The sequence below is a fragment of the Leptotrichia sp. oral taxon 215 str. W9775 genome (assembly GCF_000469505.1).
In the GTDB taxonomy this organism is placed as follows: Bacteria; Fusobacteriota; Fusobacteriia; order Fusobacteriales; family Leptotrichiaceae; genus Leptotrichia_A.
In genome coordinates this window covers 1-216,848 of sequence record NZ_KI272860.1, presented here as the reverse complement: position 1 = coordinate 216,848, position 216,848 = coordinate 1, and the positions used below count along the sequence as shown (strand labels likewise).

General features: G+C 30.6%; 197 protein-coding genes and 1 pseudogene. 152 read left to right on the top strand and 46 right to left on the bottom strand.

All coding sequences use genetic code 11. The features are described from left to right. From infB to HMPREF1984_RS07870, 12 genes are all read left to right on the top strand, one after another. On the top strand, positions 1-2,429 hold a 2,429-nt coding region (gene infB, locus HMPREF1984_RS07925; RefSeq protein WP_021767443.1), incomplete at its 5' end, for a translation initiation factor IF-2. Positions 2,430-2,474: 45 nt separating this feature from the next. After that, positions 2,475-2,837 (top strand): 30S ribosome-binding factor RbfA, encoded by a 363-nt coding sequence (gene rbfA, locus HMPREF1984_RS07920; RefSeq protein WP_021767442.1) that lies wholly within the window; start codon positions 2,475-2,477, stop codon positions 2,835-2,837. A gap of 3 nt (positions 2,838-2,840) precedes the next feature. Then, a complete protein-coding gene (recJ, locus tag HMPREF1984_RS07915) occupies positions 2,841-4,517 on the top strand; it encodes a single-stranded-DNA-specific exonuclease RecJ (RefSeq protein ID WP_021767441.1) in 1,677 nt (558 codons plus the stop codon). A gap of 120 nt (positions 4,518-4,637) precedes the next feature. Further along, on the top strand, positions 4,638-5,912 hold the full coding sequence (gene tig, locus HMPREF1984_RS07910; protein ID WP_021767440.1) for a trigger factor: 1,275 nt from the start codon (positions 4,638-4,640) through the stop codon (positions 5,910-5,912). A gap of 12 nt (positions 5,913-5,924) precedes the next feature. After that, positions 5,925-6,494: an ATP-dependent Clp endopeptidase proteolytic subunit ClpP gene (gene clpP / locus HMPREF1984_RS11390; RefSeq protein WP_021767439.1), complete on the top strand. Its 570-nt coding sequence runs from the start codon at positions 5,925-5,927 to the stop codon at positions 6,492-6,494. Positions 6,495-6,524: 30 nt separating this feature from the next. Further along, on the top strand, positions 6,525-7,742 hold the full coding sequence (clpX, locus tag HMPREF1984_RS07900) for an ATP-dependent Clp protease ATP-binding subunit ClpX (protein WP_021767438.1): 1,218 nt from the start codon (positions 6,525-6,527) through the stop codon (positions 7,740-7,742). Positions 7,743-7,853: 111 nt separating this feature from the next. Then, entirely contained in the window at positions 7,854-10,238 is a 2,385-nt protein-coding gene (gene lon, locus HMPREF1984_RS07895; protein ID WP_036100204.1) for an endopeptidase La, read from the top strand. 113 nt (positions 10,239-10,351) lie between these two features. Next, a complete protein-coding gene (locus HMPREF1984_RS07890) occupies positions 10,352-11,623 on the top strand; it encodes an L-serine ammonia-lyase (protein ID WP_021767435.1) in 1,272 nt (423 codons plus the stop codon). A 16-nt stretch (positions 11,624-11,639) separates the two neighbouring features. Beyond that, positions 11,640-12,266 (top strand): ACP phosphodiesterase, encoded by a 627-nt coding sequence (locus tag HMPREF1984_RS07885; RefSeq protein ID WP_021767434.1) that lies wholly within the window; start codon positions 11,640-11,642, stop codon positions 12,264-12,266. Beyond that, a complete protein-coding gene (locus HMPREF1984_RS07880; RefSeq protein ID WP_021767433.1) occupies positions 12,263-12,880 on the top strand; it encodes a hypothetical protein in 618 nt (205 codons plus the stop codon). The genes HMPREF1984_RS07885 and HMPREF1984_RS07880 overlap by 4 nt, the downstream gene beginning before the upstream one ends. An 18-nt stretch (positions 12,881-12,898) precedes the next feature. Then, positions 12,899-13,759, top strand: coding sequence for a histidinol-phosphatase (locus tag HMPREF1984_RS07875; RefSeq protein ID WP_021767432.1), 861 nt, complete (start codon positions 12,899-12,901; stop codon positions 13,757-13,759). A gap of 47 nt (positions 13,760-13,806) precedes the next feature. Continuing rightward, entirely contained in the window at positions 13,807-14,601 is a 795-nt protein-coding gene (locus tag HMPREF1984_RS07870) for a copper homeostasis protein CutC (RefSeq protein ID WP_021767431.1), read from the top strand. 204 nt (positions 14,602-14,805) lie between these two features. On the opposite strand, the gene HMPREF1984_RS07865 is transcribed toward HMPREF1984_RS07870, so the two are convergent. Continuing rightward, on the bottom strand, positions 14,806-15,360 hold the full coding sequence (locus HMPREF1984_RS07865) for a C40 family peptidase (RefSeq protein ID WP_021767430.1): 555 nt from the start codon (positions 15,358-15,360) through the stop codon (positions 14,806-14,808). A 296-nt stretch (positions 15,361-15,656) separates the two neighbouring features. Between HMPREF1984_RS07865 and thrB the strand changes: the two genes are divergently transcribed. The 24 genes from thrB to HMPREF1984_RS07740 all read left to right on the top strand — a co-directional run bounded on the left by thrB (position 15,657) and on the right by HMPREF1984_RS07740 (position 39,513). Beyond that, positions 15,657-16,565 (top strand): homoserine kinase, encoded by a 909-nt coding sequence (thrB, locus tag HMPREF1984_RS07860; RefSeq protein ID WP_021767429.1) that lies wholly within the window; start codon positions 15,657-15,659, stop codon positions 16,563-16,565. Beyond that, on the top strand, positions 16,566-17,678 hold the full coding sequence (locus HMPREF1984_RS11710) for a thymidine kinase (RefSeq protein WP_021767428.1): 1,113 nt from the start codon (positions 16,566-16,568) through the stop codon (positions 17,676-17,678). Between the two features lie 350 nt (positions 17,679-18,028). Then, positions 18,029-18,958 carry an aspartate carbamoyltransferase gene (pyrB, locus tag HMPREF1984_RS07845; RefSeq protein ID WP_021767426.1) on the top strand — a complete coding sequence of 310 codons (930 nt, stop codon included), beginning with the start codon at positions 18,029-18,031 and terminating at the stop codon, positions 18,956-18,958. Between the two features lie 107 nt (positions 18,959-19,065). Then, positions 19,066-19,539, top strand: a complete 474-nt coding sequence (pyrI, locus tag HMPREF1984_RS07840) for an aspartate carbamoyltransferase regulatory subunit (RefSeq protein ID WP_021767425.1) — start codon at positions 19,066-19,068, stop codon at positions 19,537-19,539. Between the two features lie 44 nt (positions 19,540-19,583). Next, positions 19,584-20,324 (top strand): orotidine-5'-phosphate decarboxylase, encoded by a 741-nt coding sequence (pyrF, locus tag HMPREF1984_RS07835; protein ID WP_021767424.1) that lies wholly within the window; start codon positions 19,584-19,586, stop codon positions 20,322-20,324. 21 nt (positions 20,325-20,345) lie between these two features. Beyond that, entirely contained in the window at positions 20,346-21,620 is a 1,275-nt protein-coding gene (locus HMPREF1984_RS07830; RefSeq protein ID WP_021767423.1) for a dihydroorotase family protein, read from the top strand. A 54-nt stretch (positions 21,621-21,674) separates the two neighbouring features. Further along, complete coding sequence (gene pyrE / locus HMPREF1984_RS07825; protein ID WP_021767422.1) at positions 21,675-22,301, top strand: orotate phosphoribosyltransferase; 627 nt, start codon at positions 21,675-21,677, stop codon at positions 22,299-22,301. Positions 22,302-22,609: 308 nt separating this feature from the next. Continuing rightward, entirely contained in the window at positions 22,610-23,998 is a 1,389-nt protein-coding gene (asnS, locus tag HMPREF1984_RS07820) for an asparagine--tRNA ligase (protein ID WP_021767420.1), read from the top strand. A 30-nt stretch (positions 23,999-24,028) separates the two neighbouring features. After that, positions 24,029-24,709, top strand: coding sequence for a lipopolysaccharide assembly protein LapB (locus HMPREF1984_RS07815; protein WP_021767419.1), 681 nt, complete (start codon positions 24,029-24,031; stop codon positions 24,707-24,709). A 47-nt stretch (positions 24,710-24,756) separates the two neighbouring features. Continuing rightward, on the top strand, positions 24,757-25,902 hold the full coding sequence (gene dprA, locus HMPREF1984_RS07810) for a DNA-processing protein DprA (protein WP_021767418.1): 1,146 nt from the start codon (positions 24,757-24,759) through the stop codon (positions 25,900-25,902). Positions 25,903-25,998: 96 nt separating this feature from the next. Then, positions 25,999-28,431, top strand: coding sequence for a type I DNA topoisomerase (gene topA, locus HMPREF1984_RS07805; protein WP_036100200.1), 2,433 nt, complete (start codon positions 25,999-26,001; stop codon positions 28,429-28,431). Positions 28,432-28,471: 40 nt separating this feature from the next. Beyond that, complete coding sequence (gene xerA / locus HMPREF1984_RS07800) at positions 28,472-29,491, top strand: site-specific tyrosine recombinase/integron integrase (RefSeq protein ID WP_021767416.1); 1,020 nt, start codon at positions 28,472-28,474, stop codon at positions 29,489-29,491. A gap of 94 nt (positions 29,492-29,585) precedes the next feature. Beyond that, on the top strand, positions 29,586-30,725 hold the full coding sequence (gene yqeH / locus HMPREF1984_RS07795) for a ribosome biogenesis GTPase YqeH (RefSeq protein WP_051314490.1): 1,140 nt from the start codon (positions 29,586-29,588) through the stop codon (positions 30,723-30,725). A 113-nt stretch (positions 30,726-30,838) separates the two neighbouring features. Further along, the gene (locus tag HMPREF1984_RS07790) at positions 30,839-31,273 is read left to right on the top strand and encodes a hypothetical protein (protein WP_021767414.1); all 435 of its coding nucleotides are present in this window, start codon (positions 30,839-30,841) and stop codon (positions 31,271-31,273) included. Between the two features lie 40 nt (positions 31,274-31,313). Then, positions 31,314-32,087 (top strand): MBL fold metallo-hydrolase, encoded by a 774-nt coding sequence (locus HMPREF1984_RS07785; protein ID WP_021767413.1) that lies wholly within the window; start codon positions 31,314-31,316, stop codon positions 32,085-32,087. A gap of 27 nt (positions 32,088-32,114) precedes the next feature. Then, the gene (locus HMPREF1984_RS07780) at positions 32,115-32,660 is read left to right on the top strand and encodes a uracil-DNA glycosylase family protein (RefSeq protein WP_021767412.1); all 546 of its coding nucleotides are present in this window, start codon (positions 32,115-32,117) and stop codon (positions 32,658-32,660) included. A gap of 137 nt (positions 32,661-32,797) precedes the next feature. Then, positions 32,798-33,901, top strand: a complete 1,104-nt coding sequence (ychF, locus tag HMPREF1984_RS07775) for a redox-regulated ATPase YchF (RefSeq protein ID WP_021767411.1) — start codon at positions 32,798-32,800, stop codon at positions 33,899-33,901. A 32-nt stretch (positions 33,902-33,933) separates the two neighbouring features. Then, on the top strand, positions 33,934-34,776 hold the full coding sequence (locus HMPREF1984_RS07770) for a mechanosensitive ion channel family protein (protein WP_021767410.1): 843 nt from the start codon (positions 33,934-33,936) through the stop codon (positions 34,774-34,776). A gap of 1 nt (position 34,777) precedes the next feature. Then, the gene (locus tag HMPREF1984_RS07765; protein ID WP_036100197.1) at positions 34,778-35,398 is read left to right on the top strand and encodes an MBL fold metallo-hydrolase; all 621 of its coding nucleotides are present in this window, start codon (positions 34,778-34,780) and stop codon (positions 35,396-35,398) included. 65 nt (positions 35,399-35,463) lie between these two features. Further along, positions 35,464-36,840, top strand: coding sequence for a PTS sugar transporter subunit IIC (locus HMPREF1984_RS07760; protein ID WP_021767408.1), 1,377 nt, complete (start codon positions 35,464-35,466; stop codon positions 36,838-36,840). A 243-nt stretch (positions 36,841-37,083) separates the two neighbouring features. Beyond that, complete coding sequence (locus HMPREF1984_RS07755; protein ID WP_021767406.1) at positions 37,084-37,854, top strand: histidinol-phosphatase; 771 nt, start codon at positions 37,084-37,086, stop codon at positions 37,852-37,854. A 31-nt stretch (positions 37,855-37,885) separates the two neighbouring features. Then, positions 37,886-38,377: an NUDIX hydrolase gene (locus HMPREF1984_RS07750; RefSeq protein WP_036100283.1), complete on the top strand. Its 492-nt coding sequence runs from the start codon at positions 37,886-37,888 to the stop codon at positions 38,375-38,377. 18 nt (positions 38,378-38,395) lie between these two features. Continuing rightward, the gene (locus HMPREF1984_RS07745; protein ID WP_036100195.1) at positions 38,396-38,827 is read left to right on the top strand and encodes a hypothetical protein; all 432 of its coding nucleotides are present in this window, start codon (positions 38,396-38,398) and stop codon (positions 38,825-38,827) included. Further along, positions 38,824-39,513, top strand: coding sequence for a M48 family metallopeptidase (locus tag HMPREF1984_RS07740; protein WP_021767403.1), 690 nt, complete (start codon positions 38,824-38,826; stop codon positions 39,511-39,513). Before HMPREF1984_RS07745 ends, HMPREF1984_RS07740 begins: the two co-directional genes overlap by 4 nt. A gap of 100 nt (positions 39,514-39,613) precedes the next feature. Here the strand turns inward: HMPREF1984_RS07740 and HMPREF1984_RS07735 are convergent, their stop codons facing one another. The 3 genes from HMPREF1984_RS07735 to HMPREF1984_RS07725 all read right to left on the bottom strand — a co-directional run bounded on the left by HMPREF1984_RS07735 (position 39,614) and on the right by HMPREF1984_RS07725 (position 42,830). Beyond that, positions 39,614-40,564, bottom strand: a complete 951-nt coding sequence (locus tag HMPREF1984_RS07735; RefSeq protein ID WP_021767401.1) for an AEC family transporter — start codon at positions 40,562-40,564, stop codon at positions 39,614-39,616. Between the two features lie 9 nt (positions 40,565-40,573). After that, positions 40,574-42,214 (bottom strand): malolactic enzyme, encoded by a 1,641-nt coding sequence (locus tag HMPREF1984_RS07730; protein WP_021767400.1) that lies wholly within the window; start codon positions 42,212-42,214, stop codon positions 40,574-40,576. A gap of 124 nt (positions 42,215-42,338) precedes the next feature. After that, the gene (locus HMPREF1984_RS07725) at positions 42,339-42,830 is read right to left on the bottom strand and encodes a TlpA disulfide reductase family protein (protein WP_036100192.1); all 492 of its coding nucleotides are present in this window, start codon (positions 42,828-42,830) and stop codon (positions 42,339-42,341) included. Positions 42,831-43,050: 220 nt separating this feature from the next. On the opposite strand from HMPREF1984_RS07725, the gene HMPREF1984_RS07720 reads away from it, so the two are divergent. From HMPREF1984_RS07720 to HMPREF1984_RS07585, 28 genes are all read left to right on the top strand, one after another. Next, positions 43,051-44,487, top strand: coding sequence for a class I SAM-dependent DNA methyltransferase (locus HMPREF1984_RS07720; protein ID WP_232219696.1), 1,437 nt, complete (start codon positions 43,051-43,053; stop codon positions 44,485-44,487). Then, on the top strand, positions 44,488-45,681 hold the full coding sequence (locus tag HMPREF1984_RS07715; RefSeq protein WP_021767397.1) for a restriction endonuclease subunit S: 1,194 nt from the start codon (positions 44,488-44,490) through the stop codon (positions 45,679-45,681). It begins immediately after the preceding gene. A gap of 88 nt (positions 45,682-45,769) precedes the next feature. Further along, positions 45,770-46,741, top strand: a complete 972-nt coding sequence (gene xerA, locus HMPREF1984_RS07710) for a site-specific tyrosine recombinase/integron integrase (protein ID WP_036100189.1) — start codon at positions 45,770-45,772, stop codon at positions 46,739-46,741. A 41-nt stretch (positions 46,742-46,782) separates the two neighbouring features. Further along, positions 46,783-49,170: a DUF4143 domain-containing protein gene (locus HMPREF1984_RS11205; protein WP_021767395.1), complete on the top strand. Its 2,388-nt coding sequence runs from the start codon at positions 46,783-46,785 to the stop codon at positions 49,168-49,170. Between the two features lie 45 nt (positions 49,171-49,215). After that, complete coding sequence (locus HMPREF1984_RS07700; protein WP_021767394.1) at positions 49,216-52,563, top strand: DEAD/DEAH box helicase family protein; 3,348 nt, start codon at positions 49,216-49,218, stop codon at positions 52,561-52,563. Between the two features lie 96 nt (positions 52,564-52,659). Further along, the gene (locus tag HMPREF1984_RS07695) at positions 52,660-53,631 is read left to right on the top strand and encodes a DUF4300 family protein (protein WP_021767393.1); all 972 of its coding nucleotides are present in this window, start codon (positions 52,660-52,662) and stop codon (positions 53,629-53,631) included. 169 nt (positions 53,632-53,800) lie between these two features. Beyond that, complete coding sequence (locus HMPREF1984_RS07690; RefSeq protein ID WP_021767392.1) at positions 53,801-54,619, top strand: hypothetical protein; 819 nt, start codon at positions 53,801-53,803, stop codon at positions 54,617-54,619. Positions 54,620-54,715: 96 nt separating this feature from the next. Beyond that, complete coding sequence (mltG, locus tag HMPREF1984_RS07685; RefSeq protein ID WP_021767391.1) at positions 54,716-55,666, top strand: endolytic transglycosylase MltG; 951 nt, start codon at positions 54,716-54,718, stop codon at positions 55,664-55,666. 18 nt (positions 55,667-55,684) lie between these two features. Continuing rightward, the gene (tilS, locus tag HMPREF1984_RS07680; RefSeq protein ID WP_021767390.1) at positions 55,685-57,040 is read left to right on the top strand and encodes a tRNA lysidine(34) synthetase TilS; all 1,356 of its coding nucleotides are present in this window, start codon (positions 55,685-55,687) and stop codon (positions 57,038-57,040) included. Next, positions 57,030-59,759: an ATP-dependent zinc metalloprotease FtsH gene (ftsH, locus tag HMPREF1984_RS07675; protein ID WP_021767389.1), complete on the top strand. Its 2,730-nt coding sequence runs from the start codon at positions 57,030-57,032 to the stop codon at positions 59,757-59,759. The genes tilS and ftsH overlap by 11 nt, the downstream gene beginning before the upstream one ends. Before the next feature lie 21 nt (positions 59,760-59,780). Continuing rightward, positions 59,781-60,227 (top strand): thioredoxin-dependent thiol peroxidase, encoded by a 447-nt coding sequence (bcp, locus tag HMPREF1984_RS07670; RefSeq protein ID WP_036100186.1) that lies wholly within the window; start codon positions 59,781-59,783, stop codon positions 60,225-60,227. A 158-nt stretch (positions 60,228-60,385) separates the two neighbouring features. Continuing rightward, positions 60,386-61,153: an ankyrin repeat domain-containing protein gene (locus tag HMPREF1984_RS07665; protein WP_021767387.1), complete on the top strand. Its 768-nt coding sequence runs from the start codon at positions 60,386-60,388 to the stop codon at positions 61,151-61,153. 57 nt (positions 61,154-61,210) lie between these two features. Then, positions 61,211-62,422, top strand: coding sequence for an FprA family A-type flavoprotein (locus HMPREF1984_RS07660; RefSeq protein WP_021767386.1), 1,212 nt, complete (start codon positions 61,211-61,213; stop codon positions 62,420-62,422). Between the two features lie 82 nt (positions 62,423-62,504). Beyond that, a complete protein-coding gene (gene ptsP / locus HMPREF1984_RS07655; RefSeq protein ID WP_021767385.1) occupies positions 62,505-64,214 on the top strand; it encodes a phosphoenolpyruvate--protein phosphotransferase in 1,710 nt (569 codons plus the stop codon). Positions 64,215-64,484: 270 nt separating this feature from the next. After that, a complete protein-coding gene (locus HMPREF1984_RS07650) occupies positions 64,485-65,039 on the top strand; it encodes a DJ-1 family glyoxalase III (RefSeq protein ID WP_036100183.1) in 555 nt (184 codons plus the stop codon). A gap of 335 nt (positions 65,040-65,374) precedes the next feature. Further along, positions 65,375-65,800 (top strand): division/cell wall cluster transcriptional repressor MraZ, encoded by a 426-nt coding sequence (gene mraZ, locus HMPREF1984_RS07645; protein ID WP_021767383.1) that lies wholly within the window; start codon positions 65,375-65,377, stop codon positions 65,798-65,800. Between the two features lie 54 nt (positions 65,801-65,854). After that, on the top strand, positions 65,855-66,787 hold the full coding sequence (rsmH, locus tag HMPREF1984_RS07640; RefSeq protein WP_084408442.1) for a 16S rRNA (cytosine(1402)-N(4))-methyltransferase RsmH: 933 nt from the start codon (positions 65,855-65,857) through the stop codon (positions 66,785-66,787). A gap of 2 nt (positions 66,788-66,789) precedes the next feature. Next, the gene (locus tag HMPREF1984_RS07635; RefSeq protein ID WP_021767381.1) at positions 66,790-67,176 is read left to right on the top strand and encodes a hypothetical protein; all 387 of its coding nucleotides are present in this window, start codon (positions 66,790-66,792) and stop codon (positions 67,174-67,176) included. Positions 67,177-67,498: 322 nt separating this feature from the next. Further along, entirely contained in the window at positions 67,499-67,810 is a 312-nt protein-coding gene (locus HMPREF1984_RS07630; RefSeq protein ID WP_021767380.1) for a hypothetical protein, read from the top strand. Further along, on the top strand, positions 67,810-69,774 hold the full coding sequence (locus HMPREF1984_RS07625; protein ID WP_021767379.1) for a V-type ATP synthase subunit I: 1,965 nt from the start codon (positions 67,810-67,812) through the stop codon (positions 69,772-69,774). The genes HMPREF1984_RS07630 and HMPREF1984_RS07625 overlap by 1 nt, the downstream gene beginning before the upstream one ends. 67 nt (positions 69,775-69,841) lie before the next feature. Next, positions 69,842-70,324, top strand: a complete 483-nt coding sequence (locus HMPREF1984_RS07620) for a V-type ATP synthase subunit K (protein ID WP_021767378.1) — start codon at positions 69,842-69,844, stop codon at positions 70,322-70,324. Between the two features lie 71 nt (positions 70,325-70,395). Beyond that, the gene (locus tag HMPREF1984_RS07615; RefSeq protein WP_021767377.1) at positions 70,396-70,950 is read left to right on the top strand and encodes a V-type ATP synthase subunit E; all 555 of its coding nucleotides are present in this window, start codon (positions 70,396-70,398) and stop codon (positions 70,948-70,950) included. 26 nt (positions 70,951-70,976) lie between these two features. Beyond that, positions 70,977-71,978 (top strand): V-type ATP synthase subunit C, encoded by a 1,002-nt coding sequence (locus tag HMPREF1984_RS07610; protein ID WP_021767376.1) that lies wholly within the window; start codon positions 70,977-70,979, stop codon positions 71,976-71,978. Beyond that, a complete protein-coding gene (locus HMPREF1984_RS07605) occupies positions 71,971-72,279 on the top strand; it encodes a V-type ATP synthase subunit F (RefSeq protein WP_021767375.1) in 309 nt (102 codons plus the stop codon). Before HMPREF1984_RS07610 ends, HMPREF1984_RS07605 begins: the two co-directional genes overlap by 8 nt. Positions 72,280-72,333: 54 nt before the next feature. Continuing rightward, positions 72,334-74,106 carry a V-type ATP synthase subunit A gene (locus HMPREF1984_RS07600; protein WP_021767374.1) on the top strand — a complete coding sequence of 591 codons (1,773 nt, stop codon included), beginning with the start codon at positions 72,334-72,336 and terminating at the stop codon, positions 74,104-74,106. Continuing rightward, positions 74,099-75,478: a V-type ATP synthase subunit B gene (locus tag HMPREF1984_RS07595; RefSeq protein ID WP_021767373.1), complete on the top strand. Its 1,380-nt coding sequence runs from the start codon at positions 74,099-74,101 to the stop codon at positions 75,476-75,478. Before HMPREF1984_RS07600 ends, HMPREF1984_RS07595 begins: the two co-directional genes overlap by 8 nt. Before the next feature lie 2 nt (positions 75,479-75,480). Then, entirely contained in the window at positions 75,481-76,125 is a 645-nt protein-coding gene (locus HMPREF1984_RS07590) for a V-type ATP synthase subunit D (RefSeq protein ID WP_021767372.1), read from the top strand. A gap of 268 nt (positions 76,126-76,393) precedes the next feature. Next, positions 76,394-76,642: a DUF2442 domain-containing protein gene (locus tag HMPREF1984_RS07585; protein ID WP_021767371.1), complete on the top strand. Its 249-nt coding sequence runs from the start codon at positions 76,394-76,396 to the stop codon at positions 76,640-76,642. A gap of 93 nt (positions 76,643-76,735) precedes the next feature. Here HMPREF1984_RS07585 and HMPREF1984_RS07580 read toward each other — a convergent pair whose 3' ends face one another. Then, a complete protein-coding gene (locus HMPREF1984_RS07580; protein WP_036100178.1) occupies positions 76,736-76,969 on the bottom strand; it encodes a hypothetical protein in 234 nt (77 codons plus the stop codon). Between the two features lie 177 nt (positions 76,970-77,146). Between HMPREF1984_RS07580 and HMPREF1984_RS11640 the strand changes: the two genes are divergently transcribed. The 49 genes and pseudogenes from HMPREF1984_RS11640 (at position 77,147) to HMPREF1984_RS07345 (ending at position 126,371) form a co-directional block, all read left to right on the top strand. Then, positions 77,147-77,398: a hypothetical protein gene (locus tag HMPREF1984_RS11640; RefSeq protein WP_021767369.1), complete on the top strand. Its 252-nt coding sequence runs from the start codon at positions 77,147-77,149 to the stop codon at positions 77,396-77,398. After that, on the top strand, positions 77,391-77,798 hold the full coding sequence (locus HMPREF1984_RS11200) for an ATP/GTP-binding protein (RefSeq protein WP_021767368.1): 408 nt from the start codon (positions 77,391-77,393) through the stop codon (positions 77,796-77,798). The genes HMPREF1984_RS11640 and HMPREF1984_RS11200 overlap by 8 nt, the downstream gene beginning before the upstream one ends. A 2-nt stretch (positions 77,799-77,800) precedes the next feature. Continuing rightward, positions 77,801-77,905, top strand: a pseudogene (locus HMPREF1984_RS11385) (RloB domain-containing protein); the annotation flags it as partial. Between the two features lie 82 nt (positions 77,906-77,987). After that, positions 77,988-78,527, top strand: a complete 540-nt coding sequence (locus HMPREF1984_RS07570; protein WP_021767367.1) for a flavin reductase family protein — start codon at positions 77,988-77,990, stop codon at positions 78,525-78,527. A gap of 125 nt (positions 78,528-78,652) precedes the next feature. After that, the gene (locus HMPREF1984_RS07565; RefSeq protein WP_021767366.1) at positions 78,653-79,468 is read left to right on the top strand and encodes a Cof-type HAD-IIB family hydrolase; all 816 of its coding nucleotides are present in this window, start codon (positions 78,653-78,655) and stop codon (positions 79,466-79,468) included. A 221-nt stretch (positions 79,469-79,689) separates the two neighbouring features. Beyond that, positions 79,690-80,166 (top strand): CopY/TcrY family copper transport repressor, encoded by a 477-nt coding sequence (locus HMPREF1984_RS07560; RefSeq protein WP_021767365.1) that lies wholly within the window; start codon positions 79,690-79,692, stop codon positions 80,164-80,166. A gap of 42 nt (positions 80,167-80,208) precedes the next feature. Continuing rightward, complete coding sequence (locus tag HMPREF1984_RS07555; RefSeq protein WP_021767364.1) at positions 80,209-82,440, top strand: cation-translocating P-type ATPase; 2,232 nt, start codon at positions 80,209-80,211, stop codon at positions 82,438-82,440. A 111-nt stretch (positions 82,441-82,551) separates the two neighbouring features. Beyond that, positions 82,552-83,547, top strand: coding sequence for an ABC transporter substrate-binding protein (locus HMPREF1984_RS07550; RefSeq protein ID WP_021767363.1), 996 nt, complete (start codon positions 82,552-82,554; stop codon positions 83,545-83,547). A gap of 665 nt (positions 83,548-84,212) precedes the next feature. Continuing rightward, entirely contained in the window at positions 84,213-86,027 is a 1,815-nt protein-coding gene (typA, locus tag HMPREF1984_RS07545; RefSeq protein WP_021767362.1) for a translational GTPase TypA, read from the top strand. A gap of 75 nt (positions 86,028-86,102) precedes the next feature. Next, entirely contained in the window at positions 86,103-86,546 is a 444-nt protein-coding gene (locus HMPREF1984_RS07540) for a hypothetical protein (RefSeq protein WP_036100175.1), read from the top strand. 490 nt (positions 86,547-87,036) lie between these two features. Continuing rightward, complete coding sequence (locus HMPREF1984_RS07535) at positions 87,037-87,981, top strand: YafY family protein (RefSeq protein WP_021767360.1); 945 nt, start codon at positions 87,037-87,039, stop codon at positions 87,979-87,981. A 50-nt stretch (positions 87,982-88,031) separates the two neighbouring features. Then, on the top strand, positions 88,032-89,750 hold the full coding sequence (locus HMPREF1984_RS07530) for a nuclease-related domain-containing DEAD/DEAH box helicase (RefSeq protein ID WP_021767359.1): 1,719 nt from the start codon (positions 88,032-88,034) through the stop codon (positions 89,748-89,750). Positions 89,751-89,835: 85 nt separating this feature from the next. Next, on the top strand, positions 89,836-90,201 hold the full coding sequence (locus tag HMPREF1984_RS07525) for a YkvA family protein (protein WP_021767358.1): 366 nt from the start codon (positions 89,836-89,838) through the stop codon (positions 90,199-90,201). Positions 90,202-90,252: 51 nt separating this feature from the next. Continuing rightward, a complete protein-coding gene (locus HMPREF1984_RS07520) occupies positions 90,253-91,587 on the top strand; it encodes a dynamin family protein (RefSeq protein ID WP_021767357.1) in 1,335 nt (444 codons plus the stop codon). Positions 91,588-91,625: 38 nt separating this feature from the next. After that, positions 91,626-93,989, top strand: a complete 2,364-nt coding sequence (locus HMPREF1984_RS07515) for a dynamin family protein (protein WP_021767356.1) — start codon at positions 91,626-91,628, stop codon at positions 93,987-93,989. 18 nt (positions 93,990-94,007) lie between these two features. After that, entirely contained in the window at positions 94,008-94,559 is a 552-nt protein-coding gene (locus HMPREF1984_RS07510; RefSeq protein ID WP_021767355.1) for a hypothetical protein, read from the top strand. A gap of 11 nt (positions 94,560-94,570) precedes the next feature. Beyond that, on the top strand, positions 94,571-97,819 hold the full coding sequence (locus tag HMPREF1984_RS07505; RefSeq protein ID WP_021767354.1) for an ATP-binding protein: 3,249 nt from the start codon (positions 94,571-94,573) through the stop codon (positions 97,817-97,819). Beyond that, positions 97,816-98,631: a DNA/RNA non-specific endonuclease gene (locus tag HMPREF1984_RS10970; protein WP_021767353.1), complete on the top strand. Its 816-nt coding sequence runs from the start codon at positions 97,816-97,818 to the stop codon at positions 98,629-98,631. Before HMPREF1984_RS07505 ends, HMPREF1984_RS10970 begins: the two co-directional genes overlap by 4 nt. Continuing rightward, on the top strand, positions 98,600-99,001 hold the full coding sequence (locus tag HMPREF1984_RS07495) for a hypothetical protein (RefSeq protein ID WP_021767352.1): 402 nt from the start codon (positions 98,600-98,602) through the stop codon (positions 98,999-99,001). The genes HMPREF1984_RS10970 and HMPREF1984_RS07495 overlap by 32 nt, the downstream gene beginning before the upstream one ends. Before the next feature lie 233 nt (positions 99,002-99,234). Beyond that, positions 99,235-99,609, top strand: coding sequence for a hypothetical protein (locus HMPREF1984_RS07490; protein ID WP_021767351.1), 375 nt, complete (start codon positions 99,235-99,237; stop codon positions 99,607-99,609). Positions 99,610-99,842: 233 nt separating this feature from the next. After that, positions 99,843-100,643, top strand: coding sequence for a hypothetical protein (locus HMPREF1984_RS07485; protein WP_021767350.1), 801 nt, complete (start codon positions 99,843-99,845; stop codon positions 100,641-100,643). Continuing rightward, complete coding sequence (locus tag HMPREF1984_RS07480; RefSeq protein ID WP_021767349.1) at positions 100,636-101,559, top strand: hypothetical protein; 924 nt, start codon at positions 100,636-100,638, stop codon at positions 101,557-101,559. Before HMPREF1984_RS07485 ends, HMPREF1984_RS07480 begins: the two co-directional genes overlap by 8 nt. A 167-nt stretch (positions 101,560-101,726) precedes the next feature. After that, entirely contained in the window at positions 101,727-103,424 is a 1,698-nt protein-coding gene (locus HMPREF1984_RS07475; protein ID WP_021767348.1) for an AAA family ATPase, read from the top strand. A gap of 222 nt (positions 103,425-103,646) precedes the next feature. Continuing rightward, a complete protein-coding gene (locus HMPREF1984_RS07470; RefSeq protein WP_051314489.1) occupies positions 103,647-103,994 on the top strand; it encodes a hypothetical protein in 348 nt (115 codons plus the stop codon). Positions 103,995-104,147: 153 nt separating this feature from the next. Continuing rightward, positions 104,148-104,933, top strand: coding sequence for a metallophosphoesterase (locus HMPREF1984_RS07465; protein WP_021767346.1), 786 nt, complete (start codon positions 104,148-104,150; stop codon positions 104,931-104,933). 42 nt (positions 104,934-104,975) lie between these two features. Next, a complete protein-coding gene (locus HMPREF1984_RS07460) occupies positions 104,976-106,205 on the top strand; it encodes a YcjF family protein (RefSeq protein ID WP_021767345.1) in 1,230 nt (409 codons plus the stop codon). Positions 106,206-106,248: 43 nt separating this feature from the next. Next, on the top strand, positions 106,249-106,842 hold the full coding sequence (locus HMPREF1984_RS07455; RefSeq protein WP_021767344.1) for a hypothetical protein: 594 nt from the start codon (positions 106,249-106,251) through the stop codon (positions 106,840-106,842). Between the two features lie 257 nt (positions 106,843-107,099). Then, positions 107,100-107,300 (top strand): 50S ribosomal protein L32, encoded by a 201-nt coding sequence (gene rpmF / locus HMPREF1984_RS07450; RefSeq protein ID WP_021767343.1) that lies wholly within the window; start codon positions 107,100-107,102, stop codon positions 107,298-107,300. Positions 107,301-107,498: 198 nt separating this feature from the next. Continuing rightward, positions 107,499-108,476, top strand: a complete 978-nt coding sequence (locus HMPREF1984_RS07445) for a beta-ketoacyl-ACP synthase III (RefSeq protein ID WP_021767342.1) — start codon at positions 107,499-107,501, stop codon at positions 108,474-108,476. Between the two features lie 44 nt (positions 108,477-108,520). After that, positions 108,521-108,919 (top strand): hypothetical protein, encoded by a 399-nt coding sequence (locus HMPREF1984_RS07440; protein ID WP_036100169.1) that lies wholly within the window; start codon positions 108,521-108,523, stop codon positions 108,917-108,919. Positions 108,920-109,014: 95 nt separating this feature from the next. Continuing rightward, positions 109,015-109,932 (top strand): ACP S-malonyltransferase, encoded by a 918-nt coding sequence (gene fabD, locus HMPREF1984_RS07435; protein ID WP_036100167.1) that lies wholly within the window; start codon positions 109,015-109,017, stop codon positions 109,930-109,932. Between the two features lie 69 nt (positions 109,933-110,001). After that, on the top strand, positions 110,002-110,223 hold the full coding sequence (locus tag HMPREF1984_RS07430) for an acyl carrier protein (RefSeq protein ID WP_021767339.1): 222 nt from the start codon (positions 110,002-110,004) through the stop codon (positions 110,221-110,223). Between the two features lie 133 nt (positions 110,224-110,356). After that, on the top strand, positions 110,357-111,592 hold the full coding sequence (fabF, locus tag HMPREF1984_RS07425; protein ID WP_021767338.1) for a beta-ketoacyl-ACP synthase II: 1,236 nt from the start codon (positions 110,357-110,359) through the stop codon (positions 111,590-111,592). 158 nt (positions 111,593-111,750) lie between these two features. After that, complete coding sequence (rnc, locus tag HMPREF1984_RS07420) at positions 111,751-112,455, top strand: ribonuclease III (protein ID WP_021767337.1); 705 nt, start codon at positions 111,751-111,753, stop codon at positions 112,453-112,455. 76 nt (positions 112,456-112,531) lie between these two features. After that, positions 112,532-113,032, top strand: coding sequence for a pantetheine-phosphate adenylyltransferase (gene coaD, locus HMPREF1984_RS07415; protein WP_021767336.1), 501 nt, complete (start codon positions 112,532-112,534; stop codon positions 113,030-113,032). A gap of 19 nt (positions 113,033-113,051) precedes the next feature. Then, positions 113,052-114,419: a DNA repair protein RadA gene (gene radA / locus HMPREF1984_RS07410; protein WP_021767335.1), complete on the top strand. Its 1,368-nt coding sequence runs from the start codon at positions 113,052-113,054 to the stop codon at positions 114,417-114,419. Further along, the gene (disA, locus tag HMPREF1984_RS07405) at positions 114,420-115,493 is read left to right on the top strand and encodes a DNA integrity scanning diadenylate cyclase DisA (RefSeq protein WP_021767334.1); all 1,074 of its coding nucleotides are present in this window, start codon (positions 114,420-114,422) and stop codon (positions 115,491-115,493) included. A gap of 31 nt (positions 115,494-115,524) precedes the next feature. After that, on the top strand, positions 115,525-116,442 hold the full coding sequence (locus HMPREF1984_RS07400) for a DUF1385 domain-containing protein (protein WP_021767333.1): 918 nt from the start codon (positions 115,525-115,527) through the stop codon (positions 116,440-116,442). 87 nt (positions 116,443-116,529) lie between these two features. After that, positions 116,530-117,015 carry an HMA2 domain-containing protein gene (locus HMPREF1984_RS07395; RefSeq protein ID WP_021767332.1) on the top strand — a complete coding sequence of 162 codons (486 nt, stop codon included), beginning with the start codon at positions 116,530-116,532 and terminating at the stop codon, positions 117,013-117,015. Further along, positions 117,015-117,404 (top strand): hypothetical protein, encoded by a 390-nt coding sequence (locus tag HMPREF1984_RS07390; RefSeq protein ID WP_021767331.1) that lies wholly within the window; start codon positions 117,015-117,017, stop codon positions 117,402-117,404. The genes HMPREF1984_RS07395 and HMPREF1984_RS07390 overlap by 1 nt, the downstream gene beginning before the upstream one ends. Continuing rightward, positions 117,394-119,568, top strand: coding sequence for a heavy metal translocating P-type ATPase (locus tag HMPREF1984_RS07385; RefSeq protein WP_021767330.1), 2,175 nt, complete (start codon positions 117,394-117,396; stop codon positions 119,566-119,568). Before HMPREF1984_RS07390 ends, HMPREF1984_RS07385 begins: the two co-directional genes overlap by 11 nt. Positions 119,569-119,582: 14 nt before the next feature. After that, positions 119,583-120,329: a hypothetical protein gene (locus HMPREF1984_RS07380; protein WP_021767329.1), complete on the top strand. Its 747-nt coding sequence runs from the start codon at positions 119,583-119,585 to the stop codon at positions 120,327-120,329. A 17-nt stretch (positions 120,330-120,346) separates the two neighbouring features. Next, on the top strand, positions 120,347-120,622 hold the full coding sequence (locus HMPREF1984_RS07375) for a hypothetical protein (RefSeq protein WP_021767328.1): 276 nt from the start codon (positions 120,347-120,349) through the stop codon (positions 120,620-120,622). 216 nt (positions 120,623-120,838) lie between these two features. After that, positions 120,839-121,498, top strand: coding sequence for a metal-dependent transcriptional regulator (locus HMPREF1984_RS07370; protein WP_021767327.1), 660 nt, complete (start codon positions 120,839-120,841; stop codon positions 121,496-121,498). A 26-nt stretch (positions 121,499-121,524) separates the two neighbouring features. Then, complete coding sequence (locus tag HMPREF1984_RS07365; protein WP_232219699.1) at positions 121,525-122,472, top strand: metal ABC transporter solute-binding protein, Zn/Mn family; 948 nt, start codon at positions 121,525-121,527, stop codon at positions 122,470-122,472. Between the two features lie 41 nt (positions 122,473-122,513). After that, complete coding sequence (locus HMPREF1984_RS07360; RefSeq protein WP_021767325.1) at positions 122,514-123,323, top strand: metal ABC transporter ATP-binding protein; 810 nt, start codon at positions 122,514-122,516, stop codon at positions 123,321-123,323. A gap of 1 nt (position 123,324) precedes the next feature. After that, positions 123,325-124,287 (top strand): metal ABC transporter permease, encoded by a 963-nt coding sequence (locus HMPREF1984_RS07355; RefSeq protein ID WP_021767324.1) that lies wholly within the window; start codon positions 123,325-123,327, stop codon positions 124,285-124,287. Position 124,288: 1 nt separating this feature from the next. Further along, complete coding sequence (locus tag HMPREF1984_RS07350; protein ID WP_021767323.1) at positions 124,289-125,377, top strand: metal ABC transporter permease; 1,089 nt, start codon at positions 124,289-124,291, stop codon at positions 125,375-125,377. A 283-nt stretch (positions 125,378-125,660) separates the two neighbouring features. Then, positions 125,661-126,371, top strand: coding sequence for an OmpA family protein (locus HMPREF1984_RS07345; RefSeq protein WP_021767322.1), 711 nt, complete (start codon positions 125,661-125,663; stop codon positions 126,369-126,371). A 192-nt stretch (positions 126,372-126,563) separates the two neighbouring features. Here the strand turns inward: HMPREF1984_RS07345 and htpX are convergent, their stop codons facing one another. Next, positions 126,564-127,424 (bottom strand): zinc metalloprotease HtpX, encoded by an 861-nt coding sequence (gene htpX, locus HMPREF1984_RS07340; protein WP_021767321.1) that lies wholly within the window; start codon positions 127,422-127,424, stop codon positions 126,564-126,566. A gap of 211 nt (positions 127,425-127,635) precedes the next feature. On the opposite strand from htpX, the gene HMPREF1984_RS07335 reads away from it, so the two are divergent. The 4 genes from HMPREF1984_RS07335 (at position 127,636) to HMPREF1984_RS07320 (ending at position 131,529) form a co-directional block, all read left to right on the top strand. Then, positions 127,636-128,445, top strand: a complete 810-nt coding sequence (locus HMPREF1984_RS07335; protein WP_036100253.1) for a M48 family metallopeptidase — start codon at positions 127,636-127,638, stop codon at positions 128,443-128,445. A 30-nt stretch (positions 128,446-128,475) separates the two neighbouring features. Then, positions 128,476-129,462, top strand: coding sequence for a tRNA dihydrouridine(20/20a) synthase DusA (dusA, locus tag HMPREF1984_RS07330; RefSeq protein WP_021767319.1), 987 nt, complete (start codon positions 128,476-128,478; stop codon positions 129,460-129,462). 152 nt (positions 129,463-129,614) lie between these two features. Then, positions 129,615-131,003, top strand: coding sequence for a hypothetical protein (locus HMPREF1984_RS07325; RefSeq protein ID WP_036100160.1), 1,389 nt, complete (start codon positions 129,615-129,617; stop codon positions 131,001-131,003). Between the two features lie 106 nt (positions 131,004-131,109). Further along, the gene (locus HMPREF1984_RS07320; protein WP_156894262.1) at positions 131,110-131,529 is read left to right on the top strand and encodes a hypothetical protein; all 420 of its coding nucleotides are present in this window, start codon (positions 131,110-131,112) and stop codon (positions 131,527-131,529) included. Between the two features lie 659 nt (positions 131,530-132,188). Here the strand turns inward: HMPREF1984_RS07320 and HMPREF1984_RS07315 are convergent. Next, on the bottom strand, positions 132,189-132,425 hold the full coding sequence (locus tag HMPREF1984_RS07315) for a hypothetical protein (RefSeq protein ID WP_021767316.1): 237 nt from the start codon (positions 132,423-132,425) through the stop codon (positions 132,189-132,191). 354 nt (positions 132,426-132,779) lie between these two features. Between HMPREF1984_RS07315 and pnp the strand changes: the two genes are divergently transcribed. The 18 genes from pnp (at position 132,780) to HMPREF1984_RS07225 (ending at position 155,551) form a co-directional block, all read left to right on the top strand. Then, complete coding sequence (gene pnp / locus HMPREF1984_RS07310; protein ID WP_021767314.1) at positions 132,780-134,924, top strand: polyribonucleotide nucleotidyltransferase; 2,145 nt, start codon at positions 132,780-132,782, stop codon at positions 134,922-134,924. After that, a complete protein-coding gene (gene pgsA / locus HMPREF1984_RS07305) occupies positions 134,908-135,450 on the top strand; it encodes a CDP-diacylglycerol--glycerol-3-phosphate 3-phosphatidyltransferase (protein WP_021767313.1) in 543 nt (180 codons plus the stop codon). Before pnp ends, pgsA begins: the two co-directional genes overlap by 17 nt. Before the next feature lie 47 nt (positions 135,451-135,497). Continuing rightward, the gene (locus HMPREF1984_RS07300; RefSeq protein WP_021767312.1) at positions 135,498-135,758 is read left to right on the top strand and encodes a YggT family protein; all 261 of its coding nucleotides are present in this window, start codon (positions 135,498-135,500) and stop codon (positions 135,756-135,758) included. Between the two features lie 117 nt (positions 135,759-135,875). After that, positions 135,876-137,423 carry a deoxyguanosinetriphosphate triphosphohydrolase gene (locus HMPREF1984_RS07295; protein WP_021767311.1) on the top strand — a complete coding sequence of 516 codons (1,548 nt, stop codon included), beginning with the start codon at positions 135,876-135,878 and terminating at the stop codon, positions 137,421-137,423. Between the two features lie 243 nt (positions 137,424-137,666). Further along, entirely contained in the window at positions 137,667-140,129 is a 2,463-nt protein-coding gene (locus HMPREF1984_RS07290) for a glycogen/starch/alpha-glucan phosphorylase (protein WP_036100158.1), read from the top strand. A gap of 62 nt (positions 140,130-140,191) precedes the next feature. Beyond that, a complete protein-coding gene (locus tag HMPREF1984_RS07285) occupies positions 140,192-140,401 on the top strand; it encodes a DUF1858 domain-containing protein (RefSeq protein WP_036100156.1) in 210 nt (69 codons plus the stop codon). A 249-nt stretch (positions 140,402-140,650) separates the two neighbouring features. Then, positions 140,651-141,943 (top strand): OmpP1/FadL family transporter, encoded by a 1,293-nt coding sequence (locus HMPREF1984_RS07280; protein ID WP_021767308.1) that lies wholly within the window; start codon positions 140,651-140,653, stop codon positions 141,941-141,943. A 191-nt stretch (positions 141,944-142,134) separates the two neighbouring features. Beyond that, on the top strand, positions 142,135-142,842 hold the full coding sequence (locus HMPREF1984_RS07275; protein WP_036100153.1) for a B3/4 domain-containing protein: 708 nt from the start codon (positions 142,135-142,137) through the stop codon (positions 142,840-142,842). Between the two features lie 44 nt (positions 142,843-142,886). Continuing rightward, on the top strand, positions 142,887-144,350 hold the full coding sequence (locus HMPREF1984_RS07270; protein WP_021767306.1) for a sucrose-6-phosphate hydrolase: 1,464 nt from the start codon (positions 142,887-142,889) through the stop codon (positions 144,348-144,350). Positions 144,351-144,390: 40 nt separating this feature from the next. Further along, complete coding sequence (rsmB, locus tag HMPREF1984_RS07265; RefSeq protein ID WP_021767305.1) at positions 144,391-145,698, top strand: 16S rRNA (cytosine(967)-C(5))-methyltransferase RsmB; 1,308 nt, start codon at positions 144,391-144,393, stop codon at positions 145,696-145,698. A 21-nt stretch (positions 145,699-145,719) separates the two neighbouring features. Beyond that, positions 145,720-147,495 (top strand): NUDIX domain-containing protein, encoded by a 1,776-nt coding sequence (locus HMPREF1984_RS07260; RefSeq protein WP_021767304.1) that lies wholly within the window; start codon positions 145,720-145,722, stop codon positions 147,493-147,495. Further along, on the top strand, positions 147,479-148,636 hold the full coding sequence (locus HMPREF1984_RS07255; protein WP_036100151.1) for an aminotransferase class V-fold PLP-dependent enzyme: 1,158 nt from the start codon (positions 147,479-147,481) through the stop codon (positions 148,634-148,636). The genes HMPREF1984_RS07260 and HMPREF1984_RS07255 overlap by 17 nt, the downstream gene beginning before the upstream one ends. Positions 148,637-148,696: 60 nt before the next feature. Continuing rightward, positions 148,697-149,785: a YedE family putative selenium transporter gene (yedE, locus tag HMPREF1984_RS07250; protein ID WP_021767302.1), complete on the top strand. Its 1,089-nt coding sequence runs from the start codon at positions 148,697-148,699 to the stop codon at positions 149,783-149,785. Positions 149,786-149,787: 2 nt separating this feature from the next. Further along, positions 149,788-150,021 carry a DUF3343 domain-containing protein gene (locus tag HMPREF1984_RS07245; protein ID WP_021767301.1) on the top strand — a complete coding sequence of 78 codons (234 nt, stop codon included), beginning with the start codon at positions 149,788-149,790 and terminating at the stop codon, positions 150,019-150,021. A gap of 345 nt (positions 150,022-150,366) precedes the next feature. Next, complete coding sequence (gene sppA / locus HMPREF1984_RS07240) at positions 150,367-152,013, top strand: signal peptide peptidase SppA (protein ID WP_036100149.1); 1,647 nt, start codon at positions 150,367-150,369, stop codon at positions 152,011-152,013. A 242-nt stretch (positions 152,014-152,255) separates the two neighbouring features. Continuing rightward, entirely contained in the window at positions 152,256-153,692 is a 1,437-nt protein-coding gene (locus tag HMPREF1984_RS07235) for an aminoacyl-histidine dipeptidase (RefSeq protein ID WP_021767299.1), read from the top strand. A gap of 251 nt (positions 153,693-153,943) precedes the next feature. Continuing rightward, complete coding sequence (locus HMPREF1984_RS07230; protein ID WP_021767298.1) at positions 153,944-154,939, top strand: Gfo/Idh/MocA family protein; 996 nt, start codon at positions 153,944-153,946, stop codon at positions 154,937-154,939. Positions 154,940-155,008: 69 nt separating this feature from the next. Continuing rightward, positions 155,009-155,551, top strand: a complete 543-nt coding sequence (locus HMPREF1984_RS07225; protein WP_021767297.1) for a hypothetical protein — start codon at positions 155,009-155,011, stop codon at positions 155,549-155,551. Between the two features lie 100 nt (positions 155,552-155,651). Here HMPREF1984_RS07225 and HMPREF1984_RS07220 read toward each other — a convergent pair whose 3' ends face one another. Next, complete coding sequence (locus HMPREF1984_RS07220) at positions 155,652-155,909, bottom strand: SemiSWEET family transporter (protein WP_021767296.1); 258 nt, start codon at positions 155,907-155,909, stop codon at positions 155,652-155,654. A 178-nt stretch (positions 155,910-156,087) separates the two neighbouring features. Here HMPREF1984_RS07220 and HMPREF1984_RS07215 point away from each other — a divergent pair, with 178 nt between their 5' ends. Continuing rightward, a complete protein-coding gene (locus HMPREF1984_RS07215) occupies positions 156,088-156,843 on the top strand; it encodes a ThiF family adenylyltransferase (protein WP_021767295.1) in 756 nt (251 codons plus the stop codon). Positions 156,844-156,868: 25 nt separating this feature from the next. Then, positions 156,869-157,741 (top strand): hypothetical protein, encoded by an 873-nt coding sequence (locus tag HMPREF1984_RS07210; RefSeq protein ID WP_021767294.1) that lies wholly within the window; start codon positions 156,869-156,871, stop codon positions 157,739-157,741. 248 nt (positions 157,742-157,989) lie between these two features. Here the strand turns inward: HMPREF1984_RS07210 and HMPREF1984_RS07205 are convergent, their stop codons facing one another. Beyond that, positions 157,990-158,922 (bottom strand): toxin-antitoxin system YwqK family antitoxin, encoded by a 933-nt coding sequence (locus tag HMPREF1984_RS07205; protein ID WP_021767293.1) that lies wholly within the window; start codon positions 158,920-158,922, stop codon positions 157,990-157,992. Between the two features lie 137 nt (positions 158,923-159,059). On the opposite strand from HMPREF1984_RS07205, the gene HMPREF1984_RS07200 reads away from it, so the two are divergent. From HMPREF1984_RS07200 to HMPREF1984_RS07175, 6 genes are all read left to right on the top strand, one after another. Beyond that, positions 159,060-159,923 (top strand): hypothetical protein, encoded by an 864-nt coding sequence (locus HMPREF1984_RS07200; RefSeq protein WP_021767292.1) that lies wholly within the window; start codon positions 159,060-159,062, stop codon positions 159,921-159,923. Positions 159,924-160,028: 105 nt separating this feature from the next. Then, complete coding sequence (locus HMPREF1984_RS07195; RefSeq protein ID WP_021767291.1) at positions 160,029-161,960, top strand: lipopolysaccharide assembly protein LapB; 1,932 nt, start codon at positions 160,029-160,031, stop codon at positions 161,958-161,960. An 8-nt stretch (positions 161,961-161,968) separates the two neighbouring features. Then, entirely contained in the window at positions 161,969-162,559 is a 591-nt protein-coding gene (locus tag HMPREF1984_RS07190) for a hypothetical protein (RefSeq protein WP_021767290.1), read from the top strand. Next, entirely contained in the window at positions 162,540-163,460 is a 921-nt protein-coding gene (locus tag HMPREF1984_RS07185) for an N-acetylmuramoyl-L-alanine amidase (protein ID WP_021767289.1), read from the top strand. The genes HMPREF1984_RS07190 and HMPREF1984_RS07185 overlap by 20 nt, the downstream gene beginning before the upstream one ends. Before the next feature lie 68 nt (positions 163,461-163,528). Next, entirely contained in the window at positions 163,529-164,725 is a 1,197-nt protein-coding gene (locus tag HMPREF1984_RS07180) for a pyridoxal phosphate-dependent aminotransferase (RefSeq protein ID WP_021767288.1), read from the top strand. Between the two features lie 66 nt (positions 164,726-164,791). Then, the gene (locus HMPREF1984_RS07175; protein WP_156894264.1) at positions 164,792-165,436 is read left to right on the top strand and encodes an epoxyqueuosine reductase QueH; all 645 of its coding nucleotides are present in this window, start codon (positions 164,792-164,794) and stop codon (positions 165,434-165,436) included. A gap of 80 nt (positions 165,437-165,516) precedes the next feature. Here HMPREF1984_RS07175 and mscL read toward each other — a convergent pair whose 3' ends face one another. Further along, positions 165,517-165,915: a large-conductance mechanosensitive channel protein MscL gene (gene mscL, locus HMPREF1984_RS07170; RefSeq protein WP_021767286.1), complete on the bottom strand. Its 399-nt coding sequence runs from the start codon at positions 165,913-165,915 to the stop codon at positions 165,517-165,519. A gap of 240 nt (positions 165,916-166,155) precedes the next feature. On the opposite strand from mscL, the gene lepA reads away from it, so the two are divergent. The 6 genes from lepA (at position 166,156) to HMPREF1984_RS07140 (ending at position 174,698) form a co-directional block, all read left to right on the top strand. Continuing rightward, the gene (gene lepA / locus HMPREF1984_RS07165; RefSeq protein ID WP_021767285.1) at positions 166,156-167,952 is read left to right on the top strand and encodes a translation elongation factor 4; all 1,797 of its coding nucleotides are present in this window, start codon (positions 166,156-166,158) and stop codon (positions 167,950-167,952) included. Between the two features lie 40 nt (positions 167,953-167,992). After that, positions 167,993-168,583, top strand: coding sequence for a 3'-5' exonuclease (locus HMPREF1984_RS07160; RefSeq protein ID WP_021767284.1), 591 nt, complete (start codon positions 167,993-167,995; stop codon positions 168,581-168,583). A 47-nt stretch (positions 168,584-168,630) separates the two neighbouring features. Beyond that, on the top strand, positions 168,631-171,708 hold the full coding sequence (locus HMPREF1984_RS07155; RefSeq protein ID WP_021767283.1) for a DUF3427 domain-containing protein: 3,078 nt from the start codon (positions 168,631-168,633) through the stop codon (positions 171,706-171,708). A gap of 13 nt (positions 171,709-171,721) precedes the next feature. Further along, positions 171,722-172,393: a trimeric intracellular cation channel family protein gene (locus tag HMPREF1984_RS07150; RefSeq protein WP_021767282.1), complete on the top strand. Its 672-nt coding sequence runs from the start codon at positions 171,722-171,724 to the stop codon at positions 172,391-172,393. Positions 172,394-172,469: 76 nt separating this feature from the next. Beyond that, entirely contained in the window at positions 172,470-172,838 is a 369-nt protein-coding gene (locus HMPREF1984_RS07145; RefSeq protein ID WP_232219695.1) for a helicase, read from the top strand. Positions 172,839-173,255: 417 nt separating this feature from the next. Continuing rightward, complete coding sequence (locus tag HMPREF1984_RS07140) at positions 173,256-174,698, top strand: acyl-CoA dehydrogenase family protein (RefSeq protein WP_021767280.1); 1,443 nt, start codon at positions 173,256-173,258, stop codon at positions 174,696-174,698. 349 nt (positions 174,699-175,047) lie between these two features. Here HMPREF1984_RS07140 and murJ read toward each other — a convergent pair whose 3' ends face one another. From murJ to HMPREF1984_RS07045, 19 genes are all read right to left on the bottom strand, one after another. Further along, the gene (murJ, locus tag HMPREF1984_RS07135) at positions 175,048-176,550 is read right to left on the bottom strand and encodes a murein biosynthesis integral membrane protein MurJ (protein ID WP_021767279.1); all 1,503 of its coding nucleotides are present in this window, start codon (positions 176,548-176,550) and stop codon (positions 175,048-175,050) included. Between the two features lie 19 nt (positions 176,551-176,569). After that, complete coding sequence (locus HMPREF1984_RS07130) at positions 176,570-177,256, bottom strand: ScpA family protein (protein WP_021767278.1); 687 nt, start codon at positions 177,254-177,256, stop codon at positions 176,570-176,572. Beyond that, the gene (gene ribF, locus HMPREF1984_RS07125) at positions 177,234-178,250 is read right to left on the bottom strand and encodes a riboflavin biosynthesis protein RibF (RefSeq protein WP_021767277.1); all 1,017 of its coding nucleotides are present in this window, start codon (positions 178,248-178,250) and stop codon (positions 177,234-177,236) included. The genes HMPREF1984_RS07130 and ribF overlap by 23 nt, the downstream gene beginning before the upstream one ends. Before the next feature lie 53 nt (positions 178,251-178,303). Then, a complete protein-coding gene (locus HMPREF1984_RS07120; protein ID WP_036100143.1) occupies positions 178,304-179,839 on the bottom strand; it encodes a bifunctional ADP-dependent NAD(P)H-hydrate dehydratase/NAD(P)H-hydrate epimerase in 1,536 nt (511 codons plus the stop codon). Positions 179,840-179,966: 127 nt separating this feature from the next. Then, complete coding sequence (locus HMPREF1984_RS07115; protein ID WP_021767275.1) at positions 179,967-180,494, bottom strand: hypothetical protein; 528 nt, start codon at positions 180,492-180,494, stop codon at positions 179,967-179,969. A gap of 58 nt (positions 180,495-180,552) precedes the next feature. Next, positions 180,553-181,176, bottom strand: coding sequence for a YdcF family protein (locus HMPREF1984_RS07110; protein ID WP_021767274.1), 624 nt, complete (start codon positions 181,174-181,176; stop codon positions 180,553-180,555). Between the two features lie 23 nt (positions 181,177-181,199). Then, complete coding sequence (locus HMPREF1984_RS07105) at positions 181,200-183,089, bottom strand: ABC transporter ATP-binding protein (protein WP_021767273.1); 1,890 nt, start codon at positions 183,087-183,089, stop codon at positions 181,200-181,202. Continuing rightward, positions 183,082-184,815, bottom strand: coding sequence for an ABC transporter ATP-binding protein (locus HMPREF1984_RS07100; RefSeq protein ID WP_021767272.1), 1,734 nt, complete (start codon positions 184,813-184,815; stop codon positions 183,082-183,084). Before HMPREF1984_RS07100 ends, HMPREF1984_RS07105 begins: the two co-directional genes overlap by 8 nt. 151 nt (positions 184,816-184,966) lie before the next feature. Next, positions 184,967-185,701, bottom strand: a complete 735-nt coding sequence (locus HMPREF1984_RS07095; RefSeq protein WP_021767271.1) for an esterase family protein — start codon at positions 185,699-185,701, stop codon at positions 184,967-184,969. A gap of 25 nt (positions 185,702-185,726) precedes the next feature. Then, positions 185,727-186,926 (bottom strand): acetyl-CoA carboxylase biotin carboxylase subunit family protein, encoded by a 1,200-nt coding sequence (locus HMPREF1984_RS07090; protein WP_021767270.1) that lies wholly within the window; start codon positions 186,924-186,926, stop codon positions 185,727-185,729. Positions 186,927-187,028: 102 nt separating this feature from the next. Beyond that, the gene (gene serA / locus HMPREF1984_RS07085) at positions 187,029-188,621 is read right to left on the bottom strand and encodes a phosphoglycerate dehydrogenase (RefSeq protein ID WP_021767269.1); all 1,593 of its coding nucleotides are present in this window, start codon (positions 188,619-188,621) and stop codon (positions 187,029-187,031) included. A 363-nt stretch (positions 188,622-188,984) separates the two neighbouring features. After that, positions 188,985-190,316 (bottom strand): FAD-dependent oxidoreductase, encoded by a 1,332-nt coding sequence (locus tag HMPREF1984_RS07080; protein ID WP_036100141.1) that lies wholly within the window; start codon positions 190,314-190,316, stop codon positions 188,985-188,987. Positions 190,317-190,549: 233 nt separating this feature from the next. Beyond that, complete coding sequence (locus HMPREF1984_RS07075) at positions 190,550-191,977, bottom strand: helix-turn-helix domain-containing protein (RefSeq protein ID WP_021767267.1); 1,428 nt, start codon at positions 191,975-191,977, stop codon at positions 190,550-190,552. Between the two features lie 39 nt (positions 191,978-192,016). Continuing rightward, positions 192,017-192,421: a hypothetical protein gene (locus tag HMPREF1984_RS07070; protein ID WP_021767266.1), complete on the bottom strand. Its 405-nt coding sequence runs from the start codon at positions 192,419-192,421 to the stop codon at positions 192,017-192,019. Positions 192,422-192,438: 17 nt separating this feature from the next. Continuing rightward, entirely contained in the window at positions 192,439-192,981 is a 543-nt protein-coding gene (locus tag HMPREF1984_RS07065; protein WP_021767265.1) for a ClbS/DfsB family four-helix bundle protein, read from the bottom strand. Positions 192,982-192,994: 13 nt separating this feature from the next. Then, a complete protein-coding gene (locus HMPREF1984_RS07060; RefSeq protein WP_021767264.1) occupies positions 192,995-193,459 on the bottom strand; it encodes a hypothetical protein in 465 nt (154 codons plus the stop codon). Between the two features lie 235 nt (positions 193,460-193,694). After that, complete coding sequence (locus tag HMPREF1984_RS07055) at positions 193,695-194,186, bottom strand: GNAT family N-acetyltransferase (protein WP_021767263.1); 492 nt, start codon at positions 194,184-194,186, stop codon at positions 193,695-193,697. Positions 194,187-194,235: 49 nt separating this feature from the next. Continuing rightward, positions 194,236-195,639: a 23S rRNA (uracil(1939)-C(5))-methyltransferase RlmD gene (gene rlmD / locus HMPREF1984_RS07050; protein WP_021767262.1), complete on the bottom strand. Its 1,404-nt coding sequence runs from the start codon at positions 195,637-195,639 to the stop codon at positions 194,236-194,238. Positions 195,640-195,678: 39 nt separating this feature from the next. Beyond that, positions 195,679-196,881, bottom strand: a complete 1,203-nt coding sequence (locus tag HMPREF1984_RS07045; protein WP_021767261.1) for a M20 family metallopeptidase — start codon at positions 196,879-196,881, stop codon at positions 195,679-195,681. A gap of 124 nt (positions 196,882-197,005) precedes the next feature. Here HMPREF1984_RS07045 and HMPREF1984_RS07040 point away from each other — a divergent pair, with 124 nt between their 5' ends. Both HMPREF1984_RS07040 and HMPREF1984_RS07035 read left to right on the top strand, forming a co-directional pair. After that, on the top strand, positions 197,006-197,569 hold the full coding sequence (locus HMPREF1984_RS07040; RefSeq protein WP_021767260.1) for a GNAT family N-acetyltransferase: 564 nt from the start codon (positions 197,006-197,008) through the stop codon (positions 197,567-197,569). A 52-nt stretch (positions 197,570-197,621) separates the two neighbouring features. Next, positions 197,622-198,362 (top strand): hypothetical protein, encoded by a 741-nt coding sequence (locus tag HMPREF1984_RS07035; RefSeq protein ID WP_198011771.1) that lies wholly within the window; start codon positions 197,622-197,624, stop codon positions 198,360-198,362. Positions 198,363-198,462: 100 nt separating this feature from the next. Here the strand turns inward: HMPREF1984_RS07035 and HMPREF1984_RS07030 are convergent, their stop codons facing one another. The 10 genes from HMPREF1984_RS07030 to HMPREF1984_RS06985 form a co-directional block, all read right to left on the bottom strand. After that, positions 198,463-198,849, bottom strand: coding sequence for a hypothetical protein (locus HMPREF1984_RS07030; protein ID WP_021767258.1), 387 nt, complete (start codon positions 198,847-198,849; stop codon positions 198,463-198,465). Positions 198,850-199,197: 348 nt separating this feature from the next. Next, positions 199,198-199,500, bottom strand: a complete 303-nt coding sequence (locus HMPREF1984_RS07025; protein ID WP_021767257.1) for a cupin domain-containing protein — start codon at positions 199,498-199,500, stop codon at positions 199,198-199,200. A 74-nt stretch (positions 199,501-199,574) separates the two neighbouring features. Further along, positions 199,575-201,323, bottom strand: a complete 1,749-nt coding sequence (gene argS / locus HMPREF1984_RS07020; protein ID WP_036100137.1) for an arginine--tRNA ligase — start codon at positions 201,321-201,323, stop codon at positions 199,575-199,577. Positions 201,324-201,373: 50 nt separating this feature from the next. Further along, positions 201,374-202,639: an AraC family transcriptional regulator gene (locus HMPREF1984_RS07015; protein WP_021767255.1), complete on the bottom strand. Its 1,266-nt coding sequence runs from the start codon at positions 202,637-202,639 to the stop codon at positions 201,374-201,376. Positions 202,640-202,677: 38 nt separating this feature from the next. Continuing rightward, positions 202,678-204,075, bottom strand: coding sequence for a YfcC family protein (locus HMPREF1984_RS07010; RefSeq protein ID WP_021767254.1), 1,398 nt, complete (start codon positions 204,073-204,075; stop codon positions 202,678-202,680). An 87-nt stretch (positions 204,076-204,162) separates the two neighbouring features. Further along, positions 204,163-205,098, bottom strand: coding sequence for a carbamate kinase (gene arcC, locus HMPREF1984_RS07005; RefSeq protein WP_021767253.1), 936 nt, complete (start codon positions 205,096-205,098; stop codon positions 204,163-204,165). Positions 205,099-205,100: 2 nt separating this feature from the next. Then, positions 205,101-206,093 (bottom strand): ornithine carbamoyltransferase, encoded by a 993-nt coding sequence (argF, locus tag HMPREF1984_RS07000; RefSeq protein ID WP_021767252.1) that lies wholly within the window; start codon positions 206,091-206,093, stop codon positions 205,101-205,103. 141 nt (positions 206,094-206,234) lie between these two features. Continuing rightward, entirely contained in the window at positions 206,235-207,452 is a 1,218-nt protein-coding gene (gene arcA, locus HMPREF1984_RS06995) for an arginine deiminase (RefSeq protein WP_021767251.1), read from the bottom strand. 198 nt (positions 207,453-207,650) lie between these two features. Next, positions 207,651-207,995: a hypothetical protein gene (locus HMPREF1984_RS06990; protein WP_021767250.1), complete on the bottom strand. Its 345-nt coding sequence runs from the start codon at positions 207,993-207,995 to the stop codon at positions 207,651-207,653. Positions 207,996-208,017: 22 nt separating this feature from the next. Further along, the gene (locus HMPREF1984_RS06985) at positions 208,018-208,653 is read right to left on the bottom strand and encodes a hypothetical protein (protein ID WP_156894260.1); all 636 of its coding nucleotides are present in this window, start codon (positions 208,651-208,653) and stop codon (positions 208,018-208,020) included. 146 nt (positions 208,654-208,799) lie between these two features. On the opposite strand from HMPREF1984_RS06985, the gene HMPREF1984_RS06980 reads away from it, so the two are divergent. Further along, positions 208,800-209,198, top strand: a complete 399-nt coding sequence (locus HMPREF1984_RS06980; protein WP_021767248.1) for a hypothetical protein — start codon at positions 208,800-208,802, stop codon at positions 209,196-209,198. A gap of 133 nt (positions 209,199-209,331) precedes the next feature. Here HMPREF1984_RS06980 and HMPREF1984_RS06975 read toward each other — a convergent pair whose 3' ends face one another. The 7 genes from HMPREF1984_RS06975 to HMPREF1984_RS06945 form a co-directional block, all read right to left on the bottom strand. Further along, positions 209,332-210,678 carry a lipopolysaccharide assembly protein LapB gene (locus tag HMPREF1984_RS06975; protein WP_021767247.1) on the bottom strand — a complete coding sequence of 449 codons (1,347 nt, stop codon included), beginning with the start codon at positions 210,676-210,678 and terminating at the stop codon, positions 209,332-209,334. Between the two features lie 33 nt (positions 210,679-210,711). After that, positions 210,712-212,238 (bottom strand): phospholipase D family protein, encoded by a 1,527-nt coding sequence (locus HMPREF1984_RS06970; RefSeq protein ID WP_036100227.1) that lies wholly within the window; start codon positions 212,236-212,238, stop codon positions 210,712-210,714. 84 nt (positions 212,239-212,322) lie between these two features. After that, the gene (locus tag HMPREF1984_RS06965) at positions 212,323-213,693 is read right to left on the bottom strand and encodes an MATE family efflux transporter (RefSeq protein ID WP_021767245.1); all 1,371 of its coding nucleotides are present in this window, start codon (positions 213,691-213,693) and stop codon (positions 212,323-212,325) included. Between the two features lie 54 nt (positions 213,694-213,747). Continuing rightward, entirely contained in the window at positions 213,748-214,665 is a 918-nt protein-coding gene (locus HMPREF1984_RS06960) for an endonuclease/exonuclease/phosphatase family protein (RefSeq protein ID WP_036100135.1), read from the bottom strand. A gap of 149 nt (positions 214,666-214,814) precedes the next feature. Further along, a complete protein-coding gene (efp, locus tag HMPREF1984_RS06955; protein WP_021767243.1) occupies positions 214,815-215,387 on the bottom strand; it encodes an elongation factor P in 573 nt (190 codons plus the stop codon). Between the two features lie 40 nt (positions 215,388-215,427). After that, positions 215,428-216,153 carry an SIMPL domain-containing protein gene (locus HMPREF1984_RS06950; protein ID WP_021767242.1) on the bottom strand — a complete coding sequence of 242 codons (726 nt, stop codon included), beginning with the start codon at positions 216,151-216,153 and terminating at the stop codon, positions 215,428-215,430. Between the two features lie 270 nt (positions 216,154-216,423). Beyond that, on the bottom strand, positions 216,424-216,848 hold a 425-nt coding region (locus HMPREF1984_RS06945), incomplete at its 5' end, for an OmpA family protein (protein WP_021767241.1).

Genomic DNA, 216,848 nt, shown 5'->3' with positions numbered 1-216,848 from the left:
ATCAGAGAGATGGAAGACCGTCATTTGACAGGGACAATCAAAATAGAGATGGAAAGGACAATAATAGAAATTTCCATAATAACAGAAACAGGGATAATAGAAATTATCAGAACAGAGACAATAACCAGAGGGACGGAAGACCATCATTTGATAGGGATAATCAAAATAGGGACAGAAGAGACGGTAAATTTGATAGAAATTCCGGAAGAAATTTTGATGATAGTCAGAACAGGGAGAGAAATTATCAAAATAGAGATAATAATCAGAGAGATGGAAGACCGTCATTTGACAGGGATAACAGAAACAGAGATAATAGAAATTATCAGAACAGGGATAATAGAGACAACAGAGATGGTCAAAGGGATAGACGTTCTTTCGAAAGAGGAAAGGATGACACAAGGGACAGTAGAAATTTTGGAAACAGAAATAATAAAAAAGAAGCACCAAAAAATGATATAGCCCCTTCTCCAATTGCAGAAAAACCTAAGAACAATGTAAAGGGAAAAGCAAAATTTGACAAGAAGAGATACGAAAAGGAAAAGAAACAGAAGGAAGAAGAAAAGAAATTAAGAGAATTAAGATCTGATTTCAGAAAAGATGACAAAAAGAAAAAAAATAAAAAGAAACAGGAAAAAGTAATGAAGGATGAAATAATCAGAATAGAAGGCGAAAGTATTGGAATGATAACTATTGGAGAAGAAATAGTTATCAAGGATCTGGCTGAAAAGCTAGGAATAAATGTTTCCGATATTATAAAAAAATTCTTTATGCAAGGAAAGATGCTGACTGCAAATGCTATCCTATCATTTGAGGAAGCTGAAGAAGTAGCTCTTGACTATGAAGTAATAGTTGAAAAAGAAGAAGTTGTTGAAGTAAGTTATGGTGAAAAGTATCATCTTGAAGTTGAAGACAAGGAACAGGATCTTGTGGAAAGAGCTCCAGTTATAACAATAATGGGACACGTAGACCATGGGAAAACATCCCTTCTTGATGCATTAAGACACACAAATATAATCGAAGGCGAAGCTGGAGGAATAACACAGAGAATAGGAGCCTACCAGGTAAACTGGAAGGGACAGAAGGTTACATTTATAGATACTCCGGGACACGAAGCTTTTACTGAAATGAGAGCAAGAGGAGCAAATATAACTGATATTTCAATACTTATAGTTGCAGCAGATGACGGAGTAAAACCTCAGACTGTAGAAGCTATATCACATGCTAAAGAAGCTGGAGTACCAATAATAGTAGCAATAAATAAAATTGACAAACCTGGTGCAGATCCTATGAAGGTTAGAACAGAGTTGACAGAATATGGACTTATGTCACCTGACTGGGGAGGAAATACTGAATTTGTGGAAATTTCTGCAAAACAGAAGATAAACCTTGAAGAATTACTTGAAACTATACTGATTACAGCAGAACTGCTTGAATTGAAGGCAAATCCTAAGAAAAGGGCAAAAGCTGTAGTTGTAGAATCAAGACTTGATCCTAAAATGGGAGCGGTAGCGGATATACTGATTCAGGAAGGTGAACTTAAAATCGGAGATATATTCGTTGCAGGAGAAGCACATGGAAGAGTAAGATCAATGCTTGATGACAGAGGAAATAAAATAGAAAAGGCAACATTATCTCAGCCTGTTGAAATTACAGGATTTAGTAATGTTCCAAATGCCGGAGATGTCCTTTACGGAGTAAACAACGACAAGCAGGCTAAAAAGATAGTTGAAGATTTCATAAAAGAAAAGAAAATCAACGATCAGAATAAAAAGAAACACATCTCATTGGAAAGTCTGTCTCAGGAACTGGAAGAACAGCAGCTTAAAGAACTTAAATGTATCATAAGAGCAGATTCTAAAGGTTCAGTAGAAGCATTGAAGGAATCATTACTGAAACTGAATAACGAAAAAGCAATGATAAACATTATTCAGGGAAGTGCCGGAGCAGTAACTGAAGGAGACGTAAAACTTGCGGAAGCATCAAATGCAATAATAATTGCATTTAACGTAAGACCTACAACTCCTGCAAGAATCGAGGCAGAAAAAACTGGAGTGGAAATTAGAAACTACAATGTAATTTACCATGTAACAGAAGAAATAGAAAAAGCCCTTAAAGGAATGCTTGATCCTGAATATAAGGAAGTTTACTTTGGAAGAATTGAAGTTAAGCAGGTATTTAAAATCAGTAACGTTGGAAATATTGCAGGAGCAATAGTAGTAGACGGAAAAGTAAGTAAAACTTCTAAAATAAGAGTTATAAGAGATGGAATAATTATTTACGATGGAGAATTAGATTCACTTAAGAGATTTAAGGATGATGCAAAGGAAGTTGTCATGGGACAGGAATGTGGAATCGGAATTAAAGATTTTAATGATATAAAAGAAGGCGACATCATAGAATCATATATTTTGGAAGAAATACCAAGATAGTTTGATTATTTTGCATATTGATTAAATTATGGGGTGAAAATTATTATGAATGACAGAAGGAAAAAAGGACTTGAAAAGGAAATATCAAGAATAATCGGAATGACTATTCTGACAGAAGTAAAAAATGAAAAAATAAAAAATCTGGTAACAATACATAAGACAGAGCTTACAAAGGATGGAAGATATCTTGATCTTACTTTTTCAATACTGGATCTGAAAAATAATGTAAATAAAGAAAAAATACTGGAAGAACTTGAAAAATTAAAAGGTTTTTTCAGAAAAACAATTGGATCTCAGTTATCAATCAGATTTGTTCCTGAAATAAGAATTCATTTAGATGACAGTATCGAATACGGTATAAAAATAGCATCTTTGCTGAATGAGGTAAAAAAGAAGGACAGTGAATGATTTGTGAAATGGGAGTTGAAGAAACACGATAAAAATTATTTAGCCCTGAAAAGTAAGGAATTTAATGAGAGTCAACTTATAACAGGTTTATTGCTTAATAGAAGAATTACTACAAAAAAAGAAGTGGAAAAATTTCTGAATACGAGCGAAAGTGAGCTGAATGACCCTTTTCTTTTTGAAAATATGCATGAAGTTGTAGAAAGAATACTTGATGCAAAAAAACGGAAAGAAAAAATAGTAATCTATGGAGATTATGACGTGGACGGAATATCAGGGACGGCGTATCTTGTACTCGTATTTAGAAAACTAGGGTTAAATGTAGATTATTATATCCCAAACAGGGCACATGAAGGAGTTGGGATAAATAAGAATCTTATAAAATATCTGTCTAAAAAAAATGCAAAGTTATTTATTACAGTGGATACAGGGATTGGAAGCAAAGAAGAACTGTTAATGTTAAGGGAAAATGATATTGATGTAATTATTACAGATCATCATAGACCGCTTGATGCAATCAGCGACATGAAGGTTCTTACAGTAAATCCTAAAATAAGTAAAAATTATCCGAATAAGAATTTATCAGGTTCAGGAGTTGCGTTTAAACTAGCTGAAGCAGTGTATGAAACGTGCGGAGTAAGTAAAAAGCTGCTGTATGACTATCTGGATATTGTAATGATAGGAACAGTTGCAGATGTTGTGCCAATGACTGATGAAAACAGGTTTATAATAAAAAAAGGATTATATAATTTAAGAAAAACTAAGGTAAAAGGCTTAAAGTATATTATTAGTTACTTAAAAATAAATCCCAAAAATATAACTACAAGCGATATAGGATTTTATATTGCACCTATTTTCAATGCTCTGGGTAGAATAGACAACTCCAAAATGGTGGTAAATTTCTTTATACAGGAAGATGACTTTAAAATTTTTGCAATCATTGAAGAAATGAAAAAGGCAAATAAAATAAGAAGATATCTGGAAATAGAAATATACAATGAAATAGAGGAAAAAATTCAGAAACTGAATAATCCCAAATACATATTCATGAAAAGTAGAAAATGGCATTCGGGAGTAATAGGAGTTGTATGTTCCAGAATTTCCATAAAGTATAATATTCCGGTAATACTCGTTTCAATAAAAAATGGATATGGAAAGGCTTCATGCCGTAGTATAGAAGGACTTAATATATTTGATATTCTTAAGGAAACATCAGATAAGTTTGACAGATTTGGAGGACATGATCTGGCGGCAGGATTTCTTGTGTCGGAAAAATATCTTGCTGAAATAGAAAGATATCTGAAAAAAAGACTTTTAACTACAAATAAGTCAAGCATGGAAAAAGTTCTAAATATTGATGCAAAATTAGGAATAGAGGAAATAAATAAGAATAAGCTTCTTGATATAAATAGGTTATCGCCCTTTGGTCTTGATAATCAGGAACCAAATTTCATAGATACAGGAGTGAAGTTTGTAAATTTCACGAAATTTGGTGTGAATAACCGTCATTTTAAAGGATATATAAGAAAAAATAACAGATTTATATCTGTAATTGGATATAATCTGGGACATAAACTTAAACTTAAAAATCTCAATAAAAAATATGAGATAGTTTATACTCCAGTTTTCAAGTCTGCAAGAACAGATTTGTTTATTGAATTGAAGGTGAAAGACTTTAATTAGCCGAATAAAGATAATTATCATGGAAAAAATACAAAAAACATGATAAACTGGAGAAAGAGAAATTAATTAGTTAAACAACATAAAAAATATATTAGAATATAAATTAGGAGGATTATAAAAATGTCAACAGTAAAAAAATTATCAGAAACAGTATATGAAGTATCAGTAACAAGAAATGGTGAAGAATTAAAACATCTTAAAGGACATGTATTAGGACATTTTAAAGATGCAAAAGTAGATGGATTCAGAAAAGGACACGTACCTGCAGATGTACTCGAAAAAAGATTCAAAAAAGAAATAGAAGGGGAAATCCTTAATCACATAATTTCAGAAGAATATAGAAAAGCAGTTGAAGAAAATAACTTATCACCAATTGCAGACATTAAACTGGAAAAATATGAAAATAATGAAGATAACGTAGAAGTAGTATTTACTATACCTGTATTACCTGAAATTAATTTAGGAGATTACAAAAGCGTAAAAGTAGAAAAAGAAGCATTAGATGTAAATGATGAAAAAGTTAATGCTGAAATCGAAATAATGAGATCAAATGCAGGAAAATTAAAAGAAGTTGCAGATGATGAAGCAGCTAAGGATAAAGATGTTACAAACATCAATTTTGAAGGATTTATAGATGGAGAAGCATTTGACGGAGGAAAAGCTGAAGGATTTGACCTTACTTTAGGATCAAAAAGCTTTATAGATACTTTTGAAGATCAGATTATAGGACATAAAAAAGGTGACGAATTTGATGTAAACGTTACTTTCCCTGAAGAATACCATGCAGAAAACTTAAAAGGAAAACCTGCAGTATTTAAAGTAAAAGTAAATTCAATAAAGAGAAAAGAAGAAGCAGAATTAAATGAAGATCTTGCAAAAGAACTTGGATATGATTCAGTAGAAGATTTAAAGGCTAAAACAAGAGAAAATCTTATAAAAAGAGAAGAAGCAAGAATTGAAAATGAATATAGAGGAAAAGTAGTAGATGCAGTTGTAGATAGTATAAACTTTGAAATCCCTGAAGCAGTAGTAGAAAGAGAAATTCAATTCCAAATAAATAGATTTGCTCAACAGCTTCAAATGCAAGGAATGTCATTAAATCAATATTTTGAAATGACAGGTCAGGACATTGAAAAAATGAAAGAAAGCATCAAAGAATCAGCTGAAAAATCTGTAAAAAGAGACTTAGTATTAACTGAAATAGCTAAAGCAGAAAATGTAGAAGCTACTGAAGAAGAAGTAAATGCTGAATTAGATAGAACTGCTTTAATGTATGGAATGGATAGGGAAGGATTAATTGCAGAAGTTAGAAAATCTGGAAACTATGCAAGATTTATAGATGAAATAAAATATCAGATTATAAACAGAAAAACTGTTGATTTATTGGCAAAATAAGGAGGAAATAAGATGTACAGTCCTGTAGTAATTGAAAATGACGGACGTGGAGAAAGAAGTTACGATATATACTCCAGACTGCTGAAGGATAGGATAATATTCGTAGGTGGAGAAATAGAAGATAATATGGCAAATGCAATTATTGCACAGCTGTTATTTTTAGACGCACAGGATAAGGAAAAAGACATTGTAATGTATATTAACAGTCCCGGTGGAGTAATTACCTCGGGACTTGCCATATATGATACAATGCGTCATATAAAATGTGACGTTTCCACAGTGTGTCTTGGTCAGGCTGCCAGCATGGGAGCTTTGCTGCTTACAGCCGGAGCAAAAGGAAAGAGATATTCACTGCCTAATTCAAGAATAATGATACATCAGCCTTTAGGTGGAGCAAGAGGACAGGCAACGGATATTCAGATACAGGCAAAAGAAATTGAAAGAATGAAGGAACTGACAAGTAAAATTCTATCAGAAGCTACAGGAAAACCTATAGAAGAAATTTATCAGGATACAGAAAGGGATAATTTCATGTCTCCTGAAGAAGCTATAGAATATGGTCTGATAGATAAAGTTCTATAAACTTAGGAAAAAATAACGAGGTGAAGATCATTGGCAAAGGAGAAAAAAAGCTGCACATTTTGTGGAAAGTCTGAAGATGAAGTATACCAGCTTATAAGTAGCCCTGATAATGATGCCTTCATATGTGATGAATGTATAGAAGACTGTCAGGAACTGCTTGATGAAAGTGGCTATAGCGAAGATGAGAAAAAGATGGAACTTACTTTGCTGAAACCTGCTGAAATCAAAAGTAGACTGGATGAATATATAATAGGGCAGGAAAGGGCTAAAAAGGTTCTTTCTGTTGCTGTATATAATCATTTTAAGAGAATTAACCATAAAATGAAAAACATAGATGATGTGGAACTGCAGAAGTCAAATGTTTTACTGGTGGGACCTACAGGAAGTGGAAAAACCCTTCTGGCACAGACACTGGCAAAAATTCTGAATGTACCGTTGGCAATAGCTGATGCAACTACATTGACAGAAGCCGGATATGTAGGTGACGATGTAGAAAACGTACTTTTAAAACTTATAAAAGCGGCAGATTATGATATAGAAACTGCTGAACATGGAATAATATACATAGATGAAATAGATAAGATTGCAAGAAAGTCAGAAAATATGTCTATTACAAGGGATGTTTCAGGGGAAGGTGTCCAACAGGCATTACTGAAAATAATAGAAGGAACTGTTGCAAGTGTACCGCCACAAGGTGGAAGAAAGCATCCAAATCAGGAAATGATAGAAATAAACACAAAAGATATACTGTTTATCGTAGGTGGAGCTTTTGAAGGTCTTGAAGGTAAACTTAGAAACAGAATAAATCAGAAAAGAGTGGGATTTGGTCTGGAAACAGAAGAAAAGAAACTGGATGACCTTACATTATTTGAAAATGTATTACCGGAAGATCTTATTAAATATGGTCTTATACCTGAACTGATTGGAAGATTACCTATAATTACGGCATTACATGGACTGGATGAAGAAGCCATGGTAAAAATACTTACAGAACCTAAAAATTCACTGGTAAAACAGTATAAAAAGTATTTTGAAATGGAAGATGTCAAGTTAAGTTTTGACGATGATGCAATAACTGAAATAGCAAAACTTGCTCTAAAGAGAAAAATAGGTGCAAGAGGACTTAGATCAATCATTGAAAATGTAATGCTTGATTTAATGTATGAAATTCCTTCAATGGAAAAAGTTTCAGAAGTAAGAATTACTAAAGAAGCAGTTGAAGATAAGGAAAAAGTAATAGTAAAGTAATTTAATTTTAAAGATTCTGAATAAGAAAATTTAAAGGAAAAAATGTAAAAAAGGACTATCTTTTTTAAAGTTTGTATGTTAAAATATACAAGTTTAAAAGAAAGGAGAAATATGTTAAAGAAACCTTTTATAGCAACAAGGGAACTAGTTGTTTTTCCTGGTGTGGTAACTCCTATATTTATAGGTAGGCAGGCCAGCCTTTCAAGCCTGGAAGAAGCCCTTTCAAGTTTTGATAACAAGCTGATACTTTCCACACAGAAGGATCCAAATGTAGAAGAACCTAAACTGCCGGAAGATGTATATGAAACAGGGGTGTTAGTTCATGTAATCCAGACAGTTAAAATGCCAAATGGCAATGTGAAGGTTTTAGTGGAAGCTAAACATAGGGTATTAATAGGTGAATTTGAGGAAAAAAAAGGTGTGCAGTATGCAGACTATGAAGAAATCTTCCCAAAACCTATTGATGAAAGTAAATCAGAAGCATTGAAAAGAAGAGTAATTGATGAGTTTTCAAACTATGCTAAAATAACTCAGAAAATATTACCTGATGTGATTTATAATATAAAAGAAGTCAGAAATATTGATAAGGCTTTTGATCTTATATGTACAAACCTTATGATAGCGACTAATGTAAAACAGGAACTGCTTGAAATTCTTGATGTTGAAGAAAGAGCATATAAAATATTAAGTATTCTTGAAAAGGAAGTTGAAATATTTACTCTTGAAAGAGAGATAGAAAACAAAGTCAAGGAACAGATGGCAGAAGTACAGAAAAACTACTATCTGAGGGAAAAAATAAAGGCAATGAGGGAAGAAATGGGTGAAGATTCTGATTCTGATGAAGAATTGGAAGAACTGGATCAGAGAGTTCAGGACTCAAAAATTCCTAAAGAATTGAAGGCTAAAATGGTAAAGGAACTTTCAAGACTGAAAAAAATGCCTGATTTTTCTGCAGAGGCTTCTGTAATAAGAAGTTATGTCGAAACTGTACTGGAATTACCATGGGATAAGTCAACAAAGGATGAAATAGATATTGAAAAGGCTGAAAAAATCCTTGATGAAGATCATTATGGTCTGGAAGAAGTAAAGGCAAGAATACTTGAATTCCTGGCTGTAAAAAAACTGAATAATACACTTAAAGGATCTATAATATGTCTTGTGGGACCTCCGGGTGTGGGTAAAACTTCACTTGCAAATTCTGTTGCACGTTCTATGAATAGAAAGTTTACAAGAATTTCATTAGGTGGATTAAGAGATGAAGCAGAAATTAGGGGACATAGAAGAACGTATATAGGATCAATGCCAGGAAGAATTATAAATTCATTGAAACAGGTGGGAGTAAACAATCCTGTTATGTTATTTGATGAAATAGATAAAATGGCATCAGACTTTAGAGGCGATCCTGCATCAGCAATGCTGGAAGTATTGGATCCTGCTCAAAACCATACATTTGAAGATCACTATATAGATTATCCGTTTGATTTATCAAAAGTGTTCTTTATATGTACGGCAAATGATTTAGGTGGAATTCCAGGTCCTCTAAGAGACAGAATGGAAATAATCTACATAGAATCATATACAGAATTTGAAAAGCTGAATATAGCAAAAAGATATCTTATACCTCAGACTCAGGAGGAAAATGGACTTAAAAATTATAAGATACCATTTACTGATGATTCGATACTTAAAATAATTAACGAATATACTAGGGAAGCAGGAGTAAGAAATCTTAGAAGAGAAATAGGAAAATTGTTTAGAAAAATGGCAAGGGAAGCTTTAACTTCAAAATCTAAGAAATTATCTGTAACTGAAGCAAAAATAAAGAAATATCTTGGAAATCCAAAATACAGGGAAGATAAAATTAAGGAAAAAGCAGGAAAAGTAGGAGTTGTCAATGGACTAGCATGGACTGCAGTCGGTGGAACTATGCTGGAAGTTCAGGCTGTAAAGATGGAAGGAAAAGGACATCTTCAGCTTACAGGAAAACTTGGAAGTGTAATGCAGGAATCTGCTAAAGTTGCATATTCATATGTCAGACATATAAAAAATGAACTTGGAATAAAGGACAAGTTCAATGAAAAAACGGATATTCACTTGCATTTCCCTGAAGGTGCTGTTCCAAAAGATGGTCCATCTGCTGGAATTACAATAACAACAGCCATTATATCAGTTCTGACTAACAAGGAAGTTAGACAGGATGTAGCAATGACAGGAGAAATAACTATTACAGGGGAAGTTCTGGCAATAGGTGGAGTAAAGGAAAAAGTTATAGCAGCTCATAGAGTTGGAATAAGGGATGTTGTACTTCCGATGGATAATAAAATTGATACGGAAGAACTGCCTGAAGAAATAACAAAGGAAATGAAATTCCATTTTGCTGAAACTTATGACGATGTTAAAAAAATTGTTTTTGTAGGAAAAATAGCTAAAAAAACAGAAAAAACTGTAAAAAAACCGGCAGCAAAAACAAAAACTAAAAAAGCAACAAAAAAATAATATAGAGAAATGGGAATTATTTCAGTAAAATTAATTTTATTAAATAATTCCTTTTCTTTTTATATCCAAATAAGGTATAATATAAAAAGAAGAAAGAAAAAACTGGAGGAAAAATGGAATCGCTCAGAGAGTTTTATAAAATAGGTAATGGTCCGTCAAGTAGTCATACTATGGGACCAGAAAAGGCGGCAAAGGAATTTAGAAAAATTATAGAAAATGAATATGATGGGAATAATATCAAGTACAAAGTGGAACTATATGGAAGTCTTGCAGCAACAGGGAAAGGACATTTGACAGATTACATAGTGAGGGAAAGATTACAAAATGTTAAAAAGGATAATGTGGAAGTTATTTTTATGCCTGAAGTTGTGTATGATTTTCATACAAATGGATTGAAAATATTGGCATATTCCCTTGAAGATACTGAAATGAAAAATCCTCTTAAGGAAAAGCTTTACTTTTCTGTAGGAGGAGGAAGTATAGTCGATGGAACTGGAATCGAAAAAAATAGCAAAATTTCAAGAAAAGAAACAAAATTTGAAGTTTATCCACAGAAAAACTTTCATGAAATTCAGGAATACTGTATAAAGGAAAATATAACATTACCGGAATATGTAGTGAGATATGAAGGCATTGAAATAAGGGATTATCTGAAAACAATATGGAAAACAATGGATGAAACAATAAAAAAAGGATTACACACAGAAGGATTGCTGCCTGGAAAACTTAAGATAGAGAGAAAGGCAAAAAGTTTTTATGAAAAATTTAAAAAATCTCCAATAAGAGATACAAAGGGAAGAGTATATTCATATGCATTGGCAGCTTCTGAAGAAAATGCAAGTGCGGGAAAAGTAGTAACTGCTCCTACATGTGGGGCTTCAGGATTAATTCCTGCAATTTTAAAGACATATCAGAGGGAAAATGATCTTTCTGAAGAAGATATTATAAATGCACTGTCTGTAGCCGGAATTATTGGAAATGTATATAAGCAGAATGCTTCTATTTCAGGAGCGGAAGTAGGTTGTCAGGGAGAAGTTGGAGTAGCCTGTTCAATGGGAGCAGGAATGGTGGCTCATATACTTGGAGGAGATGTAAATCAGGTAGAATATGCTGCAGAAATTGCAATGGAGCATTGTCTTGGAATGACATGCGATCCTATGCTGGGTTATGTTCAGATTCCATGTATTGAAAGAAATGCCATTTATGCTGCAAAAGCAATAGACTGCGCATATTACAGCATGATGTCAGGAGAAGGGCATTTTATCTCGCTTGATGAAGTTGTAGAAACAATGCTTCAGACAGGAAAAGATTTACATGAAAATTATAAGGAAACTTCATTGGCAGGTTTGGCAAAACTGAAAAGGGAAAAACTGGATTTACATTAGAAAACTAAGGAGAAAAATGAATTTTTTAGGACATTCAATGATTTCACTGGAAATTGATGAAAAAATTGATAAAAACAGAGAAACTTTATACGGTAATTTTGCAGGAGATTTTTATAAAGGGAAAATTGAGAGTATAGATTTGCCTGATAACCTAAAAGAAGGGCTTGTTCTCCATAGAATAATAGATGGTGTTTCTGACAGGAATGAAAATTTTCTGAATGATTTACTGCATGAAAAATTTCATCATTTTAAAGGAATTGTATCTGATATGTTTATTGATCATTTTCTGTCTAAAAATTTTTATAGAATTTTCAATGATAATATTAATGATATTGAAAAAAAAATATTATATAATTTATCTTATAATAAAAATTTTTTTACAGAAGAATTTGAAAAAACATTTAATTGGATTCGATTGGAAAGGGTTTTACTCAAATATGCAGATGTAGATTTTCTGGAGATGGCTTTTCGTGGAATATCACATAGGGTAAGAAATGGAGAGATATTGAAGGAAGCAGTAAATGAACTGAAGAAAAATTACGGACAGTTTGAGGAGAGGTCTATCAGGGAATTTAATTATACAAAAGATAAAAGTATTGAAAAATTTTTAGAAATAAATAGTATCGGAGGGATAAAAAAATGAAAAAAATTTTATTAACGCTATTAATTTTAGCCCAATTAGTAGTTGTAGCAGAAACAAAAAAAGGAACGGCACCTGTATCACAGCCTAAGAGTGCAGCGGCACCTAAACCAGCTAAAACTGAAACTGTTGGAAAAGATGGGATAAAAAGATTTGCAACATTGAAGGAAGCTGCAGAAGATTATGCAAAGGCATTACAGGAAATTTCAAATTATGGTTCAAGGGAATTACTGCAAACAATAAATCCTAATGTAGATAAATATGTAAGTGAAAAGAATGATGCTGATTTACAGAAAAAGTGGGATGAAACAAATACAATGCTTATTGAACAGTTTGAAGTTCTTGTTTATAAGATAAATGAAAATGGAAATAACGGTGAAGTTATATTCCTTATTAAAGGATATGATGAAACTGCAATGAATAAATATTTAAATGACAATTATAAAAAATATGCTAAAATAGATAAAGTCAGATCACAAGTAGATATAAATATTGAAGAATACATAAAATTACAATATGAATATCTTACAAAAACTAAGAAAATAAATCTTGCAACATCTAAAGTACACTTTGTAAAAGATAGCCAAGGATGGAAAGTTACAGAAGAAAAAAAATAGAGAAAGTGGTGGAAGCAAATGTTGACTGATTATCATATGCATTTTGAATATGGAAGTTACGATGAAAACTGGGTAAAATTATTTTTTCAGGAGGCAGAAAAAAAAGGTCTTCATGAAATAGGAATTAGTGAGCATACCCATGGATTTAAGGAATTCAAGGATTTATACTATGAGGAATTAATTCTTGATAACTCTGAAATTGGGGAGTTTCAGAAAAAATGGCTTGATAATCCTAAGTCAAAATTTGTGCATACCCTTGATGAATACAGGGACTTTATAAATTATTTGAAATCAAAGGAATATCCTGTAAAATTTGGTTTGGAAGTGTGTAACTTTCATAATCAGAAAAGGGTACAGGAAATTCTGTCAAAATATGAATGGGACTATTTAATAGTTTCCATTCATTTTATAAAGGGATGGGGATTTGACTTCAGTGGGTTAAAACATAAGTTTAATGAAAGAAATTTGAAGGAAATATGGAAGGATTATGCAGAAGAAATTGAGAATGTCGCAAGTACAGGTTTTTATGATGTACTGGGACATCCTTTTAACTTAAGGTTATTTAAAAATATTCCGGAAAAAAGAGATGTAGATAATCTGCTTGAAAAAACTGCAAAAATTCTAAAGGAAAATAATATGATTGTAGATGTGAATACCGGAACACTTCACAGATATCCGATAGAAGAGATAACACCTTATCCTGATTTTATGGAATATGTGAAAAAGTATAATATTCCAGTAATATTAACAAGTGATGCACATCAGCCTGAACATGTGGGAATGAAAATAAAGGAAGCGGCTGAATATGTAAAAGGATATGGAATAAATGAAATAGTCACTTTTGACAGAAGAAAAAGAATTATGGAAAGTATTGGGTAAAATTAAGTTAAAGATGTAATTACAGGAGTGAATAAAAGGAGAAAAAAATGTCAAAAAATTTTACAGATTATACTTATGAATTATGTGTAGACAGTGTTGAATCAGTAATAAATGCTGGAAAAGGTTCAGGAAAAAGACTTGAGTTATGCAGTAATCTGGTAATAGGAGGTACAACTCCTACAGAAGCATTGTTTAATGAGGTGAAAAGAAATACAGAATTACCTGTTCATATACTTATAAGACCAAGATTTGGAGATTTCCTGTATTCTGAGCATGAAGTAAATATAATAAGGGATGAAGTTATAAAATTTAGGGAACTTGGTGCTGATGGAGTAGTTATAGGAATGTTGAATAAAGACGGAGAAGTTGATGTTGAAAACATGAAAAAAGTACTTGCTGAAAGAGGAAATATGAAAGTGACTTTTCATAGGGCATTTGATATGTGTAAGGATCCTATAAAGGCATTTAAGGATATAAAAGAACTCGGAATAGATATATTACTGACATCAGGGCAGAAAAAAACAGCAATAGAAGGAAAAGAACTTATAAAAAAACTTGTGGAAATTTCCAAAGAAGGAAAAACAGAAAGAGAAAAAGGCTCTCCTGAAGTAATGATGGCATGTGGTATTGATTCCTTGGAAAAACTTGAAGACATGCTTAATTATACTCATGCATCAGCCTTTCATATGTCTGCTAAAAGAGTAATTGACAGTGAAATGAAGTATAGAAATCCGGAAGTAAATATGGGAATAGAAGGTTTCAGTGAATATCAGAAACTTGAAACAGATAAAAATACAGTAGAGATGTACTATAACTTCTTACATGAATTTATAAAAAATTAGAAAAACAGATAAAACATATCAGAAAATAAAAATCAGTTCCTTTAATAATTTAAGAAATAAATAGACATTGGAAAAAATATTCATATAAAAAGAAAAAGGCAAGGAACTTATTTAATAAGTTCGTTGCCATTCCAAAGTCTTCTAATTTTAATTTTAAATTTAATTTTTTTACTATTCTACTAATTTATATTTCTGTTAATATTCCTAACTAAATGGATTTATAGCCCATCTAAATGTTTTGCTGTAAAAACTACTATCTAAACTGGAAACAGTAACTCTTCTACTTCCTGAAGAAGCGTGAATGAACTGTCTATTTCCCATATAGATACCTACATGCGAAATCCCTTTACCAGTTGTATTAAAAAACACCAAATCACCTTTTTTCATATTCATTGATGAAATTTTTGGTTTGAATGTTGCCTGATCACTGGATACTCTAGGTAACGTCAAATTAGCTGCTGATTTGAACACATATCCAACAAAACCTGAACAATCAAAGCTATTAGGGCCAGTTGCACCCCATACATATGGAGAACCTAATTTTCTTTGAGCAAATGCTATGATTTGATCTCTAACACCTACTTTAGTTGACGAAATGTTTTTTTCAGTTTGGGAAACTTTTTTCGAATTAGATTTTTCAACATTAAGCTCTCTATTGTTATAATGGCTTTGAATTGTATTCTCTAAATTACTTGTTTTTGCCGCGAAAGCAGAAACAGATAATAGAAGAACTCCAGCCAGTATTACTATTCTTTTCATGTAACCTCCAATCTACCTTTGAACTTTGGTAACAGTATTATACAACCTAAAACTTAGAAATAACTTAGAGTTATATAAATTTATAATGATATTAAATATATAATATCACAGAAAAAATGGGTATTAAAGAATAATTATACTTGAAAATTGTATATGAAAAATATAAAAAATATATAGAATTATACATAATATATATAGTGTAATAAAACTAATGCAGAGAGAAAAGTTTATTATTTGAATTTAAAATGAAAAATATGATACAATAATTTAATAACAAAAATAGGAAGGTAATAAAAATGAGTTTAAGATTTAAAGTAAGAGTACCGGCAACATCAGCAAATATTGGTGTTGGATATGACTGTCTAGGGTTGGCATTAGATTATCTGCTTGAACTGGAAGTGGAAGAAAGTGATAAAATAGAATTTCTTGAAAATGGAAAGCCTTTTTCCATACCGATAGAAGATAACTACATATTTGAAGCAATAAAATTTACAGAAAAATATCTTGTAAAAAACTTGCCAAGCTATAAAGTAAATATTATAAGAAATGATATTCCTTTAGCAAGAGGACTTGGAAGCAGTTCAAGTGCCATTGTTGCAGGAATACTTATAGCAAATACATTTGCAGGAAATCCTTTAAGTATTGATAAAATAGCAGAACTTGCCATTAAAATGGAAGGTCATCCTGATAATGTAGTTCCTGCCATATTTGGAGGAATGGTTCTGACTGCCCATGATAAAGAAAATATAGTGTACAGTACAATATCAGATACTGAGGAATTATGTTTCTATGTTATGATTCCTGATTTTAAACTGTCTACAGAAAGGGCAAGAAGTGTACTGCCAAAGTCGTATCTTGTATCAGATGCAATTAACAATATGTCAAAACTTGGACTTCTTGTTAATGCATTTAATAAAAAAGATTACAGTAATTTAAGATTTCTTTTAGGAGATAAGATACACCAGCCATACAGATTTGCATTAATAAATAATTCTGAAAAAATATTTGCGGCATCGAAGGAATATGGAGCACTTGGAGAATATATAAGTGGTGCAGGACCAACTTTGATCTCGTTAAATTATGATAATGATGAATTTCTTGAAAATATGAAACAGATGCTTGATACACTAGAAGATAAATGGACTATTGAAAAGAAAAAACTGAACTTAAAGGGTGCAGAAGTATATGATGAGGAGATTTTCTAAATGGAATTTCAGATAAATAAAAATATAGTCAGCATGGGCTCTCTTGAAGTTATTACCGGGAGTATGTTTTCAGGAAAAAGTGAAGAACTTATAAGAAGATTGAGAAGAGCAAAGTATGCAAAGCAGAAAATAGTTGTCTTTAGTCCGTCTATTGATAATAGATACGGCGAAAAGGGGATATATTCCCATGGGAAAGAAAGTCTTGAAGCTTATTCGGTAAATTCTGTAAATCAGATGGAAGAAATAATGACTGAAAATATTGATGCACAGGTAATAGGAATAGATGAAGTGCAGTTCCTTGGAGAAGATGTAGTGAGATTCTGCAAAAAGTATGTTGAATATGGTAAAAGAATAATAGTAGCAGGGCTTGATTTGAGTTTCAGGGCGGAACCTTATCATCCTGTGCCTGAATTAATGAGTATTTCAGACAGAGTTGATAAACTAAATGCAATATGTACAGTATGCGGGAAACCTGCCTATGCAAGCCAGAGACTGATTAATGGAGAACCTGCCTATTATGATGATCCTCTTGTTATGGTGGGGGCATCTGAAAACTATGAAGCAAGATGTAGAAGACACCATATTGTAAAACATAAGGAAGAGGAAAAGGGGAAAATATTATTTGTTATTGGAACTGAAATTGATGCAGGAAAAAAAGAAGTTGAAGAAAATTATAGGGAGAAGTTTTTAAAAGGTAAAAAATGTGAAACTTTAATTATAAAATCCCGTATAAATGAATTTGAAGAAAATGCTTCTGAAGTTTCAAAAAACGATTTTTCTCTTGTTGATTTAAGAAATAAAGTGGGAAAAGCAATAAGTGAAAATGACTGTGTATTTATAAGAATAATAGGAGGACTGCTTCTTCCGCTGGAGGGATATTACAGCATTCTTGATTTTATATGTGAATATAGAAAAAAATCTGAAATAGTTATAGTGGCAAAGAATAAAAAAGGGCTTTTAAATCAGGTGCTTCTTACAGTTGATTTACTTAAAAAGTCAGATTTAAATATAGGGAAAATTATTTATAAAAATGGAAATGATGAAAAGGAGCATGAAGAAGTACTGGAGGAAATAAAAGATATTACACATTTGGAATACGAATTCGTTAATTGAAATTTAATAAATTTAGATATTGAAAAAAAGAAAAAAATTTGCTAAAATACTAAAGGTTTATAGAAATGATTTTGAAAGGTGATGTGAAATGAAAAAATATGCAGAAAACAACCTCACATTAATAGCAAAAATGAAAAAAAATGGTATTTTTGATTTCCTTTCATTATTATTTTTCAAGTTTTTTATAAAATCAGGTATGTATTTTACCTTTAAAAAACAAGAAAAGCCAGATGTTTCGTTTTTAAAATTAAGTAATATTTATATAGAAGGGAATAATAGTATTAGATATTTCTAATACTGATTGTTCCCTTTTTTTATATCAAAAATTAAATTATGGAGGTAGAAAGAAAATGAAAGACATTATTTCAATGAATGACATGAGCAAAGAGGAAATACTGGAAATTCTGGAAATAGCAGAAAAAATAGAAAATTCTTCTGAAGAAGAAAAATTGAATTTTTTAAAAGGAAAAATTATTGCAACATTATTTTTTGAACCAAGTACAAGAACTAAAATGTCCTTTGAATCAGCTGCTTTTAGACTGGGAGCACAGGTGCTGCAGCTTCCGCCGCTGGAACAGTCGTCAGTGAAAAAAGGTGAATCATTTTCAGACACAATTAGAATGGTGGAATCCTATTCAGATGTAATTGTTGTAAGACACCCAAATGACGGTGCCGCAAGATTAGCCTCAACAACTTCGAAAAAGCCTGTAATTAATGCAGGAGATGGATCAAATCAGCATCCAAGTCAGACATTACTTGATTTATATACAATAAAAGAAGAAAAAGGTACACTGAGTAACCTGTCAATAGCCTTTGTTGGAGATTTAAAATATGGAAGAACTGTGCATTCGCTTGTTAAAGCTTTGACACATTTTAATCCGACAATTTATTTTGTATCTCCTGAAATACTTCAAATGCCGGCATATCTTATAGATGATCTAGATAAAAATAATATAAAATATGAAATTTTAGAAGATTTCAGAGACTGCCTTGATAAAATAGATGTTTTTTACATGACAAGAATACAGAAGGAAAGATTTCCGGATATAGAAGACTATCAAAAGGTAAAAGGGGTTTATGTAATTAATAAGGAAAATATTTTAGGAAAATGTAAGGAAGATATGATAATACTTCATCCGCTTCCTAGAGTTGATGAAATATCTACAGATTTGGATGAAACAAAGCATGCACTGTATTTTAAACAGGCAAAGAACGGAATACCTGTAAGACAGGCAATGATGATGAAGGTTCTGGATAAGGTAAAAGATACTTTTAAATAAGGAGAAAATAGGAAATAGAAATAAAAGATTAGAAAAAGTACAAGTTACTAGATTGAAAATAGTATTCGAGGATAAATAAAATAAAAATGGAAAGAAGGGAATAGCACATGGAAGAAAAAGCTAGAGAATTACAGATAACAGCGTTAAAAAATGGAATAGTTATAGATCACATACCGTCAGAAAAGGTATTTGCAATAGTGGAACTTTTAAAACTTAGAGGATATAATGAAGTAGTTACAGTTGCCATAAACTTAAAAAGTACTTCGCTTGGAAAAAAAGGGATAATAAAAATAGAAGATAAAGTTCTGGATGAAAGTGAACTGAATAAAATTGCATTGCTTTCTGATCATGTAACAATAAATATAATTGAAAATTATAAAGTTGTGAAGAAAATTCAGCTTGCAATTCCAAATGAAATAGTGGGATTAATGAAGTGCGGAAATAATAAATGTATTTCAAATCATGAAAATGTTGAAACAAAATTTATAAAACAGCTTAATGAAGAAAATCATGAAATCAAATATAAATGTTTCTACTGTGAAAGAACAATATCAGAAGAAGAATTAGAATTGAAATTATAAGTGAATGAAAAAAATAAAAATAAAAAATTAAAGGGAGGAAAAAGTTGAATAAAATAAAAGAGGAAGCAAAAAATAGGCTTATTGTTGCATTGGATTACAATAATATGGAAGATGCAGTAAAGTTAACTGAAAGACTGGGAGATAAAATTTCAATCTATAAAGTCGGTCTTGAAAGTTTTTTAAGTACAGATGGTAAACTGGTTGATTATCTGCATGAAAAAGGGAAGAAAGTATTTCTGGATCTGAAATTTCATGATATAACAAATACTGTGAAAATGGCATGTGCAAATGCGGCAGGAAAAAATGTATTTATGTTTAATATACACTGTTCAAATGGAAGTAGAACAATGAAGGAAGTGGCAGAGCTTGTAAAGGAAAGCGGGTCTGAAAGTCTTCTTATTGGTGTGACAGTGCTGACAAACTTAGGTGAAGAGGATTTGCAGGAAATGTTCAGAAGCAGTATGAAACTGGAAGAAGTGGTGTTAAATCTTGCAAATCTGGCTAAAAAAAGTGGAATGAATGGAGTAGTGTGCTCTTCACAGGAATCTAAAAAAATAAAGGAAATGGCAGGGAATGATTTTGTAACTGTATGTCCAGGAGTGCGTCCAAAATTTACTTTAAATGCCGACAATAAAAGTAATGACGACCAGACAAGAATAATGACCCCTTTTGATGCCATAAAGCAGGGAGTGGACTTTCTTGTTGTGGGAAGACCTATAACAAAAGCTGAAGATCCGGTAAAAGCAAGTGAAATGATACTGGAAGAAATTTCGGAAGCTTTATAAAAAATAAAATCAGGAGCAGAAATGGAAAAAAATAAAATTATTCTTTTAAAAAATGGTACTGATGTTTTCGGGAAAAAAATTGAAATATTAATAAATGGAGAAAAAATTGAAAAGATTTCTGAAAACATAGAAGAGAAGGAATATTTAAATAGGGAAAATGTGAAGGTCATTGATGTTGAAAAAAAACTTATAATGCCTGGAGTCATTGATGTGCACACTCATATGAGAGAGCCTGGAGTTACATACAAGGAAGATTTTGAGACAGGATCGAAGGCGTGTGCCAAAGCCGGGATTACAACTTTTTATGACATGCCGAATACTGTTCCGACAACTACGACTTTAGAAAATCTTTTAAATAAAAAGGAACTGGCAGGAAAAAAATCAATTGTGAATTTTGGAATCCATTTTGGAGGAAGTAAAAATAATAATATAAGTGAAATAAAAAAAGTATTCGATAAAAAAGAAGTAAATACCGTAAAAATTTTTATGAATGTAACAACAGGAGAAATGCTCATTGAAGATGATGAAATATTAAAGGGAGTATTTCAAAATTCAGGACTTGTATTAGTTCATGCTGAAAATGAAATGATTGATAAGGCAATCGGGCTGAATCAGAAGTATGGAAAAGGTCTTTATGTATGTCATATTCCATCTGCTGAAGAACTGAAAAAAGTCATAGAAGCTAAAAAGGATAGCAGACTGAATAATGAAATGCATCCTATCTATGCTGAAGTTACTCCGCATCATCTGTTTCTAAATGAAGAAATAAGGGAAAGCAGTGAAAGAAATAAAATGCTTTTAAGAATGAAACCTGAACTGAGAAAAAAATCTGACAATGAGTTTTTATGGAAAGCTGTAAATGAAGGACTGGTAGATACTATAGGAACGGATCATGCTCCTCATCTGATTGACGAAAAGCTGGAGAAGGTTACTTTTGGAATGCCTGGTGTGGAAACGTCCCTCGCCTTAATGCTTACTGCGTATAACGAAGGAAGAATAGAATTACCTGCTATACAGAAACTGATGTGTGAAAATCCTGCAGAAATAATGAAAATAGCAAGAAGAGGAAAGCTGAAGGAAGGTTATTATGCAGATGTGATTGTGGTAGATACAGAAAAGGAATGGATTGCAGGTTTTGACGATACACTTGAATCAAAATGTGGCTGGACTCCGTATGAAAACTGGAAATTAAAGGGAAAAAATATAATGACAGTAGTTAATGGTGAAATTGTCTATGAAAATGAGAAAATAAATGAAAATGTAAAAAAAGGAAAGTCAGTAGAATTTTTTGAATAAATGAAATAGTTTATATCAGATACTTATAAAAAAAGAGAAAGGAAAATATAAATTATGGCAAATCTAACGTTGGAAGAAAAAGTGGCAAAAGCACTGTTTGATGTGAAGGCAGTGAAAATAAACGTAAAAGAACCTTTTACATTTGCTTCAGGAATAAAAAGCCCTATTTACTGTGATAACAGGTATATACTTGGATTTTCAGATGAAAGGGATATAATAGTTGAAAGCTTTGTTGAAAGAATTGATAAGGACACAGATGTTATAGCAGGAGTTGCAACAGCAGGAATTCCATGGGCGGCATTCATTGCCGACAGGATGAAAAAACCATTGTGCTACATAAGAAATAAGCCAAAAGATCATGGAGCAGGAAAACAGATTGAAGGTGCAGAAGTAAAAGGTAAAAAAGTAACGGTAATAGAAGATCTTATAACTACTGGAAAAAGTAGCCTTATTGCTGTTGATGTGCTTCAGAAGGAAGAAGTAAAGGAACTGGAAGTAAAATCAATATTTTCTTATGGATTTAAAAGTGCTGAAGAAAATTATGCAAAATATAATTGTAAATTTTCATCACTGTCAAACTTTGATATTCTCATAAAAATGCTGAAGGAAAGTAAATATCTTACAGAAAAAGAAGCTGAAATTGCCCTTGAATGGAGTAAAAATCCTGAAGTATGGGGATAGGAAATTATTATATTGAATTTATGGATAAAAATTAATAAACTAATTGAAAAAAATAAAATATGTGATATAATAAATCATATTTTGAAGACAGATTTAAGTAAAAAGAGAGTGCTAAGGACACTCTCTTTTTCAATTCGTTTACATAAGATTTTCTATAAGAAATTTTAGAAAATTTTATTGTATATATATGATATACTACTTAAAATATGTTGAATAATATGATATAATATAAAACAAATTATTTTACGGTGAAGAAAGGAGATGTGTGATTAGGTATATAGATACATTGTAATCATGCGAAAAAAGATATGTTGTTAGAATTAAGAGAATTACAGTTAAACTCTGAAAAATATCTAGATAAGGAAATACAGCTAAACGGATGGATAAAAAAAATTAGAAGTCAGAAAAATTTTGGATTTATAGAATTAAATGACGGTACATTTTTTAATGGAATCCAAGTTGTAATAGATGATAAATTACCAAATTTTGAAGAAATATCAAAATTAACGATTTCTTCATCAATTAAGGTTTATGGAAAATTAGTAAAGTCAGAAGGAAAAGGACAGGACTATGAAATAAAAGCTGATAAAGTAGAGGTTTATGACAAGTCAGATTCTGATTATCCTTTACAAAATAAAAGACATACTTTTGAATTTTTAAGAACTATAGCTCACCTTAGACCTAGAACAAATACATTTTTTGCAGTATTTAGAGTAAGATCAGTACTGGCTTATGCAATACACAAATTCTTCCAGGAAAAACATTTTGTATATGTTCAGACTCCAATAATTACTGGAAGTGACGCTGAAGGTGCAGGAGAAATGTTCAGATTAACTACATTGGATCTTGAAAATATTCCAAAAACAGAAAAGGGAGATATAGATTTTAAACAGGATTTCTTTGGAAAAGAATCTAACCTTACGGTAAGTGGTCAGCTAAATGCGGAAACTTTCTGTACGGCATTTAAAAATACTTATACTTTTGGACCTACATTCAGGGCAGAACATTCAAATACTCCTAAACATGCGGCAGAGTTCTGGATGATGGAACCTGAAATTGCATTTGCAGATTTAGTTGTAAACATGGATGTAATTGAAGAAATGATAAAATATATTGTAAAATATGTTATGGAGCATGCTAAGGAAGAAATGGAATTCTTTAACCAGTTTATTGATAAGGAACTGTTTGAAAGATTAAATGTTCTTGTAAATTCAGATTTTGAAAGAATAACTTACACTGAAGCTATTGAAATTCTTGAAAATTCAAAACAGAACTTTGAATATGAAGTTGAATGGGGAATTGATTTACAGACAGAACATGAAAGATATCTGGCTGAAAAACATTTCAAAAAACCAGTGTTTGTAACAGATTATCCTAAGGATATAAAGGCATTCTATATGAAATTGAATGAAGATGGAAAAACAGTAAGGGCTGTAGACCTTCTGGCACCTGGAATTGGAGAAATAGTAGGTGGAAGCCAGAGGGAAGACAACTACGATATTCTTTTGGAAAGAATTCATAAAATGGGTCTTAAGGAAGAAGATTACTGGTGGTATCTGGATCTTAGAAGATATGGAAGTGTACCTCATTCAGGATTTGGACTTGGATTTGACAGAATGCTTATGTACATAACAGGAATGACAAATATAAGGGACGTAATTCCTTTCCCTAGAACGACTAAAAATCTGGAATTTTAATAAAAAATTTCATTTTGGAGGGATAATAAAATGAAAAAGAAAATAATGATATTGTCCATACTAATACTGGGAAGTGTTGTAATGGTAAGGGAAAGCTTGGCTGAAAAGGCAAATGAAGTACAAAAGGAAACAGAAAGTACTACAGTCAATCCTGGAGGAAAAAAAACAGATAATACTCCAGATACTGGAACTTCCCAAGCAACAGATAATACTGAAAATCAGGAAGTGGCAAAGGATCCGGAGGCGGCACCAAAAGCTGAAGATACAGGAACAGCACCTGTAACTCAGACAGATGATGTTTCAGACGGTTCAAAGTTTAAAACATATAACAGTTATGAAAGCGCAGTTCTTGCAAAAAAGAATGCAAGCTCAATTTATCAGCTTAGTCAGCTTTATTTTAAGGATGGACTTTATGAAAGAGCTGTAAATCTTGCAAAAAAAGATGTGTCAGGAGATATAAGAAATCTATTTGTTGTAGCTATAGGTTCAAGACTTCTAGGATATTATGACCAGTCTATTGATTACTACAATAGAATATTGGCAACTTCACCTAATCAGACTGAAGCAAAACTTGGAATAGGGATTGCATATAAGGCAAAAGGAGAATTTTCAAAAGCTTTAGGATACTTGAAAGACTATGCAAGATCAAATCCTAGTCAGGAAGTAGTAAAAGAGATAGCTGAGTTAAATGAACTGATTTCAAGCAAGTAAAAATATTATTAAAAATAAAAACTGAAAGCAAATAATGGGGGTTAATTGTGGGATGGTTAAAATTAAAGGAAGCTGGATTGAAGGACAGTCATATTAGGAAACTGATGAATATTTATAGTGAGTATGATGAACTGTTCCTTGAAGAAAATTTCAGGCTTTTTAATAGTGGACTTAAGAAAACTCTTGAAAAATCAAGAAATATAAATTTAGAAAATAAAACAGAATTATATGAAAGAAATAAAGTACGAATAATTGATGCAAACAGCCAGGGATATCCGCAAAAGTTAAAGGAACTTATAGATTATCCCCTGTTTTTGTATGTTAAGGGAAAAGATTTAAATAAAAAACTGGATAATGAAAGAAGAAACATTGCAGTAGTGGGGACAAGAAAAGTTACAAAATTTGGAAAGAGTGCATGTGAGAAGATAGTCAGGGAGTTACTGGAATATAATGTGACCTTGATTAGCGGTCTGGCAGAAGGAATTGACACAGTAGCTCTTTCAGCCTCAGTTGAAAAGGATGGAAGTAGTGTAGCTGTAGTAGGTAGTGGCCTTGATATTGTATATCCTTATGAAAATAAGATTTTATGGGAAAAAATAAGTGAAAAAGGAATACTGGTAAGTGAACATCCATTGGGAACAAAACCGCTGAAATGGAATTTTCCTAAAAGAAATAGGATAATAGCGGCACTGTCAGATGGAATACTTATAGCAGAAAGTTTTAAATCTGGAGGAGCTCTGATAACTGCAGAACTTGGATTTATGATGGACAAGGAAATATTTGCAGTTCCAGGTTTTATAAACTATCCTTCCTTTGAAGGCTGTAATAATCTCATAAAGGAAAATAAGGCAAAACTTATAACTACTGGAGAAGATATAGCAAAGGAATTTCTGTGGGATTTAAAAAATAGGAAAAGCAAGACAGACAAGCTGACTTGTGAAGAAAAAATCGTATTTTTACAGTTAAGTGAAGAACTTGGATTGGAAGAAATAATGAAAAAAATTCAGAATTTTAATACGAGTGATGATACAAGCAATGATAAGAACAAAAATACACTATTTGAAAATGAAGGTAAGGTAGAAGGAAATAAGGTTGAAATTCCTTTGAATAAACTGCTTTCAATACTGATGAGCCTAAAAGTAAAAGGACTTATAACAGAAACAGGAACTGCAAAATATATGAGAATAGTGTGATTCAGAAAAAATTCAAGAAATAAAAATTATAAAAATGAAAATAAAATATACTATATATAAAGAAACAAAGAGTAAAGGAATTATGAGGTGAGAATTTTGGCAAAAAAGCTTGTAATAGTGGAGTCGCCTTCTAAAGCAAAGACGATAGAAAAAATACTTGGAAAGGGATATGAAGTTACGGCATCTTATGGACATGTCATAGATCTGCCTAAAACAAAGATTGGAATAGATGTAGAAAATAACTTTGAACCTAAATACCAGGTAATAAAAGGAAAAGGTGAAGTTCTGAAAAAGCTGAAGGATAAGTCAAAAAAAGCTTCAACTGTATATCTGGCATCGGATCAGGATAGAGAAGGGGAAGCTATTGCATGGCATATATCCAATTATATTAAACAGCCTGAAAAAACAAAGAGAATAGAATTTAATGAAATTACAAAGACAGCTGTAAATAACGCCATAAAAAATCCTAGGAACATAAATGAAAATCTTGTAAATGCACAGCAGGCGAGAAGACTGCTTGATAGAATTGTGGGATATAAAATAAGTCCATTGTTATGGAAAACTATTAATAAAAATGCAAGTGCAGGAAGAGTACAGTCGGTTGCATTAAAGCTTATATGTGATCTGGAAGATGAAATAAGAAGTTTTGTTCCTCAGAAATATTGGGAGGTAAATGCCCTTCTTGAAAAGGAAATTAAAGTTAATCTTGTGGAAATTTTAGGAGAAAAGGTAGATAAGATATTTGATGAGGAAGTTGTCAAGAAACTTAAAAAGGATTTGAAGGGTAAATCTTTAACACTTGAAAGCGTGGAAGTAAAGAAAAAATCCCAAAGACCGCCGTTAGTGTTTAAGACTAGTACATTGCAGCAGCTGGCTTCATCATATCTCGGGTATGGAGCAACTAAAACAATGAGAATAGCCCAGCAGTTATATGAAGGGTTGTCGATTGATGGGGAAAACAGAGGATTAATAACATACATGAGAACAGATTCCACAAGGGTTTCAATGGATGCCATAAATATGGCTAAGGAATATATAACTGGCAAATATGGTAAGGAATATGTAGGATATTATGTTACAAAAAATTCCAAGTCAAATGTACAGGATGCCCATGAAGGAATAAGACCATCAGACATAAATCTTGAACCTGATGCAATACAGTCTTATCTGACAAATGACCAGTACAAGCTGTATAAATTAATCTGGAACAGATTTCTTGTATCACAGTTTGCAGCTATGAAATATGAGCAGATGCAGATAAATGCAGTGAATGGTGATTATAAATTTAGAGGAACTATAAATAAAGTAATTTTTGATGGATATTATAAAATCTTTAAAGAGGAAGATGAAATAAAAACTGCTGATTTTCCTGTACTTAAAGAAGGTGATGTCTATAATATAGAAAAACTTAATATTGAAGAAGGAATTACTAAGGCTCCTACAAGATATTCAGAAGCAACACTTGTAAAAAAACTGGAATCTGAAGGAATAGGGAGACCGTCAACTTATGCTTCAATAGTTGAAACACTGAAAACAAGGGAATATGTAGAAATTATAGAAAAAAGATTTCATCCGACATATCTTGGATATGAAGTGAAAAATGAACTGGAAAAGAACTTTCAGGATATAATGAATATAAAATTTACAGCAAATATGGAAGAAGACCTGGATAAAATAGAAGAAGGAAATGTCCAGTGGGTGGAACTTTTAAGAAATTTCTATAATTCGCTTGAAAAGGAAATCAGCAAATATGAGGTTGAGATTGAAAAAATTAAGGATAGAAGAATAGAATCTGATGTTCTTTCTTCTGATGGAAATCCAATGCTTTTAAAAACAGGAAGATTTGGAAAATATCTTGTTTCAGAAACAAATCCTGAAGAAAAGATAACATTGAAAAATATTCCGATAGAACCTGAACAGATGGAAGCAGGAAAGGTTTTCATAAAATCTGAAGTGGAAAAACTGATGGCTGATAAAATGGGAATTCCTACAGACTTCTTTACAGAAGATAACAAAAGATATGTTGTGAAAAAAGGAAGATTTGGAGAATATCTTGAAAGTGAAGACTTCAAAAATGATGAAAAAAGAATGTCACTTCCTTTACCAATAAAGCAGAAACTTAAAAAAGGTGAACTTAATACAGTTGACGGAATTCTTCAAATAAAGGATGAAATTACTGCCATTATTGATGAAGAAAGAAAAATTGTGGAAGAAGCCGGAGTATGTGAGAAATGTGGTAAACCATTTGAAATAAAAACAGGAAGATTTGGGAAATTTCTGGCGTGTACAGGTTATCCTGAATGTAAGACAATAAAGGCAATTCCGAAGGATAAGAAGAGAGCATCAAAAACTTCAGGAAAAAGTAAAACGGCAGCCGCATCAAAAGCTAAAAAGTCAACAGTAGCAGCTGAAGGTACTAAAAAAACTAAAAGTACAGCAAAGAAAACAGCAACTAAAAAGACGGCAACAAAAACTGCAGCAAAATCATCTGCAAAAAAGACAACTGGAACAAAAACAGGAAAGAAATAGAAATTAGTATCCTGAAGTAAATGGAAAAGAGGGTATTTTAATGGGAAAACAGCTTAGAAATGAAGATAAGGATAAAAAAAAATATGAAAACAGCAAAGTTAAGGATTTGGCTGTACATGCAGAAAAGTTTCTATATTATGAGGAAGTTATACTTGGAAAAAGTTATAATACAGTTAGAAGTTACAGAAGGGATATTTACCAGTTTATAGATTATCTGGATGAATATGAGGAAATAACTAAGTTTGATGAAGTTGAAACTATAACTGTGAGATCTTTTATAGCTTATCTGAATTCTGGAGATAAAAGCAGACAGGCAAGTACAGAAAGTAACGGAGAAAAAAAGGAAAAATCTGTGAATCCTGTATCTAAGCGAAGTATTAACAGAAAAATATCCGCACTTAGAACGTTTTTCAAATATCTTCAGGAAAAGCAGGTTGTAAAAGTTAATAAAATATCGTATATTGCAATGCCTAAATTTGAAAAGGAACTTCCAAATATATTAAATAAGGAGGATCTGAATAAACTTAGGGATGTCATAAATACAGAAAAAATAACAGGAGTAAGGGACAGACTTATTATTGAAATGCTATATTCAAGCGGAATGAGGGCAAGTGAACTGATAGATCTCAGTGAATATATGATAAATATTCCTGAGAGGGAAATAAGGGTAATTGGAAAAGGAGATAAGGAAAGAATTACTTTTTTCAGTGAAACTGCAAGAAAATGGCTTGAAAAGTATCTTTTAGATAAAAAGAAAGAATATGGAAATTACAGCAGGAAAACAGTTTTTACCAACAATAGAGGTGAAAAGCTGACAACCCGTTCATTGAGAAGGTTAATTTCAAATTATGCACAGAAGGCTGGAATACAGAAGGAAATAACGCCTCACGTATTCAGACATTCTTTTGCAACAGAACTGTTAAATAACGGAGTAGACATAAGATATTTACAGGAGCTGCTGGGACATAGCAGTATTTCTACAACACAGGTTTATACCCATGTAAGTAAGGCATTGCTGAAGGATATATATATGAAAACGCATCCTTTGGCAAAGGAGTAAGCTTGTAGGAGAAAGTGTATATGATATTTTCTAGCGTAAGTAAGTAGGATATAGTAGTACAGAAGATATAAAATATAAATAATTGGAGGAAATTTTGATTAGTAAAAAATGTACAGGTTGCGGAATGGAACTGCAATTTGAAGATGAAAAGAAGGAAGGATATGTTCCTGAAGAAAAATTTATAATGGAAGGGGATTTACTCTGCCAGAGATGTTTCAAAATAAAAAATTACGGGAAAAATTCAGTTAATAACTTTAAAAGTGAAGATTATTCAAAGGAAGTTTTAAACAGTGTAAAAAAATCTGATATAATTCTTCCGATATTTGATATAATAGATTTTGAAGGATCCTTCACTGAGGAAATCCTGGATTATTTAAGGGATTACAGGTCAATAGTCCTAGTAAATAAAACAGATTTATTGCCAGGATTTGTGCATCCGACTGAAATAGCCGACTGGATAAAGGACAGGCTTGCCGAGGAGGATATTGTTTCTGAAAATATTGCATTTATAAGTGCAAAAAGTAAATATGGAATAAATGGAGTAATAAGAAAAATAAAAAGTATTTTCCCTGATAAAAAAGTAAAGGCAGTGGTGCTTGGTGTTTCAAATGTTGGAAAATCTTCAGTTATAAATCTGCTGTTAGGTAAAAATAAAATAACAACTTCAAAATATTCAGGAACAACGTTAAAATCCATAAATAATAAAATACCTGATACAAATATAACAATAACAGATACTCCAGGACTTATACCAAAGGAAAAACGTCTGTCAGATATGATAAGCGTAGAAACAGGGTTAAAACTTGTTCCGGCAGGTGAAATATCTAGAAAGACTTTTAAACTTGAAGAAGGTCAGGTATTTATGTTTGATGCTTTCTGCTGGTTTAAGGTAAAGAAAAATAATATTGTAAATAAAACAGAGGAAGAAACAGGATATAAACCTATATTCTCTGCATATTCTTCAAAAAATGTAAAATTTCATCTTACAAAAGAAGAAAGAGTTAAAGAGCTGTTAGAGGGAGATTTCTTTGAGTTGTTAAAAGGTGAAGAAAAGAAAAAGTATTTTGAAAATGAATTTGTTACGTTTAAAACAACAGTTAAAGAAAATGAAGATCTGGTAATTTCCGGTCTTGGATGGATAAATGTCAAGAGAGGTCCTTTAACAATAGAACTGACAGTTCCTAAAGGGGTAAAAACAGTTGTGAGACCTTCGATTTTTAAGGGAAAAAAATAAATTAGAGAAAATATTTAAAATTATAATATAGAAAAGAAAAATATATAGTGAAGGTATTAAATTCAGTTTAAATATGGGGTTAAAAGAGGAATAACTAAAAATGGAGAAGAGATATGGCACTATATAATAACAATAAAGATGCAAATAAGACACTGAAAAATGTCATTGGAAGAGCGACGCTTTTTGTAATAATGGCAATTATATCGTTTTTTATTTCAGTTCATCTGTTTTCAGAAAAGGCAAAAGTAATAATAAAGGCAGATATTGAAGTTGAAACAGAAAAACTTTCAAATGCCATAAAAAATTATAAATCCAGGACAGGATTTTTTCCTGAATTAACAGGAAATGAAAATAATCTGGAAAATATTAAAAGTCCTGACGGGAAATATTCCTTTGATGTTTTTTATGGAGAAAAAAAACTTTTTGCTATTCCAGGGAATCTGGAAAAGGGAATAGAAGATTCAAATAGTGTGGTTTCAGTAAGAAATAATAAGGGCGGATGGTTGTATAATAAGACAGATGGAGAAGTAAATCCTAATATACAGTAAATTTGAGGTAAATTTATAGAATACGGAGAAACACAGGAAAATGAAATTTTCAATTTTAGGAAGTGGCAGCAGCGGAAATTCAAGTTATATAGAAATGGGAAAAAAGAAATTTCTGATTGATGCCGGATTCAGTGGAAAAAAAATTGCAGAAAAACTAAATAATATAGGAAGAAGAATAGAAGACATAGATGGTGTTTTTGTAACACATGAGCATTCAGATCATATTCAGGGACTGGGAGTAATTTCAAGGAAGTATGATATTCCAATATATCTTCATGAAATTACCTATGGAATGATTAGGGAAAAGATAGGGAAAATAGACCCTAAAAATATAAATTTCCTGAGGGAAGATAAGGTATCCTTTGAAGAATGCACAGTAAATAACTTTGAAGTAATGCACGATGCTGAAAAGTGTCTCGGCTTTACTTTTGAATATGATAATAAAAAATTGGCATATGCAAGTGATGTAGGGTGTACAAACAACATAATAAAAGAAAACTTTAAAAATAGCGATGTAATAGTGGTGGAAAGTAATTATGACTATAATATGCTTATGACAGGGCCATATCACTGGGAACTGAAAAACAGGGTAAAGGGAAGAAATGGGCACTTGTCTAATGCAGAGGCTTCAAAGCTGATTTCTCAAGTAATGTCAGATAAACTGAAAAAAATTTATCTGATGCATATAAGTAAGGATAACAATACTCCGGAACTTGCGTATAATACTTTGCATGAAATTCTTGAGAGGGAAAACAGAAGTAACCTTGAAATAGAAATAGTCACTGAAAATGAGACAACAATGTATCACATTTGAAATTGAGATAAATGAGGTTGAAAATAAATGTGGAATGACTTGGAAATGGAAATAGAAATATGCAGTAAATGTGCTCTGGAAAGAGTAAGGAAAAATCCTGTAGCCGGGAAGGGAAATAAAGAGGCAAAAATACTGTTTGTAATGGATAGCATAAGTACAGAAGAAGATAATAGAAATGAACTTCTTACAGATAAAAATGGAGAATATTTTATGAAATTTCTTGAATATGCAAAGCTTAATCTGGAAAAATGCTATTTTACAACTTTGACAAAATGCAGTTCACGAGGAGAAATTATTGAAAAAAACAGTATTTCCAAATGCAGGGATTTTCTTACAGGTCAGATTGCATTGCTGAATCCTTCATATATAGTGACGGTGGGAGAAAATCCTACAAGAAGTTTTATAAAGGAAAAGGAAGATATAAAAGAAATGGTAGGAAACAGTTACCGTTATATAGGTGATATGTGGATAGTGCCTGTTTTCGATATTCCTTATCTTTTTAAGGCGACTGACAAGGAAAAATGGAAGCTTATTAAGATTTTAACTAAACTTGAAAAAAGTGTGGAACTTTAAGGTTAAGTAAATTTAAAAGTCAGTATTATGATAAAATGAATGTAAAAAATAAAAAAATTTATAAGTAACTGAAATAAAGGAAAGGAGATGTATGCAGTGAAAGCAATATAGCTTAAACTGTCAATACAAACTGATAAATGATAGGAATAGGTATAGTAGGGCTTCCTAACGTAGGAAAGTCAACATTGTTTAACGCAATAACAAAAACTCAGAATGCGGAGGCGGCAAATTATCCGTTTGCGACGATAGAACCAAATGTGGGGCTGGTAAGTGTCCCGGATGTTAGACTTAAGGAGTTGGAAAAAGTAGTAAATCCTCAGAGAACATTAGGTGCAACTGTGGAATTTGTGGATATTGCAGGACTTGTAAAAGGAGCATCAAAAGGTGAAGGACTGGGGAATCAGTTTTTATCCAATATAAGAAACACTGCTGCAATCTGTCAGGTTGTAAGATGTTTTGATGATGACAATATTATTCACGTTGAAGGAAGTGTGGATCCTATAAGGGATATAGAAACTATAAATACTGAATTAATATTTGCAGATATAGATACTGTTGAAAGAGCTCTGCAAAAGAACAGTAAGCTTGCAAGAGGTGGAAATGCTGAAGGAAAAGAATTGCTTGCAGTTCTTGAAAAATGTAAAAAACATCTGGAAGATTTTAAACTGTTAAAGACGCTGGAATTTACCCAAAGGGAAACTGAACTGATAAGAGTATACCAGTTCCTTACATTGAAGCCTATGATGTTTGCAGCTAATATTTCTGAAGATGATCTGACTAATAAAGTAGAAAATGATTATGTAAAAAAAGTAAGGGAATTTGCCGCTTCTCATGATAGTGAAGTAGTTACTTTTTCAGCAAAGGTTGAAGCTGAACTTATAGAAATAGAAGATGAAGAAGAAAGACAGATGTTCATAGATGAACTTGGAATAACTGAACCTAGTCTTAACAGACTTATAAGAGGAGGATTTAAGCTTCTTGGCCTTATCACTTATTTTACTGCAGGTGAAAAGGAAGTAAGAGCTTGGACTATAAAACAGGGAACAAACGCCCAGAAAAGTGCAGGAGAAATTCATACTGATATAGAAAAAGGATTTATAAGGGCAGAAGTTGTAGCTTATGAAAAGTTCATTGAATATAATGGATGGCAAGGTGCAAAGGAAAAAGGGGCAATGCGTCTGGAAGGTAAAGAGTATGTTGTAAATGACGGAGATGTAATGTATTTCAGATTTAATGTATAGGTAAATTTTTAGAATATGGGGAGATACTTAGAATGGAAAATTTTCAAAAATTTTTTGAGTGGAAAAACTTATCTCAGTTTTTACAGACAAATTTATTAAAAATTGCAATAATATTAGTTGCATTAAAAATATCAGGAATGCTGAAAAAGTATGTAGACAAAATGTTAAAATCTATAATGGAAAAGGCTAAGATGGATAAAAGTGTGTCTTCTTTCCTGCTTTCAGCATTTTCGATACTTTATTATGTTGTTCTGACTTATGTACTTATTGGTTTTTTAGGTATTAATGTGTCATCAATAACAACGTTTCTAGGAGCGGCAGGAATAGTTCTAGGATTTGCTTTTAAGGAAACTCTTGGAAATATTTGCGGAGGATTAATAATCTTAACATTTAAACCTTTTAAAGTAGGAGATATGATAGAGTTCAAAAACTATATAGGGGAAGTTAGAAGTATAGAACTTTTTTATACAAGAATAAAAACACCTCAAAATGAACAGGTTATAATTCCAAATGGAATGATAACGAGTAATGAACTTAGAAATATGACAAAGGAAAAGGTCAGAAGGCTGGATCTTAAAATAGGAGTATCATATAAAAGTGATATTTTAAAGGTTAAGAAGGTATTGAGGGAAATTATAGATGAGGAAATAAAAGGGCAGGATAAATTGATACTGAGATCCCCTGAACCTACAATAGGTGTACTTGCACTGGCAGAATCGGCAATTATTTTCTGTGTATACGTGTATACTAAAAGTGAAAACTATTTTACTTTACAGCTAAGAATGAATGAAAGAATAAAAATAAAATTTGATGAGAATAATATTGAAATACCATATCCACAAGTGGATGTGCATATTTCAAAAGGAGGAGAGTAAGATGCACGTGGAATTATTTATGAATCAGAAAACTAATGGGAACAGTTATGTTGTGGATGACGGAAAAGACTGCTATATTGTTGATCCGGGAGGATTTGACATGTCTTCCCTGTTAAATTATATTGATGAAAAGAAGTTTAATCTGTCAGGAATTTTACTTACACATGGTCATTATGACCATATAATAGGAATACCTGAAATAATAGCTTATAAAGATGTTCCTGTTTATATAAGTGAAAAAGACTATGATTTCTTATATGATTCAAGTTTATCGCTGACACTGTGGATAGATATGGACTTTAAACTGGCAAAGGAAATAAAGGTCATCAAACTGAAAGAAGGAGATGAAGTTTTCGGATTTAAAGTGATAGAAACTCCTGGTCATACTCATGGGGGAGTTTGTTATTATAATGAAAAGGAAAAAATACTTATGTCAGGAGATACAATATTCAAAGCAAATTATGGAAGAACTGACCTGCCTACAGGAAACAGGGCTGACATGAAAAAATCAATAGAAAGATTGTTTGAACTTCCAGGAGATACAGTGGCATATCCAGGACATGGAGGAGAAGTAACTATAGCACAGAATAGGGATTATTTTGAATATTTAGTAAAAATCTAATATTTTATTATTGAAATTCCATAAAAATAGGGTATACTTTAATATAAAAATTAAAGGAGGACGTTATGAAAAAATTTACAGACTGGATGGAACAGAAATTTGTTCCAAAAGCGGCAAAAATAGCATCACAAAGATTTCTTGTAGCTATTAAGGATTCTTTCATTGCAATAATGCCTATTACTATGGTTGGTTCAATAGCAGTGCTGCTGAACGTATTTTTTAGAGATTTACCTAGAAGTTGGGGACAGGACAGCTTTGTAGAGCTTATGACACCGTTAATTAACATAAACGGTATAGTGTGGTTTGCCTCAATAGCAATATTATCATTGGCATTTGTAATAGCTCTAGGATATAATGTAGCGAAAAGCTATGAAGTGAATCCGGTGGCAGGAGCTTTAGTTGCATTTGCATCATTTGTGGCGTTTTTGCCTCAGGAAGCAAGCTTTGAAGCTGAAGTAAACGGAGTTAAACAGGCAGTTTCTTCATGGGGATTCATAAATGTAGACTATCTTGGTGCAAAAGGGTTATTTCCTGCAATGATTATCGGACTTGTTTCTACAATAATATATTCAAAACTAATGAAGAGTAAACTTACAATTAAATTACCTGATTCAGTACCACCGGCAGTAAGCAAAGCATTTGCTTCAATCATTCCAGGAGTTGTGGCAATTTACGTTTGTGCAATATTATCACATGTAATTGTGGCGGCAACAGGAAGTACATTAAATGATCTGATAGCAAAATATATTCAGGCACCATTGCTTGGATTATCACAAGGTATGTTCTCAGTAGTATTGCTTTCATTCCTTGTTCAGCTTTTCTGGTTCTTTGGATTGCATGGCCACAATGTACTGGCTCCGATAATGGACGGAATTTATCAGCCGGCATTACTTGCAAACGTAGAACATATGGCAAAGGGTGGAGCAGTAAAAGATCTTCCTTATATATGGACAAGAGGATCATTTGATGCGTATCTGCAAATGGGTGGTTCAGGAATAACAATAGCATTAATTTTTGCAATATATCTTTTCAGTAAGAGAAAAGAATATAAGACAGTTGCAAAATTATCTACTCCAATGGCAATTTTCAATATTAATGAACCTGTAATATTTGGAATTCCGTTAGTACTGAATCCAATATACATAATTCCATTCCTGTTGGCTCCAACTGTGTGTGCAATAATTGCCTATACAGCAACAGTTATAGGATTAATTCCACCGGTATATGTTGTAGTTCCATGGGTTCTACCTCCAGGAATATATGCATTCTTTGCAACAGGAGGTTCAATAATGGCTGCAATAGTTTCATTATTTAATGTATTTGTGGCATTTGTTATATGGACACCGTTTGTAATAATAGCCAATAGAATGGCAGAAGAAAAGAAAAATTCAGAAAATTCAGATCTGGATGATGAAAGTTTAGAAAATATAACATTAGATTAATAGTTAATTTATTAGAAAAGAACTGTTTTTAGGGAAAACAGTATACTGATTTTAAAAATTATGGTTAAAGTCAGTGTATCTGTAATCTTTAGGCAGTTCTTTTAAAATATATGGATTTAATATGAAAGGATTGAAAGAAAGATAAAAATATCTTGAAATTATAGATAGGAAAAAGTATAATATATTTATACTTTTAGTAATAAGTATTAAAATATGAAATAAGAAATATGGAAGGATAAATAAATGAAAACAAATTTTCATACACATAATTATAGATGTGGGCACGCCGTTGGAAATGTAGAAGATTATGTAAAGGTTGCCATAAATGAGGGATATTCTGAACTGGGAATATCAGACCATTCACCTGTACCTGATTATTATCAGGACAGAATGAAAATAGAAGAACTTGAGGAATATCTTCTGGAAATAGAAGAAGCTCAGAAAAAATACGGAGATAAAATAAAAATATACAAATCTCTTGAAATAGAATATTTTCCTGAATGGCAGGAATATTATAAGGAACTTAAAGGGAAGCTGGATTATCTCATATTGGGACTTCATGCCTTCAGAATTGAAGGGGAAAGCAAGATTTATAATGCCTGGAATATTAAGGAAGATAGTCATGTGCTGGCATATGGAAAATATATGGTGGAAGCAATAGAATCAGGAAATTTTGATTATATAGCTCATCCTGATTTATATATGGTAAATTATAGAAACTGGACAGAAAGCTGTATTGAAGCGGCACATATGATATGCAAGGCGGCTGAGAAACATGATGTTCCATTAGAAGTAAATGCCAATGGAATAAGAAAGACATTAGTGAGACATCCGGATTGGGACAGATATATGTATCCATATAAGGAATTCTGGGAAATAGCTGCAAAATATAATATTCGTACAATAATAGGCTCTGATACGCATGATTTCATGGAAATGGAAGACAAGGCTATGGAATTGGCGAGGGAGTTTGCAAAAGAATTGGGATTGAATGTGATTGAGAGTATATTTTAATAGAATAACTGTAAAAAGAAAGGAATACAAAATGGAAAATTTCAGATTTTTAAAGGGTGCAAAAATGATACATCCTACAACAGGGATAACACTGGAATATTTAGATAAGTCACATGCAGTATGTTTTGTACTGTTTAATGAAACAAAGGAAAAAGTAATACTTGTAAAGCAGTTTAGACCGGGACCGAAGGATTATACTCTTGAAGTGGTTGCAGGACTTATAGATGCGGGAGAAGATCCAAGAACAGCGGCATTTAGGGAACTGAGAGAGGAAACTGGTTATACTGAGGAAGATATTACAGATTTTGAAGAACTTAAGAAGGGACTGTTTGTTTCTCCGGGATACACTACGGAAAATCTTTTCTTTTTCAGTGCAAGATTGAAGTCAGATTCGATAAAACCAAAAGAACTTTCTTTGGATGAAGGGGAAGAAATTGTAGTTGAATGGATAAATGTAAAGGATATTGTTGAGAAATCTAACGATATGAAAACATTGTTTGGAGTTATTTATTTTTCAAAATAATATCAGAGAGAGGTCATAATGAGAATAGTAAATTTTATACTTTTATACTTTATTATATATTTTCTGATAAGAAGAATGCATAAAAAAATAAAGCTGAAATTTGAAAAGCTGGAGGAACTGGAAGGGGAATTTATATATACATATCTGATGAAATTCTCAAAAAAGGAAATTTATTTCAGACTGGATGAAATAAAGACAGTGTTTTTCACAAGAATGATTATAAAAAATGATGAATTTGACAAATTGACATTATTTATTATTCTTGAAGATGATTATGCCGTAAGACTTCAGAAAAAGGAAAATATAATATTATTTTTTAAAAGCTGTAAAGAAAATAATCCTGAAATGTATGACAAGTTTCTAAAAAATGCCCCGATGGGGATAAATATTTCTGCAATAATGGATAAGGAAATAGAGAATTATAAGGAAAAACAGAAAGGTAACAAATGAAGATAGAAAAAATTCTGGGATATGATATCCATAGAAAAAAAGTAAAAAATATAAACCTGAGGATAAATCAGAATATGGAAGTTTATATCTCAGCACCTTTAAATCTGCATAGCAGTTACATAGAAAATTTTATACGTTCAAAGGAAGAATGGATAAAAAAAGTGCTGAATAAGGTGGAAAATGCAAAATCACAGCAGAAGGAGTATGAATATATAACTGGTGAAATACATAAATTAGCTGGTAGGGAGTATGTTTTAAAAGTAAGAATAGGAAATGTAAACAGAGTAAGCTTGAACAGGGAAACTAATGAAATATTACTCGTAACAAATAGTGAAAATGTTGAAAATAAAAAGAAAATAATGGATAAATGGTATTTTGAATGTGCCAGAAAATTATTTCCTGATGTTGTGGATAAATGGCTTAAAATTCTTGGTGAAAGTATAGAACATCTGTCAATCAAGCCAATGAAGACAAGATGGGGATCGTGTAACTATAATAAAAGATATATAAATCTTAATACAGAACTAGTAAAAAGAACTCCATTTGAGATTGAATATGTTGTATTACATGAACTTGCACACCTGAAATATCCTAATCATGGAAAAGGATTTTACAATTACGTGGAAAATTATATGCCAAATTACAAAAAGGCTGAGAAAATGTTAAATGCAAAACATTATTATTAAAAAAGAGAAAATAGAAAGAACATATCTTGATAAATATGAATTTAAAAGATATGTTCTTAATTTTTTGCTTTATTTCAGTCAGTTTAAATTACATTTTATACTATTTAAATAAACTTGTTATGACAGCAACTACAATAGCAAATAATACAGTACTTGTAGTGACTACATTTGTTGCATATTTTACGTCTCCATTTGACTCGTTTGCCAATATAGGTAACACTGCCAGTGCTGGAGCAGAAGCTTGTATTATGTAGGTCTTGCTCTCAAGTGCAGGCATTGTTCCTGATATTTTTGTTCCTAAAATTATTAGTATGACCATTATACAAGGTGACATTATAAATCTTCCTAGAAGTGCAAAAATAGTATCTTTATCAAAATGAATACTTTTTAATCCCGCATCTGATAATACAATTCCAATATATATTAATGAAAGTGGAGTGACAATATTTCCGGTATAAGTAAGTGCAGAATGTATAAAATCTGGCACTGGAATTTTAAATACAAGGAATATAAGGGCAACTAGAAATCCTAGTAAAGGTGGAGGTAAAAGTTTTTTCCAATTAAATCCTTTTTTTGTTTTAGTTTTTTCAGGATTATCATTTTCAATAAGTATAACTCCAAAAGCCCATGTAGAAACTGTATTAGTTATATAATATACTAGGAAATAAGGTAAACTTTCATTTCCAAAAAGCGCTATATTCAATGGCAATCCAATGAATATAGTATTTGCATTAACAACAGTATTTATAAAGGTACCTCTTCTACCAGATTTAACTTTAAGTATTTTTACCATTATCCATGCAATGATATATCCCATAATTACAGATAAAAATGTATAAATCAATCCTCCGGATAATGAAATAAGTTTTTCAATTGTCAGGTATTTAAGGACAGAAACAAAAATAGAAGCAGGTAAGGCAACATTCATAATCAATCTTGATACATTGCTGCTAAAACCATCATCAAACCATTTTTTTTCTTTTAAAATATATCCTAATAGAATAATTAAAATTATAGAAAGTATACTTTCTAGTGAAGTAAGAAAAGCCATAGAACCCTCCTATTTTTTAATTTCATTATATTCCGCTTTCCATTTTAAAGCTTTTATTGCCTTTTCTATGTCATCAACAGGTTTTTTATTCAGTTTTTCTTCCAGAGCACATTTTCCAACTGCTAATGCAACTGTTTCTGAAAATTCAGTTAATTTAGATACAGGTGGAAGTACAGCTGCTCCAGGCTTAGAAGTATCTACAATTCCTCCAAGTGAATGAGCTGCAGCTGAAATCATTTTATCAGTCAGAATTCTTGCTTCTGATGCCAGTACTCCCAATCCTAATCCAGGATAAATCAAAGCATTGTTTGCTTGCCCGATTTCATACGTAATTCCTTTAAATTCAATAGGGTCATATGGAATTCCTGTAGCTATAAGAGCTTTTCCGTCAGTCCATTCGAGTAAATCCTGAGCTGTAGCTTCTGCCAGCTTAGTAGGATTACTTAAAGGAAATATTATAGGACGTTCTTTATAGGAAGCCATTTCCTGTACGATTTCCTTAGTAAATGTTCCAGGAACAGTAGAAGTTCCAACTAAAATTGTAGGATGTACAGCCTTTACTGCGGCAGTAAGGTTAGTCAGTTCATCTGCATTAGGAAATTCAGAACGCTTACGTGCAAAAGGTTTCTGTTCAGGTGTAAGGTCATCCATATCATCAAATAAAAGTCCCTGTTTATCTACCATATAAAATCTTTTGTATGCTTCTTCTTCTGAAAGTCCTTCCTGAACCATTTCATCAAAAATACGTCTTGTAATTCCTGCACCAGCTGTTCCGGCACCAAAACACATATATTTCTGATTAGTAAGTTTTTCACCGCTAATTTTAAGTCCTCCTAAGATTCCTGCCAGTGTTATAATTCCTGTTCCTTGAATATCATCATTAAAGGTAGCTATGTTTTCCTTATACTTATTTAATATATTTGCAGCATTTGAACGGCCAAAATCTTCCCAGTGGAGATAAAGTTTAGGAAATAATTTTTCTACAGTCTGAACAAATTTATCAATAAAATCATAGTATCTGTCACCTCTTATACGATTATGACGGTTTCCAAGGTAAAGAGGATCGTTAAGTAAAGACTCACGGTTTGTTCCCACATCAAGGACAACAGGAAGGACACTTTCAGGATTTATTCCTGCTGCTGCAGTATAAACCATAAGTTTTCCTACAGAAATATCAACACCGTTTGTTCCCCAATCTCCAATTCCTAATATTCCTTCAGCATCAGTAACTACAATAAGCTGTATTTCTCTCCCGTCTGCTGCATTTTTTAATGTCTCTTCCATACTTTCAGGTTCATCTATTGAAAGGAAAGCTGCATTTTGTGGATTTACAAATAATTCACTGTAATTTTCAATACTTTCTGCAATTACAGGATCATAAACAATAGGCATAAATTCTACAACATGCTGACTGAATAAGTAGTAGAATAATGTTCTGTTAGTATTGAAAATTTCCATTAAAAAATGACGTTTTTCAATAAGTGGACTTTTCTTCTGGAATTGTCCATAGGCTTGTTCCGCCTGTTCTTCAATAGTCTGAACATATGGTGGAAGAAGCCCCATTAATCCAAATTTTTTACGTTCTTCCTTTGTGAAGGCAGTTCCTTTGTTTAAAAAAGGATTGTTTAAAATTTCGTACGCTTTTTTCATATTCCCATCTCCTTATATATTTATAAAAATACAGGAAGTTACCTAGTTTTTATAAATGTAGATAATTCCTGTATTTTATTATATAAAATTATACTGTTAGGACTTTTTTAATCCAAATTTTTTATTAATCCATAAACATTTCGTTTAATCCTTCAAGAGACATAGTTCCTTCAGAAATATCTTCAATTACAGATTTTCTTATTTTCAAGTTGAATGGTACTCCCTTAACTTTGAATCCATTTACAATTGATTTGTCAAAATCATAGAAAACAGGGAAAGTATATTTGTTACTTTCAACAAATTTTCTTGCCTCCAATAGGGAGCTTCTATTACTTATAAATACCACAACTACATTTACTCTATCCTTGTTTTCGTCGTAGAATTTCTGAACTGCAGGCAATTCTTCGTGACAATCAGGACACCATTCAGCTGCTACCACAAATAAAGTAGGTTTGCTGCTATTGAAAAACTTTCTGCTTTTTACTTTTTGTGCTCTGAAGTCCTTTAATTCAAAATTAGGAACTTTAGAACCTTTTTCAACATTAATATCAAGTGTATTACCGTATCCAAACATGAATACCATAAATAATGATAAGATAACTAATAATTTTTTCATCTTTACTTCCTTTCCTACAATTAATGTATTTTGTTTTATCCTCATTATATACCATTATTGAAAAGTTGTAAAACAAATTTTTCAGGAGGGAAAATTGACAAATTAGATTAGTATTGTTATACTGAGATAAATTAAAAGTGGAGAATAACTATAGAAAGGAGAGTATGATATTTATATAATTTTTATATTATCATACAATTGAGAAATGATTACAGGAGAATTGAGAAACAAAGTAGATAAGATTTGGGAGACATTTTGGACTGGAGGAATAACGAATCCATTATCTGTTATAGAACAGTTTACTTATCTTATATTTATTAAATCATTAGATGATAAACAAATAAGAGAAGAAATGGATGCAAATATTTTGGGGATAGAACCTAAAATAATTTTTAATGAAAATCAGCAAAATTTAAGATGGAGTCATTTTAAAGAATTTGAAGCACAAGAAATGTACGACACAATAGTAAATGAAGTTTTTCCATTTATAAAAAATTTAAATGAAGATAATAGTTCATCATTTTCAAGATATATGAAAGATGCTATTTTTCAAATTCCTACTCCTCAAATGCTTGAAAAAATAGTTACAGGAATTAATAATTTAGAGTTGGAAGGAGACATAAAAGGAAATCTGTATGAATATTTACTATCAAAATTGGCAACATCTGGAACAAATGGTCAATTTAGAACGCCAAGACATATTATAGATATGATGGTAAAACTTGTTAAGCCATTACCTACAGATATAATAGTTGATCCTGCGTGTGGGACATCAGGATTTTTGGTAGGAGCAGGTGAATATTTAAGAAAGAATCATGATGAAATATTTAATTCTCCTGAATTAAAAAAGCATTTTCAGAATGACATGTTTTATGGAAATGATATGGATACGACTATGCTTAGAATAGGTACTATGAATATGATGTTACATGATATAGAAAATCCTAATATAGATTATAAAGATTCACTATCAAAATTAAACACAGATAAGGAAAAATATACTTTAGTTCTTGCAAATCCTCCATTTAAAGGTTCATTAGACGCAGAGACAGTTGCAGATGATATTTTAAAAGTAACGAAAACAAAAAAGACAGAACTGTTATTTTTAGCACTTATGATAAGAATATTGAAAAAAGGCGGAAGATGTGCTGTTATTGTACCAGATGGAGTTTTATTTGGAACAAGTAATGCACACAAACAGTTAAGAAAAGAAATTATTGAAAATCATACTTTACAGGGAATTGTTTCAATGCCAAGTGGAGTATTTAAACCTTATGCAGGGGTAAGTACAGCTGTATTGTTATTTACGAAAACAGGTGTTGGAGGAACAGACAAAGTATGGTTTTATGATATGCAGGCAGATGGATATTCATTAGATGATAAGAGAACTAAAATAGAAGATAATGATATAGAGGACATCATTAATAGATTTTCAAATTTAGAAAATGAAAATGAAAGAAAGAGAACAGAAAAATCATTCTTTGTTTCAAAAGAAGAAATCGTTGAAAATGATTATGATTTATCAATAAATAAATACAAGGAAATAGAATATGAAGAAATTGTTTATGAAAAGCCTGAAGTTATTATTAAAAAAATAAAAGAACTAGAAAAAGAGATAACATTAGGTTTGGAAGAACTTGAAAAGTTGGTGAAGTAGATGGAGAATAGAAAAGTCCAATTAGCTGAATTAATTGAAACTCCAATCACAGGTGAATGGGGAAATGAAATTACAGATGTTAATAATCAACATATAGTAAAAGTTATAAGAACAACAAATTTTACTAATAACGGAGAAATTGATTATTCAGATATTACATTGAGAGACATTGAATATACAAAGTGTGAGAAGAAGAAATTAAAATATGGAGATATAATTTTAGAAAAATCTGGTGGAACTGATCTAAATCCTGTTGGAAGAGTTGTTTTTTTCGATAAAAATGATCCTAATGATGTATATTTAACAAATAATTTTACTACGACATTAAGAGTTAAAGATAATAAAATAAATAGTAGATTTTTATTGTTATTTTTATTATATAATTATAAATACAAAGGAGTACATAAATTTTATAATAAAACAACAGGGATACAAAATTTACAAGTATCAAATTTAATAAAAAACACGTATGTCCCTTTACCAGAAATAAAAATACAAAGTGCAATAGTGGAAATATTAGATAAAATCAAAAATATGATAAAAAAAAGAGAAAAACAAATACTTTTATTTGATGAATTAGTTAAATCCCGATTTATAGAGATGTTTGGGGATCCGATTAGGAATGAAAAAGGTTGGGAACAGAAATTTTTGGAAAAAATTTCGAGTTTTGAGTCTAAAAATATAACAAAATATTTGAAATGTAATGATTTAATTTGGTTATTAAATTTAGAAGATATAGAGCAAAATACTGGTAAAATTATAAAGAAAAAAATGATAACTAAATTTGAAATACCTACTTCAATAATAGCATTCGATGAAAATTATGTATTATATTCTAAATTAAGACCTTATTTGAATAAAGTTGTATTACCTTTAGAAGAGGGAATAGGAACAAGTGAATTAATACCTATTCTTCCAAGAAATGAGGTTAATAGAATTTATCTTTTTAATGTTTTAACCTCAGAATCGGTACTTAAGTTTTTAAAAATGAAAGTATCTGGTGCAAAAATGCCAAGAATTATTATGAGCGATTTTAAAAAATTAAAAATATCTTTACCAGAGATAAAATTACAAAATGAATTTGCAGAATTTGTAGAGAAAACAAATAAATTAAAGTTTGAAGCCGAAAAGTCATTAAAAGAAATGGAGAATTTATATGAATCTTTAATGCAAAAATTTTTTAAACAGAACTAGAAGAGTTTGATAAATCAGAATTTCAATATTTATTTAAATAGATTATATTGTATAATTTATTATATAGATAATTGAAAGGATGATTTATATGAAAAAAATAATTACTGAAATTGAACAAAAAATGCTTGGAATTTTAGACAATGCTCAAATGGAACATTTGCATAAAGTATTGATCCATTATTTGGAAAATGAAGATATTTCTCTGCAGGAAGAGCTTTCTAATGAAAAAGTATTAGAAATGTTTTTAGCAGCGAAAAAGATTGAAGGATGTTCAGAAAAATCAATTTTATATTATCAGTCAACTATACAGAATATGTTTCAAAAAATTACTAAAACAATAAAACATATTGATACAAATGATTTAAGAGAGTATTTGTCAAATTATCAGAATAAGGGAAATGCTGGGAAAGTAACTATAGATAACATTAGAAGAATTCTTTCTAGTTTCTTTTCTTGGCTTGAAGAAGAAAATTATATACTAAAAAGTCCTGTTCGTAGAATCAAAAAAGTAAAAACGGGACAGCTGATAAAAGAAACTTATTCAGATGAATCATTAGAACTATTAAGAGACTTTTCTGGAAACATAAGGGATCTTGCTATGATAGATTTACTTTCTTCAACAGGAATGAGAGTAGGAGAATTAGTAAAACTTAATATATCAGATATTGATTTTGCAAATAGGGAATGTATAGTTTTAGGAAAAGGTGATAAAGAAAGAAAAGTCTATTTTGATGCAAGAACAAAAATTCATTTAACAAGATATCTTGAAAGCAGAAAAGATAATAATGAAGCATTATTTGTCAGTTTATTAAAACCGTATTCACGTTTAAAAATAAGTGGAGTAGAAATTAGACTTAGAGAATTAGGAAAAAAATTAAATATTCCTAAAGTTCATCCTCATAAATTTAGACGAACATTAGCTACAAGAGCCATTGATAAAGGGATGCCAATAGAACAAGTTCAAAAATTGTTAGGACATACAAAAATAGATACTACTTTGCAGTATGCAATGGTAAATCAGAATAATGTAAAAATTTCTCATCGTAAATATATTGGATAAGTTAAAAATTTCAAATCCCGATTTTTAGGGAGGGAAATTTTATGAAATATATTACTTTAGAAGAAGTATGTGAAAATAGAACATCAAATATATCGCAAAAAGATTTAAAAAAAAATGAAGGAATTTATCCAATATACGGTGCAAGTGGATTAATAAAAAAAGTAGATTTTTATACACAAGATAAGGAATATATAGGAATAGTAAAAGATGGTGCAGGAGTTGGAAGAATAATGTTGTTACCTTCAAAATCTTCTGTTATTTGTACAATGCAATATATAATTCCGAATGGAATTTTAGATACTAAGTATTTATATTATGCTTTAATTTCTAAGAATTTGTCAAAATATTCTTCAGGTGCTACAATTCCACATATATATTTCAAAGATTATAAAAAAGAAAAAATAGCACTTATTTCTGAAAGTGAGCAAAAGAAAGTAATAAATATTTTAGATAGAATAATAGATATAATTAATAAGAGAAAAAATCAAATAAATTTATTAGAAGAATTAGTGAAGTCCCGATTTATAGAGATGTTTGGAGATCCAATTAAGAATGAAAAAGGTTGGGATAAGATTTTTATAGAGGAAATAGCAAGTTTGGTTTCGAGAGGAAAAACTCCCAAATATGTTGAAAAATCAAAAATAGGAGTAATAAATCAAGCATGCATATATTGGGAAAAAATTAAATTTGAAAATATAAAATATCATGAAGATAAAAAAGATATATTAATTTTACAAGATCAAGATATTTTAATTAATTCAACAGGAACAGGAACTTTAGGTAGAGTTAATATTTTTATAAAAAATAAGGAAAAAGATATTATTTATACTATAGATACGCACATTACTTTGCTTAGGTTGAAACAATGGAAGTCAAATTCTATTTATTTAAAGAATTATTTTAGAATACCAATAATTCAAAAATATCTTATAAATAAATGTGTTAATGGTTCAACAAACCAGATTGAATTATCAAAAGAAAAATTTAATAATTTTAGAGTTTTATTGCCTCCACTTTCGCTCCAAAATGAATTTGCAGAATTTGTAGAGAAAACAAATAAATTAAAGTTTCTTTACAACTTAAAACGATATATTTTTATCAATTTATTGAAAAAGTTGATAAAAGAAATATTGTTTTTCTTGACTTTTTTGACATTTTCGGCTAATATAAGATTAGATATTGAATTAGCCGAAAGGGAGGAAAAAATGAAATATTATAGACGTTCAATAGAACAGGTTATCAATGAATACAAGGAACAATTTTCGATATTATTGCTTACAGGACCAAGACAAGTTGGTAAAAGTACGCTTTTTAAGGAATTGTTTCGAGAAGAGTACAAATATTTTTCATTAGATGACCCGATTTTAAAAGAACAGCTAATTAATGATCCAAGACTATTTTTGAAGAATAATCCTGAAAAATTAATAATAGATGAAATACAATATGCACCCTCAATATTTCCTTATTTGAAAATGAAAGTTGACGAGAATAGAGAAGACGGAATGTATTTAATGACAGGTTCGCAAGCTTTTGTTCTTATGAAAAATGTTTCTGAAACTTTAGCAGGAAGAGTAGGAATTTTAGAACTTCAGGGAATAAGCTTAAGAGAACAGTTTAATATAGAGTTTAATAAGCCTTTTATTCCTAATGAAGAATATATTTCTGAGAGGGAAAAAAATATAACAGAATACACAGATTTATGGCAAAGAATTCATAGAGGATACATGCCTGAACTTGTATTTAATGACAAAAAGAAATGGGAGTTTTTTTATTCTTCATATGTGCAGACGTATATTGAAAGAGATGTAAGGGATTTGATAAATATATCTGATGAAAGTAAATTTTTAAAGTTCATGATAAGTTTAGCTTCGAGAAGCGGAGAATTATTAAATTATGGAGCAGTTGCCAATGAAGTTGGAGTAAGTAATGAAACAGTAAAAAGGTGGGTATCTGTATTGAGAACTTCAAGAATAATTTATTTAATGGAACCGTATTTTAATAATCATTTAAAAAGAGTGATAAAGACACCAAAAATATATTTTATGGATGTAGGATTGCTGGCATACCTTACAAAATGGCCAACTCCTGAAACACTTGCAAATGGAGCTAAGGCTGGAAATATATTTGAAACATTTGTAGTATCAGAAATTATAAAAAGTTATCTTAATGCTGGTATTATAAATCCACCTGTATATTTTTACAGAGATAAGGATAAAAAAGAAATAGATTTGATAGTAGAAGAAGCAGAAAAAATATATCCTATTGAAATTAAAATGAGTGCATCACCTGATAAAGAAATGGCAAAGAATTTTTCGGTTCTCAAAGGAAAAATAGATAAGGAAATTGGAACAGGGATAATTATATGCCAATACGATAATAAAGTTTACTTATCAGAAGATATTCTTGTCTTACCAATTGAATATATATAAATGAATAAGAGTATTTTAGAATAATAAACATAGGAGTGGAAGAAAATGTCTAACTTTGAATTTTTAAAAAAGGATAACAGCTATAAAATATTTGCAGATGCCTGTATAGAAGCAGAACAACTTATGAATGTCTCCTATTCGGCAACAGTAACTTTTGTAAGGAAAGCATTGGAACTTGCTGTAAAGTGGGTTTATGCAAATGATGCTGAATTAAGAATGCCACCACAGATAAATTTAGCGTCATTGATAAAAGGAAAAAAATTTAAAGATATACTTCCTTATAATATGAGTGGTCTACTTTCTTACATACAGCAATTAGGAAATAAGGCTGTTCATTCCGGAAGAGTTATAACAAGAGAAGAGGCAGTTTTAAGTCTTAGAAATTTATTTTCATTTACTGCATGGATTGATTATTCATATTCAAGATATTATTCAGATGTGGAATTTGACGAATCAATTCTTGGAGAAACTGATAAAATAATTAAGGTTCAATCTGAAAAAGATAAATTATCAAAACAGCTTGCAGAAATTAATAAAAAGCTTGAAGAATTATCTAATGAAAATCAGACATTGAGAAAGGAAAATGAAGAAAAGCGTAAAATAAATGAAAAAGAAAGAGAATACAAAATAGATGAAATTTCAGAAGCTGAAACAAGGAAAAGATATATTGATTTGGTTATAGAAAATGAAGGCTGGACTATAGGAGAAGATTGTATACCGGAAGTTGAAATTTCAGGTATTACAACTCCAAGTGGAAAAGGGAAAGCAGATTACGTACTCTATGGAGATAATGGAGTTCCGCTGGCAGTAATAGAAGCAAAAAAGTTAGACATAGATCCTCTGATAGGGAAAAATCAAGCTAAGGAATATGCAGATGCACTTGAAAAAAAATATGATGTGAGACCTATCATATTTTTTACTAATGGGTTAGATTATTATATTTGGGATGATTTGAATTATCCTGAAAGACAAGTGTCTAGTATATACAGTAAAAAAGATTTGGAAAAGTTAATATTCAGAAGAGGAAACAAAAAACCTTTAAAGAATGTAAGTACAGACATAAAAGATGAGATAACAAACAGAGTTTATCAGAAAGAAGCTGTTGTGAGAGTTACAGAAGCATTGGAAAAAGGATATAGAAAAATGTTACTTGTAATGGCTACTGGAAGTGGAAAAACAAGAACTGCTGCATCTATAGTGGATATATTGACAAGATATAATTGGGTGAAAAATATATTATTTCTTGCAGACAGGACAGCTTTAGTAAAACAGGCAAAAAACAGTTTTAAGGAATATTTACCAAATCTTTCATTGTGTAATCTTTTAGATAACAAGGATGATGTAGAGAGTAGAATGATTTTTTCCACATATCCTACAATGATGAATGCGATAGATGAAACTAAAAATAAAGATGGAAGCAGAATTTTTACAAGTGGATATTTTGATTTGATAATAGTGGATGAAAGTCATAGAAGTATTTATAAGAAGTATCAGGCAATATTTGATTATTTTGATGCAAATTTATTAGGATTAACAGCTACTCCTAAAAATGATATAGATAAAAATACATATAGAATATTTGATTTGGAAAATGATAATCCTACATTTGCTTATGAGTTAGACCAAGCTATAGAAGAAGGTTATTTAGTTCATTATGGAAAGCCAATAGATGTTGGATTGAAAATAGTAAGAGATGGATTGAAATATAGCGAATTAAGTGAAGAGGAAAAAGAAGAATTTGAAGAAACTTTTGATGAAGAAAAAGAAGAAATTTCAAGTGAAGAAGTAAATAAAACACTTTTTAATAAGGAAACAGTAGATCTTGTCATTAAAACATTAATGAATAACGGACTAAAAGTTGAAGGTGGAGATAAACTTGGTAAAACCATAATTTTTGCTGTAAATCAAAGACATGCAAATTTTATTGTAGACAGATTTAATAAACTCTATCCTGAATACAAAGGAAAGTTTGCTCAAGCAGTTTGTCATGATATAAAATTTGTAGATGATGTTATTGATAATTTTAAAGATAAGGTTTTATATCCTCAAATAGCAGTATCAGTGGACATGCTTGACACAGGAATTGATGTTCCCGAAATACTGAACCTTGTTTTTTTTAAGAAAATAAGATCAAAAGCTAAATTTTGGCAAATGATAGGAAGAGGAACGAGATTATGTAAAGACTTATTTGGGCCTGGAATTGATAAAGAAAGATTTATGATTTTTGATTGCTATAAGAATTTTGAATTTTTTGAAGTGAATGTTGATGGTAAAGAAATAAAAACTACAAAATCAATTTCTGAGAGTATATTTGGAGCAAAAGTGGATATAATAAAATCTTTACAGCATTTAAATTACCAGGAAAAATCTCTAATTGAATATAGAAATAATTTAATAGATGATATCATTACCAGTATTTTAGATATAAATAATAATCGTTTTGATGTACGTATGAAGGGAGCAATAATTGATAAATATAAAAAACTAGATAATTATAAAGCTCTTAATGAAAAAGATGTACAGGAATTAAAAAATATAATTGCTCCTCTCATAACATATACAGAAGAAGAGGAACTGTCAAAAAGATTTGATTATCAGATGTATGTAATTGAAAATGCCTATTTGGGAAAAAAGTCTTTTTTAAGAGCTAAAAATAGAGTGATAGAAACAGCAGAAAAACTTAGTGAAAAAGGAACTATAGAAAAAATTTCTAAAAAAAAGGAAACAATAACTAAAATTCAGAAAGAAGAATTTTGGAAAAATGCAGATTTGTTTCAGTTTGAAGAAGTGAGAAAAGAACTTAGGGAATTAGTAATACTTTTAGATAGAATAACAACAAAAATTTATTATACAGATTTTAGAGATGAAATAGTAGATTATGGAGAACATGAGACGGAAGAAAATTTCAAAATTGTAAATAAGTTTGAAAAGTACAATAAACGAGTGGAAAAATATCTTGATGAATACAAAAATGACGATGTTATTCAGAAATTAAAGAATAATATTCCATTAACAATGTATGATATAAAATATTTAGAAAAAATTTTATGGGAAGATTTGGGAACAAAGGAAGAATATGAAAAAACTTATGGGAAAATTCCTTTGTTAAAAATGGTTTCAAAAATTATAGGAATGGATAGAAAAGCTGTTGAAAAAGAGTTCTCTCTATTTTTGAGTAACGAAAATCTAAATTCAGACCAAATTAACTTTGTAAAACATATTGTAGATTATATAGTAAAAAATGGAAGTATAGATAAGAAAGAATTAAAGGATTTTCCAGAAGCAGACAAATTTGGAGGTTTATTTCAGCTGTTTGATAATAAAAGAGACGTATTAACAAATATAGTAAAAATTATTGACAAGGTAAATGACAGGCTGGATTTAGTTCAATAAAACAAAAAAGCAATAATAAATACAGTAATATCTAAGAAATAAGTAGTAAACTCAATTTGTAAATAAAATCATATAAAAAATGGAAAGAGAGAAAAAATGAAAAGAAAAGTTTTAATTTTACTGATATGCGGAATATTTCTAGCCAGCTGCTCAGTAAAAACAGCAGATAAAGGAAATGTAGAAAAAGCCGATGTTTCAAGTAGTAAAGAAGTTACTAAAAATGATAATAAATCTGAAGAAGAAAAAAATGAATATTTGAAGAAAATTACCTATTCAAATTTATTGGATAAGGCAACTCAGGAAGAAGTTCAGAAGGAACTTAAAAATGCTGGAGTTTCAGAGAAAAATATAAAGGATTTTCTTGAAGGTGTAAATTATTTCAATAATATAGGACAAAATAAGACATTTGTAAAAGAAGGATTTAAAACAACAGAAGAACTAAGTCCAACTTATGATCAGGCAGAAATACAGGAACAATGGAGTAAGAAAAGTCCTAAATTTGTAGGTCAGAACTGCAGAATTACTTCATATGAACTTATGAGGGATTTTATTTCAGTAGGAAAATCTGAGATAAAAAATACAGAGCAGCTTTTTATTGATGAAGATGCATTGAATAATTTTCCAATAAAAGTATTTACTGACAGTGAAAGAAACCAGTTTGAAAGTTTATTTTCTGCAATAAATACAGAAAATACAAAAGATGTGTCAGTTCATGTGAAAAAAGTAAAGGAAGACTGGGCAAAAAAGAATATTAAATTTACTAATGAGAGTAAGATTTCACTGGTTTCAGTGTTTTTTCACTCACTGATTACTCCTGAAGAAAACTTTTTATTTATAGGTCATGTAGGAGTTTTAGTACCAACTTCAGATGGAAAACTGATGTTTATTGAGAAATTGGCATTCCAGGAACCTTTTCAGGCTATAAAGTTTGATAACCGTAGTCAGTTGAATGATTATCTGATGAATAAATATGATGTGGAATTTGATCAGCCAAATGCAAGACCATTTATAATGGAAAATGATGAATTGCTGAAGGGATATAGATTAAATCCAAATAATAAGGGATAAAATAGTAATAAGAATAAGGTGATTGAACTATGCCTAAAAATTTGTAACAAGGATTTTAGGTGAGGACAAGGAGCCTTATTTTTCTTTCTCATCAAAATGAATAAATACTTTATAAAAAGTGAGATATGTGGTATAATTTATAAAAAATTGAAATGAAAGGGAGAATATTTTGAAAAAAAATAAGTTATATAAAATTTTTATATTTATTTTAGTGAATTTGACAGTATTTTCCAATACAAAAACTACTAATGAAAACAGTAAAAATAAGAAAAATATAAATGAGAAAAAAGTTGAAATTATAGATGATTCTCAAGATGACGGATTAATTTATCTGGACAGAATAGTTGAAGTGGAAAAGGAAGAGGAAGCCAAGAAGAAACCTGGCAGAATAACTAAAATAATAAATAAAATTGATGATAAAGTGAATCCAATTCTTAAATTTTATACTCCTTCTTCATATGGAAGCTGGTATTTGATAAAAACAACGAATAAAACTGAAGCTGAATATGAAAATGTCAAGTATAATTTTAATCAGGAGGAAAGTGGCTACAGAATAGTAAAAACATATTATTCTCCAAGCTCAAACATGTGGATGGAAAATAATACTAAAGGTTGGATACAGGAAAAGAAGGGAAAAGTTTATCTTAAAACAGAAAACAGACGTTTTAAAAGTTTTACAAATGAAATCCTGTACTTTGATAAAGACTACAAATACATGATAATAAGCTACGAAAATGACGGTGTAATTAGAGTATTTTCCAAATATCCGATAAATAAGATAATGATTACAGGAGAAGAAAAGGAAAACCTGGAAAAGGAACTTGAAAAAATTGAAGATATGAGGACATTATATGATGTAACTTATAATCCTGACATGAAAAATCCAAAAGAAGAAATAAACCGTAGCAAAATGGAACAGGAAGAAAGAGCAGAGAAAATAGAAAAGCAGCTAATGGAAGATTATGATAACTTTTTTAAAATAAATTAAAAAGGAAACGTATAGTAAAAGATAAGAGTAGTATGGTTAAAATATGAAAATGTATAATGTAAAAGTTTATAAGAAAGAAAATGATTTAGGAGAATTATGAAAAATATATTGAAGGCATTTTATGTAGTTGTTGCAGTGCTGCTGATAACAATTTTAACTATTTTTTATAACTTTTTTGGAGCAAAAAAAGAGTATAAAAATGTAAATTTAAATGTAAAGAAAGGAACAACCTTTACCCAGATATACAAAGATCTGAAGCTAAATTTTGGAATTTTGGATAGAGTATATTTGAAAACATTAGGTGAAGACTTTAAGTTAAAAATAGGAACATATAAATTTAATGGGAAACTTTCAAAATATGAAGTTCTGAAAAAACTAAAAAATAAGGAATCAAACGGTATAAGAGTTACAATACCTGAAGGATTTACAAAAAAGCAGGTTTATGAAAGACTTGAAGCACTGGGACTAGGGTCAGAAGAAGAGATAAATAAGGCCTTAAGTGAAATTGATTTCCCTTATCCGCATGAAAATAACAACTTTGAAGGATATTTTTATCCGGAAACATATATTTTTAATGAAGGAGTAACGACAAAACAAGTTTTAACAACTATTCTGAATGAATTTTTAAAGAAATTTCCACCAGAAAAATATCCGGATAAGCAAAAATTCTATGATCAGTTAAAACTGGCTTCAATAGTGGAAGCAGAAGTATCTGATCAAGTTGATAAACCAAAAGTTGCGGGAATTTTTATAAAAAGACTTGAAATAGGCATGAAACTTGAATCGGATGCTACACTGAAATATGAACTGGGAAGACAGGCGTTGAGAGGAGAACTTAAAACAAAGGAAACACCTTATAATTCCTATAAGGTAAAAGGACTTCCGCCAACACCGATTGGAAATCCACCTGTTGAAACATTTAAAGCAGTGGAAAATGCAGAAGTTACAGATGATTTGTTCTTCTTTACACATAAAGGGAAAACGTATTACTCAAAAACGCATGAAGAACATTTGAAAAAGAGAAGGGAAAGCGGTCAGTTAAAATAAGAAACAGGGGTTAAGAATATGTTTGATACAGGAAAAATGAAGAAAAAAGTGGAAGAACTTAAAAAAAGTGGCTTAATAAGAAAAAATGAAAAAATATTAATAGCTTTTTCAGGTGGACCGGATTCAGTTTTTTTGTATAATTTGCTGAATTTTTTGAAGAAAGAATATTCCCTTGAAATATCTCTTATGTATATAAATCACAACTTACGGGAAGATGTAGGGAATGATTTGAAGTTTGTCAGGGAATTTTCTGAAGAAAACAATGTTCCACTATACATCGAAAGTGTAAATGTGAAGGAATATGCGACTGAAAATAAAAAGTCTATAGAATTAGCGGCAAGGGAATTGAGGTATGAAGCAATTGAAAGAATCTTGAAAAATATAAATTATGATAGAATTGCTACCGGGCATAACCTTGATGACAATATTGAGACATTTATTTTTAGGCTTGTAAGAGGAACTTCCTTAAAAGGACTTAAAGGAATACCTGAAGAGAGGGGAAATATAATAAGGCCTATACTGCAGTTTGAAAAAAATGAAATTTTAAACTATTTGCAGGAAAATAGAAAAAGTTATATAATAGATTATACAAATAATAAAAATGACTATACAAGAAATTATATACGAAATGAAATTTTTCCAATGTTTGTGAATATAAATCCTAATTTTAGAAATAAAGTTAATGAACTTATTCATGAAATAAATAATAGGGAAAACAAAGAAGATAGCATTTTAAAGGAAAGATTTGTCCAGTATCTGGAGAAATATGATGTAGAACTTTCAAGAAAGAAAATAGACCAGATTTATGAAACACTTTATGATAAAAAAGGAAATCTTAATGCTGAAGGTTCGAAGGAATTTTCTCTGGGAAATGGCAAGATATTAAGAAAAAAATATAATAAATTGGAAGTGATAGAAGAGAAAGAAAAAGAAGTTGATGAAGAAAGAGTCGAAGTAAAGAAAAATGTTCCGGTAAAATGGCATAATTACTTTATAATGTTGACAGATAGTATGTTGGAGATTGAAAAAATAATTAAAACTGAAGTGGAAAATGTAAAATTAATGAAATTCACTGAAGATTTCAATGGACATAAAATATTTGTCAGAAAAAGGCTGGAAGGTGATGTTATTTCATTAAATAATCTGGGACATAAGAAAGTCAAAAAAATACTGATTGATGAAAAAATTTCAAAATGGGACAGGAATAAGATACCTGTTCTGGAAATGGAATATAGAAAAAATAATAAAATTGTAACTGAAATATTGAGTGTGGGTGATATAAAGTTTTCAAAATATTTAAGGAAGAAAGAAGTTAAAGACAAAACACAAAATGAAGAAATGTTACTAATAATAGGGAGGAAAAATGGACGATAAAAATAAAGATGACATCAGAAAAAGACTAGAAGAATTACGAAAAGAAAATAATAGAAAAAATGGCGGAAACGATGGAGGAAGATCACCTTTCTTTGGTTCGGCATTTGTATTTATTATGATAATAGCATTGTTTTTTGCATTCGTATTTTATACACAGGATGTACAAAACTATTTTCAGGAAAAGAAAGATGTTCCATATACAGAATTTGTAGCTGATATTAAAAGTGGAAAATTTAGTAAAATAGAAGAAAAAGATGACAAGTTAATAGCAGTTGTCAGAGAAAACAATAAAAATGTTGTTTATTCAACTAGAAAAATAACTGAAAGAGTAGGGAATGATCCTACTATCATCAATGCAGTTAACAGTAAAAAAGTAGAACTTGTAGTTGGTGCACCTTCACAGGGAGCTGTATTCCTGGCACTAGTAGTTAACTTTTTACCAATAATAATAATGATAATATTAATGATTTACCTGGCAAAGAAAATGATGGGAAATGGACAGGGAGGTCCTGGAAATATCTTTGGTTTTGGTAAATCAAGAGCTGATAAGCTTGATAAGAAACCGGATGTAAAATTTGATGATGTAGCAGGAGTTGACGGAGCTAAGGAAGAACTGAAAGAAGTAGTTGATTTCCTGAAAAATCCTGAAAAATATACAAAGGCAGGAGCGAGAGTTCCTAAAGGTGTACTTTTACTTGGAAGACCTGGAACTGGGAAGACATTGCTTGCAAAGGCTGTTGCAGGAGAATCGGGAGCTTCATTCTTCAGTATTTCAGGGTCAGAATTTGTTGAAATGTTTGTCGGAGTAGGAGCTTCGAGAGTAAGGGACTTATTTGAAAAGGCAAAGTCTTCAAGCCCTTCAATAATATTTATAGATGAAATTGATGCAATCGGTAGAAAAAGAAGTGTTGGAAAAAATAGTGGAAGTAATGATGAAAGAGAACAGACATTAAACCAGCTTCTTGTAGAAATGGACGGTTTTGAAACTGATGCAAAAGTAATAGTTATAGCGGCAACAAACAGGGAAGATGTACTAGATCCGGCATTGCTGAGAGCAGGAAGATTTGATAGAAGAATAAATGTTGATGCACCTGACTTACAAGGAAGAATTGCGATATTAAAAGTACATGCCAGAAATAAGAAACTTGCTTCTGATGTAAGACTTGAAGATATAGCAAAAATAACTCCAGGATTTGTAGGAGCTGATTTGGCGAATTTATTAAATGAAGCTGCGATACTGGCTGCAAGAAAAGCTTCTGATACAATAACAATGGAAGATTTGGATGAAGCTGTTGATAAAATTGGAATGGGATTAGGGCAAAAAGGTAAAATCATTAAACCTGAGGAAAAAAGACTGCTTGCTTACCATGAAGCAGGACATGCTGTTATGACTGAACTTACACCGGGAGCAGATCCTGTACATAAAGTTACGATTATTCCAAGGGGAGATGCCGGAGGATTTATGATGCCACTTCCTGAAGAAAAGCTTGTGACTACAAGTAAGGAAATGTTAGCAGAAATAAAAGTTCTTTTTGGAGGAAGAGCAGCAGAAGATTTAGTTCTGGATGACATAAGTACAGGGGCTTATTCTGATATTAAGAGAGCTACAAGACTTGCAAGAGCATATGTGGAAAGCGTTGGAATGAGTAAGAAATTAGGACCTGTAAACCTTGAAAATTCTGACGAAGAATTTACATTTACTTCAAATAAGAGTAATGAAACAATAAGAGAAATTGATCTTGAAATAAGAGAGATACTTAACAATGAATACCGTCAAACAGTTGAAACTTTAAGAGCAAACAGGGAAAAACTTGATGGAATTGCTGAACTGCTATTGAAAAAAGAAACAATAACTGGTGATGAAGTAAGAAAGATAATTTCAGGAGTTTCAGTTCAGGAACTGTTAAATAATTCCCCTAAAAAGGATGCTTCTGATTCAGGAAATAAACAGGAAAATAAAACTGAAGAAGTAAAAGTTGTTCCAGAAAATGTAGTGGAGGATAAAAAGCCTTCTGAAGTTAAAACAGCGGAAGAAAAACCTGTTGAAAATAAAAAAGAAGAAGTGAAAGAAGAAATAAAGGAAGAGAAAATAGAAGAACCTAAGATAGAGCAGACAGAACCAGAGAAAAAAGAAGTAGCAGAAGTTCCAAATGTTGAAAATATTCTTCCTCAGGAAAATAATATTGTTTCAGAACCGCAGGAAGCACAGCCACAGAAAATAGAAATACCTGCACATGTTGAAATTCCTAGTGTTACTGAAAATGTTGAGCATACTGAATTTATTGAACCAGTTGAGAGCATTGAAAATATTGAGAATGTTGAGCAGATTGCACAACCTCAAAATACAGAAAATGTTGAAAATATTGTGAATGAAGAAAATATTCTTCCTCAGGAAATTCAGGAAGTTAAAGAAAATCTTCATGAAATTGGAAATAATGTTCAAGAAAACCCTTTTGAAACAGGAAATGTTCCAGAGAATATTTTTGAAGGAAATGAAGAAACTGGACAAAAACATAACATTGCAGATAGTGTAACAGAAGAATTGCAAGTAGATACTAATAATTTTAGCGGAATTTCTGAGGGATTTGTTCAGGAAGAAGTTAAAGCAGAAGAAAATGTTATTAGTAATGATGTGGAAAATAATGATATCAATGAAGAAAACTCAGTAAAAGAAGAAAAAAAAGAGAAAAAGATAGAAATTCCTTCTTTTATGAAATAAAAGAAATATAAGGAGATGAAAATGAAAGCTTATGATTTCAGTTTACCGGCTGATAATGGAGAAAATGTCAGTCTGAGTGATTATAAAGGTAAGAAAGTTGTACTTTATTTTTATCCTAAAGACAGCACTCCTGGGTGTACTCAGGAAGCCTGTTCTTTCAGGGATAACTTTGCCAGACTTACTGCAAAAGGTGTTGTGGTACTGGGAATAAGTAAGGACAGTATAAAAAGACATGAAAACTTTAAGAAGAAAAATGAACTTCCTTTTTTACTCTTAAGTGATGAAAACAGTGATGTATGTGAAAAATACCAAGTCTGGAAGGAAAAAGTCAACTTTGGAAAGAAATATTTTGGAATAGAACGTTCAACTTTCCTTATAGATGAAAAAGGAGAAATCGTAAAAGAATGGCGAAAAGTTAAAGTTAAAGGCCATGTTGATGAAGTTCTGGAAGAAATAGAAAAAATGTAATTAAATTAAAAATAACTATACATTTAGAAAAAAACTCCCTTGTTATTATAAATAATAGGGGAGTTTTTATGTATATTTTTAAAGGTGTCTAAAAGACAATTTTTATTTACAGTTTTAAAATCATATGATATAATATGTAAATAATTAGAGGTGAAACCATGACAAAAAAATTAATATATAAAATATTTTTTCTGTTTATAATTTTATCAAATTTTATATATGCGGAAAAAATGATTTTGCGTAACGGTATAAGTGAAAAAACTATCGATCTTGTAACTGAAGAAAAACTTATGAGCATGAATGAGATGAGACTAAAAGTTCTTTTTGAAGCTATAAGAAAGAATAACAATAAATTTGTATTAAATCATCTTGCAACAAAGGAGAATAAGAAGAAACTCAGTGAAAATACTGAAAAGAGGGAAAAGAATGATAATGGAAATTATTATGGACCTAAATATAGTGATTTAGTTACAGCAGTTTCTGATGAGGTTGAAGTAAACCTGATAGATATAAATGCTCACGATAAAACAGGGTATACTCCTATAATAGTAGCTATTGAATCCGGAAATAATGAAATTCTTAAAGTATTAGTGGAAAATGGAGCAAATTTATATGAAAAACACCCAGTTTTTGGTAAGTTGACATTACATACAGCCTGTTACTATGAAAATGAAGAAGCTGTGGAAATACTTCTGAAGGCAGATAGGAAGCTTGTAAATGTTCATAGTGGAACAGATGGATGGTTACCTTTACAGGATGCTACACTGAAATCAAATGCCAGAATAGTGGAGATTTTATTAAGATATGGAGCAAATCCTCAACTGACAGATGCTCATGGTGGTACTCCAATGGATATGGCAACTGAGTTTGGTAAAGGTGTAATAGTAAAGCTGTTACGTGACAATATAAAGAAAAATAGAAAATAATCATAATAAAATAAAGAATATAAATAATTAATTGTAGAAAAATAGGAGGTAGTGAAAATGCATTGCGTTCAGCAAATAACTGATAAAATTTATTGGATTGGGGGAAATGACAGAAGACTGGAAAGATTTGAAAATATGTTTCCTATACCAAAAGGAGTTTCATATAATTCAAGTCTTATACTAGATGAAAAAACAGCAATTATTGATACAGTGGATGCATCAATAAGAGCCCAGTATCTGGAAAATATAAAATATCTTTTACAAGGAAGAGAACTTGATTACCTGATAGTTAACCATATGGAACCTGATCACTGTGGAAATATAGAAGATTTATTGATGTTGTATCCAAATCTGAAAATAGTTGGAAATAAAAAGACATTTGCTTTCTTTGAACAGTTTTATAATACTTCTGCGGCAGAAAACTATTATGAAATAAAAGAAGGAGATGTACTGGATTTAGGAGAAAATAAGCTAAGATTCATTGGAGCACCTATGGTTCACTGGCCAGAAGTAACAATGACATATGAAGAAACAAAAGGGATATTATTCTCAGCTGATGCCTTTGGAACATTTGGAACACTAAATGGAAATATATTTAAGGATGAAGTGGATTTTGAAGGATATTATCTTTCTGAAATGAGAAGATACTATACAAATATAGTTGGTAAATACGGAATGCAAGTACAGAATGTATTTAAAAAATTGAAAGACACTACTATAAATATGATAGTACCCTTACATGGGCCAATCTGGAGAACACCTGAAGATATAAACTATTTACTTGATTTATATAATAAATGGAGTACAAGTACTCCAGAAAAAGACGGAGTTGTTCTGATATTTGGTTCAATGTATGGAAATACTGAAAATACAGTTAACTGCATTGCAAATAAATTAGCACAGAAGGGAGTAAAAGATATAAAAGTTTTTGATGTTTCAAAAACACATCCTTCATACATAATTTCTGAAGCATGGAAATACAGCAACCTTGTATTGGCAGCACCTACTTACAATACTGGATTGTATCTTGTTATGGATTCATTACTTCATGAGCTTGCATCATTAGGATATCAGAACAGAAAGGTTTCTTTAATTGGAAATCATACATGGGCAACAGGAGCTTTAGGAGCAATGAAAAAGAAATTTGAAACTGAGTTCAAAAAAATTGAAGTAGTTGGAGAACCTTTAGATGTAAAATCAGCATTAAGACCTGAGCAGGAAGAAGTTCTAGATAATTTAACAGAAGCAATTGTTGAAAGCATGAATTAATTTATAAAAACAGAGTTGTATTCATAGGTAAAGTATATAGAAATTGTTAGTAATAAAAATTTATATATAGAGGAGAAATGAAATGAGAAGATTGACAGGAATTGGAGCTTCGGAAGGAGTGTCTATAGGTAAAGTATTACTTTTCAGAGAAGAAGAAATGGTAATACCTGAAGTAAAAGCTGCAGATTCTACAATAGAATCTGAATTGACAAAATTGGAAGAAGGATTGAAAAAATCTAAAACCCAATTAATCTCCATTAGAGAAAAAGTAAAGGAAAAAATGGGAGAAGACAAGGCTGCAATTTTTGACGGGCACATAATGCTTTTGGAAGATGAAGACTTGCTTATGGAAGTTCAGGATAAGATTAAAGGGGAAAAAATGCCTGCGGCAAGAGCATTGAAAGAAGGTATAGATGAGTACTGTGAAATGATTTCTCAGTTGGATGATGCTTATTTAAGAGAAAGAGCTGCTGACCTTCAGGATATAGGAAAAAGATGGCTTAAAAACTTATTAGGTATAAAAATATATGATTTAAGTAATCTTGAGCCTGATACAGTAGTAGTAACTTATGACTTGACACCTTCAGATACAGCACAGCTTGATTTAAAAAACTGTGTAGGATTTATAACAGAAGTTGGTGGAAAGACTGCCCATTCAGCAATCATGGCAAGATCTCTTGAATTACCGGCAGTAGTTGGGGTAAAAGGTATTCTTAGCGAAGTTAAGGAAGGTGAAACAGTTATAATGGACGGGGAAGCAGGAGAACTGTTCCTTAACCCGGCAGAAGAATTACTGGCTCAATATGAAGTTAAAAGAGAAGAATTGAGAAAAGAAAAAGAAGAATTGAAAAAATTAATCGGGGAAGAAGCAATAACTATTGATGGAAGAAAAGTAGATATTTGGGGAAATATAGGAAGTCCTAATGATGTAGATGCCGTTATAGAATCTGGTGCTACAGGAATTGGATTATACAGAACTGAATTTCTATTCATGAATTCTGACCATTTTCCTACAGAAGAAGAACAATATCAGGCATATAGAATAGTTGCTGAAAAAATGAAAGGAAAACCTGTAACTATAAGAACAATGGATATAGGTGGAGATAAAGAACTTCCTTATCTTGATTTACCAAAAGAATTAAATCCGTTCCTTGGATACAGGGCAATAAGAATTTCATTGGAAAACAAGGATATGTTTAAGACACAGCTGAGAGCTATTTTAAGAGCTTCCAGATATGGTCAAATAAAAATAATGTATCCAATGATAAGCTCTATTAATGAAATTAGAAAAGCAAATACTATTCTTGAAGAATGTAAAAGAGAATTGGATGAAATAGGAAAAGTTTATGACAGAAACATAAAAGTTGGAATAATGGTTGAAACTCCTTCAACAGCAATTATTGCATATAAATTTGCTAAAGAAGTTGATTTCTTCTCAATTGGTACAAATGACTTAACACAATACTTCCTTGCAGTAGACAGAGGAAATGAAATGGTTTCAACACTATACAATTCATTCAACCCTGCAGTATTGGAAGCAATACAGAAGGTAATTGATGCTGCACATGATGCAAATATAAATGTAAGTATGTGTGGAGAATTTGCCGGAGATAAAAAAGCGACAAAATTATTATTAGGTATGGGTCTTGACTCATTCAGTATGAGTGCTTCATCAGGACTTCAAGTTAAAAAGATAATAAGAAACAGCAGCTATGAAGAAGCTCAAAAATATAGAGATTTAATATTACAGCAAAATACACCGGAAGAAGTTCTGGAACATTTATTACCATAGTGTAAAATAAAACTGCCTCAAAAAGGAAAAATCATATAAGATGATATGAAAATTCTATTTATTCATTTATTAGAATTTCACTCATACAAAACATTTATTCATTAAGAAAAAGTCAAAACTCGCCTTATGGCTCGAACAGTTGACTTTTTCTAAATTTATTTCATGTTTTGTATTGTGAAATTCCAAAATAACTCATAAATATAATTTTTCATATTAAATTCTGTATTTTTCTTTTGAGGCAGTTTCTGTTAATATAAGGAGGCGATGAAAATGACTGATAAGAAAGTATTAGTATTTTTAGTAGATGGGTTTGAAGAAATAGAAGCAATGGCTCCAATTGATTTATTAAGAAGAGCAGGAATCGTTGTAGATACTGTTTCAATTAATGAGGATAAGAAGGTTGTAAGCTCAAGGAAAATAACAGTTCTGACAGATAAAACGATAAATGAAATAAATTTTGAAAGTTATGAGATGATAGTTTTACCTGGAGGACCTGGAACAGGAAATTATATGAAATCAGAAAAACTTCAGGAAAAATTGAAGGAATTTTCAATAAATCGTAAATTGGGAGCTATATGTGCAGCTCCGACAATATTGTCAGCATTGGGAATATTAAAAGGAAAACAGGCGATATGCTTTCCGGAATGCGAGCCGGATATAGAAAAAGATGGAGCAATTATTGTAAATCAGGATGTTGTTAAAGACGATAATATAATAACAAGCAGAGGAGCAGGGACAGCAATTGACTTTTCATTGGCACTTATTGAAGAATTACTGGGAAAAAATAAATCAGAAGAAATTAGAAAACAGATCTTATACAAGTAAAAATAATGCAAATGAATATAAAGTGCTATAAAAATATACAAAATTCATTCTTAAAAGAATAACGATTTATAATATATATAAAAATAAAAAAACACAATATAATGTGTTTTTTTATTTTTATATTGCTATATACAGTGTAAACAATTAAAAATATATAAAAAAGATAACATTTCATATAAAAAAGTAGTTGAAAAAAATTATAAATAAAGGTAAACTATAGTGGTAAAAAAGTGGTAAATTGTGGTAAAAAGTGTAAAATATAAAAATAAGGTGCAAAATAGAAACAAAAAGGTAGAGAAAATAATAGAAAGAACTGATAATAAAGGATGGACGCTATGTTTATAGGAGAATTTTCCTGTAAGGTAGATAACAAAGGAAGAGTAATGATGCCCATAAAATTCAGGGAACAATTGGGAAGTGAGGAATTTGTTATTACCAGGGGACTAGACAACTGCATAAACCTTTTTCCAATTGAGAGATGGAGCGAAGTTGAAGCCAGACTTAAGGAACTGAAGATGACCAACAGTAAACATAGGGCATATCAACGTTTTATATTATCAGCTGCCACAAAACTTTCTCTTGATAATCAAGGTAGACTTAGTATACCTGCATCTTTAATGAAATATTCGGAAATAGAAAAAAATGCCATAATAACTGGAAGTGACGATCGTATTGAAATATGGTCTGAAGAAAAATGGGAAACTTATATGAATGAAAAAATAGGAATAATTGAAGATATAGCGGATGAAATAGATTTCTAATAAAAATAGACTGTAATAAATATAGCAAGTATGTCAGTCGGAAAGGAGCCTAAGTTGGAATATCATAAACCCGTTTTATTTGATGAAGTGATGGAAAATATAATAAGTGAAGGAGATGCTGTTTATGTAGACTGTACTTTAGGTGGAGGTGGACATACGGAGGGGATGCTTGAAAGGTCTTCGACAGAATCTAAAGTCATAGGTATAGATCAGGACAAGGAAGCAATAAATTTTGCTAAAGAAAGATTGAAAAAATATGGAAATAAAATTGAGATTTTTCAGGACAATTTTAGAAATCTTGATACTGTAATCTATCTGGCAGGACATAATAAAGTAGACAGAATACTTATGGATATAGGAGTTTCTTCAAATCAGCTGGATAATCTTGAAAGAGGTTTTTCATACAGATATGATGCAAAGCTTGATATGAGAATGGATAGAAACTTGAAAATAAGTGCATATGAGGTAGTCAATGATTTTTCTGAAAAGGAAATTGCTGATATCATCTATAAATATGGAGAAGAACCGAAGTCAAGAAAAATTGCTAAAAATATAGTTGAATATAGAAAAAATAAGAAAATAGAAACAACATTGGAACTGTCTGAAATTATAATAAAATCCATAGGAAAAAGTATGAAGAAACATCCGTCAAAACGTACATTTCAGGCAATAAGAATATTTGTAAATAAAGAACTGGAAGTGTTGGAAGAAGCATTGGATAAAGCTGTTAACCTGTTAAACAATAATGGAAAACTGCTTGTCATAACCTTCCATTCGCTTGAAGACAGAATGGTAAAGGAAAAGTTCAGGGAATATGAAAATCCTTGTACATGTCCACCGGAAATACCAGTTTGTGTATGTAATAAAAAAAGTTTGGGAAAAGTAATTACGAAAAAACCAATAATTGCAAAAGAAAGTGAACTGAATGAAAATAACAGGGCACATTCAGCAAAATTGAGAATATTTGAAAGGAAAGAGTATAGATAGTTATGGAAAGAAAAATAAATCAAAAATTAAAAATAGTAGAATTTGAAAGTAATTATAGTCCTGTAGCTCCTGAATATATATATTCTGAAGAAATAGCAAGGGAAAAAGAAAAGATATCAATTGCAAGTAGAAAAAAGATATTTCTAGTTCTAATTTATAGCATTATTTTTATACTAGCAGCTATGACAAAAATGTATGTTACTTATGAAATAGGAAATTTAGGGGCAAGAAAAACTGCATTGGAAACTCAGCTAAGAGAAATTAAAACTGAAGTAGAGGCTTTGGATTATAACCTTATAAAAAATTATAATATGCAGAGGGCTGAAGAAAAAGCAAAAGACTTAGGTTTTGAAACAATTGATAATATAAAATATATCAATATAAAATAAAGGGATTTTAAATTTAATTTTTATACTATTATACTTCTGTTGAATCAATCTTAAATTATATATTTTATCTATTAAGTAAAAAGAAAAAGATATATAATTTTTAGGTTGATTTTTCATTTAAATAGCATTAAAATTATTGTCATAAGAAAAACTTATATTATATTAGAATAGCTAATATTACTGTTGACAAAAGCATAAAAAAATGGTAAGATTAAAAATGACTAATGAGTCAGAAAAAAAAAAGCTACGAAACTATGGCAATTTGTGAAAAATATGTTATAATTAGAGTAGAAAAAAATTTTGAGTCAAAGGAGGTATAGTCTTGGCAAATGAAGTTTTAAAGAAAATACAGGAAGCCGAAAAAGAGGCAGATGAAATTATTTCCAGTGCCCACGAGAGTGCTAAAAGGATACTCAAAGACATGGAACTGAAAATAAAAAGCAACAATGAAAAAGTAATTTCCGATGTCAATCAGGAATCGGAAAAGCTGAAAAACGAAGTAGTCAAAGATGCCGACAATGCTGTAAATATCCTTCTTAAAGAAGAGGAAGGCTATATTAACAACATACTGAATATTGATGAAGCTAAAATTGATGAAGTCGTGAAATTATTAACAGAGAGGATAGTGAGATAATGGCAATAGTTAAAATGAGCAAGTTTAATCTGATTGCTTTCGAATCTCAAAAATCTAAACTTTTAAAGAATCTTCAAAAATTTAGGGAAGTCAGCTTTATCGATATTGACTTAGAAGAAAATATGAATACCGATGAAGAAAAAATAGTAAAAAAAGTTGTAAATAATGAGGATTTGACACGAATTGACGAAAGACTCAATGGAGTGGAAAATGCAATATCCCTTGTTAGAAAATATCATGTGTCTAAAAAGGGATTAAAGGCAATGATGGCAGGAAATGACAACTATACTTTTGAAGAATTATCTGAAAAAATTGAAACGTATGACTGGAAGAAAACCTATCTTGATTTGAAAAAGCTGGGAGCAAAACTAAATCAGCTGAACAGTGAAATTTCAAAGAAATATACTGAGATAGAGCATATTTCCCTATGGAAAAAGCTGGATATAAATCCTGCAGATTTGAAAAAGCTTAAAAGAGTTACGGGATATCTTGGAACAGTTCCTGTGAAGATGAAAAGTACATTCATAGACAGAATAAGTGAACTGGATAAGACGTATTATGAAGAGCTTAATGAAACAAAGGAAGACATGTACTATCTTGTTATATCTGATAACAGCAATGAGGAAAAAGCTAAGCTTAATGATGTATTCAGAGCAGGAAGCTTTTCGGTTACAGATTTGAATATAGATGGAATTCCTTCTGACCATATGAGACGATTTAAAGAAGAAATTGAGGAATTGAGAAACGAAAAGAAACAGATAAAAGAGGAAATTAAGGAATATGATGGCGAATTAGGAGATTTGGAAGCAGTTTATGAATATTTGAAAAATAAGAAACTGAGAATAACTGAATCTGAAAAATTAGCTGAAACTAAAAATACTTGTATTATTAATGGATGGATTCCTTCAGACAAAAAAGATGAATTTGAAAATGCAGTTAAGGAAATAACAGGTGAAAACTATTATGTGACATTTGAGGAAGCGGAAAAAGATGATTCTGAAGTACCGATAAAACTTAAAAATAACAAAATAGTTACTGCTTTTGAAAGTCTGACAGAAATGTATGCTTATCCAAAATACAATGAAATAGATCCTACACCTCTGCTTACACCTTTCTACATAGTATTCTTTGGAATGATGGGAGCAGACGCAGGATATGGACTTACATTATTACTTGGAACTTTGTTTGTATTGAAATTTTTCAACTTGAATAAAAAATCGAAACTTTTAGTGCAATTTTTCTTTTATTTAAGTTTTTCAGTAATTATCTGGGGAGTTCTTTATGGTTCATACTTTGGATATGAAATTCCAGGATTATGGAGACTTGTTAACCCTGCAAATGAATTCCAGAAATTATTAATAGGTTCAATTGCATTTGGATTGATACATTTATTCTTTGGATTGGCAATAAAAGCTTATCTTCTATTTAAGGAAGGAAAACCATTAGATGCATTGTATGATGTAGGTTTCTGGTATATGGCACTTAGTGGAGGTATAGTTTATTTAACTTTCTCTCTTATGAATTTATCACCAGTTATTACAAGTGTATCCATGTGGATAATGATTGTAGGAATGGTAGGAATTGTTCTTACTGGAGGAAGAGAAGCTAAGAGTATCGGAGGAAAAATTGGAGGAGGACTTTATAGCCTTTATGGAATTTCAAGTTATGTAGGAGATTTGGTATCATATTCAAGACTTATGGCACTTGGACTATCAGGAGGATTTATTGCACAGGCAATGAACATGATAGCCGCAATGCTGGGTGGAAGCTGGATAGGATTCTTATTTATACCTATAATACTTGTTGTAGGACATTTATTCAATCTTTTCCTTTCATTCCTTGGAGCTTATGTTCATACTTCAAGATTGATATATGTTGAGTTCTTTGGGAAATTTTATGAAGGTGGAGGAAAACCTTTTAAAGATTTTAGAACTGAAAGTAAATATATCAATTTAGATGATTAAGAAATTTAGGAAACTATTTATTGAAAATTAAATAAAAAAATAAAAAATAAAAATTTAGGAGGAAAACATGAACTTATCAACATTATTTGGAGAACAAAGTGGACTTATTTTTGCAGCTTTAGGAGCAGCAGTGGCAGTATTTTTATCAGGTATAGGATCAGCAAAAGGAGTTGGAATGGTCGGAGAAGTTGCAGCAGGTCTTATGGCTGAAGAACCTGAAAAATTTGGTAAATCATTAGTATTACAATTATTGCCAGGAACACAAGGGTTATATGGATTCGTTATTGGACTTATGGTATTAGGTAGATTAAATCCGCAAATGAGTATTGCAGAAGGAATTTACATATTTATAGCTTGTCTTCCAATAGCAATAGCAGGATATGGATCAGCAATATTCCAAGGAAGAGTTGCAGCTTCAGGTATCAGCTTACTGGCTAAAAATGAAGAACAGTCTACAAAAGGTATAGTTTATGCGGTAATGGTTGAAACTTACGCATTGTTAGCATTTGTTGTATCAATTATGCTTTTATCAGGAGTATCTTTCAAATAGAAGATATTCATCAATCATTTGAGGTGATATAAACTGAAAACAATAAGACGTAAAGTTAAGGATGTGAAATAATGTCTAGTTTGGATAACTTAACAGCAAAAATATTAAATGATGCTAAGGAAAAAGCTGCAGAGATTGTAAAAAATGCAGAAGCTCAGGCTGAAGAAAAATTTAATTCAAGCCTGAAAAAGATTGATTCCAGAAAGGAAGATATACTTGAAGCTGCAGCGAAGGAAAGAGAATTAATATCAGAGAGAATAAAAGCAAGTGCCGGACTTAAAGCAAGAAATGAAAAATTGAAGGCTAAACAGACGGTAATTGAAAGAGTTATAGGAAGATTAAAGGACAGGCTTGTTAATTTAAATGAAGAAGAATATATGAACTATTTGAAAAAAAATATAGATACAGCTTCATTTAATGAAAATAAAAAGCTGATTGTAAAAAAAGAATATATTGGTAGAGTCAAGAATGAATTTCCTGGAATACATGTAGCAGAAGATGAGTCTGTTTCTTCAGGGTTTATTATTGAAGAAAATGGAATACAGGAAAATTATACTTTTGAAGTAAAACTTGACTTTATGAGAGATGAATTGGAAGTTGAGATTTCAAAACTTCTCTTTTCATAATATCCATATAGTAAGGGAGAAAGTACATGAATAGAATGGATTACGGGCGAAGCGTCGTAACTGTCAGAGTGCTGGAAAAGAGACTTCTGACTAAAAACAGGCTTGAAAGAATGATTGAAGCCGGGTCTCCCGACGATGTACTGAAACAGCTGGGAGAAACGGAATACTCTCACAATATGGCTGATATAAAAGATAGCAGAAGTTATGAAAAAATATTGAGAAGAGAAACTGAAAGAGTGTTCTCCCTCGTTAGGGAAATGAGCAACGACAGTGAAATCGTAGATATTCTTTCAATTAAATATGATTATCATAATTTAAAAGTATTATTGAAAAGTAAGCTTTCAGGAAAGGATTTTACAGATCTACTAATGGATGCCGGTACTGTAAAGGCTTCTAAACTGAAACAGAAATTTGAAATACAGAATTATGAAGATCTGCCTGAAGAATTTATTGAGGCAATTGATGAAGTGGAAAAGGATTTTGCTGAAAATAATGATCCTCAGAAAATTGATCTGATAGTGGATAAATATTATTATAAACATCTATCAAAAATTGCGTCTAAAATAGATGTGGAAATAATGAGGGATTATGTTTCAGGACTTATTGACTTTCAAAATATAATCACTTTATTAAGAGTTAAAAAGCAGAATAGGGATTTGAAATTCCTTGAAGGTGTAATACATGAAGGAGGAAACATACCAAAGGATAAAATAGTAGTTTCTTTGAATGATACTCCTGAAATGATAGCCAATAAATTCAGAAAAGAAAAGATAGGAACATATCTGACAGCAGGAATAGAAGCATTTGAAAATACAGGAAGACTGTCTGAGCTTGAAAAGATTTCAGATAACTACCTGATGGCGCTAAACAGGGAATCTAAATATGTTGTGTTTGGACCAGAACCTTTATTTACTTATCTTGTGGCAAAAGAAAGAGAAATAAATGCCATAAGAATGATAATGGTTGGGAAAATCAACAGCCTAGACTCTGACAGAATTAAAGAAAGGTTGCGTGATACTTATGCATAAGATAGGAGTAGTCGGAGATAAGGATTCAATTTTAGCTTTTAAGGCATTGGGAGTGGATGTCTATCCTGTTGTAAGTAAAGAAGAAGCAAGAAAAACTATAGATACCCTGGCAAATGAAAATTATGGAATCATATTTGTAACTGAACAAGTTGCCGCCCTTGTGGAGGAAACAGTGGAAAGATATAACAGGGAGCTTTTACCTGCTATTATTCTAATACCGAATAACCAGGGAAGTTCAGGAATAGGAATTCAGAAAATAAATGATTACGTAGAAAAAGCCATAGGTTCAAATATATTTTAAAGAAAAATAGCAAAATAATACTTCGAAAACTTTGAAGAAAGAAGGAGATGTTCATTGAAAGTAGGAAAAATTATAAAAGTATCGGGACCTCTTGTCGTAGCAGAAGGAATGGATGAAGCAAATGTATATGACGTTGTACAGGTTTCCGATAATAAATTAATAGGGGAAATAATAGAAATGAGAGGTGACAGGGCTTCTATACAGGTTTATGAAGAAACAGTAGGAATTGGACCAGGAGAGCCGGTTTATTCTACAGGTGAACCTCTAAGTGTTGAATTAGGACCAGGACTTCTTGAAGCAATGTTTGATGGTATACAGAGACCGTTAAAGGAATTTCAGGAAGTTGCAGGAGATTATTTGAATAAAGGGGTAGCAGTACCTTCTTTAAATAGAGAAAAAAAATGGGATTTTGAACCTGTTGTAAGTGCAGGGGAAAAAGTTGAAGCTGGAGATATAATAGGAACAGTTCAGGAAACTTCAGTTATAAGCCATAAAATCATGATTCCTTTAGGAGTTGAAGGAACACTGAAATCAATAGAAAAAGGAAGCTTTACTGTTACAGATACAGTTGCTGTGGTGGAAACTGCAAACGGTGATGTAAATATACAGCTTATGCAGAAATGGCCTGTACGTAGAGGAAGAAAATATAAACAGAAATTGAATCCTGAAGCTCCACTAGTAACAGGACAAAGAGTAATTGATACATTCTTCCCTGTAACTAAAGGTGGAACTGCCTGTGTTCCAGGACCGTTTGGATCTGGAAAAACTGTCGTTCAGCACCAATTGGCAAAATGGGCAGATGCACAGATAATAGTATACGTAGGTTGTGGAGAACGTGGAAACGAAATGACAGACGTTCTTATGGAATTCCCGGAAATAATAGATCCAAATACAGGACAATCTCTGATGAAAAGAACTGTACTTATAGCAAATACTTCAAATATGCCGGTTGCAGCGAGGGAAGCAAGTATATATACAGGAATAACAATTGCAGAATACTTTAGAGATATGGGATATTCAGTGGCAATAATGGCAGATTCCACATCAAGATGGGCAGAAGCACTTCGTGAAATGTCAGGACGTCTGGAAGAAATGCCAGGAGATGAAGGATATCCGGCTTACCTTGGATCAAGAGCTGCTGACTTCTATGAAAGATCAGGAAAGGTAATCTGTCTTGGAAAAGATGGAAGAGAAGGAGCATTGACAGTAATCGGAGCAGTATCACCTCCAGGAGGGGATATTTCTGAACCAGTATCACAGGCTACTCTTAGAATAGTTAAGGTATTCTGGGGACTTGACGCAAACCTTGCATACAGAAGACACTTCCCGGCTATTAACTGGCTGAATTCATATTCATTGTATCAGACAAAGGTAGATAGCTGGATGGATGTAAATGTAGGACCTGAATTCTCTCAAAATAGAAAAAGAGCCATGGCTCTGTTACAGGAAGAATCAAGCCTACAGGAAATTGTAAGACTGGTAGGAAGAGATACACTTTCAGAAAAAGATCAGCTTAAACTGGAAGTTGCAAAGTCAATAAGGGAAGATTATCTGCAACAGAACGCCTTCATGGAATCAGATACATATACTTCACTTACAAAGCAGGATAAAATGCTTCAGCTAGTCCTTAAATTCTATGATGAAGCAAATAGAGGACTTGAGTCAGGTGCATATTTGAAAGAAATTTCTGAAATGCCTGTAAGGGAAAAAATTGCAAGGGCAAAATATATGCCTGAAAGTGATTTGGATAAAATGAATGATATTTTAAATGAAATCGAAAATGAAGTAGATAACCTTATAAACAAAGGAGGTTCATTAGATGCTTAAGGAATACAGAACAGTCAGTGAAATAGTAGGTCCTTTGATGGTTGTTGAAGGTGTTGAAGGTGTAAAATACGAAGAACTTGTAGAAATAGAAATTCAGACAGGAGAACTTAGACGTGGAAGGGTTCTGGAAGTTAACGGAGACAAAGCGATGGTTCAGCTGTTTGAAAGTTCTGCAGGAATAAACTTGAAAAATTCAAAAGTAAGATTTTTAGGAAAACCTTTATCATTAGGGGTTTCTGAAGATATGATAGGAAGAATATTTGATGGATTGGGAAGACCAAAAGATAACGGTCCAAAAATAATACCTGAACAAAGTTTGGATATAAACGGAGTGGCAATAAACCCAGTTGCAAGGGATTACCCTTCAGAATTTATTCAAACTGGAGTATCAGCAATTGATGGACTTAATACACTTGTAAGAGGACAAAAACTGCCTATATTCTCAGGATCAGGACTTCCTCACGCTGAACTTGCGGCTCAGATAGCAAGACAGGCAAGAGTATTAAACTCAGAATCAAAATTTGCGGTTGTATTTGGAGCGATAGGGATAACATTTGAGGAAGCTCAATTCTTTATTGATGACTTTACAAAAACAGGTGCGATTGACAGGGCAGTATTATTTATGAACCTTGCCAATGACCCTGCGATAGAAAGAATAGCTACACCGAGAATGGCTCTTACATGTGCTGAATACTTGGCATTTGAAAAGGGAATGCACGTACTTGTTATACTGACAGACTTAACTAACTACTGTGAGGCTCTTCGTGAAGTATCAGCAGCGAGAAAAGAAGTTCCTGGAAGACGTGGATACCCAGGATATCTGTATACTGACTTGTCTACAATTTATGAAAGAGCAGGAAAAATAAAAGGTAGGGAAGGATCTATAACTCAGATTCCTATACTTACAATGCCTGAAGATGACAAGACACACCCAATTCCTGACTTGACAGGATATATAACTGAAGGACAGATTATACTTTCAAGAGATTTATATAAACAGAACTTGATGCCTCCTATAGATGTATTGCCTTCACTTTCGAGATTGAAGGATAAAGGGATAGGAAAAGGTAAAACAAGGGAAGACCATGCGGATACAATGAACCAGCTGTTTGCGGCCTACGCTACAGGAAAAGAAGCAAAAGAACTTGCAGTAATATTGGGAGAATCTGCTTTATCTGATACAGACAAGGCTTTCGTTAAATTTACTACAGCTTTTGAAGATCAGTATGTGGCACAAGGATTTGAAAAGAACAGAAGTATTGAGGAAACATTGAAATTAGGATGGGAATTATTAAAAATATTGCCAAGAACAGAGTTGAAGAGAATTAGGGATGAATATTTGGAAAAATATTTACCTGCAGGAGATGAATAGTTATGGCAAAGTTGAATGTAAATCCTACCCGTATGGAGCTTTCAAGGCTTAAAATAAGACTTAAGACAGCAGTAAGAGGACATAAATTACTGAAGGATAAACAGGATGAATTAATGCGTCAGTTTATTGATATGATAAAGAAAAATAAAAAATTACGTGAAAAAGTCGAAGGAATGTTACAAAATTCCTTCAAGGATTTCCTTTTGTCAAGAGGAGTAATGTCTGATGAAATGCTTGAAAACGCCATTGCCTATCCTAAAGAAAAAATAGGAGTGGAAGTTAAAAAGAAAAATATAATGAGCGTTAATGTACCTCAAATGACTTTTGTCAAGGAAAATGAGGGAAATCAGGGAATGATATATCCTTATGGGTATGCACAGACATCTGCGGATTTGGATGATGCAATTGATGGACTGAGCAGTGTTATGGATAATTTGCTGGAACTGGCTGAAGTGGAAAAAGCCTGTCAGCTTATGGCAGATGAAGTTGAGAAAACTAGACGTCGTGTAAATGCATTGGAATACATGACAATACCACAGCTTAAGGAAACAATAAGATTCATTCAGATGAAACTTGATGAAAATGAACGTGGAAGCATAACAAGACTTATGAAGGTTAAGGATATGATGTCCAAGAAGGAAGCATAAAAAATATATGAAAAGTCATGGAACAATCTTAAAGATCACAGTTTATAATATATTATAAATGCTATTTGTTTATATATTATAGGACTTTATCTTTAGGATGTTTCATGATTTTTTATTTTATAAATATTAAATAAGATATACTTAATAATTAAAAAAAAATAAGTTATAATAAAAATAGGAGGGGATATAATGCCAGTTATAGCGAAGTTTTATGGGATACTCAACAATTTTTTGAATTACCATCATTAGTATAAAGGAGGTATTTATTATGTTTTATAAAATAAAAAATGTTAATCTTTTATCTGAATACAATTTACTTATAGAATTTCAAAACAATGTAAAAAAAATATATGATGTAAAACCATTGATTGAGAAATATTCTTCTTTTAAGGATTTAATAAATATAAAGGGACTATTCAAGCAGGTTAAAATAGATAAAGGTGGGTATGGTATAAGTTGGAATGATAATATAGATTTATCATGTAATACTCTCTGGAATGAAGGAAGATTAATTTAAAATATTGAGATTTGCTATAAAAGTATGCTTTAATAAAAACAAGGCATACTTTTATTATAGAGTCTTTTTTATCTAAAATTATGTCTTATAAATTTATTCTTCGTTAAAATTTAATGGCTCTCCATTAATTGCTTTTATTTCTTTCAATTCTTCTGAAGAAAGATTTTCCAAAAAAATACAATATTCATTTGGATATCCACCAACAAACTCCATTTTGGGCATTTTAATTTGATTTGAATTTTTGATCCATAAACATAATTTGTTATTGCCCCAAAATCTTGTTAATGTTAAAATTTGACCTTTATATATAACATCTATATTTTTCAATATAATCACCTATAAATTTAAAGTTTAATGATTTATATTATATCATAAAAATCTTTTATCAAAAAGATGGAGTTGAAATTAAAAAGTATAAAATTTGAGCTTTTAACTCAAAAATATTGCTTTTTGACAAAAAAGATGTATAATAAAATAAATTGATTTTAGAAAGAAGAAAGAAGAATGTTATTACAATTTTATTTCTCAAATTACAGGTCATTTGAAGGTGAAGGAATTTTAGAAGAATATTTAGCTTCAAATACAAAAACAGGAGTAAAAAGAAATGAGGAATATACTTATATTTTTAGAAGAGAAAGAAATCAGAAACTTTATTTAGATTCTTCAATAGAAAAGTTCAGAGAGAATTTAGAGATTTCTTTAAAAGATAAAACACTTCTGGTTTCATTAGGTGCAAAATTAAATATCAATGAATGAAGAATCATCAGGAACTAAAAAGATGTTTTCACTATATCAAACTTTATTAGATGTTTTGGAAAAAGGAACAGTGTTTTTTGCAGATGAGTTGGATATTAAATTACATCCTTTACTTATGAGAAATATACTGTTGACATTTACAGATAAAGAAAAAAATCCTAATAATGCTCAGTTAATATTTACAACACATAATACAATCTATATGGATATGAATTTATTGCGTAGAGATGAAATATGGTTTGTTGAAAAAGATAATGGAGTATCAAATTTATATTCTTTAGATGATATTACAAATGAAAAAGGTAAAAAAGTAAGAAAAGATTCTAATTATGAAAAACATTATTTATTAGGAAACTATGGAGCTATTCCTAACTTAAAGAACTTATTAGGGAGGGAATAATATTGAAAAAAATTAATAAATTAACTCAAAAACGTAGTGAAAGAAAAAAAGTACTTTTAAAATCAGGTGCGTATTTAATTGTTACTGATGTAGAAAAAACTGAAAAGTAATAGATAAAAATACAAAAATAATGTAAAATTAAATGTGTCAAATAAAGTGATAATTATATAATTACATGAGGAGGAAAATATGAAAAGAAAAATTGATGTACTGGAAAATTCAGGTAAAATTATGAAGGCATTATCAAAGGGGATACTTCTTACAGTAAAGGGAGATGAAAAGGTAAATAGCATGGTTATAAGCTGGGGAGCTTTGGCAATAGAATGGAATAAGCCAATTTTTGTAACTTATGTAAGGGAAAATAGATACACAAAACCAATTTTAGATAAAACAATGGAATTTACGGTAAATATTCCTTTAGAAAAAATGGATCCTAAAATATTTTCAGTGTGTGGAATGAAAAGTGGGAGAAATATTGATAAAGTAAAGGAAGCAGGAATGACATTGGTGGAGCCTGAAGCTGTTTCTGTACCGGCTATAAAGGAACTGCCAATTACATTGGAATGTAAGGTTCTGTATAAGAAAACGCAGGAACTGAAGGATTTACCTGAAGAAATAGTGAATAGAAACTATCCTCAGGATATAGACGGATTTGCAGTTGGTGCAAATAGGGATCCGCATACTGCATATTATGGGGAAATAGTGGCAGCTTATATAATTGAAGAGTAAAATGTGATATAATAAAAGAACTGAAAATAATTATAAATATTCATATGATAAATTTGAATCTGAAAATAGTACAATAGAAAAGAATATGAATTTATAGTATAAATAAAAATTATGGAGGACAGTAAATGGTAAAATTACTTGCAATTGATATGGATGGAACACTTTTAAGTGATAAAAAACATATTGCAGAAGAACAGAAAAGGGCAATTAAGGAAGCGATAAATGCTGGAGTTCATGTTGTTCTATGTACAGGGAGAACTCTGAAAGGTGTTATTCCTTTATATGAAGAACTGGCACTGGAAGATAGAAAAGGATATGCAATTGTAAATAATGGTTGTGCTATCCATAATACAGAAGACTGGAGCATTGTAGATTGTGAAATGCTGCCAAAGGAAGAACTGGAATATTTGTACAGTTTCTCAGAGGAATTTGAAGAAGTAAACTTTACGTTATTTGATGATGATAACTATTTGTGTATAGGAAAACCAAATAAATACACAGAAATGGATGGAGCATTTGTATTTACCAAAGTAAAAGAAGTTTCAATGGAAGAAATTTTAAATGGAGAATACAAAATCTATAAGACAATGTATGTGGGTGAACCTTCAAAAATAGATGAAATTCAGGAAAAATACGGTGAAAAGTTATGCGAGAAGTATAACGGAATAAGAAGTCAGGTGAGCATATACGAAACAATGCCTTACAATGCTGATAAAAGTTCTGCATTAAAGAGACTGGCAGAAAGGCTGGGAATTGACAGGGAAGAAGTAATGGCAATTGGTGATGGAAATAATGACGTGGAAATGCTCAAATATGCAGGAGTAAGTGTGGCTATGGGAAATTCCACTGAAGATGCATTAAAGGCTGCAAAGTTTGTTACAGATACTAATGAAAATGACGGAGTGGCAAAAGCTATTGATAAATATATACTTGGAAAATAAATTTAATAAGTATTTCTATAATTTATTTGATAGAAATACTGAAAATACTGGAATATTGTTAAAAATTGTCAGAAATGGCAATTTTTTTTTGGAATATACTTGACAAAAATCGATTACTGTTGTAAACTATTTGTATAAATTACAATTGTAAACGATTTATAAAAGGGAATTTTTAAAATTTAGTATGCTAATAAGATAGAAAAATCAGAATAGGAGGGAATATGGAGGAAAACAGTAACTGTCACATAACAGGGGCAGAATGGGAAATAATGAGAGTTGTATGGGCTAATGAGGAAGTCACGAGTAAATTTGTTTCTGAAGTTTTGGGAGAAAAGATGAACTGGAAGCATGCAACTGTGAAAACATTGCTAAATAGGCTTTTAGAAAAAGAAGTTCTCAAAAAAAGGGAGAAAGGAAACAAATATATTTATTATACAGAGTATAAAGAGCAGGAAATTGCAAAACAGTATGTTATGGAAACCTTTAACAGAATATGCAGGACAAAGGTTGGAAATATGATAACGGAACTTATAGAAAATAATGTACTCAGTTTTAAGGATCTTGAAAATATAAGCAAGGCAGTAGAAGAAAAAAGGAAGACAGCTGTGGAAAAAATTCCATGTGACTGTCTGCCGGGACAATGCAACTGTCCGGAGCATCAGCATGAAAAGAAAAAGGGAAAATGCTGTTCAGAATAATAAATATCATAAATTAAGAAGACAAATAATGGAGGCGGAAAAATGAAAAACAGTACTTTTAATGTAACAGGGATGAGCTGTGCGGCCTGTGCCAGAACGGTGGAAAATGCCCTCAATAAAAATGAGGATATAAAGGCAAGTGTAAATATTGCAACTGAAAAAGTTAACATTGAATATGATGAAAATAAATATGATTTTGAAAAAATAAAGAAAATAGTTGAAAATTCAGGATATGGATTAGTTGAAACATTAAGTGAAGAGGAAAAAATGCAGATGTATGAAGATAAAATAAAAAGTCTTAAGAATAAACTGATTCTGGCTGCTGTATTTGCCATTCCATTAATATATATTTCAATGGGACATATGATGGGGATACATTTACCTGATATTATAAATCCTAAGAAAAATGCCGTTATTTACTCAATAGTACAGTTGTTACTGACAATACCTGTTGTTTATGCAGGAAGGGATTTCTTTATTCATGGATTTAAAAATCTTGCAAGAAAATCTCCGACTATGGATTCTCTGATTGCAATGGGAGCTTCAGCGGCAATTATTTACAGCTTATATGCCACATATATGACAATAACTGTAGATCCTGAATATCATATGAATTTGTATTTTGAGTCTGCAGGAACTATTATAACATTGATTCTGCTTGGAAAACTTCTGGAGGCAAGAACAAAAGGTCAGACTTCCTCAGCAATAAAAAAACTGATAGGGTTACAGCCAAAAAAGGCTAAAATCATTGAAAATGGGGTAGAAAAGGAAGTTCTTATAGAAAATATAAAAGTGGGAGATATAATTGTAGTAAAACCTGGTGAAAAAATAGCTGTAGATGGTAAAATTGTCAGTGGAAATACTTCAGTAGATGAGGCAATGATTACGGGAGAAAGCATTCCTGTAAGTAAAAATCCTGGTGACAAAGTTATTGGTGGAAGTATAAATAAAAATGGAAGTATACAGTTTGAAGCTACAGAAATAGGGAAGGATACTGTACTTTCACAAATAATAAAATTAGTGGAGGAAGCACAAGGATCAAAAGCTCCAATTTCAAGAATGGCAGATATTGTGGCGGGATATTTTGTACCAATTGTTATAGGAATTGCAACCGTTACTGGAATAATATGGTTTATGAGCGGTTCAGGACTGACAGCGGCACTTACTTTCTTCATATCTGTTCTTGTAATAGCGTGTCCATGTGCATTAGGGCTTGCAACTCCTACCTCAATAATGGTAGGAACAGGAAAAGGTGCTGAAAACGGAATACTTATAAAAAGTGGGGAAGCTCTTGAAACTGCCCATAAAATAAAAACAGTTGTGCTGGATAAGACGGGGACAATAACAAAAGGAAAGCCTGTACTTACAGATTTGAAGGTGTATAATAATTTTGACGGAAATGAGATTTTACAATTGGCTGCAAGTGCTGAAAATAATTCGGAACATCCTTTAGCTGAAGCAATTGTAAATGGTGCAAAAGAAAGAAATGTTGAATTTAAGCAATATGACAAATTCAGGGCAATGCCTGGATATGGAATAAGAGCAACGATTGATGATAAGGAAATTCAGATAGGAAACCGTAAACTGATGGCTTCAAGAAAAATCAGTACAGAAGCTGCTGAAAAAGATTATGAAATATTGTCAAATGAGGGAAAAACTCCTATGTTCATATCTGTGAATAATGAACTTGCAGGATTGATAGCTGTGGCAGATGTAGTAAAGGAAACAAGTAAGGGAGCAATTGAAAGAATGCACAAGCTTGGTCTGAAGGTAATAATGCTGACAGGAGATAATGAAAAGACTGCAAAATATATTGCAAAGGAAGTAGGAATAGACAGTGTAATAGCTGAAATACTTCCATTCCAGAAATCTGAAGAAGTGAAAAAACTTCAGGAAGCAGGAGAATTTGTGGCAATGGTAGGTGACGGAATAAATGATTCGCCGGCACTGGCACAGGCAAATGTGGGAATTGCAATAGGAAGTGGAACAGATGTGGCGATAGAATCTGCAGACATAGTACTTATAAGAAACGATCTTAATGATGTGGCAGGGGCAATAGCATTAAGTAAGGCAACAATTACCAACATTAAAGAAAATTTATTCTGGGCATTTTTCTATAATGTAATCGGTATACCTTTTGCAGCTGGAATATTTTACGCATTTTTCAATGGACCTAAACTTGATCCGATGATTGCCGCATTTGCAATGTCACTGAGTTCAGTATCGGTGCTTATGAATGCGTTAAGATTGAAATTTTTTAAAGTGAAGGATTAGGAAAGTGGTACATAAAAGCTTTTATTTTTTAAAAAATTGTGGTAAAATTGAAAAATGAAAATTTATAAAAGAAAATTTTCAAATTCATTATTATTTTAGGAGGAAATTCAGATGAAAAAAATTATGAGAGGTGTACTGTTATTCGGTATGTTAGGAGGCATGTTACTGTCATGCGGAAGTAAAAAAGAAGAGAATAATTCTCAAAATCAGGCTCAGACAAAGAGCGAAGAGAAGGTTTTTAAAATTGGAATAGGGCAGATTGTGGACCATCCGGCTTTAAATGATGCAAGACAGGGATTCAAGGATGCTTTAAATAAAGCAGGAGTGAAGGCGGAATTTGAAGAAACAGTGGCAAATGGTGAAATGGCAACTCAGACATTGCAAATGCAGCAATTTTTGAAAAGTAAGAAAGATTTAGTTTACGCTATTACAACACCAACATCACAGGCGGCAAAAAGTCAAATTACAGATATACCTGTAGTTATTGCTGCAGTTACTGATCCGCAAGGTGCAGGACTTGTAGGAGTTCCAAATATTACAGGAACAAGTGGAGCTGCTCCAACAAAAGAAAATCTTGAGATGATGAGAAAAGTATTTCCGGATGCAAAGAAAATTGGGATAATTTATAATTCATCTGAACAAAACTCGGTATCAGAAGTAAAAACTTTAAATGAACTGGCTAAAAATTATGGTTTTGAAGTTGTGGAAAAGGCCGTAACTAATGGGACAGAACTAGTATCAGCTGCAAATATTCTTGTAAAGGATATAGATTTGTATTATGCTATACAGGACAACACAGTGTCTTCATATTTTCCAACATTGCTTGAAATAACTGATAAACATAAAATACCTGTATTTGCTACAAACAATGTTTATACAAACCGTGGAGGACTTATTTCTCAAGGGGCAACTGACTATGAAATAGGTTACAGGGCAGGAGAAATAGCTGTAGAAATTTTAAAGAATGGTAAAAAGCCGAGCGAAATTCCTATAGAAACAATAAAAAATTTGAAGATTGAAATAAATAGAAAAAATATGGAAATGCTTGGGATAAAAATACCTGAGGATGTATTGAAGCAGGCAATCTATACAGAAGATAAAAAATAGAAAACTGTGAAAAAAGGTAAAAAACTATATTTGTTCGGTTATTAAAATTTCACTGATATAGATAGCAATCTATAAAGAAATATTTGTTTTAAAAATGAAAAAATATAAAAAATATGAATAAAATGGATAAAAACTATATTTACTCGTTTATTAAAATTTCACTGATATAAAACAGTCATTCATTAAGAAAAAGTCAAAAAAAGTTGACTTTTTCTAAATTCATTTCCTGCTTTATATTGTGAAATTTCAAATAACTCGAAAAATATAGTTTTTTAGTTTTCAAATTTTCTTTTTGAGACAAGAAATTTCAAAAATATATTTCAATCTTATATTGTGAAATTTTAAATAACTTGAAAATATAGTTCTGTACTGTACCTCCAATCTTTTGTCCAAGATTTTGGGTATAGTACACTGAGTGAGATTACTATATACGAAAAAAGTTAAAGAAAAATGAGAAAATAAATGGGAAGTAGGAAAAAAAATTTTATTTTGAGAAAAAAACGTGATATAATAAGTAATAAAAATTGGAATTAAGGAGGAAGTATAGAAAAATAAAAGAAATTGTTTCAAAGTGAATTTTTTCAGATAAAAGTAATTTTTAAATTAGGTGATATTTAGAAATATGAAATTTAAGCAGTTTCAAAATATTTTATATATGTAAGAAAATGAGTAATAAAATAAAAAATATAGCAATTATAGCCCATGTCGATCATGGGAAAACAACTCTGGTGGATGCCCTGCTGAAACAGTCGGGAACATTTGCCGCACATGAAAAAGTGGAAGAAAGAATTATGGATAGTGATGATCTGGAAAGGGAAAGAGGAATAACTATCTTTTCAAAAAATGCATCCCTGCATTATGAAGGTTACAAAATAAATGTAGTTGATACTCCGGGTCACGCGGATTTTGGTGGGGAAGTACAGAGAATACTGAAAATGGTGGATTCTGTATTATTGCTTGTAGATGCGTTTGAAGGAGTAATGCCTCAGACTAAATATGTACTGAAACAGGCATTGGAACATGGATTGAAGCCAATTGTAGTAATAAACAAGATAGATAGACCTAACTCTGATCCTGACGGTGTTGTCGATACTGTATTTGATTTGTTTGTAGACTTAGGGGCAAATGATATTCAGCTGGATTTCCCTGTGGTATATGCTTCAGCTAAAAACGGTTTTGCTAAAATCAATATTGAAGATGAAGACAAGGACATGAAACCTCTGTTTGATATGATTCTTAAACATGTGGAAGATCCTGAAGGAGATATAAATGAAACATTGCAGATGCTTGTAACTAATACTGAATATGATGAATATGTTGGAAAATTAGGAACAGGAAGAATCTATAATGGAAAGCTTACTAGAAATCAGGAAATTACCCTTATAAAAAGAAATGGAGACCTTGTAAATGGGAAAGTTTCCAGAATATACGGTTATGAAGGGCTGAAAAAAGTTGAAATGGAAGAAGCTTTTGCTGGAGATATTGTTACCATTGCCGGAATAGATAAAATCGATATAGGGGAAACAGTAACAGATAAGGAAAATCCAAAGGCGTTACCATTGATTGATATTGATGAACCTACTCTTGCAATGACATTTATGGTAAATGATTCACCATTTGCAGGAAAGGATGGAAAATACGTTACTTCGAGAAATCTTCTTGAAAGACTTACAAAGGAAGTAAATCATAACGTAAGTATGAGACTGGAAATGACGGATTCTCCGGATGCGTTTATTGTAAAGGGAAGAGGAGAACTTCAGTTATCAATATTACTTGAAAATATGAGAAGGGAAGGGTATGAAGTAGCAGTATCTAAGCCTGAAGTTATTTACAAGGAAGAAAATGGAATGAAAATGGAGCCGGTGGAACTTGCCATAATTGATGTTGCCGATGAGTTTGTAGGAGTTGTTATAGAAAAGCTTGGGCTTAGAAAAGGTGAAATGGTAAATATGGTTCAGGGAAGTGACGGATATACAAGACTTGAATTTAAAGTACCTTCAAGAGGTCTGATTGGATTCAGCAATGAATTCCTCACAGAAACTAGAGGTACAGGAATATTAAACCACTCATTCTTTGAGTATGAGCCATATAAGGGAGATGTTACAGGAAGAAGAAGAGGAGTGCTTATTGCAATGGAGGCAGGTATAAGTATCGGATATTCATTGAATAACCTTCAGCCGAGAGGAATCCTGTTTATCGAGCCTGGAGTGGAAGTATATGAAGGAATGATAGTAGGGGAACATTCAAGGGAAAATGATCTTGTGGTAAATGTATGTAAAGGTAAAAAACTTACAAATATGCGTGCTGCAGGAAGTGACGATGCACTTAAACTTGCACCGCCGAAGGTATTTACGCTGGAACTTGCACTGGAATATATAGAAGATGACGAACTTGTGGAAATTACGCCTAATAACATAAGATTAAGAAAGAAATATCTGAATGCTAATGAAAGAAAGAAATTTGAAAATTCAAAAAACTAACATGAATTATTTCTGGAGATTCATTGTTTCACATTATAAATAGTTCATGTTAAATAAATGAATGGAGTGAAATCTATGGAAGGTGAAAAATTAGAAGAGCTGGAAAGAGCATTGAGAAGCCAACTGTCTGAGGAGAAGCTGAAGTTTATTGATAAATATAGGCTGCAGCTTAACTCCAGAAGACGTTGGGTATGTAAAAAGAACCAGACTCCTGAACGTGTATATTTTTCCCATAAGTTTGCTATGGATAATGGCATACTGGAATTTCTGTTCAGGAAGTATCAGTTCTGTTTTGCAAAATTGAAGTATTTCAGAAAGAATCTGGATAAGTTTTCCTTCTGCAAATATCATCCTCAGAAGGGATTTTATGACACTGAATTATGGGATGCAGAGTTTTTCTGTCATAAACAGTCAGGAACAATGATTGATTTCAGGTATCTGCAGCAGATAAGACAGGTTGAAGTTTTTCAGGGATTTATAAAATGGCTGGAAGAACTTCCTGAAGTTGAGGAGAAGTGAGGAAACAGTTTAGTTGATAGGTTATCAATGGGACTGGGAAAAGAGCATTTCAAAAGATATAAAAAAATGATATTCACTTATTTTACAAAATTTTACTTATTTAAAATATTCATTCATTAAGAAAAAATCATAAACTCGCCTAAAGGCTCAGACAATGATTTTTTCTATAATTCATTTTTATTTTAAATTGTAAAATTTTTGAATAAATTCGTTAATATCATTTTTATTTTGAAATGTTCTTTTTTTATTGTGAAAAAGTTGAAAAAGGACATGTGGTGTCCTATCTGGTATGTATAATAGTAATATAAAAAAATAATTTTTAAAAAATATAAAAGATACAGATAAATAGGATATAAAAAGAGTTTTTTAAATAATTTAAAAAATATTTGAGAAAAAAATCTTTAAAACATTGATTTTTTGAAAATATCGTGTTATAAATTAGAGTATACTAAGAATTCTATTTGTCACATATAAGAAAAAGGAGCATATTATGGATGAGACTCAAATCGAAAAAAGAAAAAAGCAAGGTGTCAGATTACTATTATTAAGAGAAGATCTGGAAAAAGGAAAAAACATAAATAAAGAAGAAATAAAAGCAAAATTTGATATAGATGACAAGACATTTCAACGGGACATAGACTTTTTAAGGGCATTTTATACTGAAAATATAAATCCTGAAATAGAAATAAAATATGATAAGAAAAAGAAGGGATACATTTTAAAAAATAATAAAGACAGATTCAGAAATGAGGAAATACTTGCAATAAGTAAGATTCTTCTTGAAAGTCGTGCATTCTGCAAGGAGGAACTGAATGAACTTTTAAGGAAACTGTGCCTTCTTTCAGAAGAAGATGATATGAAACAGGTAGATGTAATGATAAAAAATGAAAAATTTAATTATGTTCCATTAAAGCACGGGAAAAAACTCCTTGATATAATGTGGGAGCTGGCAAAATATATAACAAAGCAGGAAATAATATCTATAAGTTATACGACAAAAGAAGGAAAATCAAAGGTTCATCGCATAAAACCGGTATCAATAATGTTTTCAGAGTACTATTTTTACATAGTGAGTTTTATGGCTGATAAATTTGTGGAGGACGGACCGACAATTTTTAGGATAGACAGGATAAAAAAATTGAAGGGAACAGGAGAAAGTTTTGAAGTGCCATATTTGGAAAGATTTGAAGATGGGGAATTTAGAAAAAGGGTGCAGTTTATGCTTTCAGGAAAATTGCGTACAGTGAAATTTGAATATACGGGAATACTGGAAGTGGTGCAGGACAGACTGCCAACAGCAGAAGTTGTGGAACAGAGTAAAATGGAAGATGGTACGGAAAAATATATAATAACAGCAGAGGTATATGGAAAAGGTATAGATATGTGGCTGAAAAGCCAGGGGGATAAGGTAAAGGTTATTGGAGAGAAGAAATAATTATAGAATATTGGGTTGAAATAAAAAATATACTATAAAAGGAGGTTGGAATGGCTAGAATAATTCCAAGTGAAGTTGATCCGAAAGAATTCCATGCAAGTTATGGAGAAAAGAAAATTTACGAGGCTCTTAAAGATTTACCAGATGAATATATTGTATTTTATTCATTGCATTGGAATAAAAGAAACAAGAAAAACTATATCGAGTGGGGAGAAAGTGACTTTACAGTGTTTCATCCAAAAAGGGGAATTATAGTTATAGAAGTAAAGTCGGGAGGGATTTTCCATCGTGACGGTATGTGGACACAGAAAAATACAATGTCAGGAAAAATAACTAAAATGAAGGATCCTATGGTTCAGGCTGAGAGAAGTAAGCATACGTTTATTGATATTCTGGAAAAGAGCAGAGGATTCAGGGAATACAGGGTAGAAACGGCAGTATGGTTTACAAGTGCTCAAAGCTTTGAAGAAATAGGAAATATGCCACCGATTTATAAGGAAGGAAATGTTCTTATTGCAAAGGATATTGAAAATATAAAAAAAGGGCTGGAAAGAGTTTTTGATTATTATAGATTTAAGATTAACAGCCTGTATGATAAAGCAGACATGGATAACGTAATAAGAAAGCTTTCTCCTGAATTTAGCGTAGTTCCTACTATTTCAAATATAATTGAAGAGGAAGAATATTACTTTAATAGAATGACGGAAGAACAGAACAGGCTTATAGAATATCTTGATGAACAGAAGGTGGCGGCTGTTCAGGGTGGAGCAGGTACCGGAAAAACAATGCTTGGAATAGAAAAAGCCAGAAGGATCCATGAAAATGAAGAAACAAAGGATGACAAGGTATTGTTCCTGTGCTTTAACGAGTTTCTTCATAACTTCCTGAAAAATAGATACAGGGAAGAGCTGCCTAATGTTTCATTTTACAGTATAGATAAATTAGTGAAGAATCATTTTAAAGTTAAGGGAGAATATGCTTCTGCTGAGGAAATACTGGAGTTTCTGAATAATTATAGTGAATATGGCTGGGATTATAAGCATATAATAATTGATGAGGGACAGGATTTCAGTTCTGAACAGATTGAAGCGCTGTATACTATTGCGGAACTGGAAGAAGGATGTTTCTATCTATTTTATGATAAGAACCAGCTTGTATATAAATTAAAAGAATTTAGAAGTATAGACAGGATAGATTGCAGATTAGTTTTGACAGCGAACTGCAGAAATACGAGAAGTATAGCATCATCATCAAATAAGATACTTGGAATAGAAAAATTGAAACTGAAGGATAATGTAATAGGAGAAAAGCCTGCTTTCATAGTAGTCAAAGAAAAGGAAGAACTGCTTGGAAGAATTGAGAGTGAAATAAATAAATACACAGATGAAAATATAGGACAGAAAAGAATAGTGCTGCTGACAGTAAAGACAGAGAAAAAGTCCAGCCTTAAAGATGTTGACAGAATTGGAAAATACAAGATAAAGAAATCGCTGGGAGAAAAGGGAATATTGTTTACAACAGCCAGAAAATATAAAGGTCTGGAAGCAGATGTGGTAATAATAATAGATATTGATAAAAATACATTTAAGGATGATACAGAAAAAAGGGTGCTTTATGTGGGAGCATCAAGGGCAAAGCATTTTCTGAGCTACATTGCGGTAATGAATGAGGAAGAAAAACTTGATATATGTGAATTTCTCACAGGGAAAAGAAACAGAAAAGCAGATGAACTGATTGGAGAAAAACTGGAAGTGAGAGTGGGGGAATAAGGGTTATAAAATGATTATTTAAAACAAATTCAGTTAAAAGCATAATGCAACTTTATACAAAAAAAGAAAAAATGAGAAGATAAAAATGAATGAAAAAGAAAAAGAATATTATGAAAAATTTAAATCAACTGAAATAAGTAATGAAGATATTAGAAAAGGTGAGGCTAAGGCTAAAAATTTAGGAGATAAGAAAAATGATTTTTTAATGCTGATTGAAATGATAAGAGCATCAATTTCCGGAGAATATCCATTACCTGCATGGGCAATAGCAGCAATAATAGGAGCGATAATTTATGTTGTATCACCAATTGATGCAGTTCCTGATTTTATTCCAGTGGCTGGATGGTTAGATGATGGTGCAGTTGTAACGGCTGCAATAGGAGCTTTAGGAACAGTTATTGCATCTTATTTGGATTATAAGAAGGAAAAAGAGAGAAATAAAATGGATTAATCAGAGAAAAATTAAAAAAATTAAAATTTTAGTTTAATATAAGGAGATGTAATGGGAACAGAAATAGATTTAGATATTTTTAGAAATTCTCAAATAATAGAAAAAAATATAATATTTGAAAAAGAATTTAAAAGTTATAAAAAAATAAAAAATAACTATTCAAATGAAAGTTTTGAATTCAGAAATGCATATTATAAAATATTAAAACATTTTACAAAAAAATATTCTAATGATATATTTTCGATGAAAATATTGGAAGAATATAAAGAAAAATTATTTAGAATAGATGAAAAAGAAATAAGAATAAATTTGAGTAAAGTTTTTAAGAATAAGAATTTTAGAAAATTTAAATACATGTTATTATGTGATTGTCTTTTCATAAATTCTTTTCATAATAAAGAAAAAGCATTAGAAATCATAAAAGAATTTAAAAAAATATATAAATATCCTCAGAAATTCATTGAATTATTTAATGTTTTATATGATGACACTAAAAATATTCAAGAATTTAATAAGTTAAAAAAATATATAAAATTTTGGAAGATAAATAAAAAATTTAGTAATCAAAAAGATAAAAAAATATTAATTGTTGCAACAATGAGTGCTGGTAAATCAACTTTGATCAATGCATTAATAGGTAAAAAAATTAGTAAAGTAACAAATGAAGCTTGTACAGAAAAATTACACTATATTTATAATAAACCATTTGAAGATAACAGAATTTATGAATTTGATAATGAACTTTCTCTAAACGCAACAGAAAAAATATTGTTAGAAAATAATGAAGAAAATATAGGAAATGAAATATTAGTTTCGAGTTATTTTAGAAATTTTAAGAAAAAAATATGTCTTATAGATACACCAGGAGTAAATTTTTCATTAAGAGCTAATGATAAAACAATAACAGAAGAAAAGATAAAAGAAAAAGATTATGATGTTTTATTGTATGTATTTAATGCAGAAAATATAAGTAGTAATGATAATTTCAATTGCTTAAATTATATTTTAGAAAATAAAAAAGATGATAATATTATTTTTGTAATTAATAAATTAGACAATTTCAAGAAAGGAGAAGATTCAATTGATGAAACAATAATAAATGTGGAAAAAGAATTAACAAAAATTGGTTTTAAAAATCCTATAATTTGTCCAGTATCTGCACATGCAGGTTATTTAGCTAAACAAAAAATATTTAATGAAATACAAGATGAAGATACTCTGGAAGAGTTGGAAGAATTGGTTAGAAAATTCAAAAAAGAATATTGGAATCTATCAAAATACTATAATTATGAAAAAACTAATGATAAGATAGAAAATGATAGATATGAAATGTTATTAAAAAATTCTGGAATTAGTTTATTAGAAAATAAAATATCAAAAATGTAAGAAAATAAAATAATTATAAAAAAAGGAGAGAATATAAAATGAAAAGAGTGTATATTAAATATAATCCATATAAAGTAGAAACAGAAGTCATGTTAGAGGATAAGGAATTGAAATCGTTAGATGTAATTGATAAAAGACTTCAGGAATGGATTGAGAGTTTTCCAAAAATCTTATTTGAAGAATGTAACACTTTAGAGGAAGAATTTGAAATTGTTTTTAAAGGAACTAATTTAGATTATGAAGATTTAGAATTTATTATTGAAACTGCAAGAAGAGAAGGAATAGAAACAGAAAATGGGAAAGTTCTTCCAGAAAACGTAAAGATTAATATAAAACATGAAAATGTACAAGAGTTATGTGATAAAGAAAAAGCAATTGAAGAAATATTTTATGATATTCAAAATGGTCCTTTTCAGGAATTAAATGATAAATCATTAAAACATTCTTTTGAAATGGCATTAAGTGAAAAATTCCCTGTTAATGTAATTGCAACAATGAGTGCAGGTAAATCAACTTTAATAAATGCATTACTAAGAAAAAAATTAATGCCTGCAAAACAGGAAGCATGTACTGCAATAGTAACAGAAATTACAGATAAAGACAAAGATGTGTTCGAAGCTAAAATCTTTGACAAAAACAATAATCTTATAATAAGTAATGCTAATTTAAAATTAGAGGATATGGAAAGATTTAATTCTGATTCGAGTGTTTCAAGAATAGAAATAAATGGAGATATACCTTTTGTTACTTCAAACGATACTTCATTAGTACTTGTAGATACTCCAGGGCCAAATAATTCAAGAGATTCTGAACACCAGAAAATGACGATGAGAAACTTGAATGAAACATCAAAAACTTTGATATTATATGTTTTAAATGCAACTCAACTGGGAGTAAAGGATGATAGTAATTTATTGGAAGAAGTTGCTAATAGTATGAAAGTTGGAGGAAAACAATCCAAAGATAGATATATATTTGTTGTAAATAAATTAGACAATTTTAGAAAAGATGAGGATAGTGTTAAAAATTCTATAGAAAAAATTAAAAAATATCTAGAAGATAAAGGAATAAAAAATCCTAATGTATATCCAGCCTCAGCTTTAACAGCACTAGATATAAGAACTATTTTAGAAAATTATAGAGTTGTAGGGTACACTGAAGATGAACTTGATGAACTGGATGATAACGTCAGAGATGTTATTAATAGAGTAAAAAAAATGAATAAAAATGAAGAATTTCATTTAGAAAAATATTCACCATCAACTCCTAGTATGAAAAATAAGCTTGATAAACAAATAGAAGAAGCAAAGGTGTTAATTTCTAGTGAAGATAAAAAAGAAAAATCCGAAGGAATGAAACAAGAAGCATTAATACATTCTGGAATAATTTCTATTGAAGAAGCTATAAAACTTTATGTTGAAAAATATTCTAAAACTGCTAAAATAAAAAATATTTACGAAACATTTCATTCAAAATTAGAAAGTGCAAAATCGTTTGAAAATGTAAAAAAAGAAATTTTATTAAATAGAGAAAAACAGGAACAAATAACGAAAGCTATTAATGAAATACAAAATAAATTGAATGATGCCAAAAGTGGAAAAGAATTTTTGAAAGAAGTAGAAAATCTAAATGGTAGTGAGATAAAAGAAAGTATAAGACCTATTTTTGAAAATGTTCAACAAGAAATTCAAAAAATAATATACGGACAACAAGGACAAGAATTTAGAGATTATCAAATTAAAGCTAAAACAAAGGAGTTTGAGACAAAAACTAAGAATTTAGATAATAAAGTACAAATAAAATTAGAAGAAACAGTAAAACAAAAAGTAAAAAATATGTATGATCATTTGGTTAAAAGTTATAAAAATAAATTAAAATCACTATCTGAAGATATCAAAATTGCAAATATTGAAATAGATCCATTGGATTTTATTTCAGGGGAGATAGATTCTATGGATGCAAATCAAATATTTGAAAGTATTTCCAAAGAAAAGAGAGTTGCTACTGGAAGAACTAGAAGAGTAAAAAATTATAAAAAAAGCGGTTTTTTTGGCTGGTTGAAATTTTGGGAACCTAATTATACTGAAGAAGAAATTTATGAGGATATAAAATATGTTAAAGGAGAGGAATTTGCTATGAGATACTTCAGTTCTCCAATTAATCATTTTATGGAAATTTCAGATGAAACAGATAATTATATAGATGACACAATCCAGAAGATTAAAAGAAACTTTAAAAAAGAAGCAGAAAAGTTAGATAGTAAATTGAATGAAAAATTAGAGGAATTAAAAGGATTTGCAAGTAAAAATGATAATTTGGAAAATATAATTAATGAAAATAACAATAAATTAGCTTGGTTGGAAAATATTCAAAATAGAGTAAATAGAATTTTAGAAATATAATAAGAAGGAGTGACAAAAATGACATTAAGTTCAGAATTTTTAAAAACAGTTAGTGAAGGAAATATTAATAAAATAAGAACACAAATTTATACAAGTTTTACAGTAGCACCTAAATCAAATGAAGGTGAAGAAATGTTAAAATATGCAGAAGAAAATATAGGAAATTTTCTTTATAAAGAACAAGATAATCAAAAATTGGATTTAAATGCATCAAATTGGACAGAAGAATATTATAAACAACTTTTGAAAGACTCAATGTTCAATTTTTCAAAAGAAAGAATGAATTTATTAATAAAAGTTAGAAGGCATTTATTTGCTGGGAAAACTGTAAATTCAAATAGAAGTAAAGCAAATAATGGAAATACTACTAATAAATCTTCAGTAAGATTCCAGAAAACAACTAATAATAGAAATAATTCAATAAATTATAAACAGACAGGTATGGTCGTAGCTGGAGTTGGAGGAGTATTATTGTTAAGCGGACTTGTGGCAAAATCATTTGTTGTGGGTGCTGTTGGTGGTGCTGTATTGGTAGCAGGTGGGATAATTCTATTTAATGATAATAATTAAGGAGTGTAAAAATGTATGACGATAAATTGCAAACAATAGCTAAAAATAATTATATACCTGAACAAAAATCTATTCAGGAGAATTTTAATAATGCCATTAAAATTGTAGATGATGTATTGTTAAAAAATTATCTGACAAAATTGGAAGAATTAGAAGTAGTTCCGTTTTCTTCCGAAAATGAAGATTTATTTGATACTATAAGATTTTTTAAAATTACTGAAATGATATATGAAAAAGACGAATATTCAACTTATAAGTTTGCAAGTGTGTATAATTCATTGATTTCTATGAAATGTGCTATATTCATTATAATAGATAGTGATGGAGAAAAAACTGATTTTTATATGGGAGTTAAATCATTAAATTCAAGTTTTACTATAAATTCTTTAAGAGATACTTTAAAAAATGCGTTAAATGGTCAATTTCCTGGTATAAAGACAGAAAATTACACAAATGATAAAATGCAGAATGTTTTAGATAAAATTAAAATCAATAACATTTCTGCTGTTTCGTGTGTTGCAAATGATAAAATAGATGAAAAAAATAACGTTTCATTTGTGCAAGGACTAGAAAAATTGGCATTATCAATGCAAAATCAAAAATATACAGGAATAATAATTGCAAATGGAGTAGAACAAGGACAACTTGCAGAAATAAGAAAGAACTATGAAAATATCTATACCCAATTAATACCATTTTCAAAATCTCAAGTAAATTATTCTGTAAATGAGTCAATAAATGTTGCTAATGCTTTTACGACAGGAAAATCAGAAAGCAAAAGTTATACTACAAATTCATCTGAAACTTACGGAAAGACAACATCACAGAGTACATCAAAATCAGAAAGTTATACTGAAAAAGATGCTATTGGTAAAATTTCAGGTGTAACTTCAATGGCAGTAAGTACAGCAGGGTTATTACTAGCTCCTATGACAGGAGGAGCTAGTCTGATAGGAGCCGGTGTACTTTCTATGGGAATAAATAGTTTAAGTGCAGGATTTGGAAAGACGCATACTAAAGGAACAACTACAACAGAATCTACTTCAGAAAATCATTCTTATACTTCTGGAACCAGTATGGGCGATACTTATGGAACGAATCAAAGTAATACTGAAACAAAAGGAATGCAACGAGGAAATTCTCAAAATATAACAATGAATATTGAAAATAAAAGTATTTCCAACATATTAGAAAAATTAGATATTCAATTTGAAAGAATAAAAGAATTTGAAAGTTTAGGATTATGGGAATGTGCGGCATATTTTGTTTCTGAAAATTCATATACTTCAGAAATTGCAGCTTCTACTTATAAGGCGTTAATGAGCGGAATAAATACAGGAGTAGAAGTTTCTGCTGTAAATTCATGGAGTGATAAGGAAAAAGTTAACGAAATAAGAAAATATATAAAAAATTTTTATCATCCATTATTTTTATATAACAATATTTCACAAATTTCAATACCAGTAACTCCAACTGTAACAGTTAGCGGTAATGAATTAGCCTTACATATTGGTTTTCCAAGAAAGTCTGTTACTGGATTTCCTGTTATTGAACATGTAGATTTTGCTAAAGAAGTTATGATATCAAATAATGATAAAGTCTTTGGAAGTATAAATCTAGGGAATATTTATAATATGGGTACAGAAACAAAAACTAAGGTTAGATTAAACAGAGAAAGCCTTGCAATGCATACTTTCATCACAGGTTCAACAGGGTCTGGTAAAAGTAATACAATATATGAAATATTAGATCAGTTAGATATAGTTGGTATAAAATTTATGATAATTGAGCCAGCTAAAGGGGAATACAAAAATGTTTTTGGGAATAGAAATAATGTAACTGTACTGGGGACTAATCCTAATTATAGTGAGTTGTTAAAAATCAATCCATTTAAGTTTCCAAAATCTGTTCATGTGTTAGAACACGTGGATAGACTAATAGAAATATTTAATGTATGCTGGCCAATGTATGCGGCGATGCCTGCTGTACTAAAAGATGCAGTTTTATGTGCTTATGAAGATTGTGGATGGGATCTAGTAGAATCTGTAAATAAAATTTCAGATGAGTTATTTCCAACATTTACTGATTTGGAGAAAGAATTATGGACTGTCATTAAAAATTCAGCATATTCAGATGAATTAAAAGGAAATTATATTGGTTCACTGGTAACTAGAATAAAATCTTTGACTAATGGATTGAATGGACAAATTTTTGCTTCAGATGAGATAGATAATAAATTATTATTCGATAAAAATGTTATAATTGATTTAAGCAGAATTGGTTCTTTGGAAACAAAATCACTTATTATGGGAATCCTTGTAATGAGATTGAATGAATACAGAATGTCAGAAGTAACAGAAATGAATTCAAAACTTAAACATGTTACAGTATTAGAGGAAGCTCACAATATATTAAAAAGAGTTTCAACTGAACAAAATTCAGAAAGTTCCAATGTTTCAGGAAAATCTGTAGAAATGTTATCTAATGCGATAGCTGAAATGAGAACTTATGGAGAAGGATTTATTATAGCAGATCAATCTCCTAATGCAGTTGATGTTTCAGCAATTAGAAATACAAATACAAAAATAATTATGAGATTACCTGATGAGATAGATAGAAGATTAGCTGGTAAAGCTGCTGCTTTAAAAGATGAACAGTTAGATGAAATTGCAAAATTACCTAAAGGAGTTGCTGTGGTATACCAAAATGACTGGATAGAACCTGTATTATGTAAAATTAATAGATTTGAAGGAAAAGAAGAACAATATAACTATATTCGAGAATATACAGAAAATCCTGATGAATATAAATTAAAACAGGAAATATTGAAATTGTTATTAAAAACTAGAGTTAATCGAGAAATTTTACCTGATATTGAATATATAGATAGAACTTTAGTTAATTCTAAATTATCAACAATACAAAAAGTAGAAATTTTAGAACAATTAGATGAATATAGAAAAACTAACAAGTTAAAAATATGGGAAACAAATAAGTTTAAAAAATTGTCTAAAATAGTTACTGATTTAATAATTGATAAAAATAATCTAAAAAGACTAGTTGATTCAAAAAATAATTTTGAAGAATTACATACGGGATTAATAAATTTAATTGAAAACAATGTAAAAATTGAAGATGTTGAACTAAAATTAGCTATTGCACAAAGTCTGATGAAAGAATATTCTTCAGAAGGTGAGGATGCTCTTGAAATTTATTCTGTGTGGAGAAAATTTGTTGTTACAGGAGGTAATGTAGAATGATAGAATCTATGGCACTAAAATTATCAGAAGCAGAGATTGGAAAATCTCCTTTGTCAGAGATTGCAAAATCTATAGAAAATAAAAATATGAATGTGAGTGAACTGGATAAACCTATATCTAAGGAAATAGTAAGTTTAGATGATAATGGAAAAATCTATAAGAAAAATAGTGAATTAGTACCTAATAATGAATATGTTATTGATAAAATAACTTATAAAACAGATAGTAATGGAAATATAGAATTATTTTCAGGTGAAATTTCCAGATATACTCCGGAAGCAGAAAGAGATACAGTAGCCCAACTTGAAGTTGGAGGAGAAGCTAGAAAAATAGGAGATGATGGTGGACATTTAATAGCACGTATGTTTGGAGGAGCATCAGGAAATGAAAATTTAGTACCAATGAGAGATACCATAAATAGAGGGGATTATAAAAAATTAGAAAATGAAATAAAAGAGGCTGTGCAAAATGGAGATAAAGTGAATATTAGCGGAGAAATAAAAAGAGAAGAAAATAATAGCAGGCCTAGTGAAATAAAGGTAAATATATCATATAATGATAGAAATAGTGAGTTTATTTTTGATAATAACAAAGGATCTCTAAAATTAGAAGCAGAATTAGAAAAATCAATACTAAGAGAAGATTTTGAAAACTTTTCAGAAGAAATAAATGATATGATTGAAGATGGTAAAGAAGTTTCTATTACTTCTATAAAAAAAGAATTTAATATCAATGGAAAATTAGAAAAAGTAATAGCAGGTTATAAGGATGAAACACTAGGTGATAAATATTATAAAGAATTTATTGTATAGGAGGAATAATATTATGAAAAAAGAAATAATTACACAAATTGAAAATTTAGAAAAAGAAGGAATTACCGATATAGATATGTTAGCTTTAATAACAAAAACTACTTCGGAGATTATATTTTATGGCAAAATACAAGGAAAAATTTATCAATCAAATAATATGGTAGAAGAAAATTTGATAGATTCCCTAAAAATAGAAAAATTTTATGAAAATATTGTAAAAATTATAAGATCTGATAAAGAATTTAGGGAAGAAAAAATGAATATTGTAAAAGTTAACAGAGAAAAAGAGTTTAGTATAGAAATAGAGGAAAAAAATTGTAAAGTTTATAAAATAAAGAAGGAATGGAAAAATGAAGTTTATAATGTATAATTAGAAATATTAACGCTATTCTTTTTATTTAATGGTAAATTTTACTTAAGTTTTTTGTCAAGAATATAAAAATTTGATTGTACGAAAAAGTTTACTAAGTTTAAAATTTTATAAGGTTACCGAACTTTTTCCACCCTCATACTTGACAAAGAGCCTAAAAAGTCAAAAAATTTTGAAGATATCAAACTAAGATATGTATCAAATAAAACTTAATTACAGAAAGGAAATAGAATATGGTAGAAATTATATATAATAATGAAAAAGAATACATAAATAATGAAAATTTATTGAAACAACTAAAAGAAAAAGGAATGATTACTTCTAACAATTATAAAACTATTATTTGTTTTTTTGAGTACAACTCTCAAGAAAAAATTTGTTTTGTTAGAGAACTGGATAGAAACTGCCCTTCTAGATCTGAGCAGCGAAAACAAGAAGTCATAGAAAAGATAAAAAAAATAGATGACATTGACAACATTCAACCTTTAGTTTCTTATTTAGAGAAAATTAATGGAGCTACAAAAATTCAATTTGTAGCAACACCAGATGAAAAAAAATACTATTTTATGCATTGTGTACTAATACAAGAACCACAAGTTCAAAATTAATTTAAAGATTCTTTGTTAAGTAAGTAGGAAAAAAGTTCGATAGCCTCAAGAGATTCTAAGCTGAATAAGCTTTTTAAGGTTGTCGAATTTTTTTATCCCATAAAATAGCTTTTTTATTTAAAAATACACTGGACTTTCAAACACAAAATTAATATAATTAAAGAAAAGACAGTATAAAATAAATTAGGTTTATTGAAAAATATTATCAAAATTGAAGAAAGGACATTGAAAATATGAAAAAATTTTCAATAGGAATAATTATTCTGGCATTTATAATATCCTGTTCAAATGGAAGTAAGGAAAATGCCAATAACATAGATAAAACAGACAAGGAAAAACAGAGTATAAGCATTGTAAAACCTGAAAATCCGCAAGGTTCTACCGTTGCATTGAATTCAACAGATTTTAATGTAAAAGGAGAAGGAGAAACTGCAAATGATTTAGGTGATATTTATAACGGAACTCTTTATTATAAAGGAAATATTTTTACAGGAAAGGTTACATTTGACACATTTTACAGCAGCGGATATTTCTTTGTGAAAGATGGTAAATTAGAAGGGGAATATGAAAAAAATTATAAAAAGAGTGGAATAAAAAGAATAGATATTTATAAAAACAATAATATTTTAAGCCGTTCAGAAACAAAAGATGGAGTTACAGCTGAACTTATTTTTGATGCAAATAGTGAAATTCCAGATAAGAAAGTCTCTGTAATTAATACAGTTTATGAAAAGGATTCATATTTACCAAATATAAAAACTCGTACCGGAGAACTGGAAAAAAAGGCTAAAGATGTAAATACATATGTTTCTAACTATAAAATTATTGAGGAAAATGGAAATTTCTACAAAATTGTCTATTCCTTTTCAGATGAAGGCATTGTAGAGAGAATATTTAAACTTGATTCAAAAGCAGACAATATAGAAACTCTAGTCGAAGAAAGATTCCTGAATGGATTTGGATTAAATACAGAACCATTGGGAATGCTCGAAGTAGATCATCTTATGCGTGTTATAGGAGGAAACTATGAATAATCGGAATAATATAGAAAATAATCATAATAATAAACAGAATCATACAAATGAACAATCTCAGAAATCCTTAAATAATAAACATGACAAGAAAAAATTCCCGATTAAATGGAGTCCAAAAATTTTATTTGGAGTAATTATAATAGTATTTGGCCTTTATTATGTCGGAGCAAATTACATTTTTTTGGAAAATGTAGATTTTAGCAAGGTATACACTATTAGAGTGGAGGGAGATTCAGAAGGGGCTTTTATATCAAGGACAATAAATACCAATTATTACAGTAAACTAAAGGAAAAGAAGGATAAGAAATCTCAAAGAAAACTGGATTTTCTAAACAATGTAAAAATCATTCCTGAATATCATGTGGATAGACCTTTTAAAAATGGTGATATTGCAGATGTTGAATTTAAATATGACAAGAAAATGGCAAAAAAATTGAAAATCCGTATCAGAAACACAAAACTGAAAATAAAAATAGAAGGACTGCAGAAAGTAGTAAAAAATATTAATGAAGCTGAAGATTTAAAAGGATTTATAACAAAAATTTCTCAGAATACGCTTGAAAAACTTTATGACAGTCCAGCTGTTGATGCAGATTCAAAACTGATTGAATACAAGTTGCTGCCAAATATTTATTATAAACAGGATAATAACGGACATTTAGTCTTTAAATATTTTATAAGCAGTAACTCTAAACATTTAATCAAGGAAAAACAGAAAACATCCCAAGGGTTTAAGTACATTAATAAAGGGAAAGCAGGAATATCCAATGTTTATGCAATGGAAGTAAAGGATCTTGTTTTAGATAAAAACAGCAATATTACTTCATATAGGGAAGATTTATTTGTGAAAACATACAGCAGTTTTGAGGAAGCGGAAGAAGCCATGAGGGAGTTAGGATATAATTTGCTATATTAATTTATGCTTTTATACTGGATTTGTGCCTCAAAGAAGGTACTTGAAATGAAATATAAAAGACATACTGGACATTTAAACATAAAATTAATATAATTAAATAAAATACATTATAAAATAATTGAGGTTATTGAAAAAATGTAAGAAAATAAAAGAGGGGGGAAATTAATATGAAGGATGGGAAATTAAAAGAACTGACAGGAAAAGAGGTGGAAGAAATGAGAGATAAAAAGCCTTTACCAATAGGAATTGATGATTTTAAGACAATAATAGAAGAGGACTATTATTATGTAGATAAAACAAAGATGATAGAAAGTCTTCTGGATGACAGTGCCGGAGTGACTTTGTTTACACGGCCAAGAAGATTTGGAAAAACATTAAATATGTCAATGCTCAACTATTTCTTTAATCTGAAAAAGAAGGAAGAAAATAGAAAGCTATTTGAAAATTTATACATTTCAAAAAGTAAATACATGGATCAGCAGGGGGAATATCCTGTAATCTATCTTAGTTTTAAAGATATAAAGGCATTAAACTGGGAAAAATGTTATTACTTGACTAGAAGGCTGATAACTTATCTATACAATGAGTTTGAATTTTTAAGGGAAAAGTTAAATAAAAAGGATTTGAGTGATTTTGACAAGGTATGGCTAGATGAAGAGGGAGCAGACTGGGAAAATTCACTGAAAAATCTTTTGAGATATTTATATGAATATCATAATAAAAAGGTAGTAGTTCTTATAGATGAATACGACACACCGATAGTTTCAGGCTACAACAACGGTTACAAAAAGGAAGTACTTGCCCTTTACCGTTCTTTATACAGTACAGTACTGAAAAGTAATGCACACCTTCAGTTCAGTGTAATGACAGGAATTTTGAGAATAGCAAAGGAAGGGATATTTTCAGGCCTTAATAATCTTAAAGTAAACAGTATATTTAGTGAGAAATATTCAGAATATTATGGAATGACAGAAGAAGAAGTTCTGGAAGGGCTGAAATATTACAACCTTGAATATGAAATAAATGATGTAAAGGACTGGTATGACGGATATCAGTTTGGAAATATAGAAGTTTATAATCCGTGGTCAATTATAAACTTTCTGGATAATGGGAAATTAAAACCCTACTGGCAGGGAACAGCAGGAAATGAAACAATAAATGAACTTCTTGACAGAGGAAACAAGGAGATTTTTGATGACCTTGAAAAGCTTTTCAGAAAAGAAATAGTATATAAAAAAATAAGGGATTTTACTGAATTTACAGATGATATAAATGAAATATGGGAATTATTTCTTTACAGTGGATATCTTACAACTTCAGGTGAACAAAAAGACAAGGAACATCCAATAAGAATACCAAACAGGGAAATAATGGAATTTTTTGAAGACAGGTTTATAGATAGATTTACAGGAAATTATCAGAAATTTTCGGATACTATAAGATATTTGAGAGCAGGAAATATTGAAAAATTTGGTGAAATACTTCAGAATGAAGTAATTTCTTCATTAAGTTACTTTGATACAGATAAGGATGAAAAATATTATAAGGTGTTTCTTATAGGAATATTTGTTGCTTTAATGAATGATTATGTAAGGCTTTCAGAAAGGGAAAGCGGACATGGAAGAGCAGATCTTATACTGGAACCGAAGAAAAAGGAAAATCCTGGATACATATTCGAGTTCAAAGTATCTAAAAGTGAAGAAGAACTGGAAAGCTATGCAGAAGAAGGATTTGGACAGATAAAGGAAAAGAAATACGATACAGAGCTCATAAATCATGGAGTTACTGAGATAATTTACATAGGACTTGCCTTTTACAAGAAAAAACTCAAGATGAAATATGAAAAAAATATAATAATTATTTAAAAAGATATTTTGTATGAATTATCAATAACAAGAGAATTTTTAAAGAAAGATAGTCATATATAAGAACTGAAGAAAAATAAGCTATCAGGAACTTGTATCTTAAATCTTGACAATTGTCAAATTTTAATATATAATAAGACATATCAATACCTTTGCAGTACTTTAAATAGTACAGGGTTCTGACCTATGCAAAGGTTTTTTAATTATAGGGAGGGAGAAATCATGTATAGTAATGTTTATAAAGGTATACATTTAACCTTTGAAGAGCAAATAAATCTTTCAGCTCATAATCATAATATTGTTGATATTGAATTTACAACTAAACCTAAAATTCAAATTCAAGAAATGAAAGAAAAACTTCATATATATGACATTAAAAGTAATACTACTACTAATAAAATTGCTCTTACAGTTGTGATTATGGAATACCTGGTTTTTAAAATTAATGCTGATTTTCCAGGAGGAGCAATAAAAAAAGCTTTAAAACAATTATGTAAATATAAAACAGATGAAGAAGCACAAAAATTAGGATTTAAAAATTTTCAGATAATTGAAAAACTAAAAATATAAATAAAGATACAAAAGAATTAATAAGAAGGACACTTTATGTCCATACTCCTTTGCTATAATAAATTATCAATAGCAGAGGAGTTTTTATATTACTCCATAAATACTATTGAAATATTAATAATGAAGTTATAATAATTTCAAGGGAGGAGAAAAATGAAGGTAAAAGTTCAGAGAATAAGCGAGAAGGATTATGAAAAAATATTCATTATGACAGATATTCACGGAAGATACGATCTTTTTGAAAAAATATTTGGTAAAATCAACTTTACAAAAAATGACTTGCTAATAATTTTAGGAGACAGCTGCGACAGAGGAGAATATACATATGAAATGTATAGAAAATACATTGATTTGAAGAATGAAGGCTATAAAGTAATTCATCTGTTGGGAAATCATGAAGATACAATCTTAAAATCCAGAAATGATTTGAATCATAAGGCAAACTGGATGTTTAATGGCGGAGAAAGAACAGTATATTCTTTTTTCCGTCATCAGAACAAATTCGAGGAAATTATAGATTACTGGGAAGAATTTTATAAAGAAAAATGGCTTTTTGACTTTTTTGAAGAAATGCCCCACATCGTGGAAAGTGAAAATTGTATATTTGTTCATGCGGGTATAGATTTTGAAAAATCTCTGGAAAATCAGGATGAGACATATGTAGTCTGGACTAGAGATAACTGGTACATGAAAAATAATACAGGGAAAACAGTGTTTTATGGCCATACTCCACAAAATGAAGTAACCAGTTATAATAACTGTTTTAATCTGGATTCAGGAGCATTCCATACAAATATTATGAACTGTTTTGAACTTAAAACAAATACATTGTATAGATTGGAAAATGACAATCTTGAAATACAGAAACTAAATATTGGAAAAGTATCAGAAAAAAAGAAAAGTTTTTTCAGAATTATAAAAGATATACTGGACAATTAAAAGCAAAATTAATATAATTAGAGGGAAGGGAGAGAGGATAAAATGGATGTTATGGAATTTAAAAAACATATAGGATTCGAGGAGGAAAGTGAAATGGAAGAAAAAGGAAATGAAACAGGAAGAGAATTACAAGTAGTGGAATTACTTAAGGATTCAGTTGATGCTTCAACAGGAGAAGTAACTTACAGTGAATATGAATCAAAAAAGAATATTAATAAGGAAAAGGTAAATATTATTGTTGCAGGAAAAACAGGTGTAGGAAAAAGTTCACTTATAAACTATATTTTTGGAAAAGAAGTTGCAAAAGTTGGAGATGGTCAGCCTGTAACACAGGAAATACAGGAGTATGACTTTGAAAATGATAATATTACGCTTTTTGACACAAAAGGAATAGAAGCAAAAGATTATGAAAAAACATTGGATAATATAAAGAAATATTTGGAATTGAGACAGGATTCACCAGATGAAAATGATGATATTCATATTGCATGGCTATGTATAAGCGAAAGAGGAGACAGGGTAGAAGAAGCAGACAGGGAACTTTTAAAAATTTTAAGTGAAGCTGGAATACCTGTAATAGGAGTATTTACTAAAAGAGAATCAAAGAGGGAGTCAAACTTTGTAAATAAAGTGGTGGAAGATAACCTTCTTCCTGAAGCAAAAGCAATTGTAAGAGTAAGAAGTATAACTGAGGAAGTGGAAATAGAAGATAACCTTGTGGAATTAAAGCCTAAAGGTGCAGAAGAACTTCTTGAGGAAACATACAAATATATGTCTGAAGGAAGAAGAAATGCAATTAAAAAAGCACAGACAGCAGTCTTGAAAGATAGAATAGAAGCAATGTCAAAAGAAGCAGATGTACTGACTAACTGGTATGCCGCAGGGGCAGCCGCAATAGGAGCGACTCCTTTACCATTTGCAGATTCACTTGCATTGGCGGCATTACAGACAAAAATGGTTGTTGATATAAATACTATATACAGGGTAGATGCAGGAACACATACATTTACTGATATAGCGGCGGCATTAATAACTATTACAGGAGTGGCACAGGTTGGAAAGCTTGCAGCAGGTCTGCTTAAGGTTATTCCGGTTATAGGATGGACTGCAAATGCAGGAGTTGCTGCAGGAATTACTAAAGGAATAGGATTTGGTTATTCAGAATATCTGAAAAACAATATAAATAAGGAAACAGGAGAAATAAAGCTGGATTTAGAAGACCTGAAACAGAACTTTATGAAATTTTTCAATCAGTTTAAGGACATGATTTAAGAAAATACCGTATAGCATACGACAGAATGAAAGGAATATATAAATGAAGAAAATATTCATATCCTTCTGCAGAGGAGGAGATAATATTATAGAGCAGGTTATTAAAACCAATCTTAAGTCTGATTTTATACATGTGGAAATAATAACAGTGGAACAGGATACTGAAAATGGACTGAGAAATGACAGGGTTTATGACTATGCCGAAAATAATGGAAAAGACGGAAAGAAAAAATGGTTTCTTGAAGACAGGTTAAAGTCAACAAAAAGCTATGTGGATAATATAAATGAAATATTTGAACTGAAAATTCCTGAAGAAAAATTTTATGAAGTATATAAATTTATTGAAAATTATTATAAAAATTATAATTATGACAAAGCCATGAAAATATACAAAATAGGAGATCTTGGTCTTGGAAATAAAGAGTTTATAAAAGGTTCGCCTGACAGGACAACGACAATATGTTCACATTTCTGTTTTAAAGTAATAAGATTTATAGTAAGAAATTATTATAAAGATTATGATCTGTTAAATTACAGGGTAGAAGAAATTGAAAATCATTATAGGGAAAAGCTGGAATATATAACACCGGGACATTTATATAATGTATTTAGGAAACATACGGAATTATTTGGATAAAAAAGGAATGGAGGGAATGTCTTAAATTAAAAAATAAGGCATCCCTTTATAAAAAAACATTAAAGTGACCATATGAAACTTTGAACTAATATAGGAAAAATATAAAATATAAAAAATATAGGGGAAAAGTTTATAAAATTACTTGACAAATGGCAACTTATTTATTATAATTATTTGTATTATAATTTATTCAAAAGCAATATTTAGTTTTAATAATGCTTACTACATACCAATTATTGGAAAGGAGTCGATAAACAATGGCAGTACCTAAGAAAAGAACGTCCAAAGCAAAAAGAAATATGAGAAGAGCACACGATTCAATCAAAGCACCTAACATAATCGTAGAAGCTGATGGAACTGTGAGAAGACCTCATAGATTAAATTTAGATACAGGTGTATACAGAGGTAGACAAGTTTTACAACCTGCTACAGACGAAAGTACAGCTGACGCTGAATAATATATAAGCAAGATAGAGATAGTCTTGCTTTTTTTTGTAGTTAAAGAAATTTTTACAAAACAAAGAATAAAAACATAAAATAATAATTGTCAATTTATGAAATATTTGTTATACTCTAAAATAATATGACAATTAGAAAAATTAAACTTTTCATGAGTCATAATTAAAACAAAAGAAAATAATAACTGAGGTGAATAAATGAAAATAGGAGTATTGGGAACGGGTTCTTTTGCACCTGAAAAAATTCTGACAAATGATGATTTGGCAAAAATGGTTGATACAAATGATGAATGGATAAGTACAAGAACAGGAATAAAAGAAAGAAGAATAGCTTCTGCTGACGAAGCAACTTCAGATTTAGCTTACAGGGCTGCTCTGAATGCAATAGATAATGCTGGAATTGATAAAAATGAAATAGAACTGGTAATTGTGGCGACAATGACTTCTGATCACTTTACTCCGTCTACAGCGGCACTGGTACAGGATAAACTTGGAATTAAAGCTGCTGCATTTGATCTTTCGGCGGCATGTACAGGATTTATTTATGCATTTACAACAGGGTACAGTTTTATTAAAGCAGGAATATATAAAAAAGTACTTGTAATCGGAGCTGAAACTATGTCCAGAGTTACAGACTGGACAGACAGGGGAACGTGTATCCTTTTTGGAGATGGAGCAGGGGCAGTTGTTTTAGGAGAAACAGAAACAGGAGGATTTATTTCAAGCCATCTTGTTGCTGACGGTTCAGGAGCATGCGAACTTCTTGTTCCGGCTGGAGGATCTAGAACTCCTGCAAGCCATGAAACACTAGACAATAAAGATGTCTATTTAAAAATGAACGGAAGGGAAATTTTCAAATTTGCAGTTAAGGTATTCCCTGAAACAGTTGAGAATATACTGGAACAGGCAAACATTACAGCAGATGATATTGATTTATTTGTTCCTCACCAGGCAAATATAAGAATAATAGAATCTATATCAAAGAGATTTAAACAGCCAATGGAAAAATTTTATGTAAATCTGCATAAATATGGTAACACTTCCGGAGCATCAGTACCTTTAGCCCTTGATGAAGCCAACAGGGAAGGAAGACTGAAAAAGGGAGACAAGGTTGTTATAGTCGGTTTTGGTGGAGGACTGACTTACGGTTCAATTTTATTTGAATGGTCAAAATAATGAAAATATTAAAAATGGAAAAATAGTTGGAAGGAGAGATTGAAATGAATAGAAAAATCACAGGGGGACTTTTAATAATCTTCATAAGTCTGTTTTATCTGTTTCAAAAATACATTCCGGAAAGTATATTAATGTATGTATTTAATTATCAGATAATACTTGTATTGCTAGGGATTTACTTTATACTCCAGAAAAAAAATACCCTAGGAACATCTTTATCTTTAGTAGGATTATATCTTTATTTTCAAGAATTCTTTACTGAATATTTTGAAATAGCGTTTCCTCTAATTACATTAGTAGCAGGGGTTGTAATATTTGTTCTGGGACTTAATGAAAAAAATAAGAAGAGCTTGAAAAAGCAGGAACCTGTTTATAAAAGTACTTATAAAGCAGATGATTCTAAAAAAACTACAGATATTGAAGATGCAGAGGAAATAAAATAATATAAAAAATCTATTGAAATATAAAAATCTATATTTTTAATAAATAGATACACAGTTAAAAATAATGATATAATAATTACTTAAAGGAGGAAATGATGTCAAAGACTGCTTTTGTATTTCCTGGTCAGGGAACACAGTATCCTGGAATGGGGAAAAAACTGTATGATGAAGTAAATGATGAAAATAAAAAAGCAATTGATGAAATACTTGAAAGTACAGGAAATTCAGAAATAAAGAGAGTTTTATTTGAAGGAACAGAAGAGGAATTGAAAAATACCCAGTATGCACAACCTGCCATTGCATTATTTTCAGTGTTTTTAACTAAACTTTTAAAAGAAAAGGGAGTAAATGCAGATTATGTTGCAGGACATAGCTTAGGAGAATACAGTTCCTTATATGCGGCAGGAATACTTGGAGAAAAGGATGTAATGAAACTTATTTCAAGAAGAGGGGAAATAATGGGAACTGCTGAAATCGAAGGTAGTATGGCAGCTATTTTAGGACTTCCGGCAGAAGAAATTGAAAAAATATGTAGTGAAATTGACGGAACAGTTGAGGCAGTGAATTTTAATGAACCTAAACAGACAGTAATTGCAGGGGAAAAGGAAGCAATAGAAAAAAGTCTTGATGTATTTAAGGAAAAAGGAGCAAAAAGAGCTATACCTCTTGCTGTATCAGGACCATTCCATTCGTCACTGATGAAGCCTGTTGCAGAAAAATTGAAACAGGAATTTGAAAATTACACATGGAATGATGCAGAAGTTTCTCTTGTTGCAAATACAACTGCTAATATTTTAACTTCAGCAGATGAAATAAAGGAAGAATTATACAGACAAACTTTTGGTCCGGTAAAATGGGTTGACACAATAAATAAACTGGCTGAAAACGGAGTTACAAAAATATATGAAATAGGTCCCGGAAAAGTTCTTGCAGGGCTTATAAAAAAGATAAATAAGAATATAGAAGTAATCAATATTGAAAATGTTGAAGCAATAAATACATTAGTTATTTAAAAAGAGTTGCATTTTTTCAATTCTTTTGATATAATAATTTGAAAATAATAAAATGGAGGTGGCATTGCTATGCTAGAAAAAATAAAATCAATAGTAGCAGATCAATTAGGAGTGGATGAGGATCAAGTAACTGAAGATGCATCATTTATTGATGATTTAGGGGCAGATTCTTTAGATACAGTTGAATTGATAATGGCTTTTGAAGAAGAATTTGATGTGGAAATACCTGATGAAGATGCTCAAAAAATTAAAACAGTTAAAGATGTAATTGAGTACATTGAATCAAAATAATAATTAAATATTAAAAAAATATTGGGGGTTTTCCCCCATTTTTTATTGAAATAATTAGAAAAAATTAGTATAATATAACTACTTGGTTAATGTATGAAAAAAGAAAACTAAAACGAAATTGTGAGGTGTATAAATGAGAAGAGTAGTTGTTACAGGGATTGGATTGATTACTCCATTAGGGACAGGAAAAGAAAAGACTTGGAAGAATTTGTTGAATGGAGAGTGCGGTATAGATAAGATTACAGCCTTCGATACTTCAGAACATACTGTACATATCGCCGGAGAAGTTAAGGATTTTAATCCGGAAGATTATATAGAAAAGAAAGAACTTAAAAAAATGGGAAGATTTTCTCAGTTTGCTATTGCCGCTACAAAAGAAGCATTAGCAGATGCAAAATTCGAGATTACTCCTGAAAATGCTGAAAGAGTTGGTACAATAATAGGTTCTGGAATCGGTGGACTTGATATAATTGAGCAGGAAATACGTAAGCTTGTAGAAAAAGGGCCAAAAAAAATTTCTCCTTTCTACATTCCAGCTGCAATATTGAATATGGCATCAGGAAATACTTCTATTTATGTAGGTTCAAAAGGACCAAATAAAACAGTAGTTACAGCATGTGCATCAGGGACAAACTCTATTGGGGATGCTTTTCAGACTATTCTGTTAAACAAGGCTGATGTAATGATAGCTGGTGGAACAGAAGCAACTGTAACTCCAAGTGGTATAGCCGGATTTGCTAACTTAAAGGCACTTTCTACAAATCCTGATCCTAAAAAGGCTTCAAGACCTTTTACTGCTGACAGGGATGGATTTGTTCTGGCTGAAGGGGCAGGAATCTTAATTTTAGAAGAACTGGAACACGCTAAAAAAAGAGGAGCAAAAATATATGCTGAAGTAGTAGGATATGGAGAAACAGGAGATGCTTACCATATGACTGCACCTTCAGATGGTGGAGAAGGAGCTGCAAGAGCTATTAAAATGGCTTTAGAGCAGGGAAATATCAAACCTGAAGAAGTTGGATACATTAACGCTCACGGAACTTCTACACCTGCAAATGATAAAAATGAGACTCAGGCAATAAAAACAGCTTTCGGAGAACATGCTTATAAAATAGGTGTAAACTCTACAAAAGGTGCAACAGGACACTTACTTGGTGGAGCAGGAGGAATCGAAGCCGCTTTCCTTGCAATGGCTATTGATGAAGGAATAATGCCACCAACAATAAATCAGGGAAATCCTGATCCTGTATGTGATTTATACTACATTCCAAATAAAGCTGAAAAAAGAGATATAGAAGTAGGACTTTCAAATTCACTAGGATTTGGAGGACATAACGCTATTCTGGCTTTCAGAAAATATAGAGGATAGAATCTGATAAATATTACTGAATGATTCAGGATGGCTTAATAGTTTTCAATAGTTAATAATTTTATAGGGAGGGACTGTTTCAGGACAAATGAATTTCTGTTCAGAGCAGCCCTTTTCTGACTAGGAAAACATTAATTTATAAAATGGAGTTGTTTTAAATGATAAATGGAAGTAACACTGATAAACTTATGAAGAAAATAAATTACAAGTTTAAAAATGAAGAATATTTAAAAGAAGCTCTGACCCATAGATCTTATGCCAATGAAAACAGTGCATTTAAAAATTTTGATAATGAAAAACTGGAATTTTTAGGAGATGCAGTATTAAACCTGATTGCAACAGAATATATATACAGTCTTGGAAAAGGAAAAAAGGAAGGGGAACTTGCAAAATTAAAAAGTCAGATAATAAGTGAACCTGTTTTTTCATCTATTGCAAGTGATATAGAACTTGGAAATTACCTATATTTGAGTAATGGCGAAATTTCTTCCGGAGGGAGAAAAAGAAAATCAATATTGGGGGATGCTTTTGAAGCATTGATAGGAGCTATTTTTAAGGATTCAGATTATTATACAACTAAGAATGTTGCACTAGGTTTTATTCTTGATAAGCTTGAAAAACTTGATAATATTGAAGGAACAGGAGATTACAAAACAATATTGCAGGAGGTTTTTCAAAGTAAATATAAAAAAATTCCTGAATATGAACTTACAGGGACAAAAGGTCCGGATCATAACAAAATTTTTGAAGTTTCGGTTAAACACAATAATAAGACCATAGGACATGGAATAGGAAAAAGTAAGAAGGAAGCTGAGAAAAAAGCTGCTAAGGAAGCTCTGAACTATATAAAAGGAAAAAAATAGAAAAAATAATCTAAGTTCTTAAACTAAGTGTTTAAAATAAAATATTAGGCTGGATAAATGAAGGGAAGGATAAATTATGGAAAAAACAGCATTATATCCGGGAAGTTTTGATCCGGTGACGAAAGGTCATATTGATATAATAAGACGTTCAGTGGCATTATTTGATAGAGTTATTATTGGGATTTTTAAAAATTCTTCTAAAAACAGAGCATGGTTTTCAGATGAGGAAAAATGTCAGATGATACAGGAAATACTTGAAAAAGAAAATATAAAGGCTGAAATAAAAGTATTTAATGGACTTCTGGTAGATTTCATCAAGGAAGAAAAAGTAGATATACTGGTAAGAGGACTTAGGGCATTATCAGATTATGAATATGAACTGCAGTTTACCCTAACAAATAAGACTTTGGCAAAAAGTGATTTTGAAACAATATTTTTAAGTGCCTCAAGGGAATATTTATATTTAAGTTCCAGTTTGGTGAAGGAAATAGCACAAAACAAGGGGGATTTAAAAATGTTTGTTCCAGAAAATGTTGAGAAAAGAATGATAGAAAAGGTTAAACAAATGGAAATATAATTAAAAGGAGAGGTAAATTATGGCAGCAACTAAAGGAAGTTATGGTAAAACTAAATACATATGTTCTGAATGTGGCTATAATTCGCAAAAATGGCTTGGAAAATGTCCAAATTGCGACTCGTGGGGGACTTTTGAAGAAGAGGTGGATATAAAGAGAACGCTGAAAAATATTCAGTCGGAAGAAGTTTCAATCAGTAAAATAAGCGAGATAGAAATAGCAAAGGAATTTAGAATGGTAACTCAGTATGAGGAATTTGACAGAGTCCTTGGAGGAGGACTTATCAAAGGTGAAGTAGTACTGATTACCGGAAGTCCGGGAATAGGAAAATCAACATTTCTGCTGCAGCTGTCTGAAGAATATTCCAAAATAGGAAATGTATTTTATGTTTCGGGGGAGGAATCTCCAAGACAGATAAAACAGAGGGCAGAAAGAATAAACGTAAATAGTGGAAATTTATATATTCTTAACGATACAAATATAGAAAAGATAGAAAAAGTTGTTTTAGAGGATAAGCCGAAGGTAGTAGTTATAGATTCTATACAGACTTTGTACTCTGAAAATGTAAATTCAGTGCCTGGAAGTGTAACTCAGATAAGGGAAACAACACTAAAAATAATAGAAATAGCAAAAAAATATGAAATAGCTTTTTACATTGTAGGGCATGTAACCAAGGATGGAAAACTTGCAGGACCTAAACTGCTGGAGCATATGGTTGATGCAGTTTTACAGATAGAAGGAGAAGAAAACAGTTATTATAGGATAGTCCGTTCCATAAAAAACAGATATGGTTCAACAAATGAGATTTCAATATTTGATATGAAGGAAAACGGAATAAGTGAAGTAAAAAATCCTTCTGAGTTTTTTATAAGCGACAGGGAGGAAAAAAATATTGGAAGTATTATTGTACCTATATTTGAAGGAAGCCGTGTATTCCTCTTTGAAATACAGTCACTTCTTGGAACTCCAAATTTTGGAATGCCTAGAAGAACAGTTGAAGGTTATGACAGAAACAGGGTGGAGATTTTGAGTGCTGTCCTGTCACGTTCATTAAATGTAGATGTTAATTCGAAGGATATATATATAAATATTCCTGGGGGAATAGAACTTAATGATCGAAGTTCAGATTTGGCAGTAGTATTTTCCCTGCTCTCTTCAGTTAATAAAATACCTATAAGCCAGAAAATTGCCGCTATAGGAGAATTGGGGCTAAGAGGTGAAGTAAGGAAAGTCTCTTTTATAAAAAATAGGATAACTGAACTGGAAAAACTTGGATTTACAGGGGTCTATCTCCCAAAAAGCCATGAAGCTGATCTGAAGAAGGAAAAAATAAAATTGAAACTTAATTATATAAGTAATATAAGTGAGTTAATCGAAAGGGTGAAATAATTGAAAAAAACGAAATTAGCTAAAAAACAGATACTGGAACATTTATTTTCGATAATGTCTCCAGGTAAGCCTTTGAGAGCAGCAATAGATAGAATACAGGAAGCAAATCTTGGAGCAATTATTGTTTTAGGAGATCCTAAAAAATTATCAGATGTAATGAGGGGCGGTTTTGAATTAAATACAGCATATACACCTCAGAAGGTATATGAACTGTCAAAAATGGATGGAGCCATAATACTGTCTGAAAATATAAAAACAATATATGGAGCCAATATACAGCTTCAGCCTGATTCAAATATAAAAACAGATGAAAGTGGTACGAGACATCAGGCGGCACATAGGATAGCAAAACAGAAGGGTAACCTTGTAATAGCCGTTTCTGAAAGAAGAAATAAAATAACAGTTTATAAAGGTGATTTTATATATTCTCTAAATGAACTGAGTAACCTGCTTGTAAAATCATCGCAGGCGATAACGGCACTTGAAAAGTATTCCTTAGGAATAGAAAAAGGATGGACAAATCTTTCTGTTCTTGAATTTGACAATATGGTAACATTATATGATGTTGTTGAAGTTATAAGAATGTATGGATTGTTATTTAAAATGTCTGAGGAACTTCTGGATTATATGGCAGAGCTTGGGGTGGAGTCAAGGCTTGTAAAAATACAGTATGAAGAGATAATGCTCAATAAAAATGAAAGCTTCCTTGCCCTTATAAAGGATTATAAGATGGAAGGGGAAAAGGCTGATAAAGTAGTGGAAAATATTAGAAATCTCACAAAAGAAGAACTTTTTGAAGATGAAAATATTGTTAATATTCTTGGATACAATCTGAAGGATATAAGCTTGGATGAAGGTATAAAATCAAGAGGATACAGTCTTCTTAGCAGTATAAATAAAATAACGAAAAAGGACATTGACCTTATTACCGGAGAATTACAGGATGTTCAGATGATTCTGCTTGCAACTCCTGAGAGAATAGCTCAGATAAAGGGAATAAGCAAGTTTAAATCGGAACATGTACATAAGGCGTTAACAAGATTGAAAAATAAAATAGCCCTAGATAGGGAATAAATTTAAGATTAATTTGGAAAGAGAGAAAAAGATGGAAAAGAAATTAGTTGTTGGTGGTCAGGCTGTAGTGGAAGGTGTAATGATGAGAGGACCTAAAGCTATAGCAACTGCTGTAAGAAAACAGGATGGAAGCATAGTTTATAAAAAAATAGCTTTAAATGAAAAAAACAATAAATGGCTGAAGATACCTTTTGTAAGAGGGGTACTGGCTTTATACGATGCAATGGTAGTAGGGACAAAGGAACTTATATTTGCATCAAATCAGGCAGGGCTTGAAGAGGAAAAAATGAATGACAAGGAAATAAAAGGAACAGTGGCTATATCAATACTTCTTGGAGTAGGATTGTTTATGGTGCTGCCGTCTTTTATAGGAAGTCATGTTTTCAGGGAAAATAGACTGCTTGCAAATGTGCTGGAAGCGGCAATAAGACTTGTATTATTCTTAGGATATATATGGGGAATATCATTTTTTAAAGATATAAAAAGAGTATTTGAATATCATGGTGCTGAACATAAAAGTATAATGGCTTTTGAGCAGGAAAAGGAACTTACTCCTAAAAATGCAAAAGAATGTACCAGATTTCACCCAAGATGTGGAACAAGCTTTCTTTTACTTGTAATGTTTATAAGTATATTAGTATTTTCAACTGTTGATGTATTATTCTCAACATTTTTTACAATACCTCAGAATCCGCTTTTACTTATACTTTATAAGCTTGTAACAAGGGTACTGTTTGTTCCTTTAGTTGCAGGGATTTCATATGAACTGCAGAGATGGACAAGTTATCATTTGGATAATGTATTTGCAGGATTGATTGCAAAGCCTGGTTTATTGCTTCAAAAAATAACTACAAGTGAGCCTGATGAAAGTCAGCTTGAAGTTGCAATAGTAGCTTTAAATGTTGCGTTGGGAAAAGAAGTTGACAATGCAACGGAAGTATTTGAGTAACGTAATATAAAAAATTCAAATAAAAAGATTTATTAAAGTAATTCGTCAAAACAAAAATAGAAATAAAAATATAGAAGGTGTAAAAATATGTTACAGAATTTTTATGGAATTATAGAAGTAAAACATTATCAGCTTGGTCGTTTAAGACTTCAGACAGATGTATTGAAGAAAAATACTGAATTAAGAGAAGAATTTCAAAATAATATAAAGAGAATTTCAGGAATAGAAAAAGTAGTTGTAAATCCTATTAATGGAAGTATACTGCTGATTTTTGATGAAAACACAATAGAACATTCATTTTTATATTTAGTTGTATTAAAACTTTTACATTTGGAAGAAGAAATATTCAAAATGAAATCTTCAAAAACTGAAGTAGCATTAAAGAAGTTATTTGAAGTATTAGATTTGGCAATATACAATAAAAGTAGAGGTTTTTTAAATGTTAAGACAGTTTTAGCAGGAGTTATTGGTTTTTATGGTATAAAAAAACTTAGAGCAAGTAATGCGATTCTTTCAGGATGGACATTACTATGGTGGGCTTCATCCCTGTTAAGAGGGGAGAATAAGTCATAATGTTAAAAAAATTGTTGAAAAAGACATATCATTTATTTAATCAGGTGAGAGTGGTTCATAGTATTCCTGGAAGACTGAGGCTTTTAATTCCAAATCTTTCAGATATTCCTGAAACATTAAGAAAAAAATATGAAGATAGGGTAACAGAACTGATTCTTTCCAAAAAAGGAATAAAAAGTATAGAGTATTCTTATAGAACTAATAAGGTACTTATTTATTACGACATAAAGTATATTTCAGCAGATAAGATATTAAACTGGCTGAACAGAATTTCAGAACTGATTATTGAACATTCGGAATTTTATGAGAACAAATCCTTAAAGGAAATAGAAGATAATCTAGATATTCTTTATAAAATATTGAAAGAGGGAAATTTTGATGGGAAATAAAAATTATTTGCTAGACTGTGAAATTATACATAGAATACATGGAAGAATTCGAATAAAATCCAGATCATTAAAGTATCTTGGAATGTATAAAAAAGAAGTGGAAGAACAGCTTAAACAGGTACATTATATACAAAGTGTTGAAATATCAAATATAACAGGAACAGTTGTTATATATTTTGATGATTTTTCATTACTGGAAGAAAATCTGATTTCATTATTACAAAATACCTTAAATGTCTATCTTGTAGAGATTTATAAAAATGAAAAGAAAATGAAAACAGATAAATATGTTATTGAAAGAAAATTACAAGAAGAGTCTCCAAAGGAGATTATGCAGAAAATATTGACATCTTTGCTCCTTCTCGTTTTACCCGGACCTAAAAAAAGAACAGGATTAGGATATTTATTTAATTATAAGATACTTTCAACTATTTCATTAGCACTTCCTGTAATAAAAAATGGTCTAAATTCTTTAGTACAGAACAAAAGGCCTAATGCTGATACTTTAAGTTCCACTGCAATCATAAGCAGTCTTCTGCTTGGAAATGAAAAAACAGCCTTAACAATTATGATACTGGAAAGAATAGCTGAATTACTTACAGTATATACTATAAAGAAAACAAGAGGCGTAATTAAGGATATGCTCAGTGTAGGAGAAAGTTATGTATGGAAACAGATTGATAATGGTGTAGTAAAAAAAGTTTCCATTGATGAAATAGTTAAAGGGGATTCTGTATTAGTTCAAACAGGAGAAAAAATCAGTGTTGATGGAATAATTGAAAGAGGAAGTGCAGTTATAGATCAGTCATCAATAACGGGAGAATATATGCCTGTTACTAAAAAAACAGGAGAAGAAGTTTTTGCCGGAACAATAATAAAAAGTGGAAGTATTACAGTTAAGGCAGAAAAAGTTGGAGATGAAAGAACTGTTTCAAGAATTATAAAACTGGTGGAAGATGCTTCATTTAATAAAGCTGACATTCAGTCTTATGCAGATACTTTTTCAGCACAGCTGATACCGCTTAACTTTCTTTTAGCGGGAATAGTGTACTTTTCTACACGTAATGTACAAAAAGCTTTAAGTATGCTTGTTATAGATTACTCATGTGGAATAAGATTATCTACGGCAACAGCTTTTTCTGCTGCAATAAATACTGCTGCAAAAAATGGTATTTTGATAAAAGGAAGTAACTACCTTGAAGAATTATCAAAATCTGATACAGTAATTTTTGATAAGACTGGAACAATTACAGAAGGAAAACCTAAAATACAGACATTACAAGTGTTAAAAAAGAATATGCAGACAAATGAACTTCTCGCATTTGCCGCAGCAGCTGAAGAAATGTCATCACATCCTTTAGCAGTGGCAATTTTAAATGAAGTAAAAAATAGAGGAATACAGATTCCTGAACATAAAGATACAGAAATTAAGGTTTCAAGAGGTATAGAAACATTAGTAAATAATGATGTGATACGTGTTGGAAGCAAAAAATATATGCAGGAAAATGATATCTATACTGATAATGCTTCCGATGTTATAAAAGGTATTTTAAATCGTGGTGAAATTCTTATATGCGTAGCAAAAAATAAAGATTTGATAGGTGTAATAGGGGTTTCAGATCCTCCACGTGAGAATATAAAAAAAGCTATGAACCGTCTTAGAAATCATGGAATAGATGATATTGTACTTTTAACAGGTGATTTAAGACAGCAGGCAGAAACAATAGCTTCAAGAATGTCTATGGACAGATATGAATCAGAACTTTTACCTGAAGACAAGGCAAGGGACATTTTGAAATTTCAGTCAATTGGCTCAAAAGTCATCATGATTGGTGATGGAATAAATGATGCTCCAGCCTTATCGTATGCAAATGTAGGAATTGCTTTAGGAAGTTCTAAAACAGATGTGGCTATGGAAGCTGCAGATGTAACGATTACTTCTGATGATCCTCTTTTAATACCAGGAGTAGTAGGATTAGCCAAAAAAACAATGAAAATAATAAAGGAAAACTTCACGATGGCAATAGGAATAAACAGTTTTGCACTTGTATTAGGAGCAACAGGAATGATTCCTGCTATTTACAGTTCTATTTTACATAATTCCATAACTATTTTAGTTGTAGGAAATTCTTTGAGATTATTAAAATATAATGTCAATAAGTAGAAAGGAATCTTAATATGAATAAGTTGAACGTTACTATAATGCATAAATTGCCTAACAGAATCAGATTTAAAATTTCTCATCGAATTAAAAATCTGGAAAATTTTTCTAAGATGGTTAAATCTACAAATAAAAGCATATATTTACGATATAATAGCATTATAAATACAGTTCTGGTTAAATTTGATCAGGAAGAAGTATATTTACAGGAAATTATTTATCGTGTTATTACAGGCATATCTATTGAGAATAATATGTCGCCTGTAAAATTAATAGAAGATTATTATGAAAATTCAATTAATTCACTTTCAATGTATTCAGGAGGAGCTATTTTATTAGCTTTTCTTTATAGCCTAGGTGGAAGAAAATTGAAGAATCTGCAAACAGGTATGAATAATTCGGCATTAATACTGACAACTGCAGCGATAATCGAACATGCTTACAGTGATACAAAGAGAAAAGGATTTTTTGATATTGAAATTTTACCAGCAATATATTTGCTAAAATCATATTTTAATAATAAATCTGTTATTACAATAATTTTAATGTGGCTGACTACGTTCGGAAGACACCTTATAATACGGAGTCATTCAGATAAAATAGTTAGAATTTACAGATTAAAAGATGAAAACAATAAGTGTCATTATATTGCAAATATACAGGATGATAATTCAATTGAAAATTTAAATGATTTAATATATCATATATTTTTTTATAATAAAATAAGTAATGATATGAATGATAGATATATAACATTACAATAAAAATTTAGGAGGTAAAAATGATAGGATTTGGAAATGTAAAAAAGGAGCATCTTATAGGTGCAGTAGCAGGAGTTGGAGCAGTAGCAGTGACATATTATCTGTATAAAAAAAATCAAAATAAAATAGATGATTTTTTAAGAAAACAAGGTATAAATGTAAAAAGCTCCAATCAGACAAGTTATGAAAATATGAGTCTTGAGGAATTAGTAACAGTAAAAGAAAATCTGGAAGATTTAATTGCTGAAAAAGAACTTGGGTCAAATGTAGATAATGTAGTTGTTTCTAAAAAATAATATTAATCTACATTTAAATAAAATTTATTTGATTTTATTTATTGAAGCTGTATCAGAAGGAAACTGTTTAAAATCTATTCAAAACAGTTTCTTTTTTTATTTATAAGAATTTAAAAAAGGCTTGACAATTTAAGTAAGTAGTGGTAACATATAAAAGAAATTAGGATAACCTAATTAATAATTAGGCTTGGTTAAGATAAGTGGAAAGGAGTGGTAATGAGCAAAAGTTTAGAAGACTATCTAAAAGGAATATATCTCCTGAAAAAAAGAAAACAGTATTCAAATAAAAATTTAGCAGAATATCTGAATATTTCACCTGCATCAGTAAGCGAAATGATAAAAAAGCTTTCAAATGAAAATTATTTAATTTCAGAAGGCAGGAATATTAAGCTTACTAAGAAAGGAAGTGATATTGCAGTAAACATCATAAGAAAACACAGGGTATGGGAAGTATTCCTTGTAGAAAAGCTAGGATATGATAAGGATGAAATACATGAAGAAGCAGAAGTTCTCGAACATGTAACAAGTGAAAAAATGTTGCAAAAACTTGAGAAATTTCTTTTCTATCCGAAAGAATGTCCACATGGAAGTCCAATATTTTATGACAGTGATGAATTTAGTGAAGAAAATATGATGAAACTGTCTGAGGCAGAAGAAGATGATGAAATAGTAATATTAAGTGTAGAAGATAATATAGAATTATACGATTATCTAAGAGAAATGGATATAACAATAAAAGAAAGTTATAAAGTTACAAAAAAAGATCCTTTTAATGGACCGATTTATCTGGAGAATAGTAATAAAAAAACGAAAATAATCGCATATGATGCGGCTAAACTAATAGAAATTTATAGAAAAAAATACGAAGGAGAATGATAAGTATGAACAATAATCTGTTAAATATAAAAAAGAACTTTAAATTTGTAATAATGTTTGGATTAATGATATTTGCACTAATAAATTGTGGAAGTAAAAGTGGAGATGCAAAGGATAATGCTCAGTCAGGAAATGGAGATAAAAAAATAAAAATTGTTACAACAACAACAATGCTTGCAGATCTTAGCAGAATAATCGGTGGAGATAAAGTTGAAGTTGAAGGGCTTATGGGAGAAGGAGTAGACCCACACCTTTATACAGCTAGTGCAGGAGATGTTGATAAACTTTCAAAAGCTGATTTAATTGTTTATGGTGGCCTTCATTTGGAAGGAAAAATGACAGAAGTATTTGAAAGTATGGAACAACAGAAAAAAGCTATACTTAATGTAGGAGAAGCAATAGATAAAAGTCAAGTTACAATGGTGGAAGGAAATACTCCAGATCCGCATGTATGGTTTAATACAGAATTCTGGGGAAAAGAAGCTGAAGCATTGACAAATAAATTAGCAGAAATGGATTCTAAAAATGCTGACTATTATAAACAGAATTATGAAAACTATAAAAAAGAATTAGCTGAACTTACTGAATATGTAAAAGGAAGAATTAACGAAATTCCTGAAAAAAGTAGAGTGCTTGTAACAGCACATGATGCATTTGGATATTTTGGAAAACAATTTGGACTTGAAGTTAAGGCAATACAGGGAGTTTCTACAGATTCTGAAACAGGTACTAAAAATATAAGTGATCTGGCAAACTTCATTGTTGAAAGGGATATAAAGGCAATTTTCGTAGAATCTTCAGTACCTAAAAAAAGTATAGAAGCATTACAGGAAGCAGTAAAGGCAAAAGGAAAAGAAATAAAAATAGGTGGAGAACTTTATTCAGATTCACTAGGAGATAAGGAACATAATACTGAATCTTATATAAAAACAGTAAAAGCAAATGCTGATACAATAGCAAATGCATTAAAATAGGTATATAATAAAGATAAAAAGAAGAATGTAGAGGTTAAGTTATGACAACAGCAAATAATATGGAAAATAAACAGAATAATGAAATAATTATAAAAGTGGAGGATTTGACAGTAGCCTACGAAGACAAACCAGTTTTATGGGATGTTGAACTAAATGTAAAAAAAGGAGTTCTAATGGCTATTGTAGGTCCAAACGGTGCGGGAAAATCGACATTAATTAAAACAATGCTCAACCTTATAAAGCCTGTTACCGGAGAAGTCCTGTTTTATAATGAAAAGTACAGCAAAGTAAGAAATAAAATAGCATATGTTCCTCAAAGGGGAAGTGTAGACTGGGATTTTCCAACGACTGTATTTGATGTGGTTGAAATGGGGCGTTATGGAAAGGTTGGATGGCTTAAGAAGGTAGGTAAAATAGACAAGGAAAAAACGAAGGAAGCCATTGCAAAAGTTGGAATGGAAGAATTTTCTGACAGACAGATAAGCCAGCTTTCGGGAGGACAGCAGCAGAGAGTCTTTCTGGCAAGGGCATTGGTTCAGGAAGCTGAAATTTATTTTATGGATGAGCCATTTCAAGGAGTAGACAGCAAGACGGAAAAATCAATAATCGATATTTTGAAAAAATTGAGAAATGAAGGAAAAACAGTGATTGCTGTACACCATGACTTACAGACTGTAAAAGAATATTTTGATTATGTGACTTTTATAAATGTTTCAGTTGTTGCATCAGGACATGTAGATGATGTATTTACTGAAGAAAATATAGAAAAGGCATATAAAAATAAAAACTATTCGATTTCTATAGGCCAGTCTTTGGAAAAAGAAAATAGAGAAATGAAAAAGGAGGAGTAAAATGAATATTTTAAAACTTCTTTTAACAGATCATACATTCAGGACTGTTGCTATGGGATGTACACTGCTGGGTATTGTTTCAGGAATGATAGGATGTTTTGCAGTACTGAGAAAGCAGAGTCTGCTTGGAGATGCCGTATCTCATGCTTCGCTTCCTGGAGTATGTATAGCTTTTATGATTACAAATAGCAAAAATACAGAAGTCCTGCTGATAGGAGCTTTATGTGTGGGGATTATGTGTATTGGATTAATACAGATAATTCAGAATTATACTAAAATTAAATTTGATAGTGCATTGGCGTTTATATTATCGGTATTCTTTGGGTTGGGACTAGTTCTCATGTCATATTTGAATAAACTTCCAGGTGCTAATAAATCAGGACTAAATAAATTCATATTTGGACAGGCATCAACATTTCTCGAAAGAGATGTAAATATTATGTTTTATGTAGGAATTATCCTTCTTATAGTTATTGTGCTATTCTGGAAGGAATTTAAAATATCTTCCTTTGATGTTGATTTTGCCAGTACGTTAGGATTTCCTGCAAAAGCCATTGGATTATTTATATCGTTTCTAATAGTGATTACTGTTATAATAGGAATACAGGCTGCAGGAGTTATACTTATAAGTGCCATGATAATTTCACCTGCTGTCGCTGCAAGACAGTGGACAGACAGACTTTCAGTAATGGTTGTTCTGGCTGGAATTTTTGGAGGTATTTCCGGATTTATCGGAACAGCAGTAAGTATAAGTAAAAGTGACCTCCCAACAGGTCCTGTAATTGTAATGCTGATAAGTATAATTGTAGTCTTCAGCATACTATTTTCTACTAAGAGGGGAATAGTATTTAAAATAATTAGAAATAGAAGAAGAAGAAAAATAATAACTGAAGAGCTTAAAAAGTATAAGGCTGAAAAGGAAAAACTTATAGAGCAGGTTCATCAGTCAGAGGGGGGGATTTAATATGAGTGCAGGATTAGAAATACAGCTGATTGCAATTCTTGTGGCAGGAGCCTGTTCTATATTAGGAGTTTTCCTAGTTCTGAAAAGCATGGCAATGGTATCGGATGCGATTACCCATACAATATTGCTTGGAATAGTTCTAGCTTTCTTCATTGTTCATGATCTTAACTCTCCATTATTAATTATTGGAGCAGGAATTGTAGGAGTTTTAACAGTTTATCTTGTGGAGCTGCTTAATTCAACAAGGCTGTTAAAGGAAGATTCGGCAATAGGAATAGTCTTCCCTTTATTATTCAGTATGGCAGTAATTTTAATTTCAAAATATACAAAAAATGTTCATTTGGATGTAGATTCGGTTTTGCTTGGAGAGCTTGCATTTGCACCATTTAATAGAATTGAAATATTTGGATTTTCAGTTGCAAAAAGTCTAGTAAGCATATTTATAATTTTTATAGTTAACTTTCTCTTTATTACAATCTTTTTTAAAGAGTTAAAAATATCTACATTTGATAAGGCTCTGGCAGTAACTTTAGGTATGCAGCCTGTATTGGTGCATTATATCCTTATGTCCCTTGTTTCTGTAACAGCAGTAACTTCCTTTGGGGCAGTGGGATCCATACTGGTAGTGGCTTTTATGATAGGCCCTCCAATAACAGCATATCTGCTTACAAACAAGCTGAAGGAAATGATAGCTTTAAGTTTACTTATTGGAGCAGTTGCATCAGTTATCGGATACAATATGGCAATTTTATTTGATGTATCAATAGCAGGAAGTATTGCTCTAATAATAGGAGTATTGTTTATTGTAGTGTTAATACTTTCTCCAAAAAGTGGATTAATTTCCACAATAAAGAGAAAAAGAAACCAGAAACTTGAGTTTTCTGTTAAAATATTACTTATTCATATAGCAAATCATATGAATACGCCTCAGGAAACTGATGAGTGTGGAGTAGATACGCTGGAATACCATTTAAGATGGGAAAAAATGTTTTTAAATAAAGTTCTTAAGAAAGCAATGGATAAGAAACTTATTTACATTGAAAACAGGATTTTTAAATTGTCTGATAAGGGGAAAGAATACTTAATATAATAAGTCAGATAATTAAATTACAGTTACCCTATATAATTTTATTGATATTTTAAATTATTTTAAAAACAGGAAAAATACAATATTAATGATATATTTTTTATATAATTTTTTGTAAAAATGAAAAAATTAAAAAAAAAGCTTGTATTTTTTCTGTTTTTTTGGTATTATCTTAGTATAAAAAGAAAAATCTAAGAGAAAATACAACATTATGAAATATAATTATGAAAATATATATCAAATATATGTAAAGGATTCATAGTTTGTAGTAAGGGAGGAAAATCAAATGGTAAAAAAACCTACATTAGTAGCATTATCATCGTTGGTGGCGTTATCTGTACCAACTGTATCAGAAAAATTATCTACATCTGAAATGAGAAAAAATTCTATAAAACCAAATGCGGTTGAATTAAACGGAGACGCACAGAAAGATATTCCGGTAACAGAGCCTGCAAAGCAGCCTACTTTAGCTTCGGATCCTGATTTGATAACAGTAGAATTGTCACAGGATGGAACATCAACAGTAATAAAAAATGATCAACAGGCAGAAAACAAACTGCAAAATAATAAAAAAGATGATTTTATACCAGAACCAAAAATGGTTGGAAGTTCAAAACTTGATATTACTAAAGTGGAATTACTTAGTGTCAAAGCTGATGAATTGAAATTTAAATTAAATAGTTCAAAATTATCAGAAGAAGCAGTTCCTACATTAAAGGATATAAAAGAATATGTTGAAAAAAATGATTACGTTGTAACTATAGTTGGATATACAGACTCTACAGGAATAAATTCATATAATGAAAAACTGTCTTTGAGAAGAGCGGAAAGTGTCAGTGCAAAATTGATAGAATTAGGATTATCTCCAACAAGAATAATAGAAATACTTGGAAAAGGTGAGGAAAATCCTGTAGCAAGTAATGATACAGAAGCAGGAAGAAATGCCAACAGAAGGGTAGAATTTAGACTTGTTAAAAGAGGAATAAGTTTATTTTAGTCATAATATATCATCTTCAATTATATAGAAGGTTTATTAATTTTTAATAAGCCTTTTTCGTGTTTAATAGAAAAAATATAGTATATAACAACAAAAAATGATGTATAAAAGTAAATTATTAAATGATAATATTTACAAATTTATACATCATTTTTCATAAGTGTTTTTAAAAGTTTAAAAATTTTTATAATCTTACATTAGATGCTTATCGTATGCCATTTTTTCCAGTTCTTTTATTCTGTCAGAAGTAGAAGGGTGTGTTCTGAATAAATCAGCAAGTCCCTTGATTCCTGAAAGGGGATTAACAATGAACATATGTGAGTATGCAGGATTCTGCTTTGACATTGCAACATTATGGCTATATGCCTCAAGCTTATTCAATGCATCCCTTAAATAGAGAGGATTTCCTGAAAATTCTGCTCCTGCCCTGTCAGCCATAAATTCTCTGCTACGGGAAATTGACATTTGAATAATTGCGGCTCCAATAGGGGCAAGAAAAGAGAATAACATAAGAGTTCCTGTATTGTTTCTACGTCTTCTTGAGTCTCCCGAATTTCCAAAATAAGGCAAAAATCTTGCTATATTTGAAATTGCTCCTGCAAAAGTTGCGGCTATTGTGCTTATAAGGATATCTCTATGCTTAACGTGTCCAAGTTCGTGTCCTAAAACTCCTGCCAGTTCGTTGTCATTCATAATTTCAAGCAGACCTTCAGTACATGCAACTGCAGCATGCTGAGGATTTCTACCTGTGGCAAATGCATTTGGCTGTCTTTCCGGAATAATGTAAACTTTAGGCATTGGTAATTTTGCGTTAGCAGCTAAATTTTTTACCATTCTGTATAGTCTCGGATTATTTAGCTCTGTAACTTCTTTACCATTATATGCACTTAAAACCATTTTATCACTGAACCAGTAGCTGAAAAAACTCATCCCACCGGCTATCAGAAGTCCTATAAATGCACCTTCACTACTTCCCAGCAATCCTCCAATCGTTGTAAACAGCATAATTAATGCAAACATAAGCATTCCTGTTTTTAATGAGTTAGCAAACATTTTTTTCTCCTTTTTATTATTTTCTTCATTATAATATATAAAAGGTATTTTTTCAATTAAAAGTTTAAGGAAAATAATTAAGCTATTTTTATGTAAAAAAGTATTTGACAGTAGTCAGTTTTATGTTTATATGTTATAATAAAATAATTAAAATAGGAGATGTATGAAAAAGCTATATTGTAAATAACTTTAGGAGGAAATATAAATGAGTATGAGAAGAAATTCAAAAATAATTGCAGCAATATTGGGGATGTTACTTTTAGCAAGTTGTACAACAGCACCCCTTACAGGAAGAAGACAGCTAAAATTAGTAAGTGATGAAAGCGTTGCAAGAGATTCAGTTGCAGCTTACAGACAATTTATAAATGAAGCGGCTTCAAAAAATTTATTGGCAAATAATACTGCTGACGGAAAAAGATTAAAGGAAATTGGTGGAAGAATATCAGGAGCAGTTGAAAAATATATGAATGAAAATGGAATGTCAAAAAAGGTAAATAACTTAAACTGGGAGTTTAATCTTATAAAAAGCGAGGAATTAAATGCATTTGCAATGCCTGGTGGAAAAATAGCATTCTTTACAGGAATTATGCCAGTTTTAAAGACAGATGCAGGTGTGGCGTTTGTTATGGGGCATGAAATAGGTCACGTTATTGGAGGTCACCATGCTGAAGGTAAAAGTAACCAGATGACTGCTGGAGTGGTAATGATTGGAAAGGGAGTTGTAGATGTTCTGACAGGTGGTGCAACAGAAATTATAAATAATGATTTGTTAGGTCAAGGACTTCAAATAGGGCTTCTAAAATTTAATAGAACACAGGAATATGAAGCAGATAAGTATGGAATGATATTTATGGCAATGGCAGGATATAATCCTGAGGAAGCTATAAAAGTACAGGAAAGAATGGCTGCAAAAGGAAATGGAAGTGGAGTTGATTTCCTTTCTACGCATCCGTCAAGTGATAAAAGAATTCAGGCTTTAAAGGACTTTTTACCTGAAGCTATGAAATATTATAGAAAATAGTAAAAAAGATTTAGAAAATAAGGAATTAGAATGGAAAATATGAAGAGTAAAATAAGTGTTGCACCAATGGTTGATAAAACAGACAGAAATTTTAGAAATTTTGTAAGAATGATAAACAAGGATGTCACCCTGTATACGGAAATGATAACGGCACAGGCTATTATCAAGGGTGATACTGATTATATACTTAGTTTTGATGAAGTTGAGACTCCCATAGTTTTACAAATATCAGCTTCAAATAAAAAGGAAGCGTATGAAGCAGTAAAAATTGCAGAAGACTATAACTATGATGAAATAAATCTTAATGTGGGATGTCCGTCAGACAGAGTTTCCGGTAATGCAATGGGAGCCTATCTGATGGCTTTTCCGGAATTAGTGGCTGAAATAGTGCATGAAATGAAAAAAGCTACTAAAAAAACAGTTTCCATAAAACATAGGATAGGAATTGATGGAAAAGGGGTTCTTCCGGATGATTATGGCAGAACTCTTCTTGATAAGTATGAAGATATGCTTAATTTCATCAATATAACAGAGCAGGCAGGAGTAAATAAGTATATTATTCATGCGAGAATTGCCATACTGGCAGGACTTGATCCAAGGGAAAACAGGGAAATTCCACCTTTGAGATATGATGAAGTATACAGGATTAAGAAAGAGAAACCTCACCTGCATATCGAACTAAATGGAGGAATAAAAACTGTTGAAGCAATTGATGAGCATTTAAAAAATGTAGATTCAGTAATGCTTGGGCGTGAAATTTATGACAATCCCATGATACTTTCTGAATTTGGTAAATATTATGGTAAGGAAATAAATATTACGAGAAAAGAAATTATGGAAAAGATGCTTTCATATGTAGAAAAAATGGAAAAAACAGGTAACCGTCCGCATCTTTTTCTGATGCATACACATGGACTATTTCATGGAGTAAAGGGAAGCAAATATTGGAAACGTGAAATCAACGATTCTAAAGTAGGTTCAGAAACACTGAAGAAGTTATTATTAGAAGTTGAATAAAAATATATCATTTAATGATTAATTAATATTGAGCAGGAGTTAAACAACTGATTTTAGGGCGATTTAAAGATTAATAAAAAATTAATGATACCCCTAAAAATCAGTCCTTGTAACTGTTAACATATAAGAAAACAGGTATGAGGTGGAATTTCTTGCTCGATTTTAATTACGATGAAATAGAACTGATATCAAAAATATTAAACTTTAAGATTATAAGTAAGAAAGAAGCATTTGAAAATAAAATTATTACAGAGAAAAATTTTTCAGAAAAGCTGAAGACTGTAAATCATATGTTAAATGCTGAAAAACTTGGACAGATAGTGGAAACAAAAAAATGTTTCTTCTATTTTGGTAAATATAATAAAAATTCTTTAAAATGGAAGTTCTTCTTAAAATTTTTAAATTCAATGAGAAAAGAAATGATTTATCTTTTTATTCTAATAAGCAGTAAAAAAATTAATATTATGAGGTTTGGACAAAAAATTTGGGAAAGTAATGAAAACAGGACAACGTTGAAATCGGATTTGAGGTCTGTATTAAATGATTTGGATATAGATTATAAAAAATATATATCATCTGATGAACCTGCCGAACTTATAAAACTGAAAATAAACAAATTTGAAAAAGTGAGACAGGAATATGTAAAAAATATATTATTGAAAAGATGGGAAAGAGTATATAACGGGATAGCTTCAAAACCGGAAATTATAGAAATAGAAATGTTTCAGGAAGAATTGGGTATAAAGAATTTATGTTATATATATGAAGTACTTGAAGAATTTTTTAATAAATATGGGAGAATGAATTCTAAAGGTGAAAGATATGATTTTTTTACATATTTGATTTTAAATTTTAAAAATGAAAAGATAAACTGTAGAAAACAGGTAACTTCATCAGGGGTTAAGCTGAAGGAAGAGGAAAATTTTAGGCTACTGGATGAAATGCTAGGGAAAATATCAGAAACAGAAGATATAAAAATATACTCGTATTTTAAATTTAAGTTATACAAGTACCTTTTAAAAAAGGAAAAAGCTAATAATGAAATTTTGTATGGGAGTTATGAAACAGAAGATTATAAAATAGCTGAAGATATTTTGAGAGAAAATATTGAAAAATATCAAGGAGAAAAAGAAATAGAATGGAACAATAAGGAAGTTGAAAAAATAAGAGTTGTTATGATTTATGACCTGGAAAACACAGAAATAAGTAAAAATATTGAAAATTTAAGAAAAATATCAGATTTATTGGAGATTAGAGAAATATATAAATTTGATGAGTTTAAGAGAGAATATTTAGATTTGGAAGATAAGGAGGAAAAAGATTATTTTGACCAGATTCTTATTGTATCTAATGATGAAATTCAGAATACAGTTATAAATTATTCAGAAAAACCTATAAACTTTTTAAAGTTAAATGATAGGGAAAGTGATGGAAGAAAGAAAAGCAGATTTAAGAAAAATGCTGAGTTTCACAATAATTTAAAAATTATGGATAATATGATGAAGGAATATGAAAAAATGCGTAATAAAGAATATAATTAAAATAAAAAAGCTGCAAGTGGTTATACTATATATAATTGGGGTACATTACAAATTTTTATAGATGCTTTTAACAAGAGAAAGGAGAGAAGCTTGTAATGATAAAAAAATGAAAGAGGAGGGCGTAAAAATAGAAAATAAAGAAGTAACAGGAGCATTTTATTTCCTTGAGAAAGTCAGAAACTCTTTAGAGGTTGAAAAGTATATTGAGGACAATATTTGTGAAGGAGGGGAAAAATACCGGATAGAAGGGAACACAGGGAGAAATGCTATGACAATTGATCTGGGTAAATATAAATTTGCAGTTTATCCTATCAGGAGTCATGGAATTAGGGAAAAGGTTATTATGTTAAAAACAAAGGAAAAAATCAGGTATAAATCTGATAAATTAACTGAAAACCTGTCAGCAGACTTTAAGTCGAATCATTGTTTTGTTATTTTACATTCTGCTGATAACAGATTCAACTTTATTTTCGAACAACTATTAGAAGATATTCTGGAGAAAATAGAAACATATAGGAATTTTTAATTAAAAATGTAAAACAGGTAGCTAAATAACTGTCTCAAAAAGAAATCAATTGAAATAAAGGTTATTTTCAGTGATTTAATCTATTTGAGGCAGTTTTTCTTATTAATTAGTAGACAAATGAATTTAATAAACTGAATAACAGTGAGGATAGGGATATTTGAAATAAAACAAAATTTGGGGCGTTTATGAGCTTCAGAATTAAAATAAAATAGATAATTTAATATATTCGCCAGTCCAAAAATGGTTTCGGTTAATGACAATAAAAAATAGGCCCGGTAAAAGCCTATTAATACCCCTAAGGGTTGAGGTCTGAATGGTTAAAATAAATTGTAACTGATTAAAATAAAAATCAGTACAACTATTACTTTAAGCATAGCAGTACCTCCTTGTATAGAATTTATGGCTTTTGTGAAGCCGATAAAGATTATAACAAAAAAGACTGGAAAAATCCAGTCAGTTTTGTCACAAAATTTTAAATTCTATACAAGTTACCCTTTGAGGGTCTACCTTAAGGTAACTTTATTATATCAGATTACTATATTTTATGCAAATTTATTTTACCCGAACACATTTTTGTGCTAGGACATCCGTATATAAATGTGTCAACTATTCAGAGAGCTAAAATAAAGTATGAAAATGTGAAAAATTAAAAAAACAACTTATAACAAGCCGTCTGAATTTTCTTTTATTATTGAATAAATAAATATACATAACATAGCCAGTAGTATCCATCCGATTGGCCCTAGTAGAATCAAAATTCCTGCAAGAATAAGAAAAAATACAACAGAAAATGGAGCGAATATTAATATAGCTATACTTGCCACAATTATAAATAATATTTTTTCTTGAATTGTATATTTATCTTTATTTTTAATTATAGATTTTATTTTTTTCATATTAATCACCTTCCAGACAATCTATATAAATAACATACTACAAAAATTTAAAGAAATCAATACATTTATTTTTCTTTGTCAGTAATTTTATTATTTTCTTTTCTTTTTCCATACTATTTTTTCAATAATATCTTCAATATTTTCATTCTTAAAATTTTTGCTATCTTTCATTTTGTAAATAGAAAAAAATATGATATTGTAAAAATCTTATAAAAATGATATAATTATTAAAATTCAAGAAGGTATTTGAGTAAGTAATTGTAAAGAATTTTATTGGAAAATAAAGTTTTTTACTATTATTTGCTCCCTTCTTGATTTTAGAAAATTGAAAAAGGTAAATTTAGGAGGAAGTAAATGTTTGATGAAAAAAACTACGGGTTCAATTTAGGAACTCAACAAGTAAAAATAAGCACAGGAAAAATTGCAAGACAGGCTGGAGGTTCAGTAATTGTCCAATGCGGAGGAACTGTTCTGCTTGTAACTGCAACTAGAAGTAAGGATGTTAGGGAAGGTCAGGATTTCTTCCCATTGACAGTAGATTATATTGAAAAATTCTACGCTTCAGGAAAGTTCCCTGGAGGATTTATTAAAAGGGAATCAAAGCCTTCAACAGAGGAAATATTAATTTCAAGATTGGTAGATAGACCAATAAGACCATTATTTCCTGAAGGATTTTTAAATGCGGTACATATTGTCATAACAGTAATTTCATATGATGAAGTTAATCAGCCTGAAAATCTTGCAACAATAGGAGTTTCAATGGCTTTAGGATTGTCTGATATTCCATTTGCAGGAACAGTGGCAGGAGTAACTGTTGGATATATTAATGGAGAATACATTTTAAATCCTACACCTGAACAGCTTGAAGCAAGTGAAATTGAACTGTCTGTTGCTGGAACAAAAGATGCAGTGACAATGGTTGAAGCAGGAGCAAAAGAAGTTTCTGAGGATGTAATGCTGGAAGCTATAATGTTTGGGCATGAAAGAATAAAGGAAATCTGTGCTGAACAGGATAAATTCCTGTCACAGTTTGAAGTTGTAAAATATGAGTTTGAAAAACAGGAAACTGACGCTGAAGTAAAAGAATTTATTGACGGTTTTGCGGCAGAACTTGAAGCGGCAATAATGACACCTGGTAAATTGGAAAAATACGAAGCAATAGACAATCTTGAAATAGAACTTTTTGATAAATATACTGCAAAACTTGAAGAAGAAAATAAGGAAATACCTGAAGATCTTGAAAAAGTATTTAAAAACTATTACCGTGATTTAGAAAAGAAAACAGTAAGGGATGCAATACTTTATAAAAAATATAGAACTGACGGAAGAACAACAACAGAAATCAGACCACTTGATGTGGAAATAGATACACTTCCTGTTCCACATGGTTCAGCATTGTTTACAAGAGGGGAAACTCAGGCATTGGTAGTTGCAACTCTGGGAAGTAAAGCAGATGAGCAGATAGTAGATGGAATGGAAGATGAATCAAGAAAGAAATTCTTCCTGCATTATAATTTCCCTCCATATTCAGTAGGAGAAGCAGGATTTATGAGAGCTCCAGGAAGAAGAGAACTTGGGCACGGAAACCTTGCTGAAAGAGCATTGAAGTATGTAATGCCTTCACAGGATGAATTCCCATATACTGTAAGACTTGTTTCAGAAATTACTGAATCAAATGGTTCTTCATCTCAGGCAAGTATTTGTGGTGGTTCATTGGCACTTATGGCAGCAGGAGTACCTATAAAATCAACTGTTGCAGGAATTGCTATGGGACTTATAAAAGAAGGAGATACATTTACTGTATTAACTGATATACAAGGACTTGAAGATCACCTTGGAGATATGGACTTTAAAGTGGCAGGAACAAGAAAAGGTATAACTGCTATTCAAATGGATATTAAAATAGAAGGAATCACAAGGGAAATAATGGAAATAGCATTGAGACAGGCACTTGAAGGAAGAATGTTCATAATAGATAAAATGGAATCAGTTATAAGTGAACCAAGACCTGAAGTTGCTGAAAATGCACCAAAAATTGAACTGATGAAAATAGAGCCTTCTAAAATAGCAGGATTAATTGGACCGGCAGGAAAAGTTATAAAAGCTATAATTGAAGAAACAGGAGTTTCAATCGATATAGAAGATGACGGAAGTGTAGCAATATTCGGAAAAGATCCTGAAATGATGAAAAAAGCTATAGAGCTTGTAAAAAGACAGACTCAATCAGTGGAACTTAACGCAATCTATGAAGGAAAAGTAACAAAACTTATGAAATTCGGTGCATTTGTAGAAGTTCTTCCAGGTAAGGAAGGATTACTTCACATTTCTGAAATAAGTGATAAAAGAGTAGGAAAGGTTGAAGATGTACTGAAGGAAGGACAAATTGTAAAAGTAAAAGTAATAACATTGGAAGATGAAAATAAATTTAATTTAAGTATGAAAGCTTTAATTCCTAAAGAAAATAAAGGAGAAGGTGGTAAGGATGAATCTGCCAAATAAACTTGCAACTTTAAGAATGATTTTGATAATTCCTTTTGTATTTTTACTGGAAATAGCTCTGGGAACTAGCAATACGGCATTATCAATAACATTGAGAATACTTGCATGTATTATATTTGTGGGAGCTTCAATAACAGATTATTACGATGGTCAGATAGCAAGAAAATATAATCTTGTTACTAACCTTGGAAAATTGATAGATCCTTTGGCTGACAAGCTTCTTGTTATTTCAGCACTGGTAGTTCTTGCTAAGTACAATCAGATAAGCTTATGGATTGTTCTGATTATTATTTTTAGGGAACTGCTTATAACAGGGCTTAGAGCCATAGTGGCGGCTGAAGGTGTTGTTATTGCAGCTGAAACGCTTGGAAAATGGAAGACAGCAACGCAGATGGTAGCTTTGACGATTATTATATTGATTCCGTTAAGCTATACTGCAAATAATATTCTGTTATTAATTCCGTTAATTTTAACGATAATTTCAGGATTAGAATATATTTTAAATTCTAAAGATGTATTTATGTAAATTTTTATAAATGTAAAAATAATTTTAAAGAAAGAATAAGGTAAAATATGGGATACAGTTTAGGAAGTTTGCTTATTAGTGCAATAGATTTTTATTCGTTTTTAATATTAATATCAGTTTTAGGTTCATGGGTTGATCCTTACAGGAAATCGAAGGTATTTCAGACTGTTGAAAAGTTTACAGAGCCATATCTGAAACTATTTAGGATAATAATACCTATAGGAAATATGAATCTCGACATATCTCCTGTAATTGGGCTTTTTATATTAAATTACGTAGTAAAGAGAATAATTTTTGTAATATTTTAATAGAATTAAGGAGGTAAACTTTGGCTAAATGTCTGAGAGCCTCCTTAAATAGTATATTGAAGATTATTAAATAAAATGAATTGGAAAGATGAATATGAAAGGGATAGAGGATAATTTATGGGAAAATTTAAAATGAGCTGGAGCCGGCTTCTGTCGACAGAAAGTCAAAGACCGAGAACAAATAAGAAAAATAGTTTTACTGAAAATGGGAAAAATCATGAGAATAAGAAAAAGCAGTCGATGGATTTACGAAGTGACTTTGAAAGGGACTATCATCGTATATTGAGCAGTCCTTCCTTTAGAAGATTACAGGATAAAACACAGGTATTTCCTCTGGAAAAAAATGATTTTATACGGACAAGGCTTACACATTCGATAGAAGTGTCATCATTTGCAAAGTCTCTTGCCCAGTCGGTTGCAAGTGAAATAATGCGTCAGGGACTTGATGAAGAATTTAACTATGAGGAAGCAAATGCAATATCAGATATTCTTGCCAGTTCAGGTCTTCTGCACGATATTGGAAATCCACCATTTGGTCATTTTGGTGAAGATACAATAAGAACATGGTTTCACAGAAATTTAGATAAAATCACTATGAAAAATTCAAAAGGTGAAGAAAGGAAACTCAGGGAAATACTTAATCCCCAAATGTGTGGAGATTTACTGAATTTTGAGGGAAATGCACAGGCAATAAGGGTGGCGGCCAAGCTGCATTTTCTGATTGATGAAAATGGAATGAACCTTACTTATGCTTTACTGAATACTCTTATTAAATATCCGGTAGATTCTTTAAATATCGATAAGAAAAGTGGCGACATAAAAACAAAGAAAATGGGATATAATCTGGCTGAAAAAGATTTGTTTGAAAAAATAGTTCAAAATACAGGAACTTTGAATGAAGAAACAGGAGAAGTGTATCGTCATCCTTTGACATTTTTACTGGAAGCGGCTGATGATATAGCTTACTGTACTGCAGATATTGAAGATGGAGTAAAAAAGAAATTTATAAAGTTTGAAGAGCTTGTAGAGACATTATGTGAAGCAATACCTGAAAATAATAAGTTACATGAAGATCTGATAAGTTATAAACAGCATGCAAGGGAGAGAAAATATGACGATCCTGAATTATATGCAGTACAAAGATGGGTAGTAAAAATACAGGGAATATTTATAAGATCGGTGGTAGGTTCATTTATTCAGAATTATGCTGCCATAATGAATGGAGAGTATAAGAGGGACCTGTTTGCAGATACAGAAAGTGAAGTTCTTCTTAAAACATTAAAAAATCTTGCATATAATGAAGTTTTTGATTCAAAGGCAATTGTAAAAATGGAGGTAACAGCCAATAATATTATAAATTATTTTTTAGATAACTTTATATGTTCAATCTTGTATTGGGATACGGAATATGAAGATGAAATGAAGGGAATAGACAGAAAATATCTTTCAATTCTTTCTGAAACTCACAGGTATATTTACAGCTATTACAGTAAAGTGTATTCTGAAAGTGAAGAAATATCTCAAATCTCTGACAAAAGTGAAAGGGAAGAAAAAATATATTCATATAAACTTTATTTGAGAATACTGCTTGTCACTGATTATATTTCAGGAATGACTGACAGTTTTATGAAAACATTATATCAGGAACTGATAGGAATTGAATAGGAAATTTTATTTGGAATTTTAGTTTTAATTTATAAAAGTTGTATAAAAGTTGTAAATAAATAATCTAGACTGTAATTATTAATCTATAATATATATAAAAATTACTAAAAGTATAATAATATAATATAAATCATAAAAATGCTGGTAAAAACAACAAAAAACATGTATAATAACTAAAGTAACGCAAAAAAATAAAACAATTTAAAGATAGTAATTAGTTTTAAAATGAAAGGAAGGTCAGAAATGGTATTAGACAAGGCTGAATTAAAAAACAGTATTCTTAGAAAATTGAGAAGACAGTATGGTAAAACTATGGAAGAAGCTCACGAATATGAAATTTATTATGCAGTTTCAAGAGCAACTTTAGACTATGTAGTTGAAAAATGGTATAACACTAAAAAAACATATGCAAAGAAGCATGCAAAACAGATATATTATTTTTCAGCAGAATTTTTAATGGGACGTTATTTAGGAAACAATCTTATTAACCTGCAGATGAATGAAGTAATAAAAGAAACATTAACTGAACTGGGAATAGATATAAATAAAGTTGAAGATCAGGAAATTGATGCAGGACTTGGTAATGGGGGATTAGGTAGACTTGCAGCATGTTTTCTGGATTCAATGGCAACACTTAAGCTGCCAGGACATGGTTATGGATTAAGATATAAATACGGTATGTTTGAACAGAGAATTGAAAATGGATTTCAGGTAGAATACCCTGATAACTGGACAAAATATGGAGATCCATGGTCAATAAAGAGACTGGATAGAGTTTTTGAAGTGAAATTTGGTGGAAAAATAGAAGTTCATAGAGATGAAGTAGGAAAAGAATACTTCAAAAGAGTAGATACCGAAAATGTTCTTGCAGTAGCTTATGATGTACCTATAATAGGATATGGAAATGACACAGTAAATACGCTTAGATTATGGGAAGCAAGATCACCTGAAGGATTTGACCTGAACCTGTTTAACTCACAGAAATACCTGATGGCTTCAGAAAAAGCGGTGGAAGCTGAAGATATTTCAAGAGTACTGTATCCAAATGATACTGAAAAAGATGGGAAAATGTTAAGACTTAAACAGCAGTTCTTCTTTACATCAGCTTCATTACAGGATATCGTCAGAAGATATAAGTCAATATATGGAAATGATTTCTCTAAATTCCATGAAAAGGTGGCAATTCAGTTAAATGATACTCATCCGGTAGTTGCAATACCTGAATTAATGAGAATTTTCCTGGATTACGAAAAATTAGGATGGGATGAAGCGTGGTTAATATGTAAAAAAGTATTTGCTTATACTAACCATACAATATTGTCAGAAGCATTGGAAAAATGGGATATTTCATTGTTCCAGCCACTTCTGCCTAGAATTTATCAGATTGTTGAAGAAATCAACAGAAGATTTATGGATGAACTGAATGCAAGATACAATGGAGACTGGCAAAAAATTCAATATATGTCAATTATCGGAAATGGTCAGATAAGAATGGCATGGCTTGCAATAGTAGGTTCACATAAGGTAAACGGAGTTGCGGCACTGCATACTGAAATATTGAAACATTCAGAACTGAAGGACTGGTATGACCTTTATCCTGAAAAATTCCTGAATAAGACAAATGGAATTACTCAAAGAAGATGGCTATTAAAGGCTAACCCTGAACTTGCAGAAATGATAACTGAACTTATTGGAGACAAGTGGATTACAGACCTTTATGAATTGAAAAAATTGGAACAGTTTATTGAAAATGACGATGTGCTTAACAGACTTACTGAAATTAAGTTTAACAATAAGAAAAAATTAGCAGAATATATTAAAGAAACAACAGGAATTGAAGTTAATCCTAATTCAATCTTTGATGTTCAGGTAAAAAGACTTCATGAATATAAAAGACAGCTGTTAAATATATTACATATAATGGATTTGTATAATAAACTTAAGGAAAATCCATTACTTGATATAGAGCCTAGAACATTTATATTTGGTGCCAAAGCGGCAGCAGGATATAGAAGGGCGAAAGGAATTATCAAGTTAATTAATGCAGTAGCTGAAAAAGTAAATAATGATACGGATATTAATGATAAAATAAAAGTTGTATTCCTTGAAAATTACAGGGTTTCACTTGCAGAAAAAATATTCCCTGCGGCAGATGTTTCAGAGCAGATTTCTACAGCAGGAAAAGAAGCTTCTGGAACAGGAAATATGAAATTTATGCTTAACGGTGCGATTACTATAGGAACATTAGATGGAGCAAATGTAGAAATCGTAGAAGAAGCCGGAAGCGAAAATGAATTTATTTTTGGACTGAAGGCAAATGAAGTTGAAGAACTGCAACATAGCAACTCATATAATCCTTTTGAAGAATACAACAATGTTGAAGGACTGAAAAAGGTTATTGACCAGTTAGGTGACGGAACTTATGATGATGATCACACAGGTATATTTAGGGAATTACAGGCTTCATTACTATATGGAGCGGAAGGATCAAGACCGGATGTATATTTCCTTCTGAAAGATTTCGATTCATACAGGGATACACAAATTGAACTTGGAAAAGCATATAGAGATAGAAGAAACTGGGCTAAAAAGGCTCTTAAGAATATAGCTAATGCCGGAAAGTTCAGTTCTGACAGAACTATAATGGAATATGCAAATGAAATATGGGATGTTCATCCTGTAGAAATAGAAAATTATATAGATTAGTATTATTGACTAAAAATATATTATCTGTTATACTTTATAAAGAATACATAGGAGGTGCGAAAATGGAATACGTAAATAAGGACATGAATATAATGGAAGCAGTAGAAAAATATCCTGTAATAGCACAAGTTTTAATGAGATACGGACTTGGGTGTGTTGGATGTATAATTTCAAGTGCTGAAACATTAGGTGAAGGAATTGCTGCCCATGGATTAAACCCTGATATTATAATAGAAGAAGTAAACGCGATATTGGAAAAACAGGGAGAATAATTTAAAAATTCAGATTAAATTATAAAACTTTAAATAGAACTGTTCAAAATAAAGATTTTTTCTTTTAAATTTTGATACAGTTCTATTTTTTATATAAAGTTCATATAGGCTTGTAAAACTCTTTGTTTAACTTATTATTTTATTTCAAAAAAATAATTGGAAAAAATATATTTTATAATTTCTATTTGACAAAATAAAAAACACAAGTTATAATTATTCAAAGAATAAAGAAAATTATAAGGAGAAGCTATGAAACTAAAAATCGCAATTATGTCATTACTGACAAGTATATTAATGAGCGCTGCAAGTATAGATTATTTATCTAATAACTCAGCAGCTTATTTCCAGAATCCATCTCAAACAGGGAAAATATCTGTGGAAGGAGTTTTCTATAACCCAGCTGGAACAGCATTTCTGGAAGATGGAACGTATTTAAACATAAATATGCAAAATTCCTTAATAGAAGAATCAATGACCTTAAAAGGAAAAAAATATAAATCTAACAACTATGCCGGAGCCCCTTCATTCAATCTTTTATATAAAAAAGATAACTTTTCATTATTTGGAAATGCAAGTGTAGCAGCAGGAGGAGCAACTTTAAAATATAAAGATGGTGTGGCAGGAATAGCTCTTGCAGCAGATGCCTTCAATCAGATTACAGGTGGACGTTTAGGTGCAACTTTGACTTCAAACAATTTTAAAGGACAGAACAGATATTATCAACTGATTTTAGGAGGAGCCTATAAAGTTAATGACCAGTTTGCAATATCAGGAGGACTTAGATATGTTCTTGGTGTAAGAAAACTTAAAGGAACTGCCGGATATAGCTATAATCCATTAGTTGGAAGAATGATAGGATTAAAAGGAAATGATCTTTATATTGATTCAGAAAGAACGGCAAATGGTGTTGGAGGAACAATAGGATTTGACTATAAACCTACTGATACATTAAACATTGCAGTAAAATATGATACTCCGGTAAAAATGAAATTTAAATCTAAGGCAACTGAAGTGAAAGGAATGTCGATAGCAGGAAAACCTTTAGGAATATCATTCTTCTATCCTGAATATGCAGATGGAACACAATATAGAAGAGATTTACCAGGAGTTCTTTCATTGGGAGTTTCAAAAGATGTAGACAGATTTACTTATTCTGCCGGATATATCCATTACTTTAATAAAGCTGCTAAAATGGACAGATTTAAATATAAAGATGGATATGAACTTAATTTTGGTGTAGATTATAGAATTAATGACAAATTTACATGGCATGCAGGATTTAACTATGCAAATACAGGAGCACCAAGAAATACTTTCACAGATGTAGAATATGCTGTAAATTCTCAGATATATGCTACTGGACTTACTTATAAGCCAACAGAAAATTCAGAATGGAAATTTGGTATAGCTCATGTTTCATATAATTCTGCCAACGGTGAAAAGGAAAATACTGCATTAAGAGGAGTAACACTTGACAAATCACAAGTTAAGTATGATAAATCAATAAATGTGTTTACAGTAGGATACACACATAAATTTTAAGTTTGAAAATAAATTCAGATTAATATAAAAATAGAAGAAACTGTTTAAAATCAAGTGTTTAAAGCAGTTTCTTTTGTTATATAGGCAAAATTTATTGTATAAAAGTGTGTGGACTTAATCAGATATTTACTGTATAATATAATAATAAATATTTAACTTGGAAATAGAAAGTATAGAAGGAGCTGATGTATATGAGTAATTTCATAGTAGACAATTCATTCTGGGAAATTTTTCCGGATGCCAGTGTAGGAGTGCTAATTCTGGATAATTTAGATAATACAAAGGAATCTTCAGATAAAGTGATAAAGTTATTGGAAAATTCAAATGAAGAAGCCAAAAAGCATCTAACTGAGGCACAGCTGAGTCAAAATCCGGTTATTTTTGTATGGAGGGAAGCATATCAGAAGTTCAAGACTAAAAAAGGGGTACGTGCAAGTATTGAAGCCCTTCTTAAAAGAGTTGAAAAGGGAAACGGTGTAGGCACAATTAATCCGTTAGTCGACATATATAATTCTATTTCATTGAAATATGGTATGCCTTGTGGAGCTGAAGATATAGATACATTTGAAGGAAACCTTGTTTTAGGAGTAACTGAAGGTGGAGACGAGTTTTATGCATTAGGGGATGAAGAAAACTCACCTACACTTGAAGGAGAAGTATGCTACAGAGATGATAAGGGAGCTGTATGCCGTTGTTTCAACTGGAGAGATGGAAAGAGAACAATGATTACAGAAAATACAAAGAAGGCGTTCTTAGTTATCGAAGCTGTAAATTCTGACAGGGATGAGGAAATAGTAAAAGCCCTTGAAGAGATAGCAGTTTATGCAGGAGAAGAGCTTGGAGCACAGAAAGTAAGACTGGAGTTATTGAAAAAGGACAATAATACATTGGAATTGTAATATTTGATTTATATGATTAAAATATATTTTGTATGGGGTGACTTATGGATTTTAAACATGTCAAGGAAAATGAAGAAAAATCTGTTTTAGAGAAAAAGGAAAAAGTAGATCAGGATTTCTGGAGACAGAAATATCATCTGCAGGGAATTGTAGGATTGATTAACGATCCAAACGGATTTTCACAGTTTAAGGGGAAATATCATCTTTTTTATCAATGGAATCCTTTAAAAACAGACCACACTGCAAAATACTGGGGACACAGTGTAAGTGATGATCTGCTTCATTGGGAGAGAAAAAGTACAGCTCTTAGACCGGATACATGGTATTCTAAAAATGGAGTATATTCAGGAAGTGGAATAGTTATAAATGAAAAGCTTTATCTGTTTTATACAGGAAATGTAAAGGATGAAGAAGGAAACAGAAGTTCCTATCAATGTTTTGCAATTTCTGAAGACGGGGAAAATTTTGAAAGACTTGAACCAAGTATAGTAAATCAGCCTGATGGATATACAAGACACATAAGAGATCCTAAAATTTGGGAAAAAGACGGGAAATATTATGCGGTTATTGGAATACAAAGTGAAAAACTTGAAGGGAAAGCAGTTTTATACAGTTCAGAAAATGTGAAGGACTGGAAATATTTAGGTGAAATCGCAGGTGGAAACAAAGAGCCTTTAGGAAATTTTGGATACATGTGGGAATGTCCTGATTATTTTCAGTTAAAGGATGAAAAAACAGGAAAAGTTGTCGATATACTGGCAGCATGTCCTCAAGGTCTGGAACCGCAAGGAGATTTGTATAATAACAAATATCAGAGCGGATATTTCTTTGGAAAATTAGACTATGAAAAGCCTGACTTTGAAATAACTTCTGAATTTACTGAACTTGACAGAGGACATGATTTTTATGCACCTCAGACAATGGAAGATGACGAGGGAAGAAGAATTATTGTTGGATGGATGGGAGTTCCTGAAGAGGAAGACTATCCTACAGTTAAAAATGAATGGCTTCACTGCCTGACTTTACCTCGTGAATTAAAGGTAATAGATGGTGTACTTTATCAGCTGCCTATAGATGAAATGAAGAGCATAAGAGGAGAAAAAACAGAATTTAATGGAACAGTAAATGGAGAAACAGAAGCAGGAAAAGGTACAGTATATGAAATGATAGCTGAATTTTCTGATTTTTCAGATGATTTTGGGCTTAAATTGAGAACTGGCAAAAACAGTGAAACAGTAATAAAGTTTGATTATAAGGAAAAGAAGCTTATTCTGGACAGAAGCAGAGGGGAACAGCCTGATAAAAAACCTAGAAAAGTGTATTTAGGTGAAATTGAAAAGCTGGATTTAAGAATATTTGTAGACAATTCATCTGTAGAAGTATTTGTAAATGGTGGAAAGGAAGTGTTCAGTTCCAGAATTTTCCCTCAGAAAAATGCAGATGGAATAAAGGTCTTTTCTGAAGGAAATGTAAGTATCAAAATTGAAAAATGGGAATGGCGGGATTAGAAAGTAACAAATAAAAAATTATAAATTAGGAATTACTAAGATGAGAGAAAAAAAGAATATAAAATTAGATGCAGTAAATTTACTGGATGAGATTCAGAATGGAAAATATAGTAATATTCAGATGAATTATTATTTCAGCCGGAATGAATACTCAAAAAAAGAAAGGGAATTCATAACAAATATAATAAATGTAACTCTTAAAAACCTTATATTTGTAGATTATGTGCTTGGCCAAACTGTAAGAAATATTCAGAAACGTAAAATAAAGCAGCTTCTGAGAATATCAGCTGCCCAGATATTGTTTATGGATTCTGATAATGCAGGAGTAGTTTATGAAGCGGGAGAAATTTCCAAAATAATAAATAAACATCAGACAGGATTTGTAAATGCGACTTTACAGGCGATTATTAAAAATAAGGAGGAAATTATAAATGCCATACCTGAAGATAAAAGGGAAGGTATAATTCATTCATATCCTCAATGGTTTGTAAATAAGCTTAAAACTGATTATCCTGATGATTATATAGGTATAATGAAAGCCTATAAGGAACGTAGCTATCTTTCTGTAAGATATAACAGAAAGAAATTGAGTAAAGAAAATTTCAAAAAAATATTATCGGAAATAAAAAGTGAAGTTTTATTTTTTGCTGATGAAGTGTATTACCTTTCAAATGGAAATATACTTTCAACAGATGAATATAAAAGAGGAGATATTATAATACAGGATGCTTCTTCATACATTGCAGTAAAAAATCTGAATGTGTCGGAAGAAGATACCGTCCTTGATGCCTGTGCGGCTCCTGGAGGGAAGTCTTTGGCAATATTGCAGACATTTACCCCAAAATTGCTTCTAGCAACAGACATATACGAGCATAAAATAGAAGTAATGAAGAAAATGAAGGAAAAGTATGGATATGATAACTTTGAAGTAAAGCTGAATGATGCGGCAAAGATTGATAACCTGGATATGAAGTTTGATAAAATATTACTTGATGTTCCATGCAGCGGACTTGGAGTTTTACGTAAAAAACCTGAGAAAATATATAATCTGACATCTGATGATATTAAAAATCTGAAGAAATTGCAGAAAAAAATATTTGACAGTGCATATTCATGCCTAAATGACGGAGGAGTAATTTTATATAGCACATGTACTTTTACTAAAAATGAAAATACAAATAATCTGCAGTACTTTTTAGAAAAATATGATGATTTAAAAGTGGAAGAAATAGAAATACCTGAAAATGTAATTATTAATAAAGATGAATTTGGTGGAACTTATATAAGCTATAAAAATCAGTTTTTAGATGGCTTTTATATAGTTAAACTGAAAAAAATAAAAAAATAAATTTTAGAAAGGATATCCGATATGCAATTTAATCTGAACAGTGATGTCAGCTTTATATTGGAACAACTGAATAAAAACGGAAGCGGATTTCTTGTTGGCGGAGCTGTCAGGGATATGATAATGGGACGTGATCCCGGAGATTATGACTTTGCAACGGATATTGAATACAGCAGGCTGAGGGAAATATTTGCAGATTACAGTCCAAAAGAAGTGGGAGCCCATTTTGGAATACTTATGATAAAGCTAAATGGAAAAACTTATGAAATTGCCAGATTTAGGAAGGAAAAAGGAGTATACAACAGTAGATATCCTAAGGAAATTAAATTTATAAACAGTATAGATGAGGATCTTGCAAGAAGGGATTTTACAATAAATGCACTCGCATATAATGAAAAAACTGGAATTATAGATTTATACAGAGGAAAAAAGGATTTAAAGTACAAGACAATAAGATTTGTAGGGAATCCTAAACTTCGTATAGAAGAAGATGCGTTAAGGATAATGAGGGCATTCAGATTTATTTCAAAACTCGGTTTCAGCCTGGATAAGAAAACAGCTGAGGCTATTTATGAGAAAAGAAGGTTTCTGGGTAAAATTTCAAAGGAAAGAATTTTTGATGAACTTAGCCAGATTCTTTTAGGCCCTTATGTAAAAAAGGCATTATATGAAATGAAAAATCTTGAAATACTTGAGTTTATAATACCTGAATTCAGATATACATATAAATTTAATGTTGGTGATTTTAAAAATAAAACTACTCTTTTCAATCATATTGTAAATACGGTAGGGTTCTGTAAAAGAGATTTGATTACCAGACTTGCAGCTTTGTTTCATGACCTTGGAAAAATAAATACGCGAATAATAGATGCCAAAGGAAATTCATTTTACTATGGGCATGAAAAGGAAAGTGCACTTATTGCCGAGGAAAAGCTCCGTCATTTGAAAGCTTCAAAGGATATAGTTTTTTCAGTGAGGAACCTAATATTGAATCATATGGTAATGGATAAGGATTTATCAGTAAAAGGATTGAAAAAACTTATAATGGAGCTTGGAAAGGAAAATCTTGGAAGACTTTTTGACCTGCTTTTTGCAAATGTGAATTCTAAAATTGATTTAGACAGGGAAAAAGAAAAGCTTTTAATTGAAGGTTTAAAGGATAGAATAGAAGAAATAGAAAAAATGGGAAAAATTCCTGATATAAGGGAGATTGAAATATCAGGAGTAGATTTAATAAATTTAGGTTTTCACGCAAAGGAAATAGGTAAAATAAAAAGTGAAGTATATGATCTGATTTTGGGTGAAGAACTTGAAAATGAGAAAGAATCAATAATCACTTATTTATCTGAAAAATATAAATTAGGAAAATTTAAGAGGGAGAAATCCTGCGGAGCTGTTGTCTATAATCCTTATAAACAGGCGTTTCTAATAATAAAAATGCTAAATGGGAACTGGGGATTTCCTAAAGGACATACTGAAGATAAGGAAACAGATATTGAAACTGCCCTGAGGGAAGTAACAGAAGAGACAGGAATAAATATAGAAATAGTGGAAGGATTTAAGAAATCTATTAAATATATTCCCTTTCCTGGAGTTTTAAAGGAAGTTATATTTTTCATTGGAATAACCAGGGAAGAAAAGGTTACCATTGATAAGAATGAAATAGAAGATTATATATGGTGCACTTATGGGGAAGCCTTAAAAATGATAACTTACAAACCTCAGAGGGATGTAATGGATAATGCATTGAAATTTATTAAAAATTACTACGGAGGTGATAAAAATGATATACATGGATAAAGCGGCTACTTCCTATCATAAACCTGAAGAAGTGGCAAAAGCTGTGTACGAAGCTGTAAAGGCTACAGGAAATAGTGGGAGAGGAGCTAATTCTGCTTCACTGAACAGTACGAAAATGCTCTATGATACAAGGGAGAAACTTTGTAAACTTTTTAATGGAAAGGATTCTTCAAGAATAGCATTTACCCATAATGCAACAGAAGCGTTAAATATTGTGATTAGGGGTTTATTTAAGGAAGGAGACCATATTATTACTACAGAAGCTGAACATAATTCGGTCCTGAGACCTCTTTACCGTAGCAGAAAGGAAGAAAATACAGAACTTACCTTTATAAAATGTGATAAAGAAGGAAGACTTCTTATTTCAGAAATTGAAAAAAATATAAAGGAAAATACTAAGGCTATTATATGTACTCATGCTTCCAATCTTACGGGAAATATAATGGATATTGAAAAAATAGGAAAAATATGCAAGGAAAATAACCTTATTTTTATTGTTGATGCATCTCAAAGTGCAGGAAGTATACCTGTAGATATTGAAAAACAGAATATTGATGTATTATGTTTTACAGGACACAAGAGTCTTTATGGAGCTCAGGGGACAGGTGGCCTATATGTCAGGGAAGGAATTTTGATTGATCCCCTAAAAGTTGGTGGAAGCGGAATAGATACATATAATACTGAACATCCTGCTGAAATGCCTGAAAGACTTGAAGCTGGTACTTTAAACAGTCATGGGATTGCTGGGCTTAGAGCAGGGCTGGACTTTATAAATAAGATAGGTCTTGAAAAAATTCATGGTAGGGAAAAAGAACTCATGTGGAGATTTTACAACGGAATAAAAAATATAAAAAATATTAAAATTTATGGAGAATATTTTGATACTGATGGTAGGGCGATTGACAGGATTTCCATTGTTACAATTAATTTAGGGGATATTGACTCTGCCGAAATATGTGATATTCTTAATGAAGAGTATGATATTGTTACGAGGGCGGGAGGACACTGTGCTCCTTTAATGCATAAAGCCTTAGGAACTGAGGTACAGGGAGCTGTTAGATTCAGTTTTTCCTATTTCAACACGGAAGAAGAAATAGATATGGCGATTAATGCAATTAAAGAAATAGTGGAACTCTTTTAAGTGTTTTAGTTCTTGTGAAAATAATATTATATAAAATACTATTATAAGGGAGAGATTTATATGGAATTTATTAATTCTAAAAAAGGTCAGTTTGCTTTTGGTGTATTAGCAGGATTAACTGCAGTTGTTTTGGCGATGTCTGGGAACCCTAAGAATATGGCTATTTGTGTAGCATGTTTTATAAGAGATATGGCAGGTTCAATGAAGTTTCACACAGCTGCGGTAGTCCAGTACTTTAGACCTGAAATAGTAGGATTTGTTCTGGGGTCATTTATAATTTCTAACTTTACAAAAGAATATAAGGCAACAGGAGGATCATCACCTGTAATAAGATTTTTCTCAGGTGTGGCAATGATGATAGGTGCCCTTGTATTTTTAGGATGTCCTTTAAGAATGATTATACGTATGTCAGCAGGAGATCTTAGTGCATATGTTGGATTTATAGGACTTCTGGCCGGTATAGCAACTGGAATTTTCTTCTTGAAGAGAGGATATTCCCTAGAGAAAAAAGTAGAAATAAAGAAAGAAAATGGATATATATTTCCTGCAGTGCTGGTTTTATTGCTAATATTAAGTGCAACAACAGGGTTATTTGCTGCAAGTCAGAAAGGTCCTGGAAGTGTGCATGCACCTCTGCTTATTTCTTTAGCAGGTGGTATCGTATTTGGTATTGTAGCACAAAGAGCAAGAATGTGTTTTGCAGGAAGTTTCAGAGATATACTTCTTATGAAAAATTTTGAATTAGCAACTCCAATTTTTGGAATATTTATTGTAATGCTTATTTATAATTTAGCAACAGGAAATTTCAAATTTGTTGCTTATGGTCCAATAGCTCACCCTCAAGTAATCTGGAACATTTTAGGACTATATGTAGTTGGTCTTGCCGGAATACTTATAGGAGGATGTCCATTAAGACAGTTAATTCTTGCAGGACAAGGTTCATCTGACTCTGTAATAGCTGTTCTTGGAATGTTCGTAGGTGCAGGTGTGGCACATAACTTCAATTTAGCAGGAGCAGCAGCGGCAAAAGCAACAGCAACAGCTCCGGCAGCAGCAGGAGGACCTGGAATAAATGGTCAAATAGCAACTATAATCTGTATAATATTCTTACTTATTGTAGGATTTATAGGAAGTAAGAAGGAAAGTTAATAATGAGAAAAAAAGAATTAAAGGCGGTAGTAGCATTTCACACTACCGCCGAAGCTATGAAATTTGAAAAGGCATGCAAGAGGGAAAAAGTGAAAGGACGTCTAATAACAGTCCCAAGAGAAATTTCTGCAGGATGTGGATTTGCGTGGTGCTCTGATTTAGAGCTGAAAGAAAAATTGAGAGAAGTATGTAAAATGGAAAATATTGATAGTGAAATCTATGAAATATATAGATAAATAAAACTATATTTAATCATTTATTAGAATTTTACTTATATAAAACAGTTATTCATTAAGAAAAAATCAAAAACTCGCCTAAAGGCTCAAACAATGATTTTTTCTAAATTCATTTCCTGTTTTAAATTGTAAAATTTTAAATAATTTTTAAATATAGTTTTTTATATAGTGAAGCCGCTTTAAAGTTAAACTGAGAAATTTCATTTATATGGAATAATCAGTTTGACATTAAAGAAGTTTCACTATACATTTTCCTATAAACAAAGAAAAAACAAATGGAATATATTCTGAAAAAAGATTATAATTAGATTAAAACATGGAAGATGCAAAAGGGAGATGGTATTGATGTTTATTTTAAGAATGCTGCTGGAAATAGTAGTAATGATTGGGTTATGTGTTATTGCGGGATTAGTTGCAGTGAAGATAATTTTTAAGAAGAAAGGCAAGAAAAAATTATCAATAAAAAAAGTAAAAACTGTTGTGTTTGATGTGAGCAAAGTGAAGGAAGATGTGGCAATTCCAGCAATAAAAGGGAAAGATGAACTGGCATATTATGAGATATTACAGGGATTAAATGATATTGCTGAGGATAAAAATATAAAAAAAGTGATAATTGATGTAGATGAACTTAGCTTAACCTTTTCCCAATTGGAGGAAATTTCAAAAATTTTTGATAAAATTAGAAAAAATAAGGAAGTTGTAGCAATAGGAACGCTTTTTGAGGAAAGCAAATATAGACAGGCATTGCTTGCAGATAAGATTTATATGCTTGATACAAGACAGTCAACATTTATTTTTAGAGGATATCTGCATAAGGAACTTTATTTAAAGTCATTTCTGGAAAAATTTGGAATAAAAATGAATGTGCTTCATATCGGGAATTATAAGGTTGCAGGAGAAAAATACAATCATAATGAAATGTCTGAAGAAAAGAAGGAGTCTATAAAAAATATAAAGGATAAGGTTTTTGAAGGCTTTGTGAAATTGGTAAAGGATAAAAGGGGAACTGATATTGAAGAAGAAATACTGAATGGTAATCTCATTTTTGCCGGAAAAGAAAAGGCAATGGAATATAAATTGATTGACGGCGTTGCAGATTATGATGAAATTGGAATAAATTACAAGGAAGATACTGTTTCGCTTGAGGATTATGTTTCAATGTCAAAAGAGAAAAAAGAGAAGGCAAAGGATACAATCGCAGTAATAAATCTTGAAGGTGTCATAGATGGAAGAAATTCTAAGAAAAGCATTACTTACGAAAATGTATGCGATAAGCTGGAAATATTGGAGGAAATGAAAAATTTAAAAGGGCTTGTATTAAGAATAAATTCTCCTGGAGGAAGTGCCCTGGTTTCTGAAAAAATATATAAGAAATTAAAAAAACTGACTGTACCTATATATGTTTCAATGGGAGACCTTTGTGCCAGTGGTGGATATTATATTGCTACAACTGGTCAGAAATTATTTGCAAATAATCTTACTCTGACAGGTTCAATCGGGGTTGTCATGATGTATCCTGAAGTTGTGGAAACTTTGAAAAAGCTGGATGTTAATCTGGAAGGTTTCGAAAAAGGGACAGGATTTGATATGCTGAATCCGTTTGATAAACTGGGGGAAGATTCAAAAGAAAAGATAATTTACAATATGAATGAAGTATATACTGAGTTTAAGGAACATGTAATGAAAGCCAGAGGAATGAATGATGAGGAACTTGAAAAAATTGCACAGGGAAGAGTGTGGCTGGGAAGTGAATCCAAAAATATCAATTTAGTTGATGAAATCGGTTCCCTTGAAGAATGTATAAAATCAATGGCAGATGATTTAAAACTGGATAAGTATAAAGTAAGAATTATAGAACTGACACAGACTATTAAAGAAACTTTGACAGATATAAAATTACCGTTTGTATCTGAAGAGGTTAAGGAAAAAATTGAATTTTTACAGGGAAATATGAATCAGGTTCTGTATTATGAAAATGATTTTGAATTGTAGGTATTTTAGAAATAAAGATAAATGACGTTGAGAAATAAAGATATTAATTAATATCCGTTACTCAAGAATATCGTTTACATTCTTTAAAAAATTGTGATATAATTAATACGTAGAATAGAAGAAGGAAAAGTTGCTTTTTTATAAGAAAAATTCTTAATAAAAAGATAGAGTGTAGAATATTTAGCAAAAGATTAGATAAATAAAAAATTTTATATAGGAAATAAAAGAAGGAGGATATACCAATGAGAAAATTGGAAAATTTAAAACCTGAAAGAGTTTTTTACTATTTTGAGGAAATATCCAAAATACCTAGAAATTCTTATGAAGAAAAGGAAATAAGCGACTTCCTTATGAACTTTGGAAAGGAACATGGACTTGAATTCTATCGTGACGATGTTTTCAATGTTATTTTAAGAAAAAAGGCCAGCCCTGGGTATGAAAATTCACCTAAAGTTGTTTTACAGGGACATACTGACATGGTGTGTGAAAAGGCTGAAGACAGTACTCATGACTTTAAAAAGGATCCTATTAACCTGATAGTAGATGGAAAATATCTGAAAGCAGATAAAACAACACTTGGTGCAGATAATGGAATAGCTGTGGCAATGATGCTTGCTATAGCTGAAGATGACAAGCTTGAACATGGGCCAATGGAATTTTTATTTACTACTTCAGAAGAAATAGATTTAGGAGGGGCAATGGCTCTTAAATCTGGAGTATTGCAGGGAGATATGCTTATAAATCTTGACTCTGAAGAAGAAGGAATACTTACTGCAGGTTCTGCAGGAGGGGAAAATATTGATGTAATACTTCCTATTAAAAAAGTGACTTCAGATGTAAATTTCAGCTATAAGATTAAATTACAGGGATTTTTTGGAGGACATTCAGGTTCAGAAATCCATAAAAATAGAAAAAATTCAAATAAAGCATTAAATGAAATTTTAAATCTTTTAAATGAAAAATCTGATATTTATCTAGTTTCAGTATCTGGCGGAGGAAAGGACAATGCAATTCCAAGAACTGCAGAAGCTATAATTTCTTCCAGGGAAGATGTAAAGAGTATAATAGAAGCTGTAGCAAAAGAAGTAAAGGAAAAATATATAAAAGATGAACCTCAGACAGAAATACTGGTTGAAGAAGTTGATAAAATAACTGAAACTTTGGATAAGGAATCTGCTGACAAGTATATTCATCTGCTTGAAGAAATTCCTACCGGAGTGTACAGTTTCATGAAGGAATACCCTGAAATTGTTGAAGCTTCTGATAATCTGGCAATAGTAATAACAGGAGAAGACAATATAAGAATTATAACTTCAATGAGAAGTTCTGAACCTCACGTTCTGGAAGAACTTAAAGGAAAAATAGTTGCAATTGCTGATAAATACAATGCAAGTTATGAATTCTCGGCAAAATATCCTGAATGGAGATACAGATCTGAATCAGTTTTAAGGGAAAAAGCGGTAGAAACATGGAAGGAACTTACAGGAAAAGACATGATAGTTCAGGTAATCCATGCGGGACTTGAATGCGGTGCCATTATGGAACACTATCCTGACATGGATTTTATAAGCATAGGTCCTGATATGCAGGATGTACATACTCCTGAAGAAAAACTTGATATAGTTTCAACAGAAAAAATTTATAATTACGTAACTAAACTATTGAAAAATCTAAAATAGTAAATTAAATAGGTAACTAAGAGAGAATATTTGCAATCACTTTTTAAATAATATTGAACAGAAAAAAATTAAAGATAAAAACAAAAAATACTCCATCTTTTATGCTAAATTCAATAATCCTGTAAGATTTCAGCTTGGATTATTTTGCACTGGAGTATTTTTTATTTATATATTGAAAAATTATATTTATCAAAAAATATGGTATAATATAAGTACAGAAGTATATAAATAATAATTTAGGAGCTGAAGTTATGAGATTTGGTATAATCGGGACTAACTGGATTACTGACAAACTGCTTGATGCAGGAAGTCAGATTGAAAACTTTGAACTGACGGCAGTATATTCAAGAACTGAAGAAAAAGCCAGGGAATTTGCCGATAAGTATAATGTTAAAAATATTTTTACTGATTTGAAGGAAATGGCTGAAAGTGATTTGATAGATGGAGTTTATATTGCTTCGCCAAACTCTTTCCATTGTGAACAGAGTATACTTTTTCTGAAAAATGGAAAGGCTGTATTATGTGAAAAACCTTCAACCTCAAATTCTTTTGAGCTGGAAAAGGTTATAAATGCTGCAAAGGAAAATAATACTTTATACATGGAGGCCCTAAAAACCACATTTATCCCTACTTATAATGCCTTAAAGGAAAATCTTCATAAAATAGGGAAAATAAGAAAAGTTGTAGCAAACTACTGTCAGCATTCATCCAGATATGAAGACTATAAAAAAGGTGATGTTAAAAATGCCTTTAAAAAGGAATTTTCAAATGGAGCATTAATGGATATAGGAGTCTATCCTCTGTTTTTTGCAATTTCTTTATTTGGAAGTCCTGATAAAATAACTGCAGAAGGATTGATTCTTGAAGATGGAAAAGGAATCGACGGACAGGGAACGGTTAATATGATATATGATGAAATGGAAATTACGGTTCTTTATTCAAAAATTGCCAATTCCTATTTGCCAACTGAAATTATGGGAGAAGAAGGTTCTCTTCTCATAGAGCATGTTTCAGAAATGGATAAACTCTACTTTATAAAAAGGGGAAGCAATGAAAAGACTGATCTGACATTGCCAAGGAAAGAAAATTCAATGTACTACGAATTGAAACACTTTGTTGATTTATATGACGAGAATAAAAAAGAATCCCCTATAAATAGTTTTTCACTATCTTTAGAAGTTATGGATATACTGGATAAAATAAGGGAAAAGATAGGAATTGTATTTCCGGCAGACAATAAAAAATAAAAAAACTTATGTTATTTTAAAGAAAAATAATGTATAATAAATATATAAAAAAGCGAAGGAGTAATCTATATGAAAAAAGTATTGTTTTTGTTAATGATGTTATTTGGAGCGGTTAACAGCTTTTCTGCCCATGTCTTAAATAACAAAAATGTCGGTATGTTTACAGATAAGGAAATGATAAATCTTGTATCAGGAAGTTATAATACTGATACTCAGCTGGCTGTTGTTTCTAAAGCAAAAGGAAGCAATCAGGAATCAACAACAAAGGCTGAAAATGATGCAAGACTTACTTTACAGACTACAATCAAGGAATATTCCTATCTGGTATTGAGTACATATTTGAAGGAAGCAGGAGTAACAGGACATGGTTTTGATACTAAAAAAATGAAGGATATAGCTGATCAGATAGCAAAGGAAGCTTTGAGCTCAGCTATTCAGAAAGGAAAATGGATAACAGGGCGTAATGATACTGTAATGCTTTATCTTATAGAAAAGGAAACTGTAAGAAAAATGTCGGCGAAGGCATTTAAGGAAAGATTGACAAATCTTATAGATAAACTGACAGAATATAGAGGTGTATTTGAAACTCTTAAAATAACTGAAGGAAATTAACTGTTAATAGATGAATACAAATAAAATAGAAAAACTCATTGAAATGACAAAGAGCATTTTAATGAGTTTTGTTTATTATGTGCCGTTTTTATAAGTAGTTTTAAAAAGCTGTAATTGTTGCAAGCAATCCAAAGATTACTCCTGGTAAATTTGCAGCTGCAAGAGGGTAGTCTCTCTTTTCTTTTAAAAGTCCATAACTTGTCCATATTGTACAGTTAATTGCCGCTGCTAAAGGTTGTAGGAAAAATGTTTTATTTCCATGTAAATTTCCTAATATTTGTGGAACATAAGATACGTACATTATTACAGAAAGCATTGTTCCAACCCACCCTAAAATTTTTAGATTTCTTTCATTCATATTTTTCCTCCTATCTTAAAAGAAATTATTTGTAAAGTGTATCATAATGTATTAAAAAAGTCAAAATTTTTAATATACATATTTTTATTGAAGAATATCAAATTTTGTAGTATAATGAACCGGAATAAATTAGAAAGGATTAAAGGGGAACTGGAAACAAAAGGAGATAGATGTATAAATGAAACAAATTTTTTCAAGATTTGCCATGCTTGTAGGTGAAGAAGGAATAGAAAAACTGAATAAATCAAGTGTAATTGTGTTCGGAATAGGTGGAGTAGGTTCATATGTGGTAGAATCTCTGGTAAGGTCGGGAATTGGGAAAATAACTATGGTGGACTTTGATGAGATTTCAGAATCTAACATTAACAGGCAGATTCATGCATTAAAAAGTACAGTTGGAAAATCAAAGATAGAAGTAATGAAGGAAAGAATTTTAGATATAAATCCTGAATGTGAAGTTGTTCTGAAAAAGAAACTTGTTTTTGAAAATGTATCTGAAATTTTTGAAGAAGATGGTAAAAAATATGATTTTGCTGTTGATGCCATAGATGTCATTTATAGTAAAATCACGATTATTGAATATTGTATGAAAAATAATATAAAAATAATATCATCAATGGGATTTGGAAATAAAATGCATCCTGAAAAAATAGAACTGTCTACTATAGAGAAGACTTCTGTCTGTCCTATGGCAAGGACTGTAAGAAGGATTTTAAAGAAAAAGGGAATTAAAGGGCTTGTAGTTGCCTATTCACAGGAAATTAATATTAAGCCTGACAAATCAGACTTGCATGCCAGTGAAGAACCTACTGAGTTTAGGGAAAACAATGAAATGCCAAATAAAATTACGCCTGGAAGCAATGCTTTTGTGCCAGGAACTGCAGGACTTGTAATATCTGCCTATGTAATAAGAAAACTTTTAGGAATGGAGTAAAATAAATTTAAGGAGGGTGATTTAAATGCTTCAGATTATAAAAAAGAATAAAAATAAGATTATAAAAATTGCAATAATAACAGGAATTGTCTTCTGTGTATTTGGACTAATGGATAAAATATTTGAAAATACTATTTTCAATTTATTTAAAAATTTAACAAAACCTTATTTGGAAAAGGCTTACGAAGAATCAAAAAAACTGTTCTTTACTTTGTCATTGCTGAAGGGAACAGCAGATGTCATTGAAGGAAGCACAGTTAATGTAAATATGATACTTGGAATGAATGTAGAGATAGGAGATATTGTAAAGCCTATTTATGATATAATAAATACAATATGGCAAATATCACTGGCGAGTGTAGTTGTTTTAAAACTGGAAACAATTTATTATGAAATATTCAGGGTGAAAATAGCATCAATTCTGATTTTTATTTCACTGGTTGCTTATTTTCCATATACTTTTACTAAGAATAAAATTACAGAAATCTCAAAAAAAGTATCGAAATATACGTTTTCTTTGCTAATTTTTATTTATATTCTTTTACCAAGTGCAATTTTAATAAGCTCAGGAGTATCAAACTATTTTGAAAATGAATATAAGAAACCTGCTGTTGCAGAATTGACTGCAAGCCTTGATAAACTGAATAAAGTTAAGGATGGATTGTTTGTACTTGAACAGTCAAAAGGATTATTTAATATACCTGGCCAGATTGAAAGTGCCAAAGAAAGATTTAACGGTTTTGGAAATGAAATAAATAATGTTTCAAAAAGCCTTACAGACAATACTCCTATAATAATAGGAATAACACTGCTTTCCTATCTGATTATACCATTGCTTGTAGTTGTATTCCTATACAAGCTAATGAAGGATATATTCTGGGAAAAATTGAAAAAGTAGAAATAAAAAAAGAGGATATTAAAAAAATAAAATATTAATGTGAAAAACTATATTTAAGAATTATTTAAAATTTTACAATTTAAAACAGGAAATGAATTTAGAAAAAATCATCTGTCTGAGCCTTTGGCGAGTTTTTGATTTTTTCTTAATGAATGACTGTTTTATATGAGTAAAATTCTATTAAATGAATAAATATAGTTTTTTATATATAATATATTTCAATTTTGAGAATCCTCTTTTTTTAATTTCTAATATTGTGATATTCCCAGATTAAATCCGTTTCTTGCCACAGGAACGCCTCTCAAGTCATAAGCAGTCCAAGTTCCGTCAGCGGCATAATTTCTTATTTTTCCTTTAAGCTTTATAGCACCGTTATTGTAATATTGTTCGAAATCTCCATTTCCGTTTACAAGTTCGGCTTTTCTTTCTTTTGATCCATCAGGATATTGTCCTTTAATTGATTTTAATTTACCATAATCATAAGTTTCAGTAAGTCTTTTTATGTTTCTTCCTTCTGAAGCAGGATAGTACCAGTTCCATTCGTTATCCCTTACATTATCTACGTATGTACCTTCAGCTTTTAGACTTCCGTCTGTATAGTATGAAACTGATTTTCCATTTTTTCTTCCATTTCTATAAACATCTTCCTGTATTTTTATTCCATTAGCAAATTTTACTTCAGTCCCTTCCTTTACACCATTACTGTATTCCGTTGCTGAAGTTAAACTTCCTTTATCATCAAATTCATATCTTGGACCATCTAAAACACCGTTTCTGTAATTACTTATAACAGTTGAATATCCTGTAGATAAACTGAAATCTATTTCTTCACCATTTTTTTGTCCATTTCTGTATTCTGAAACCTTTGATACACCTCCGTCACCATTAAAGTAATATACTTTTCCGTCAAGTACACCATTTCTGTAATTTTTTATGGATTGTATTCCATAATTATAATTATACTCAACCAGTGATCCTGTAATAGGAGAGTTACTTTCCAGACTTACAACAATTCCATTGGAGTTGGTAGTATTTTCAGATGTGTAGTAATTTCTGCTATCCAGTATTCTATGTTGTTCAGAATAATAATTTCCTGATGATTTTGGTCTTGTATTTGGATTTATGGCAGCTGCAGCACTTATTGCTATAATTGAAAACAATACGATAATAAGTTTTTTCATGAGTTTCTGCCTCCTTTCTATATTTTCAATTATAACAAATAAAAATTATAATTTCATTTGAAATTTTTCAATTAATATTTCTATAATGAAAAAAATATGATATAATAAATATAAAACTGTTTGAAAGAGGAATAAATATGAATGAGATAAAACAACGGTTGGAAGAAAAGTACTTAAAAATGGAAGATTACTATAATATCTCTTTTGATGTATTGAAAAAAATATTTAAGCAGAATAAGATGCCTATAATAATTTTTATTTTAATTAATATGTCAATGAAAATTATTGCTGAAAAATATCAGGGATTTCTGAAGTTTCTGGAAATAACAGGAGCATTTGATTTTACAGAAGTTAAAAACTACTGGTATTCTGTAAATGCCAGTATAGTATTATCGGCTGTTTCAATTCTTGTTTCTTTAATTATTTTAAGAAAAGCAGGGGCAATTATAGAAGAAGATAAGGGAAAATTTATACAGGAAACAGTCATGAAATTTTTTATGCTAATTTGTACAGTACTTGCATTATTAATGGTTTTCTCTGTATTATTGACAGTATTGTGGGCTGCAATTTTTGTAATTTATTTTTCTTTTTCAGGAATTGAAAAACTCTCTTTAAGCAATATGAAAGGTATATCATCTATTAATATTTTTATATATATTACAATTGCTATATCTGCTATAATTTTTATTTTACAAATGCTATATTTTGTCCAGATGTATTTTTTAAGAAGAATAGGAATGTACGAAGCTCTCGTTTATAACTTTCATCTGTGTAAAAAAAATAGGCTGAGAATTATACTTCCGGTAGCATTACTGGTAATTCTAAATATATTGCTTAACCTTCCTTTTGGTATTTTAGGTTTTGCAACACTATTTTCAAAATACAAATTTTTGATAATCATTGTAGCATCAATATTAAACAGCATATTGAGTATATTTTTTATTTTGCTGACAACAGTTGTGTATTTAAATGTAGAATATATGGATTTAAGAAAAAAATAGTCAGATTTATTGTCAAAAAGGAATTTTTATTTGAAAAAAACAATGAAAATTGTTATTATATAAGTATAATTTAATTAAAGAGTCGTTATAATTTTAGGAGGATACATGAAGATTTTCGATATATTTAAATCAACGGAAGATAATAATAAAAATAATGAAGACATTATAGAAAATGTAGTAGAAGATTCTCTTCCTGAGGTAGAACCGGAAGAAGAGGAAAAAATATCCTACTATGACGAATTTGGTAAAGAACATATAGTAGAAAAAAAGAAATGGGTAGAGAAAAAGCTGAATCCGGATATAAGAAAAAATTGGGATAATGTAGAAGCTTTATATCCAATTGTTTTGGATGCCTTTTCAAAGGGAGCTTATGCTGAGGTGCAGGAAGCCTGCCTCAGAATATATTCAATGGATAAAGATAAGGAGAGAAAAGCAAATATTCTAGGAACATATTATATAAAAACAGGTGCATATGACCGTGCTATTGAAATGTATAAAAAATATCTTTCTTCAGAAACTGCGACTGAGTCTATATATGTGAACTATGCAACTGCACTGGAAGGAGCAGATAGGACATGGGAAGCGGAATCAATATATCTTAGGGCATTGAAGCTTAACCCAAATTCTGTTGCAGCCTTCAGAAATTATTTTAAACTTATAAGAAGAAAAGGAACAAAGGAGTATTTAAAACAGCTTGAAAAATTTTCTTCTGAAAGAGGCTCATGGAGGGCAAAACTTACTCTGGCAACTGATTATTTTAAAAGAGGGGATAAGGATAACGGTAACATATATTTAAGAGATGCTTTGCGTGAATCAAGCTACAATGCAGAAACAATGGCAGTGGCATCAGGAATTTACAGTATGAATCGTTTATTTGAAGAACTTGAGCAATATGTATTTCCGTTTTATATTCCTGAAAAGCATGGTGCTTACACAACTTTAAATATTTTAGAATACTATAAAGTAAAAAAGGACTATAAAAAAGGACTTGAATTATGTAAGTTTACTTCAAAATATTCATGGCCTGAATTTTTTGATAAGTTTATAGCCTATGAAGATGAGTTTTTAAGAATACGTTCGGAAGCTGAACAGAATGGCCAGAAAGAAGGGGGAAGCAGTTTCTTCTCTACAAACTATCCATTATGGTATTATAATTTCAACGAACCTAACTGGTTATTGAATAATAGTGAAAGAGGTAAACCAAATCTGCTTGTACTGTCTTTTACAGCATTGGGAGAACAGTCTGATTTTGCAGAAAATCTTGCAGTTTCATTGCCATTACAGTTAAATGAAACATTACATTATAAAACTAATTTAAATTATCAGGTGGCAATTTATCATAACAAGGATAAAATTTTCGTATCCAGAAAAAAATATAGCGTAGATTACATAAATCTTATAAAAAAACAGAATCCAAAATTAGACTATGTTTTATCAGGAAATATAATGAAGGTGCCTAACAGCTATGAAAAATACGATATTGAAATATATCTTTATGACTATGTAAATGAAGCAAAAGTAAGACTAGTTAACAAAATTTACGAACAGGATGAACTGTACCAGGTGCAGAATGACATGTTTGATAAATTTAATGAGTTTTTTAAATGCTTGAATAAAAATCATATAAAATATGAGAATGATTATGATAATCTGATTTTATTTAGTCAGAAGCTAAAATTCCTTATGACAGATGAAAGAAACAAAGAATTTCAGGCATGGAGATATAAGAAATTGTTTATTGATCAGATAAAGGTTGTATTAAATGACCAGAAAAATGATCTGAAAAAAATAAACTTAATTGTACTTCTTTATGAACTGAAAAAATACAACAGTCAGTTATTGAAAGGTCAAAAGCCTCTAATTTACGATATGATATACAAGGAAATCTTTAAAACACCTACATTAAAACTGTTGACACCTATTATATATAACGTGTATAATGATGAAGAAAACTATAACAGTTACATGGAAGAACTTCAGCAGAACAGTCCTATTTACATAAAATGGATAAATAAATTTTTAGATTATGTTAACTAGAGGTGTATATGAATATTAATAAAAAAATATTGGCTATATTTCCAATTACTCTGTATTTAATTGCCAATATGTTATTTTATAGTGTTATTTTCAATGATTATGTAAACAGAAAGGTCTTTTTTATTACAGGCTTTCTGTTTTTATGTGAAATTATATTCTGGATTGTAATTTTTTATTTTGTAAACTCAGTAAAAAACATACAGCAATGGGAAAAATATCTGATTGAAGGAATTTTTCTGGCAGGAATTGCAGCTACTGGTATAGGGAGAATACTCCTAAATAGTTCCCCTTATGTAAATGATCTTTTAAATAGCAGTACAACATTAATTTATCTTTTTGGAAGCGGAAGGGTATTAATGCTATTTTGTGGATTTTTGCTGTTTGGTTATGTTTATAAGCCTGTAAACTGGTTAATACGTTTGGTTGCATTTCTAAATATTTTCATTGCATTCTTGATATGGGTTGATTTTGATAATACTCTTTCATCATCAGTCAGAATAGTTATGGGGCTTATAGCAATAATGTATGTTTTGCTGTTTAAAGCAAATGAAACAAAAGAAGTAAAAATGGAGGGAAAAAATGAAAAGAAAACTGATTAAGATGTTATTAATGGTAACATTAATGTCTTTTACAGTAAATAATACTTATTCATATAATTTACTCGGAAAAATTTTAAAACCAAAATCTGATAAGGAAACAACTAATACAGATAATTCAAATGGATCTGAGAAAGTTCGTGAAAAAAGAACAGTAAGTAATTCTGCAGGAAGTATAGTACTTGATTCAGAATATGATTCTGTCGGTCAGAATTACAGGGAAAGATTTATAATTTTACATTATACAGCGTTAAACAGGGAGAAATCACTGGCAGCACTGACAAAAAATCAGGTAAGTGCACATTTTCTTGTGTCAGATGATAAAGATGATCCGGTTTTTGCACTAGTTCCTGAAGGAAAAAGGGCATGGCATGCAGGTGACAGTGAATGGAAAAATTCAAAAAACTTGAATGACAGCTCACTTGGAATAGAAATAGTCAATGACGGAGATGTTTCAGGACAATTTGTTCCATATAAAAGCTTTCAGATAAAAAATGTAGCTGTTCTTGTAAAATATCTTGCTGAAAAGTATGATATTCCAGCTACAAATATAATAGGGCATTCTGACATAGCACCTCAGAGAAAATCTGACCCGGGACCATTATTTCCATGGAAGGAGCTATACACAAAGTATAATATAGGAATGTGGTATGAGGAAGCTACAAAAAGATCTTATGAAAATCAGTATTCTTCCGGATTAGGTAATATACCTGTTTCAGAGATGCAAAAAGAACTTAAAAAATTTGGTTATTCAATAGAAATAACTAATCAATGGGATAAACAGGCTAAAAATGTTGTCAGAGCTTTCCAGCACCATTTCAGACCATCAAAATATGATGGAGTAATGGATGTTGAAACATACGCTATATTAAAGGCATTAAATGAAAAATACAATAAAAAATAAATACTATGAAAGGAGAACAATAACTTAATAAAGGGGAATAAAACTAAATATTGAGTTATTAAACAGTTATGAAATTTTCAAATAGAATTTTAGGAATGCAGTATTCACCAATAAGAAAACTGGTTCCGCTTATAGACAAAGCAAAAAAAGAGGGAGTAACAGTATATGAGCTTCATATTGGGCAGCCGGATGTAAAAACTCCAGATACATTTTTTGAAGGATTGAATAATTTTAAGGAAAAAATTGTAAAATATGCCAATTCAGCTGGATTACTGGAATTAAGGGAATCTTTTTCAAAATCTTATGAAAAGAGTGAAATTGATATAACTCCAGATGAAATGCTTATTACACATGGTGGAAGTGAAGCTATACAAATAACATTACAGACTATTTGTAATCCAGGAGATGAAATATTAATTCCTGAACCATATTATACAAACTATGAAAGTTTTTTAAAGACAGCAGAAGCAGTTTTAGTTCCGATTGAAACTTCAATTGAAAACCATTATCATTTGCCGGAAAAAGAAGAAATTGAAAAACTTATAACTCCACGTACAAAGGCAATAATGTTTTCAAATCCAAGTAATCCGACAGGAATTGTTTTTACTGCCAAAGAAGTGGAAATTATTAAGGAAATCGCAATAAAGCATGATCTTTGTATTATTTCAGATGAGGTATATAGACAGTTTATATATGATGAAGAAATTGAGTACAAATCATTTATGACTATACCTGAAATAAGTGACAGAACTATACTGATAGACAGTATTTCTAAACACTATAGTGCATGTGGAGCTAGAATTGGTGTTCTGGCTTCAAAAAATAAGGAATTTATTGCTCAGGCATTGAAACTTTGTCAGGCAAGACTATCAGTTTCAACTATAGAACAGATTGCAAGTTCAAACCTGATTAATACACTGGATACTTACATAGACAATGTTAGACTTGAATACAAGGTAAGAAGGGATCTTATGTACAATCACCTGAAGGAAATACCTGGAATTGTTTCGTTTAAACCTAGCAGTGCCTTTTATATTGTTGCAGAACTTCCAGTTGACAATATAGAAAACTTTATCAAGTGGCTGCTGACAGAATTCAGATATAAAAATCAGACATTGTCTTTTGCAACAGGACCGGGATTCTATTCTCAGAAAGGAAAGGGAACTAAAGAGGCAAGATTCTCTTTCTGTACTCACAACCTGACTGAAATAGAAAATGGGATGAAGGTTCTAAAAAAAGCATTGGAAGCATATAATAACAGATAAATTTTAAGGAATGATATAGATTTGATAGAAAAAAATATAAAAGATGCAAAAGAAATTCTAGAAAGAATGAATCCAAACCAGAAAATAAATTATCATACAATATTGACTAAACTAGTTGATGACTGGAAAAAAAGCGAAGTAAGGCCCAAAATACTTATTCATAGCTGTTGTGCGCCATGCAGTACATATACTCTTGAATTTCTTTCAGAATATGCCGATGTCACTGTACTTTTTGCCAATTCCAATATTCATCCTAAAGCTGAATATGAGAAAAGAGCTCTTGTACAGAAGGAATTTATCGATAACTTTAATGAGAAAACAGGAAATAATGTAGGTTTTATCGAAGATGAGTATAATCCTGCGAGTTTTTTTCAGAAGGTAAAGGGACTGGAAGAGGAAAAAGAAGGCGGTGCCAGATGTACTTCATGTTTTCAGATGCGGCTTGATATTGTTGCAAAGAAGGCTCAGGATTTAGGTTATGATTATTTTGGAAGTGCACTTACACTGAGTCCTAAGAAAAATAGCCAGCTGATTAATACGCTTGGTCTTGAAATACAGGAAATATTTGATGTAAAATATCTGCCTTCAGATTTTAAGAAAAACAACGGATATAGCCGTTCTATTGAAATGTGTAAGGAATACGATGTTTACAGACAGTGTTACTGTGGTTGTATTTTTGCCGCAATGGATCAGGGGATAGAGTTTGAATAATTAAGTTATTACTAAAAATAAAAAGAGATATATAAACTAATTTAACAGTCAATATATCTCTTTTTTATTATATTTAAGTACTACTTATTTTTTAAGATATCTCTTATTTCAGCAAGTAAAGTTTCTTCTTTTGTAGGAACTTCTACAGCAGGTGCTTCTTCTTCTTTTGCAGGTTTTTTTAGTTTATTAACTAATTTTACCATTAAGAAAATAACAAAAGCCATTATCAAAAAATTTACTATATTTTGAATAAAACTACCATATAATATAGCAGCTTCAGGAGTATCACCTGAAGCAGGTGTAATAACAATTTTTAAATTACTGAAATTAATTTTTCCTAATATAATTCCCAAAATAGGCATTATCATATCGTCAACAAGTGAAGTTACTATTTTACCGAAAGCGGCCCCTATAATAACCCCAACAGCAAGATCCATTACATTTCCTTTAGAAATAAAATCTTTAAATTCTTTAAACATTAAATATTCTCCTCTCAAATTTTTTCTATTTATTATAATGTATTTTTGAAAAAATTACAACAATTAATTATACAAATGTAAGAAAAATTAAAGAGAAAACAAATTTTTTTTATTAAAAAGAAATTTTTTGTATAAATTTAGTAAATATTTTCTTATAAACACTAGGAAAAAAAGCAAATTTATTATATAATAAAAGGAAATAAAAAAATAGAATTGATATATGGAAGGAAACAGTATAAAATGTCAAATCAAAAAAATAAACGTAATTTTTCTATAATTGCCCATATAGATCATGGGAAATCAACTATTGCAGACAGATTGCTGGAAATAACAGGAACTGTCACTCAGAGGGAAATGGTGGATCAGGTACTTGACAGTATGGATCTTGAAAGGGAAAAAGGAATAACAATTAAGGCCCAGGCAGTAACCCTTAACTATAATGCCAAAAATGGGGAAACATATGAATTAAACCTTATAGATACACCAGGTCACGTAGACTTTATTTATGAAGTTTCAAGATCGCTTGCCGCATGTGACGGAGCACTTCTGGTTGTGGATGCGGCTCAGGGTATTGAAGCACAGACATTGGCAAATGTATATCTTGCACTTGAAAATGATCTGGAAATATTACCAGTTATAAATAAAATAGATTTACCGTCAGCAGATCCTGACAGAGTAAAACTGGAAATTGAAGATGTTATCGGATTACCTTCAGATAATGCAGTACTTGTATCAGGAAAAACTGGAATAGGTATTGAAGATCTTCTTGAAGCTATAGTTGAATATATTCCAGAGCCTAAAGGAGATGCAGATGCTCCGCTAAAAGCTCTTATATTTGATTCGCATTATGATGATTTCAGGGGAGTAATTACTTACATAAGAATAGTGGAAGGAAAACTGGCTAAAGGTGACAGAATAAAGATTATGTCAACAGACAAGGAATTTGACATACTTGAAGTTGGAATTTTCTCACCTAAAATGAAGGAAGTAAAGGAACTGACAGTAGGGTCAGTAGGTTATATTATTACAGGAATAAAGTCAATAAAGGATACACAGGTTGGGGATACAATTACGCATGTAAAAAATCCTACAAATTTACCACTTGCAGGATACAGACCTGCACTAAGCATGGTATTTGCCGGAGTTTATCCAATATCTACCGATGATTATGAGGATTTGAGGGAAGCGTTGGAAAAATTGCAGCTTAATGATGCTTCACTGACTTATGTTCCGGAAACATCACTTGCTTTAGGATTTGGATTCAGATGTGGTTTCTTAGGACTACTTCATATGGAAATAATAGTTGAAAGACTGAGAAGGGAATTTAACATTGACCTTATATCGACAGCACCTTCAGTTAAGTATCATGTGACACCTGAAGTAGGAGAAATGATAGTTATAGATAACCCTGCTGAATTTCCTGCAGGTAAAAAGTATATAGAAGAACCTTATATAAAGGGAACTATTATTGTTCCAAAAGATTATGTAGGAAATGTAATGGAACTTTGTCAGGAAAAGAGAGGAATATTCCTTAATATGAGTTATCTTGATGATACACGTACAATGATAAGCTATGATTTACCATTGGCTGAAATTGTAATTGACTTCTACGATAAGCTGAAATCCAGAACAAAGGGATATGCTTCATTTGAATATGAAATGATAGGATATAAGGAATCTGATCTTGTAAAAGTAGACATTCTTGTAAGTGGAAATCCTGTAGATGCATTTTCATTTATAGCTCATAAGGATAATGCCTACTACAGAGGACGTTCAATCGTTGAAAAGTTAAAGGAAGTTATTCCAAGACAGCAGTTTGAAATACCTTTACAGGCGGCACTTGGAACTAAGATAATAGCAAGGGAAACAATAAAAGCACTTAGAAAAAATGTACTTGCAAAATGTTATGGTGGGGATATAACACGTAAGAAGAAACTGCTTGAAAAGCAGAAAGAGGGGAAAAAACGTATGAAGGCTATTGGTAATGTTGAGATACCTCAGGAGGCATTCCTTTCAGTATTGAAATTAAATGATTAAATTCAGCTTCATAAGTTAAATTTTGGGAAAAGAGGTTTTAATGGACAGAAATATAATATTTTTTGATGTGGAGACAAATGGAAAAATTGGAAGTTCCGTTTTATCCATTTCAGCAATAAAAGTAAATTATAATTTTGAAAAAAATGAATGGACTAAAGTATCAGAATACAACAGGTTTTATTTTAGAAATGAAGGGGAACCAATTGATTTTGGAGCAGTAAATGTCCATGGTCTAACAGATGAGGTTATAAGCTCAAGAAGACAGGGAACAAATTATCCTTTAACATTTAAGGAGGATATAGACTCGTTTTTCCTATATTGTCAGGATACAAATCATTTTGTAGCCCATAACATAAAATTTGACCGTAGTTTTATTCCTTTTCCATTGAAAAATCAGTTTGATACAATGATGGAAAACATAGATATTGTCAAAGCAGGGATAAATCCCAATTATGGAACATATAAATGGCCTAAACTGATGGAATGTGCTAAGTTTTATAATGTGCCAATGAATGAAGATCAGCTCCATGAAAGTCTTTATGATGTACTGATTACCTTCAGGGTATTTTATAAAATGACTAAAAATCCTTTTGGAAAGCCTAGAGTTGAAGAGTTTTTAAAAAAAGACTAGAAATTGGAAAATTTTATAATTAAATTCATAAATTTGGAGTAAGTTAAATGGGAATTTTAAATGAAAAAAGTAATAAAAATGGAATTGTTATCAATGCAGAAAATTATCCTGAAACATTAAAGTTTGAAATTTTAGAATATTTTTCAAAAAATATTTCTAGTTTTATAAATGAAAATGCCTATCAGGAGGCACTTTCCTACGTTGAAGAAAATACAGGAAGAAAATTTGAAGTTCCTCTCAGAATAGATGAAACAGTATCATTTAATGGAAGACTTAATGAACTGATAATCAATGAAAAAGCCAAATTTATGAATTTTTTTGTACATTTGAAAAATGAACTGATGACTTGTAAAAAGTTTTATTTTATAGTAAGTTTTATAAAATATTCAGGCATTCAGCTGCTTATAAGCACTCTTGATGAACTGGAAGCTTTGGGAATTCAAGGAGAAATCATAACTTCAGTGTATTTGAACATAACTGATCCGAAAGCATTACGTAAACTGCTTTCGTATAAAAATATAAAAGTAAAGATATATAATAATTCCAATGAAAGTTTTCATACAAAAGCTTACTTATTTGAGAAGGAAAAATATCATAAATGTATAATCGGTTCTTCAAATATAAGCCAGAGTGCTTTATATTCAGCGGAAGAATGGAATGTAAAGCTTACAGATAATGACTTCTTTGATATTTATAATCAGTCTTTTAATCAGTTTCAGAAACTATGGAACAGTAATGAAGCTATAGAATTGACAGAGGATTTTGTTGGAAAATACGAAGAGTATAGGGAAAAAAATAGACCTCAGAATACTTTTGATTATAGAAAAATACAGACAGAAAAGAAAAAGTTTATTCCTAACAGTATGCAGATAGAAATTCTGGAAAAATTAAAAAACACAAGGGAATCTGGGAATAACAGAGGACTTGTTGTGGCAGCTACAGGAACAGGGAAGACATATCTTGCAGCAATGGATGTAAAAGAATTCTTTAAGAACAGAAAAAATTCAAGTTTCCTATTTATCGCACATAGGGAAGAACTTCTGGATAATGCCATAAGAGTTTTTTCTGATATATTACATATAGAGAAAGAAAATTTTGGAAGGATTTTCAGCGGAAATAAAGAAGTAGGGCATAATATGATTTTCGCATCAATCCAGTCCCTCAGAAATTGTTATAAAGATTTTACCTCAGATAAATTTAACTATATTATTGTTGATGAATTTCATCATGCAAGTGCTTCAAGTTATGAAAAAATAATACATTATTTTAAATCAGATTTTCTACTGGGACTAACAGCAACGCCTGAAAGAATGGATGGAAAAGATATTCTTGCATTATGTGATTACAATCTTGTGGGGGAAATGGGAATGAGAAAAGCCATGGAAAAGGATTTGATAGTTCCCTTCCATTATTTTGGAGTAAACGATATAACGGTAGATTATGAGAAAATCCCATATAGAAATGGAAAATATGATGAAGAAAAACTTTCAAAAGATTTGTCTGTTTCCATAAGAACTGACTATATAGTCGAAAAAATGAAAAAATTTGGATATGATGGAAAATATATGAGTGGAATAGCCTTCTGTCAGAATATAAAACACGCATTATATATGAAAAATGAATTTTTGAGAAAAGATTATAAATCAGAATTATTAACATCTAAAACAAATTTGACCGAACGGTCTAAAATTTTAGAAAGTTTCAGAAATAAAGAAATAGAGATATTGTGTGTAGTTGATATTTTAAATGAAGGAATTGATATTCCAGATATAAATTTATTGCTGTTTTTACGGCCAACCCTATCTTCAACAGTATTTATACAGCAGATTGGAAGAGGGCTTAGAAAATCAGCAGGAAAAGATTTTGTCACGATTATTGATTTTATTGGAAATCATAAGAAGGATTATCTTATAACAAAGGTATTTTCAGATGAAATTCATAATAAAAGTTTTCTTTATGAAAAAAAGGAAAAAATAATAGAGCAGATTAAAAATCAGTTTTCAAATATTCCAGGTGCATCATATATTGAACTTGACAGAATATGTCAGGAAAGAATTATTGATAAAATAGAGAAAATAAATTTTAATTCGAGAAATATCTTAAAGGAAATGTACAATGAATTTAAAAATGATATTGGAAAGTCACCTGAAGAATTTTTAGAGATTTCAGATTTTGATTCTAACATAGAATTATTTGTAGAACTGGTGACTAAGGTGGGATCCTTTTATGAAGCACAAGTTCAGTTTGAAAATGACAACTTTATAAAATATTATCGGATGAAAAATCCTAAAACAGATTTATTGGCTTATATGGAGAAGAAAATAAGATTGTGCGAACCATTTACCTACTTAACTGTAAAATTCTTCTTAAAATCGAAATATGAAGGCCAAAATTTAAGAAATAAATATATAAATTCTGAAATTTTATTATCCGAATACAAAAAGTATTTTTCAATAAAAGATAAATTTAAAAATTTTTATTTACCGGAAAGAATTTTTAATGAACTTATTGAAGATGAAATTCTTGAAGCTGATTTATATGGATATAAAATTTCAAAAAAATATGAAGATATTTTTTACGAAGAAGATAAGAATTTTGAGAAAAGGTTAAATGATTTAATAAACCTTGGACTAAATGAATTCAGGAAAAATGATATTGAAGAGTTTAATGATAATGTATTAATAACTCATAAGGAATATAAACGTATTGATCTGCAGATTCTTCTTGATTCCAAAGTTCCAAAAGGGACATGGCGTGCAGGTTATGCAAATACTGAAAAGGATATATGTCTTTTTATTACAAATGATAAATCCCATATTATGCAGGAAAACTTAAAATATGACAATTCTCTGCATTCAGATGAAATAATACAATGGATAAGTCAGCCTAAGACTTACCATTCATCCAGCGTTGGGCAGATGTTTATAAAGCATAGGGAAAAAAATATGAAAGTTCATATATTTGCAAGAAAATATGCATTTATGAATGGAAATAAGACTAATCCTTTTATATATTTGGGACAGGCTGATTATTACAGAAGTTTTGGGGACAAGCCTATGACCATTTTATGGAAATTACGGAGAAAACTTCCGCAGGAATTAATTCAGGAATTATATAAACTATGAAAAGAGAGGGAAAATGTATTCAGAATTTGAAGTTTTTTTAATTATATGTAACTATCTTGGAACTATAGCTTTTGCTGCATCAGGAGCTTTAAAGGGAATAAAATATAAGCTGGATATTTTTGGAATGACACTTCTTGCAACAATGACTGCATGTGGCGGAGGAATTATAAGAGATATACTGTTAAATGAAGTTCCAGCAACCCTTATCAATCCGGAAGGATTGTATATATCAATTATTACAACTGCTATATTATACGTATTTATGAAAAAGTTCAGAAGATCAATTAAAAAATCCAAAAGAAAAAATGGACGAAGATACAGAATTATATATGTAGCCAATCTTATCTTTGATTCACTTGGACTTTCTGCCTTTGCAATAATAGGAGCAGAAAAAGGAATAGGATTGAATCAGAATCTTATAACTACTGCAATTCTGGCAACATTGACCGGAGCCGGTGGGGGAGTGATAAGAGATATGCTGGTAAGTGAAGTTCCAGCAGTGCTTAGGGAAGATATATATGCTGTATTGGCTTTTGGAACAGGAATGCTATATCATATAATGATAAAAGATCTTCATTTTATGAAGATTTCAACAACAATTTTACTATTTACAGCAAGTTTATGCATAAGATTGCTCATTATTAAATATAAGATTAATTTACCAGGTGCAAACAAAAAGATATAATTTAAAATTAAATTATCGGACTTTAAAAAGGATATGACACAAGTAAATAAAAGAATTAAAAATGGAGAGAGAAAATTTGAAAGAAAAAATAAGATATACAAAAACTGGAAAACGAATTGAAACATATGAATTCGAAGGAAGGCTCCATCAGAAAATAATACTTGAAAAAGAACAGTTTTATAATCACATTGAAGCTAAACATCCTGAAATAACACTGGAAATAATTGAGGAGGTTCTGGAGGATCCTGATCATGTTACAAAACAATCAAAGTCACGCAAGGAACATTATTATCAGAAACAGATAGAAAATATGAATTATTTTATTGTGGTTTCTGATTACAGGAATATAAAAAATTATAGATTTATACAGACAGCATTTTCAATAAATAATTTAGATTTTCTGAAGGAGAAAAATATTCATTATAGATATAGTAAAAAGAAGTAGACATATAATTTGTAATAAATTAGTTACATTTTATATGTCTAATTTTTTTCATTTTTATAAGTCCGATAATGTATGTTATGTATATAATTTAAAAAATAAGAAGTTTAAATTACTTACTCTCTGATGTTAAACCCTCTATAAAAATACCATAAAATACTACTTTTCCCCAAATGTAAAACAAATATTTTCCAAACTGGAAACTAACTGTAAAATGCTACACTAATCATGACCAAAAGCAATATACTTTTTTCTTCATAAACTCCTTTTAGACTTAGGCTTTATAGCCTAGGTCTTTTTTTCTTCTTATGCTCCTATATAATTTGCATGAAAAATTGTCAAAATTTGAGATTTGTGCTATAATGACACATGTTATATAATTACTATATACAAATATATACTATATTATAGGAGGATTCAATGAATAAATTTATAAATGAAAACTTGTTAAAAATGAATACTGAAGAGTTTTTATCTAATATAAAAAAGGCATTTAATGAAGTCTTTTCTGATGGAAATATCGAAAAAATAAATCTGATGAACTATCTTTCAGAAAATAAATGGCTTAATATAAAAAAATGTGGACTTCTACTCCCTTTTTTATCTAAAAAGTTAGGCGGACGTAAGGAAAGTCAGTTTGAAATCCAGGAAGTTTTGAGAATTGCAGGAAATTATGGGGTTCCTGTCACACTACGTACAGGTATTGAAGGGGCACTTGTACTACAGCCACTGACTGAATATGGAACTCCAGAACAGATAGAAAAAGGGCTTGAGCTTATATTTAATGGAGAAGGTGGAGGTCTTGCCATAACAGAGCCTGAAACTTCAGGATCAGCCATTGCTAAGGAAATGCAATCTTATTACGAATATATAGATGAAAATACTATTCACGTAAAAGCTGATAAATACTGGCAAGGAAATTCCCAGAGTGATTTTCTGTTAATTGCCGCCAAGGAAAGAAAAGATGGAAATCTTTCAAAAGTTATAAGCCTTATTTTTGTTCCTAGGGAATATATAACTTATGATGTATTAAATTCTGAGGGGCTTAAAGCTGTCAGATATGCCATCAATCACATTGATGCAGATATTCCTTCAAAATATGTTATGAAGCTCTCAGAAAGCAAAGCAAACAGCCTAAGGGAATTTCAGAATATTTTTATAAGAAGCCGTCTTCAGCTTGTAGGAATGACTCATGGAGTTATGGAATATATTGTTAAAAATATAGGTAAATATGCAAGAAAGGAAATTCCGTTTGTTCAGAAGGAAATCTCTGATATTGAAACAGTGTATGGAATATCTCAGATTATGTATGATTACACATGTAATAATGTTTCACCTGAAAAGTCAGTTTCTGATAAATTAATGGAAGCTAATATTATAAAGAGTCTAGCTACTGAATATACTTATGATGCTGCCGGAAAAGCACAGAAACTTTTAGGAGCCAAAGGTTTTGAAGCTGGCCATCCAGTGAGCAATGTCGCAATCGATTTCAGGCCATTTACTATTTTTGAAGGTCCAAATGATATGCTTTATGCAGAAATCTATGATCAGTTTTCAAAGGCTACTCCTGCTGAAAAATCAGAAGGAAAAAAAGTTAGTAAAGGACTTACTATTTATGAAAGAATTATTTCAGATAAAAGATTTTCAAATGTGTCAATAAGTAATTCTATATTTGAAGAAAATGATTTGACTAACTTCTTAAAAAAATATACTTTAAATGAAATTAATCAGACAGGAAAAGTATTTATAGGAAAAATTTTAGCCAGAATTTTTCTTCTCATACAGACAAAACCTGAAAAAATATTAAAACATATTATAAAAGATATAAAAAAAGATATACTTGATTTTGAATATTACAGTTAAAAATATTATTTAAATGATGATTTTAAAACATATTTCCTGCCAGTTAAATGCATAGCTGGCAGTTTTTATTTTCATTTTATAGAGTAGCTTGTTTATTTGTAAACCAGAATGGACTCTATCAAATAAACAAAAAAGTATTTTAAAAATAAACTATAATTTTTTTTACTATATAAATTCAAAACAAGTTTATAACTAACTATATTTGAGTTGTAAAGTAAACTTATATTAGTTAAAAATATATGAATATACTGCTACTCTTCTATTCTGTAATAAAAAACATGATTTAAAACTTATAATTTCAGAATAAGTTATATTAAATCATGTTTCTATAAATTTACTGTTTATATTTCTATTTTTTCTTTTTCTTTTTGTTAGGCAGTAACATTCTTTTTATAGCAAATATAATTCCCCATAAAAATAAATATACAGCTGCAAATACCAGTACGTTGACTAAAATTCCAAATTTTCCTAATCGTGCTATATTAATATATCTTGATACATGAAATGCAGCCATTGAAAAACTGGAAGCTACAATCAATGAAACGATATATTTTAGATTATTTATCTTAATATGCCTCTTATTCAAGGATATAAACAAAATAGTGAAATTTACAAATGCAGCAAATGATGTTGCAAAAGTAAGTCCTTTATGAGCATATTGTTTATATAACAGGTTATCTAGCAATATATTACATCCAATACTAATAAAGGAAGATATTACCGGAATCGTACGATCCTTATACACATAATGGCTTCTTGTAAGCAGATGAATCGTTGAGAAAAAGAGTAATCCCAATGCATAAAATTGTAATGTTTCAGTAGTTACTATCACACTCTTATCAGAAAAGTTACCTCTTTTATAAATTAATGTAACAATTTCCCTTGCATAACCATATAAAATTACAGTTGATGGAACAATCAGGAATGAAAGCATATTTAACCCCTGCTCTACTACCCTCTTTACTTTCTTTCTTTCGTTTTTTACTACCGCCTGAGATAATGTCGGAAATATTACAACCGATAATGATATTGCAAATACTCCAATTGGTAATAAATATAATCTACTTGCATAGTTTAAAGCACTTGCAGTTCCTGCAGAAAGCTTTGTTGCAAATCTGTTATCAATAATCTCGTTAATCTGATATCCAAAAATACCTATTAATGTTGGTATCATAAGCTTAAACATTTCAATTACATATTTGTCATTAAGATTAAAGGTGAACTTATATGTTTTCATTATTTTAAAGAAATCCGGGAGCATAATTGCTAGCTGCAATACTCCTGAAAGCAAATATGAAATTCCAAGTCCATAAATTCCCATTTTTTTTCCTAAAATTATTGTACCAATAATGATTGTAAGGTTAAAAACAATTCCCATGGAAGCCGCCACAGCAAACTTTTTATAGTTATTCAGCAGCGATGACACTACACCTGACAAAGCAATAAATAAAAAGTAAAATGCTGTAATCTTTAACAGGTTATTTGCTGTTTCAAATCTCTGTGCATCAGCAAATCCGGTTGTTATTTTTAAAATTTGCCGCGAAAATACAATAATAATTATTGACATTGTAGATGTAAAGGTGATAATCAGATTTAGAACCGAATAAACAAATTCGTTTATCCTCTCTTTTCCCTCTTCTTCAAGTCCACGATTATATATTGGAATGAAAACCGTTCCCATCGAGCCTTCTCCAAAAAGGGTGGTAAAGAAGTTCGGAATCTTGGTCGCACTTACGTATGCATCAGTTAAACCGGTTGCTCCAAACATATTAGCAATTATCATTTCACGAATTAGACCGAGCAGTCTACTCATCATATTTATTATCATTACAATAAAACTTGATTTAAACATTAGCTTTACCTTTCCAATTTTAATTTATTTTTTTTATATAGAAATTATTTTCCATTGGAATAATATCAATTTCTCCACTTTTAAATAATTCCAGCACGCACAAAAATAGTACTACTATTCTTGATTTTGTAAATTTATTTTTTAAAAGACTGTTAAATTCTATTTCAGCTTCATTTTCCATTATTTCCTGTATTTCAGAAAATGCTTCTTCAGAAGAATACTCCTCTTCCAGATTCAAAACCATTTTTGGTTTCCGGTCTTCACTTTTTATCAGATTTTTAAAGTTATTCAACAGGTTATCAAGAGTTAACATTGACATATCATATTCAAAAGAAACTTCCTGAATATTCTGACTTCCTGATTTTTTATATGGAATATTATATTCTTTTTCATGTTCAGAAAATAATTCAGAAATTTCCTTGAAAATCTTGTATTCAATAATTCTTTTTTCAAGATCTTCCATTCTTTCCAATTTCTTTTCCTGATTTAATATTGAGTAAGCTTTTATCTCTATGAGATCTGTTGCCATTATAAGAAACTCAATTTTTATTTTTAAATTTTCTTCCTTATGTTTATTGATGTATTCCAGATAATCATCTATTATTTGTGAAATATTTATTTCAATTATTTTCATCTGTTTTTTTTCAATTAAATGCAGAAGCAGATCCATAGGGCCTTCAAAATTATCTATTTTTACTTGTATCATGATATTTCTCTTCTATTCTTTTTTTCCATAATATTGCATCAACATTGATTTTTTCTATTAATTCATCAATGGAATTTAACTTTATCTGGTCACTTATTTTTTCCAAAACTTCAACCATTATTATTTTTCCGTAAATATCACGGTTAAAGTCAAAAATATGAGTTTCTACACTTAATCCATGACCTTCTATTGTAGGATTTTCACCAATACTCATTACACCATGATAAATCTTGTCATCTCCTTCTATATGAACATACACTCCATACACTCCAAAATCAGGATACACTTTATTATCAAATTCCAGATTTGCTGTAGGAAAACCTAAAGTTCTTCCTAATTTCTTCCCATGAATAACTTCTCCCATTATGATAAAATTATGCCCTGAAAGATCACTAATTTTATCAAAATCAGCCTTTTCAATATAGTCCCTAATACGAGTACTGCTTATTATATCATTTTCACTGTCCAGAACGGGAGACTGGACATTAATGACAATACTGTTATTATATTTATCTCTAATTATGTCATCCAGAACTTTTATATTTCCAGACTTATTCTTTCCAAATGTAAAATTGAAGCCACAGTAGATTTCTTTAACATTTAGAGTATTTACAAGTACCTTTTCAATAAATTCCTCAGGAGAATAATTTCTCACATCTTCAAATTCTTCCAGATAAATGTAATCAATTCCTACTTCATCTATCAGTTCTACTTTTTCTGAAGGCGTAGTAATTCTGGTAGACTTCTTTTGAGGATATTCACGAAAAGTATAAACCACAGTGTTGTAGTCCTTTTCCTTTGCTCTTTCTATTGCATTTTTAAAAATTGTCATATGACCTTTGTGAACTCCATCAAAATTTCCTAAAATTACAATGTTTCCCTTCTTTTTCAATTCTTCTGAATTTTTTTGAAAGTTGCAATGTAACCCCTTAAATTTAATTATTTCATTTAGGTATTCGCATTTTTTTGCAATTAATTTTATTTTTGATTCCATTTTTACCGTCAACTTCCTAGATTAATCATCTGCTAATTTTTATATTAAAATTGTTATATTTTATTTTTGAATATTTTTTTCATATATTTTGGAATATTTTCAACTATATGTGAAATATTTATTATATATTGCTCTTCTAAAAGGGCATCACCTATATATCCATGTAAAAAAGCCCCGATTTTAGCACTTTCCAGCAATGAATAATGCTGACCTGCAAGTGAAGAAATAATTCCTGTAAGGCCATCTCCCATTCCGCCGTTTGCCATATGAGAGTTACCGGTGCTGTTAATATATACATTTATTCCATCTGTTATTAATGTATTTTTTCCCTTTAAAAGAAGTACAACTCCATGCTCAGTCGCAAATTTTTTGCATTTATTGAAACTTTTTCTTTTATCTTCTGAGATTTCTTCAAGTGAAAAACCACTTAATCTTGAAAATTCCATAGTATGTGGGGTAAGCACTGCACGATTTTCAATTTCTTTAAATAATTCAGGATTTTCAGAAAGTAAATTCAATCCATCAGCATCTATTACAAGTTTAATCGTCTTCCCTTTTGTATTTTTCTTATATTGTAACAGTTTTTTCATAATTTGCAAAGAATTTTCAGATTTTCCTATTCCTGGTCCTATTGTAATTACATCTGAATTTATAGCCATATCCTCTATTTTTTTGAAACTGTTTTCTATATTTTTATTTTCTATTTCCAGTATCATTGATTCAGGTGAGGAAGAAATATTTCCTGAAAAAGTATTGTCATAAGTCATTAAAGTAACCAGTCCTGCTCCTGCCCTCACACATGCTTCTGAAACAATTGCAGCTGCTCCTGAAAATTCACGGCTTCCGGCAAATATTAAGACTTTTCCAAAATCACCCTTATGTGCCTCCTCTTTTCGACTGATAATTTTTTCTTTAATTAACTCTTCAGTCAGATAATATTCATTAACTAAATTATATACATTTTTTGTATTAAATCCTATATCTTCAATAAAAATTTCTCCAAAAAACTCCTTATTGGCAATATTCAGGAAAGCTTTTTTATAAGTGACAAAAGACACTGTTTTATCTGCTTTTACAGCTGTTCCTAAAACTTCACCGCTATTTCCATCAATTCCTGAAGGAATATCTATCGAATAGATAGTTCTATTATGAGAATAATCATTTATCTTTTCAATTACAGTTTTATATATCCCTTCTATATTTGAATTTAGACCTGTTCCAAATATTCCTTCAATTATAGCATCACATTCCAGAAGAAGGCTATCCAGTTTTTTTATATCGGAAAATATTTTCATATTGAGATTTTTACATATATCATAGTTTACTTGGCAATCCTTTGATAAATTTTCATTACCCAAACTGAATATATTTACATTTTTTCCAGCTGAATGGAGATGTCTGGCAATTGCATACCCGTCTCCTCCATTATTCCCTTTACCGCATATAACAAGGTAATTTTTTACGCTCATATCAATATGTTTCATAAATGAAATGGAAGCATTTTCCATGAGTACAATACTTGGAATTCCTAAATCATTTATTGCATAATTATCTATGAGTTTTGTTGTTTCATTATTTCCAATCAGCATAGTTCCTCCTTCCAGCATGTTATTCAACTGAATTTATAATAAATGATAAATTTTCTATAATAACAACAAAAAGGGGGTGCTTACATAAAAGCAGTCCCGAGTGTATATTTTGTCGTGTTATTTATTTTTAATAGACAACTTCATCTGTATACTTTACATTCATTCCGGAAAACAGGCCTATATTTTCAAAAAGCTCTTTTCCGTTAGTATTTGCATATAGAGTGTAAGTATCCTTTTTTCTGTCATATTCATATTTTCCTATTATAAAAAATTTATCTGTATTTGCTATTTTGGCATAAAATCTAACAACTTCCTTATCGGGAAGAGGTAAATTTCCAAGATTTTTTCTATCAAGAGTTTGGATAAACTTTTTATATTCTTCAAGTTTCTCATAAAACTTATATTTAAATTGATTATTAGTGGTAGTTTCATCAATATTTATGGCAACTCCTACATTTAAGTTGTAATCTTCTCCATCTATAATATAGTATGCCATTTTTAAGTCATCACTATCACAAAAGATTTCATCAGATTTTTTTTCAATCTGGATTTTCTTAATTACCCTATCGACTAAAACATCAGAATTTTGTACGAAATTACAGCTGAATGTCTGTGCTCCGATAGCAAGTAATGCTATGATCATCAGTTTTTTCATTTTTTCTTCAACTTCCCTTTTTTATTTTATTTTGTCATATTATACCATATTTTCGAGATTAATTTATATTATTTTTTTCAAAATTAAATTTAATTATTGATAGAAATTCCCTCAAATACGATTTTGGTATTGAAATAAGCGGAGTCTTTGCAGGAAGACCATAAGCTTCATATCCAAACAGTTCAGCCGTTTTCTTTGATCTGTAAAGATGATATCCATTCGTAACAATAAGTACTTTAGCTTTTTCATTAATATTTTTATTGTTAGCAACCCTGTTTTCATTTATTTTTTCAAGGCTGAATTTTAAATTTTCTATAGTACTTTTAGATTTATCTTCCTTTATAATTCTAGTTTCATCAATTCCATTTTTTATAAGTTCTCTTTTTATAGCTTCTGCTTCAGATATTTTCTCTCCTTTTCCTGTGCCTCCTGAAGCTATTACCTTTATATCTTTATGTTCTTTCAAGTATTTAGCAGCAGTTATTATTCTCTCATTTAAGGAACGGGAAGGTTTTTCGCCGTAAACCCTCCCGCCTAAAATTATAATATAATCTACCTGTCTGTCTGATTCATCCTTTCCTCCAGACAAGATTAAAAACTGCACTAAAATAAATGGTATAAAGAAAACTATAAAAATATATTTTAAAATATTTACTATTTTTCTCTTTAAATTATTTTTCACAGATATATCCTTTCTTCTCTAGTTTATTCCAGTTCAAATCCTCCAGTATAGAGCTGATAATAAGTTCCTTTCTGCTGCAGAAGCTCGTCATGGTTTCCTCTTTCAATTATTCTTCCTTGTTCCAGAACCATTATTACATCAGAATTTCTTATAGTTGAAAGTCTATGAGCTATTACAAATACTGTTCTACCCTTCATCAGTTTATCCATACCTTCCTGAACTATTTTTTCTGTTCTCGTATCTATACTTGATGTTGCTTCATCCAGTATCAGTACAGGCGGATCAGCTATGGCAGCTCTCGCTATTGAAAGGAGCTGTCTTTGCCCTTGAGATAAATTTGCCCCACCATTGCTAAGGTAAGTATCATATCCCTTAGGTAAATGCTTAATAAAGTGATGTGCATTTGCAAGTTTTGCCGCTGCACGAACTTCTTCATCAGTTGCATCAAGCTTTCCATATCTTATGTTATCAGCAACTGTTCCTGAAAATAAATGGGTATCCTGTAATACTATTCCTAATGATTTTCTTAAATCGGATTTATTTATTTTCTGGATATTTATACCGTCATATCTTATTTTACCATTCTGTATGTCATAAAATCTGTTTATAAGGTTGGTAATTGTTGTTTTTCCTGCTCCTGTTGCTCCAACAAAGGCTATTTTTTCTCCAGGTTTTGCATATAGATTTATATCATGTAATATAATTTTACTTTCATTATATCCAAAATCAACATTTTCAAAAACAACATCACCAAGAAGTCTTTCATAGGAAATTGTACCGTCTTCATGGGGATGTTTCCAAGCCCATATTCCTGTATGCTTATCAACTTCTTTTATATTTCCGTTTTCATCAATATCAGCATTTACAAGCTTTACATAACCTTCATCAAATTCAGGTTTTTCATCAAGAATCTGGAATACCCTCTGTGCTCCGGCTGCCGCCAGTAGTACTGAGTTAATCTGCATTGCAGTCTGGGATATAGGCTGATTCAAAGTTCTTGTAAACTGCAGGAAGGAAGCAAGTCCTCCAAGAGTAAATCCTCCTATATTTGAAATAGCAAGGAAAGATCCAATCGAAGCTGTAAGAACGAAATTTATATTTCCCAGGTTTCCTACAACAGGGCCTAAAATGTTCCCGTATTTGTTGGCATTATTTGAACTTTCAAAAAGCTTTTCATTTAATATATCAAATTTACTTTTTGCTTCTTCTTCATATGAAAAGACTTTAACAACTTTCTGACCTTCAAGCATTTCTTCAATATAACCGTTTACTGCTCCAATATTTACCTGCTGGTCTTTAAAATTCTTTCCGCTTTTTCCTGATATGTTTCTGGTAACACTTATAGTAAGAATAACCATAACCAAAGTGAATATTGTCAAAGGGATACTGAGGATAAACATTGAAGTTAAGACACTGACAACTGTTATTACTGCAGATATTATCTGTGCCAGACTTTCTGTTATCATATTACGCAATGTGTCTATATCACTTGAATAGACACTCATTATATCTCCATGAGCATGAGTATCAAAGTATTTAATCGGCAATTTTTCCATATGGGAAAATACATCGTCCCTAAGGTTTTTTAATGTTCCCTGGGCTGCAACTATCATAAGTCTTTCATATAAATAGGTTGAAATCATTCCTGTCAGATATGCTGCACCCATTGAAAGTATTATTTTTACAAGAGGAGCAAAATCAATATTGGGGTTTCCTATATTAGGTGTAATGTATCCGTCAATAAGCTGTTTCGTATACATTGTTCCAACAACCATACACAATGAACTTAAAAGTATAAATACTAAAACTGCAATAAAATGAAATTTATACAGTTTAAACATATATGCTATAAGACGAAGCAGGGCTTTTAGCTGTTTTCCTTTACTACCACTATTTTTATCTGGACTATTCATTGTTTTTTCCTCCTTCCTCCTGAGAATTATGTACTTCCTTATAAATATCATTTGAAATAATCAGCTCTTCATGAATTCCTATACCAGTTACTTTACCATCATCAAGTACAATAATCTTATCAGCATCCTTTACTGATGAAATTCTCTGTGCAATAATAATTTTTGTAATGTCAGGTATTTCATTCTTAAAGGCTTCCCTTATAAGCTTATCAGTCTTAGTATCCACAGCACTTGTAGAGTCATCAAGAATTAAAATTTTTGGATTTTTCAAAAGTGCCCTTGCTATACAGAGACGCTGTTTTTGGCCACCTGATACATTTGATCCTCCCTGTTCAATATAAGTATCATATTTATCAGGAAATTTCTGTATAAATTCATCTGCCTGAGCCAATTTACATGCATGTATCATTTCTTCTTCAGTGGCATTTTTGTTTCCCCACATGAGATTTTCCTTTATTGTACCTGAGAAAAGGACATTTTTCTGTAATACCATTGCTACATTATCTCTTAAAGTTTTTATGTCATAGTTTTTTACATTTTTTCCGCCAATCTTCACTTCACCTTCGAGTACATCATATAATCTCGGAATTAGTTGGACAAGTGCTGATTTTGCACTTCCTGTTCCTCCTATTATTCCTATTGTTTCCCCTTGATTAATGTGAAGATTTATGTTTTCCAGATTTAATACTTCAGGGTTGTTACTGTAGCTGAAATTTACATTTTCAAATGAAATTGAACCATCTTTTATTTCAAATACAGGATTTTCAGTATTTTTTATGCTTGGCTCCTCATTCAGAACTTCTACTATACGTTCTCCTGATGCTCTTGAGAAAGTTATTGTAACTATAACCATCGCAAACATAAGAAGACTCATAAGAATATTTGCTGTGTATGAAAATAAGCTCATCAGCTGTCCTGTTGTAAGGTTTCCGGCTACAATTTTCTTTGCACCAAACCATGAAAGCAGAATAATACACGAATACATACAGAACTGCATTGCAGGAGCTACAAATATAATAATCTTTTCTGCTTTTAGCAATGTATTTCTCAAACCATCTGTTGAATTTTTAAATTTATTTATTTCATAATTTTCTCTTACATATGCTTTTACAACTCTGACAGCATTTATATTTTCCTGAAGGTCAGAATTTATTTTGTCATATTTTTTCATTGCCTTTAAGAAAATAGGATGTACAGAAAAAATAACAACTGCCATTACAATTCCGAGAATAACTATCGCTCCAAGGAATATAACCGATAATTCCGGGTTTATATATATTGTCATCATAGTTGCAAATATAAGCATTAACGGTGCTCTTACAAGAAGTCTTAAAATCATCTGATAAGAATTCTGAATATTTGCAATATCTGTAGTAAATCTCGTAATAAGTCCGGCAGTTGAAAATTTATCTATATTTGTAAAAGAGAATTTTTGTATTTTATAAAAAACTGCTTTTCTTATATTTTTTGCAAATCCGGCAGAAGCCTTAGCTGCACATCTTCCAGCCGCAAAACCTGTAGACAGTGAAATCATGGCAATTATTAAAGTTATAAGACCTATGAAATATATATGTCCCATATTACCCTTGTTCAGTCCGTCATCTATTATAGAAGCCATTAGAAATGGAATAAGTATTTCCATCATTACTTCCACAGCAATAAACAAAGGAGATAAAAGTGAAACTTTTTTATATTCTCCTACATATGCTAATAATTTTTTTAACATTAGAACAAATCCTTTCTTATTTAAATTTAGAGAGACTATCTCAAAAAAATTAAAAAATAATGTAAAAACTATATTTATGAATTATTTATAAATATAGTTTTCATATAATTTATTTTTTAATTTTGAGACAGCCTCTCTTACTGTACTGTTATTAAAGAACTTTATCCATAAAATATCTTATCTGAAGCTGCCACCAGTTCCAGTCGTGGGCAACATCATATCCCCAGAAATCCACCCATGCCGGAACATTTTTTTCCTTCAGGATGGCATTCATTTCATGATTACTTGGCAGAAGTTCTTCTTCCCATGCTCCCTGCCCTATACAAAGTATAATTTTTTTATTTCTGTAAATATCCAAATAATAATGATCTTCAGGCATATTTCTTAAAAAATGTACCGGTGAATTATTATACACCAGATCATCCATATAATTTCCAAAGAACATGGAAGCATCAAATGCTCCACTTAACGCAATTAGGGTTTCAAATAAATCCGGTCTACGGAAAAAAGAAATTCCGGCGTGAGTTCCTCCCATGCTGCATCCTGTCACTATAAGGTCTTTTCTTCCAGTATAGTTATGAATAAATGGCACTATTTCATTTGTAATGTAGTTAAACCATTTTTCCTGCATTTCAGCCCTATATCTTGGATTTCCTTCCTTATCTGACCAGCTTTCCCTGTCAACGCTGTCTACACAGAAAAGTTGTAATCTTCCCTGCTCTATGTAATCAGATAAAGTTTCTACCATTCTAAAATTCTCATAATCTGTAAATTTTCCATCCTGTGGAGGAAATACCAGACAAGGTTTTCCAGAATGACCATATATCTTAAATTCTACTTCCCTATCTAAATACCTACTGTATTCCTTTCTATATTCTGTATGCATTATTCACTTCCTTTAATTATATTTTTTAAACAGTCTCATGAACAAATTTTATAAATTCATCCATTACTTCCTTATCTTTAAATTTAGCAGTGTACATTCTATTCCCCATAGCCGCTGAATATAAATCTGGCATTCTTTCATACATAAGAATAGCCTCTCCATACTTTTCAAGAACTTCTTCATCAGAATGCTTATAGTTCTTTTCATCACGTCTACTTACATATATGCAGAAATTTCTTTCCATATCTTCATTTAGCGAAGCATTTACAATTTTTCCATAAGTTACCATATCTGCCCATATTTGATATACATCTGTATTATTGGCATAATTGTACATGCTTGGAGTATATCCTCCTGCTGGACGCATATTTACTTCAAGTCCTATGTATTCTCCTTTTTTCCCAAGTCCTTTTCTGTCTTCCAGCAGTTTAAAAAATTCCATATGAACAAATCTGCTTTTAACTCCAAATCCTTTGATTGTACGTCTTCCAGCGTCAATCAGTTCAGGCGGAAGCTGTTTTCTTACATAGTAATATAAATCAAGCCCTTCATTTACAATATCCATGATTGTCGGCTCCCAAGTGATTCCTGTTTCAAAAATAGGATTCCCCTCAGCGTCAACTATCGCATCATAAGATACAAGATCTCCGAAAACATACTGTTCCATAATATATGGAACAGACGGAACATTTTTATAGAATTCTTTCAGTTCCTGTTCGTTTCTTATTCTGTAAGTATTACTTGCTCCTACTCCATTATCCGGTTTTACTACAACAGGATATCCAACTTTTTTTATAAATTTTTCTGCTTCTTCTAAAGTCGAAACCATGTGATATGCCGCAGTAGAAATTCCTCCCTTTTCATAAGAGCTTTTCATTGCTGACTTTTCTTTAATATTGTGTATTTTATCAGTTTTAATTCCTGTAGTTATGTTAAAATCAGTACGCAATTTTGCATCCTGTTCAAGCCAGTATTCATTATTAGATTCCAGCCAGTCTATTTTCCCATATTTAAAGGTAAAATATCCAACAGCTTTTAAAACTTCATCATAATTTTCCAGAGAAGATACTTTATAGTACTCTGTCAATGCATTTTTCAATTTTTCATCAAGTTCATTATATTCAACATCTGCAATCCCCAATACAGTTACCCCATTTTGTTTCAGTCTATCACAGAATTCCCAGTTTGTTTTTGGGAAATGTGGTGAAATATAAACAAAATTCATATTCTTTCATCTCCTTCTTAATACTTTTCGCGTTACTGTTAGCAAATTATAGCACAAATTAGAAGTTTTTTGAAGAAATCTTTTTCTTTAAAAAAGCTCTTTCTATATTGTTAAATCTAAATAATATGCCCATTTTATCTGACTAAGTCTTTTCAGTTCTTCCAGAGATTCCTTACTTACTTCGCTGTCTACAGTAAGCAGCATAATGGCACTGTTTTCACGTCTTCCTACATTCATCGTTGCAATATTTATATTTTCCTTACCTAAGGTTGCCCCTACAGCTCCGATAACTCCTGGAACATCATCATTTCCAAGATATATCATACTGTCAGAAATTGCCATATCCATATTGTAGTTTTTCAAGCTTATAATTCTTTCCTCGTTATTCATTCCAATTGTACCGACAACATTAACTTTCTTTCCATCTTCGTTATTTATAATAAATTCAATTGCTGAAGAATAATTTTCATATTTATGATCTTTTTTATTTATTGAAATATTAATTCCTCTCTTTTCAGCAAGAGATTTTGAATTGATATAGTTTACCTCTTCCTTCAATACAGGTTCCAGAATTCCTTTTATTGCAGTTGAATCTACAAGTGCAGTTTCCTGCTCTGCAATTTCTCCATAATAGTTAATTGCAATATTTGTAATTGGGGCCTTTTCAATCTGGAAATAAATTTTCCCCAGCTTTTCAGCAAGATTTATGAAAGGCTTTACTATAAGGAACTCTTCTCTTCCTATTGATGGCAGGTTTACAGCTGTTTCAACTATTTCGCCACGAAGTCCATTCAGAACCTGTCTTACCACTTGTGTTCCAACATTTCTCTGAGCTTCATAAGTTGTTGCCCCTATATGTGGTGTAGCAATTGCATTTTCAAATTCATACAATATACATTCAGAACGTGGTTCTACAGTATGCACATCATATCCAAAACTTGCAATTTTACCACTTTTTAGTCCTTCAGCCACAGCCTCTTCATTGAAAAGTCCTCCACGTGCAGCATTTACAAGTCTAACACCATCTTTTAACTTATGAAGGTTTTCAGCATTTATCATATTCAATGTCTCCTTTGTTTTTGGAGTATGAATTGTTATAATATCAGATTTTTCAAGTAATTCATCTAAAGTTTCTGCTTTTTTACAACCATTTCTCTTGAAAATTTCATCTGAAATATACGGATCATAAGCAATAAGTTCCATTCCAAATGCTTTCATTCGCTTCGCCATAAGGCTTCCTATTCTTCCAAGTCCAATAATACCAAGTGTCTTTTCAAAAAGCTCACTTCCTACAAAAATTTCTCTTTCCCATTTTCCACTTTTTATATAGTTATTTGCAGCCACAATATTTCTAGCTGATGCAATCATAAGGCCAATTGCGATTTCACAGGCTGAAACAGTATTGCTGTCAGGTGTGTTTGCAACTATTACCCCATGTGCAGTTGCCTCAGGAATGTTTATATTGTCTGTTCCATTTCCTGCACGCCCTACAATTTTAAGTTTTTTTGCCTTATCCAGCAGTTCCTTGTCAACCTTTATAACACTTCTTACAATAAGGGCATCGTATTCATGAATAATATTCAGAATTTCTTCCCTTGAAATTCCCACCTTCACATCTACTTCTACATTTTCTGATTTCAGCAATCCTGCAATAGCCTCATCATCAATGTATTCTCCTACTAATACTTTATACATAATTTTCTCCTCCCTTATTCCAGAAATATTTATTATCTAATATATTAACATAATTTAATTTTCAATTCAATATAGAGAAAGTATATTTTGATATAGGAAAAGTTCTATAAAATTATATATTTAATTAAAAAAAGAGCTATCTCAAAAAATTGAAAAATAGTGTAAAAACTATATTTATGAATTATTTAGAATTTTACAATACAAAACAGGAATGAATTTAGAAAAAGTCAACAACCTGAATTTTCAGGTGAATTTTGACTTTTTCTTTATGAATGACTGTTTTGTATAAGTGAAATTTTAGTAAATGAATAAATATGTTTTTTGTATTTTTTCAAAATTTGAGATAGCCTTAAATTAAATATATTATTTTAATGCATTTAATCCTGCCACGTTTATAAAGTTCCAAGGCTTGTTATAATGTGGCTGGAAGAAGAAATCAACAAATGCTAAATCATCTATTGTCATTCCATTTTGAATGCATACAGATAGAGTGTTTATTGACTGAGTTAAATCCATTTTAGAATTTAACTGTGCCCCTAAAATTTTTCTGCTGTTCTTGTCAAATACCACTTTAAGCATTACTTCTTCATATGTAGGCATAAATTCAGGTCTGTAATTATCTACAGCTATAACTGATTCTACTTCAATTCCTTCTGCTTTAGCCGTTTCTTCTGTAATACCTGTTGCCGCCATATTATTTTCATATATTTTTATTCCTGACGTTCCTTGAGTTCCAGGATGTCTGAATTTATTTTCAGATAAGTTCAGTGCAGCCAAAGTTCCCATTCTTACTGCATTTGTTGCAAGAGGGATATATATATGAGTGTTAAGGGCATTTGAGTATACTGAACAGCAGTCTCCTGCAGCCATTACATCTTTATCGCTTGTTCTCATATATTCGTCAACTTTTATAGCCCCATTAGGCAGCATGTCAAGCTGTCCTTCAAAAAGTGATGTAGCAGGTGCAAATCCTACACACATTATTACCATGTCTGCATCATATTCATTTTTATCTGTAATCACTTTTTTTACATTTCCATTTTCTCCTTCAAATTTTACAACTTTTTCTCCGGTAGCAATTACAATTCCTCTGTCTTTAAATGCTTTTTCAGCAATTTCAGTATATTCCTTATCAAAATATCTGCTTAATATTCTTTCTTCTGCATCTACAAGTACAACTTCTTTTCCATTATCTCTAAATGCTTCAACAAGTTCCACTCCGATATATCCTGCCCCAACTACTACTACTTTTTTAGCATTTTTCCCTTTTTCAATTATCTCATTTGAATGGTTATAATTTTTACAAAGGAGAATATTATTCATTTCTATTCCTTCAATTGGAGGAATTATTGGCCATGAACCTGATGTTACAATTAATTTATCAAATGTTTCATCAAATTCTTCCCCAGTTTCTAAATTAGCCACATGAATCTTTTTGCCTTTTATGTCAACATTTTTTACATCGTGTCTCATTTTTGTATTAACATTTAATTCTCTCAATTTTTCCGGTGAACAGTAAAATAATCCTTGAGGGTCTTTTACTACACCACCAACATACAGTGCAATTCCACATGAAAGGAAGGAAATGTTGTCATTTCTTTCAAACACTGTTATTTCCACATCTGGATTTACCTTTTTCAGATTTAGTATTGCTGCCGTTCCAGCATGAGTACATCCAACTACTACTACTTTCATAATTCTTTTCTCTCCTCTATCTTTTATAAGCGTTTTTACTCCTATTATGTTGAATAAGAATAATTTCACGTGTAAGTATACTATATTTTTCACAAAATGTAAATACAAATAAATAAAAAATTAATATTTTTTACTGGCATCTTTCACAAAAAAATAGGAACCTAATATGGCTCCCATTGAAGTTAATTTAAAAATCCTAAATCATCATCTTCTTGTGATTAAATTTAAGAGTATTATTCTTCTAATTTCCAATATCCATTATTTCCACTGCCTATATATTTTAAATTATTTATTTCCTTCATGTATCTTTCTATCGTTTTTTTACTTACTCCAAGTTCATCAGCAATAGTTTGTCTTGTTATTTTATTATTCAATCTTATTTTTTCTTTAATAATAGTAATAATTTTTTCTTTATCGTGGGCGACACCGTGAACGACATTATGAGCGACACCGTGAACGACATTTTCTCCACCAACTTTTTGTGTTGCAATTTTCTTTAATGGTATAATCGTTCTAAATGTATTTCCTTCCTCAAAAATTGGAGTTGCTCCAGAATAAAGTTGTGTATATTTATAAGTGTTTCTCATACCTGAACCAAGTTCATCAGCAATTCCTATTTCTCTAAAAACCTTAGATATTGAGGGATTTTTAGGAAATGGTTCGAATTTCTGCAAATCTAAAATTCCCGTACCATGAGATAAATTACTATTTTCAATAATAATTTTTTCATCATCAATAATCATTTTTGCAGGAAATCCACTTGAATAATCTCTGTGAGCTAATGTATTTGAAATTATTTCTCTTAATATTCTATCTCTTGCATTAACATTGACAATTCCATCTAAAACAAATAATTCATTTAAATGTTTTTGACCAAAACTAATAAGTCTATCATAACTATCAATCAAATTTGTAATTACAATATCTCTGTCATCATATCTGTCTTTGTTTTCTACTCTAAATATTGCATCAGTTTTATGTTGTGACAAAACAGACATAATTGAATTATCTTTTCCAAATAATAAAATTGCAGCTAAAGTAATTCCTTCCTTATTTGTTTCGGGATCAATCAAAACTAAATTAGCACTTCTCAAAAGTTCTTCATCATTCATATTTCTCCATAAATGATTTTGATTTCTTGAAATAGCCATTTTTCGTGCTTTTTCAATTACAGATGCCTCTAAACAATTTATATCAAGATTTGGATACACCTTGTTTACAAAATAAGTACTTTGTTTCCTGGAATACATTTTATATACAAATTCTGAATTATTTGTAATGTTTATATCTCCTTCATATGACCTATCCCATATTTTTCCATTATGCCTACATACTTGATATTCTTCAGGAACTCTAATATAAATAATAGTTTTTCCGTTTATATTAACTGGAATAGGTGTCAAATACAAGGGTGGATAAATCTTTTGAGAATTATTAACAGAAGTAGTAAACTCTTTTATTATTTTATCAATTTTATCCTCATTTACTCCGATAATAATTCTTTCATCGCTGACTCCTAATAATATATGTCCTCCATTTCTATTATTAAAAGAACAGACAGAATCATAAATATCTTTTGGTAAAGCATTACTTGATTCTTTAAATTCTACATCTATTTTTTCTCCATTTTGAATTAACTTCATTATCTCTTCTAATTTCATTAATTTTCTCCCCCCACTTTAAATGATTGATAAATAAATTTACCAGCTAAACTCTTCAATTACCTTTTTGATCTTACTAGATACAGATTCATCTTCTTTAATTTCTTTAATTAAAAGTGCAAATTTACTATGCAAAGGATTATCTTCATCAATATAACAGCGATGAAGCATCCATATATTGTGCATAGTAGGACTTTTTCGGACAGATTTAAGCAATAATTCCTCATATCCCTTTTTATAAAATTTCTCTACAAAATGTACTAAATCTCCCGGTATTCCAAAATCTATATCTGGATTGGATTCAATAATTTCCAGAATAGGAGCAACTAATTCAAAAGGATTAGGATATTCAAGCATAGCTTTCATAACTTTATCTTCAATATAATATTCTTCATAAGGATTTATCCCTTTTTGTAATAAGATAATTATCTCGTTTTTATCCATAATATCTTTCCCTTTTCCTATTTTAATCTGCAATTTTTCTGATGGGCCTTAATTTTCTTGATAGCCCAGTCATAATGACTTGAAGTTCCACTCACAAAATATGAGCCAAGCACACTCCCTCCAACCCATTTATATACATCTTTTGAAAACAATTCTTCGTTTGTAAATGTATCGACTAGCTCTAAAACTTCTTTATGTGATTGCTTTAGCATTTCTTTTGCTTCCTCTAAGTTTGTATTCTGATGTTTTTTCCAAAACTCAACATTCAAATTACCATAAGTTTTCCAGTTATATGGTTTAGGAATAAACGGCTTTTCTTCTCCATTCTGATTAGAATTTACCCAATTTAAAATTAGCTGGTGCCATTCATAGAGATGAATTAATATATCTCTTAAATTTTTATCTCTTTTCCAATGTGCTTCCTTCTTCTTTTCATCCTTTGAAAAATCAAAAGGTGTATTCAATTCTTCGTCAGACATGTTGGAAATCAGTATATTCAGTTTCTCATAATTTTCTTTAGCAGTCACCATTAAATCCTCTTTTGTTTTTGGTCTTGGCATAATAAATTTATCCTTATAATCCCTTTTTAAAGAACTTCTTAAATTCTGAAACTTCTTCAGAAGACTGAGTGATAGAAACTGAATATGAAGCTCCTTTAACTATACCTGGCTGATATGTCATAGGTACAAACTGGAATGAAATTTCAGGATTGGCTACCATACAGTATCCCAATGTAGATTTTGTCTGACTTTCATTTCTTTTATTGAATACGTAAGCTTCACCATATTCCTTTAATTCTGAATCAACAGGAATAACTACAACTTCTCCTTCTTTATATCCCACAATAAAATTACTATGTTTTGTAATCTTAACAATAATAGCGTTAGTAAGGTTTTCCATATGACAATAAATTAATTTATAATCATCACCATTTGCAACACATTCATTGAATATTTCCCTCATTCTTGCCTTGTTTTTTTTGTTCTCCTCGTCAGTAGCTCCTAAAAATGCTTTTTTTACTAAATCTTTAAGTCCCATGTTTTTTTCTCCTTTTCTTTTTTTATATAAATTTAATTGTAAACAAAATATTAAAATTTGTTAAGAAATGATTTCTAAAATTATTTAAATCTTGGCTATTTTTATAAAATACAGCTTATTATATCACATTTCAGCTCAAAAATACATACTTTTATATTGGAAAAGCCAGTATATTTTTTTACTTTTATTTCTATAAACATATAATCCTCATATCATAATAATAAAAAATTGAAAATTAGAAAATCAGCTTGTAACTCATGCCATTTTTAGTCTCTTTAAAAGGCTTGAAACCAAGATTTGTATACAATTTTTGTGAGTCTAAATTCCAGCTGTATATTTCTTCAATTTCCAGTTCCTTATACCCTAATTCTTTTCCACGCTCAATCAATTTTCTGATAACTTTTGTGGCAATTCCTTTTTTTCTGTAATTTTTATCTCCTATTAAAATAGGCATATCATCCTGTTTAAAAGAAACATCTCCTATGGATTTATAAATTTTATTTTCAAGAACTTCTATAAAATATACTTCACCGGCCTGGTTCCACCATGTATACATTTTATCCAGCAGTTCCCATGTGTATGGTTCCTTATCTCCATCAAGCATCCACACTGTATCAATATTCTGATACCATTCAAAAGCAAAATCATATTTCCCATCAAATTTTCTCAATCTGATTTCCTTATCAATTTCAATATATTCCGGCTGTTCTATTCCTTTAATTGACATATTGACTCCTTCTTAATTATACTAAATCACCTGACAGCTGAAACTTTTTTTATTTTATTTTATTTTCTGCAGCAACCCCCACAACCTCCACATGATTTGTCTGCGGAAACATATCTACAGCTGACACTTTTTCAAGCCTGTATCCATTTTCAATCAGAAACTTCGTATCCCGTGCAAAAGTCGCAGGATTACATGAAATATATACTATTTTCTTAATTTTATTCTTTACAACACTTCTTAGGGCCTTTTCATCTATTCCCCTTCTTGGAGGATCAAATATGATTGCTTCAGCCTTTTCTTTTTTAAGTAATTCCGGTAATACCTTCTCAACTTTTCCATTTATAAATTCTACATTATCAATTTCATTTTCAATGGCAGTTTCCTTTGCTGCAGTTACTGAGCTTTCTACACTTTCTATTCCTATCGACTTTTTAACCTTAGATGAAATAGCCATCGCGATTGTTCCTGTACCTGAAAATGCATCAATTACTGTATTATTTCTACTTTCTCCCAAAAATTCCATTGCCTTGTCATAAAGTTTTATTGCCTGTGATTTATTAATCTGAAAGAAAGAATCCGGATATATGTTAAATTTTATACCTTCCATTTCCTCTTTCAGATATTCATCTCCAAATATATGTCTTGTATCTTCTCCTAGGATAACATTATTTGCTTCTGTTTTCACTGAAATATATACTGATTTTATGAAGTCATTTTCACTGTACAGCTTTTCAAGAACCTTCACTAGCTGCTTATACTGGGATTTTTTACTTACAACAATTATAAGCATAACTTCATTTTTTTCATTATTTCTTACTACAACGTGTTTCAAAAATCCTGAATCTGTAATTTCATTATAAACTTTAAATTCATTTTTAGTTCCTGCATAGCTATTTATTTCTTCCAGAAACTTCTCTATCACTTCTTCAGCAATTTTTGACTTTAAAAGACTTTCCTTTGCAGAAAAAACATTATGGGATTTTCTGGAATAAAATCCTGTTAAAATCTTTCCATCCTTTTTAAATAACGGCTCAGATGTTTTATTTCTGTAATTTGTTTTAATTTCACTTCCGATAATATTTTCTATATCGACATTTTCAAGATTTATGCCACCTATTTTTTCCAGAACTTCCCTCAGCATTAAATTTTTGTATTCAAGCTGCTTATCATATTTAAGCATTCCAAAATCACAGCCGTCAAAGTCTTCAAAACTCACTTTTGAAGTATCTTCTATCCTGTCTTGTCCCGGTTTTATTATTTTTGTAATAAGCCCTCTGGCGTAGGATTTTTTCACTGAAATTATTTCAATTTCCAGTATATCTCCAGGAACACTCATTGGTACAAATACGGTAAATCCGTCAACTCTTCCCAGTCCTTCTCCGCCAAATACTATTTTTTCTATTTCAATTTCCAGTTTCTGCCCTATTTCATAATTATTTTTTATATTCTCCATTATTTTACCTCTTTATTATTTATATTCACTATTGATACGCTATTTTAAAAATTCAAGTATGTTTTTCAGCTGTATTCCCATTCCAATTTTCAAACTTCTCTCATCGATATTGAATTTTGGATGATGCAGTCCGTAAATTAATCCTTTTTCCTCATTTTTTGTTCCCAGTCTGAAGAAAGTCCCTTTGATTTCATTCAGGAAATAGCTTACATCCTCCACATCCATTCTCGCTTCATTAATTATTTCAAGACTTTCCTTTCCATAAAGGTCTACAACATTCTCTTCCAGAATTTTAGTAATCTCTTCATTATTAATAACTGGAGCATAACCTTCCCTTATATTTACATCAATGCTTCCGCCAAGACCTTCTACAAATTTAGGTAAATCCCTTTTCATTGTCTCTATTATGAAGGAACGTGTTTCCTGCGACATTGTTCTAATAGTTCCACGCATTTCCACCTTGTCGCAGACTACATTTTCCGCTTCACCGCCTTTAAATGATCCGACTGTAATAACAGCTTCTTCTCTCGGGTCAATTCTTCTGCTTACAATTGATTGCAGAAATTCAACAACCTTTGCCCCTATCAGTATCGCATCCACTCCCTTATGTGGCAGTGCCGCATGCGAAGAAATTCCATTTACTGTCAGTTTAAACATTGCAGAAGTTGCATGGGCCTTGCCATATCTTACTCCAATTTTCCCAAGGTCAATTTCAGGTGCCATGTGAAGTGCAAAGAAGGCATCTATTTTTTTATCTGTATCCCCTTTAAATTTCAAAGCCCCGGCTTTTATCATTCTGTCGGCTCCCCCGTCTGTTTCTTCAGCCGGCTGAAAGAAAAATCTCACTGTTCCATGCCATTTATCTTTGTTGTCAGCTAAAATTTTTGCTACTCCCATCTGTATTGTCATATGGGCATCGTGGCCACAGGCATGCATTTTCCCAGCTGTCTTTGACTTATATTCCACTTCATTTTCCTCAAATATTGGCAATGCATCTATATCAGCCCTAGTAGCTGCTGTTTTTCCTTCCCTGTTATATATTGTTGCCACAATTCCTGTATTTATAATTTCTTCATATTCTATGCCGTTGTTATTCAGAAATTCCTTTATTGTTTTACTTGTTTCAAATTCTTCATCCCCCAGTTCAGGATTCATATGTATTTTTCTTCTTATTTTTACCATTTCATCATATATTTTTTCAGTATTTTCCTCTATAAATTTATTTATCTCATTTGAATTCATTATCTTCACCTTTCATTTAGATTTCTTTCATTTTCAGGTTTGAATAAATCAATCTGAAGTGCTATAATTATTATAAGAAAAAATAACGAATAAAGCAATAAAAATTATTCTGAAAGGAATCTTTATGAAACTAGTAAAAAGTAGAAGACCTAGAAATCTTATGAATATATATCGTCTATATTTAAAGTCTTTTCCAAAGAATGAGAGAAAGCCTTTTCCTTTCATTCTTCTTAAGCAATGGAGGGGGACAACTGAAGTTCTTTCCTTAAAAAATAACAAAGGTGAGTTTCTAGGCCTGGCAATTACAGCATTACAAAATAATCTTGCACTGATAGCATATTTTGCCATTTCAAGTGAAAAAAGAGGTAAAGGGATTGGCTCGAAAGCATTAAAACTGCTGAAAGAACGTTATTCTAATAAAAAGATTTTCCTTGAAATAGAAAATACTGAAACAGAGTCTGAAAATAAGGAAGAAAGAAAAAGAAGAAAAAATTTCTATCTAAAAAACGGAATGCTGGAAATGCCCTTCATAATAAACTTTTTTGGAACTGAAATGGAAGTTCTGACATATAATTCACCTGTTACTTTTGAAGAATACCATTCCATCTACAAAAAGGAATTTGGGAAAATTATAAGTAGAAAAGTCAGTTTTGTAAGAAATAAAAATCTAGGAGGAAATAATGCATAATTTATCTAACATTGACAAATTTAAATTGGATTTATCAGAAAGGTATCTTTCCATGAAGGAATATTTTTTTAAAGCCTTTTTACTTTGGAAAGAAAGCATCAAAACTGAAAAAATATTTCTTATCCTATATTCTTTACAGAAATTCATTTTTAGCTGTATGATAACTTTTATTCATCCAGATAATGATAAACTTTATTTTATGATTACATTTTTAATATATATTTTATATATGTCAAATAATGCTATATCTTGTGTACTACTTAAAAAAATTATTTATAGAATTGAAAATAAAGGTAGTATAGACTTAAAAAAATCTATTTCAAAAGCTTTTATTTATTCTGCAATATTATCTGTTTATATAATAATATGGGATTTACGAAATTATTTTTATTCTTTTGATTCATACGAAGATTTATCATCTCATGGAGAAATGATTTTATTTTTAACAGCTTTGATGATTGTTTTTATTATTTTTGGAATAATTTTTATTTATTTAACTCCTGTTTTTATGGCAAGAAATTTATCAGTAAAAGAATCTTTAAAATATACATATCGTATTTCAAAAGGTAAAAGATTGGTTGCTTTATTTCTTTCAATAATTTATTTTCTATTAAACGTTTTTTTCCTTAAACTACTTTCTGGAATTTTTAAGTTTAATCCTGTCCCACCCTATGGCAACCTTACAATTATGTATATAATTGTACAAAGTATATATTATTCATTTAGTACTTTATTTTCAAGCTGTATGTTAATAACAGTTTTTCTTAATGTAGACTATATGAAAAATAAATAACAAAAATAGCTGTCTCAAAAATTCGAAAAATAATGCAAAAACTATATCCTTTAATTATTTAGAATTTTTTAAGACAGCCTCTTTTTATTATGAATATCTCCTACCCTGTTATTCCAACTCCATTTTCAAATATTTCTATTTCCATGCCCAGTTCTTTTAAGTTTTCTGATACAAAAAAGTCATTTTCTGCACCAAGTCTATATATTTTCAATACTGTTTTATTCTTATGATTTATTTCAAATAAATATTCTTCAATTACAAGTTTTGTTTCCTTTTCCTTCTTTTCAAAATCAATTACAAGTGTCACTACAATATTATTTATTTCGGTTTTACTGTATCCAACCTTATTTGTCAGGTATTTCATAATGTTCTGCTTTATTATATCTTCAAGTCCTTCTTCTATTTCACTTCTTGATTTTGTTAAATTATTTTTCAAAAAAATAACCGCTTTATCTAAAAATATCAATTTATTCATCTCCTTTTTCATTTTCCCTCTATTCCCCCTATTATAATAGGGCGATTAATTTATCGCCCTATTGCTTCTTTTTTCATTTCCCACTTTATTAACAATATTTCATCAAAGAGCAGGGATTCGCTTTCTCCTATTAGCTTCCCACTTTATCGAACGAATTTCCTTCAAAAAGCAGGGATTCACTTTCTCCTATTAGCTTCCCACTTTATTAACAATATTACATCAAAGAGCAGGGATTCGCTTACTTTTCACAATAATTATACAATATTTTTCCCCATATTTCAACCGAAAGATAAAATTTTTATTAAATTTCATTTCCTTCACTTCATTTTATCCATATTTCTAAAATACATGACATATTATTTAAAAATGTACACAGAACCATATACAGCATGGACTTTCACTGGTGTAAGCCACCCTGTGCCTTTCACTTTTTTCAATAAATAATGTATCCCCGGATTTCATTTCCACTGTTTTATCATTAAATTCAATAACTGCATTACCTTGAATCAAAAGAACGTATTCCCTCTTTTCCTGTACCATCCAGTCGGAAACCTGTCCTGTAGAAATTATCCTTTCAATTTTAACATCCTCATTTTCCTTTAGAATATCTACAATTTCCTCTTCTTCTATTCCAGGTAATTTTTCTATTTCAAATATATTCATAGCCACCTCTTACATGATTTTAACTTTTTATTTTCCATTAAACTATTTAAAAATTTTTTCCATTATTAAAAAACTTACATTTTCTCCAGAACTTTTATTCCAAGAAGCGACAATCCTTCTTTAAGCGTTACTGCTGTTTTTTCAGCAAGAAGAAGTCTTGTATTAAATTTCTTTTTATCCTCTTCCCTAATAATGGACTCCCCTGCATAAAAACTATTGAAAATTTTGGCAGTTTCAAATAAATAGTCAGTAATAAGGTTAGGTTTGCACAAGTCATAAGCTTTTAATATAGCATTTGGAAATTTCAGAAGTTTTACCGCCAGTTCCCTTTCATTTTCATTAAAATCATCATCTAATTCATTATATTCAGCATCATAAGTATTGTTAATCTCATGACTTTCTTCATCCATTTTTCTAAATATGGACATTATTCTGGCATATGTATATTGTAAATAAGGTGATGTATTTCCTTCAAAATTCAGAATTTTATCCCATGAAAAAGAAATTGAACTCATTCTGTTCTGGCTTAAGTTAAAATGCTTTATTGCTCCAAGTCCAACTATTTCAGCTATTTTCATCTTTTCTTCTTCAGGAAAAGTCGGATTTTTAATATCTATTACTATTTTTGCTTCTTCTATCGCCTGATTGAGTATATCAATCAGTCTTATCATTCCACACTTTTTTAAAGATAACATAACACTATCTTCAAATCTTATAATACCGAACCATACATGATTTTTCTTGTAGTCATAGGGCTTCCCCATCATTTCTGCAATTTTAAATACCTGCCGGAAATGTTCTTTCTGCTTCTCTACAGCAACATAGACCGAATGGTCTATTTTCAAAATATCCTTTCTGTATTTAAGGGTTGCCAAATCAGTTGTAGAATAAAGATAACTATTTTCTGCCTTTTTCTTTACTACGCATGGCTCAATCTTATCTTCCTCTTTAAAAAATACCTTTGATTCCCCATCTATATTAGTAGTAATTTTCTTTTCATCAAGTATTTTTAATGTTTCTGGAATTATATCATTATAGAAGGATTCCCCTATGCAATAATCAAATTTTATATCCATCTTTCTATAGAAAACCTTAAATTCACAAAATGAATGATCTACAAAACTTTGCCATAATTTTCTGTTTTCTTCATCTCCTGCCTTCAGTTTCATCCATTCTTCCTTGGCCATAACCTCCAGTTCAGGATTTAACTGCGCTTCCTCAGAAAACTTTACGTAAAGTCTTTCCATTTCTCCAATTGGATTCTTTTCATACTCTTCTATATTTAGCCATTTTTTATATCCTATTATCAATTTACCAAACCGGCTTCCCCAATCTCCTAAATGATTATCCCCTAATACTTTAAAACCCATATATTCAAATATACGCTTTAAAGAATCTCCGATTATCGTACTTCTTAAATGTCCAATATGCATTCTTTTCCCTATATTTGGAGACGAATAATCTACCAAAACTTTTTTAGATGTATCAATCGGAAAATCATATTTTTCAATACCTATCTTTCTTAAATTTTTTCTTATCTTGGAATTTTTTAAAAATATATTCAGAAAACCAGGTCCTGCTATTTCAATTTTATCAATAATATCATTTTCTTTATCTTTTTCTAGACTTTCAATTATCATTTTTCCTATTTCATCAGGAGTTTTTCCAATAGTTTCAGAATTTATTAACGCAAAATTTGTCTGAAAATCTCCAAACTCCTTTTTTGTAGAATACTGTATATCAATATTTTTAAACTTTCTTTCAAACATATTTTCTATTTTCTTTTTTAGTATATTTCTGATTTCTATATTTACTAATTGCATATTTCCACCATCCATCTCATTTATTTATGTAGTATTAAAATTCAAGTATGTTAAGAACCATGTTTTACTGTTTTCCTAAAATCAGTCGGCGACATATTTTTTAGTTTTGAAAAATTATTATTAAACGTTTTCACTGTATTAAATCCCAGTTCAAATGAGATATCTATAACACTTTTATCAGTTGTTAAAAGCATTTCACACGCCTTGTCTATTTTTAAAGCATTCAGAAATTCTATAAACCTTTTTCCAGAATAGGACATCAATATTTTATTTAGTTTTGTATCTGTTATATTGAATTTTTCTGTTACATCATTGATTGTTAATTCCTTTGTATAATTTTCGTAAATATATTTTATTACATCTGAAACGAGCTGTTGTTCCTTTTCATTGAATATCTGATACATATCCTTATATTTTTCCCTATATTTATTTGGTGACATTTTTAAATGCTTACTGCATAAATTTGAAATATGTGCTCCATCTACGAAACCTACAAGATGAGCAATTTCCTCAATATTTAAATCTGTATAGACTAGCAGGTTTAATGCCTTCGAAATCCTCATATGCCTTAACAGATCATTAAACATGAAGCCTGTTACTTCCTCAAGATACTTTGATATTGAAGATTCACTCATGAAAAATATAACTGAAAGTTTATTTAAGGTAAGTTTTTCATTCAGATGGGCATAAATATACTTAACTATATTTGTCTCATCTTCTTCCTTTTTGTTTACACACTTTTCATCACGGATATTTTTCTTGGCAATAAGAATTATCAGTTCAGTAAGCTTATTTGTTATATAAACCGTACTCAAATCAAATTCATCTTTTGTAGCATTTTCTTCTTTCCTTATATCAAAAAATGGCTTGAAATCCGATAATGATTCCAAGCCTACTTCATTCTTTATTTCATAAAATATATTTTTTATTGTTTTTGCTTCTATTTTATTAAAATAAACAACCGGTATTTTTTTTATAAGAGAAAGTATATTGTTTTTGCTTTTTTTATATCTATTCAATGAATTCAAAATAAAGTTATTAAATACCGAATTATAGGATATCTTCATCATGGCTAAAGGTTTTTCAACTTGAGTAATTTCTACAATTTCCCAAGGAAATATCATTAATAATGTATTTGGTACTATATCAAATTCCTTATTATAAATTTTTATTTTTCCTGTTCCTTCAGTAAAAAACAACAATTTTGGTATATTATGAATTACCGGTTTGACAGGCTCTTCCAAATATTCAACATCAAAAGAACATAGTTCATAATGTTTGTCCATCTGAAGTTGCAAGTCCAGTTCATTAAGCATATACTTTTTCCTCACTATAATATTTTTCTTTTATTTTATCACTTTATTATCATCATTGCAACAGTTAGTATTACAATATCCATTACAACTATTATAGCTATTAATTTTGCTACGAATTTAATCCAAGTTGTATATTGTACTCTTGCAGTTGCAAGTCCTCCCATTACAACTCCTGATGTAGGTGTTATAAGGTTTATAACTCCTGAAGCTGCACTGAATATCAATACCATAACTTCCGGACTATATTTTAATGCCGCTGTCAGAGGTCCTAAAACTGGGAACGCAACTGAAGCCAATCCTGATGTTGATGGAATTAAGAATGACAGCACAAGGAATAAAACGTAAGAAGCTGGTGCAAATATAATTGGAGAAAGTCCATTTAATGCTTTTGAAGCAGAATTAAGTATAAATGTATCAAATTTAGTAGCCGCCATAAGTACTGATGCACCTCTTGCAACTGCGATTATTAATACAACACTTAATATATCCTTTACTCCATCCATAAATGAATCTATAATTTCCTGTTCTTTAAATCCATTAACTATTCCTATTAAAATACCAGATAATAAGAACCACATAGAAAGTTCAGCAAAATACCATTCCCCTAAAGATGTTCCAGTTAAAAAGCTTGTCCATCCCTTAAAGATAGTAATTCCAAAATTTTCCCATGGAATTAATGAAATAACCATTATAATAAATGTGATAGCGAATATAATTAAAGTAACTCTTGTTTTTGATGTGAATTCTATATTATCAAAATTTGCATGTCCGAAATGTTCCTGCATGTCATTTTGTTCCTGTAATGATAATATTGTTGAACCTTTTTCTGCTTTTACTTTATTAGCATATTTTAAAACATAGAAAATAGCGGCTAATAGAGCAGTAATCCATAATATTGATCCTAATAATATTACAGTTCCACTATTGTACTGAATTCCTTTTTCCTTTAATGCATCTAGGGCAACTCCTACTGCAAATGGGTTAACAGTAGACCCAAGAACTCCTACTCCTGCACCAAGCATTATAGTAGCAACTCCTACAGTTGTATCAAATCCAGCCGCAACCATTGTAGAACATATTAACACATAGAATGCAACTGTTTCTTCAGCCATACCATATGTTGTACCACCAATTGAGAATAAAACCATCAATACGACTATTAGAAGTGTTTCATTTCCTTTTAGTTTTTTTACAAGTGAACCTACACCGGCATCCAAAGCTCCTGTTTTTGTAACAACTCCCAAAAATCCACCAAGTAACAATATAAATATACATACATCTATTGCTTCTTTAAATCCATTAAATGGAGCCATTACCACTGTAGCAAGTGAAGCGTTGTCAACTTGTGGGAAAACCCATGTTAAAAGTGCTAATCCTATTATTATAAGAAACAATATTGAAAAAGCTGATAACTGTACACCTTTTTTCTTTGCCATATCATTCTCCTACTTTCCTCTTAGATTTGTATTTAATTATTGTAACAGGGCATGAGGGCATATAAGCCCCCATAACCAATATTAAAACTAATGTTTTATAACTGTTCCTGTGTTTCCAGCTAATGCTGAACCGGCATTCTGTAACGAAGTAATTATGGCCTGTCCATTAGGATTATTTACTACATATTCCATACATGCTTCTATTTTTGGCAACATACTTCCTTTAGCAAAATGTCCTTCTTCAATATACTTTTTAACTTCCTCGATATTTAATGTGTCTAATTCTTTTTGATCAGGTTTATTATAATTAATATATACCTTGTCAACAGCAGTCAATATAACAAGCATATCAGCTTTTAAATCAGCTGCAAGTTTAGAACTTGACTTATCTTTGTCTATAACTGCATCTACTCCCTTATAGTGACCGTCTTCTTCAACTACAGGTATTCCTCCACCACCAACAGTGATTACAATAGTACCATTGTTTACAAGTGTTTCCACTTCTTCAATTTCTACTATTTTTTTAGGTAAAGGTGATGCAACTACTCTTCTGTAACCTCTTCCGGCATCTTCTACAAATGTAAATCCTTTTTCAGTGGCAATTTTATCTGCCTCTTCTTTACTATAGAACATACCTATTGGTTTTGTTAAATTAGTAAATGCAGGATCGTTCTTGTCTACAACTACCTGTGTTACCAATGTAACAACACCTTTTTTAATGTTTTGAGCCTGTAATTCTTCTCTTATTGCCTGTTGAAGGTGATATCCAATGTATCCTTGACTCATTGCACCACATTCAGCAAAAGGCATATAAGGAGTTTTTACTTCTCCGTTTGCTGCATAATCCATAGCTAAATTTATCATTCCCACTTGAGGACCGTTTCCATGACCTACTATTACTTCGTACCCCTCTTTAGTCATATCAACGATTGATTTTGCAGTATTTTTTACAAGTTTTAACTGCTCTTCAGGAGAGTTTCCTAAAGCGTTTCCTCCAAGCGCTACTACTATTCTTTTTGCCATTACTATTTTAATGTTGCATACATTACTGCTTTAATTGTATGCATTCTGTTTTCAGCTTGATCGAATACTTTTGATTGAGGGCTTTCAAAAACTTCGTCTGTTACTTCCATTTCAGGTAATCCAAATTTTTCATTTATTTCTGCTCCGATTGTAGTTTTTAAATCATGGAATGAAGGTAAGCAGTGTAAGAAGATTGCTGTTTCTTTAGCATAGCTCATAGCTTCTTTGTTTACTTGGAATTTTTTCAATTCATTAATTCTTTTTTCCCAAATTTCATCAGGTTCTCCCATAGATACCCATATATCAGTATAGATAACATCAGCATCTGTACAAGCTTCCTTAACATCTTCAGTAAATCTGATTACGCTTCCAGTTTCCTTAGCAATTGCTTCAGCAGCTTCTATTAATTCAGGAGCTGGTTTTAAATCTTTTGGTCCGCATGCAGTAAAGTTAAGTCCCATTTTAGCACATGCTACTAATAAAGAGTTTCCTAAGTTGTTTCTTGTGTCTCCCATGTACACAAAGTTAAGACCTTTTAAATGTCCAAAATTTTCTTCGATTGTTAATAAATCTGCCAACATTTGAGTTGGGTGGAATTCATTAGTCAATCCGTTCCATACAGGTACTCCTGCATTATCAGCCAATTCTTGAACTATTTCCTGATCAAATCCTCTATATTCGATTCCATCATACATTCTTCCTAAAACACGTGCAGTATCTTCGATACTTTCTTTTTTACCCATTTGAGAACTTCCTGGATCAAGGTAAGTAACACCCATTCCTAAATCCATTCCTGCAACTTCAAATGAACATCTAGTACGAGTTGAAGTTTTTTCAAATAAAAGAACTATATTTTTTCCTTCTAGGTATTTATGAGGTGTTCCTGTTAATTTTAATTCTTTAAACTGTTTTGATAAATCTAACAGATATCTGATTTCTGAACTACTGAAATCTAATAATTTTAAAAAATGTCTTCCACTTAAATTTTTTGGCATTTTAATACCATCCTCTCTTAATATAAATTTATATTTTCAACTAATCAACCGGCTATATTTATAGTCGGTTGATTAGTTTCAGTATATTTAAAAATATACCACATTTTTAATTTTTTTTCTAGATTTTTATATTTTCATATTTTAGTCTTCTCTAACTAAAGGCATACTCATACATCTAGGGCCTCCACGACCTCTTGATAATTCGGCACTTGGCATTTCAAGAACTTTAAGTCCTGCTTCTCTTAAAAGAGCATTTGAAACATCGTTTCTTTCATAAACAACTATAACTCCAGGAGCTATACATAATGTGTTTGATCCGTCATTCCATTGTTCTCTTTCAGCAGCTATTCTGTCTTCTCCACCACATTTTATCAATTTAACATCTGGTACACCAAGATATTTTTCAAGTATTGATTTTAATGTATCAGTTAATAATTTAATTTCTACTTTATCTCCATTTTTAGTTAATTCATAAACTTCTAATGGTCCCATAATATTTGGGTGAATAGTAAATTTATCGTAATCAATTTGAGTAAATACTGTATCTAAATGCATGAACGCTCTTGATGAAGGTATTCTAAATGCAAGTATAGTTTCGATTGTACTATCTGCTGAAGCAAAAACATTTTTAGCTATTTTATCTATTGCAGCAGATTCAGTACGTTGAGAAATTCCTATTGCAAGAACTTTATCATTCAAGTTAAGGATGTCTCCACCTTCTATATGGAATTTATTATCTCTTTCATAGAAGTAAGGAACTTTTCCTTTGTAGTCATTATGATATTTGAAGATATAATCTGCATAGATTGTTTCTCTGTTTCTTGTAACTGAATACATTCTATTCATGCTTACTCCGTTACCTATTGAAGCAAACGGATCTCTTGTGAAATATAAATTAGGCATAGGATCTAATATTAATTCATCCTTGTCGTCATTTATTTTAGTGACCAATGATTCAGAAGATACTTTTAATTCTCCGTATCTTACACCTTCCATAGTTTTCAAGATCAATTCCTTGTTGTCTTTGTATGCATCAAAGAACTCAAATAAAGCTTTTTGATATTCTTCAGTGTAAACTCCACCTTCAACAATAAACTGTTCTATAAACTTTTTTCTTAAATCAGGACACTGACCTATTGTTTCAGCTGCCAAATCTTCCAGATAAACAACTTCTACTCCGTTATCCTTTAAAATTTGTGCAAATGCATCGTGTTCCTGTTGTGCAACTTTTAGAAAAGGTATATCATCAAACAATAATCTACCTAATGTATCAGGTGTTAAGTTCAATAATTCTTTTCCAGGTCTGTGTAATAAAACTTTTTTTAATGGTTTTATTTCACTTCTGACATTAATTGCCATAATTATTACCTCCTAATTGTTTTCTTCTACACTAAGTATACTCTTTTTTTAAAAAAAAGAAGGAAAATTTCCTTCTTTTTTTTTGTATAATTAATTTTTTGTTTTTTAATTTTTATTTTAGGTATTTTTTTATTCTATTCCCATATTTATTGACTTTATGAGTAAAATTATCTAATTATTTTTAATAATTCCTTCTTTCTATTTTGAGTTTTCTAAATACTTCAAAAGGTAATCAAATAGCTGTTCTGCTATAATTTCAGAATGTTTTTTCATAACAGGAAATGCAAAAAAATAATATTGTCCTGAATATTTTTCCCAAAAATAATTATCACTCAAAGTAAATTTCCTGTAAGAATTAAATATATCGCTTATTTCTTTTGATATATATTCCAGATCTACATTGAAATTAGTAATATCATAAAATATTTCTGTGTAGTCTTTATTTATATCTTTTAAAAGTATAAATGGAAATTTATTTCTTTCACAATATTCCCAATGTTTTTCTTTATCATCAAAATTATATATATATTTTACAATTTTCATTTAAATTTACCTTCCAAATTTTCTATTTTTCTTCTGTAACTTTTTTGTAAACATTATATTTAGTCTGTTCCAGATAATATCTGAACAAATAATTTCTATTTAAATCCCTTTCAGATATTTCTTCAAAATATGTTCTTCCATTTTTTCCCTCTGAATTTTTATCAGCTGAATTAGGACTACGATCCATTTTTATATAACCTTTCAGCTTTCCTGATATTTCAAAACCATTTCCCTTTTTTACTGTTCTAATATATACACGTGAATGAGCAGATGAAGCTTTTATAACTTTACCTTCTTCTGTTTCCTTTTCCACTTCCCATTTTATATTTTCTACTATCGGTATAAATATTCCAAATGTTCTAAAAAGTTTATTAAATTCTCCTGTTTTCATTCTTTCCATATATGCCTGATACTCCATATCTGAATTTGAATACAGCTTCTGACGGGTAATTTCTCCCATCTTTTTTTTATTGGAATAGATAAATTCCAATAGTTCCATATAATCCTTTACCTGTTTTTCTATTGTTCCATTACCATTATCATATTTCTTCACTTCTTCAATATATCCTATATTATTTGCAAACAACTCAAATTTTGAGTTGTCTCCAAATACTAATAATCCCAAACCTATAAATAATAATACTAAAATTTTCTTCATAATTTTCAGCTCCTTTTTTGCTTTATTATTGTTGTTCATATTTTATCAATCTTTTGAAATAATTTCCACCTTTTTCTTAAATTGTCGGCTTTACTATATTTTTTAAATATGCTAAAATATAAAAAAATAAATTATGGAGATAAATAATGACTAATACACTTGCGTTTTTATCAATTTTGATAATATTTATGAGACTATATTCGATATTTGGAATCACTTTTTTAACAGAAGGAAAAGCTAAATTTGCAGAGAGGATAACTATTTTTCTTCTTATATTTGAAATATCAATTATTTTACTGCATTTGTTTTTTAATTCCTTCCGGCCTTTATTGCCACCTATACTTATATTTTTAAAAACAACACAATATCAGTTTTTTATGCTTAAAAATATATCAGTAGAAGGAATATTATATATAATTTCAGATATCACACTGCTGCTTACATTTAATTTTACATCTGATACTGCAAAATCCTTCAATCGTATATTTCTTACATATACATTCCTTATAAATGCTTTACTTGGTATAATAACACTATTATTTTAAAATATTGAAATCTTTATGTCCTGTCTGTTTTTTAACCGGCAGGACATTTTTTTTCTCAATTTTTCCACCCAAAAGAAAAAGAAACACTTTACTGTCTTTTAACTCAGTAAATATGTTTCTTTTATAATGAATTTTATTTATATTCAGCCGCCTTTTTATTTATCACATCTTCAATGCTTTTATCTGATGGTACAGCATTTGGATTACTTGTACCTTTATTTGAACCTTTTCTTTTTGAAGCTCTTCTTATTGCATCAGCTACTGCTTTTTCGGCTCTTTTCTGTTCCTTTTCATCCTGTTTCTGCTGCTGTGTCTGTTCATTTGACGGTTTGGCAGACTTGTTATCTGCTTTACCTGATGCTGCTGTATTTGTTTGTTTACTGTTACCGGAATTTTTATCTAAGTTCACATTGTAATCTGGAGAACTTGTCTGCTCATTTTTCCCAATACTAGGATTGAATATTGAGTTACTTTTTGGCTCATTATTTTTTAAGCTCGAAATTGTACTGTCTGTAAGACTTCTCTTAGAATTATCACCTAAGATTGAATTAACTTTATTACTTCCTCCTTCAATCTCAGCTACTGCTGCCTTAGCATCCTTATCTCCATTTTTCGCGGCAATTTTATACCATTTCAACGCTTCCTTCATATTATTTTCTTTATGATAGGATAATGCAATAGGCATTGCTAATGCTTTATTTCCTGAATTATAAGCTTTCATAAGATAAGGTCTTGCTTCACTTTGCTTACCTGTATCGTATAATATCGCCCCTATTTCAAAGTTTGCGGCTGTAACTCCACGTCCAAGGGCAAGTTTAAACCATTTCAATGCCTCGTTATAATTTTTAGTTTCCTTATTTAATAGGGCTATCTGTATATCTGCTTCTTTTATTCCTTGTTTATAAGCACTTTGAAACTGTGCCTTAGCTTCATTATATTTTTTAGCCTTTATCAAATCAATACCATTATTATATGCCTGTGCTCCTGGTCTTAACTGTCTTGAAGTAGCTGCGGCATTTTTAGGTAATCTATCCATAAGTTTCTTTGCTTCTGCTTCCTTACCTTCCTGTTTTAATAATACAGCTAAGTTATAAATAGCTTCAGGATAATTTTTATCTACTCCCATTTGCAGATATTTTTTTGTTTTTTCATTATCTTTCAAATTAAAATAAAGTTGTGCCAGTGAAAGTATAGCTTCCTTATCTCCCTGCTGTGCTTTATCAATTGCAGGAGATACTTTTGCCGGATCAATCTGATTATTAATCAGGAACTGCTGTTCTTCAGGGGTAAGATTTTTTATATTTGGATTACCTGTAGGCTGATTTCCTGCATTAAACATATCTGTATTTATCGTTCCATTTGTATTATCTTTCTGCTCTGTAGTCTGTTGATTTTTTTTGTCATCTTTTTTCTTAAAACATGATACTGTCATTGCTCCCAATGCTACTATCAATAGCAAAAGAAATATCTTTTTCTTCATCTTTTCATCACCTTATTTTCTAATTTTGTTGTTCTAGAAGGAACCTAACTGTGTAGCATCCAATATTTTATACATAAAATCTGAAAATCCACTTGTTGTCGGTTCATCATCAAAGTTTATTGTAAATAAACCATCTTTATTTTCCCATAGCCTGTCAAAGTATTCATAAATATCCTTTGACATTTTTGAATCCTGAGTTGTAAGTATTCTAAAGTTTGAATCCATTATATATCCTCTAATATTCTTTTTTATTAGATTCGCAGATCCTGCGTTGATTATAACATTGCCGTCTGTTTTTTTCATTAGAGTAATCTTTGTGTGATATTGTTCATTATTTGTAAAATACCATTTTATTTCAATTTTTCCTTTTGTGTGCTTTTTCAATTTTTTTGAAACAGGTTTATTTGGAAGCCCATTTGTACTCATTCCAAAGGCATCCCTGCTTCTGTCGAAAATTATTCTTATTTTTACTCCTCTGTTTGCCGCCTTGATTAATCTGTCTATCACTCCCTTATCAGCTAGAAAATACATTCCCATAAGCAGTTCATCACCTGCTTTCAGACTATCAATATCGGCATCCAAATGTTTTCCTATCGCAGCTTCAGTAAGATACTGTATTTTATAAGTTTTTCCTTCTGTATCTGTAATTTCATTTTTTTCTTCATTAGTAATAGAATTTTCTGATACTCCTGTAATATTTACTATGTCTTTATTAGTTTCTATCTTATCATCTTTAGCAGTATTCTCAACAGTTTCTCTTTCCTCATGAAAATTACCTGTATCTATCTCAGAATCAGAAAACTTTGCAACAAGCTGTAAATCATGAAGTACATCCTTTACTATAGGACCGTCAGCATATACTGCAATATTTTCGTGAAAATAACTTGGATCATGAATGTTTGCACTGGAAACTACTACTTCCTTTTCATTCAGAAAAACCTTCTTATGATCGGCTTTTACATTAAGCGCCCTTAACAAATTTCTTACAGTAAGTTTTGGCCACATATCTCCATAAAAATTTGTTATCCAACCTTTATTCTGAGGATTTCCCATAGGTTCTATAAATGTTCTCCAGAAAGGGGAATACCATGGAAAAGTATCCTTCAACTTAAAAATATCCACTATAATTACATTTATTCCTGCATTTTTCATTGATGTTATAAATGGATGTTCAAATGCACCATAAAAATTATTATTCTCATCTGCCAGCACATATACCTTCAAATTTGGATTTTCTTTCTGCTTTTTTATAAGTTTTTCAGTATATTCCTTTGCAAATTCCGGAAAATGTTCCTTATCCTTATTATAAAGGTCATTAAATAGGAACATTTCTATTACAAGATAATCTTTTGCATTATCCACTACTTTAAGAGTTGCATCCCATAAATTTCTGTCATACTGAATATTTCCATCCTTATCAAGATACGTCAAATCATAATGAAACTCTGCATTTTCCGTTTCACGTATAGGACTTTCATAGTTTATTCCTAAAGGTGGATTCTTTATTGTTGAACACGATGCCATTAACAACATAGTTCCTATTAATAAATACTTTTTCATACCATCTTTTCTGTTATTTTTTTTGGAATCTTTATTTAGTTCTACATTAAAATCTTTATTTTTATTCATTTAATTTCTCCCAATTTAAGAAGTTTTTACTAAGTTATTTATCCATTTTCTACTTTTCAATCTCTGTATACAGAAAGGCATTTTTAATAATTCATCACTTCCTGAACATAAATATACAAGTGCTATCGGAAGTCCAAATTTAAGTCCTGCAATATACGTCAGAGGTATTGCAAATGTCCATAAAGGAATTAGATCTGCAAACATAGTCCACAACGTATCTCCGCCAGCTCTTAAAACTCCCACAATAAATAGTGTTCCAGTAGTTTTTATTATTATAAGAATTCCTTCAGAAAATACTATTTGTCTAGCTAATGGATAAATTGCACTGTCTACCTTCATTAAAATTAATACAACAGGACATATCGCATAAACAAATAAAGCTACAGCAGTTCCTATTACTAATGAAATTTTTAGCAGTTCTACTGCATATTTGTATGCATTTTCCTCGTTTCCTGCTCCTATTTCCTGTCCAATTATGGCAGCTGTACCGCTTGATAATCCAAATACAAGGGTAAATACAAGATTGCTTATTGATTTTACAACCTGTATTGCAGCTGTTGCTTCTGTTCCTATTCTTCCATATATTATTACATACATGCTTACACCTGTTACCCACATTATTTCATGACCAAATACAGGAAGGGAAATCTTCAATGCTTTCGCAATAAAACTCCATGATAATTTGAATAATTCCTGGAAATTTCCTGCCATAGGCAACTTATTTTTATAGATTATATATATCAGATAAAAAACACTCACTATTCTCGCTATTACTGTAGCAATTGCAGCTCCTACAACTCCCATTGCCGGAAAACCAAGGTTTCCATTAATAAAAAGATAATTTCCTACAAGATTGATACATAATCCTATAATTGTAGAATATAAGGAATACTGATTCTTTCCAATTGCACGTAACTGCATATTAAAGGAATAACCTAGTCCTATCAATGGATAAATAAGAGCTATTATTCTAAAATAATTTGCACCTAATTTTAAAACCTTAGGATCCGATGTAAAGATTCCTATAATTTTTTCAGGAATAAAAAGTCCCATTAGAAAAAATAAAAATGAAAACAGAAGTCCAACAGTAATTGTTATTCCCAGACACTTTTTCAAATTTTTATAATCTTTTTTTCCATAGTATTGAGCGGCAAGTATTCCACCTCCACTGTTCAATCCAAAAAGTGAAACTATAAAAATCATAAATATCTGATTTGCAAAACCTAATCCTGCAACTGCAGCTGTTCCTAATCCCAGTACAACATTCTCTTTCCCAACCATGAAAACATCTATAAAATTCATCAGACTGTATATCATATTTTCAATTGATACTGGTATTCCTATTGTAAAAACCTTTTTATATAATTCTTTAACTGAACTGTCCATAATTCTCCTTTATATTTTTCATCTTTTCCTATAATTTATGTTATTCCATTTCAATTAATCCAGATCATATTCAATAGAATATTCTGAAAATATAGGGAGATGATCTGATATGTATTTTTTTATTATAGCATAATTATTGTTTTTTACAAAATTATAAACTCCTGAATTTTCTAAAAATTCTCTTGTTTTATCCTTATTTATAAAAAAATTATCATACGAGCTTACAAGCCTTTCATCTGAAAGCGTAGTGGGATTTTCTCCAGGCAAAAGGAGATAGGATACTCCTGCTCTTTCTGAAAGATTTCTAAAGGCTGGACTATCTGCCGGCACATTAAAATCCCCTGCTATTATAATATCACTTTCTCCACTTTCCTTTAAAAAATATTCATATACATTTACATAATTTGAAGCTTCAATTAATCTCTGGGTCTCCTTATCACCAAAAATTGAATGACATATAACATACACAAAATCAAAATTTCCTGATTTAAAGTATGCTCCATAAGGCTCCCTCATAAATTCATTTTCATTCTTTTCCTTGTAAAACCCTATTCTCCTAGCTTCCTGAAACTTCTTTTTTCTGTAAATATATCCATAATATTCACGATATCCTTCACTTCCAACAGAATTTTCAGATATTATATATTCCCATTTTTCTCCTGTAAGCTTTACTAAATGAGCCTTTAACTTTTTCAGTCCCTTTTCATGCATTACTTCTTCTATTCCAATCAAATCAAAGTTTGAAAGAATTTTTGCCATTACCTCATAATTTTTTTCCTTTTCCCCCAATCTCATTGCATTAAAAGAAGCTATTATTATTTTCCCCTCATTTTTCTTTTGTTTATCATCACTATTTACAATTTCTTTTCCAATACTCAATTCTTCAGAAATATTTTCATTAAAAATTTTTCCGCAACTAACTAGACAATAAAAAAATAACAGTAATAAAAATGCTGTTTTTATACTTTTCAAAAAAATCCCCACCTTTTATCTAATTTGTTTATTAACCCCTATACTTCTATTTTTCAAAATATTAAAATCTCAAAAAACTTTGTGAATTTATTATAACAAAAAAGACTGGAGTATGCCAGTCTATTTTTATAAAATTATACTTTTTATTTCTAGTTAGCTCTTTCTAAGTATTCCCCTGTTCTTGTATCAATTTTAATTTTATCCCCTATTACTACAAATAAAGGTACTTGTAAAGTATATCCTGTAGAAATTGTTGCAGGTTTTGTTGCTCTTCCTATTGTGTCCCCTTTTAATCCTGGTTCAGTATAAGTAACTTCTCTTATTACTGTGTTAGGTAATTCAACTCCTACTGGTGTTCCTTCATACATAAGCACTTGAATTATCATTTCTTCCATTAGGAAGTTTACTGCATCTCCTAAATCTTCTTCTGTAAGACCTATTTGTTCAAAAGTTTCCTGATCCATGAAGAAGTATTCTCCTTCTGATTCATATAGGAATTGCATTTGGTTTCTATCAAGAATAATATCATCCATAAGTTCTGTTGCAAGAACAGTAATTTCCTGAATTTTTCCTGAAATTAATTCTTTTGTCTTGAATTTTACTTCTGCTGCTCTTTGTCTCTTACCTGATGTTGACTGATGTCTTTCAGCTTTAAGTATCAAATATGGGATATTATCCTTTCTATATGTGCTTCCTTGTCTTAATTCTGCTGCTGGTTTCATTTTCTAATTTCCTCCTAAAATTTTATATAAGTTTTATAATTTAATATTTTATTAAATATGTTGCTGTTACTACTGAACGCAGTTTTTTATACATTTGATTAGGTTCCTCATCATTTACATGTTTTGAGTCTTCCCTGTCAGGTAGAATTTCAAACTGTCCTTGCGTCATATTTTCCAATCCACCGATTTCATTTTTGTTGACTTTTAGCATTTCCCTAGCTCTCATTTCAGCATTTTCAGTTGCACTGACAAGCAAATCCTTTTTATATTTCTCAATACTTGTAATATAATACTCAGGTTTTACAATTTCCATATTATTAAATGTCAGTTTTAATTCCTGCAGTTTTTCATAAATTTCATCACTTCTCTCAATATTTTTTGGAGCAATAACTACAGACTGCATAACATCATAATTTAATATTTTAGTTTCCCTTTCCTGCTGTCTTTCTGAAAAATTAGGCTGTATTTTAACATTATTTATATGATACTCATTTTCTTTTAATTCAAGAGATTTTAAAATTTCAAGAACAGCTTTTTCCTTTTCGGATATATTTGTCTGAGCATCTTCTAATTTTGTATTAGATGTTGAAAATACGACATTTATTATTGCCTTGTCAGCTTTTACTCTTTTTTCAGCTACACCTTTTACTGTTATTCTGTTCTGATTTTTATCTGAATTGTGCATTGCATTAGATAACAATGCTGCAGATATAATCAATCCAAATGACAGAATAGTTGCAGTTATTATAAATTGAACTTTTTTCATTATCAATCACGACATCCTTTATATTAAGTTAACTTTATGAGCTTACATTGAATTATAATTGATTTTTTCAAAAATGTCAATTTTATACTTTTAATATTTATCAATAATTTTATATTTTTTGTTTATTTTCTCTCCTTTTTTGACAAAGAGCCTGAATTTTTCTTTCGTGATTATTTTATGCTATAAATAATATTTACATAAAAATAGAGACTTTCTCAAAAAATAATATAGGAACTATTTTTTTCTATTTGAGAGAGTCTCATTTTATTATTACTGCTGGCTTCCTCTTCTTGAAAGCTTGAATTCTATTCTTCTGTTTTGTGCTCTTCCTTCGTCTGTTGTGTTTGTTGCTACCGGTTCTTCTTCTCCTTTTGATACTGTTCCCACTATTCTGCTTGGATCCATTCCAAATTCCAGCAACTTAGCTTTTACGCTTTGTGCCCTTCTCATTCCAAGTGCCATGTTATAGGCATTTGTTCCTTTAGAATCTGTATGTCCTTCTATTACTACTTCATAGTCATTGAAGTTTACATATTCTATAAATTTATGTAACATTTCAAAGTATTGTGGTTTTACAACTGATTTGTCAAAGTCAAAATTCAATGCTCTTTCATCCATTACTACTATCTGCTGATCCGGTCCCTTGTCTTCAGGTATTATATCTGTTATGTCTATTCTTTCTATTTCCAATGCAT

Coding starts and splice junctions, on each gene's coding strand:
- HMPREF1984_RS07535 (WP_021767360.1), top strand. CDS start 87,037: ATGGATGAGACTCAAATCGAAAAAAGAAAAAAGCAAGGTGTCAGATTA.
- HMPREF1984_RS07080 (WP_036100141.1), bottom strand. CDS start 190,316: ATGAAAGTAGTAGTAGTTGGATGTACTCATGCTGGAACGGCAGCAATA.
- HMPREF1984_RS07880 (WP_021767433.1), top strand. CDS start 12,263: ATGAAAAAAATTTTATTAACGCTATTAATTTTAGCCCAATTAGTAGTT.
- HMPREF1984_RS06975 (WP_021767247.1), bottom strand. CDS start 210,678: ATGAAGAAAAAGATATTTCTTTTGCTATTGATAGTAGCATTGGGAGCA.
- HMPREF1984_RS07780 (WP_021767412.1), top strand. CDS start 32,115: ATGTGGAATGACTTGGAAATGGAAATAGAAATATGCAGTAAATGTGCT.
- HMPREF1984_RS07275 (WP_036100153.1), top strand. CDS start 142,135: ATGAGTAATTTCATAGTAGACAATTCATTCTGGGAAATTTTTCCGGAT.
- HMPREF1984_RS07765 (WP_036100197.1), top strand. CDS start 34,778: ATGCACGTGGAATTATTTATGAATCAGAAAACTAATGGGAACAGTTAT.
- HMPREF1984_RS07040 (WP_021767260.1), top strand. CDS start 197,006: ATGAAACTAGTAAAAAGTAGAAGACCTAGAAATCTTATGAATATATAT.
- HMPREF1984_RS06950 (WP_021767242.1), bottom strand. CDS start 216,153: ATGAAAAAAGTTCAATTTATAATAACTGCAACTATTCTGTCATTTGGA.
- rlmD (WP_021767262.1), bottom strand. CDS start 195,639: ATGGAGAATATAAAAAATAATTATGAAATAGGGCAGAAACTGGAAATT.
- htpX (WP_021767321.1), bottom strand. CDS start 127,424: ATGTTTGCTAACTCATTAAAAACAGGAATGCTTATGTTTGCATTAATT.
- HMPREF1984_RS07430 (WP_021767339.1), top strand. CDS start 110,002: ATGCTAGAAAAAATAAAATCAATAGTAGCAGATCAATTAGGAGTGGAT.
- HMPREF1984_RS07290 (WP_036100158.1), top strand. CDS start 137,667: ATGGTATTAGACAAGGCTGAATTAAAAAACAGTATTCTTAGAAAATTG.
- HMPREF1984_RS07215 (WP_021767295.1), top strand. CDS start 156,088: ATGAAACAAATTTTTTCAAGATTTGCCATGCTTGTAGGTGAAGAAGGA.
- coaD (WP_021767336.1), top strand. CDS start 112,532: ATGGAAAAAACAGCATTATATCCGGGAAGTTTTGATCCGGTGACGAAA.
- typA (WP_021767362.1), top strand. CDS start 84,213: ATGAGTAATAAAATAAAAAATATAGCAATTATAGCCCATGTCGATCAT.
- HMPREF1984_RS07245 (WP_021767301.1), top strand. CDS start 149,788: ATGAGAAAAAAAGAATTAAAGGCGGTAGTAGCATTTCACACTACCGCC.
- HMPREF1984_RS07520 (WP_021767357.1), top strand. CDS start 90,253: ATGGGAACAGAAATAGATTTAGATATTTTTAGAAATTCTCAAATAATA.
- HMPREF1984_RS07665 (WP_021767387.1), top strand. CDS start 60,386: ATGACAAAAAAATTAATATATAAAATATTTTTTCTGTTTATAATTTTA.
- xerA (WP_036100189.1), top strand. CDS start 45,770: ATGAAAAAAATAATTACTGAAATTGAACAAAAAATGCTTGGAATTTTA.
- HMPREF1984_RS07205 (WP_021767293.1), bottom strand. CDS start 158,922: ATGAAAAAACTTATTATCGTATTGTTTTCAATTATAGCAATAAGTGCT.
- argS (WP_036100137.1), bottom strand. CDS start 201,323: ATGCAATTAGTAAATATAGAAATCAGAAATATACTAAAAAAGAAAATA.
- HMPREF1984_RS07100 (WP_021767272.1), bottom strand. CDS start 184,815: ATGTTAAAAAAATTATTAGCATATGTAGGAGAATATAAAAAAGTTTCA.
- efp (WP_021767243.1), bottom strand. CDS start 215,387: ATGAAACCAGCAGCAGAATTAAGACAAGGAAGCACATATAGAAAGGAT.
- HMPREF1984_RS07300 (WP_021767312.1), top strand. CDS start 135,498: ATGGGATACAGTTTAGGAAGTTTGCTTATTAGTGCAATAGATTTTTAT.
- HMPREF1984_RS07060 (WP_021767264.1), bottom strand. CDS start 193,459: ATGGGACTTAAAGATTTAGTAAAAAAAGCATTTTTAGGAGCTACTGAC.
- HMPREF1984_RS07320 (WP_156894262.1), top strand. CDS start 131,110: ATGAAAGAGGAGGGCGTAAAAATAGAAAATAAAGAAGTAACAGGAGCA.
- HMPREF1984_RS07695 (WP_021767393.1), top strand. CDS start 52,660: ATGAAAAGAAAAGTTTTAATTTTACTGATATGCGGAATATTTCTAGCC.
- HMPREF1984_RS07725 (WP_036100192.1), bottom strand. CDS start 42,830: ATGAAAAAATTATTAGTTATCTTATCATTATTTATGGTATTCATGTTT.
- sppA (WP_036100149.1), top strand. CDS start 150,367: ATGTTTATTTTAAGAATGCTGCTGGAAATAGTAGTAATGATTGGGTTA.
- HMPREF1984_RS07730 (WP_021767400.1), bottom strand. CDS start 42,214: ATGAAAAAAGCGTACGAAATTTTAAACAATCCTTTTTTAAACAAAGGA.
- HMPREF1984_RS07590 (WP_021767372.1), top strand. CDS start 75,481: ATGGCAAAGTTGAATGTAAATCCTACCCGTATGGAGCTTTCAAGGCTT.
- HMPREF1984_RS07540 (WP_036100175.1), top strand. CDS start 86,103: ATGGAAGGTGAAAAATTAGAAGAGCTGGAAAGAGCATTGAGAAGCCAA.
- HMPREF1984_RS07650 (WP_036100183.1), top strand. CDS start 64,485: ATGACTGATAAGAAAGTATTAGTATTTTTAGTAGATGGGTTTGAAGAA.
- HMPREF1984_RS07315 (WP_021767316.1), bottom strand. CDS start 132,425: ATGAAAAAAATAAAATCTATAATTAAAAATAAAGATAAATATACAATT.
- thrB (WP_021767429.1), top strand. CDS start 15,657: ATGAGTTTAAGATTTAAAGTAAGAGTACCGGCAACATCAGCAAATATT.
- HMPREF1984_RS07750 (WP_036100283.1), top strand. CDS start 37,886: ATGGAAAATTTCAGATTTTTAAAGGGTGCAAAAATGATACATCCTACA.
- HMPREF1984_RS07280 (WP_021767308.1), top strand. CDS start 140,651: ATGAAACTAAAAATCGCAATTATGTCATTACTGACAAGTATATTAATG.
- HMPREF1984_RS07270 (WP_021767306.1), top strand. CDS start 142,887: ATGGATTTTAAACATGTCAAGGAAAATGAAGAAAAATCTGTTTTAGAG.
- HMPREF1984_RS07475 (WP_021767348.1), top strand. CDS start 101,727: ATGAAGGATGGGAAATTAAAAGAACTGACAGGAAAAGAGGTGGAAGAA.
- HMPREF1984_RS07295 (WP_021767311.1), top strand. CDS start 135,876: ATGGGAAAATTTAAAATGAGCTGGAGCCGGCTTCTGTCGACAGAAAGT.
- ftsH (WP_021767389.1), top strand. CDS start 57,030: ATGGACGATAAAAATAAAGATGACATCAGAAAAAGACTAGAAGAATTA.
- pyrE (WP_021767422.1), top strand. CDS start 21,675: ATGGCAAATCTAACGTTGGAAGAAAAAGTGGCAAAAGCACTGTTTGAT.
- HMPREF1984_RS07585 (WP_021767371.1), top strand. CDS start 76,394: ATGTTTTATAAAATAAAAAATGTTAATCTTTTATCTGAATACAATTTA.
- HMPREF1984_RS07635 (WP_021767381.1), top strand. CDS start 66,790: ATGGAAAGAAAAATAAATCAAAAATTAAAAATAGTAGAATTTGAAAGT.
- HMPREF1984_RS07445 (WP_021767342.1), top strand. CDS start 107,499: ATGAAAATAGGAGTATTGGGAACGGGTTCTTTTGCACCTGAAAAAATT.
- HMPREF1984_RS07335 (WP_036100253.1), top strand. CDS start 127,636: ATGAGAAGAAATTCAAAAATAATTGCAGCAATATTGGGGATGTTACTT.
- murJ (WP_021767279.1), bottom strand. CDS start 176,550: ATGTTTAAATCAAGTTTTATTGTAATGATAATAAATATGATGAGTAGA.
- HMPREF1984_RS07230 (WP_021767298.1), top strand. CDS start 153,944: ATGAGATTTGGTATAATCGGGACTAACTGGATTACTGACAAACTGCTT.
- HMPREF1984_RS07010 (WP_021767254.1), bottom strand. CDS start 204,075: ATGGCAAAGAAAAAAGGTGTACAGTTATCAGCTTTTTCAATATTGTTT.
- radA (WP_021767335.1), top strand. CDS start 113,052: ATGGCAGCAACTAAAGGAAGTTATGGTAAAACTAAATACATATGTTCT.
- HMPREF1984_RS07460 (WP_021767345.1), top strand. CDS start 104,976: ATGGATGTTATGGAATTTAAAAAACATATAGGATTCGAGGAGGAAAGT.
- HMPREF1984_RS07620 (WP_021767378.1), top strand. CDS start 69,842: ATGAACTTATCAACATTATTTGGAGAACAAAGTGGACTTATTTTTGCA.
- HMPREF1984_RS07115 (WP_021767275.1), bottom strand. CDS start 180,494: ATGAAAAAACTGATGATCATAGCATTACTTGCTATCGGAGCACAGACA.
- HMPREF1984_RS07740 (WP_021767403.1), top strand. CDS start 38,824: ATGAAGATAGAAAAAATTCTGGGATATGATATCCATAGAAAAAAAGTA.
- HMPREF1984_RS11640 (WP_021767369.1), top strand. CDS start 77,147: ATGTTATTACAATTTTATTTCTCAAATTACAGGTCATTTGAAGGTGAA.
- HMPREF1984_RS07255 (WP_036100151.1), top strand. CDS start 147,479: ATGATATACATGGATAAAGCGGCTACTTCCTATCATAAACCTGAAGAA.
- HMPREF1984_RS07605 (WP_021767375.1), top strand. CDS start 71,971: ATGCATAAGATAGGAGTAGTCGGAGATAAGGATTCAATTTTAGCTTTT.
- HMPREF1984_RS07045 (WP_021767261.1), bottom strand. CDS start 196,881: ATGAATTCAAATGAGATAAATAAATTTATAGAGGAAAATACTGAAAAA.
- HMPREF1984_RS07400 (WP_021767333.1), top strand. CDS start 115,525: ATGGAAAAGAAATTAGTTGTTGGTGGTCAGGCTGTAGTGGAAGGTGTA.
- HMPREF1984_RS07150 (WP_021767282.1), top strand. CDS start 171,722: ATGTATTCAGAATTTGAAGTTTTTTTAATTATATGTAACTATCTTGGA.
- HMPREF1984_RS07095 (WP_021767271.1), bottom strand. CDS start 185,701: ATGCATACAGAATATAGAAAGGAATACAGTAGGTATTTAGATAGGGAA.
- HMPREF1984_RS07550 (WP_021767363.1), top strand. CDS start 82,552: ATGAAAAAAATTATGAGAGGTGTACTGTTATTCGGTATGTTAGGAGGC.
- HMPREF1984_RS07455 (WP_021767344.1), top strand. CDS start 106,249: ATGAAGAAAATATTCATATCCTTCTGCAGAGGAGGAGATAATATTATA.
- HMPREF1984_RS07160 (WP_021767284.1), top strand. CDS start 167,993: ATGGACAGAAATATAATATTTTTTGATGTGGAGACAAATGGAAAAATT.
- HMPREF1984_RS07380 (WP_021767329.1), top strand. CDS start 119,583: ATGAATAAGTTGAACGTTACTATAATGCATAAATTGCCTAACAGAATC.
- HMPREF1984_RS06990 (WP_021767250.1), bottom strand. CDS start 207,995: ATGAAAATTGTAAAATATATATATAATTTTGATGATAAAGAAAAACAT.
- asnS (WP_021767420.1), top strand. CDS start 22,610: ATGTTGTTAGAATTAAGAGAATTACAGTTAAACTCTGAAAAATATCTA.
- HMPREF1984_RS07350 (WP_021767323.1), top strand. CDS start 124,289: ATGAGTGCAGGATTAGAAATACAGCTGATTGCAATTCTTGTGGCAGGA.
- HMPREF1984_RS07035 (WP_198011771.1), top strand. CDS start 197,622: ATGAAGGAATATTTTTTTAAAGCCTTTTTACTTTGGAAAGAAAGCATC.
- pnp (WP_021767314.1), top strand. CDS start 132,780: ATGTTTGATGAAAAAAACTACGGGTTCAATTTAGGAACTCAACAAGTA.
- HMPREF1984_RS07210 (WP_021767294.1), top strand. CDS start 156,869: ATGCTTCAGATTATAAAAAAGAATAAAAATAAGATTATAAAAATTGCA.
- HMPREF1984_RS07195 (WP_021767291.1), top strand. CDS start 160,029: ATGAAGATTTTCGATATATTTAAATCAACGGAAGATAATAATAAAAAT.
- HMPREF1984_RS07180 (WP_021767288.1), top strand. CDS start 163,529: ATGAAATTTTCAAATAGAATTTTAGGAATGCAGTATTCACCAATAAGA.
- HMPREF1984_RS07625 (WP_021767379.1), top strand. CDS start 67,810: ATGGCAATAGTTAAAATGAGCAAGTTTAATCTGATTGCTTTCGAATCT.
- HMPREF1984_RS07470 (WP_051314489.1), top strand. CDS start 103,647: ATGTATAGTAATGTTTATAAAGGTATACATTTAACCTTTGAAGAGCAA.
- lon (WP_036100204.1), top strand. CDS start 7,854: ATGTTAAAGAAACCTTTTATAGCAACAAGGGAACTAGTTGTTTTTCCT.
- serA (WP_021767269.1), bottom strand. CDS start 188,621: ATGTATAAAGTATTAGTAGGAGAATACATTGATGATGAGGCTATTGCA.
- arcC (WP_021767253.1), bottom strand. CDS start 205,098: ATGGCAAAAAGAATAGTAGTAGCGCTTGGAGGAAACGCTTTAGGAAAC.
- HMPREF1984_RS07510 (WP_021767355.1), top strand. CDS start 94,008: ATGACATTAAGTTCAGAATTTTTAAAAACAGTTAGTGAAGGAAATATT.
- HMPREF1984_RS07870 (WP_021767431.1), top strand. CDS start 13,807: ATGTCAAAAAATTTTACAGATTATACTTATGAATTATGTGTAGACAGT.
- HMPREF1984_RS07785 (WP_021767413.1), top strand. CDS start 31,314: ATGAAATTTTCAATTTTAGGAAGTGGCAGCAGCGGAAATTCAAGTTAT.
- tig (WP_021767440.1), top strand. CDS start 4,638: ATGTCAACAGTAAAAAAATTATCAGAAACAGTATATGAAGTATCAGTA.
- HMPREF1984_RS07865 (WP_021767430.1), bottom strand. CDS start 15,360: ATGAAAAGAATAGTAATACTGGCTGGAGTTCTTCTATTATCTGTTTCT.
- lepA (WP_021767285.1), top strand. CDS start 166,156: ATGTCAAATCAAAAAAATAAACGTAATTTTTCTATAATTGCCCATATA.
- fabF (WP_021767338.1), top strand. CDS start 110,357: ATGAGAAGAGTAGTTGTTACAGGGATTGGATTGATTACTCCATTAGGG.
- HMPREF1984_RS07715 (WP_021767397.1), top strand. CDS start 44,488: ATGGAGAATAGAAAAGTCCAATTAGCTGAATTAATTGAAACTCCAATC.
- HMPREF1984_RS07525 (WP_021767358.1), top strand. CDS start 89,836: ATGAATGAAAAAGAAAAAGAATATTATGAAAAATTTAAATCAACTGAA.
- HMPREF1984_RS07220 (WP_021767296.1), bottom strand. CDS start 155,909: ATGAATGAAAGAAATCTAAAAATTTTAGGGTGGGTTGGAACAATGCTT.
- HMPREF1984_RS07610 (WP_021767376.1), top strand. CDS start 70,977: ATGAATAGAATGGATTACGGGCGAAGCGTCGTAACTGTCAGAGTGCTG.
- HMPREF1984_RS07075 (WP_021767267.1), bottom strand. CDS start 191,977: ATGAAATTAGAAGAGATAATGAAGTTAATTCAAAATGGAGAAAAAATA.
- HMPREF1984_RS07105 (WP_021767273.1), bottom strand. CDS start 183,089: ATGAATAGTCCAGATAAAAATAGTGGTAGTAAAGGAAAACAGCTAAAA.
- HMPREF1984_RS07385 (WP_021767330.1), top strand. CDS start 117,394: ATGGGAAATAAAAATTATTTGCTAGACTGTGAAATTATACATAGAATA.
- pyrB (WP_021767426.1), top strand. CDS start 18,029: ATGAAAGACATTATTTCAATGAATGACATGAGCAAAGAGGAAATACTG.
- HMPREF1984_RS07815 (WP_021767419.1), top strand. CDS start 24,029: ATGAAAAAGAAAATAATGATATTGTCCATACTAATACTGGGAAGTGTT.
- pyrI (WP_021767425.1), top strand. CDS start 19,066: ATGGAAGAAAAAGCTAGAGAATTACAGATAACAGCGTTAAAAAATGGA.
- HMPREF1984_RS07490 (WP_021767351.1), top strand. CDS start 99,235: ATGGTAGAAATTATATATAATAATGAAAAAGAATACATAAATAATGAA.
- HMPREF1984_RS07570 (WP_021767367.1), top strand. CDS start 77,988: ATGAAAAGAAAAATTGATGTACTGGAAAATTCAGGTAAAATTATGAAG.
- pgsA (WP_021767313.1), top strand. CDS start 134,908: ATGAATCTGCCAAATAAACTTGCAACTTTAAGAATGATTTTGATAATT.
- HMPREF1984_RS07700 (WP_021767394.1), top strand. CDS start 49,216: ATGTCTAACTTTGAATTTTTAAAAAAGGATAACAGCTATAAAATATTT.
- yedE (WP_021767302.1), top strand. CDS start 148,697: ATGGAATTTATTAATTCTAAAAAAGGTCAGTTTGCTTTTGGTGTATTA.
- HMPREF1984_RS07140 (WP_021767280.1), top strand. CDS start 173,256: ATGAATAAATTTATAAATGAAAACTTGTTAAAAATGAATACTGAAGAG.
- mltG (WP_021767391.1), top strand. CDS start 54,716: ATGAAAAATATATTGAAGGCATTTTATGTAGTTGTTGCAGTGCTGCTG.
- tilS (WP_021767390.1), top strand. CDS start 55,685: ATGTTTGATACAGGAAAAATGAAGAAAAAAGTGGAAGAACTTAAAAAA.
- HMPREF1984_RS07505 (WP_021767354.1), top strand. CDS start 94,571: ATGTATGACGATAAATTGCAAACAATAGCTAAAAATAATTATATACCT.
- HMPREF1984_RS07395 (WP_021767332.1), top strand. CDS start 116,530: ATGTTACAGAATTTTTATGGAATTATAGAAGTAAAACATTATCAGCTT.
- HMPREF1984_RS07830 (WP_021767423.1), top strand. CDS start 20,346: ATGGAAAAAAATAAAATTATTCTTTTAAAAAATGGTACTGATGTTTTC.
- HMPREF1984_RS07025 (WP_021767257.1), bottom strand. CDS start 199,500: ATGAATATATTTGAAATAGAAAAATTACCTGGAATAGAAGAAGAGGAA.
- HMPREF1984_RS07745 (WP_036100195.1), top strand. CDS start 38,396: ATGAGAATAGTAAATTTTATACTTTTATACTTTATTATATATTTTCTG.
- HMPREF1984_RS06965 (WP_021767245.1), bottom strand. CDS start 213,693: ATGGACAGTTCAGTTAAAGAATTATATAAAAAGGTTTTTACAATAGGA.
- HMPREF1984_RS07355 (WP_021767324.1), top strand. CDS start 123,325: ATGAATATTTTAAAACTTCTTTTAACAGATCATACATTCAGGACTGTT.
- HMPREF1984_RS07130 (WP_021767278.1), bottom strand. CDS start 177,256: ATGATACAAGTAAAAATAGATAATTTTGAAGGCCCTATGGATCTGCTT.
- HMPREF1984_RS07465 (WP_021767346.1), top strand. CDS start 104,148: ATGAAGGTAAAAGTTCAGAGAATAAGCGAGAAGGATTATGAAAAAATA.
- HMPREF1984_RS07375 (WP_021767328.1), top strand. CDS start 120,347: ATGATAGGATTTGGAAATGTAAAAAAGGAGCATCTTATAGGTGCAGTA.
- HMPREF1984_RS07875 (WP_021767432.1), top strand. CDS start 12,899: ATGTTGACTGATTATCATATGCATTTTGAATATGGAAGTTACGATGAA.
- HMPREF1984_RS07755 (WP_021767406.1), top strand. CDS start 37,084: ATGAAAACAAATTTTCATACACATAATTATAGATGTGGGCACGCCGTT.
- ptsP (WP_021767385.1), top strand. CDS start 62,505: ATGAGAAGATTGACAGGAATTGGAGCTTCGGAAGGAGTGTCTATAGGT.
- HMPREF1984_RS11710 (WP_021767428.1), top strand. CDS start 16,566: ATGGAATTTCAGATAAATAAAAATATAGTCAGCATGGGCTCTCTTGAA.
- rbfA (WP_021767442.1), top strand. CDS start 2,475: ATGAATGACAGAAGGAAAAAAGGACTTGAAAAGGAAATATCAAGAATA.
- HMPREF1984_RS11200 (WP_021767368.1), top strand. CDS start 77,391: ATGAATGAAGAATCATCAGGAACTAAAAAGATGTTTTCACTATATCAA.
- HMPREF1984_RS07285 (WP_036100156.1), top strand. CDS start 140,192: ATGGAATACGTAAATAAGGACATGAATATAATGGAAGCAGTAGAAAAA.
- HMPREF1984_RS07200 (WP_021767292.1), top strand. CDS start 159,060: ATGAATGAGATAAAACAACGGTTGGAAGAAAAGTACTTAAAAATGGAA.
- HMPREF1984_RS06980 (WP_021767248.1), top strand. CDS start 208,800: ATGACTAATACACTTGCGTTTTTATCAATTTTGATAATATTTATGAGA.
- dusA (WP_021767319.1), top strand. CDS start 128,476: ATGGAAAATATGAAGAGTAAAATAAGTGTTGCACCAATGGTTGATAAA.
- HMPREF1984_RS07485 (WP_021767350.1), top strand. CDS start 99,843: ATGAAAAAATTTTCAATAGGAATAATTATTCTGGCATTTATAATATCC.
- HMPREF1984_RS07190 (WP_021767290.1), top strand. CDS start 161,969: ATGAATATTAATAAAAAAATATTGGCTATATTTCCAATTACTCTGTAT.
- HMPREF1984_RS07185 (WP_021767289.1), top strand. CDS start 162,540: ATGAAAAGAAAACTGATTAAGATGTTATTAATGGTAACATTAATGTCT.
- argF (WP_021767252.1), bottom strand. CDS start 206,093: ATGCCAAAAAATTTAAGTGGAAGACATTTTTTAAAATTATTAGATTTC.
- HMPREF1984_RS07615 (WP_021767377.1), top strand. CDS start 70,396: ATGTCTAGTTTGGATAACTTAACAGCAAAAATATTAAATGATGCTAAG.
- HMPREF1984_RS06970 (WP_036100227.1), bottom strand. CDS start 212,238: ATGAAAAAGTATTTATTAATAGGAACTATGTTGTTAATGGCATCGTGT.
- HMPREF1984_RS07885 (WP_021767434.1), top strand. CDS start 11,640: ATGAATTTTTTAGGACATTCAATGATTTCACTGGAAATTGATGAAAAA.
- xerA (WP_021767416.1), top strand. CDS start 28,472: ATGGGAAAACAGCTTAGAAATGAAGATAAGGATAAAAAAAAATATGAA.
- HMPREF1984_RS07480 (WP_021767349.1), top strand. CDS start 100,636: ATGAATAATCGGAATAATATAGAAAATAATCATAATAATAAACAGAAT.
- HMPREF1984_RS07090 (WP_021767270.1), bottom strand. CDS start 186,926: ATGAATTTTGTTTATATTTCACCACATTTCCCAAAAACAAACTGGGAA.
- clpP (WP_021767439.1), top strand. CDS start 5,925: ATGTACAGTCCTGTAGTAATTGAAAATGACGGACGTGGAGAAAGAAGT.
- HMPREF1984_RS07555 (WP_021767364.1), top strand. CDS start 80,209: ATGAAAAACAGTACTTTTAATGTAACAGGGATGAGCTGTGCGGCCTGT.
- rpmF (WP_021767343.1), top strand. CDS start 107,100: ATGGCAGTACCTAAGAAAAGAACGTCCAAAGCAAAAAGAAATATGAGA.
- HMPREF1984_RS07345 (WP_021767322.1), top strand. CDS start 125,661: ATGGTAAAAAAACCTACATTAGTAGCATTATCATCGTTGGTGGCGTTA.
- HMPREF1984_RS07770 (WP_021767410.1), top strand. CDS start 33,934: ATGGAAAATTTTCAAAAATTTTTTGAGTGGAAAAACTTATCTCAGTTT.
- rnc (WP_021767337.1), top strand. CDS start 111,751: ATGATAAATGGAAGTAACACTGATAAACTTATGAAGAAAATAAATTAC.
- HMPREF1984_RS10970 (WP_021767353.1), top strand. CDS start 97,816: ATGATAGAATCTATGGCACTAAAATTATCAGAAGCAGAGATTGGAAAA.
- HMPREF1984_RS07070 (WP_021767266.1), bottom strand. CDS start 192,421: ATGGATAAAAACGAGATAATTATCTTATTACAAAAAGGGATAAATCCT.
- HMPREF1984_RS07390 (WP_021767331.1), top strand. CDS start 117,015: ATGTTAAAAAAATTGTTGAAAAAGACATATCATTTATTTAATCAGGTG.
- mraZ (WP_021767383.1), top strand. CDS start 65,375: ATGTTTATAGGAGAATTTTCCTGTAAGGTAGATAACAAAGGAAGAGTA.
- HMPREF1984_RS07370 (WP_021767327.1), top strand. CDS start 120,839: ATGAGCAAAAGTTTAGAAGACTATCTAAAAGGAATATATCTCCTGAAA.
- HMPREF1984_RS07760 (WP_021767408.1), top strand. CDS start 35,464: ATGAAAAAATTTACAGACTGGATGGAACAGAAATTTGTTCCAAAAGCG.
- HMPREF1984_RS06985 (WP_156894260.1), bottom strand. CDS start 208,653: ATGAAGAAAATTTTAGTATTATTATTTATAGGTTTGGGATTATTAGTA.
- ychF (WP_021767411.1), top strand. CDS start 32,798: ATGATAGGAATAGGTATAGTAGGGCTTCCTAACGTAGGAAAGTCAACA.
- HMPREF1984_RS07515 (WP_021767356.1), top strand. CDS start 91,626: ATGAAAAGAGTGTATATTAAATATAATCCATATAAAGTAGAAACAGAA.
- HMPREF1984_RS07595 (WP_021767373.1), top strand. CDS start 74,099: ATGCTTAAGGAATACAGAACAGTCAGTGAAATAGTAGGTCCTTTGATG.
- HMPREF1984_RS07225 (WP_021767297.1), top strand. CDS start 155,009: ATGAAAAAAGTATTGTTTTTGTTAATGATGTTATTTGGAGCGGTTAAC.
- HMPREF1984_RS07565 (WP_021767366.1), top strand. CDS start 78,653: ATGGTAAAATTACTTGCAATTGATATGGATGGAACACTTTTAAGTGAT.
- rsmB (WP_021767305.1), top strand. CDS start 144,391: ATGAGAGAAAAAAAGAATATAAAATTAGATGCAGTAAATTTACTGGAT.
- HMPREF1984_RS07660 (WP_021767386.1), top strand. CDS start 61,211: ATGCATTGCGTTCAGCAAATAACTGATAAAATTTATTGGATTGGGGGA.
- HMPREF1984_RS07735 (WP_021767401.1), bottom strand. CDS start 40,564: ATGGCTTTTCTTACTTCACTAGAAAGTATACTTTCTATAATTTTAATT.
- HMPREF1984_RS07155 (WP_021767283.1), top strand. CDS start 168,631: ATGGGAATTTTAAATGAAAAAAGTAATAAAAATGGAATTGTTATCAAT.
- HMPREF1984_RS07530 (WP_021767359.1), top strand. CDS start 88,032: ATGGCTAGAATAATTCCAAGTGAAGTTGATCCGAAAGAATTCCATGCA.
- HMPREF1984_RS07260 (WP_021767304.1), top strand. CDS start 145,720: ATGCAATTTAATCTGAACAGTGATGTCAGCTTTATATTGGAACAACTG.
- HMPREF1984_RS07440 (WP_036100169.1), top strand. CDS start 108,521: ATGAATAGAAAAATCACAGGGGGACTTTTAATAATCTTCATAAGTCTG.
- HMPREF1984_RS11205 (WP_021767395.1), top strand. CDS start 46,783: ATGAAATATATTACTTTAGAAGAAGTATGTGAAAATAGAACATCAAAT.
- HMPREF1984_RS07120 (WP_036100143.1), bottom strand. CDS start 179,839: ATGCTGATTGGAAATAATGAAACAACAAAACTCATAGATAATTATGCA.
- HMPREF1984_RS07015 (WP_021767255.1), bottom strand. CDS start 202,639: ATGCTTAATGAACTGGACTTGCAACTTCAGATGGACAAACATTATGAA.
- HMPREF1984_RS07235 (WP_021767299.1), top strand. CDS start 152,256: ATGAGAAAATTGGAAAATTTAAAACCTGAAAGAGTTTTTTACTATTTT.
- fabD (WP_036100167.1), top strand. CDS start 109,015: ATGTCAAAGACTGCTTTTGTATTTCCTGGTCAGGGAACACAGTATCCT.
- arcA (WP_021767251.1), bottom strand. CDS start 207,452: ATGGCAATTAATGTCAGAAGTGAAATAAAACCATTAAAAAAAGTTTTA.
- HMPREF1984_RS07055 (WP_021767263.1), bottom strand. CDS start 194,186: ATGTCAATTAAAGGAATAGAACAGCCGGAATATATTGAAATTGATAAG.
- HMPREF1984_RS07175 (WP_156894264.1), top strand. CDS start 164,792: ATGAATCCAAACCAGAAAATAAATTATCATACAATATTGACTAAACTA.
- HMPREF1984_RS07030 (WP_021767258.1), bottom strand. CDS start 198,849: ATGAAAAAGGAGATGAATAAATTGATATTTTTAGATAAAGCGGTTATT.
- HMPREF1984_RS07360 (WP_021767325.1), top strand. CDS start 122,514: ATGACAACAGCAAATAATATGGAAAATAAACAGAATAATGAAATAATT.
- HMPREF1984_RS07065 (WP_021767265.1), bottom strand. CDS start 192,981: ATGCCAAGACCAAAAACAAAAGAGGATTTAATGGTGACTGCTAAAGAA.
- bcp (WP_036100186.1), top strand. CDS start 59,781: ATGAAAGCTTATGATTTCAGTTTACCGGCTGATAATGGAGAAAATGTC.
- ribF (WP_021767277.1), bottom strand. CDS start 178,250: ATGGAATCAAAAATAAAATTAATTGCAAAAAAATGCGAATACCTAAAT.
- HMPREF1984_RS07790 (WP_021767414.1), top strand. CDS start 30,839: ATGGCACTATATAATAACAATAAAGATGCAAATAAGACACTGAAAAAT.
- HMPREF1984_RS07890 (WP_021767435.1), top strand. CDS start 10,352: ATGGAATCGCTCAGAGAGTTTTATAAAATAGGTAATGGTCCGTCAAGT.
- mscL (WP_021767286.1), bottom strand. CDS start 165,915: ATGTTTAAAGAATTTAAAGATTTTATTTCTAAAGGAAATGTAATGGAT.
- HMPREF1984_RS07560 (WP_021767365.1), top strand. CDS start 79,690: ATGGAGGAAAACAGTAACTGTCACATAACAGGGGCAGAATGGGAAATA.